This window comes from Streptomyces sp. NPDC002088 (assembly GCF_040296605.1).
Classification (GTDB): Bacteria; Actinomycetota; Actinomycetes; order Streptomycetales; family Streptomycetaceae; genus Streptomyces.
Window position 1 is genome coordinate 55,576 of record NZ_JBEOXO010000007.1, and the last position, 224,956, is coordinate 280,531.

Annotated in this window: 220 protein-coding genes, 4 tRNA genes, 3 pseudogenes and 1 riboswitch (1 of these 228 cut by a window edge); of the genes and pseudogenes, 162 read left to right on the forward strand and 65 right to left on the reverse strand. The window is 69.9% G+C overall.

Going from position 1 to position 224,956, the window contains the following annotated elements; genetic code table 11:
• The 3 genes from resB to ABT114_RS16745 form a co-directional block, all read left to right on the forward strand.
• Positions 1-717 carry the end of a cytochrome c biogenesis protein ResB gene (gene resB, locus ABT114_RS16735; RefSeq protein ID WP_351143123.1) on the forward strand. 1,014 nt of this gene lie to the left of the window's left edge, so 717 of the gene's 1,731 nt are visible here — the last part of the coding sequence; the start codon falls outside the window, past its left edge; it ends in the stop codon at positions 715-717.
• 186 nt (positions 718-903) lie between these two features.
• Entirely contained in the window at positions 904-2,001 is a 1,098-nt protein-coding gene (gene ccsB / locus ABT114_RS16740) for a c-type cytochrome biogenesis protein CcsB (protein WP_351143125.1), read from the forward strand.
• Positions 2,002-2,145: 144 nt separating this feature from the next.
• A complete protein-coding gene (locus tag ABT114_RS16745; RefSeq protein WP_351143127.1) occupies positions 2,146-2,559 on the forward strand; it encodes an SRPBCC domain-containing protein in 414 nt (137 codons plus the stop codon).
• Positions 2,560-2,570: 11 nt separating this feature from the next.
• Here the strand turns inward: ABT114_RS16745 and ABT114_RS16750 are convergent, their stop codons facing one another.
• From ABT114_RS16750 to ABT114_RS16765, 4 genes are all read right to left on the reverse strand, one after another.
• Positions 2,571-4,121: a hypothetical protein gene (locus tag ABT114_RS16750; RefSeq protein ID WP_351143129.1), complete on the reverse strand. Its 1,551-nt coding sequence runs from the start codon at positions 4,119-4,121 to the stop codon at positions 2,571-2,573.
• Positions 4,121-6,265, reverse strand: coding sequence for a hypothetical protein (locus ABT114_RS16755; protein WP_351143131.1), 2,145 nt, complete (start codon positions 6,263-6,265; stop codon positions 4,121-4,123). Before ABT114_RS16755 ends, ABT114_RS16750 begins: the two co-directional genes overlap by 1 nt.
• 153 nt (positions 6,266-6,418) lie before the next feature.
• Positions 6,419-7,393: an isopenicillin N synthase family dioxygenase gene (locus tag ABT114_RS16760; RefSeq protein WP_351143133.1), complete on the reverse strand. Its 975-nt coding sequence runs from the start codon at positions 7,391-7,393 to the stop codon at positions 6,419-6,421.
• Positions 7,386-7,835 carry a nucleoside deaminase gene (locus tag ABT114_RS16765; protein WP_351143135.1) on the reverse strand — a complete coding sequence of 150 codons (450 nt, stop codon included), beginning with the start codon at positions 7,833-7,835 and terminating at the stop codon, positions 7,386-7,388. Before ABT114_RS16765 ends, ABT114_RS16760 begins: the two co-directional genes overlap by 8 nt.
• A 99-nt stretch (positions 7,836-7,934) precedes the next feature.
• Between ABT114_RS16765 and ABT114_RS16770 the strand changes: the two genes are divergently transcribed.
• The 4 genes from ABT114_RS16770 (at position 7,935) to ABT114_RS16785 (ending at position 12,766) form a co-directional block, all read left to right on the forward strand.
• Entirely contained in the window at positions 7,935-9,200 is a 1,266-nt protein-coding gene (locus ABT114_RS16770) for a PucR family transcriptional regulator (RefSeq protein ID WP_351143730.1), read from the forward strand.
• A gap of 109 nt (positions 9,201-9,309) precedes the next feature.
• Positions 9,310-10,077 (forward strand): CDP-alcohol phosphatidyltransferase family protein, encoded by a 768-nt coding sequence (locus tag ABT114_RS16775; protein WP_351143136.1) that lies wholly within the window; start codon positions 9,310-9,312, stop codon positions 10,075-10,077.
• Positions 10,078-10,413: 336 nt separating this feature from the next.
• A complete protein-coding gene (locus tag ABT114_RS16780) occupies positions 10,414-10,881 on the forward strand; it encodes a hypothetical protein (protein ID WP_351143139.1) in 468 nt (155 codons plus the stop codon).
• A gap of 298 nt (positions 10,882-11,179) precedes the next feature.
• Positions 11,180-12,766, forward strand: coding sequence for a S8 family serine peptidase (locus tag ABT114_RS16785; protein WP_351143141.1), 1,587 nt, complete (start codon positions 11,180-11,182; stop codon positions 12,764-12,766).
• A 71-nt stretch (positions 12,767-12,837) separates the two neighbouring features.
• On the opposite strand, the gene ABT114_RS16790 is transcribed toward ABT114_RS16785, so the two are convergent.
• Positions 12,838-14,232 (reverse strand): purine-cytosine permease family protein, encoded by a 1,395-nt coding sequence (locus tag ABT114_RS16790; RefSeq protein ID WP_351143143.1) that lies wholly within the window; start codon positions 14,230-14,232, stop codon positions 12,838-12,840.
• Between the two features lie 178 nt (positions 14,233-14,410).
• On the opposite strand from ABT114_RS16790, the gene ABT114_RS16795 reads away from it, so the two are divergent.
• Positions 14,411-15,397, forward strand: coding sequence for a DMT family transporter (locus tag ABT114_RS16795; protein ID WP_351143145.1), 987 nt, complete (start codon positions 14,411-14,413; stop codon positions 15,395-15,397).
• On the opposite strand, the gene ABT114_RS16800 is transcribed toward ABT114_RS16795, so the two are convergent.
• Both ABT114_RS16800 and ABT114_RS16805 read right to left on the reverse strand, forming a co-directional pair.
• Complete coding sequence (locus tag ABT114_RS16800) at positions 15,285-16,193, reverse strand: LysR family transcriptional regulator (RefSeq protein ID WP_351143147.1); 909 nt, start codon at positions 16,191-16,193, stop codon at positions 15,285-15,287. The genes ABT114_RS16795 and ABT114_RS16800 overlap by 113 nt on opposite strands.
• The gene (locus ABT114_RS16805) at positions 16,193-16,507 is read right to left on the reverse strand and encodes a PLD nuclease N-terminal domain-containing protein (protein ID WP_351143149.1); all 315 of its coding nucleotides are present in this window, start codon (positions 16,505-16,507) and stop codon (positions 16,193-16,195) included. Before ABT114_RS16805 ends, ABT114_RS16800 begins: the two co-directional genes overlap by 1 nt.
• Positions 16,508-16,595: 88 nt before the next feature.
• On the opposite strand from ABT114_RS16805, the gene ABT114_RS16810 reads away from it, so the two are divergent.
• The 9 genes from ABT114_RS16810 (at position 16,596) to ABT114_RS16850 (ending at position 23,895) form a co-directional block, all read left to right on the forward strand.
• Entirely contained in the window at positions 16,596-18,053 is a 1,458-nt protein-coding gene (locus tag ABT114_RS16810) for a menaquinone biosynthesis decarboxylase (RefSeq protein ID WP_351143151.1), read from the forward strand.
• A 79-nt stretch (positions 18,054-18,132) separates the two neighbouring features.
• Positions 18,133-19,035, forward strand: coding sequence for a menaquinone biosynthesis prenyltransferase MqnP (gene mqnP, locus ABT114_RS16815; RefSeq protein WP_351143153.1), 903 nt, complete (start codon positions 18,133-18,135; stop codon positions 19,033-19,035).
• Positions 19,036-19,081: 46 nt separating this feature from the next.
• Positions 19,082-19,654: a Uma2 family endonuclease gene (locus tag ABT114_RS16820; RefSeq protein ID WP_351143155.1), complete on the forward strand. Its 573-nt coding sequence runs from the start codon at positions 19,082-19,084 to the stop codon at positions 19,652-19,654.
• 31 nt (positions 19,655-19,685) lie between these two features.
• Complete coding sequence (locus tag ABT114_RS16825) at positions 19,686-20,360, forward strand: UbiX family flavin prenyltransferase (protein ID WP_351143157.1); 675 nt, start codon at positions 19,686-19,688, stop codon at positions 20,358-20,360.
• A gap of 126 nt (positions 20,361-20,486) precedes the next feature.
• Complete coding sequence (locus ABT114_RS16830) at positions 20,487-20,942, forward strand: Lrp/AsnC family transcriptional regulator (RefSeq protein ID WP_351143159.1); 456 nt, start codon at positions 20,487-20,489, stop codon at positions 20,940-20,942.
• Positions 20,943-20,992: 50 nt separating this feature from the next.
• Positions 20,993-22,156, forward strand: a complete 1,164-nt coding sequence (gene mqnE / locus ABT114_RS16835; protein ID WP_351143161.1) for an aminofutalosine synthase MqnE — start codon at positions 20,993-20,995, stop codon at positions 22,154-22,156.
• 72 nt (positions 22,157-22,228) lie between these two features.
• Positions 22,229-22,753: a GNAT family N-acetyltransferase gene (locus tag ABT114_RS16840; RefSeq protein ID WP_351143163.1), complete on the forward strand. Its 525-nt coding sequence runs from the start codon at positions 22,229-22,231 to the stop codon at positions 22,751-22,753.
• Between the two features lie 100 nt (positions 22,754-22,853).
• Positions 22,854-23,165 (forward strand): DUF4229 domain-containing protein, encoded by a 312-nt coding sequence (locus tag ABT114_RS16845; protein ID WP_351143165.1) that lies wholly within the window; start codon positions 22,854-22,856, stop codon positions 23,163-23,165.
• A 46-nt stretch (positions 23,166-23,211) separates the two neighbouring features.
• Positions 23,212-23,895, forward strand: coding sequence for a TetR/AcrR family transcriptional regulator (locus tag ABT114_RS16850; protein WP_351143167.1), 684 nt, complete (start codon positions 23,212-23,214; stop codon positions 23,893-23,895).
• Between the two features lie 105 nt (positions 23,896-24,000).
• Here ABT114_RS16850 and ABT114_RS16855 read toward each other — a convergent pair whose 3' ends face one another.
• Positions 24,001-24,870, reverse strand: a complete 870-nt coding sequence (locus tag ABT114_RS16855) for a MaoC family dehydratase (protein ID WP_351143169.1) — start codon at positions 24,868-24,870, stop codon at positions 24,001-24,003.
• A 307-nt stretch (positions 24,871-25,177) separates the two neighbouring features.
• Here ABT114_RS16855 and ABT114_RS16860 point away from each other — a divergent pair, with 307 nt between their 5' ends.
• Complete coding sequence (locus ABT114_RS16860; RefSeq protein ID WP_351143171.1) at positions 25,178-27,100, forward strand: AMP-dependent synthetase/ligase; 1,923 nt, start codon at positions 25,178-25,180, stop codon at positions 27,098-27,100.
• A 233-nt stretch (positions 27,101-27,333) separates the two neighbouring features.
• Here ABT114_RS16860 and ABT114_RS16865 read toward each other — a convergent pair whose 3' ends face one another.
• Positions 27,334-28,245 carry a LysR family transcriptional regulator gene (locus tag ABT114_RS16865; RefSeq protein ID WP_351143173.1) on the reverse strand — a complete coding sequence of 304 codons (912 nt, stop codon included), beginning with the start codon at positions 28,243-28,245 and terminating at the stop codon, positions 27,334-27,336.
• 175 nt (positions 28,246-28,420) lie between these two features.
• Here ABT114_RS16865 and ABT114_RS16870 point away from each other — a divergent pair, with 175 nt between their 5' ends.
• On the forward strand, positions 28,421-28,984 hold the full coding sequence (locus tag ABT114_RS16870; protein ID WP_351143175.1) for a DUF6817 domain-containing protein: 564 nt from the start codon (positions 28,421-28,423) through the stop codon (positions 28,982-28,984).
• A gap of 156 nt (positions 28,985-29,140) precedes the next feature.
• Positions 29,141-30,919 (forward strand): 3-oxosteroid 1-dehydrogenase, encoded by a 1,779-nt coding sequence (gene kstD / locus ABT114_RS16875; RefSeq protein ID WP_351143732.1) that lies wholly within the window; start codon positions 29,141-29,143, stop codon positions 30,917-30,919.
• On the opposite strand, the gene ABT114_RS16880 is transcribed toward kstD, so the two are convergent.
• The 3 genes from ABT114_RS16880 to ABT114_RS16890 form a co-directional block, all read right to left on the reverse strand.
• Entirely contained in the window at positions 30,916-31,158 is a 243-nt protein-coding gene (locus tag ABT114_RS16880; protein ID WP_351143177.1) for a class I SAM-dependent methyltransferase, read from the reverse strand. The genes kstD and ABT114_RS16880 overlap by 4 nt on opposite strands.
• 63 nt (positions 31,159-31,221) lie before the next feature.
• The gene (locus ABT114_RS16885; RefSeq protein WP_351143179.1) at positions 31,222-31,542 is read right to left on the reverse strand and encodes an AzlD domain-containing protein; all 321 of its coding nucleotides are present in this window, start codon (positions 31,540-31,542) and stop codon (positions 31,222-31,224) included.
• Complete coding sequence (locus tag ABT114_RS16890; RefSeq protein WP_351143181.1) at positions 31,539-32,231, reverse strand: AzlC family ABC transporter permease; 693 nt, start codon at positions 32,229-32,231, stop codon at positions 31,539-31,541. Before ABT114_RS16890 ends, ABT114_RS16885 begins: the two co-directional genes overlap by 4 nt.
• Before the next feature lie 68 nt (positions 32,232-32,299).
• Here ABT114_RS16890 and ABT114_RS16895 point away from each other — a divergent pair, with 68 nt between their 5' ends.
• On the forward strand, positions 32,300-32,905 hold the full coding sequence (locus ABT114_RS16895) for a helix-turn-helix domain-containing protein (protein ID WP_351143183.1): 606 nt from the start codon (positions 32,300-32,302) through the stop codon (positions 32,903-32,905).
• A gap of 101 nt (positions 32,906-33,006) precedes the next feature.
• On the opposite strand, the gene ABT114_RS16900 is transcribed toward ABT114_RS16895, so the two are convergent.
• Positions 33,007-33,210: a cold-shock protein gene (locus ABT114_RS16900; RefSeq protein WP_351143185.1), complete on the reverse strand. Its 204-nt coding sequence runs from the start codon at positions 33,208-33,210 to the stop codon at positions 33,007-33,009.
• Positions 33,211-33,614: 404 nt separating this feature from the next.
• Between ABT114_RS16900 and ABT114_RS16905 the strand changes: the two genes are divergently transcribed.
• The 7 genes and pseudogenes from ABT114_RS16905 to ABT114_RS16935 all read left to right on the forward strand — a co-directional run bounded on the left by ABT114_RS16905 (position 33,615) and on the right by ABT114_RS16935 (position 40,924).
• Positions 33,615-34,463, forward strand: a complete 849-nt coding sequence (locus ABT114_RS16905; protein ID WP_351143187.1) for a menaquinone biosynthetic enzyme MqnA/MqnD family protein — start codon at positions 33,615-33,617, stop codon at positions 34,461-34,463.
• A 71-nt stretch (positions 34,464-34,534) separates the two neighbouring features.
• A pseudogene (locus ABT114_RS16910) lies at positions 34,535-34,920 on the forward strand (protein kinase family protein); the annotation flags it as partial.
• 219 nt (positions 34,921-35,139) lie between these two features.
• Positions 35,140-37,602 carry a protein kinase domain-containing protein gene (locus ABT114_RS16915; protein ID WP_351143734.1) on the forward strand — a complete coding sequence of 821 codons (2,463 nt, stop codon included), beginning with the start codon at positions 35,140-35,142 and terminating at the stop codon, positions 37,600-37,602.
• Positions 37,603-37,707: 105 nt separating this feature from the next.
• Entirely contained in the window at positions 37,708-38,169 is a 462-nt protein-coding gene (locus tag ABT114_RS16920) for a hypothetical protein (protein ID WP_351143757.1), read from the forward strand.
• Positions 38,170-38,175: 6 nt separating this feature from the next.
• A complete protein-coding gene (locus ABT114_RS16925) occupies positions 38,176-38,910 on the forward strand; it encodes a prepilin peptidase (protein ID WP_351143189.1) in 735 nt (244 codons plus the stop codon).
• A gap of 89 nt (positions 38,911-38,999) precedes the next feature.
• Positions 39,000-40,214, forward strand: a complete 1,215-nt coding sequence (gene mqnC / locus ABT114_RS16930) for a cyclic dehypoxanthinyl futalosine synthase (RefSeq protein ID WP_351143191.1) — start codon at positions 39,000-39,002, stop codon at positions 40,212-40,214.
• 14 nt (positions 40,215-40,228) lie between these two features.
• Positions 40,229-40,924: an imidazolonepropionase-like domain-containing protein gene (locus ABT114_RS16935; protein WP_351143193.1), complete on the forward strand. Its 696-nt coding sequence runs from the start codon at positions 40,229-40,231 to the stop codon at positions 40,922-40,924.
• Between the two features lie 6 nt (positions 40,925-40,930).
• Here ABT114_RS16935 and ABT114_RS16940 read toward each other — a convergent pair whose 3' ends face one another.
• A complete protein-coding gene (locus ABT114_RS16940) occupies positions 40,931-41,971 on the reverse strand; it encodes a chitinase (protein WP_351143195.1) in 1,041 nt (346 codons plus the stop codon).
• Between the two features lie 308 nt (positions 41,972-42,279).
• On the opposite strand from ABT114_RS16940, the gene ABT114_RS16945 reads away from it, so the two are divergent.
• The 4 genes from ABT114_RS16945 (at position 42,280) to ABT114_RS16960 (ending at position 47,205) form a co-directional block, all read left to right on the forward strand.
• Positions 42,280-42,669, forward strand: a complete 390-nt coding sequence (locus ABT114_RS16945; protein ID WP_351143197.1) for a hypothetical protein — start codon at positions 42,280-42,282, stop codon at positions 42,667-42,669.
• A 19-nt stretch (positions 42,670-42,688) separates the two neighbouring features.
• Positions 42,689-45,055, forward strand: coding sequence for a bifunctional polysaccharide deacetylase/glycosyltransferase family 2 protein (locus tag ABT114_RS16950; RefSeq protein ID WP_351143199.1), 2,367 nt, complete (start codon positions 42,689-42,691; stop codon positions 45,053-45,055).
• The gene (locus ABT114_RS16955) at positions 45,055-46,404 is read left to right on the forward strand and encodes an acyltransferase family protein (RefSeq protein ID WP_351143201.1); all 1,350 of its coding nucleotides are present in this window, start codon (positions 45,055-45,057) and stop codon (positions 46,402-46,404) included. Before ABT114_RS16950 ends, ABT114_RS16955 begins: the two co-directional genes overlap by 1 nt.
• 105 nt (positions 46,405-46,509) lie before the next feature.
• Positions 46,510-47,205 (forward strand): demethylmenaquinone methyltransferase, encoded by a 696-nt coding sequence (locus tag ABT114_RS16960; protein WP_351143203.1) that lies wholly within the window; start codon positions 46,510-46,512, stop codon positions 47,203-47,205.
• A gap of 21 nt (positions 47,206-47,226) precedes the next feature.
• Here ABT114_RS16960 and ABT114_RS16965 read toward each other — a convergent pair whose 3' ends face one another.
• Both ABT114_RS16965 and ABT114_RS16970 read right to left on the reverse strand, forming a co-directional pair.
• On the reverse strand, positions 47,227-47,565 hold the full coding sequence (locus tag ABT114_RS16965; RefSeq protein WP_351143205.1) for a PASTA domain-containing protein: 339 nt from the start codon (positions 47,563-47,565) through the stop codon (positions 47,227-47,229).
• Positions 47,566-47,693: 128 nt separating this feature from the next.
• Positions 47,694-48,200: a GNAT family N-acetyltransferase gene (locus ABT114_RS16970; RefSeq protein WP_351143207.1), complete on the reverse strand. Its 507-nt coding sequence runs from the start codon at positions 48,198-48,200 to the stop codon at positions 47,694-47,696.
• A gap of 98 nt (positions 48,201-48,298) precedes the next feature.
• On the opposite strand from ABT114_RS16970, the gene ABT114_RS16975 reads away from it, so the two are divergent.
• A complete protein-coding gene (locus tag ABT114_RS16975; protein WP_351143209.1) occupies positions 48,299-49,585 on the forward strand; it encodes a geranylgeranyl reductase family protein in 1,287 nt (428 codons plus the stop codon).
• A 47-nt stretch (positions 49,586-49,632) separates the two neighbouring features.
• Here the strand turns inward: ABT114_RS16975 and def are convergent, their stop codons facing one another.
• Positions 49,633-50,289 (reverse strand): peptide deformylase, encoded by a 657-nt coding sequence (gene def, locus ABT114_RS16980; protein WP_351143211.1) that lies wholly within the window; start codon positions 50,287-50,289, stop codon positions 49,633-49,635.
• 90 nt (positions 50,290-50,379) lie between these two features.
• On the opposite strand from def, the gene ABT114_RS16985 reads away from it, so the two are divergent.
• Entirely contained in the window at positions 50,380-52,194 is a 1,815-nt protein-coding gene (locus ABT114_RS16985; RefSeq protein ID WP_351143213.1) for a hydroxysqualene dehydroxylase, read from the forward strand.
• 91 nt (positions 52,195-52,285) lie between these two features.
• Here ABT114_RS16985 and ABT114_RS16990 read toward each other — a convergent pair whose 3' ends face one another.
• On the reverse strand, positions 52,286-53,098 hold the full coding sequence (locus ABT114_RS16990) for a C40 family peptidase (RefSeq protein WP_351143215.1): 813 nt from the start codon (positions 53,096-53,098) through the stop codon (positions 52,286-52,288).
• A 746-nt stretch (positions 53,099-53,844) separates the two neighbouring features.
• Here ABT114_RS16990 and ABT114_RS16995 point away from each other — a divergent pair.
• The 15 genes from ABT114_RS16995 (at position 53,845) to recQ (ending at position 72,099) form a co-directional block, all read left to right on the forward strand.
• On the forward strand, positions 53,845-54,204 hold the full coding sequence (locus ABT114_RS16995) for an NADH-quinone oxidoreductase subunit A (RefSeq protein WP_007383963.1): 360 nt from the start codon (positions 53,845-53,847) through the stop codon (positions 54,202-54,204).
• Between the two features lie 13 nt (positions 54,205-54,217).
• Positions 54,218-54,772 (forward strand): NuoB/complex I 20 kDa subunit family protein, encoded by a 555-nt coding sequence (locus tag ABT114_RS17000; RefSeq protein WP_056552623.1) that lies wholly within the window; start codon positions 54,218-54,220, stop codon positions 54,770-54,772.
• Positions 54,769-55,521 carry an NADH-quinone oxidoreductase subunit C gene (locus ABT114_RS17005; protein WP_351143218.1) on the forward strand — a complete coding sequence of 251 codons (753 nt, stop codon included), beginning with the start codon at positions 54,769-54,771 and terminating at the stop codon, positions 55,519-55,521. The genes ABT114_RS17000 and ABT114_RS17005 overlap by 4 nt, the downstream gene beginning before the upstream one ends.
• Positions 55,518-56,858 carry an NADH-quinone oxidoreductase subunit D gene (locus tag ABT114_RS17010; RefSeq protein WP_351143220.1) on the forward strand — a complete coding sequence of 447 codons (1,341 nt, stop codon included), beginning with the start codon at positions 55,518-55,520 and terminating at the stop codon, positions 56,856-56,858. The genes ABT114_RS17005 and ABT114_RS17010 overlap by 4 nt, the downstream gene beginning before the upstream one ends.
• Complete coding sequence (nuoE, locus tag ABT114_RS17015) at positions 56,855-57,727, forward strand: NADH-quinone oxidoreductase subunit NuoE (protein ID WP_351143222.1); 873 nt, start codon at positions 56,855-56,857, stop codon at positions 57,725-57,727. Before ABT114_RS17010 ends, nuoE begins: the two co-directional genes overlap by 4 nt.
• On the forward strand, positions 57,727-59,073 hold the full coding sequence (nuoF, locus tag ABT114_RS17020; RefSeq protein WP_502988334.1) for an NADH-quinone oxidoreductase subunit NuoF: 1,347 nt from the start codon (positions 57,727-57,729) through the stop codon (positions 59,071-59,073). The genes nuoE and nuoF overlap by 1 nt, the downstream gene beginning before the upstream one ends.
• Positions 59,070-61,574: an NADH-quinone oxidoreductase subunit G gene (locus ABT114_RS17025; RefSeq protein WP_351143226.1), complete on the forward strand. Its 2,505-nt coding sequence runs from the start codon at positions 59,070-59,072 to the stop codon at positions 61,572-61,574. The genes nuoF and ABT114_RS17025 overlap by 4 nt, the downstream gene beginning before the upstream one ends.
• The gene (gene nuoH, locus ABT114_RS17030) at positions 61,571-62,947 is read left to right on the forward strand and encodes an NADH-quinone oxidoreductase subunit NuoH (RefSeq protein ID WP_351143228.1); all 1,377 of its coding nucleotides are present in this window, start codon (positions 61,571-61,573) and stop codon (positions 62,945-62,947) included. Before ABT114_RS17025 ends, nuoH begins: the two co-directional genes overlap by 4 nt.
• Entirely contained in the window at positions 62,940-63,542 is a 603-nt protein-coding gene (nuoI, locus tag ABT114_RS17035) for an NADH-quinone oxidoreductase subunit NuoI (RefSeq protein ID WP_351143230.1), read from the forward strand. The genes nuoH and nuoI overlap by 8 nt, the downstream gene beginning before the upstream one ends.
• Entirely contained in the window at positions 63,539-64,384 is an 846-nt protein-coding gene (locus ABT114_RS17040; RefSeq protein ID WP_351143231.1) for an NADH-quinone oxidoreductase subunit J, read from the forward strand. Before nuoI ends, ABT114_RS17040 begins: the two co-directional genes overlap by 4 nt.
• Positions 64,381-64,680 (forward strand): NADH-quinone oxidoreductase subunit NuoK, encoded by a 300-nt coding sequence (nuoK, locus tag ABT114_RS17045; RefSeq protein ID WP_003974374.1) that lies wholly within the window; start codon positions 64,381-64,383, stop codon positions 64,678-64,680. The genes ABT114_RS17040 and nuoK (ABT114_RS17045) overlap by 4 nt, the downstream gene beginning before the upstream one ends.
• Before the next feature lie 15 nt (positions 64,681-64,695).
• The gene (nuoL, locus tag ABT114_RS17050; protein ID WP_351143234.1) at positions 64,696-66,609 is read left to right on the forward strand and encodes an NADH-quinone oxidoreductase subunit L; all 1,914 of its coding nucleotides are present in this window, start codon (positions 64,696-64,698) and stop codon (positions 66,607-66,609) included.
• Positions 66,610-66,614: 5 nt separating this feature from the next.
• Positions 66,615-68,186 carry an NADH-quinone oxidoreductase subunit M gene (locus ABT114_RS17055; protein WP_351143236.1) on the forward strand — a complete coding sequence of 524 codons (1,572 nt, stop codon included), beginning with the start codon at positions 66,615-66,617 and terminating at the stop codon, positions 68,184-68,186.
• Positions 68,183-69,841: an NADH-quinone oxidoreductase subunit NuoN gene (gene nuoN, locus ABT114_RS17060; protein WP_351143238.1), complete on the forward strand. Its 1,659-nt coding sequence runs from the start codon at positions 68,183-68,185 to the stop codon at positions 69,839-69,841. The genes ABT114_RS17055 and nuoN overlap by 4 nt, the downstream gene beginning before the upstream one ends.
• A gap of 275 nt (positions 69,842-70,116) precedes the next feature.
• Positions 70,117-72,099, forward strand: coding sequence for a DNA helicase RecQ (recQ, locus tag ABT114_RS17065; protein ID WP_351143736.1), 1,983 nt, complete (start codon positions 70,117-70,119; stop codon positions 72,097-72,099).
• Positions 72,100-72,346: 247 nt separating this feature from the next.
• Here recQ and ABT114_RS17070 read toward each other — a convergent pair whose 3' ends face one another.
• Together ABT114_RS17070 and fahA are read right to left on the reverse strand one after the other, a co-directional pair.
• Entirely contained in the window at positions 72,347-73,285 is a 939-nt protein-coding gene (locus ABT114_RS17070) for a M56 family metallopeptidase (protein ID WP_351143240.1), read from the reverse strand.
• A 299-nt stretch (positions 73,286-73,584) separates the two neighbouring features.
• Complete coding sequence (gene fahA / locus ABT114_RS17075; RefSeq protein WP_351143242.1) at positions 73,585-74,805, reverse strand: fumarylacetoacetase; 1,221 nt, start codon at positions 74,803-74,805, stop codon at positions 73,585-73,587.
• A gap of 253 nt (positions 74,806-75,058) precedes the next feature.
• On the opposite strand from fahA, the gene ABT114_RS17080 reads away from it, so the two are divergent.
• From ABT114_RS17080 to ABT114_RS17095, 4 genes are all read left to right on the forward strand, one after another.
• A complete protein-coding gene (locus ABT114_RS17080; protein WP_351143244.1) occupies positions 75,059-76,366 on the forward strand; it encodes a carboxylate--amine ligase in 1,308 nt (435 codons plus the stop codon).
• Positions 76,367-76,393: 27 nt separating this feature from the next.
• On the forward strand, positions 76,394-77,608 hold the full coding sequence (locus tag ABT114_RS17085) for an FAD-dependent oxidoreductase (protein WP_351143246.1): 1,215 nt from the start codon (positions 76,394-76,396) through the stop codon (positions 77,606-77,608).
• Between the two features lie 126 nt (positions 77,609-77,734).
• Positions 77,735-78,196 (forward strand): carboxymuconolactone decarboxylase family protein, encoded by a 462-nt coding sequence (locus ABT114_RS17090; protein WP_351143248.1) that lies wholly within the window; start codon positions 77,735-77,737, stop codon positions 78,194-78,196.
• Between the two features lie 45 nt (positions 78,197-78,241).
• Positions 78,242-79,048: an HAD family hydrolase gene (locus ABT114_RS17095; RefSeq protein ID WP_351143250.1), complete on the forward strand. Its 807-nt coding sequence runs from the start codon at positions 78,242-78,244 to the stop codon at positions 79,046-79,048.
• Between the two features lie 9 nt (positions 79,049-79,057).
• Here ABT114_RS17095 and ABT114_RS17100 read toward each other — a convergent pair whose 3' ends face one another.
• Positions 79,058-79,540: a transglycosylase SLT domain-containing protein gene (locus tag ABT114_RS17100; RefSeq protein ID WP_351143252.1), complete on the reverse strand. Its 483-nt coding sequence runs from the start codon at positions 79,538-79,540 to the stop codon at positions 79,058-79,060.
• Between the two features lie 3 nt (positions 79,541-79,543).
• Positions 79,544-79,715: riboswitch (cyclic di-AMP (ydaO/yuaA leader) on the reverse strand.
• A gap of 394 nt (positions 79,716-80,109) precedes the next feature.
• Positions 80,110-82,113 carry a CocE/NonD family hydrolase gene (locus ABT114_RS17105; protein WP_351143254.1) on the reverse strand — a complete coding sequence of 668 codons (2,004 nt, stop codon included), beginning with the start codon at positions 82,111-82,113 and terminating at the stop codon, positions 80,110-80,112.
• Between the two features lie 417 nt (positions 82,114-82,530).
• Here ABT114_RS17105 and ABT114_RS17110 point away from each other — a divergent pair, with 417 nt between their 5' ends.
• The 4 genes from ABT114_RS17110 to ABT114_RS17125 all read left to right on the forward strand — a co-directional run bounded on the left by ABT114_RS17110 (position 82,531) and on the right by ABT114_RS17125 (position 87,206).
• The gene (locus tag ABT114_RS17110) at positions 82,531-83,541 is read left to right on the forward strand and encodes a polyprenyl synthetase family protein (RefSeq protein WP_351143256.1); all 1,011 of its coding nucleotides are present in this window, start codon (positions 82,531-82,533) and stop codon (positions 83,539-83,541) included.
• Positions 83,542-84,024: 483 nt separating this feature from the next.
• The gene (locus ABT114_RS17115; protein WP_351143258.1) at positions 84,025-85,275 is read left to right on the forward strand and encodes a LolA family protein; all 1,251 of its coding nucleotides are present in this window, start codon (positions 84,025-84,027) and stop codon (positions 85,273-85,275) included.
• A gap of 28 nt (positions 85,276-85,303) precedes the next feature.
• Positions 85,304-86,284, forward strand: a complete 981-nt coding sequence (locus ABT114_RS17120) for an ABC transporter ATP-binding protein (protein WP_351143260.1) — start codon at positions 85,304-85,306, stop codon at positions 86,282-86,284.
• Positions 86,271-87,206 (forward strand): ABC transporter permease, encoded by a 936-nt coding sequence (locus ABT114_RS17125; RefSeq protein ID WP_351143262.1) that lies wholly within the window; start codon positions 86,271-86,273, stop codon positions 87,204-87,206. Before ABT114_RS17120 ends, ABT114_RS17125 begins: the two co-directional genes overlap by 14 nt.
• Before the next feature lie 102 nt (positions 87,207-87,308).
• Here ABT114_RS17125 and ABT114_RS17130 read toward each other — a convergent pair whose 3' ends face one another.
• Together ABT114_RS17130 and ABT114_RS17135 are read right to left on the reverse strand one after the other, a co-directional pair.
• Positions 87,309-87,896: a flavodoxin family protein gene (locus ABT114_RS17130; RefSeq protein WP_351143264.1), complete on the reverse strand. Its 588-nt coding sequence runs from the start codon at positions 87,894-87,896 to the stop codon at positions 87,309-87,311.
• Between the two features lie 59 nt (positions 87,897-87,955).
• Complete coding sequence (locus ABT114_RS17135; protein ID WP_351143266.1) at positions 87,956-88,474, reverse strand: DUF6668 family protein; 519 nt, start codon at positions 88,472-88,474, stop codon at positions 87,956-87,958.
• 270 nt (positions 88,475-88,744) lie between these two features.
• Here ABT114_RS17135 and ABT114_RS17140 point away from each other — a divergent pair, with 270 nt between their 5' ends.
• Positions 88,745-90,082 (forward strand): tetratricopeptide repeat protein, encoded by a 1,338-nt coding sequence (locus ABT114_RS17140; RefSeq protein WP_351143268.1) that lies wholly within the window; start codon positions 88,745-88,747, stop codon positions 90,080-90,082.
• A gap of 24 nt (positions 90,083-90,106) precedes the next feature.
• On the opposite strand, the gene ABT114_RS17145 is transcribed toward ABT114_RS17140, so the two are convergent.
• A complete protein-coding gene (locus ABT114_RS17145; protein ID WP_351143270.1) occupies positions 90,107-90,577 on the reverse strand; it encodes a VOC family protein in 471 nt (156 codons plus the stop codon).
• A 37-nt stretch (positions 90,578-90,614) separates the two neighbouring features.
• Here ABT114_RS17145 and ABT114_RS17150 point away from each other — a divergent pair, with 37 nt between their 5' ends.
• Positions 90,615-91,235: a CGNR zinc finger domain-containing protein gene (locus ABT114_RS17150; RefSeq protein WP_351143738.1), complete on the forward strand. Its 621-nt coding sequence runs from the start codon at positions 90,615-90,617 to the stop codon at positions 91,233-91,235.
• Positions 91,236-91,307: 72 nt separating this feature from the next.
• Here ABT114_RS17150 and rarD read toward each other — a convergent pair whose 3' ends face one another.
• Together rarD and ABT114_RS17160 are read right to left on the reverse strand one after the other, a co-directional pair.
• Positions 91,308-92,279, reverse strand: coding sequence for an EamA family transporter RarD (gene rarD / locus ABT114_RS17155; protein WP_351143272.1), 972 nt, complete (start codon positions 92,277-92,279; stop codon positions 91,308-91,310).
• A 186-nt stretch (positions 92,280-92,465) separates the two neighbouring features.
• Positions 92,466-93,320, reverse strand: a complete 855-nt coding sequence (locus tag ABT114_RS17160; RefSeq protein WP_351143274.1) for an SDR family oxidoreductase — start codon at positions 93,318-93,320, stop codon at positions 92,466-92,468.
• A gap of 90 nt (positions 93,321-93,410) precedes the next feature.
• Here ABT114_RS17160 and ABT114_RS17165 point away from each other — a divergent pair, with 90 nt between their 5' ends.
• The gene (locus ABT114_RS17165; protein ID WP_351143276.1) at positions 93,411-93,794 is read left to right on the forward strand and encodes a winged helix-turn-helix transcriptional regulator; all 384 of its coding nucleotides are present in this window, start codon (positions 93,411-93,413) and stop codon (positions 93,792-93,794) included.
• A gap of 81 nt (positions 93,795-93,875) precedes the next feature.
• Here the strand turns inward: ABT114_RS17165 and ABT114_RS17170 are convergent, their stop codons facing one another.
• The 3 genes from ABT114_RS17170 to ABT114_RS17180 form a co-directional block, all read right to left on the reverse strand.
• Entirely contained in the window at positions 93,876-94,955 is a 1,080-nt protein-coding gene (locus tag ABT114_RS17170) for a 2-oxoacid:ferredoxin oxidoreductase subunit beta (protein ID WP_351143278.1), read from the reverse strand.
• Positions 94,948-96,876 (reverse strand): 2-oxoacid:acceptor oxidoreductase subunit alpha, encoded by a 1,929-nt coding sequence (locus tag ABT114_RS17175; protein ID WP_351143280.1) that lies wholly within the window; start codon positions 96,874-96,876, stop codon positions 94,948-94,950. Before ABT114_RS17175 ends, ABT114_RS17170 begins: the two co-directional genes overlap by 8 nt.
• A 315-nt stretch (positions 96,877-97,191) precedes the next feature.
• Positions 97,192-97,863 (reverse strand): LuxR C-terminal-related transcriptional regulator, encoded by a 672-nt coding sequence (locus tag ABT114_RS17180; RefSeq protein WP_351143282.1) that lies wholly within the window; start codon positions 97,861-97,863, stop codon positions 97,192-97,194.
• 207 nt (positions 97,864-98,070) lie between these two features.
• Here ABT114_RS17180 and ABT114_RS17185 point away from each other — a divergent pair, with 207 nt between their 5' ends.
• Positions 98,071-99,051, forward strand: coding sequence for a quinone oxidoreductase family protein (locus ABT114_RS17185; RefSeq protein WP_351143283.1), 981 nt, complete (start codon positions 98,071-98,073; stop codon positions 99,049-99,051).
• A 111-nt stretch (positions 99,052-99,162) separates the two neighbouring features.
• Here ABT114_RS17185 and ABT114_RS17190 read toward each other — a convergent pair whose 3' ends face one another.
• Together ABT114_RS17190 and ABT114_RS17195 are read right to left on the reverse strand one after the other, a co-directional pair.
• Complete coding sequence (locus ABT114_RS17190; RefSeq protein WP_351143285.1) at positions 99,163-100,506, reverse strand: sensor histidine kinase; 1,344 nt, start codon at positions 100,504-100,506, stop codon at positions 99,163-99,165.
• 109 nt (positions 100,507-100,615) lie between these two features.
• Positions 100,616-101,854 (reverse strand): sensor histidine kinase, encoded by a 1,239-nt coding sequence (locus tag ABT114_RS17195; RefSeq protein WP_351143287.1) that lies wholly within the window; start codon positions 101,852-101,854, stop codon positions 100,616-100,618.
• A 190-nt stretch (positions 101,855-102,044) separates the two neighbouring features.
• Between ABT114_RS17195 and ABT114_RS17200 the strand changes: the two genes are divergently transcribed.
• From ABT114_RS17200 to htpX, 11 genes are all read left to right on the forward strand, one after another.
• Entirely contained in the window at positions 102,045-102,440 is a 396-nt protein-coding gene (locus ABT114_RS17200; RefSeq protein ID WP_351143741.1) for an NADH-quinone oxidoreductase subunit A, read from the forward strand.
• Positions 102,431-103,039: an NADH-quinone oxidoreductase subunit B gene (locus ABT114_RS17205; protein WP_351143289.1), complete on the forward strand. Its 609-nt coding sequence runs from the start codon at positions 102,431-102,433 to the stop codon at positions 103,037-103,039. Before ABT114_RS17200 ends, ABT114_RS17205 begins: the two co-directional genes overlap by 10 nt.
• Positions 103,036-104,400 (forward strand): NADH-quinone oxidoreductase subunit C, encoded by a 1,365-nt coding sequence (locus ABT114_RS17210; protein WP_351143291.1) that lies wholly within the window; start codon positions 103,036-103,038, stop codon positions 104,398-104,400. The genes ABT114_RS17205 and ABT114_RS17210 overlap by 4 nt, the downstream gene beginning before the upstream one ends.
• Positions 104,397-105,365: a complex I subunit 1/NuoH family protein gene (locus tag ABT114_RS17215; protein ID WP_351143293.1), complete on the forward strand. Its 969-nt coding sequence runs from the start codon at positions 104,397-104,399 to the stop codon at positions 105,363-105,365. Before ABT114_RS17210 ends, ABT114_RS17215 begins: the two co-directional genes overlap by 4 nt.
• Before the next feature lie 2 nt (positions 105,366-105,367).
• Positions 105,368-105,952 (forward strand): NuoI/complex I 23 kDa subunit family protein, encoded by a 585-nt coding sequence (locus tag ABT114_RS17220; RefSeq protein WP_351143295.1) that lies wholly within the window; start codon positions 105,368-105,370, stop codon positions 105,950-105,952.
• Positions 105,949-106,614, forward strand: coding sequence for an NADH-quinone oxidoreductase subunit J family protein (locus ABT114_RS17225; protein ID WP_351143297.1), 666 nt, complete (start codon positions 105,949-105,951; stop codon positions 106,612-106,614). The genes ABT114_RS17220 and ABT114_RS17225 overlap by 4 nt, the downstream gene beginning before the upstream one ends.
• On the forward strand, positions 106,614-107,003 hold the full coding sequence (nuoK, locus tag ABT114_RS17230) for an NADH-quinone oxidoreductase subunit NuoK (protein WP_351143299.1): 390 nt from the start codon (positions 106,614-106,616) through the stop codon (positions 107,001-107,003). Before ABT114_RS17225 ends, nuoK (ABT114_RS17230) begins: the two co-directional genes overlap by 1 nt.
• The gene (locus tag ABT114_RS17235) at positions 107,000-108,994 is read left to right on the forward strand and encodes an NADH-quinone oxidoreductase subunit 5 family protein (protein ID WP_351143301.1); all 1,995 of its coding nucleotides are present in this window, start codon (positions 107,000-107,002) and stop codon (positions 108,992-108,994) included. The genes nuoK (ABT114_RS17230) and ABT114_RS17235 overlap by 4 nt, the downstream gene beginning before the upstream one ends.
• Before the next feature lie 6 nt (positions 108,995-109,000).
• Positions 109,001-110,584 carry an NADH-quinone oxidoreductase subunit M gene (locus ABT114_RS17240; RefSeq protein ID WP_351143303.1) on the forward strand — a complete coding sequence of 528 codons (1,584 nt, stop codon included), beginning with the start codon at positions 109,001-109,003 and terminating at the stop codon, positions 110,582-110,584.
• On the forward strand, positions 110,581-112,080 hold the full coding sequence (locus ABT114_RS17245) for an NADH-quinone oxidoreductase subunit N (protein ID WP_351143305.1): 1,500 nt from the start codon (positions 110,581-110,583) through the stop codon (positions 112,078-112,080). The genes ABT114_RS17240 and ABT114_RS17245 overlap by 4 nt, the downstream gene beginning before the upstream one ends.
• A 215-nt stretch (positions 112,081-112,295) precedes the next feature.
• Entirely contained in the window at positions 112,296-113,159 is an 864-nt protein-coding gene (gene htpX / locus ABT114_RS17250) for a zinc metalloprotease HtpX (RefSeq protein WP_351143307.1), read from the forward strand.
• Positions 113,160-113,223: 64 nt separating this feature from the next.
• On the opposite strand, the gene ABT114_RS17255 is transcribed toward htpX, so the two are convergent.
• Together ABT114_RS17255 and ABT114_RS17260 are read right to left on the reverse strand one after the other, a co-directional pair.
• A complete protein-coding gene (locus ABT114_RS17255; RefSeq protein ID WP_351143309.1) occupies positions 113,224-113,625 on the reverse strand; it encodes a YccF domain-containing protein in 402 nt (133 codons plus the stop codon).
• A 161-nt stretch (positions 113,626-113,786) separates the two neighbouring features.
• Positions 113,787-115,022, reverse strand: a complete 1,236-nt coding sequence (locus ABT114_RS17260; RefSeq protein WP_351143311.1) for an APC family permease — start codon at positions 115,020-115,022, stop codon at positions 113,787-113,789.
• 199 nt (positions 115,023-115,221) lie between these two features.
• On the opposite strand from ABT114_RS17260, the gene ABT114_RS17265 reads away from it, so the two are divergent.
• Positions 115,222-115,488, forward strand: a complete 267-nt coding sequence (locus ABT114_RS17265) for a GlsB/YeaQ/YmgE family stress response membrane protein (protein WP_351143313.1) — start codon at positions 115,222-115,224, stop codon at positions 115,486-115,488.
• Between the two features lie 94 nt (positions 115,489-115,582).
• Here ABT114_RS17265 and ABT114_RS17270 read toward each other — a convergent pair whose 3' ends face one another.
• Positions 115,583-116,071 carry a YajQ family cyclic di-GMP-binding protein gene (locus tag ABT114_RS17270; RefSeq protein ID WP_351143315.1) on the reverse strand — a complete coding sequence of 163 codons (489 nt, stop codon included), beginning with the start codon at positions 116,069-116,071 and terminating at the stop codon, positions 115,583-115,585.
• Positions 116,072-116,304: 233 nt separating this feature from the next.
• Between ABT114_RS17270 and ABT114_RS17275 the strand changes: the two genes are divergently transcribed.
• Positions 116,305-116,386: transfer RNA gene (locus ABT114_RS17275), tRNA-Tyr, on the forward strand.
• A gap of 98 nt (positions 116,387-116,484) precedes the next feature.
• Here ABT114_RS17275 and ABT114_RS17280 read toward each other — a convergent pair.
• Positions 116,485-116,766, reverse strand: a complete 282-nt coding sequence (locus ABT114_RS17280; protein WP_351143317.1) for a hypothetical protein — start codon at positions 116,764-116,766, stop codon at positions 116,485-116,487.
• Between the two features lie 128 nt (positions 116,767-116,894).
• On the opposite strand from ABT114_RS17280, the gene ABT114_RS17285 reads away from it, so the two are divergent.
• Positions 116,895-117,107 carry a hypothetical protein gene (locus ABT114_RS17285; protein WP_351143319.1) on the forward strand — a complete coding sequence of 71 codons (213 nt, stop codon included), beginning with the start codon at positions 116,895-116,897 and terminating at the stop codon, positions 117,105-117,107.
• Positions 117,108-117,159: 52 nt separating this feature from the next.
• On the opposite strand, the gene ABT114_RS17290 is transcribed toward ABT114_RS17285, so the two are convergent.
• Together ABT114_RS17290 and ABT114_RS17295 are read right to left on the reverse strand one after the other, a co-directional pair.
• Positions 117,160-117,816, reverse strand: a complete 657-nt coding sequence (locus tag ABT114_RS17290) for an SDR family oxidoreductase (RefSeq protein WP_351143321.1) — start codon at positions 117,814-117,816, stop codon at positions 117,160-117,162.
• Between the two features lie 236 nt (positions 117,817-118,052).
• Positions 118,053-119,312, reverse strand: a complete 1,260-nt coding sequence (locus tag ABT114_RS17295) for an amidohydrolase family protein (protein ID WP_351143323.1) — start codon at positions 119,310-119,312, stop codon at positions 118,053-118,055.
• A gap of 373 nt (positions 119,313-119,685) precedes the next feature.
• Here ABT114_RS17295 and ABT114_RS17300 point away from each other — a divergent pair.
• From ABT114_RS17300 to ABT114_RS17320, 5 genes are all read left to right on the forward strand, one after another.
• Positions 119,686-119,758 (forward strand) — tRNA-Thr (locus tag ABT114_RS17300).
• Positions 119,759-119,804: 46 nt separating this feature from the next.
• Positions 119,805-119,877: transfer RNA gene (locus ABT114_RS17305), tRNA-Met, on the forward strand.
• An 88-nt stretch (positions 119,878-119,965) separates the two neighbouring features.
• Positions 119,966-120,130 (forward strand): 50S ribosomal protein L33, encoded by a 165-nt coding sequence (gene rpmG / locus ABT114_RS17310; protein ID WP_003948671.1) that lies wholly within the window; start codon positions 119,966-119,968, stop codon positions 120,128-120,130.
• Positions 120,131-120,255: 125 nt separating this feature from the next.
• Positions 120,256-120,708, forward strand: a complete 453-nt coding sequence (locus ABT114_RS17315; protein ID WP_351143325.1) for an FAS1-like dehydratase domain-containing protein — start codon at positions 120,256-120,258, stop codon at positions 120,706-120,708.
• A gap of 7 nt (positions 120,709-120,715) precedes the next feature.
• Complete coding sequence (locus ABT114_RS17320; RefSeq protein WP_351143327.1) at positions 120,716-121,144, forward strand: MaoC family dehydratase; 429 nt, start codon at positions 120,716-120,718, stop codon at positions 121,142-121,144.
• A gap of 82 nt (positions 121,145-121,226) precedes the next feature.
• On the opposite strand, the gene ABT114_RS17325 is transcribed toward ABT114_RS17320, so the two are convergent.
• Positions 121,227-121,694, reverse strand: a complete 468-nt coding sequence (locus tag ABT114_RS17325) for a GNAT family N-acetyltransferase (protein ID WP_351143329.1) — start codon at positions 121,692-121,694, stop codon at positions 121,227-121,229.
• A 118-nt stretch (positions 121,695-121,812) separates the two neighbouring features.
• Between ABT114_RS17325 and ABT114_RS17330 the strand changes: the two are divergent.
• The 4 genes and pseudogenes from ABT114_RS17330 to ABT114_RS17345 form a co-directional block, all read left to right on the forward strand.
• Positions 121,813-122,601, forward strand: a pseudogene (locus ABT114_RS17330) (IS200/IS605 family accessory protein TnpB-related protein); the annotation flags it as partial.
• Positions 122,602-122,750: 149 nt separating this feature from the next.
• The gene (locus ABT114_RS17335) at positions 122,751-123,320 is read left to right on the forward strand and encodes a TetR/AcrR family transcriptional regulator (protein WP_351143331.1); all 570 of its coding nucleotides are present in this window, start codon (positions 122,751-122,753) and stop codon (positions 123,318-123,320) included.
• Between the two features lie 104 nt (positions 123,321-123,424).
• Entirely contained in the window at positions 123,425-124,912 is a 1,488-nt protein-coding gene (locus ABT114_RS17340) for a DHA2 family efflux MFS transporter permease subunit (RefSeq protein ID WP_351143333.1), read from the forward strand.
• A 215-nt stretch (positions 124,913-125,127) separates the two neighbouring features.
• Entirely contained in the window at positions 125,128-126,183 is a 1,056-nt protein-coding gene (locus ABT114_RS17345; protein ID WP_351143335.1) for a UDP-N-acetylmuramate dehydrogenase, read from the forward strand.
• 200 nt (positions 126,184-126,383) lie between these two features.
• On the opposite strand, the gene ABT114_RS17355 is transcribed toward ABT114_RS17345, so the two are convergent.
• Both ABT114_RS17355 and ABT114_RS17360 read right to left on the reverse strand, forming a co-directional pair.
• Entirely contained in the window at positions 126,384-127,415 is a 1,032-nt protein-coding gene (locus ABT114_RS17355) for an adenosine deaminase (protein WP_351143337.1), read from the reverse strand.
• A 121-nt stretch (positions 127,416-127,536) separates the two neighbouring features.
• A complete protein-coding gene (locus ABT114_RS17360; RefSeq protein WP_351143339.1) occupies positions 127,537-128,763 on the reverse strand; it encodes a pyridoxal phosphate-dependent aminotransferase in 1,227 nt (408 codons plus the stop codon).
• 281 nt (positions 128,764-129,044) lie between these two features.
• Between ABT114_RS17360 and ABT114_RS17365 the strand changes: the two genes are divergently transcribed.
• From ABT114_RS17365 to ABT114_RS17410, 10 genes are all read left to right on the forward strand, one after another.
• Positions 129,045-129,117, forward strand: a tRNA-Trp gene (locus tag ABT114_RS17365).
• 108 nt (positions 129,118-129,225) lie between these two features.
• Positions 129,226-129,513: a preprotein translocase subunit SecE gene (gene secE / locus ABT114_RS17370; RefSeq protein ID WP_351143341.1), complete on the forward strand. Its 288-nt coding sequence runs from the start codon at positions 129,226-129,228 to the stop codon at positions 129,511-129,513.
• Between the two features lie 81 nt (positions 129,514-129,594).
• A complete protein-coding gene (nusG, locus tag ABT114_RS17375) occupies positions 129,595-130,494 on the forward strand; it encodes a transcription termination/antitermination protein NusG (RefSeq protein WP_351143343.1) in 900 nt (299 codons plus the stop codon).
• Between the two features lie 184 nt (positions 130,495-130,678).
• Positions 130,679-131,113, forward strand: a complete 435-nt coding sequence (gene rplK / locus ABT114_RS17380) for a 50S ribosomal protein L11 (protein ID WP_018543896.1) — start codon at positions 130,679-130,681, stop codon at positions 131,111-131,113.
• 87 nt (positions 131,114-131,200) lie between these two features.
• Positions 131,201-131,926 (forward strand): 50S ribosomal protein L1, encoded by a 726-nt coding sequence (gene rplA, locus ABT114_RS17385; RefSeq protein WP_351143345.1) that lies wholly within the window; start codon positions 131,201-131,203, stop codon positions 131,924-131,926.
• Between the two features lie 138 nt (positions 131,927-132,064).
• Positions 132,065-132,937: an SCO4651 family lipoprotein gene (locus tag ABT114_RS17390; RefSeq protein WP_351143347.1), complete on the forward strand. Its 873-nt coding sequence runs from the start codon at positions 132,065-132,067 to the stop codon at positions 132,935-132,937.
• Between the two features lie 404 nt (positions 132,938-133,341).
• The gene (gene rplJ, locus ABT114_RS17395; protein WP_351143349.1) at positions 133,342-133,872 is read left to right on the forward strand and encodes a 50S ribosomal protein L10; all 531 of its coding nucleotides are present in this window, start codon (positions 133,342-133,344) and stop codon (positions 133,870-133,872) included.
• Between the two features lie 112 nt (positions 133,873-133,984).
• Positions 133,985-134,368 (forward strand): 50S ribosomal protein L7/L12, encoded by a 384-nt coding sequence (rplL, locus tag ABT114_RS17400; protein WP_351143351.1) that lies wholly within the window; start codon positions 133,985-133,987, stop codon positions 134,366-134,368.
• 610 nt (positions 134,369-134,978) lie between these two features.
• A complete protein-coding gene (gene rpoB / locus ABT114_RS17405; RefSeq protein WP_351143352.1) occupies positions 134,979-138,464 on the forward strand; it encodes a DNA-directed RNA polymerase subunit beta in 3,486 nt (1,161 codons plus the stop codon).
• A gap of 94 nt (positions 138,465-138,558) precedes the next feature.
• Positions 138,559-142,458 (forward strand): DNA-directed RNA polymerase subunit beta', encoded by a 3,900-nt coding sequence (locus ABT114_RS17410; RefSeq protein ID WP_351143354.1) that lies wholly within the window; start codon positions 138,559-138,561, stop codon positions 142,456-142,458.
• Positions 142,459-142,564: 106 nt separating this feature from the next.
• Here the strand turns inward: ABT114_RS17410 and ABT114_RS17415 are convergent, their stop codons facing one another.
• The 6 genes from ABT114_RS17415 to ABT114_RS17440 all read right to left on the reverse strand — a co-directional run bounded on the left by ABT114_RS17415 (position 142,565) and on the right by ABT114_RS17440 (position 150,529).
• Entirely contained in the window at positions 142,565-143,803 is a 1,239-nt protein-coding gene (locus ABT114_RS17415; RefSeq protein WP_351143356.1) for a M48 family metalloprotease, read from the reverse strand.
• Positions 143,804-143,845: 42 nt separating this feature from the next.
• On the reverse strand, positions 143,846-144,403 hold the full coding sequence (locus ABT114_RS17420) for a Pycsar system effector family protein (RefSeq protein ID WP_351143359.1): 558 nt from the start codon (positions 144,401-144,403) through the stop codon (positions 143,846-143,848).
• Positions 144,400-146,157 carry a hypothetical protein gene (locus ABT114_RS17425; RefSeq protein ID WP_351143361.1) on the reverse strand — a complete coding sequence of 586 codons (1,758 nt, stop codon included), beginning with the start codon at positions 146,155-146,157 and terminating at the stop codon, positions 144,400-144,402. The genes ABT114_RS17420 and ABT114_RS17425 overlap by 4 nt, the downstream gene beginning before the upstream one ends.
• Before the next feature lie 55 nt (positions 146,158-146,212).
• Positions 146,213-148,417, reverse strand: coding sequence for a hypothetical protein (locus tag ABT114_RS17430; RefSeq protein ID WP_351143363.1), 2,205 nt, complete (start codon positions 148,415-148,417; stop codon positions 146,213-146,215).
• Positions 148,414-149,379, reverse strand: coding sequence for a hypothetical protein (locus ABT114_RS17435; protein ID WP_351143366.1), 966 nt, complete (start codon positions 149,377-149,379; stop codon positions 148,414-148,416). Before ABT114_RS17435 ends, ABT114_RS17430 begins: the two co-directional genes overlap by 4 nt.
• A 358-nt stretch (positions 149,380-149,737) precedes the next feature.
• A complete protein-coding gene (locus tag ABT114_RS17440; protein WP_351143368.1) occupies positions 149,738-150,529 on the reverse strand; it encodes a Crp/Fnr family transcriptional regulator in 792 nt (263 codons plus the stop codon).
• A gap of 459 nt (positions 150,530-150,988) precedes the next feature.
• Between ABT114_RS17440 and rpsL the strand changes: the two genes are divergently transcribed.
• The 36 genes from rpsL (at position 150,989) to truA (ending at position 174,307) form a co-directional block, all read left to right on the forward strand.
• Positions 150,989-151,360 (forward strand): 30S ribosomal protein S12, encoded by a 372-nt coding sequence (rpsL, locus tag ABT114_RS17445; protein WP_003948652.1) that lies wholly within the window; start codon positions 150,989-150,991, stop codon positions 151,358-151,360.
• A 2-nt stretch (positions 151,361-151,362) separates the two neighbouring features.
• Positions 151,363-151,833: a 30S ribosomal protein S7 gene (rpsG, locus tag ABT114_RS17450; RefSeq protein WP_003992340.1), complete on the forward strand. Its 471-nt coding sequence runs from the start codon at positions 151,363-151,365 to the stop codon at positions 151,831-151,833.
• 39 nt (positions 151,834-151,872) lie between these two features.
• Positions 151,873-153,999 carry an elongation factor G gene (fusA, locus tag ABT114_RS17455; protein WP_351143370.1) on the forward strand — a complete coding sequence of 709 codons (2,127 nt, stop codon included), beginning with the start codon at positions 151,873-151,875 and terminating at the stop codon, positions 153,997-153,999.
• 154 nt (positions 154,000-154,153) lie between these two features.
• Positions 154,154-155,347, forward strand: a complete 1,194-nt coding sequence (tuf, locus tag ABT114_RS17460; RefSeq protein ID WP_351143372.1) for an elongation factor Tu — start codon at positions 154,154-154,156, stop codon at positions 155,345-155,347.
• Positions 155,348-155,524: 177 nt separating this feature from the next.
• On the forward strand, positions 155,525-156,319 hold the full coding sequence (locus ABT114_RS17465) for a hypothetical protein (protein WP_351143374.1): 795 nt from the start codon (positions 155,525-155,527) through the stop codon (positions 156,317-156,319).
• A gap of 438 nt (positions 156,320-156,757) precedes the next feature.
• Positions 156,758-157,066 carry a 30S ribosomal protein S10 gene (rpsJ, locus tag ABT114_RS17470; protein WP_003948644.1) on the forward strand — a complete coding sequence of 103 codons (309 nt, stop codon included), beginning with the start codon at positions 156,758-156,760 and terminating at the stop codon, positions 157,064-157,066.
• 17 nt (positions 157,067-157,083) lie between these two features.
• On the forward strand, positions 157,084-157,728 hold the full coding sequence (rplC, locus tag ABT114_RS17475) for a 50S ribosomal protein L3 (RefSeq protein ID WP_007384065.1): 645 nt from the start codon (positions 157,084-157,086) through the stop codon (positions 157,726-157,728).
• Positions 157,729-157,736: 8 nt separating this feature from the next.
• Complete coding sequence (gene rplD / locus ABT114_RS17480) at positions 157,737-158,390, forward strand: 50S ribosomal protein L4 (protein ID WP_351143377.1); 654 nt, start codon at positions 157,737-157,739, stop codon at positions 158,388-158,390.
• Positions 158,390-158,809, forward strand: coding sequence for a 50S ribosomal protein L23 (gene rplW, locus ABT114_RS17485; protein ID WP_351143379.1), 420 nt, complete (start codon positions 158,390-158,392; stop codon positions 158,807-158,809). Before rplD ends, rplW begins: the two co-directional genes overlap by 1 nt.
• A gap of 40 nt (positions 158,810-158,849) precedes the next feature.
• Positions 158,850-159,686: a 50S ribosomal protein L2 gene (gene rplB, locus ABT114_RS17490; RefSeq protein WP_007494772.1), complete on the forward strand. Its 837-nt coding sequence runs from the start codon at positions 158,850-158,852 to the stop codon at positions 159,684-159,686.
• Between the two features lie 12 nt (positions 159,687-159,698).
• Complete coding sequence (gene rpsS / locus ABT114_RS17495) at positions 159,699-159,980, forward strand: 30S ribosomal protein S19 (protein ID WP_015035577.1); 282 nt, start codon at positions 159,699-159,701, stop codon at positions 159,978-159,980.
• Between the two features lie 41 nt (positions 159,981-160,021).
• Complete coding sequence (gene rplV / locus ABT114_RS17500; protein WP_351143382.1) at positions 160,022-160,369, forward strand: 50S ribosomal protein L22; 348 nt, start codon at positions 160,022-160,024, stop codon at positions 160,367-160,369.
• Positions 160,369-161,196 carry a 30S ribosomal protein S3 gene (rpsC, locus tag ABT114_RS17505; protein ID WP_004927271.1) on the forward strand — a complete coding sequence of 276 codons (828 nt, stop codon included), beginning with the start codon at positions 160,369-160,371 and terminating at the stop codon, positions 161,194-161,196. The genes rplV and rpsC overlap by 1 nt, the downstream gene beginning before the upstream one ends.
• 5 nt (positions 161,197-161,201) lie before the next feature.
• Positions 161,202-161,621, forward strand: a complete 420-nt coding sequence (gene rplP, locus ABT114_RS17510; protein WP_004927269.1) for a 50S ribosomal protein L16 — start codon at positions 161,202-161,204, stop codon at positions 161,619-161,621.
• A complete protein-coding gene (rpmC, locus tag ABT114_RS17515; protein WP_003974259.1) occupies positions 161,621-161,845 on the forward strand; it encodes a 50S ribosomal protein L29 in 225 nt (74 codons plus the stop codon). Before rplP ends, rpmC begins: the two co-directional genes overlap by 1 nt.
• Positions 161,845-162,135: a 30S ribosomal protein S17 gene (rpsQ, locus tag ABT114_RS17520; protein WP_351143385.1), complete on the forward strand. Its 291-nt coding sequence runs from the start codon at positions 161,845-161,847 to the stop codon at positions 162,133-162,135. Before rpmC ends, rpsQ begins: the two co-directional genes overlap by 1 nt.
• A gap of 103 nt (positions 162,136-162,238) precedes the next feature.
• Complete coding sequence (gene rplN, locus ABT114_RS17525) at positions 162,239-162,607, forward strand: 50S ribosomal protein L14 (RefSeq protein WP_003998823.1); 369 nt, start codon at positions 162,239-162,241, stop codon at positions 162,605-162,607.
• Positions 162,608-162,609: 2 nt separating this feature from the next.
• On the forward strand, positions 162,610-162,933 hold the full coding sequence (gene rplX / locus ABT114_RS17530; RefSeq protein ID WP_003992365.1) for a 50S ribosomal protein L24: 324 nt from the start codon (positions 162,610-162,612) through the stop codon (positions 162,931-162,933).
• Entirely contained in the window at positions 162,933-163,490 is a 558-nt protein-coding gene (rplE, locus tag ABT114_RS17535) for a 50S ribosomal protein L5 (protein WP_023547375.1), read from the forward strand. The genes rplX and rplE overlap by 1 nt, the downstream gene beginning before the upstream one ends.
• Before the next feature lie 5 nt (positions 163,491-163,495).
• Positions 163,496-163,681 (forward strand): type Z 30S ribosomal protein S14, encoded by a 186-nt coding sequence (locus tag ABT114_RS17540; protein ID WP_003948630.1) that lies wholly within the window; start codon positions 163,496-163,498, stop codon positions 163,679-163,681.
• 214 nt (positions 163,682-163,895) lie between these two features.
• Positions 163,896-164,294, forward strand: a complete 399-nt coding sequence (rpsH, locus tag ABT114_RS17545; protein WP_007384075.1) for a 30S ribosomal protein S8 — start codon at positions 163,896-163,898, stop codon at positions 164,292-164,294.
• A 24-nt stretch (positions 164,295-164,318) separates the two neighbouring features.
• Positions 164,319-164,858 carry a 50S ribosomal protein L6 gene (rplF, locus tag ABT114_RS17550; RefSeq protein WP_351143388.1) on the forward strand — a complete coding sequence of 180 codons (540 nt, stop codon included), beginning with the start codon at positions 164,319-164,321 and terminating at the stop codon, positions 164,856-164,858.
• A gap of 3 nt (positions 164,859-164,861) precedes the next feature.
• Positions 164,862-165,245: a 50S ribosomal protein L18 gene (gene rplR / locus ABT114_RS17555; RefSeq protein WP_351143390.1), complete on the forward strand. Its 384-nt coding sequence runs from the start codon at positions 164,862-164,864 to the stop codon at positions 165,243-165,245.
• A 41-nt stretch (positions 165,246-165,286) separates the two neighbouring features.
• A complete protein-coding gene (gene rpsE / locus ABT114_RS17560; RefSeq protein WP_019753099.1) occupies positions 165,287-165,892 on the forward strand; it encodes a 30S ribosomal protein S5 in 606 nt (201 codons plus the stop codon).
• A complete protein-coding gene (rpmD, locus tag ABT114_RS17565) occupies positions 165,892-166,074 on the forward strand; it encodes a 50S ribosomal protein L30 (RefSeq protein ID WP_003974250.1) in 183 nt (60 codons plus the stop codon). The genes rpsE and rpmD overlap by 1 nt, the downstream gene beginning before the upstream one ends.
• Before the next feature lie 2 nt (positions 166,075-166,076).
• Positions 166,077-166,532, forward strand: a complete 456-nt coding sequence (gene rplO / locus ABT114_RS17570; protein WP_003974249.1) for a 50S ribosomal protein L15 — start codon at positions 166,077-166,079, stop codon at positions 166,530-166,532.
• A 244-nt stretch (positions 166,533-166,776) separates the two neighbouring features.
• Entirely contained in the window at positions 166,777-168,090 is a 1,314-nt protein-coding gene (gene secY / locus ABT114_RS17575; protein WP_351143393.1) for a preprotein translocase subunit SecY, read from the forward strand.
• The gene (locus tag ABT114_RS17580; RefSeq protein ID WP_351143395.1) at positions 168,090-168,752 is read left to right on the forward strand and encodes an adenylate kinase; all 663 of its coding nucleotides are present in this window, start codon (positions 168,090-168,092) and stop codon (positions 168,750-168,752) included. Before secY ends, ABT114_RS17580 begins: the two co-directional genes overlap by 1 nt.
• Before the next feature lie 160 nt (positions 168,753-168,912).
• Positions 168,913-169,749, forward strand: coding sequence for a type I methionyl aminopeptidase (map, locus tag ABT114_RS17585; protein ID WP_351143397.1), 837 nt, complete (start codon positions 168,913-168,915; stop codon positions 169,747-169,749).
• Between the two features lie 306 nt (positions 169,750-170,055).
• Complete coding sequence (infA, locus tag ABT114_RS17590) at positions 170,056-170,277, forward strand: translation initiation factor IF-1 (RefSeq protein ID WP_003948620.1); 222 nt, start codon at positions 170,056-170,058, stop codon at positions 170,275-170,277.
• 59 nt (positions 170,278-170,336) lie between these two features.
• Positions 170,337-170,450 carry a 50S ribosomal protein L36 gene (gene rpmJ / locus ABT114_RS17595; protein WP_003998809.1) on the forward strand — a complete coding sequence of 38 codons (114 nt, stop codon included), beginning with the start codon at positions 170,337-170,339 and terminating at the stop codon, positions 170,448-170,450.
• Between the two features lie 209 nt (positions 170,451-170,659).
• The gene (rpsM, locus tag ABT114_RS17600) at positions 170,660-171,040 is read left to right on the forward strand and encodes a 30S ribosomal protein S13 (RefSeq protein WP_009300593.1); all 381 of its coding nucleotides are present in this window, start codon (positions 170,660-170,662) and stop codon (positions 171,038-171,040) included.
• Positions 171,041-171,109: 69 nt separating this feature from the next.
• Positions 171,110-171,514, forward strand: a complete 405-nt coding sequence (gene rpsK / locus ABT114_RS17605; RefSeq protein WP_003956432.1) for a 30S ribosomal protein S11 — start codon at positions 171,110-171,112, stop codon at positions 171,512-171,514.
• Positions 171,515-171,637: 123 nt separating this feature from the next.
• Positions 171,638-172,660: a DNA-directed RNA polymerase subunit alpha gene (locus ABT114_RS17610; protein ID WP_003966937.1), complete on the forward strand. Its 1,023-nt coding sequence runs from the start codon at positions 171,638-171,640 to the stop codon at positions 172,658-172,660.
• 207 nt (positions 172,661-172,867) lie between these two features.
• On the forward strand, positions 172,868-173,365 hold the full coding sequence (rplQ, locus tag ABT114_RS17615; protein ID WP_351143399.1) for a 50S ribosomal protein L17: 498 nt from the start codon (positions 172,868-172,870) through the stop codon (positions 173,363-173,365).
• Between the two features lie 87 nt (positions 173,366-173,452).
• Positions 173,453-174,307 (forward strand): tRNA pseudouridine(38-40) synthase TruA, encoded by an 855-nt coding sequence (truA, locus tag ABT114_RS17620; protein WP_351143401.1) that lies wholly within the window; start codon positions 173,453-173,455, stop codon positions 174,305-174,307.
• A 19-nt stretch (positions 174,308-174,326) separates the two neighbouring features.
• Here the strand turns inward: truA and ABT114_RS17625 are convergent, their stop codons facing one another.
• Positions 174,327-176,351, reverse strand: a complete 2,025-nt coding sequence (locus ABT114_RS17625; protein WP_351143403.1) for a glycosyl hydrolase family 28-related protein — start codon at positions 176,349-176,351, stop codon at positions 174,327-174,329.
• Between the two features lie 89 nt (positions 176,352-176,440).
• Positions 176,441-177,325: a hypothetical protein gene (locus ABT114_RS17630; RefSeq protein WP_351143406.1), complete on the reverse strand. Its 885-nt coding sequence runs from the start codon at positions 177,323-177,325 to the stop codon at positions 176,441-176,443.
• Positions 177,326-177,948: 623 nt separating this feature from the next.
• On the opposite strand from ABT114_RS17630, the gene rplM reads away from it, so the two are divergent.
• The 3 genes from rplM to glmM all read left to right on the forward strand — a co-directional run bounded on the left by rplM (position 177,949) and on the right by glmM (position 180,533).
• Complete coding sequence (gene rplM, locus ABT114_RS17635) at positions 177,949-178,392, forward strand: 50S ribosomal protein L13 (RefSeq protein WP_351143408.1); 444 nt, start codon at positions 177,949-177,951, stop codon at positions 178,390-178,392.
• A 42-nt stretch (positions 178,393-178,434) separates the two neighbouring features.
• Entirely contained in the window at positions 178,435-178,956 is a 522-nt protein-coding gene (gene rpsI, locus ABT114_RS17640; protein WP_030950653.1) for a 30S ribosomal protein S9, read from the forward strand.
• A 218-nt stretch (positions 178,957-179,174) separates the two neighbouring features.
• Positions 179,175-180,533, forward strand: a complete 1,359-nt coding sequence (glmM, locus tag ABT114_RS17645; RefSeq protein WP_351143410.1) for a phosphoglucosamine mutase — start codon at positions 179,175-179,177, stop codon at positions 180,531-180,533.
• An 88-nt stretch (positions 180,534-180,621) separates the two neighbouring features.
• Here the strand turns inward: glmM and coaA are convergent, their stop codons facing one another.
• Both coaA and ABT114_RS17655 read right to left on the reverse strand, forming a co-directional pair.
• Positions 180,622-181,611, reverse strand: coding sequence for a type I pantothenate kinase (coaA, locus tag ABT114_RS17650; protein WP_351143412.1), 990 nt, complete (start codon positions 181,609-181,611; stop codon positions 180,622-180,624).
• A 183-nt stretch (positions 181,612-181,794) separates the two neighbouring features.
• Positions 181,795-182,685, reverse strand: coding sequence for a helix-turn-helix transcriptional regulator (locus tag ABT114_RS17655; protein ID WP_351143414.1), 891 nt, complete (start codon positions 182,683-182,685; stop codon positions 181,795-181,797).
• Between the two features lie 246 nt (positions 182,686-182,931).
• Between ABT114_RS17655 and ABT114_RS17660 the strand changes: the two genes are divergently transcribed.
• The 3 genes from ABT114_RS17660 to glmS all read left to right on the forward strand — a co-directional run bounded on the left by ABT114_RS17660 (position 182,932) and on the right by glmS (position 186,664).
• On the forward strand, positions 182,932-183,696 hold the full coding sequence (locus ABT114_RS17660) for an SDR family NAD(P)-dependent oxidoreductase (RefSeq protein ID WP_351143416.1): 765 nt from the start codon (positions 182,932-182,934) through the stop codon (positions 183,694-183,696).
• A 104-nt stretch (positions 183,697-183,800) separates the two neighbouring features.
• The gene (locus ABT114_RS17665) at positions 183,801-184,646 is read left to right on the forward strand and encodes an SDR family oxidoreductase (RefSeq protein WP_351143418.1); all 846 of its coding nucleotides are present in this window, start codon (positions 183,801-183,803) and stop codon (positions 184,644-184,646) included.
• Positions 184,647-184,816: 170 nt separating this feature from the next.
• The gene (glmS, locus tag ABT114_RS17670; RefSeq protein ID WP_351143420.1) at positions 184,817-186,664 is read left to right on the forward strand and encodes a glutamine--fructose-6-phosphate transaminase (isomerizing); all 1,848 of its coding nucleotides are present in this window, start codon (positions 184,817-184,819) and stop codon (positions 186,662-186,664) included.
• Here glmS and ABT114_RS17675 read toward each other — a convergent pair.
• Positions 186,625-186,837, reverse strand: a complete 213-nt coding sequence (locus ABT114_RS17675) for a DUF397 domain-containing protein (RefSeq protein WP_351143422.1) — start codon at positions 186,835-186,837, stop codon at positions 186,625-186,627. The two genes, glmS and ABT114_RS17675, sit on opposite strands and share 40 nt — an antisense overlap.
• Before the next feature lie 8 nt (positions 186,838-186,845).
• Positions 186,846-187,697, reverse strand: coding sequence for a helix-turn-helix domain-containing protein (locus ABT114_RS17680; protein WP_351143424.1), 852 nt, complete (start codon positions 187,695-187,697; stop codon positions 186,846-186,848).
• A gap of 225 nt (positions 187,698-187,922) precedes the next feature.
• Between ABT114_RS17680 and ABT114_RS17685 the strand changes: the two genes are divergently transcribed.
• A complete protein-coding gene (locus tag ABT114_RS17685) occupies positions 187,923-188,348 on the forward strand; it encodes an ATP-binding protein (protein ID WP_351143426.1) in 426 nt (141 codons plus the stop codon).
• Between the two features lie 613 nt (positions 188,349-188,961).
• Entirely contained in the window at positions 188,962-189,237 is a 276-nt protein-coding gene (locus ABT114_RS17690) for a DUF5959 family protein (RefSeq protein WP_351143428.1), read from the forward strand.
• 436 nt (positions 189,238-189,673) lie between these two features.
• Here the strand turns inward: ABT114_RS17690 and ABT114_RS17695 are convergent, their stop codons facing one another.
• Genes ABT114_RS17695 through ABT114_RS17705 form a run of 3 tightly spaced genes read right to left on the reverse strand, consistent with a single transcriptional unit; the run spans position 189,674 to position 192,145 of the window.
• Entirely contained in the window at positions 189,674-190,489 is an 816-nt protein-coding gene (locus ABT114_RS17695; RefSeq protein WP_351143430.1) for an ABC transporter permease, read from the reverse strand.
• Positions 190,486-191,442, reverse strand: a complete 957-nt coding sequence (locus ABT114_RS17700; RefSeq protein ID WP_351143432.1) for an ATP-binding cassette domain-containing protein — start codon at positions 191,440-191,442, stop codon at positions 190,486-190,488. The genes ABT114_RS17695 and ABT114_RS17700 overlap by 4 nt, the downstream gene beginning before the upstream one ends.
• 34 nt (positions 191,443-191,476) lie before the next feature.
• Positions 191,477-192,145, reverse strand: coding sequence for a DUF4097 family beta strand repeat-containing protein (locus tag ABT114_RS17705; protein ID WP_351143434.1), 669 nt, complete (start codon positions 192,143-192,145; stop codon positions 191,477-191,479).
• A 246-nt stretch (positions 192,146-192,391) separates the two neighbouring features.
• On the opposite strand from ABT114_RS17705, the pseudogene ABT114_RS17710 reads away from it, so the two are divergent.
• Positions 192,392-192,490: pseudogene (locus ABT114_RS17710) on the forward strand (helix-turn-helix domain-containing protein); the annotation flags it as partial.
• A 264-nt stretch (positions 192,491-192,754) separates the two neighbouring features.
• Here the strand turns inward: ABT114_RS17710 and ABT114_RS17715 are convergent.
• A complete protein-coding gene (locus tag ABT114_RS17715; RefSeq protein WP_351143436.1) occupies positions 192,755-194,497 on the reverse strand; it encodes a M16 family metallopeptidase in 1,743 nt (580 codons plus the stop codon).
• 14 nt (positions 194,498-194,511) lie between these two features.
• Positions 194,512-195,483, reverse strand: coding sequence for a hypothetical protein (locus tag ABT114_RS17720; protein ID WP_351143438.1), 972 nt, complete (start codon positions 195,481-195,483; stop codon positions 194,512-194,514).
• 176 nt (positions 195,484-195,659) lie between these two features.
• Between ABT114_RS17720 and ABT114_RS17725 the strand changes: the two genes are divergently transcribed.
• The 7 genes from ABT114_RS17725 (at position 195,660) to ABT114_RS17755 (ending at position 201,760) form a co-directional block, all read left to right on the forward strand.
• A complete protein-coding gene (locus ABT114_RS17725) occupies positions 195,660-196,031 on the forward strand; it encodes a holo-ACP synthase (RefSeq protein ID WP_351143440.1) in 372 nt (123 codons plus the stop codon).
• Between the two features lie 106 nt (positions 196,032-196,137).
• Positions 196,138-197,574, forward strand: coding sequence for an NAD(P)H-hydrate dehydratase (locus tag ABT114_RS17730; protein WP_351143442.1), 1,437 nt, complete (start codon positions 196,138-196,140; stop codon positions 197,572-197,574).
• Positions 197,575-197,678: 104 nt separating this feature from the next.
• Complete coding sequence (locus ABT114_RS17735) at positions 197,679-198,389, forward strand: L,D-transpeptidase family protein (RefSeq protein WP_351143444.1); 711 nt, start codon at positions 197,679-197,681, stop codon at positions 198,387-198,389.
• Between the two features lie 73 nt (positions 198,390-198,462).
• Positions 198,463-199,719 (forward strand): alanine racemase, encoded by a 1,257-nt coding sequence (gene alr, locus ABT114_RS17740; protein ID WP_351143446.1) that lies wholly within the window; start codon positions 198,463-198,465, stop codon positions 199,717-199,719.
• Complete coding sequence (locus ABT114_RS17745) at positions 199,716-200,963, forward strand: alpha/beta fold hydrolase (protein ID WP_351143448.1); 1,248 nt, start codon at positions 199,716-199,718, stop codon at positions 200,961-200,963. The genes alr and ABT114_RS17745 overlap by 4 nt, the downstream gene beginning before the upstream one ends.
• Positions 200,929-201,441, forward strand: coding sequence for a tRNA (adenosine(37)-N6)-threonylcarbamoyltransferase complex ATPase subunit type 1 TsaE (tsaE, locus tag ABT114_RS17750; protein ID WP_351143450.1), 513 nt, complete (start codon positions 200,929-200,931; stop codon positions 201,439-201,441). The genes ABT114_RS17745 and tsaE overlap by 35 nt, the downstream gene beginning before the upstream one ends.
• Positions 201,442-201,613: 172 nt before the next feature.
• Positions 201,614-201,760 (forward strand): hypothetical protein, encoded by a 147-nt coding sequence (locus ABT114_RS17755; RefSeq protein WP_351143452.1) that lies wholly within the window; start codon positions 201,614-201,616, stop codon positions 201,758-201,760.
• A 99-nt stretch (positions 201,761-201,859) separates the two neighbouring features.
• On the opposite strand, the gene ABT114_RS17760 is transcribed toward ABT114_RS17755, so the two are convergent.
• Positions 201,860-202,414, reverse strand: a complete 555-nt coding sequence (locus tag ABT114_RS17760) for a hypothetical protein (protein ID WP_351143454.1) — start codon at positions 202,412-202,414, stop codon at positions 201,860-201,862.
• 197 nt (positions 202,415-202,611) lie between these two features.
• Here ABT114_RS17760 and tsaB point away from each other — a divergent pair, with 197 nt between their 5' ends.
• From tsaB to ABT114_RS17780, 4 genes are read left to right on the forward strand one after another with little or no spacing between them, the layout of a single operon-like run.
• Entirely contained in the window at positions 202,612-203,268 is a 657-nt protein-coding gene (tsaB, locus tag ABT114_RS17765) for a tRNA (adenosine(37)-N6)-threonylcarbamoyltransferase complex dimerization subunit type 1 TsaB (protein ID WP_351143456.1), read from the forward strand.
• Positions 203,265-203,780: a ribosomal protein S18-alanine N-acetyltransferase gene (rimI, locus tag ABT114_RS17770; protein ID WP_351143458.1), complete on the forward strand. Its 516-nt coding sequence runs from the start codon at positions 203,265-203,267 to the stop codon at positions 203,778-203,780. Before tsaB ends, rimI begins: the two co-directional genes overlap by 4 nt.
• The gene (tsaD, locus tag ABT114_RS17775; RefSeq protein ID WP_351143460.1) at positions 203,773-204,858 is read left to right on the forward strand and encodes a tRNA (adenosine(37)-N6)-threonylcarbamoyltransferase complex transferase subunit TsaD; all 1,086 of its coding nucleotides are present in this window, start codon (positions 203,773-203,775) and stop codon (positions 204,856-204,858) included. Before rimI ends, tsaD begins: the two co-directional genes overlap by 8 nt.
• A complete protein-coding gene (locus ABT114_RS17780; RefSeq protein WP_351143462.1) occupies positions 204,855-205,118 on the forward strand; it encodes a hypothetical protein in 264 nt (87 codons plus the stop codon). Before tsaD ends, ABT114_RS17780 begins: the two co-directional genes overlap by 4 nt.
• Positions 205,119-205,214: 96 nt before the next feature.
• On the opposite strand, the gene ABT114_RS17785 is transcribed toward ABT114_RS17780, so the two are convergent.
• On the reverse strand, positions 205,215-207,506 hold the full coding sequence (locus ABT114_RS17785; protein ID WP_351143464.1) for a beta-xylosidase/alpha-l-arabinosidase: 2,292 nt from the start codon (positions 207,504-207,506) through the stop codon (positions 205,215-205,217).
• A gap of 118 nt (positions 207,507-207,624) precedes the next feature.
• On the opposite strand from ABT114_RS17785, the gene ABT114_RS17790 reads away from it, so the two are divergent.
• From ABT114_RS17790 to ABT114_RS17810, 5 genes are all read left to right on the forward strand, one after another.
• Positions 207,625-208,680 carry a LacI family DNA-binding transcriptional regulator gene (locus ABT114_RS17790; protein WP_351143466.1) on the forward strand — a complete coding sequence of 352 codons (1,056 nt, stop codon included), beginning with the start codon at positions 207,625-207,627 and terminating at the stop codon, positions 208,678-208,680.
• A gap of 82 nt (positions 208,681-208,762) precedes the next feature.
• On the forward strand, positions 208,763-210,154 hold the full coding sequence (locus ABT114_RS17795) for a glycoside hydrolase family 10 protein (RefSeq protein WP_502988335.1): 1,392 nt from the start codon (positions 208,763-208,765) through the stop codon (positions 210,152-210,154).
• A 76-nt stretch (positions 210,155-210,230) separates the two neighbouring features.
• Positions 210,231-211,301, forward strand: coding sequence for an LCP family protein (locus tag ABT114_RS17800; protein WP_351143745.1), 1,071 nt, complete (start codon positions 210,231-210,233; stop codon positions 211,299-211,301).
• 170 nt (positions 211,302-211,471) lie between these two features.
• Positions 211,472-211,828 carry a YciI family protein gene (locus ABT114_RS17805; RefSeq protein ID WP_351143468.1) on the forward strand — a complete coding sequence of 119 codons (357 nt, stop codon included), beginning with the start codon at positions 211,472-211,474 and terminating at the stop codon, positions 211,826-211,828.
• 46 nt (positions 211,829-211,874) lie between these two features.
• Positions 211,875-213,173 carry an RNA polymerase sigma factor gene (locus ABT114_RS17810; RefSeq protein ID WP_351143470.1) on the forward strand — a complete coding sequence of 433 codons (1,299 nt, stop codon included), beginning with the start codon at positions 211,875-211,877 and terminating at the stop codon, positions 213,171-213,173.
• On the opposite strand, the gene ABT114_RS17815 is transcribed toward ABT114_RS17810, so the two are convergent.
• Positions 213,170-214,357, reverse strand: a complete 1,188-nt coding sequence (locus ABT114_RS17815) for a THUMP-like domain-containing protein (protein ID WP_351143472.1) — start codon at positions 214,355-214,357, stop codon at positions 213,170-213,172. The two genes, ABT114_RS17810 and ABT114_RS17815, sit on opposite strands and share 4 nt — an antisense overlap.
• Before the next feature lie 90 nt (positions 214,358-214,447).
• Between ABT114_RS17815 and ABT114_RS17820 the strand changes: the two genes are divergently transcribed.
• From ABT114_RS17820 to groL, 4 genes are all read left to right on the forward strand, one after another.
• Positions 214,448-215,395, forward strand: coding sequence for a polysaccharide deacetylase family protein (locus tag ABT114_RS17820; protein WP_351143474.1), 948 nt, complete (start codon positions 214,448-214,450; stop codon positions 215,393-215,395).
• Positions 215,392-216,246 (forward strand): polysaccharide deacetylase family protein, encoded by an 855-nt coding sequence (locus ABT114_RS17825; protein ID WP_351143476.1) that lies wholly within the window; start codon positions 215,392-215,394, stop codon positions 216,244-216,246. Before ABT114_RS17820 ends, ABT114_RS17825 begins: the two co-directional genes overlap by 4 nt.
• A 797-nt stretch (positions 216,247-217,043) precedes the next feature.
• Entirely contained in the window at positions 217,044-217,352 is a 309-nt protein-coding gene (groES, locus tag ABT114_RS17830; protein ID WP_003998759.1) for a co-chaperone GroES, read from the forward strand.
• Positions 217,353-217,464: 112 nt separating this feature from the next.
• A complete protein-coding gene (groL, locus tag ABT114_RS17835; protein ID WP_351143479.1) occupies positions 217,465-219,090 on the forward strand; it encodes a chaperonin GroEL in 1,626 nt (541 codons plus the stop codon).
• Between the two features lie 99 nt (positions 219,091-219,189).
• On the opposite strand, the gene ABT114_RS17840 is transcribed toward groL, so the two are convergent.
• The 3 genes from ABT114_RS17840 to ABT114_RS17850 form a co-directional block, all read right to left on the reverse strand.
• Entirely contained in the window at positions 219,190-219,897 is a 708-nt protein-coding gene (locus ABT114_RS17840; RefSeq protein WP_351143481.1) for an ester cyclase, read from the reverse strand.
• Positions 219,898-220,013: 116 nt separating this feature from the next.
• Complete coding sequence (locus ABT114_RS17845) at positions 220,014-220,787, reverse strand: SDR family NAD(P)-dependent oxidoreductase (protein WP_351143483.1); 774 nt, start codon at positions 220,785-220,787, stop codon at positions 220,014-220,016.
• A gap of 98 nt (positions 220,788-220,885) precedes the next feature.
• The gene (locus tag ABT114_RS17850) at positions 220,886-221,554 is read right to left on the reverse strand and encodes an MOSC domain-containing protein (RefSeq protein ID WP_351143485.1); all 669 of its coding nucleotides are present in this window, start codon (positions 221,552-221,554) and stop codon (positions 220,886-220,888) included.
• 80 nt (positions 221,555-221,634) lie between these two features.
• Between ABT114_RS17850 and ABT114_RS17855 the strand changes: the two genes are divergently transcribed.
• Entirely contained in the window at positions 221,635-222,540 is a 906-nt protein-coding gene (locus ABT114_RS17855; protein ID WP_351143487.1) for a LysR family transcriptional regulator, read from the forward strand.
• Between the two features lie 78 nt (positions 222,541-222,618).
• Here ABT114_RS17855 and ABT114_RS17860 read toward each other — a convergent pair whose 3' ends face one another.
• Positions 222,619-222,948, reverse strand: coding sequence for a WhiB family transcriptional regulator (locus tag ABT114_RS17860; protein WP_351143489.1), 330 nt, complete (start codon positions 222,946-222,948; stop codon positions 222,619-222,621).
• A 381-nt stretch (positions 222,949-223,329) separates the two neighbouring features.
• On the opposite strand from ABT114_RS17860, the gene ABT114_RS17865 reads away from it, so the two are divergent.
• Entirely contained in the window at positions 223,330-223,941 is a 612-nt protein-coding gene (locus ABT114_RS17865; RefSeq protein WP_003948568.1) for a response regulator transcription factor, read from the forward strand.
• A gap of 319 nt (positions 223,942-224,260) precedes the next feature.
• Positions 224,261-224,848: a sigma-70 family RNA polymerase sigma factor gene (locus ABT114_RS17870; RefSeq protein ID WP_351143491.1), complete on the forward strand. Its 588-nt coding sequence runs from the start codon at positions 224,261-224,263 to the stop codon at positions 224,846-224,848.
• Positions 224,849-224,956: the final 108 nt, after the last annotated feature.

A 224,956-nucleotide genomic window follows, 5' to 3' on the forward strand; every position in this document is an offset into this window, starting at 1 on the left:
AATGTCGTCTTCCACAATGCCGTACCGCTGCTGCCGCTGGACTCCAACGTCACCTCCTCCGGCGTGGTCAAGGTCATGGACGGTTACAAGAACGCCAAGGGCGTCTCCGAACAGCTCGGCTTCCAGGCGTTCTTCCTGCCGACGTACGGCGGGGGCACCACGGTGTCCTCGCAGTTCCCGGCGATGCTGAACCCGGTGCTCAACCTGGAGGCGTTCCACGGCGACCTCGGCGTCGACTCGGGCATCCCGCAGAGCGTGTACCAGCTCAACAAGACGAACATGAAGGGGTTCAAGGACTCCAAGGGCGCTCAGCTGAGGAAGAACCTGAAGCCCGGTCAGACCATGACCCTCCCGAACGGCGCCGGCTCGATCACCTACGAGGGCACCAAGCAGTGGGCGAACTTCCAGGTCACGCAGCAGCCCGGCAGCGGCTGGGCGCTCGGCGGCGCGGTTGTCGCGATCTTCGGTCTCGCCGGCTCCCTGTTCATCCAGCGCCGCCGGGTGTGGGTGCGGGCAGTGAAGGGCGCGGACGGCGTGACCGTCGTCGAGATGGCCGGGCTCGGCCGCAGTGAGTCCGCCAAGGTGCCCGAGGAGCTCGGCGCCCTCGCCGGGATCCTGTACGACCAGGCGCCGGGCGCGCCCGACAGCTCGGAGGCGGAGCCGGACGGCGTGTCCGACTCCGGCGCCGCAACTGCCGAAGGGGCTGAGCCGAATTGAATCCTCTCCCGCGCGGATCCAGGGAGATTCCTGGCTCACGCTGCCCGACGGACCAGCGGCCCGCCAGGTCTTCCACGATCAACGCCAGCCGGGTTGAAACCAGCCCGGTAACACGACCGCAAGCTTCCTGCAGACCTCACCGCCCGACCGCAAGTCGCCGGGATATTCACCCGAAGGAGTGCTGAGGTGACTCTCGCCGCCACAACCGAGTTGGCCACCGCGACCAACGAACACCTCGCGAACATCAGCAACACGCTGATCTACTCCGCGATGGCCGTCTACACCCTGGCCTTCTTCGCGTACATCGCCGAATGGCTCTTCGGCAGCCGCAGCAAGGTCGGCCGCACCGCCGCCGCGCTGACCTCCACGCCGGGGGCGAAGAAGGCACCGGCCGTCACCGTGAAGAACGCCGGCGGCACCGCCGTACTGGAGCGGCCGAAGGTCGTCGTGCGGGCCGCGACCGGCTCCCGCGACGTGCCCGACGGGCCGGGCGCGCACGGCGGTGACGAGCAGGGCGACCTCTACGGGCGTATCGCCATCTCGCTCAGCGTGGTCGCCTTCCTCGTCGAGCTGGCCGGCGTGATCGCCCGCGCCGCCTCGGTGCAGCGGGCGCCGTGGGGCAACATGTACGAGTTCAACATCACCTTCTCCACCGTCGCCGTCGGTGTGTACCTCACGCTGCTCGCGCTGAAGAAGAACGTCCGCTGGCTCGGCCTGTTCCTGATCACCACGGTCCTCCTCGACCTCGGTGTCGCCGTCACTGTCTTGTACACCGCCAGTGACCAGTTGGTTCCCGCTCTCCACTCGTACTGGCTGTACATCCACGTCTCCACGGCGATCCTGTGCGGCGCGGTCTTCTACGTCGGCGCGGTCGGCACGATCCTCTACCTCTTCAAGGACTCCTACGAGAACAAGCTGGCGAGCGGCGGCAAGCCCGGCCGCTTCGCGACCTCGTTCCTGGAGCGGCTGCCCGCCTCGTCCTCGCTCGACAAGTTCTCCTACCGCGTCAATGCGGCCGTCTTCCCGCTGTGGACGTTCACGATCATCGCGGGCGCGATCTGGGCGGGCGACGCGTGGGGCCGCTACTGGGGCTGGGACCCCAAGGAGACCTGGGCCTTCATCACCTGGGTCGCCTACGCCTGCTACCTGCACGCCCGTGCCACGGCCGGCTGGAAGGGCCGCAAGGCCGCGTACATCGCGCTGATCGCCTTCGGCTGCTGGCTGTTCAACTACTACGGCGTGAACATCTTCGTCTCCGGCAAGCACTCCTACGCGGGCGTGTAACAAGCTCACCGTCGAGGCCGGTTTCTGTGACCCACGTCATGGGAACCGGCCTGCGTCGTACGGACAGGCAAGGGGAGGACAAGGGGGGCGGGCCGGCGCCCGTAACCGCGTGCGGAACGCCTCCCGACGGGTCAGGCTGGTGTCATGACCGGTTCCATCGAACAGGGCACCAGCCTGACCCACGGGCACACGCACATCCTGCACTTCCTGGTGCGGCTTCCCCGGCCCATGGAGAAGGTCTGGCCGGCGCTGGCCACCCAGGAGGGGCTCGCGAGCTGGTTCACCGAGGCCGAGGTCCTCGAGCCCCGGCTCGGCGGCGCGGTCACCCTGCGTGAGCTGGGCAGCGGGCAGGTCACCGCGTGGGACGTGGACCGGGTCGTCGAGTACACGGTGGAGGGCGGCGGCCGGATCCGCTTCCATCTGGAGCGGGACGGGGACGAGGGTGCCGCACTGCGGTTCACGCATGAGTTCCGGGGGGAGGGCGAGTCCGAGCCGCGCTGGCGGGCTCGATTCGAACGATTGATCGAGCGGCTCGAGCGGTCGGGTGGTGCCGCTTAGCGGTTGCCGTGTCAGGACGGCGGCAGGCATTCCTTCCCCGGCGGCTTCCCCTCCGGCCAGGCGATCTTCACGAAGCGGGAGCGGCCGTCCGGGGTGAGTTCCACGATCGGTACGGCCTTGTCGTACGGGTTGCCGTGGACGTCCAGGCAGATCCAGCCGCTCGCCCCGCTCACCCGCAGTGAGCCCTTGACCTGCGGCCACTGCAGGCCGACGTCGGCGAGGGGCGGGACCACCTTGCCGTCGGGGGTGGCCTCGCGGATGCCGTGGACGGCCAGCTGCATGGCGTCGTAGGCGATGATCAGCTGGCCGTCGTCCAGGCTGATCGTGCCGAGGGGGCCGATCGGCTCGCGCTTGCTGCTCGCCAGCAGCTGGTCCAGGACCTGCGCGTCCTTCGCCGAGCCGCCGGTGCCCACGGGGTCCGTCGTCCAGGCGTCGGGGTGGGCGAGGGCGGTGTAGCGCACGGAGAGGTTGTGCTTGAGGGCGTCCCGGTCGAGGTCCTTGTCCCCGGTGAGGTACGACCCCTCGTCGCCCGTCAGCACCGTGAACGCGCGGTTCTGGCAGCCGCGTCCGCCCAGCGCGTTGATGAACTGCCGCAGCTGGGTGTGCCGGCCCGCGAACAGGATCGTGTCCGTGCCCGGTGACGTGTCGCAGACGAGGTGCGTGATCTGGCGGAAGGTGTTGGCCGTCGTGCCCTCCTCGCTGCGGTCGGCCGGCGGGGTGAAGGGCTGCGGCTCGTACGGCGAGCCCTCGATCAGCTTCGCGAACGACTTCTGCAGCGTCCGCGTGTACGGGTCGCCCGGCTTGTCGTAGACCAGCAGCGCCTTGCCCGCCGTCACCTTGGCGAAGGAGGCCAGCGCGCGGGCCTCGTCCGTGTTGGTCGGGGAGACCCGGGCCAAGCCCGGGAAGGGGTCCTTGCCGTTCTGGCCGTTGGCCAGGTCGTCGGCGGTGATGGAGCTGCCGATCACCGGGATCCCGCGCCGGGTCAGCTCCGCCACGGCCTTCTTGTTGTTCTCCGTGCTCAGTCCGACCCCGGTGACCGCCCGCAGCCGGTCCGTGCCCTTCGTCATCCGCTCCAGCTCGTCGACCGTGTACTGCCAGTGCTCGCCGGTGGCCCCGGGATTGGCGAGCACCAGCCGGATCGCCGGGTTCTGTCCGTTGGAGGCGTGGTTGGCCTGGTACTGCGCCAGATACGCGCCCTGAAGCTCGTGCTGCACGTCTGCCAGGTTGTCGGCGTCGGTCGCCGTGAACGGCTCCAGCAGCGCGACGGTGACGTAACTGCCGGACTTGAGGGAGTCGTTCTCGCGGTTGATCGCCTTGATGGTGTCGGCGAACTGGGCGTGCCCGAAGTCGTACGTCGTCGCCGACACCCCGACGCACTCCGCACTGCCCTCGGGGCGTACGACGCCCTTCGCGCACGAGCGATCGGTGTGGGTGAGGGCGGTGATCCCGAAGTACAGGCCGGCCACCACTCCTGCCGTCAGCAGCAGGGCGAGGTAGCGGTAGAGCGGGATCGCCAGGATCTCGCGCACCCACGCCACCAGGCCTCTTCCCCTGCGCGCCATCACGTCTCCCCGTCCCGGTCGTCGGACTCGTCACCGTCCGGAGTGCGCAGCGGCCGACCGGCGAGCGCGTCCCGCGGCCAGTCCTGCGAGGCCTGCCACAACAGCGCGCCGCCCGTCTCCGGCACGTCCGACAGCTGCAGCAGCTCGAACTGGAGCCGGTCGCACACCCGGGCGTCGGGCAGCACCAGCGGATCGGCGAGCTGCCAGACCGCGTGCAGCAGCCGCCGTACGCGCTGGTGCAGCAGCGGGTCCACGCCCTCCGGAGGCTGCTGCCGGGTGCCCGAGCGGTCGAGAGCGATCGCCGCCCGCCGGTCGTCCGGGCCCGCGAAGTCGCGGCCCGCATCGTCGTGCGCGTGGAAGTACGGCGCCGAGGTGAGGAAGCGGAGCGTGTCCAGCCAGGTCCGGGTGTCGAGGGAGTGGAAGGTGTCGCGCAGGTACGCCACCGCTCCCTGGGTGTCCCCCAGGGCGAGTTCGTGGTGGAGGCGGTAGCGGGCGCGGGCCGGGTCGTCGTCCTCGTCGGTGTAGTGCCGGATCAGCGTCTCGTGCACGTCACGCCATTTGCCGTGGTCCGCGTGCTGGTGGTGCAGCCGGAGCAGCAGCAGGGTGCGGACGAACGGATCGCCCACGAAGTGGCCCGGCGCGGCGGGCAGTCCCTCCTCGGCGAGGCGGGCCTCCAGGGTGCGTACGCCGGCCGAGCCGAAGTCGTCCGGCAGCTGGGCGTCGGCCAGGGCGCACGCCGACTCGTGGTCGTGGGCGGCGGCCAGCACGGTCAGCTCCTCCAGCCGGTCGGACGGGACGAGCTGTTCCAGGAGTTCGTCGCGGGTGGGGCGGCCGTCGTCGGTCTGGTCCTCACGCAGGGTGACCGGCGCGGTGAGCAGTCGGCCCAGTGAGGCGGCCTCCTGCGGGTGTTGGGCGGCGGACGCGGCGAGCAGCGTGATGCCCAGCGGGTTGCCGCCGGTCAGCCGGTGGGTGGCGTGCGGAAGCCGGGGCGGGACCTCGACGTCCTCGCAGACGGCGCCGACGATGTGCAGCGTGTCGTCCGGGGACAGCGGGGGCAGCGACACCAGCAGCGCGCGGGACGCGGGTGAGGTGTCAGCGCGCCAGTCGAAGCGCCGGGCCACTTCGGCGAGTTCGTGCCGGAGGGTGCCGCGCACGGCCGGGAGGTCGGGGCCGCGCACGGTGGCGACGAAGACCACCTCGTCGGCGAACCCCTCGGCGCGATCGCGCAGGACCGGCCCGATCAGGCCCGGGCCCGGTCCGGCGTGCGCGTTGTCGAGCAGGACGAGCGGGCGGCCCAGGCGTCTGAGGCGCGAGCCGATGCCCGCGTAGGCCTCGGTGAGATCGGTGAGCAGCGCCCGCACCAAATACCGCTCGGCGTGCTCGCGGGAGGGGCCGTCGGCCCGGAAGTGCTGGGAGAGCAGGATGAGTCCACGGGTGGCGTTGCCGCCCGCGTTCGGATAGGTGCGGTACCAGAGGGACGGTTTCTGCTGCTTGCGGCTGCCGAACCCCTCGGAGATCGACTCCAGGGTCGCCTCGATGGTCGCGGACAGGAACGGGTCCCCCTGGCCCGCGGCCGCGGCGATCACCCTGGCCACCACCCGGCCCGCCATCCGGCCGGCGAAGTGGCCGAACCCCGGGCCGCCGTCGTTCAGCAGCAGGATCCGCCTGAGCTCCCGCCGGATGCGGTCCGCCTCGGCGTCGCGCCAGTCGGGTGCGTGGACGGCGACCAGGCCCGCGAGCAGCCGCGGGAAGGCGATCTTCCCGGCGTGCTTGACCCGTTCGCCGAGCTGCTCGGCGAGCACGAGCAGCGCCTGCGACACCGGCGACCAGGTCTCGGCGGTCTGCTCCGGCCGGGGCCGGGCGAACTCCTCGCTCTCGCAGTCGATCAGCGCCAGCGGCGTGTGCCGGAGCCGCTCGTCCTTGCGGGTCTCCTCCTGGTAGGCCTCCCGCAGTTCGGCCAGCACCGCGCTCTTGCCCAGCCCGCGCCCGCCGGAGAGCACCACGAACGGCAGCTCCCCGGCGTCCGCGACGTCCTTGGCGTCCACGGCACGCAGCTCGTACGGGCGCAGCCCGACGAGCCGCGGAACGAGACCCGCGGGCTCGCTGTCGAACAAGGCACCACGCCCGTGCAGCCCTCTGTGCACCGCATCTCCCCCGAGCGGTCCGGATCCCGTTGTGCTGCTGTGAGGTGTATCAACACGTGTAACAACACCAGTGTAGAAAGGGGGAGTTGGATCGGACTAGATCGCGTGGTGTCCGTTGTGTTACGAAACTGTCGGGTCGTCGGTCGACAGTGGTCAGTCCACGGTGATCGAGTCCAGCTTCTCCCGCAGGTAGACATGCGAGTCCACGGCCTCGTACGCCACCCGCCCCACCGGCGCCGGAACCGACTCGACGAGCGTCCCCGGAGTGCACTCGCCGAAGTAGACCAGCGACATCAGCTCCTCGGCGGGCTCGTCGGCCGGGGGCGGCAGGACGCGGTGGCGGCCGGAACGCCAGCGGTCGCCGGTCCAACGGGCCATCAGGTCACCGATATTGATGGTGAAGGCGTCCGGGTCGTGGGGCGCGTCCTCCCAGCCGCCCTCGTCCGTCCAGACCTGGAGTCCGCCCTTGCCGGCCTGCCGGTCGAGGATGGTGACCGTCCCGAAGTCGGTGTGCGGGCCGATGCGGAACTGCCCCGGCTGGGGCGCGCCGGTCACCTCGGTCCCCGGGTACCAGTTGATGTTGAAGCCGTACGTCGGGTGGTCCATGTGCCGGGTGAAGAAGTCCGGTTCGAGGCCCAGGGCCTCGCCGAGGAGGGCGAGGAGATGGTTCTCCAGCTCGCCCATCCGCTCCAGGTACTCCTCGCACAGCGTCCGCAGCTCGGGCACCTCGTCCGGCCACACGTTGGGCGCGTACCACTCCGCGTTGACGACCGGGTCCTCGAAGGGTTCGTGGGTCGCGAACGTCAGCGACTCCTTCAGGTCCGGCGGGGTCTCGGTGCCCTCCGAGTAGCCGTTGGCCTCGGCCCCGGGGCCGAGCCAGCCCCGGCCGCCGACCTTCGCCTCGTAGTGCTGCTTGGTCGCGTCGGGCAGAGCGAAGAAGGCGCGGGCCGCCGCTCGGATGCGGGAGCGCAGGCCGGGGTCCACGCCGTGCCCGGTGACGAGGAGGAATCCGGCGGTCTGGAGGGCCTGGTCGACGGTGCGGGCGATCTCCCCGCGGGCCGCCGGGTCACCGGTCAGCCACGGCCGTAGATCAATGGTCGGGATGCGGGGGGTAGCGGGCTCACTCACCGATGTCCTCGTTCCACAGTGCCGGGTTGCTCTTGATGAAGTCACGCATCAGCTCGACGCACTCCGGATCGTCCAGGAGCACGATCTCCACGCCGTGCTCCGCCAGCCAGTCGTGGCCGCCGTGGAAGGTGGCCGCCTCGCCGACGATCACGCGGGAGATGCCGAACTGGCGGACCAGACCGCTGCAGTACCAGCACGGCGAGAGGGTCGTCACCATGGTCGTTCCGCGGTACGACCGCTGCCGCCCCGCCGCCCGGAAGGCCGCCGTCTCCGCGTGCATCGAGGGATCGCCGTCCTGGACGCGCCGGTTGTGGCCGCGGCCCAGCAGCCGGCCGTCGGCGCCGTAGAGCGCGGCACCGATCGGGATACCGCCCTCGGCGAGCCCGGCGCGTGCCTCGGCGACGGCGGTGGCGAGCCATGTGCGTGCCTGTGCCTGATCCATGCCTTCACTCTGCTGTGGCCGAAACACGAGGGCAACGTGCGGAAAGTACTCTCCGGGCAACCCGCCACCGGACGAACTGTCCGCACCCTGGAGGCCACCGTGCCCGCGCTCACCCTCCGTGAAGTCCTGGCCCTCGACCCCGTCCGGGCCGCCGAGCCCGAACTGCTGGCCGGGGCGGGCGCCCTGGACCGCCCGGTGCGCTGGGTGCACTCCAGCGAGGTCTACGAGGGCGCCAACTTCCTCGACGGCGGCGAACTGCTCCTCACCAACGGCTTCGGGCTCACCGACGCGGACGAGGACACCCGGCGGCGCTATGTGCGGGAACTGGCGGCGCGCGGCGCGGCCGGGCTCGCGGTGGAGGTGGGCCGGGCCCTGCCGAGCATGCCGGACGAGGTGACCGACGAGGCAGGCCGGCTCGGCCTGCCGCTGCTGGCCCTGCGCCGGGTCGTGCCCTTCGTACGGATCACGGAGGCCGCCAACCGGGCGATCGTGGCCCGCGGCCTGTCCGGGCGCTCGACGGTACGGCCCTGGGGCGACGACCACACCGCGGCGCTCCTCGCCGACCTCGCCGACCGGCAGGCCCTCAACCAGCCCGAGGTGGAGGCCCGGGCGGCCCTCGCCGGGTTCCACCCGGGCCCCGGCGCACGCCTGGTCGGGGTGTCCCTGCACGGCACACGCGAGGTCGGCGCCGTGGACCGGGCGGCACGGCTGCTCGGCGGGGCCGGCGCGCTGCGGGCCGCGTTCCCCGGGGACGTACTGGCGCTGCTCGCGCTGCCGGCGGCCGAGTCCCGCCCCGGCGACCCCGTCCGGGCGGTCCAGGAGGCCTTCCGGACGGCCGCCGAACCCGGCCTCACCGTCGCGATCGGCCACGCTGTCGCCGCCGGCAGCGGCTGGCTGCGCTGGAGCGACACGCTGCGCGCGGCCCGTACGACGCTGGAGCTCGCCCTGACCGTCCCGGCCGCCGAACCCGGCGTACCCGACGGCCCGTTGGTGACGTCCGCCCGCGCCTTCGCGCTGGAGCGGGAGCTGACCCGCGGCGGCGTCGACGCCAACCGGGAACGGCTCGCCCGGCTGGTGCAGCAAGCGCTGGGACCGCTGCTCTCGTGGGAGGCGGCCCACGCCAGCGACCTCGTACGCACCCTGGAGGTGCACCTGCGGCACGGCTGCTCGCCGACCCGGACGGCGGCCCTGCTGCACATCGGCCGGCAGTCGCTCTACCAGCGCCTGGAGCGCATCGAGTCACTCCTCGGGCTGGAGATCGACGATCCCGACCTGCTGGGGGAGCTGCTCGCGGCGGCCTGCGCGCACCGGGTGGTGCGGGGAACGGGGGCGGCCGCGGCGGGCGGGATACGGGCGGTGGCGTGACCGTGGCCGCCGAGCGTGCCCTCGGTAAAGGCAGCGGAAACCCGGTCTGTACCCTGGCCCGATCATCGCCGCGTGAGCGGCAGTTGGGCCCCGGTCGGGAGGAAAGTTCATGGTTGCTGCTCCGGTTCTGGAGGAGCTGCGCGAGGTCGTCCAGCCGCAGGCCAAGCTGGCGAGCCGCAACGGCGAGCACTGGGCGGGCCGGCTGTACATGCGCAGGATCTCGCTACGGCTGACCCGGCAGCTGGTGCGCACCCCGGTCACCCCGGACCAGCTGACCTGGACGATGGTCGTGTGCGGGGTCGCCTCCGGCGCCGCGCTGATGATCCCGGGCCTGACCGGCGCCGTCCTCGCGGTCGTCCTGATGCAGCTCTTCCTGCTCTTCGACTGCGTGGACGGCGAGGTCGCCCGCTGGAAGGGCCAGAACAGTGCGACCGGCATCTACGTCGACCGCCTCGGCGCCTATCTCGCGGACGCGGCGCTGCTGGCGGGGGCCGGGTACCGGGCGGCCGAGTCGGGATTCGGCGGCTGGCTGTCGGTCGGTATCGCCACCGCCCTCGGCGTCGTCCTGCTGAAGGCATCCACCGACCTGGTGGACGTCGCACGCGCCCGGCGCGGACTGACCGTCGCCGACGACGAGGCGACCCGGCCGCGCTCGCAGGGCGTGGCGACCGTGCGCCGGCTCGCCGCCGCCTTCAAGATCCACCGGGTCACGAACGGCATCGAGGCGTCCCTGGTGCTCCTGGTCGCGGCGATCGCGGACGCGGCCACCGGCGGGATCGAGCCGACGCGCTGGGCGCTCGGCGCGCTCGCCGTCATCACCTGGGTGATGGTTCCGGCGCACCTGCTGTCGATCCTGTCGTCGTCGCGGCTGCGGTGAGGCAGTCGAGTTCGTCGAGGTAGTCGTAGAGGCGGCCCGCACCTTCCAGCATGGCTCTGGTGCGGGCCGTCAGCGTTTCGCCGGGCGGCCGCGGGCCACGACCGCCGCGCGTATCGGGTCTTCGGCCGGCTGCCGCACCACGCGTCCGGCCGTGTCCCCACTGACGCGTCGCAACGCGACGAGGGCCCCCGGCGCGCCCCCGCCCCGTCCCCGAGGGCGGCTCTCCGATTGCGGCCGAGGCGGCGCCAACTTAGCTTCATGACGTCGGAATTCTCCCGACAGGTCACATAAATCCCTTATGTCGACCTTCTCGGCGTGCCATCGAACGGAGCATTCATGTCGGTGATGACCGGTACCCAACCCCTGCAGCAGTTCGGTCAGCAGATCGGCGCCCCGCAGCAGCAGATCGGGCAGGTGGTTCAGCAGGCGATCCAGCAGGCGTGCCAGCAGGCCGGCCAGCAGATCGCGCAGCGGATGCAGCAGACGCTTCAGCAGATCCACCAGGTCCAGCAGCAGCTCCAGCAGCAGGGCCTGGGCCACCAGGCCCACCCGTACCTCGCGCTCGCGCTGCACCACACCCTGCACACGGGCGTCCGTTCCGCTGTCGAGCAGTCCGTGCAGCAGGCGCTGCCGACCGCGATCGTGACGCTGCTCCAGCAGAGTCAGCAGGGCATCCAGGGCCAGCAGGGCCAGCAGCCGTGGGGCGGCGGGTTCGGCCAGCAGCCGTACGGCCAGCAGTTCCCGCAGTACCAGCAGTCCGGCTACGGCTACGGCCAGACGGGTCAGTCCTTCGGTATCGGCTGACCTGGCGGCGCGTGATGCGGTGTGCCCGGAGTTGGTTCCCGGGCACACCGCATCACCGTGGAAGCGCGGGGTCACTGTGGAAGCGCCGGCCGCCCGTCGCCGGATCAGGAGCACAAATTACGAGGTAGGCGTGGTGAAGGTGGACGTAATGGTCAAGGAAAGGCCCGCAAACAACCGCGAGAGCGCGACTCATGGCGCGGGGGCAGGCGGGCGGGGAGCCGAGGGCGGGCAAACGGGACCGCGCAAGGAGGGCGCGCCGTCGTCGCTCACGGTGCAGCCACGCCGGGAGCGCTACTTGGTGACATCGCTGCCGCAGCATCTGCTCCCACCGGGAGTACCCGAACTCGGCATGGACGCGGTGTGCGACCGGCTGGACCGGATGGCCGAGGTCAAAGTGATCCGCAGACTCCGGCCGTCGGAGAAGCTCCAGTCGGGCGGGCTGTCCCCCTCCTGCCCGGAGGTCGCGGTCGTCGAGGCGCCCGAGGCCCAGGTACCGGCGATGCGGTCGCTGCACCTGCACATCGAGCCGGACCTGCCGCTGGCCGGCACCGGGCCCGCCGCCGCGCCGACCGCGGGAATTCTGCCCCTGCGCGATCCGGGGCTGGTCCTGCCGCTGGAAGAACCCGTGGACATCTCGTTGCGCGTCTGCGGCCCGGACGGCGAGCCGCTGGCCGGGGCGGGGGTGTTCCTGATCGGGGCGACCTGGCCGGCCCAGGGCGTCACCGGAGCCGACGGCACGGTCACCGTCACGCTGGCAACGGAGACCGCACAGTCCGTTCAGGCCATGTACGTCCGGCCCAGGGACGGTTACACGGACCGCTGGATCCGCCGCCCCGACCTGTCGACGACCCGGGAGAACCTCGTCACCCTCACCCCGCTGGTCAAGGTGTACCCGGAGCTGGAGAAGCGGCAGCAGTACGGCTGGGGCCAGCAGGCGATGCGGCTGGACCGGCTGCCGCCCACGTTCCGTGCCTTCGGCGTCAGGATCGCGCTCATCGGTTCGGGGGTCAGTGCCGAGCACCAGGATCTGAAGGACCGGGTGCGCTCCGGGGCCGATCTCGTGCGCGGCACGGACGACGGATGGAGCCACGACACGGTGGGCAGCGGTACCCACGCGGCGGGCATCATCGCCGGGGCGGACACCGGCAAGGGCATCATCGGAATCGCGGTCGACGCCGAGATCGAGGTCTGCCAGGTGCTGCCCGACGGGCATTTCAGCGACCTCATCACCGCTCTGGACCACTGCATCGACCGCGAGGTCGACATCGCCCACATCGCGGTGGCCACCCCGTACTCGTCGGCGCTGGTCTCACGCAAACTCGCCGACGCGGGCGCGGCGGGCATCGCCTGCGTCGCCCCGACCGGCGACACCGGCGGGCCGGTCGCCTTCCCGGGCTCGCTGCCCACCGTGTTCGCCGTGGGCGCGCTGGGAGTCTTCGGCACGTACCCGCAGGACACCTCCCAAGCCACCCATTCGGGGCCCCAGTTGACACCGGACGGGTTGTTCGTGGCGCCGTTCAGCTGCTACGGCCCCGGTATCGACGCGGTCGCCCCCGGCGTGGCGGTCATGTCGTGCACGCCGGACGGCGGATACGCGGCCCTCGACGGCACCGGCACGGCCTCGGCCCACCTCGCCGGCCTCGCCGCCCTCGTTCTCGCCCACCACGAGGACTTCCATGGCCAGCTGCTGCCCCGCGGACCCGGCCGGGTGCGGCATCTGTTCGAGATCATCGCGGCCAGCTGCCGCCAGTTGGCCGTCCCGGGCACGGCGGAAGGGGCCCGCGTCGGATACGGCCTGCCCGACGCTCTCGTCGCCCTCGGCCTGGCCCCCGGAGTGCAGCTCGCGCCGGGTCTGTCGCCCTACGCCGCGTCCATGGCCGACTAGGCCTGTCCCGGCACGCGCAACGGCACCCGCCTGCCAGGCCGGGTGCCGTTGCGCGTGCCGGGACAACACGGCTAGGACAGGTCCTGGCGCTTCCGCAGCGCCGCGTACAGCCCCGCGCTCACCGCGAAGCCGACCAGGCAGGTGATGTCGCCGAAGGCGGGCCAGTGCTCCGGCACCCAGCCGACGTACTTCTCCTGGTTGGAGAAGAGCGGGACGGACACCGCCACGCCGATCAACAGGGCGGCGATTCCCGGCCAGTTGGTGTACGAACGGTCGCCCAGTCGGCGCGCCGGCTCCTCGTCCGCCGCCGTGCGCCCCCGGAGCCACCGCTCCACCAGCACCACGCCCAGCCACGGCCCCACCCAGTACGCGATCACCAGCAGGAACGCCTCGTACGCCGACCCCGCGTCCGACAGGGACGCCCACGCCGCCGCCGTACCCACGATCCCGGACAGCACGACCAGCACGCTGCGGCCCAGCCGGTCCGGCAGCTTCAGGCCGAGCGAGGTGACCGAGATGGCCGAGGAGTAGACGTTCAGGGCGTTCGCGGAGACCGCGCCGAGGATGATGGCGAGCAGTACCAGGTCGCCCAGCCAGCCCGGCAGGTGACCGGTGAAGGCGGCCGTCGGGGTGGCGTCCTGCGGGGCCGCGATCGTCGCCGAGGCCGCCCCGATGACCGCGACCACCGCGACCGAGACGAACAGGCCGACCGCCGGGTAGAGGACCGTCCTGAAGCGGTTCGCCGTGCGCGGCAGGTAGCGCGAGTAGTCCGAGGCGTACGGGTTCCAGCCCGCCGCGTACCCCCAGGCCGTGCTGAACGCCAGCAGGAAGCCGCCGATGCCGCCGCCCGTGCCGCCCCCGCCGAGGTCCGCGTCCTTGAAGGTCCACACGCCGGCCAGCAGGAAGACCACCGCGAGTGCGGGGAACGCGTACTTCTCGAAGACGTGCACGAAGTTGTGGCCGATGAAGCCGATCAGGATCTCCGCCACCACCACGAGCAGCAGGGAGGGGAGCGGCCGCAGACCCGTCAGGGTGTTCAGCGCGAAGGCCGCGCTCACGCTGTTGACCGCGAACCAGCCCACGCCCGCCACCAGCGCGTTGACGCCGGACGGCAGCAGATTGCCCTTGTGGCCGAAGGAGAACCGGCCGATCACCATCTGCGGGACGCCGAACCGCGGCCCGTCCAGGGACAGCACCCCCTGGGTGAGCCCGCCGATCGCGGTCCCGAGGACGATCGCGGCCGTCGCCTGCCAGAAGTTCAGGCCGAAGAAGAGCACCGAGATCACGCCGATGTAGACGGTCGCGAACTCGATGTTCGGGGAGGCCCACGTCCACAGCAACTGGAGCGGGCTGCCGTGCCGTTCGGCGTCGGGGATCGGTTCCGAGCCCGCCGTCTCGACGGCGATGACCTTGTCGCCGTACCCGGGGGCGGACGTGGTGGCTGAGCTGGCGGGAGCTGTCGTCATGCGAGGTAAGTGTCCGGTTTCCGCCTGCCCGGGCCCAGAGGCGCATTGTCCGCTTCGAGAGCCTCACCGGCGTACAACCTGTAGGCACCCGGGGAATCGGCGCGGCCGATACCCCCATCGGCAGGACGCCCCACTGGCCCGTGGACCGGCCACCCCGCCCGCTCGTAGCTTCCTGGACATGACCTCACAGAACAAGGGCTCGCAGACCAAGAGCTCGGAGAAGAAGGGCACCGCCCAGCTGACGGCGGCGATGGTGCTCTCCGGCACCCTCGGTGTCTTCGTCGTCGAGTCGGGCGCCTCGCCCTTCAACGTCGTCTTCTTCCGCGTCCTGTTCGGCGCCCTCGCCCTCGGCACCTACGTCGTCGCCCGCGGCTGGCTGCGCGGCCACGGCTTCACCCCGCGCACCCTCGGCCTCGCCGTACTCGGCGGCGTGTTCATCGTCTTCAACTGGGTCTTCCTGTTCGAGTCGTACGAGAACACGTCCATATCCGTCGCCACGGTCGTCTACCACACCCAGCCGTTCTACGTCGTACTCCTCGGCGCCCTGTTCTTCCGCGAGCGCCTGAGTGCCGCCAAGGTCGGCTGGGTGGCCGTCGCCTTCGCCGGGCTGGTCCTCGTCTCGGGCGTCACACCCGGCGACTTCACCAGCGGCGGCACGTACCTTCTCGGCGTCGGCCAGGCCCTGCTCGCCGCGCTGCTCTACGGCCTGTCCACCCTGGTCACCAAGCGGATCACCGGCGTTCGGCCGCACCTCATCGCCCTCGTCCAGGTCGTCGTCGGCATCCCGCTGCTGCTGCCCTTCGCGGACTTCGGCGCCATGAGCGGGACGGGCGCGGACTGGGGCTGGCTGGTCGGGCTCGGTCTCATCCACACCGGCGTGATGTACGTCCTGATGTACGCCGCCTACGCCCAGCTGCCCACCTCGAAGATCGCCGTCCTCGCCTTCGTCTACCCGGCGGTCGCGATGGGCATGGACTGGGCGGTCTACGGCCACCACATCGGCCTGGTCCAGGCGCTCGGCGTGCCGCTGATCGTGTTCGCGAGCCTGCGGGTCACCCTTGCGCGGACTGCTCGGACAGCAACTGCCGCGCCCGCTCCACAAACAGCCGGGCATGCGCCGGAAGCCGCTTCCCGGCCCGCCACGCCAGTTGCGTCCGAAGCGTGAACGGCGCCTCCCACGGCAGTCGTACGAGAGACCCCTCCGCGAGTTCGGCGGCGACCGTCACCTCGGGCAGCAGCGAGATCCCGAGGCCGGCCGCCGCCGCGCGTTTGGTGGCCTCGATCGTGCCGAACTCCATGAACGCCACCGGGGCGAGGGGCGCGAGCTCACGCTCGAACAGGTCGCGGTAGGCGCAGCCCGGTTCGGAGGCGAGCAGGGACTGCCGTACGAGGTCGGCGGTGGTCACCTTCGCCCCGGCGGTGGCGGCGGCTTCGGCGAGGGGATGGCCGGCCGCCGCGACCAGCACCAGCGGCTCGACCGTCAGCACCTGGGTCTCCAGACCCGGGTGCTCGGTCGTCTCCTCCATCAGGAAGCCGAGGTCGTACGTCCCCTGCCGCAGCGCCTGCCGGGTCTCGTCGCCGATGGTCGTGCGCAGGGAGAGGCGGACCTTCGGGTAGCGGTGGTGGAAGAACTCCAGGAGCGGCGGCAGCCGGTAGTTCGTCAGCGACTCCATCGTGCCGACGGCGAGCGCGCCGGCCGGCTCCTCCTCGCCGGCGACCGCCGCCCGGGCCTCCTCGGTCAGCTCGATGATCTGCCGCGCGTACGGCAGCAGCCGCTCGCCCGCCTCCGTCAACCGGATCCTGCTCCCGAGCCGGTCGAAGAGCTCCGTGCCGAGCGAGGACTCCAGGGCGCGGATCTGGCTGGTCACGCTGGACTGGGCGTACTGGAGCTCGGCCGCCGCCTGGGTGAAGCTGAGGACGGTCGCGACCTTCTCGAAGGTGACCAGCAGCCGCAGCTCCATCAGCCGGCGTCGTCCTTCTTCTCCTTGTTCCCCTTGTCCTCGTTCCCCTTGCCCTCCGGGTTCAGGGACTTCAGGAACTCGGGGTTGTCGTCGGGCGCGACGAACCGCGTGGGGCCGGTTCCGGGGGCGGGGCGCACCTTGCCGGCGATCAGCCAGGCGACCGGGCCGACCAGTACCTCGCCGAAGAGCAGGATGACGATCACCCAGATCACCTTCGGCAGCCCGCGTACCTGCTCCTCGGGCGTGTTCAGGCAGTCGATGAAGGCGTAGATCCACAGCGCCAGGACCAGCAGGAGGGGCAGATACCTGAGCATGGTGGTGCGATCCCCCAGGAGACGGCGACGGGGCGCGGGGCGGCCCCGGTGACGGGCTCAGAGTAGCCCGTACCGGATACTGGACCGCATGGCTTACGACGATCTTCGCTCTCTGCTCAGGGCCCTGGAGCGCGAGGGAGACCTCAAGCGCATCAAGGCCGAGGTCGACCCATATCTGGAGGTCGGGGAGATCGTCGACCGGGTGCAGAAGGCGGGCGGCCCGGCGCTGCTCTTCGAGAACGTGAAGGGCTCCGCCATGCCCCTCGCGATGAACGTCTTCGGCACCGACCGCCGGCTGCTCAAGGCGCTCGGCCTGAAGTCGTACGGCGAGATCTCCGACAAGATCGGCGGCCTGCTGCGGCCCGAGCTGCCGCACGGGTTCGTCGGGGTGCGCGAGGCGTTCGGGAAGCTCGGCGCGATGACGCACGTACCGCCGAAGAAGGTGAAGTCCGACAGCGCGCCGGTGCAGGAGGTCGTCCTGCACGGCGACGACGTCGACCTCGACCGGCTCCCCGCGCTCTTCACCTGGCCGCAGGACGGCGGCTCCTTCTTCAACCTGGGGCTCACCCACACCAAGGATCCGGAGAACGGGGTCCGCAACCTGGGGCTGTACCGCCTCCAGCGCCACGACAAGCGCACCATCGGCATGCACTGGCAGATCCACAAGGACAGCCGCAACCACTACCAGGTGGCGGCGAGGCGGGGGGAGCGGCTGCCGGTCGCGATCGCCTTCGGCTGCCCGCCGGCCGTCACGTACGCCTCCACGGCCCCTCTCCCCGGTGACATCGACGAGTACCTCTTCGCCGGGTTCATCGCGGGCAAGCGGATCGAGATGGTCGACTGCAAGACGGTCCCGCTCCAGGTCCCGGCGCAGGCGGAAGTCGTCCTGGAAGGGTGGCTGGAGCCCGGCGAGATGCTTCCCGAGGGCCCCTTCGGCGACCACACCGGTTTCTACACCCCGCAGGAGCCCTTCCCGGCCCTGAAGATCGACTGCGTGACGATGCGGAAGCGGCCGCTGCTCCAGTCGATCGTCGTAGGGCGTCCCCCGACGGAGGACGGACCGCTGGGCCGTGCGACGGAACGCTTCTTCCTGCCGCTGCTGAAGATCATCGTCCCGGACATCGTGGACTATCACCTTCCCGAAGCCGGCGGTTTCCACAACTGTGCGATCGTCTCGATCGACAAGAAGTACCCCAAGCACGCCCAGAAGGTGATGCACGCGGTCTGGGGCGCGCACATGATGTCCCTGACCAAGCTGATCGTGGTCGTCGACTCCGACTGCGACGTGCACGATCTGCACGAGGTCGCCTGGCGGGCCCTCGGCAACACGGACTACGCCCGTGACCTCACGGTCGTCGAAGGTCCCGTCGACCATCTCGACCACGCCTCCTACCAGCAGTTCTGGGGCGGCAAGGCGGGCATCGACGCGACGAGGAAATGGCCCGAGGAGGGCTACACACGGGACGGCGGATGGCCAGAGATGGTGCTGTCCGACCCGGAGACCCACGAACGGGTGACGAAGCGGTGGAAGGAATACGGGCTGTGAAGGCTAGTGACAGGGTGATGGTCGGCAGGGCGGAGACGGGGTTTCCCCGCCTCCGCGGGGATGATCCGGAGTACGGACTGTGAGTTCAGCTTCCGCCGCGATCCCGCAGCCGGGGCGCACCAAGGCGTTCCTGCGCCTGGTGATGATCGAGCACTCCGTCTTCGCCCTGCCGTTCGCGTACACCGCCGCGTTGACCGCGATGTTCGAGTGGGACGAGAACATCCACTGGGGCCGGCTGTTCCTCGTCACCCTGGCGATGGTCGGCCTGCGCACCTTCGCGATGGCCGTCAACCGGATCATCGACCGCGAGATCGACGCCCGTAACCCGCGGACGGCACAGCGCGAGCTGGTCACCGGCGCGATGTCGGTGAAGCACGCCTGGACGGGCGCCCTGATCGCCCTGGTCGTCTTCCTCGGCGCGGCGGCCCTGCTCAACCCCCTCTGCCTCGCCCTCGCCCCCATCGCGGTGATCCCGATGGTGGTCTACCCCTACGGCAAGCGGTTCACGAACTTCCCGCAGGCCATCCTCGGCCTCGCCCAGGCGATGGGACCGATCGGCGGCTGGCTGGCGATCTCCGGTTCCTGGTCCTGGGACGCGGTGATCCTCGGCCTCGCCGTCGGCATCTGGATCGGCGGCTTCGACCTGATCTACGCCTGCCAGGACGTCGAGACCGACCGGAAGATCGGCGTCATGTCGGTCCCGGCGCGGTTCGGCATCCCGGCGGCGATCTGGGGAGCGCGGGTCTGCCACACGATCACGACGGCGCTGTTCGTCTGGTACGCGATCTCCACGGACGCGGGCGCGTTCTTCTGGCTCGGCCTGGTGATCGTCGCGGGCGCGTTCCTCTACGAGCACACCATCGTGCGGCCGCACGACCTGTCCCGCCTGAACAGGGCGTTCTTCTCGGTCAACGGCTTCATCGGCATTGCCCTGTTCGTGTGCGCACTACTGGATCTCCTGGTCCGGGGTCTGACCCTCTGAGTACGGTGCGGCCTACCATCGAGGGCAGGACCCCAGGGAGGCCAGCGTGACCGTCTCGGGCATCGACCGCCTGCACTCGCAGCTCAGCAAGCTGGAGGACATGTTCCCCGGCTATGTGACGGAGATTGTCGAGGGCAGCATCGTGATGAACCCGGTCAGGCCGTTCCACGGGAGGACGATCCAGCGGGTGTGGGCGATCGTCGAGGAGCAGCTGCCGTCGGGATGGGCCTTGGTGAGCGATGTGGCGTTCCCCTTCGACGACGCCAACGAGTTCTGCCCGGACATCGCGGTCATCCCAGCCGAAGCCGAGGCGGAGAATCACAGTGCTTACCCGTGCGACCTGATCGAGTTCGTTGCCGAAGTCGTGTCCCCGGAAAGTGTCCGTCGCGACTACGAGGTGAAGCCGCGCCGGTACGCCGCCCGGGGCATCGCCAATTACGTGATCCTCGATCCGCTCCAGGGACACTGCGTCACGATGTGGAACCCCGGTCCCGACGGCTATCGAGGCCGGGACACGATTCCCTACGGCCCGGAGCTGACCATCGAAACCCCGGTCGGCAAGTTGGTGATCCCCACAGGCTCCCTCCCCGTCGACCCCAAGGCGGGCGGCCGGTCCTGAGTGCCGTCCGGCCCGCCGGTAGGCTCAAGGTGTGAACGCAGGAGAAACGCAGCGCACACCTTGGATCGTGGGGGTGTCGGGAGCATCCGGTACGCCCTACGCCGCCGCCGTGCTGCGTGCGCTCCTGGAGGCGGGCGAGAGTGTCGACCTGGTCGTCAGCCGGGCCTCCCGGCTCACCCTGCTCGACGAGACGGGGATCTCCTTCCGGGACGCGCACTGGCGGGACGATCTGCGGGAGTGGCTGTCGCGGGGGGCCGACGGGAAGCCGGGGTCGTTCGACGTGGACGTCGACGGGGTGCGGTACTGGGGTGCGGGGGACCTGGCCGCGGGACCGTCCTCGGGGTCGTATCCGGCGAAGGGCATGCTGATCGTGCCCGCGTCCACGGCCTGTGTCGCCGGGGTCGCCCTCGGGCTGTCGAAGGACCTGTTGCAGCGGGCGGCGAGCGTGACGCTCAAGGAGCGGCGGCCTCTCGTCGTCGCCGTGCGCGAGACCCCGTTGAACGGCCAGACACTCAGGCATCTCGTGACGCTGGACGACGCCGGAGCCGGCGTGGTGCCCGCCTCGCCCGCCTTCTACGCGGGGGCGACCCACATCCAGGATCTCGTGGACTTCGTCGCCGGACGGGTCCTTGACGCGGCGGGGGTCGGACACGGGCTCTACCGTCGCTGGAAGGGCGAACTCGGCGGCGGCTCCCGGCCCGTCTGAGCGGCCCGCATCAGGCGGTACCAGCAGCACTCTTCACTTCGGGTACTTCAGGAACTGTTCAGACCTCTTCAGATTCAGACCTCTTCAGACCCTCTTCAGACCTCTTCAGCGGAAGGCTTCGATCGCATGGACGCGGTGGACAGGCAGCTCATCCAGGCCCTGAGGGAGAACGGCCGGGCCTCCTACGCGGAGCTGGGGCGCCTCGTCGGTCTGTCGGGACCCAGCGTCACCGACCGCATCAACCGGCTGGAGGCGGCCGGTGTCATCACCGGTTACCGCGCCACCGTGGACGCCGCCAGCCTCGGCCTCGGCGTCATCGCCCTGATCGGCATCTCGCTCTCCGACGCGGCCGACCACGAGGATGTGGCACGCCGGCTGAAGGACCTCACCGAGATCGAGGACTGCTGGTTCATCGCGGGCGACGACTCGTTCATGCTCAAGGTGCGGGCGAGTGACGTGGACGGCCTGGAGAAGATCATCCGGCGGCTCAGCGGCACGAAGGGCGTCTCCAGGACCCGTACCACCATCGTGCTTTCCACGAAGTGGGAGAACCGGGTGGGCGAGCTGCCGGAAGAGGTCTAGAGGTCCAGGCGTACGGTTGGCAGGGTTCGTCCACAGGGAGAGGTAGAAGCATGGATGTCGGGCTCAAGCGCGAGCTGGAGGACAAGGTCCGGGCCGGTGAGCGGCTCACCCGCGAGGACGGCATCGCGCTGTACGAGTCGGACGACCTGGCGTGGCTCGGCGGCCTCGCGCACGAGGTGCGGACCCGCAAGAACGGCGACGTCGTGCACTTCAACGTCAACCGTCACCTCAACATGACGAACGTGTGCACCGCGTCCTGCGCCTACTGCTCCTTCCAGCGCAAGCCGGGCGAGAAGGACGCGTACACGATGCGCATCGAGGAGGCCGTCCGCCTCGCCAAGGCGATGGAGGGCGAGAACCTCACCGAGCTGCACATCGTCAACGGCCTGCACCCGAACCTGCCGTGGCGCTACTACCCGCGCTCCCTGCGCGAGTTGAAGGCCGCCCTGCCGGACGTGTCGCTCAAGGCCTTCACGGCGACCGAGATCCACCACTTCGAGACCATCTCCGGGCTGACCGCCTCCGAGATCCTCGACGAGCTCATCGACGCCGGTCTGGAGTCGCTGACCGGCGGTGGCGCCGAGATCTTCGACTGGGAGGTCCGGCAGCACATCGTCGACCACCGCACCCACTGGGAGGACTGGTCGCGCATCCACCGGCTCGCGCACGAGAAGGGTCTGAAGACCCCGTGCACGATGCTGTACGGCCACATCGAGGAGCCCCGCCACCGCGTCGACCACGTGCTGCGCCTGCGTGAACTCCAGGACGAGACCGGCGGTTTCCAGGTCTTCATCCCGCTGCGCTACCAGCACGACTTCGTGGACATGAAGGACGGCAAGGTCCGCAACCGCCTCCAGGCGCGCACGCAGATGGCGACCGGCGCCGAGGCGCTGAAGACCTTCGCCGTCTCCCGGCTGCTCTTCGACAACGTCCCGCACGTCAAGGTCTTCTGGGTGATGCACGGCGTGCAGACCGCCCAGCTCGCCCTTCAGCACGGTGCCGACGACATGGACGGCTCGGTCGTCGAGTACAAGATCACGCACGACGCCGACAACTACGGCACGCCGAACAAGCTCACCCGCGACGACCTGCTCGACCTGATCCGCGACGCGGGCTTCCGTCCGGTGGAGCGCAACACGCGCTACGAGATCATCCGCGAGTACGACGGCCCGGACCCGGCGCGCCGGGAGTCCCCGCAGCCGATGCGGGTGTGAGGGACAGCGGGTGCGTTCGGGGCATGCGGACCGGCCGGATTTTATCCTGTACGTAATAGGTACACTCGGCCCATGCCCCTTACCTTCACCCTCGATCCCGCCGTCGACCCCGCCCTGCGCGACGGCATCCTCGACCTGTGGACCGACGTCTCCAACGCGGGCGGCTCCGTGGGCTTCGTGCCGCCGGTGGCGCGGGAGGAGATACGCCCGGAGCTCGTCAAGCACTTCGTGGGGATGGCCGAGGGCCGCACCCGGCTGCTCGTCGGGCGCGACGAGCGGGGGAAGGTGGCCGCGACCGCGTTCTTCGCCTTCAACGCACACCGGCTGATGACCCACTGGGTGTGGCTGTACACGGTGATGGTGCATCCGCGGCGCCAGGGCAAGGGGTACGGTCGCGATCTGCTGGCGGCCGCCGCGGACGAGGCCCGCGCCTTCGACGGCATCGACGCGATCCGGCTCACCTGCCGGGGCGGGAACGGCCTGGAGCGGTTCTACGGTTCCTGCGGCTACAAGGAGGTCGGGCGGGTGCCCGGCGCGATCCGGGTGGCGCCGGGGGACCACCGGGACGACATCATCATGCTGCTCCCCTTGACATGAGTCCCCGCACCCGCGTGCAAGATCGGGTGCCGGGCGTGCTTCACTGGACGGTGCCCTTTGGGAACGTTCGGAACCGTTCGAAACGGAAGAGTGGATTGAGATGCTCCGCTACACGCTGATGCGCCTCGGGATCTTCGTGGGCTGCCTCGTGGTCGTCTGGGGTCTCGTCTACTCCGGTGTCGTCCCGCGCGGCCTCGGCGACTCCAACGGCATGTGGATCGCCCTCCTCGCCCTGGTGCTCTCGGCGCCGATCAGCTTCGTGGTGCTGCGCAAGGAGCGGGACCGCGCCTCCGTGAAGGTCGTGCAGAGGGTGGACCGGATGAAGGCCAACATCGAGGCCAGCCGGTCGCAGGAGGACGGCGAGGACGACGTGGCCCGGACGCAGGGCCAGGCACAGGGCCAGACTTCCTAGCCGTACGGCTCACCTGGGTGCGGTCGCGCCCAACTAGTCTTGCCCCATGGGTGCCGTGAAGACCAAGCGGATGCCGCGCGCGGTCCGTGAACAGCAGATGCTGGACGCCGCTGTGCGGATCTTCGGCCAACGGGGCTACATGGCCGCGTCGATGGACGAGATCGCCGAAGTCGCCGGTGTCTCCAAGCCGTTGGTCTATCTGTACCTGAACTCCAAGGAAGACCTCTTCACCGCCTGCATCCGCCGCGAGGCCGCCGCGCTCACCGAGGCCGTGCGGTCCGGCGTACGGCCCGGGCTCGGCGCCGACCGCCAACTCTGGGACGGGCTGCGGGCGTTCTTCACCCACACCGCACAGCACCCCGACGCCTGGTCCGTGCTGCACCTCCAGGCCCGTACGCACGGAGAACGGTTCGCCGCCGAGGTCACCGCGATGCGCGAGGAGATCGTCGCGTTCGTGACCCAGCTGATCGTGGTCGCGGCGCGCGAGGCGCTCCCCCACCCTCGGCTTCGCTCGTGCGCGGGGACCCCCATCGACCCCGACCTGCCCGAGCGCGAGGTCGCCGGGCTCGCCGAGGCCCTGGTCGGCGCCGCCGAGTCCCTCGCGGCCTGGGCCAACACCACCGAGGGCGTCTCGGCCCGGCAGGCGGCGGCCACCCTGATGAACTTCGCCTGGGCGGGCCTGGGCAACCTCATGGAGGGCCACCCCTGGTCGCCCCCGGAGTCCGACTGAGCGCTCCGCTGGAAGCGCGGTGACGAACCCGCGGGCCGGTGGGGGCGATCAAAGCGCAGGAAGCTGTGAAGGGAAGCGTTCAGGTCACCCGGGCAGTCCGACTGACTAATCGGACGTCAGTGGGTCCACGCCCCCACTCACATGGATCCGCCCCTGCGCCCCCCTCAGTTCGAACCGTCCGCCCTCCGCCGCGTACTCCACCGTCCCCGGCAGCAGTACCGGCGCCCGGAACTCCGCCCGCACCCGGGCCGCTTGCGGGGTGCCGTGCGCGGCGAGGCAGCGGGCCACCGTCCACATGCCGTGCGCGATGGCGCGCGGGAAGCCGAACAGGCGGGCGGTGAGCGGGTGCAGATGGATGGGGTTGCGGTCGCCGGAGGCGGCACCGTAGCGCCGCCCGACATCGGCGGCGAGACGCCACTCGGCGACGGCGGGCAGGGGCCGCCGCGCCCGGACCGGCGGCTCGGCGGCCGTACGCCCGTCCGTGCGATGCCGCGCCAGATACGTGCTCCGCGACTCCCATACGACGTCCCCGCCGACCCGCGCCTCGGTCACCACGGCGGCCTCCGTGCCGCGCCGGTGCGGGGCCAGCCCGTCGACGTACACGGTGAGTTCGTACGCGCCCGTGGCCGGCAGGGCGGTGTACCGCGTGATCTCGATCGACGTATGGACCAGACCGAGCAGCGGAAGGGGGAAGTCCCGGCCGCTCATCAGGCGCATCGCCGGCGGGAAGCCGAGGACGTGCGGATACGTGATCGGCAGCGCGTCGTCACCGGTGGCGAAGCCGCACGCCCGCTCGTACGCGGCCAGCCGCACGAGGTCGACGCGCAGGCCGGGCAGGACCAGGCGGGTGCGGGGGAAGGCGGCGTCGGGGCGGGGGCGCTTGAAGGGGGAGAGGAGGGCTCCGCGAGCGAGGAGGGGCATGAGGGCGGGGGAGCCGGTGAGGGCGGTGGGCGCGCAGGCCTCGGAGGTCGTCATGCTCCTGCCTCCGTCGTCAGGCTCGGTCATATCGCTTACTCCGGAGTAAGGTTACCGGAGGTAAGCCCAAAGTCGGAGGTGAGGCCTACGGACGTGAACCTTCCTCACGTAATCCCCGATGTTGCACACCCCTGGCTCCGGACCATCCCCGAACCCGCACATGCCCGCCACAGCAGCCCCGTACGATCCCCTACCTAACTCCCGGTAACCCCCTTTTCTGCGGGTGCCCGCCGGTGAACGCCTCGGTGCGCGAGGCACGTACGTATGCAGCAAGCAGTGTCGCCGCTGCACGCCCGAGGAGCCGCCCGTGTCCACTCCTTTCCCGACCTCCGTCGCGTACTCCGACGACGGAGGGCCCGTGCTCGTGGAGCCCGAGACGCGGCGGCTGGACGGTGCCGTACGCGAGGCGTACGTACCGCCGTTCGCCCGCCCGGTGACCCACGGCTCCCTCGCCGACCTGCCCTTCGACAGCGCGGCCGCCGCGCCGGACGCCGTGGCCCTCAGCCGCAAGCTGCCGGACGACGGGCGGTGGGTGGACGTGACGGCGGCTCAGTTCGCCGCCGAGGTGCAGGCGGTGGCGAAGGGGCTGATCGCCGAGGGCCTGATGCCGGGCGACCGGATCGCCGTCATGGCCCGGACGCGCTACGAGTGGACCCTGCTCGACTTCGCCGCGTGGTCGGCGGGCCTGGTCACCGTCCCCGTCTACCCCACCTCCTCCGTCTTCCAGACCCGCTGGATCCTCCACGACTCCGGCGCGGTCGCCCTGGTCGCCGAGACGGTCGCCCAGGCGGCGGCCCTCGGCCCCGAGATGGAGCACCTGCCCGACCTCCAGCACGTGTGGGTGATCGAGAAAGGCCACGTGGACCGCCTGGCGGAGGCGGGCGCACACCTGCCGGACCAGGAAGTCGCGGTGCGGCGGGGGATGCTGGGCCCGGGCACCCTGGCCACCCTCATCTACACCTCGGGCACGACGGGCCGCCCGAAGGGCTGCGTACTCTCGCACGGGAACTTCTTCGCCGAGGTCGACAACGCGATCGAGCTCCTCTACCCGATCTTCAAGGCGGGCATGAACGAGGAGGTCTCCGTCCTCCTCTTCCTCCCCATGTCCCACGTCTTCGGCCGCATGGTGGCGATCGCCTGCATCCGCGCCCGGGTCCGCCTCGGGCACGCGCCGAGCCTGAAGTCGGAGGACCTGCTGTCGGACCTGGCCGCCTTCCGGCCGACGTGCCTGCTGGCCATCCCGTACATGCTGGAGAAGGTCTTCAACACCGCGCGAGCGAAGGCGGAGGCGGGCGGCCGGCTGGCGTCGTTCGACCGCGCGGCGTCCGTGGCCCGCCGCTACGGCGAGGCACTGGAGGCCAAGCAGACGGGCACCGGCTCGGGCCCCTCCACCGCCCTGAAAGCGGGCCGTGCCCTCTACGACCCCCTGGTCTACCGCCGCATCCGCAACGCCATGGGTGGCCGCGTCCGCTACGCCATCTGCGGCGGCTCCCCGCTCGGCCGCCGTATGGCCGCGTTCTACGCCGGCGCCGGCATCGAGATCTTCGAGGGCTACGGCCTCACCGAAACGACAGGCGCGTCGACGGTCACCCCGCCCCTGCGGCCCCGCCTGGGCACGGTGGGCTGGCCCCTGCCCGGCACCCGCGTGCGCATCGCGGCGGACGGCGAGATCCTGCTCGCCGGCGACCACGTACTGCGCGGCTACTGGGACCCGGCGGCCGGCGGCGTCGTCCCCGCGGCCCCGGACGGCTGGCTCGCCACCGGCGACATCGGCGAACTGGACGACGACGGCTACCTCACCATCACCGGCCGCAAGAAGGAGATGCTGATCACCGCGGGCGGCAAGAGCGTGGCCCCCGCCCCCATGGAGAACTGGCTTCGTTCCCACCCCCTGATCTCCCAGTGCATGCTCCTCGGCGACGGCCGCCCCTACATCACCGCACTGTTCACCCTCGACCAGGACGGCATCACCCACTGGCGCCAGATGCACGGCAAGCACCCCGTCCCACCGGAACTCCTCGTCGGAGACGAGGAGTTGGCCGCCGTCCTCCAACGCGCGGTGGACGAGGCGAACAAACTCGTCTCCCGCCCCGAGTCCATCCGCCGCTTCGCGATCCTCCCGGTCGATTTCACGGAGGAGGCGGGCCACTTGACTCCGTCGATGAAGCTGCGGCGGGAGGCGATCCTGCGGGACTTCTCGCGGGAGGTGGAGGGGCTGTATCCGCAGTAGGGGGGTACGGGTACGGGGCGTGTCTGCTGGCGGGTGAGATCGAGGAAGGGCACGCCTCTTCCGTCGTACGCCTTTGCTGCGACCGTGGCGATCAGCGCGTCGGCACCCCAGTCGGGCAGGTGGCGTACGGCATGGATGGCGGCGCCGACATCGCTTCCCGAACCTCAGGAACAGCCGCCCGTAAAAGCCCACCCGCATCCAGCAACTCATCCTGGTGTGGGCAGAACTCTCTCTCAAGGAGCCGCAGTCACGCCCACGCCCCGCCGGCAACTTTCCGCCACCGTGTCCGCGAACGCCCGCGCAGGCGGACTGAGTGCCTCCCATCGCCGTACGGCCCAGCCGACCGGCAGGGGGCGCAGGCCGGGAAGGGGGATCAGGCGGAGGTCGCCGTCCCCGGGTACCGGCAGCCCGGGGACCGCCGGGACGACCGCCCGGCCCACGCCCAACTCCGCCAGCAGCAGTGCCGTATCCCAGTCGGCGACGCTCGTGTCGTAGGCGAAGCGGACGCCCAACTCGGCACACGTCGTGTCCAGATGGGCGGCGGAGGCGGAGTTCGGGGGCAGCCGGATCAGGCGAACGCCGCTCAGTTCCCCGACATTCACAGCGGCCCGCCCGGCGAGCGGATCGTCCGCCCGTACCGCCAGCACCCACGGCAGCTCGACCACGGCCCGCTGCTCGATCCCCCGCACCGGCGGACCGAGGGTGATCCATGCCAGATCCAGCGTGCCGTCGGCGAGCGTGTCGAAGCTGCCGCGACCGGAACTGACCGTACGGAACTCCAGGTTGACCTTCGGATGCCGCTGCCGGAACGCGACGACCGCCTCCGACATGAAGTGCCGTACGGTCGTCGCCCCGGTCGCCACGCGTACGTAGCCGCTCTCGCCGTCGACGAGATCCCGCAGCTGCCGTATCGCCAGGTCCAGGCCGGAGATGCCCTCGGCCGCCGCCGCTTCCAGAACGCGGCCCGCCTGGGTCGGCACGACGCCGCGCGGCTGCCGTTCCAGCAGGGCGACGCCGGTCTCCCGCTCCAGCCGCTTGACGTGCTGGCTCACCGCCGACTGCGTACATCCGAGATCCCGGGCCACCGAGCTGAGGCTCCCGGCCCTGCACACAGCGACGAACACACGCAGGTCGTCGAGGGTCACAACACCAAGCTAACACTTGGGGGTAGCAACAAAAGCCAAGGATTGACTGTGCTCAGGCGCGTGCACGACGATTTCCGCAGGGCCCAGGGCGGCAACCCGCTCCGCCCCTCCACCGGTGGAGGGACGGAGCGGGTGCCGACCCGCCGCGCCCCGAAACGTCGGAAGGACGCCGACCTTGCAGACCTCCACAGCACAAGCCACCGCACTCCTGAGGGAGTTGGGCGCCGAAGCCATTCCGCACCCCGGCGGCACCCTCCTCGCCCACCTCGACCGCGTACGCGCCCGACTGGCCGCCTGGGGCGCCCGCCCCGCCCTCCAGCTCGCCGGCCTCTGCCACGCCTTTTACGGCACCGACGGGTTCCCGGCGGCCCTGCTGCCCCTCGCCCGCCGCGCCGAGCTCGTCGAGATCATCGGCACGGAAGCCGAAGCGATCGTCTACGCCTACGCGAGCTGCGACCGCAAGGCCACGTACCCGCACTTCGCGGCCCCCGCCTCCGCCCTCCACGACCGCTTCACCGGCGACGCCCGCACCCCGCCCCCGCAGTTGCGCCGGGACTTCGCGGAACTCTCCGCCGCCAACGAACTCGACCTCGCCCGCCGCGATCCCGCGTTCCGCGACCGGCACGGCCCCGGTCTCCTCGCCCTCTTCGCCCGCTTCCGCCCGTGGCTGAGCGACCCTGCCTGGGACGACTGCCTCGCGGTCCTGAGGAACCGGCCGGGCGCCGCACGTCAGGAGTGACCCTCCCCGGCGGCCGCAGGCAGTCCAGGACAAGGGCCGTCAGACGCCGAGTCCCGGCCGGTGTACGGCCCTTGACTTCACAAGACCCCCGCGCGACATTCCGGTCCCCTTGTCCTCGTCGGACCGGAAGGGTCACCCATGTCCGCTACGTATGCCATGTCCGCCACCTCCAAGAGCCCGCCCGGGCGCACGCCCTCCCGTAGACAGGTGCTCGGCGCCGTCGCGGGCACCGGGGTCGCCCTCGCCGCCGGGGCGCACGGCGCCACCGCCGCCGACCTCCCCCTCCTCGGCACCTACGACGTCGTCGTCATCGGCTCCGGGGCCGCGGGCATGACCGCCGCGCTCACGGCCGCCAAGCGGGGGCTGAGCTGCGTGGTCGTGGAGAAGGCGCCGACCTTCGGGGGGTCGGCGGCCCGTTCGGGTGCCGGGATCTGGATACCGAACAATCCCGTCATCCTGGCCGCCGGCGTCCCCGACACCCCCGCCAAGGCCGCCGCCTACCTCGCCGCCGTCGTCGGCGCGGACGTGCCCGCCGCCCGGCAGCAGGCCTTCCTCGCCCACGGGCCCGCCATGATCTCCTTCGTCATGGCCAACAGCCCCCTGCGCTTCCGCTGGATGGAGGGGTACAGCGACTACTACCCCGAGCTGCCCGGCGGCCTCCCCAACGGCCGCTCCATCGAGCCCGACCAGCTCGACGGCACCGTCCTCGGCGCCGAACTCGCCCACCTCAACCCGCCGTACATGCAGGTCCCGGCCGGCATGGTGGTCTTCAGCGCCGACTACAAGTGGCTCGCCCTGTCCGCGGTGAGCGCCAAGGGTCTCGCCGTCGCCACCGAGTGCCTGGCCCGGGGGACCAAGGCGGCCCTGCTGGGACAGAAGCCGCTCACCATGGGGCAGTCGCTGGCCGCGGGGCTGCGGGCGGGGCTGGCGGCGGCCCAGGTTCCGGTGTGGCTCAACACCCCGCTGACCGATCTCCTCCTCGAAAACGGGTCCGTCACCGGAGCCGTCGTCACCCCGGACGGCGCCGCCACCGGGCTCGTCCGCGCCCGGCGCGGGGTTGTCGTCGGCTCCGGCGGGTTCGAGCACAACGCCGCCATGCGCGCGCAGTACCAGCGGCAGCCCATCGGGACGGACTGGACCGTGGGCGCGAAGGAGAACACGGGGGACGGGATCCGGGCGGGGGAGCGGGCGGGCGGCGCCCTCGACCTGATGGACGACGCCTGGTGGGGGCCCGCCATCCCGCTGCCCGGCCAGCCCTACTTCTGCCTCGCCGAACGCACCCTTCCCGGCGGCATCCTCGTCAACGCCGCCGGCGCCCGCTTCGTCAACGAGGCCGGCCCCTACAGCGACGTCGTCCACACCATGTACGACCGCAACCCCACCGACCCGGACATCCCGGCCTGGCTCATCACCGACCAGAACTACCGCAACCGCTACCTCTTCAAGGACGTCGCCCCGACCCTGACCTTCCCCGACGACTGGTACAGCTCGGGGGCCGCCCACAAGGCCTGGACCCTGGACGCGCTCGCCTCGTCGATCGGCCTCCCGGCCGCCGCCCTGCGTGCCACCGTCGACCGCTTCAACTCCCTTGCCCGCAGCGGCAAGGACACCGACTTCCGGCGCGGCGACAGCGCGTACGACCACTACTACACAGACCCGTCCGTCCTCCCCAACTCCTGCCTCGCCCCGCTCTGGCTGCCCCCTTACTACGCCTTCCGGATCGTCCCCGGCGACCTCGGCACGAAGGGCGGCCTGCGCACGGACGCCCGGGCACGGGTGCTGCGCGCCGACGGCTCGGTCGTCCCCGGTCTGTACGCCGCCGGGAACGCCAGCGCCGCCGTGATGGGGCACAGTTACGCCGGCGCCGGCTCGACGATCGGCCCGGCGATGACGTTCGGATACATCGCGGCGCTGGACCTCGCGGGGGTGCTCTAGGAAAGGGGGAGCCCGAGCTCGGCCAGGTACGCCGTCACCCGCCCGGGCCCGCACCCCAGGTCAGCCACCGGCCGACGGCCCTCGCCCCCGCTCCCGCCGACGAGTTCGGCGTACGCGCCGAGGATCGCCCGCTCCAGCGGCTTGGCAGCGAGCTCGCCGCTGAAGCGGTCGGCGTAGTCGTCGGCGATGGTGTCGTAGAAGGTCCGGATGCCGGTGAGGAAGTCGGTGTCGGTCGTCATGGCCGGTGACCGTAGCGGGACCCACTGACAGAGCCACTGAACCCCACAGCGAGGACAAGACCATCAAGCCGATCCCGGGACCATCGCCCGCAGCAGGGCGGTGGCCGCGGCCGCGCCCAGCACCACCACCACGAAGGGCGCCCGCCGCCACGCCAGTACGCCGCCGACCAGTACCCCGGCCGGCCGCGCCCACCCCGCGAACCCTCCGCCCTCGGTCAGTGCCCCCGTCGCCAGCAGCGCGACGAGCAGCACGACGGCGCCCGCCGACAGCAGCTCCTGCACCCGCGCCGAAAGCACGACCCGCCCGTGCAGCACCGGCCCGACCAGCCGGAAGGCGTACGTCCCCACGGCCAGCGCGAGGATCACGGCGACGCCGGCGCTCATACGGAGGCCTCCTTACGGCCGTAGAGGAAGAGCCCCGTCAGTGCCAGCAGCACAGGCACACCCGCCGGGACGGCCGGGGTCACTGCCAGTGCCACGGCCGCGCCGAGTGCCGCCGAGCGTCGTACGCCCGCCTTCTCGCGCAGGGTGGGCAGGACCAGGGCGGCCAGTACGGCGGGGAAGGCCGCGTCCAGGCCGTACCGGTCGGTGTCGCCCAGTGCGCTCCCGGCGAGCGCCCCTACCAGCACGCCCGCGTTCCATACGGCGAACAGGCCGAGCCCGGAGATCCAGAACGCCGCCCGTCGCCGTGCCGGGTCCGCCTGGGCGAGCGCGAAGGCAACGGTCTCGTCGGTCACGAGGTGCGCCCCGACGAGGCGGGCGAGCCGGCCCCGGCCGATGACGTCCGCGACGGTGAGGCTGAAAGCCACCGTGCGGGTGTTGAGCAGCAGGCCGGTGGCAGCCGCGGCGAGGGGACCGCCCCCGGCCAGCAGCACACCGACCGCGCTGAACTGCGCCGAGCCCGCGTACACGACCAGCGACATCACCACCGGCACCCACACCGGCAGCCCGCCGGCCACGGCGATCGCGCCGAAGGAGACCCCGACGACACCCCCGGCAAGACAGACGAGCGCGACGTCCCGGAGCAGTTCGGGGTCATGGACATAAGCTGTTGTTCGCTGCACCGAACGCATGTTTTTTATATTGGACAACAAGGTCCATGTTCGTCAAGGCGAACGATCGTACTTCTGGAGCGAACGCCATGTCCGATGCCCCCACCCCGGCCCCGGCTCCCACTCCGACCCCGGCCTCGCCCCCGCCGCGGCTCCCGCTGGACTGGATCGCCGCCTCCCTGCGGCGCGAACGCACCCGCACCGGGCTGAGCCTGTCCGAGCTGGCCAAGCGGGCCGGGATCGCGAAGTCCACCCTGTCGCAGCTGGAGGCGGCCGGCGGGAATCCGAGCATGGAGACGATCTGGGCGCTGGCGGTGGCGCTGGGGGTGCCGTTCAGTGCGCTGGTGGAGCCGCCCGCCCCGGCGGTGCAGGTGATCCGCGCGGGCGAGGGGCCCACCGTCCATTCCGAGCAGTCCAGCTACACGGCGACGCTGCTCTCGGCGAGCCCGCCGGGGGCTCGGCGTGACATCTACTGCGTCTGGCTGGAACCCGGCACCGTACGGGACTCGGATCCGCACATCCCGGGCACGGTGGAGCACATCGTCGTCAGTGCCGGGAGGGTGAAGGCGGGGCCACGGGGGGAGGAGGTCGAGCTGGGGCCCGGTGACTACATGGCCTACCGCGGGGACGTGCCGCACGCGTACGAGGCACTGGAACCGGGGACGACCTTCACGCTCGTCATGCAGCACGTATAGGCGCGGGGCAAAGGCAGGAGCCCCGTCGCCGGATGGCGCGGGGCTCCTTGGGTACTGCTATCCAGTCCGAATCAAAGCTTTGGGCTCGATGAGCCTAAGGCTTAGAGCGGGGTGACGTTCTCCGCCTGCGGACCCTTCGGGCCCTGGGTCACGTCGAAGGAGACGTTCTGGTTCTCCTCGAGCGAACGGAAACCGTTGGCGTTGATCGCGGAGTAGTGGACGAAGACGTCGGGGCCTCCGCCTTCCTGGGCGATGAAGCCAAAGCCCTTTTCGGCGTTGAACCACTTCACGGTTCCGGTAGCCATAAGCCCTCCTTGGGCCCAAAGGGTCGCCCTGCTCCAGAACCCTGCAAGTGTGAAAACTGTGCTGCACAACTGCATACGTCTGAAAACGACTAGAGCCCGCGGTCACATGCTCCGCAGGCTCTGTACTGCAAGGGAAACCAAACTGCAACTTGCGGCGAGCCTAGCATGCGGGCAGCCGAAAGCAATAGAGGTCAAGATCATGTCACTCGGACGTTTGAATCCGATCGTGTGAGGTGGACGGTGGGGGTGGCTGGGACTGACTGGGGGCGGCCGGGAGTGGCCGGAAGTGACCGGGAGCGGCCGGAAGTGATGGGCGGCGGCGGCAGGTGGCGGCCAGGGAGGCGGCCGGGCCGACGGCCGGGGGTGACCGCTGTGCGGCGGACCCCAGGGTCTAGTCTCGCGATGTGGACAATTCTCGCACCCGGCCGCGTGTCGGCCACATCCAGTTCCTGAACTGCCTGCCCCTGTACTGGGGACTCGCGAGAACGGGAACACTCCTCGACTTCGAGCTGACGAAGGACACCCCGGAGAAGCTCAGCGAGAGGCTGGTGCAGGGGGACCTCGACATCGGACCCATCACCCTGGTCGAGTTCCTCAAGAACGCGGACGACCTGGTGGCCTTCCCCGACATCGCCGTCGGCTGCGACGGCCCGGTGATGTCCTGCGTGATCGTCTCGCAGGTGCCGCTGGACCAGCTGGACGGCCGCCGGGTCGCCCTCGGCTCGACCTCGCGTACGTCGGTCCGGCTGGCCCAGCTGCTCCTGGCCGATCGTTTCGGCGTCCAGCCGGACTACTACACCTGCCCGCCCGACCTCAGCCTGATGATGCAGGAGGCGGAGGCCGCGGTGCTCATCGGCGACGCGGCGCTCCGGGCCAACCTGCTGGACGGCCCCCGCTACGGCCTCGCCGTGCACGACCTGGGCGCGCTGTGGAAGGAGTGGACGGGTCTGCCGTTCGTCTTCGCAATCTGGGCGGCCCGGCGCGACTACCTGGAGCGTGAGCCGGTCATCACACGCCAGGTGCACGAGGCGTTCCTCGCCTCCCGCAACCTCTCCCTGGAGGAGGTCGGCAAGGTCGCCGAGCAGGCGTCCCGCTGGGAGGCCTTCGACGAGGAAACCCTGGAGAAGTACTTCACCACGCTCGACTTCCGCTTCGGCGGGCCACAGCTGGCGGCTGTGACGGAGTTCGCCCGCCGGGTCGGCCCGACGACGGGATTCCCGGCGGACGTGAAGGTGGATCTGCTCCAGCCGTAAGGGCGGAGACTGTTCCGCACTGATCTGCTGACGTATGTGCTGACGTGTCCTACAGGGGAGAGGGGGACGTCATGCAGCCGCTCGCAGCCGACGAGCCCACCCCCGTCGGGCCCTACCGCCTGCTCGGCCGGCTCGGCTCCGGGGGGATGGGCCGCGTCTACCTGGGGCGCAGCGTCGGCGGGCGTACGGTCGCGGTCAAGATCGTGCACCCGCACCCGCACCTCGCGCTCGACGAGGAGTTCCGCGCTCTCCCCCACTGTCGGCTGCGCTCGAGCGGGGGGACCCCCATCGGCGCGAGGTCGAGGCCGCGCGGCGGGTGGGCGGCGCCTGGACGGCACCGGTCCTGGACGCGGACCCCGGGGCGCCGGTCCCGTGGGTGGCGACGGCGTACGCGGCGGGCCCGTCCCTGAGTGCGGCGGTGGCGGACGGCGGCCCGCTGCCCGCGCACTCCGTACGCGCCTGTGTGCCCGCCCGCGTATCCGGTCGTAACGGAGCGAAGTGCCCGTCGTCTTCGGCCGCTTGGGCCTGGCCGATCGTGCGGTCATGGCCTCGTCACTCCCCACCGCCCCGGCTGTCACTACTGTGTCGGCGAGAGCGAATGCCACCATCACGCCGGGCACGCACCTTAGAGCGCGGCACATCGCATCACCACGGGGAAGGACGGGGAGCGCCCGCCATGGAGACACTGCAGCCTGACGATCCGCGGGAGTTGGGCAGCTACCGGCTGTTGCGCAGGCTCGGCGCCGGTGGCATGGGGCGTGTCTACCTCGCCCGTTCGCCCGGCGGCCGGACCGTCGCCGTGAAGGTCGTACGGCCCGATCTCGCCGCGGACGCCGACTTCCGCGGCCGGTTCCGGCACGAGGTCGAGATCGCCCGCGCGGTCTCCGGCCGCTACACCGCGCCCGTCGTGGACGCCGCCCCGGACGCACCACTGCCGTGGCTGGCGACGTCGTACGTGCTCGGCCCGGACCTCACGGACGTGGTCGCCGCGCACGGCGCACTGCCCGAGAGGACCGTGCACGCGCTGGCCGCCGGCCTCGCCGCCGCGCTCCAGGAGATCCACGCGGCCGGCCTGATCCACCGTGACCTGAAGCCGTCGAACGTCCTGCTGGCCGCCGACGGCCCGCGCGTCATCGACTTCGGCATAGCTCGGGCGGTGGACGGAAACCGTATGACACAGACGGGAGTTGTGGTCGGCTCGCCCGGCTACATGCCGCCGGAGCAGGCGCTGGGCAAGGATGTCGGCCCGGCCGGCGACGTGTTCTCCCTCGGCGCCGTCCTCGCCTTCGCGGCGACGGGCCGGGGCGCCTTCGGGGACGGCACCGCCTCGCACGCGGCGATGCTCTACCAGGTCGTGCACGGCGAGGCGGACCTGACGGGCGTACCGCAGTCCCTGATCGGGCTCGTCCGCGCCTGCCTGCTGAAGGACCCGGCCGCCCGGCCCGCCCCCGCGGAGATCGTCGCGGCGCTGGCGCCACAGGGCGTCGAGACGGTACTCAGCGACTGGCTCCCGTCGGCGGTGGCGTCGACCATCGCCACGCACGCGGCGGGGATCCTGGACCTGGAGGCACCGGACGCCCCGGCCGCGGGTGCCTTCGGGCCGGCGCCGGCGGTGGCGGTGGTGGACGGGGCGGGGCCGGCACCGGGCACCCCCGCGCCCGGCTACGGCTATCCGCCCGCCCCCGGATCCCCCGGTTACGGCGGCACCCCGCCCGGCGGGACGCCCGGCCCCGGCTACGGGACCCCGCCCTCCGCGTACGGCGGCACCCCGCCCGGCGGGACGCCCGGCCCCGGCTACGGCACCCCGCCCTCCGCGTACGGCGGCTCCCCGGCTCCGGCGTACGGCGGCTCCCCGGCCCCGGCGTACGGCACTTCCGTCCCCGGCGCCGTCCAGCTCGGCGCCGATGGCGCGACGCCCCCCGCCCCCTCCCGCCGCCGCGCCCTCGGCCTCGCGGCCGGCGGTGCGGTGGCCGTCGCGGCGGTCGGCGGAGGCGTGGCGTGGTGGCTCGGGAAGGACAGCGGCACATCCGCGTCGGCGACGGGCGGCGGCGCCAAGGGCGGTACGGCGGAGCCCGTCGAGGAGAACTTCACCACCCCGCCGGCCGGGGTGGCCCCGCAGCCGCTCTGGCACACGTCGGTCGCGGAGGACAGCACCAGCTCGAACGTACCCCTCCTCACCTACGACGGCCTGCTCCTCGTCAGCGGCGACCCGCTCGTGGCGTACGACGTGAAGACCGGCAAGGCCCGCTGGTCCAAGAAGGACGTCTGCCGCGCCGGAGCCCAACTCCTCTTCCACGACGGCAAGGTGTTCCTCTCCGACGGCGACTTCGACGGCGTGCTCACCGCCCGTGACGTGAAGACCGGCGACGAGGTCTGGCGCAGCCGCCTGGGCAAGGAGCTCGAGGTCCAGGACACGATCGCCGTCGACGCCAAGAACGTGTACGTCACGCTGTCCGACTACAGCGAGTCCAAGAGCGCCACGGAGTACCGCACGGCCGTCGCCGCGATCAGCCACAGCACCGGCAAGAAGGTGTGGCTGCAGAAGCGTGACTGGGGCACCGACGACTACGACGTCGAGGGCACCGTCTCCGGCAAGTACCTCGTCTACGCCGACTCCAAGTACAACCTCACCGTGCGCGACACCGCCACCGGCGCCCAGCTGTGGACCAAGAAGGTTGGGGACGACTGGAGCTGGCAGCCCACGGTCGCGAACGGCCTGGTCTTCCTGCCGGGCGAGAAGCTGACGGCCCTCGACGCGGACACCGGCAAGACACGGTGGACGCTCTCCCCCAACGGCCGCCGCGGCTTCCACAACCCCACCGTCATCGACGGTGTGCTCTACACCAGCGACTACGACCGCGGCGTCTGGGCCGTGAACGTCAGGACCGGCAAGCGGATCTGGCTCTGCGAGGAGCAGGACCGCGGGGCGCCGGAGTCGTATCTGAAGGCCGGGACGACGCTGTACTGCGCCACCGGGGCCCTGGCCGGCGGCGTGGTCGCCCTGGAGGCCAAGACCGGCAAGCTGCGCTGGACGTGGACCGACAACGGGGACGCCGGCGACTCCTGGCAGATCGCCCTCTCCGGCAACCGGCTGATGGTGACGAACGGGCCGGAGATATACGGGTTGCCGGCCGTCTGACACCCGGGCAGCAGGGCAACAGGGCAGCAAAGCACGACCGCGGAGACTGCGACTGGTCTCCGCCGGCTGAAGTAACGAACGTGGCCACAGGGGCCGACGGGGAGGATGACCACCATGCGGATGCTGGTCACGCTCGTGCACGAAGGCGGTGCGCCGCAGGACGTCGTCGTCACCGCGGACGCCACGGCCACGGCCGGCGATGTCGCGGAAGTGCTGGGGACGGCCGTAGGACGTGCCGCCCCTCCGCCGGGCGGCACGCCGGGGAACGTCGTACCCATGCGCGGCACGCCGGCCCCGCCGCCCGGCTACGGGACGGCCGTGACCGGGGCGCTGTCCCTGGGCCACATGACGATCACGCTCGGCGGCCCGGACGGGCCGACGACCACCCCGCCGTTCCTCGTCGACATCAGCGAACAGGGGCGGCCCGCGGTGTACGCGCGCCTCGTGGGCCCGTACGAGATCATCGGCCTGGAGGCCCCCGACGGCGAGCGCAGCGCACTGCTCCACGAGGCGCTGCTCGACGAGCTGCTGCCGACCTGGCGCGACGACGTCGCCGCGGTGGGGTGAGCCGGGATGAGCACCACCCTGCTGGTCCTCACCGCCGCCCTGTGGGGTGCGGCGACGGGGACGCTCCTGCCCCGGGCCGCGCATCGTTTCTCCGTACCGTCGGGGGAGGCGTGGCGTCAGGAGTGCCCCGGCGGGCATTCCATCCGGGGGTGGGTGGGGTGGGCGCGGTGCGGTGAGTGTGCGCGCGAGGGGTCCTCGTACGGCCCCAGCACTTTCCTCCTCTCCCTCTCCACCGCCCTCGTCTGCGCCGCCCTCGCCGCCGCCACCGGTACCCGGCCCGAACTCGTCGTCTGGCTGCTGCTCGCGCCCGTGGGCGTGCTGCTGGCGGTCGTCGACTTCCGGGTGCAGCGGCTGCCCGACGTCCTGACCCTCCCGCTCGCGGCCGCCGCTCTCGCCCTGCTCGGCCTCGCCGCCCTCGCGCCCGAACACGCCGGCGACTGGCTCACCGCGCTGTACGGCGCCCTGGCCCTCGGCGGCGGCTACTTCGTGCTGTTCCTCATCAACCCGAGCGGCATGGGCTTCGGCGACGTGAAGCTGGCCCTCGGCACGGGCGCCGTCCTTGGCTGGTACGGCTGGCCGACGGTGCTGCTCGGCACCTTCGCCGGGTTCCTGTTCGGTGCCGTGTACGGCGGTGTCCTCGTCGTCGCGCGGGGCGCCGGGCGCAAGACATCCATCGCGTTCGGGCCGTTCCTGATCGCGGGGGCGTTCGTGGGGCTGCTGATCGGCGCGTACACGGCCTGAACACGTACACGGCCTGAAGGAGGCGTGGCAAAACGGCTGGCGTAGGCTGGTTCGGTCCGTCCACACCCCTTGACGAAAGGGACGCTCCGGTGACCGAGAAGGCCGAGCTCACGTCTTTTGATGTCACAGCCGTGCTTGACCGCGCGGCGGCGGGCGGACGCATCACGCCAGAGGAGGCGCTCGTCCTCTACCGCGACGCCCCGCTGCACGCGCTGGGCGCCGCCGCCGACGCCGTGCGCCGCCGCAGGTACGCCGGCACCGAGCACATCGCGACGTACATCATCGAGCGCAACATCAACTACACGAACGTGTGCGTCACGGCGTGCAAGTTCTGCGCCTTCTACGCGGCCCCCAAGGACACCGCCAAGGGCTGGACCCGCGACCTCGACGACATCCTGCGCCGCTGTGCCGAGACCGTCGAACTGGGCGGCACCCAGATCATGTTCCAGGGCGGCCACCACCCGGACTACGGCGTGGAGTACTACGAGAAGCACTTCGCCGCCATCAAGCAGGAGTTCCCGCAGCTCGTCATCCACAGCCTGGGGGCGAGCGAGGTCGAGCACATGGCCCGGATCTCGAAGGTGTCGGTCGAGGAGGCCATCACCCGGATCCATGCGGCGGGCCTCGACTCCTTCGCCGGCGCCGGCGCCGAGCTGCTTCCCGAGCGGCCGCGCAAGGCCATCGCCCCGCTGAAGGAGAGCGGCGAGCGCTGGCTGGAGATCATGGAGACCGCGCACCGGCTGGGCGTCGAGTCCACGTCGACCATGCTGATGGGCACCGGCGAGACCAACGCCGAGCGCATCGAGCACCTGCGGATGATCCGTGACGTCCAGGACCGTACGGGCGGCTTCCGCGCCTTCATCCCGTACACCTACCAGCCCGAGAACAACCACCTGAAGGGCCGCACGCAGGCCACGCTCTTCGAGTACCTGCGGATGATCGCCATCGCGCGGCTGTTCATGGACAACGTCGCCCACATCCAGGGCTCGTGGCTGACCACCGGCAAGGAGGTCGGCCAACTGTCGCTGCACTACGGCGCCGACGACCTCGGCTCGATCATGCTGGAGGAGAACGTCGTCTCCTCCGCCGGCGCCAAGCACCGCTCCAACCGCCTCGAGATCATCGACCTGATCCGGAAGGCGGGGCGGGTCCCGGCCCAGCGGACCACGACGTACGAGCACATCGTCGTGCACGACGACCCGGCGAACGACCCCGTCGACGAGCGCGTCATGTCGCACATCTCGTCCACGGCGATCGAGGGCGGGACGGCGCATCCGGAGCTGAAGCTGCTCGCCTCCAACTGACGTAGACGTCAGACGTGTTGACGATTCACGCCGCCGATCTCCTGGTCACGGGGGACCGGCGGCCTTCCCTGCCGGGCGGCGCGGTACTCGTCGACGGGCGGGCGATCGCGGCCGTCGGCCCGTACGAGGAGCTGGCGGCCGCGCATCCGACGGCCCGGGTCCGGCGCTGGCCGGGGCTGCTCACGCCGGGACTGCTGAACCCGTACGGGCCCGAACTGCTGGAACACGCCTACCATCCCGACCCACGCGAGGCCGACGAGCTGGGCACCGAGCCGCTCACCGGCGAGGCTCTTGCCGCGCTCGCCATGACCGACGCCCGCTGGGGCGCGAGCGCGCGGCGCGGGGTGCAGCGGATGCTGGCGCACGGGACCGTCGCTGTGGCGGGGGAGTTGGGGCGGCCCGCGGTGCTGGACGCGGTGCGCCGGGCGGGGATGGCCACCGAGCCGCGCCTCGCACCTCCCGCCGGCCCGCCGTCCCTGGACCCGTTGGCCTCCGCCAGAAGTCTGGCGGAGGCGGTCATACGGCCGCTTCCGTCCGCCGGTGTCGCGACGTCAGCCGGTGTCGCGACGTCAGCCGGTGTCGCGACGTTCGCCGGTGTCGCGACGTTCGCCGTCTTCGATGTCCCGGACGAGGCGACGCTCCTCGAGCGCGGAGCCGCGACCTGTGTGGCCACGGTCGTCGCGGGACGTCTGGTGCACCGGCGCCGGTGACGCCGGTCAGCCCGAGAACGCCTCCGCGAACGCCCCCGAACTCTGCTCCACCCCACTGCAGTTGGTCGCCGCGTCGTCCTGTGACGCCTCGCCGTCCTCGCACTGCTGGTCGCGGAAGGTGGACCACATGGACACCCAGGCGATCTCGTTCTCCTCGGCGAACGTCCGCACCTCGGCCGCGTCCGAGAGTGAGAAGGTCTCGTTGTCGATGTCGTTCTCGCCGATCATCGAGGTGAGGGCCATGCCCCGCCAGGCGGCCGCGTCAGACAGCCCGAAGACGTCCTTCAGCTGGGTGTGGGTGGCCTTGGCCGAGGTGAGCGCGTAGTCGCCCATGTCGGCTGTGTACGACTCCCCGTAGTTCATCGTCATGACGTTCACGACGGACACCTGGACGTCGTACTTGTTGGCGGACTCCAGCAGCGCCACGCCGTCGGAGTCGAGGCCGCTGGGCATGACCGGGAGGGTGAAGGAGACCTTGAGGTCGGGACGGTCCTTCTGCAGCTGGGCGATCGCCTCGGAGCGCAGGGCGACCGAGTCGGAGTCGGTCAGCTGGGTGCCCTCGATGTCGAAGTCGGCCTGGGTCGCCCCCGCCGCGTCCAGCGCCTTGCCGTAGGCGTCCGCCAGCTCCGAGGCGCTGTCACAGACCGACGCCAGCTCCTTGCCGGAGGCCCCGCCGAAGGAGACGCGCACACTGGCGCCGGACTCCGTCAGCTGCGAGATCCGGGACTTCACGGCGGAGTCACCGATGGCCTCGGTGCCGTTCCACTTCGGCGTACAGCTGCTGCCGTCCGAGATCACGAAGGCCAGGTTGTACGTCGTCGGCGAGCCGGCGGAGTCGTTGTCGTTCGCCTCCGTGGCGCTGACGTACGGCTCGTACGACGTACTCGGCGAGGCGCTCTCCGAGGCGCTCTCCGAGGGGGAGGCGCTGGTCTGTTCAGGGGTCGCGGGTGCCGCGTCCGACGTGCCGTCGGACCCCGCGGAGCACCCTGCCGTGGCCAGGGCAAACAGGCAGGTCAGCCCGGCCGCCGGCCTCAGGAAACTCCTCATTGCGTATGTACCCGCTCTCGTGATTTCTGTCTCAGGATGGAAACAAAACGCGATTACCGAGTGGAAATGTCTCACACCAGGCTGTGGCTGTTCATGGATAGGAGGTGCATAGCGACTTCATGGCGAAATCGGGACGAGCCGGGCGAATCGCCTGATCAAAAGGGGCATTCTATCTGCCCCGCCCGGTGTTGGATCGCGCAGACATTTCGCGGTTCTCTTAGGGAAAAGACAGGTTGGCGTGTTCCTCATAGCTGTCTCACAAGCAAGACAGAGAGGTCGGCACATAAAGCCTCCCTAATATCGGTGGAATGCATTCAGAGACTGCCATCGAAAGTCGTGGCGCCGACCGTGGTCGCCGTCGCAAACGCGGCAACGCCTCCGCCGAGGGGCCCGTGTTCGTTGACAGCTCAGGACGCAGATCAAAGCTGCTGCGTCGGATCGGCCTCCTCCTCGGCGTCGTCTGTCTCGCGTATGCGGGTGTGCTCGGCGCCGCCTTCATGGGCTGGGGCACCTCACTGAACCCGTCCTCGCTGCTGCCGTTCGGCGGCGACGGGCAGAGCGGCCAGGGCCCCGGCGGCCTGCAGCCCAACGGCGGTGTCGCCGACCAGATCGGCCGGCCCAGCGGCATACCGACGGTGCCGACCTCGGGCGCCGCCACCCCGGCCTCCTCCGCGTCCGCCGTCGCGGCCGCCAACTGACCGGAACGCAGCCACCCTCATGACGACGACTCCCTCTCGCGGCCGACGGCGCGCCCCCTCCCGCATCGAGCGGGCGGCGGGCAGGGCCGCGGCGTTGCAGAAACCGCGTGTCATCCTCGCTCTGTTGCTCCTGCTGGCCCTGACCTGCGTGATGCTGCTCGACGGCTACCTGCGCGCCGAGGTCGGCGGTGACGAGCGGGTGCGCGACGGCGCCAGCTCGAGCAAGGTCCCCGACAAGGTCCTCAACGGCGGCCCGATCCTCACCTTCCAGGGCGGGCAGGCCACGAATGTTTCCGTGCCGGACAAGACGATCGCCCTCACCTTCGACGACGGCCCGAACCCCACCTGGACCCCCCAGGTCCTGAAGATCCTCCAGGAGAACGACGTGCCCGGCACGTTCTTCCTGGTCGGCTCGATGGTCTCGCGCTATCCGAGCATCGTGAAGACGTTGGTCGAGCAGGGCAACGAGGTCGGCATCCATACCTTCACGCATGTCGACCTTTCGTACCAGAGCAGCGCCCGCGTCAACCGCGAAATGGAGCAGACGCAGCTCGCGCTGGCAGGCGCGGCCGGCATCACGACCACGCTGTTCCGTGCGCCGTACTCGTCCGAGACGGACGCCATCGACAACTACAGCTGGCCTGTCTACAAGAAGCTCGGCGAGGACGGCTACACCAGTGTCTTCGTCGACACCGACAGCGACGACTGGAAGAAGCCGGGCGTCTCGAAGATCATCAAGTGGGCCACGCCGAGCGGCACCGACGGTGCGTCGGTCCTCTTCCATGACGCGGGTGGCGAGCGCTCACAGACGATCAAGGCGCTGCCGCAGTACATCAAGAAGATGAAGGCGAAGGGCTACACCTTCACCACCATCAGCGGCGTCATGCAGAAGGACAACGCCGCGGGCCGTGCCGCGCGGACCGGCACGGGGACGGACACGGGGGCAGGCGCGGGGACAGGCGCGGGCACCAGCCGGCAGGAGGCGGCCGGCGGAGTCGCGGAGGCCGGCGTGACCGGTGAGCAGCCCGGCGGGACCCTGCCGAACGGCAACGGCGGCACCACCAGCACCATCTCGCGTCTCCAGGCCGCCCACCGGGAGGCCACCGGCGCCACCCTCTACGAGGGCAAGGCCCTGATCGCGGCGGTCGCCGTCGCCGAGTGGACGGTGCCCGTGCTCGCGGTCGGACTCATGGTCGTGGGCATCGCCGTCATGAGCCGCTTCGGGATGATGCTGATCCTCGCCCGCCGCCACTACAGACAGCGCAACAAACGCCGCTTCAGCTGGGGGCCGACCGTCACCCGGCCGGTGAGCGTGATCGTGCCGGCGTACAACGAGAAGGAGTGCATCGCCAACACGCTCAAGTCGCTGGCGCAGAGCACCCACCCGATCGAGGTCATCGTCGTCGACGACGGCTCGACGGACGGCACGTCCGAGATCGCGCGCAGTGCGGCCGAGTCGCTCGGCATGACGAACGTCCGGGTCATCCGCCAGGAGAACGCGGGCAAGCCGGCCGCCCTCAACAACGGTGTGCGCAGCGCCAGTTACGACATCGTCGTGATGATGGACGGCGATACCGTCTTCGAGCCGGACGCCGTGCACCAGCTCGTGCAGCCCTTCGCCGACCCCGAGGTCGGCGCGGTCGCCGGCAACGCCAAGGTCGGCAACCGCGACACGATCATCGGCGCCTGGCAGCACATCGAGTACGTGATGGGCTTCAACCTCGACCGCCGCATGTACGACCTGCTGCGCTGCATGCCCACCATCCCCGGTGCGATCGGCGCGTTCCGCCGGGACGCCGTGCTCGAGGTCGGTGGCATGAGCGAGGACACCCTCGCCGAGGACACCGACATCACCATCGCCATGCACCGCGGGGGCTGGCGGGTCGTGTACCAGGAGCACGCCAAGGCCTGGACGGAGGCGCCCGGTTCGCTCAAGCAGCTGTGGTCCCAGCGCTACCGTTGGTCGTACGGCACCATGCAGGCGCTGTGGAAGCACCGCAAGTCCCTGACGGACAAGGGCCCGTCGGGCCGCTTCGGCCGGGTGGGCATGCCCCTGGTGGTCATCTTCCAGATCATCACGCCGGTCTTCGCTCCGCTCATCGACGTGTTCACCGTCTACTCGATGATCTTCGTCGACTTCCAGGCGGCCTTGCTGGCGTGGCTGGCGGTGCTGGCGATCCAGCTGGCGTGCGCGGCGTACGCGTTCCGCCTCGACCGAGAGAAGTACCGGTACCTGCTGATGATGCCGCTGCAGCAGCTGGCCTACCGCCAGATGATGTACCTCGTCCTCATCCACTCCTGCATCACCGCCCTCACCGGCGGCCGCCTGCGCTGGCAGAAGCTCAAGCGCACCGGCGAGGTCGGCACCCCGGCGGGGGTGAACTGATGAGCTGGGAGGCGGAGCAGCAGCCGCACCAACAGGGCTATCCGCAGCAGGGGTACGGCTACGGGCAACAGCCGCAGCCGCAGCCCGTGTATGGGCAGGGGCAGGGGCAGGGGCAGGGCTACGGATACGGGTACGGCGGTCAGGATCAGCAGCAGTACGTGCAGCAGCCGTATCCCGCGCAGTACGCGGACCACGGGCAGCGGCCGGCGGCCGAAGCGACGGCGACGCTGCCTGCGGTGGAGCCGGAGCCGGAGCCGGAGCCGGAGCCAGAGCCGGAAGCTGAGGCTCCTGTCGTCGTGGAGGAGGTGCCCCCGCCGCCGCCCAAGCCGGCCGGGCGCGACCGCTACTTCGACACCCTCCGTGCCGTGGCCCTGATCCGCGTCGTCACGTACCACACCTTCGGCTGGGCCTGGGCCGGCATGGTCTTCCCCTCGATGGGGATCATGTTCGGCCTGGCCGGCACCCTGATGGCGAAGTCCCTGGAGCGCCCCGCGCTCAAGGTGGTGAAGAGCCGGCTGCGCCGACTCCTGCCGCCGTTCTGGTTCTGGGGCTTCTTCGTGGTCCTCGCGATGCTGATCCACGACTGGATGCCGGGCTGGGAGATCGTCTACTGGATCGTGCCGCTGGGCGACCCGCCGGGCAACGCCTGGGGCATGCAGGCCTGGGAGATCCTCTGGTACCTGCGGACGTACCTCTGGTTCGTCCTGCTCTCCCCGTTGATGCTGAAGGTGTTCCGGCTCGCCCCGGTGCCGGTCCTGCTGGCCTCGCTCGCCCCGATCGTCGTCTTCCAGCTCGTCTGGACGCCGCCGGACGGCCGCTTCGGCAGCGCCCTGTGGGACCTGGCGACGTACCTGTTCTGCTGGATCCTCGGCTTCGCGCACCGTGACGGCGTGCTCCAGCGGGTGCGGCCTGCCGCGGTCGTCGTGCTCTCGCTCGCCGCGATCGGCTTCGGCGGCTGGTACGCCTTCTCGCACCAGGCCGAGTTCGGCACCTACGACCTGGACGAGATCCCGCTCGCGCAGGCCTTCTGGTCGGCGGGGTTCGTGGCGCTGCTGATGTACTTCAAGGTCGACTTCGCCGGCCTCGCCCGCTTCCGGCGGCTGGACCGGATCGTGACGGTCTTCAACGCCCGCGCGGTGACGATCTACCTGTGGCACGAGATCGCACTGATCCTCGCCGTCCCGCTGATCGACCAGTTCTGGAACGTACCCGCGTTCGAGAAGTGGCTGCCGCTGGAGAGCCAGTGGTTCATGTTCGGCATCGGCTGGGTCCTGATCGCGGTGTTCGTGCTCCTGTGCGGGTGGGTCGAGGACGTCGCGGCGAAGAAAAAGCCTCGACTGCTGCCGTGACACGGCCGAGGTTGCTGCCATGACACGGCGGTTGGTGGGCCGGGCGACACGGCGGTCGGTGGGCCGGGCGCGGGTGCGTCCGGCCCGTACTGCCACAATGGGCGCGTGACCCGCGCATCCCTGGACAAGCAGCCGCACGAAGTCGCCTCGATGTTCGACAACGTGGCGGAACGGTACGACCTCACCAACGACGTGCTGTCCCTCGGCCAGGACCGGCGATGGCGCAAGGAGGTCGCGAAGGCGGTGGACGCCCGGCCCGCGCAAAAGGTCCTGGACCTGGCCGCCGGTACGGCGACCTCGTCCCTGCCCTTCGCCCGCACCGGCGCGTACGTCGTCCCCTGCGACTTCTCCCTCGGCATGCTCCAGGTCGGCAAGAAGCGCAGCGCCTGGCTGCCCTTCACGGCGGGCGACGCGACGAAGCTGCCCTTCAAGGACGACACCTTCGACGCCGTCACGATCTCCTTCGGGCTGCGCAACGTGCAGGAAACCGACGCCGCCCTGCGTGAGATGTACCGGGTGACCAAGCCCGGCGGCCGGGTCGTGATCTGCGAGTTCTCCCACCCGACCTGGGCGCCCTTCCGGACCGTCTACACCGAGTACCTGATGCGCGCCCTGCCGCCGGTCGCCCGCGCGGTCTCCTCCAACCCCGACGCGTACGTCTACCTCGCCGAGTCCATCCGCGCCTGGCCCGACCAGCCCGCACTGGCCGAGCGTCTGCGCAAGGCCGGCTGGTCGAAGGTGGCGTGGCGGAACCTGAGCGGCGGGATCGTCGCCCTGCACCGGGGCTTCAAGCAGGCCTGACAGCCGCCCTCGCCCTACCTGCTACATGGTCGCCTCGAAGGCGTCCCCCGGTTCGCCCAGCTCGCGCTGCAGCCCGCCCCCGGTGGGGTTCGGGATGCGCGGCTCGCGCACGCCCGCGCCTCCACCGCCCTCTCCCTCACCCAGGTCGAACCACACGGTGACGACCGCTCCGCGCGGCACCTCGACGCCGGGCGGAGGGTACTGGCGTACGACGTAGTCGACGACGGTGCGGTGGAATTCGGGCCGGTCGGGTGCGGCCAGCAGCACGCCGTGGGCCTCGGCGGCCTCGCGCGCGTCCACGGCCATCAGGCCGACGAACCTGGGCACACGCACTTCGGGCGTCTTGGGTGTTATGCGCACAGATGTCACCCCCAGCGGTACTGGAAGGGTAACCGCCCGGGGTGCCGTCCGGAAGCGTCAGGTGTCTTTCTGTAGCCGAGAGTTACTCTCTGCTACTGATCGCTTTTCGTTCACCGAGGTCGTCGCCGTCACAGGGCGAGCCGGTAGCAGTGCCCTTCCAGATTCGACGCCGGGACCGTGAACACCTCGGCGAGGTTCATGCCCAGCCGCTGCGTGACCGCGATCGACCGGGCGTTCTGAGCGAGGACCATCGCCACCACGCTCGGCACCCCCGCCGCACGCACCCGCTCCAGCGTCATCTGCGCGGCCGCGGTCGCATACCCCTTGCCCCAGTGCTCCCGTCCGAGCCGCCAGCCGATCTCGATCTCGCCCTTCGGCCCCCAGTCCTGTGGCCACGGCTGCGCACCCGTGAAACCGATGACCCGGTCGGACTCGTCCAGCATCGTCCACAGGCAGAAGCCGCGCTCGGCGTCGTGCCGACGCTGACGTGCCGTGAGCTCCTCGTAGACGTACAACTCCTTGGACCTGCCGCCGTGGAACTCCATGACGTCCGGGTCGTCGAAGACCCGGTGCCAGGCGACGGCGTCCTCATCGGTGGGGACGCGCAGCCGTACTACAGGCAGAGCTCGGTTCACGGGGGCAGCCCTTCAGCCGGGTGATCAATTCTGCTGAATAGACTGCCGATGTCCAGTGCCGGTCGGCACGTATATTTCGAACTTGGGGAGAACCCGCCGTGACCGAGCCCCTCTCCGACAACAGCGCCGATGTGATCGTCGTGGGCGCGGGGCCAGCCGGCTCCACCACCGCTTACCACCTGGCCCGCTCCGGCCTTGACGTACTCCTGCTGGAGAAGACCGAGTTCCCCCGCGAGAAGGTCTGCGGCGACGGGCTCACCCCTCGCGCCGTCAAGCAGCTCGTCGCGATGGGCATCGACATCTCCGAAGAGGCCGGCTGGCTCCGCAACAAGGGGCTCCGGATCATCGGCGGAGGCGTCCGCCTTCAGCTGGACTGGCCGGATCTCGCCTCCTTCCCCGACTACGGTCTCGTCCGCAAGCGCGACGACTTCGACGAGCAGCTGGCCCGTCAGGCCCAGAAGGCGGGCGCGCGCCTGTATGAGCGCTGCAACGTCTCCGGCCCGGTCGTCGACGACCGCACCGGCCGCATCACCGGTGTGACGGCCAAGCTCGGCGAGGAGAAGCGGGAAGTCACCTTCCGTGCCCCGCTGGTGGTGGCCGCCGACGGCAACTCCACCCGGCTGTCCTTGGCGATGGGCCTGCATCGCCGCGAGGACCGCCCCATGGGCGTCGCGGTGCGCACGTACTTCACCTCGCCGCGCCACGAGGACGACTACCTGGAGTCCTGGCTGGAGCTGTGGGACCGCCGCGGCCCGGGCGAGGACCGTCTGCTGCCCGGCTACGGCTGGATCTTCGGCATGGGCGATGGCACGTCCAACGTCGGCCTGGGCGTGCTCAACACCTCGGACTCCTTCAAGGAGCTCGACTGGCGTGAGGTCCTGAAGGCCTGGTGCGCGTCCATGCCCGAGGACTGGGGCTACACCCCGGACAACATGACCGGCCCGATCCGCGGCGCGGCCCTCCCCATGGCCTTCAACCGTCAGCCCCACTACACGAAGGGCCTGCTCCTCGTCGGCGACGCGGGCGGCCTGGTGAACCCCTTCAACGGCGAGGGCATCGCCTACGCCATGGAGTCCGGCCAGATCGCCGCCGACGTCATTGTCCAGGCCCATGCCCGCTCGACGCCCGCCGGCCGCGAACTGGCCCTCCAGCGCTACCCGCGCGTCCTCAAGGACACCTACGGCGGCTACTACACGCTGGGCCGCGCCTTCGTGAAGCTCATCGGCAACCCGAAGGTCATGAAGATCGCGGCCCAGCGGGGTCTGACCCACCCGGTCCTGATGAAGTTCACCCTCAAACTTCTCGCCAACCTCACCGACCCGACGGGCGGCGACGCGATGGACCGCATCATCAACGGCCTGAGCAAGGTGGCACCGAAGGCCTGACCCAGCTGTTCAGGGCCTCGGTGGCACCGAAGGCCTGTCCCAGCTGTTCAGAGCCTCGGTGGAACCGAAGGGCTGACCTGGCTTTTCAGGGCCTCGGTCTTGGCGGCCCGGCGCGCGAACACCTCGTCCCGCCGGTCCGCCACCTGCCGCAGCGCCTCCTTCCGCTCGCGTCCGGAGAGCCGGTCCAGGTAGACGTGACCACTCACGTGGTCGGTCTCGTGGGCGAGGCAGCGGGCGAAGTACCCCGTGCCCTCGACGGTGAGTGGGTTGCCGTCCTTGTCGAGCCCACGCACCACGGCACGGTCGGGCCGCGGTACGTCCATGACGGCGCCCGGCACCGACAGGCACCCCTCGCCCTCGTCGAGCAGCCGTCGCCCGGTCGGGTCGAGCGGCTCCAGCACCGGGTTGACGATGTGTCCGACATGTCGGATACCTTCGTCGTCCAGGCAGTCGTACACGAACAGCCGCAGATCGACGTCGACCTGGTTCGCCGCCAGTCCGGCTCCGTCGGCGACGTACATCGTCAGGAACATGTCGTCGATGAGCGCGGCGAGATCGGGCCCGAACTCGGTCACGTCCCGGCACGACTTGTGCAGGACCTCTTCGCCCACCTCGGTGATCCGCCGCACCGACCCCCGCCGAGCCTCGGGCGCGAGCCGTGGATACGAGTCGACGGGCCTGCCCTGTACGAACACACGTGGCATCGCTGTGTCTCCCTGTGTTTGTGGGGATGCTGTGGGTAACGGGAAAACAGGGTTCCGACCTGCGAAGCCCCTCCCTACCCTCCGGGACCCATGACAACAGAACGCACGGAACACGCACAGGGGCACGTCGGACACTCCCGCAGACGCTTCCTGGCCGCCGCCGGGGGAGCGGTCGGCGCCACTGCCTTATGGCCCTCAGGGAGCGCGGCAGCCGCCTCGGCCGGCCCCCGCGTCGCCGTCCTCGGCGGTGGCGTCTCCGGCCTGAGCGCCGCCCACGAACTCGCCGAACGCGGTTATGCGGTGACCGTCTACGAGTACTACGACGTTCTGGGCGGCAAGGCCCGCTCCATGGACGTCCCCGGAACGGCGGCGGGCGGCCGCAAACCACTCCCAGGCGAACACGGCTTCCGCTTCTTCCCCGGCTTCTACCGGAACCTGCCGGACACGATGCGCCGCATCCCCTTCCCCGGCAATGCGAACGGCGTCCACGACAACCTCCGAGGCAGCACCGAGGAGCTCTTCGCCCGCGCGGGCGGCCGCCCCGACCTGCACTTCCCGCTGCGTCGCCTCACCACCCCGCCCGCGCCCGGCGACCTCACCCCGTCCTGGATCCGTGACCAGTTGCTCTCGGTCCTGGACCTGGGCACCCACCTGCCCGCCCACGAGGCCGCCTACTTCGCCGACCGGCTCCTCGTCCACCTCACCAGCTGCGACGCCCGCCGGGAGGACACCTGGGAGAAAACCTCCTGGTGGGAGTTCATCCGGGCCGAGGAGATGAGCGAGGAGTACCAGACGCTTCTCGGCATCGGACAGACCCGCAATCTCGTCGCCACGCGAGCCGAGGTCGCCTCCACCCGGACCGTCGGCCGGGTCATCATCGAGGCCCTGATCCTGTGGGGCCTGCTCGGCCGCGGCCTGGACGGCGACGCTGACATCGACCGCGTGCTGAACGCCCCCACCAGCGAGGCATGGATCGCTCCCTGGGAGACGTATTTGCGCTCCCTGGGCGTCGAGTTCGTCACCGGGACCCAGGTCCACGAGGTCCTGTACGCGGGCGGTCGGGTCACCGGCGTACGGGTCTCGGCCCGCGACGGCGACCAGGAACGCACCGTCACTGCCGACCACTACGTCTCCGCCCTGCCCGTCGAACACGCCCGCCGCACCTGGGGCTCCACCTTGCGCGCGGCCGACCCGCAGCTCGCCAGATGCGACGCGCTGCAGACGGACTGGATGACCGGCGTGATGTTCTACCTGCGCACGCCCACACCCGTCGTGCACGGCCACATCAACTGCCTCGACTCGCCCTGGTCGGTGACGGGGATCGGGCAGGCCCAGTTCTGGGACGTACGGGACTTTTCGGCGGACTACGGGGACGGGCGGGCCCACGACTGCCTGTCCGCGATCATCTCCGAATGGGACAAGCCCGGCATCCTGTACGGCAAGACGGCCCGTGAGTGCACCAAGGACGAGATCGTCGCCGAGCTCTGGGCCCAACTGAAGGACGGGCTCAACGACTCCGGCAAGACGACGCTCACGGACGACGACCGGCTCGACTGGTTCATGGACCCGGCGGTGACGGGCCTCGGCGGCCCCGACCCGCAGAACCGCGAGCAGCTCCTCATCCACCCGACGGGCACGCTCTACAACCGCCCGTCCGCCCGCACGAAGGTGCCGAACTTCTTCCTTGCCGGCGACTACGTCCGTACGGACGTGGACCTGGCGACCATGGAGGGCGCCAACGAGTCCGCGCGACGGGCCGTCAACGCACTGCTGGATGCGGACAATTCGGACGCCGTGCGGTGTGAGGTGGTGGAGCTGTACCGCCCGCCCGAGATGGAGCCGCTCAAACGCGTCGACGAGGTGCGCTACCGGCTGGGCCTGCCCAACACCTTCGACCTCGGCTGAGCCGAGCCCACTGGGCGTGCGGGTACGGCGGAAGGGCCGCTGCCCCCGAGCGGCGGCGGCCCTTCACTGCGTACGGCTCAGAGCGTGCGGCTCAGAGCACCCGCACCGCGCCGGTCGGCGGGTCGTACGACAGGGGCTTCTCCACGACGCCCGAGGACGGGTTCTGTGCGCCGACGAACATACCGTCACCGACGTACACCGCCACGTGGTACGCGCTGCCCGCGCTGCCCCAGTAGAGAATGTCGCCCGGCTGCAGGTTGCTCAGCGAGACCTGGGTGCCGGCGACCGACTGGTCCTGGGAGACGCGCGGCAGGCTGATGCCGACCTGCTTGAAAGCGGCCTGCACCAGGCCGGAGCAGTCCCAGGAGTTGGGGCCGGTACCGCCGGAGACGTAGGCGTCGCCGATCTGGGCCTTCACGAAGGCGATGACAGCCGCGGCCGAACCCGTCGCCGTGGACGTGCTCGTCGACGTGCTCGTGGAGACGCTCGCGGAGGCGGTGAGCGTGGTCCGCTCGGCGTCGCGTGAGGCGCGCTCCGCGGCGGCCTTGCGGGCGGCCTCGGCGGCCTTCTTCTTCGCCTCCGCCTTCTTCTTCGCCTCAGCGAGGTCCGCCTTGGCCTGCTTCGCGGCCTTTGCGGCGGCCGCGTCACGCTCGGCCTGCAGCTCGTAGTTCGCGGCGGTCTGCTGCGTGGCATCGGCGGAATGTGCGACCTGGGCGGCCAGGTCGGCTGTCAGGGTGGGCAGTTCGATGGTCTGCGTCACCGGCTCGGCGGCGTTCGCCGCGCCGGCCGACCCGGCGACTGCCAGGGTGCTGAGGACGCCACCCGCGACTCCGGCCCGCATCGCGATTGTCGACGCGCTGCGGCGGGGCTTCCGGTGGCTGCGTATGAGAGCGGTGTGGGACATGGGTACAAGCGGTATCAGGGGCTCCTCCATACCTTCAAGAAACGTGTGCTGCGCCACATTTGTTCAATCGAGCCCCTCAATGCCGGTCGCATCGCTCTTTATTGACGCCGTAACGGACATTGCGGACGCAGGTGATCAAGCCTGTGATCATGGGCTTTCGCTGTTACGTCCGAATTGCCCCCGACCTACCACCGGTTGGGACCGTTGGCCAACCCCGGTTCTCAGACGTCTCTCATGGATGTGGCGGAGGTCACGGAACGGTTACCGGGAGGGGCGCGTCCCGCGCGGGGATCACCTCCGGGTGAGTTCGTGAACGCGTGCACGCGTTCACGCCCGACCACGCACCTCCCTCTCATGTGTGAATGCGGCATCTATCAAGAGATCAAGTCCAGCGCCAATTTGCATGCAAGGGAAGTCTCTTGATATTGAGATGCCCCTCCCGACCTGCGCTGACTGATGGAAATGTCACCTCTGGTGACCGCTCGGACGCTTCTCGTATGAAGATCACCGCTAATCCGACTTCATGATCCTTCGTCAGGTGGTGGAGATCACAAAGCTTGTGTAATACCCCGTGTCGCAGATCACAGACCGGCGGGCATAAGATGCGAGGCGGTTGGGCTTGTGACCTGCTTCACATGTTCGCGATCTTCGCCGGGACGAGCGGGGCTCGTGGGACTGGTGGGGCAGGTGTTGCGGGCCTGACGCAACCGCCACCAGTCAGTGCCGACTGAGAGGAGCGAGGAGCGGTGAACGCGTATGCGCCCATCCTCGTACTGGGAGCCCTCGGGGCAGGCTTTGCGATCTTCTCCGTGGTCATGGCCACGCTGATCGGTCCGAAGCGGTACAACCGCGCCAAGCTCGAGGCCTACGAGTGCGGCATCGAGCCGACCCCCACGCCGGCCGGCGGCGGGCGTTTCCCTATCAAGTACTACCTGACGGCGATGCTCTTCATCGTCTTCGACATCGAGATCGTCTTCCTCTACCCGTGGGCCGTCACCTTCGACGCCCTGGGTGTGTTCGGGCTCGTGGAGATGCTGCTCTTCGTGCTCACCGTCTTCGTCGCCTATGCGTATGTGTGGCGGCGCGGCGGCCTGGAATGGGACTGAGGGGCCAAAGGACATGGGACTCGAAGAAAAGCTGCCGAGCGGTTTCCTGCTGACCACCGTCGAGCAGGCCGCGGGCTGGGTGCGCAAGGCGTCCGTCTTCCCCGCCACGTTCGGCCTGGCCTGCTGCGCCATCGAGATGATGACCACCGGTGCCGGCCGCTACGACCTGGCGCGCTTCGGCATGGAGGTCTTCCGGGGCTCTCCGCGCCAGGCGGACCTGATGATCGTCGCCGGCCGGGTGAGCCAGAAGATGGCGCCGGTGCTGCGGCAGGTCTACGACCAGATGCCGAACCCCAAGTGGGTCATCTCCATGGGCGTCTGCGCCTCCTCCGGCGGCATGTTCAACAACTACGCGATCGTCCAGGGCGTCGACCACATCGTCCCCGTGGACATCTATCTGCCCGGCTGCCCGCCGCGGCCCGAGATGCTGCTGGACGCGATCCTCAAGCTCCACCAGAAGATCCAGACCTCCAAGCTCGGCGTGAACGCGGAGGAGGCGGCTCGCGAGGCGGAGGAAGCGGCGCTCAAGGCTCTGCCCACGATCGAGATGAAGGGGCTGCTGCGATGAGCGACGCGAACGGCAACGGCGGCGCGAACGGGGTCAACCCCGAGAAGGACCTCGCCGCCGACAACCTCCCCGGCCAGCGCGGCGAGGGCGGTGAGGAGATCCGCGTCCAGCGCGGCATGTTCGGCGCCAACAACGGCGGCGACACCTCCGGCTACGGCGGTCTGGTCCGCTCGGTCCGGCTCCCGGGACCGGCGAGTCGTCCCTACGGCGGCTGGTTCGACGAGGTCGCCGACGAACTCGAGGGCGCGCTGGAGGAGCAGGGTCTCCTCGCCGGGAACGCGATCGAGAAGACGGTCGTCGACCGCGACGAACTCACCTTCCACATCGAGCGCGAGCACCTGGTCCGCGTCGCCCGCACCCTGCGCGACGACCCGGCCCTGCGCTTCGAACTCTGTACCGGTGTCAGCGGAGTCCACTACCTGAGCGACAAGGGTCGCGAGCTGCACGCCGTCTACCACCTGCGCTCGATCACCCACAACCGGCTGATCCGCCTTGAAGTCAGCGCCCCGGACAGCGACCCGCACATCCCGTCCCTGGTCTCCGTCTACCCGACCAACGACTGGCACGAGCGGGAGACCTACGACTTCTTCGGGATCGTCTTCGACGGTCACCCGGCCCTGACGCGGATCATGATGCCGGACGACTGGCAGGGCCATCCGCAGCGCAAGGACTACCCCCTCGGCGGCATCCCCGTCGAGTACAAGGGCGCCCAGATCCCGGCTCCGGACCAGCGGAGGTCGTACTCGTGAGCACGCAGTCAGCATCCGCCGCGTCCGCCGCCTCGGCGCGGGAAACCACGGAAGGCACCGTATACACGGTCACCGGCGGCGACTGGGACGAGGTCGTCCAGTCCGCGGCCCGGGCCGACGACGAACGCATCGTCGTCAACATGGGTCCCCAGCACCCGTCCACCCATGGAGTGCTCCGCCTGATCCTGGAGATCGAGGGCGAGACGGTCACCGAGGCCCGCTGCGGCATCGGCTATCTGCACACCGGCATCGAGAAGAACCTCGAGTTCCGCACGTGGACGCAGGGCACCACCTTCGTCACGCGCATGGACTACCTGACGTCCTTCTTCAACGAGACCGCCTACTGCCTCGCCGTCGAGAAGCTCCTCGGCATCGAGGACCAGATCACTGAGCGAGCCAAGATCATCCGGGTACTCCTGATGGAGCTGAACCGGATGTCCTCCCACCTGGTGTGCATTGCCACCGGCGGCATGGAGCTCGGCGCCACCACGATCATGATCTACGGATTCCGTGATCGTGAAATGATTCTCGACATCTACGAGCTCATCACGGGCCTGCGGATGAACCACGCGTACATCCGCCCCGGCGGACTCGCCCAGGACCTGCCGCCCGGCGCGGTGGACCAGATCCGCGAGTTCGTGAAGAAGATGAAGAGGAACCTCCCGGAGTACGACAAGCTCGCCACCGGGAACCCCATCTTCAAGGCCCGCATGCAGGACATCGGCTACCTCGACCTGGCCGGCTGCATGGCCCTCGGCGCCACCGGCCCGATCCTGCGCTCCACCGGCCTGCCGCACGACCTGCGCAAGACGCAGCCGTACTGCGACTACGAGACGTACGACTTCGAGATCCCGACCGCCGACTCCTGCGACGCCTACGGCCGCTTCCTCGTCCGCCTGGAGGAGATGCGCCAGTCGCTCGCGATCGTCGAGCAGTGTCTGGACCGGCTGCAGCCCGGCCCGGTCATGGTCGCCGACAAGAAGATCGCCTGGCCCGCCCAGCTCGCCCTGGGACCGGACGGCCTCGGCAACTCCCTCGACCACATCAAGAAGATCATGGGCACCTCCATGGAGGCCCTGATCCACCACTTCAAGCTCGTCACCGAGGGCTTCCGCGTGCCGCCGGGACAGGTGTACGCGGCCGTCGAGTCGCCCAAGGGCGAGCTCGGGGTGCACGCCGTGTCCGACGGCGGCACCCGCCCCTACCGGGTCCACTTCCGTGACCCGTCCTTCACCAACCTGCAGGCCATGGCGGCGATGTGCGAGGGCGGCCAGGTCGCCGACGTCATCGTCGCCGTCGCGTCCATCGACCCCGTGATGGGAGGCGTCGACCGGTGACCACCAGTTCTTCGGAGCGGGGCGTCAGCCTGGGCATGCCCGAACTGCCCGCGCCCGGCTACCCGGACGACATCCGAGCCCGGCTCGAGGCCGACGCGCACGAGATCATCGCGCGCTACCCGGACTCCCGGTCGGCCCTCCTGCCGTTGCTGCATCTCGTGCAGTCGCAGGAGGGACACGTCACGCGCACCGGGATGCAGTTCTGCGCGGACATGCTGGACCTGACCACCGCCGAGGTCACCGCGGTCGCGACCTTCTACACGATGTACCGACGCAGGCCGAGCGGTGACTACCAGGTGGGCGTCTGCACCAACACCCTGTGCGCGGTGATGGGCGGCGACGCGATCTTCGAGACCCTCCAGGAGCACCTGGGCGTCGGTAACGGTGAGACCACCGACGACGGCAAGGTCACCCTGGAGCACATCGAGTGCAACGCGGCCTGCGACTTCGCGCCGGTCGTGATGGTCAACTGGGAGTTCTTCGACAACCAGACCCCGGGCAGCGCCAAGCGTCTCGTCGACGACCTGCGCGCGGGACGCCCGGTCGAGCCCACGCGCGGGGCGCCGCTGTGCACCTTCAAGGAGACCGCCCGGATCCTGGCCGGCTTCCCCGACGAGCGGGACGGGGCCGTCGAGGCCGGCGGCAGTGCGGGACCTGCGTCGCTGGTGGGCCTCCGCCTGGCCAGGGGAGAGGCCGCACCCGCGCGCGTGGTCCATCCGCGCGACGGCGGTCCGCACGACGAGCCGCAGGACAGGGTCATGCACGAGCCCTCGCCCGCCGAGCACCTGAGCTCGCACGACGCGCCGCAGGACACATCGGCCTCCGACCCGGCCCACCCGGCAGGGCCTACCGCTGAGGAGGGGGAGTGATGACCTTGGCACCCGAGCTGAAAGACACCAGCCCCGAGAAGCTGCTCGCACCCGTGCTGTCGGCCTTCTGGGACGAGGACAGGTCCTGGACGCTGGACGTCTACCGAAGGCACGAAGGATACGAGGGACTCCGCAAGGCGCTCGCCATGTCGCCGGACGACCTGATCGCGTACGTCAAGGACTCCGGTCTGCGCGGGCGCGGCGGCGCGGGATTCCCGACGGGAATGAAATGGCAGTTCATTCCTCAGGGTGATGGAAAACCGCACTATCTAGTTGTCAACGCCGACGAGTCGGAGCCCGGAACCTGCAAGGACATCCCGCTCCTCTTCGCGAACCCGCATAGCCTCATCGAGGGCATTGTGATCGCGTGTTATGCCATCAGGTCGTCGCATGCCTTCATCTATCTGCGTGGTGAAGTCGTCCCAGTGCTGCGGCGGTTGCACGAGGCCGTGCGCGAGGCCTACGCGGCGGGCTACCTCGGCGAGAACATCCTGGGCAGCGGACTCGACCTCGAACTCACCGTGCACGCGGGCGCGGGCGCGTACATCTGCGGTGAGGAGACCGCACTGCTCGACTCGCTCGAAGGCCGCCGTGGTCAACCGCGGCTCCGTCCCCCCTTCCCTGCGATCGCGGGTCTCTATGCGTGTCCAACTGTTGTAAATAACGTCGAGTCGATCGCGTCAGTTCCCGCGATTCTGCAAAAGGGCAAGGAATGGTTCAGGTCGATGGGCAGCGAGAAGTCCCCGGGCTTCACGCTCTACTCGCTCAGCGGCCACGTCGCCAGCCCCGGCCAGTACGAGGCCCCGCTCGGCATCACGCTGCGGCAGCTCCTCGAGATGAGCGGCGGGATGCGCCCGGGCCACCGCCTCAAGTTCTGGACGCCGGGCGGCTCCTCGACGCCGATGTTCACCGACGAACACCTCGACGTCCCTCTTGACTACGAAGGAGTGGGCGCCGCGGGTTCCATGCTCGGCACGAAAGCGCTGCAGTGCTTCGACGAGACGACCTGCGTCGTCCGCGCCGTCACCCGCTGGACCGAGTTCTACGCCCACGAGTCCTGCGGCAAGTGCACGCCCTGCCGCGAAGGAACGTACTGGCTCGTGCAGTTGCTCCGCGACATCGAGGCCGGCAAGGGCGTCATGTCCGACCTCGACAAGCTGAACGACATCGCCGACAACATCAACGGCAAGTCCTTCTGCGCCCTCGGCGACGGCGCCGCCTCGCCGATCTTCTCCTCACTCAAGTACTTCCGCGAGGAGTACGAGCAGCACATCACGGGCCGCGGCTGCCCCTTCGACCCGGCCAAGTCGACGGCCTGGGCCGACCGCACGGAGGTGAACGCATGACTGTGACCACCAGCGCTCCCTCCGGAGGGGGAGAGGCGACGGTCCCGCCGGAAGACCTCGTCTCGCTGACCATCGACGGCGTCGAGATCAGCGTGCCCAAGGGCACCCTGGTCATCCGGGCCGCCGAACAGCTCGGCATCGAGATCCCCCGCTTCTGCGACCACCCCCTCCTCGATCCGGCCGGCGCCTGCCGCCAGTGCATCGTCGAGGTCGAGGGCCAGCGCAAGCCGATGGCGTCCTGCACGATCACATGCACGGACGGGATGGTGGTGAAGACCCACCTCACCTCGCCGGCCGCCGAGAAGGCCCAGCACGGTGTGATGGAGCTGCTGCTCATCAACCACCCGCTGGACTGCCCGGTCTGTGACAAGGGCGGCGAGTGCCCGCTGCAGAACCAGGCCATGTCGCACGGCAACGCCGAGTCCCGCTTCGAGGGCAGGAAGCGGACGTACGAGAAGCCCGTCCCGATCTCCACGCAGGTACTGCTTGACCGCGAGCGGTGCGTGCTGTGCGCCCGCTGCACCCGCTTCTCCAACCAGATCGCGGGCGACCCGATGATCGAACTGCTCGAGCGGGGCGCGCTCCAGCAGGTCGGCACCGGTGAGGGCGACCCCTTCGAGTCGTACTTCTCCGGGAACACCATCCAGATCTGCCCGGTCGGCGCGCTGACCTCGGCGGCGTATCGCTTCCGCTCCCGCCCCTTCGACCTCGTCTCCTCGCACTCCGTGTGCGAGCACTGCTCCGGCGGCTGCGCCACGCGCACCGACCACCGGCGCGGCAAGGTCATGCGGCGCCTCGCGGCCCCCGACCCGGAGGTCAACGAGGAGTGGATCTGCGACAAGGGGCGGTTCGCGTTCCGCTACGCCCAGCAGCGCGACCGGCTCGAGACGCCGCTGGTGCGCAACGCCGCGGGTGCTCTGGAGCCCGCGTCCTGGCCGGAGGCTCTGGAAGCGGCGGCCCAGGGGCTCGCCGCGGCCCGTTCCAGGGCGGGTGTCCTGGCCGGAGGTCGCCTCACCATCGAGGACGCCTACGCCTACAGCAAGTTCGCGCGCGTGGCGCTCGACACCAACGACATCGACTTCCGCGCGCGCGTGCACAGCGGCGAGGAGGCCGACTTCCTGGCCGCGCGGGTCGCCGGACGCGGCCGTGACCTCGACGGTACGGGCGTCACGTACACGTCCTTGGAGAACGCGCCCGCCGTCCTGCTGGTCGGGTTCGAGTCCGAGGAGGAGGCGCCCGGCGTCTTCCTGAGGCTGCGCAAGGCCTGGCGCAAGCACGGGCAGAAGGTGTTCTCGCTGGCGACGTACGCCACGCGCGGCCTGGAGAAGGCGGGCGGCACGCTGCTGCCGGCGGCTCCCGGTACCGAGACCGAGTGGCTGGACGCGCTCGCGAGCGGGGTCGGCCTGGAGGAGGGCGGCGCCAAGGCCGCCGAGGCACTGCGCGCCGAAGGCGCGGTGATCGCCGTCGGAGAGCGGCTGGCCGGTGTGGCGGGCGGACTGACCGCGGCCGTACGGGCCGCCTCCGCGACCGGCGCGCGGCTGGTGTGGATTCCGCGCCGGGCGGGAGAGCGCGGCGCGGTCGAGGCGGGTGCGCTGCCGACACTGCTGCCGGGCGGGCGTCCGGCCACCGACCCGCGCGCGCGTGACGAGGTCGCGGCCGCCTGGGGCGTCGCCGAACTCCCGCACCGCTTCGGCCGTGACACCGGACAGATCGTCGAGGCCGCCGCCGCCGGTGAACTCCAGGCGCTGGTGGTGGCGGGAGTCGAGGTCGCCGATCTGCCCGACCCGGCACGCGCGCGTGAGGCACTCTCGGCGGTCGGGTTCCTGGTGTCGCTGGAGCTGCGGCCCAGCGAGGTCACCGAGCACGCGGACGTCGTGCTCCCGGTCGCGGCGGTCGCCGAGAAGGCGGGCAGCTTCCTCAACTGGGAGGGCCGAGTCCGCTTCTTCGAGGCGGCGCTCAAGCCGGACCAGATCACCCGCCGTCTGGCACCCACCGACGCGCGCGTGCTCCAGATGCTCGCCGACGCCATGGACGTACACCTGGGGCTGCCGGACCTGCGCACCGTGCGCGTGGAGCTGGACCGGCTCGGTGCGTGGGACGGACTGCGGGCCACGGATCCCCTGGAGACCGCGGGTGTGCTGCCGCGTCCGGCCGCCGGTGAGGCGGTTCTCGCCGGGCACCGCCTGCTGCTCGACCAGGGTGTCCTGCAGGAGGGCGACGAGGCGCTCGCCGGGACGCGGCACGCGGCACACGCGCGTCTGTCGGCCGCCACGGCCGCCGAAGCCGGCGTCAAGAACGGCGACGTACTGGCCGTGACCGGCACCGCCGGAACGGTTGAACTCCCTCTGGAGGTCACCGAGATGCCCGACCGGGTGGTCTGGCTCCCACTGAACTCCACCGGCGGCGGCGTCGCCTCCGACACCGGGGCGCTGCCCGGCTCCCTCGTCCGCATCGGCCCGGCGACGGTCGCCGCCGAAGCCCCCAAGGAGGTGGAGGCATGAGCCCGTACCTCGCCGCTGAAGACCTCTCGATGTTCGGCCGCGACCCCTGGTGGCTGGTCGTCGTCAAGGCGGTGTTCTGTTTCGCCTTCCTGATGGTGACCGTGCTGTTCTCCATCGTCTGGGAGCGCAAGGTCGTCGCCTGGATGCAGCTGCGCATCGGCCCCAACCGGCATGGCCCCTGGGGCATGCTCCAGTCGCTCGCCGACGGCATCAAGCTGATGCTCAAGGAAGACCTCATCGTCAAGCGCGCGGACAAGGTGGTCTACGTCCTCGCGCCGATCGTCGCCGCCATCCCGGCCTTCATGGCGATCGCGGTGATCCCCTTCGGTCCAGCCGGCAACGAGATCTCGATCTTCGGCCACCGCACCACGATGCAGCTCACCGACCTGCCGATCGCGATGCTCTACATCCTCGCGGTCGCGTCGGTCGGCATCTATGGCATCGTGCTGGCGGGTTGGAGTTCCGGATCCACCTACCCGCTGCTCGGTGGCCTGCGGTCCTGCGCGCAGATGATCTCGTACGAGATCGCGATGGGCGCCGCGTTCGCCTCGGTGTTCCTCTACTCGGGGTCGATGTCGACGTCGACGATCGTCGAGCAGCAGCACGACCGCTGGTACATCATCCTGCTGCCGGTCTCCTTCGTGATCTACATCGTGACGATGGTCGGCGAGACCAACCGCGCCCCCTTCGACATGCCGGAGTCCGAGGGCGACCTGGTCGGCGGCTTCAACACCGAGTACTCGTCGATCAAGTTCGCGATGTTCATGCTCGCCGAGTACGTGAACATGGTGACGGTCTCGGCCGTGTCGACCACGCTCTTCCTGGGTGGCTGGCGGGCCCCGTGGCCGGTCAGCACCTTCTGGGAGGGCGCGAACCACGGCTGGTGGCCGATGCTCTGGTTCGTGGTGAAGGTGCAGCTGCTGCTGTTCTTCTTCATCTGGCTGCGCGGCACGCTTCCCCGCGTCCGCTACGACCAGTTGATGAAGCTCGGCTGGAAGGTCCTCATCCCGGTCTCCGTGGTCTGGCTCATGCTCGTCGCGACCGTGCGGACCCTGCGGAACGAGAACTACGACTTCGCCGACATCGCCCTCTACGTCGGCGGCGGTGTCCTCGTCCTGCTGCTGCTGTCCTTCGTCGCCGACATCTTCCGCGACAAGGCCGGCAAGGCCGAGCAGCCCGCCGAACAACCGCCCGGCTTCGACCCGATGGCCGGCGGATTCCCCGTGCCGCCGCTGCCGGGGCAGGAGCTGCCGCCGGTGCCTCGGCGCAGCCCGCGCCGCGAGCGGGAGTTGATTGTCAGTGGTGGGTCCGATACTGCGAGTGACGGATCGATCGGCGGATCTCGTGATGGAAAGGAGGCGTCCGATGGCTGAGGAGCCCAAGGAGACCAAGCCCGGTTTCCAGAACCCTGTGGCCGGCTTCGGCGTGACCTTCAAGGCCATGTTCAAGAAGCGGCTGACCGAGCAGTACCCGGAGCAGCAGAAGACCACCGCTCCCCGCTTCCACGGACGGCATCAGCTCAACCGCCATCCGGACGGCCTGGAGAAGTGCGTCGGCTGCGAGCTGTGCGCCTGGGCCTGCCCCGCCGACGCCATCTATGTCGAGGGCGCGGACAACACGGACGAGGAACGCTACTCACCGGGCGAGCGGTACGGCCGCGTCTACCAGATCAACTACGCCCGCTGCATCCTGTGCGGCCTGTGCATCGAGGCGTGCCCCACGCGCGCGTTGACGATGACCAACGAGTTCGAGCTGGCCGACTCCAGCCGCGCCAACCTCATCTACACCAAGGAACAGCTGCTGGCCGGCCTGGAAGAGGGCATGGTCGACAGCCCGCACGCCATCTACCCGGGGATGGACGAGCAGGACTACTACCGGGGGCTGGTCACCGAGGCCGCGCCCGGCACGGAGCGCCAGGTCGCCGCATCCAAGGGCGAGCAGCCTGGGGAACAGGAGGTGCGGGCATGAGCGCGCAGCTCGCCGCCTACTCCACATCCACCGGAGAGGCCTTCCAGTTCTGGGTCCTCGGCACGGTCGCCGTGATCGGCGCCCTGTGCACCGTCTTCATGAAGAAGGCCGTGCACAGCGCGCTCTGTCTCGCCGGGACCATGATCGTCTTGGCGGTGTTCTATCTCGCCAATGGCGCCTACTTCCTGGGCATCGTGCAGATCGTCGTCTACACCGGCGCGATCATGATGCTGTTCCTGTTCGTGGTGATGCTCGTCGGCGTCACCGCGGCGGACTCCCTGAAGGAGACCATCAAGGGCCAGCGCTGGCTGGCCCTCGTCAGCGGTCTCGGCTTCGGCATCCTGCTGCTGGCGGGCATCGGCAACGCCTCCCTCACCGAGTTCAACGGGCTGAGCCAGGCCAACGCGAACGGCAACGTGGAGGGTCTGGCCGCCCTCATCTTCACCAAGTACGTCTTCGCCTTCGAAATCACCGGCGCCCTGCTGATCACGGCCGCCGTCGGCGCCATGGTGCTCACCCACCGCGAGCGCACCGAGCGCGCGAAGACACAGCGCGAACTGGCCGAGCAGCGCGTGCGCGAGGGCAAGCACGTGCCGCCGCTGCCGGCGCCCGGCGTCTACGCCCGGCACAACGCCGTGGACATCGCCGGCCTGCTGCCCGACGGCACCCCGTCCGAGCTCACCGTCAGCAAGACGCTGCGCGAGCGCGGCCAGATCCGTGACGTGTCCGCCGAGGCGCTCAACGATCTGCGGGCGCTGGAGCAGCGCGCGGAGGAGCGCCTGGAGCGGACCGGGATCGAGCCGCCGGCGACCTTCAAGCGGGCCGAGGAGGCGTCGAAGTGAATCCCGTCAACTACCTCTATCTCGCCGCGCTGTTGTTCACGATCGGCGCCACCGGCGTGCTGATCCGGCGTAACGCCATCGTGGTCTTCATGTGCATCGAGCTCATGCTGAACGCCTGCAACCTCGCGTTCGTCGCCTTCTCCCGGATGCACGGCAATCTCGACGGCCAGATCATCGCCTTCTTCACGATGGTCGTCGCCGCCGCGGAGGTCGTGGTGGGCCTCGCGATCATCGTGTCGCTGTTCCGTTCCCGCCACTCGGCCTCGGTCGACGACGCCAGCCTGATGAAGCTGTAAGGGGTCGGAAGAATCGTGGAGAACCTGATTGCGCTGCTGATCGCGGCGCCCCTGCTCGGAGCGGCCGTCCTGCTGGTCGGCGGCCGGCGTCTCGACGCCGTCGGCCACTGGATCGGCACCGCCCTCGCGGCCGTCTCCTTCGTGCTCGGTGTCGTCCTCTTCGCCGACCTGCTCGGCAAGGGTGCCGAGGACCGGACGCTGACCCAGCACCTGTTCAGCTGGGTCCCGGTCGAGGGCTTCCAGGCGGATGTCGCCTTCCAACTCGACCAGCTGTCGATGACGTTCGTGCTGCTGATCACGGGCGTCGGCTCGCTGATCCACCTGTACTCGGTCGGTTACATGGAGCACGACGAGCGGCGCCGCCGCTTCTTCGGTTACCTGAACCTGTTCCTCGCGGCGATGCTGCTGCTCGTCCTCGCCGACAACTACCTGCTGCTGTACGTCGGCTGGGAGGGCGTCGGCCTCGCCTCGTACCTCCTCATCGGGTTCTGGCAGCACAAGCCCAGCGCGGCCACCGCGGCGAAGAAGGCCTTCCTGGTCAACCGCGTCGGCGACATGGGTCTGTCGATCGCGATCATGCTGATGTTCACGACGTTCGGCACCTTCGCCTTCGGCCCGCTCCTCGGCACCCACGCTGAGGCGGGTCTCGCCGGGGACGCGACCGAGGGCAAACTCACCGCCATCGCCCTGATGCTCCTGCTCGCCGCCTGTGGCAAGTCCGCCCAGGTGCCGCTGCAGTCCTGGCTCGGGGACGCGATGGAGGGCCCGACCCCGGTCTCGGCCCTCATCCACGCCGCCACGATGGTGACCGCCGGCGTCTACCTGATCGTCCGCTCCGGAGCGATCTTCAACGCCGCGCCCGACGCGCAACTCGTCGTCACTGTCGTCGGTGCCGTCACGCTCCTGTTCGGTGCGATCGTCGGTTGTGCGAAGGACGACATCAAGAAGGCGCTGGCCGGCTCCACCATGTCGCAGATCGGCTACATGGTCCTCGCCGCGGGCCTCGGCCCCATCGGCTACGTATTCGCGATCATGCACCTGGTGACCCACGGCTTCTTCAAGGCCGGGCTGTTCCTCGGCGCGGGTTCGGTCATGCACGGCATGAACGACGAGGTCGACATGAGGAAGTACGGCGGCCTCAGGAAGTACATGCCGGTCACCTTCGTGACCTTCGGGCTCGGCTACCTCGCCATCATCGGTTTCCCCGGCCTGTCCGGCTTCTTCTCCAAGGACAAGATCATCGAGGCGGCGTTCGCCAAGGGCGGCACCGAGGGCTGGATCCTCGGCGGCGCGGCTCTGCTCGGCGCGGCCATCACCGCGTACTACATGACGCGCGTGATGCTGATGACGTTCTTCGGGGAGAAGCGCTGGCAGCCCGACGAGCACGGGCATGAGCCGCACCCGCACGAGTCGCCCAAGTCCATGACGATCCCGATGATCGTGCTGGCCTTCGGATCGGTCTTCGCGGGTGGCCTGTTCAGCATCGGCGACCGCTTCCTGCACTGGCTGGAGCCCATCACCGGGCACGCCGAGGGCGACTCGCCGGTCAGCGCGACGACAGTCACCCTGGCCACCATGGCCGTGCTCGTCGTCGGTGTCGCGATCGCGTACGCCCAGTACGGGCGCCGCCCGGTTCCTGTCGTCGCCCCGCGCGGGTCGCTGCTCACCCGGGCCGCCCGGCGCGACCTGCTCCAGGACGACTTCAACCACGTCGTGCTCGTACGCGGCGGGGAGCACCTGACGCGCTCCCTGGTGTACGTCGATCACACCCTGGTCGACGGCGTCGTCAACGGCACGGCGGCCTCGGTCGGCGGGCTCTCCGGACGGCTGCGCCGACTGCAGAACGGCTTCGCACGGTCGTACGCGGTCTCGATGTTCGGCGGTGCGGCACTCCTCGTCGCCGCGACCCTGCTGATGAGGGCGGTCTGATACCGATGTCCTTTCCTCTGCTGACAGCGACGGCCGCGCTCCCGGCCATCGGGGCGGTCGCCACGGCCGCCGTACCGGCCACCCGGCGCAACGCCGCCAAGGCGCTGGCGCTGCTCGTCTCGCTCGCCACGCTCGTCCTGGCGATCGTCGTCCTGGTTCGCTTCGACCCGGGCGGCGACCGCTACCAGCTCACCGAGTCCCACGCCTGGATCAAGGACTTCGGAGTCAGGTACGAGCTGGGCGTGGACGGCATCGGTGTGGCGCTCGTCGCGCTGACCGCCCTGCTGATCCCGTTCATCATCCTCGCGGGCTGGCACGACGCCGACCCGCTGGAGACCGGAAGCCGCCGCTGGCGGCCGACGCAGGGCTTCTTCGCCCTGATCCTGGCCGTCGAGGCGATGGTGATCATCTCCTTCGAGGCCACCGACGTCTTCGTCTTCTACATCTTCTTCGAAGCCATGCTCATCCCGATGTACTTCCTCATCGGCGGCTTCGGGGACCGTGCCCACGAGCACGGCGAGGAGGCGGCGTCGACGCAACGGTCGTACGCGGCGGTGAAGTTCCTCCTCTACAACCTGGTCGGCGGTCTGATCATGCTGGCCGCGGTGATCGGCCTCTACGTGGTCGCCGGGAGCTTCAGCCTCCAGGACATCGCGCAGGCCCGGGCCAACGGCTCGCTGCACATGGCGACCAGCACCGAACGCTGGCTGTTCCTGGGCTTCTTCTTCGCCTTCGCGGTGAAGGCGCCGCTATGGCCGCTGCACACCTGGCTGCCCAACGCCATGGGGGAGGCCACCGCCCCGGTCGCCGTCCTCATCACGGCGGTCGTCGACAAGGTGGGCACCTTCGCGATGCTCCGCTTCTGTCTCCAGTTGTTCCCGGAGGCCTCGAAGTGGGCGACACCCGCCATCCTCGTACTGGCGCTGATCAGCATCGTCTACGGGGCGCTGCTCGCGGTCGGGCAGCGCGACATCAAGCGGCTGGTGGCGTACGCGTCGATCTCCCACTTCGGCTTCATCATCATGGGCATCTTCGCGATGACGAGCCAGGGCCAGTCCGGCGCGACGCTCTACATGGTCAACCACGGGATCTCGACGGCCGCGCTGATGCTGGTCGCCGGCTTCCTGATCTCCCGGCGCGGCTCGCGGCTCATCGCCGACTACGGCGGTGTGCAGAAGGTCGCTCCGGTACTCGCCGGAACCTTCCTGATCGGCGGTCTGGCGACCCTCTCCCTGCCGGGCCTGGCGCCGTTCGTCAGTGAGTTCCTGGTGCTGGTCGGCACGTTCGAGCGCTACCCGGCGATCGGTATCATCGCCACCTTTGGCATCGTCCTCGCCGCGCTCTACACCCTCGTCCTCTACCAGAGGACGATGACGGGTCCGGTGAAGGCGGAGGTCGAGGCGATGCCGGACCTCAGGGTCCGTGAACTCGTGGTCGTCGCCCCGCTGATCGTTCTGCTGATCTTCCTGGGCGTCTACCCGAAGCCCGTCACGGACATCGTCAACCCGGCGGTCAAGCAGACCATGTCCGACGTACAGAAGAAGGACCCCCAGCCCGAGGTGGAGGCGGCCAAGTGAGCGCAACAGCCGTCCACAGCCTGTGGACAACCGCGGCAACCGCGGCCGATCCGATCTCGAAGATCGACGCGCCGAAGATCGAATACGGGCAATTGTCGCCCACCCTGATCGTCGTGGGCGCCGCGATCATCGGGGTGCTGGTCGAGGCGTTCGTGCCACGCAAGTCCCGTTACTACGCACAAGTGTTTGTGTCCGTTGTCGCGCTCGTCGCCGCCTTCGCCGCGGTCGTCGCGCTCGCGGCCAACGGCTACGGCACCACCAAGGCGCACATCGCGGCGATGGGCGCGATCGCGGTCGACGGGCCGTCCCTGTTCCTGCAGGGCACGATCCTGCTGACCGGTCTGGTCGGCCTGTTCACCTTCGCCGAGCGGCGCCTGGACCCGGAGGCGCACGGCAACCGGGTCGACTCGTTCGCGGCGCAGGCCGCGTCCGTGCCGGGCAGTGACAGCGAGATGGCCGCCGTGAAGGCCGGGTTCACCACCACCGAGGTCTTCCCGCTGCTGCTCTTCGCGGTCGCCGGCATGCTGGTCTTCCCCTCGGCCAACGACCTGCTGACGCTGTTCGTGGCCCTGGAGGTCTTCTCGCTGCCGCTGTACCTGCTGTGCGCGCTGGCTCGCCGCAAGCGGCTCATGTCCCAGGAAGCCGCGGTCAAGTACTTCCTGCTCGGGGCGTTCGCCTCCGCGTTCACGCTCTTCGGTATCGCGCTGCTGTACGGGTACGCGGGCTCGGTGTCGTACGCGACCATCGCGCAGGTCGTCGACGGCACCATCACGAACGTCGACCCGGCGCTCGCCGGCACCATGGGCAACGATGCGCTGCTGCTCCTCGGCACCGCGCTCCTCGTCATGGGCCTGCTGTTCAAGGTGGGCGCCGTGCCGTTCCACATGTGGACGCCGGATGTGTACCAGGGCGCGCCGACACCCGTGACCGGATTCATGGCGGCGGCGACCAAGGTGGCGGCCTTCGGTGCGCTGCTGCGGGTCCTGTACGTCGTGCTGCCGGGTCTGCGCTGGGACTGGCGGCCGGTCATGTGGGGCGTCGCGGTCATCACGATGCTGGGCGGTGCGATCGTCGCGATCACGCAGACCGACATCAAGCGGCTGCTCGCGTACTCGTCGATCGCGCACGCCGGGTTCATCCTCGCGGGTGTCATCGCGACCACGCCTGACGGTGTGTCCTCGGTGCTCTTCTACCTGGCCGCGTACTCGTTCGTGACGATCGGCGCGTTCGCGGTGGTGACGTTGGTGCGCGATGCGGGCGGTGAGGCGACGCACCTGTCCAAGTGGGCCGGTCTCGGCCGCAGGTCGCCGCTGGTGGCGGCCGTGTTCGCGGTGTTCCTGCTGGCCTTCGCGGGCATTCCGCTGACCTCCGGTTTCGCCGGAAAGTTCGCCGTGTTCAAAGCGGCGGCGGAGGGCGGAGCGGTCCCGCTGGTCGTGGTCGGTGTGATCTCGTCGGCGATCGCGGCGTTCTTCTACATCCGCGTGATCGTGCTGATGTTCTTCAGCGAGCCACGGACCGAAGGCCCGACCGTCGCGGTGCCCTCGCCGCTGACGATGACCGCGATCGGGGTCGGTGTGGCGGTGACGCTGGTCCTCGGTGTAGCGCCGCAGTACTTCCTGGACCTGGCGAGCCAGGCGGGGGTGTTCGTCCGCTGACCTGCGGCGTTTGTGCGTGGGGCCCTGGTCTCCTCGTGGGGACCGGGGCCCTCGCGCGTGCTCGGAAGGCGGGGTTCGCCGGGCACGTCATCGTCAGGTTCGCCTGAGCGGCATGTCCCGGCCCGGCGCGGGTGCACATGCGCCGGCGGGTGTTCGAATTGCGGTCGAACGTCAGCGGGGAAGCCCGGGCGAGCCTGTGGATAACTCCGGCGCTGTCGGTGGTGACCCCTATCGTGGAGGCAGTGGTCGAGGGACGACGTACGGGGGACAGGTCGATGGGTGGGACGGGCGGGATCAGGGAGATGCCAGACGTGACGGACAGCGAGGCGCTGGCCACGCTGCACCGGGTATTCGGATACGGGGCCTTCCGCGGCGAGCAGGAAGCGGTCATCGAGCACGTGGTCGCCGGCGGGGACGCCGTCGTCCTCATGCCGACCGGCGGCGGCAAGTCGCTGTGCTACCAGATCCCGGCCCTGGTCAGACCCGGTACGGGAATCGTCGTCTCCCCGCTCATCGCGCTGATGCAGGACCAGGTGGACGCCCTGCGGGCGCTCGGGGTGCGCGCGGGGTTCATGAACTCCACTCAGGACTTCGACGAGCGGCGGGTGGTCGAGGCCGAGTTCCTCGCCGGTGAACTCGACCTGCTGTATCTGGCGCCGGAGCGGCTCCGCCTCGACTCCACGCTGGACCTGCTCTCCCGCGGCAAGATCGCGGTCTTCGCGATCGACGAGGCGCACTGCGTGTCCCAGTGGGGCCACGACTTCCGCCCCGACTATCTGGCGCTCTCCCTGCTCGGCGAGCGCTGGCCGGACGTGCCGCGGATCGCGCTCACGGCGACGGCCACACGCGCGACGCATCAGGAGATCACCCAGCGGCTGAACATGCCGACGGCCCGGAACTTCGAGGCGAGCTTCGACCGGCCGAACATCCAGTACCGGATCGTGCCCAAGGCCGACCCCAAGAAGCAGCTGCTGAGCTTCCTGCGCGAGGAGCACGCGGGCGACGCGGGCATCGTGTACTGCCTCTCGCGCAACTCGGTCGAGAAGACGGCGGAGTTCCTGTCCCGCAACGGCGTCGAGGCGGTGCCGTACCACGCCGGCCTGGACTCGGGCACGCGCGCGGCGCACCAGTCGCGGTTCCTGCGGGAGGACGGGCTGGTCGTGGTCGCGACCATCGCCTTCGGCATGGGCATCGACAAGCCGGACGTGCGGTTCGTCGCCCACCTCGACCTGCCCAAGTCGGTCGAGGGCTACTACCAGGAGACGGGCCGCGCCGGCCGCGACGGCCTCCCCTCGACCGCCTGGATGGCGTACGGACTCAACGACGTCATACAGCAGCGCAAGCTGATCCAGTCCGGTGAGGGCGACGAGACGTTCCGCCGCAGGGCTGCCGCGCACCTGGACTCGATGCTGGCGCTGTGCGAGACCGCCCAGTGCCGTCGCGGGCAACTCCTCGCCTACTTCGGCCAGGACCCGGACCCGGCGGGCTGCGGCAACTGCGACACCTGTCTCGCCCCGCCCGAGACCTGGGACGGCACCGTCGCGGCCCAGAAAGTGCTGTCGACAGTGGTGCGGCTGCAGCGGGAGCGCGGGCAGAAGTTCGGCGCGGTGCAGATCGTCGACATCCTGATGGGGCGGCGCACGGCCAAGGTGATCCAGTTCGACCACGACCAGCTGTCCGTGTTCGGCATCGGCGAGGAGCTGACCGAGGGGGAGTGGCGCGGCGTTGTACGGCAGCTGCTGGCGCAGGGTCTGCTCGCGGTCGAGGGGGACTACGGCACGCTGGTGCTGACCGAGGCCAGCGGGTCGGTGCTGCGGCGCGAGCGGGAGGTGCCGCTGCGCAAGGAACCGAAGAAGCCGGCGCCCACGCGGACCGCCTCCTCGTCCTCCGGCCGGGGTGAGCGCAAGCCCAAGGCCGCCGCGGTCGAGCTGCCCGAGGAGCTGCTGCCAGCCTTCGAGGCCCTGCGTGCCTGGCGTGCGGAGCAGGCCCGCGAGCAGGGTGTCCCGGCGTACGTCATTTTCCACGACGCCACGCTCCGGGAGATCGCCACCGCCTGGCCCACGACCGTGGCACAGCTCGGCGGAATCAGCGGGGTCGGCGAGAAGAAGCTGGCGACATACGGGGAGGGCGTGATCGCGGTGCTGGCCACCCTGGACGGGGCGCCCACGGCGGAGTCGGCCCCGGCGGGCGACGCCGATCCGGGTGCGGACGACTGGCCCGAGATGGACGGCGAGCCGGAGCCCGACGACTGGATATAGCCCGCCGAGCCACCGAGCCCGACTCCTACGACCGGGCACCGGGGTGGGTTGCGCGGCCCGGCGCTCACGGGGTGCCGCCGTTCTGTGGGACGGGCGCTGCCTCACACGGCATGCATGCCCGCGGCTGGAGGAGCGCGAAGGCAGCGTGGTGTTGGGGGGTGCCGTGCGTGTTCATCCATGCTGCCGCTCGCGCCCGCCCGCGTTGCCCGCCCCGGCGGCGCGATCTCCCGCGGCCGGAGCAGGTGAGTCAGCCCAGCGCCGTCAGCCCCGGGGCGAGCGTGATCAGTAGGGGGAGAAGAGGGACCAGGGCTGCCACCGTCGTGGTGAGTGCCCTGTCTCTGCGGCCCAGGCGTGGGGGTGGTTCGAGGAGGCGATCGACTCGTTCGCCCAAGAGGCGGTGGCTGGAGGCGCAGGAGAGGACTCCGCGGTGCTGGTTCAGTTCGATGAGGGCCAGGGCGGTGGTCAGGTGGCCGCAGCGGCGGGACGCCGTGTCGTCGGCGGCGAGTTCCACCAGGCGGTGGGTCTGGTCGCAGAAGTGCGCGAAGAGGGGGATGCGGGGGAAGCCGGTGGCCAGGGCCGTGGACAGGTGCAGCAGCCAGTCGTGGTGGGCGCGGGCGTGGTCCCGCTCGTGGGTGAGGACGGCGTCCAGCTGGTGCGAGGTGAGGCGGTGCAGGGCGCCGGTGGTGACGACGAGCTGGGGCGGGTGGCCGGGCAGCCACCACGCGTCGGGATACTCGTCCTCCAGCACCAGCAGCGGCCCCCGGGCCGCGGGCAGGCCGGCCGGCAGGTCGGGGGCACGTTCACGCAGGTGGGCGCGGGCCTGGCCGCGGCGGCGCCGGGCCTCGGCCAGTTCACGGGCGAGCATCGCCGTGGTCCAGGCGGCACCGCAGGCCAGCAGCAGGGTGAGGGCGGTCGCCCAGGGCGGCGCGCCGGAGAGGTCGTACGCCTCGGTCACAGTCTGTGGCGCGGGCGCGAAGACCTGGACGCGGACGGTGTGGAAGACGGCGGCGGCGCTCAGCGCGAGGGCCGTCAGACAGCACAGCAGCACAGTGGCGACCAGGCACTGCCACACCCACAGCGCGACCACGGGTTCCCGTTCCGGCCACACCGCCCGGGTCAGCGCACGCGGAACCGGCACGGCGGCCGCCAGGGCGACGACGCTCAACAGGAGCAGGCAGACGGTCATGCCACGGGCTCCGGATCCTGATCGGAGGGGGCGGATGTCACGGGCGTGTGGGTGAAGCGAGGTACGGGGGCGAAGGGCGGAGTGCGGTTGGGCGGGTGTGCGGATGGAGCGGGTGGAGCGGGTGTGCGGATGTACTGGGTGGGGCGGGTGTGCTGATGGGCGGCGCGGCGGTGGGTGCGGCAAGCGTGTCGTCCGCCCACCGCCAGTATGAGGGCGGCGGACGCTGGAGTCAGGGCCTCCGGCGGCGGACGGTCGATGCCTGCGCACCCGTATCGGTCAGTTCCGCGGCACCACCGAGGTCAGGTCCGCGGCACCACCCGCCCCGTCACCTCCCCGAGTCCGACCCGGAGCCCGTTCGGTCCCGGTGCCCATGCCGTCATGGTCACCACGTCGCCGTCCTCCAGGAACGTTCGCTTGCCGTCGGGGAGTTCGAGGGGGTCGCGGCCGTTCCAGGTCAGCTCCAGCAGGGAGCCGCGCTCGCGCTCGGACGGGCCGCTGACCGTGCCCGACCCGTACAGGTCCCCCGTCCGCAGCGAGGCGCCGTTCACGGTCATGTGGGCGAGTTGCTGGGCGGCGGTCCAGTACATGGTGGAGAAGGGCGGCTCGGACACGACGTGACCGTTGATCGCGACGGAGATGCGCAGGTCGTAGCCGCCGGGCTCCTCCCCGGCGTCGTCCAGGTACGGCAGCAGGGTGTGCGTGCGTGCCGGGGGCGCCACCTGTGCGTCGGCCAGCGCGTCCAGCGGCGTGATCCACGCCGACACCGACGTGGCGAAGGACTTGCCGAGGAACGGGCCGAGAGGGACGTACTCCCACGCCTGGATGTCGCGCGCCGACCAGTCGTTCAGCAGGCACAGGCCGAAGACGTGATCCCGGAACTCCCCGAGCGCCACCGGCCGGTCGGGCTCCGACGGCGCACCCACCACGAAGCCGACCTCGGCCTCGATGTCCAGGCGGACGGACGGGCCGAAGACGGGCACCTCGTCGGTGGGTGCCTTGCGCTGGCCCGACGGCCGTATGACATCCGTGCCCGACACCACGACCGTCCCGGACCGCCCGTGGTAACCGATCGGCAGGTGCTTCCAGTTCGGGGTCAGCGAGTCCGCCGCGTCCGGGCGGAAGATCTGCCCGACGTTGCGGGCGTGGTTCTCGGAGGCGTAGAAGTCGACATAGTCGGCGACCTCGAAGGGCAGGTGCAGGGTCACCGACGACAGGGGGCGGAGGAAGGGTTCGACGGCCTGCTGGTGGGCCGGCACTGTCACCCACGCCGTCAGCGCGCGTCGTACGTCGGACCAGACCGTGCGGCCCGCCGCCAGCAGCGGGTTGAGGGTCGGCCGCGCGAGCAGGGAGGCGTACGGCGAGCCGAGCGCCAGGGCCGCGGCCCCCGCGTCGAGGACGTGGTCGCCGAGCCGGACACCGACCCTGCGCTCGGCGGAGTCCGAGCCCGCGGGGGAGAAGACGCCGTACGGAAGGTTGTGCGGCCCGAAGGGATCGCCCTCGGGGACGTCGAAGGGGGGCATGGGTGCTGCCTCACTCTCGGATGCGTGCGGTGCGTTCCGTCTGGTCGTGCCACACGGTGCGTTCTGTGTGGTCGCGCCACACGTTACGGCTGAGTTGCCTGTCTTGGGCAGTGTCTAAAGAGTTTGCAATGTCCGATTTAGGGTTGTGGGAGGCCCCAATTCCGGCTTAGCGTCCTTTGGGGGACACGGACGGGGTGGGTCCGGTCCGTAGGGGGGACACGTGGGGGGACCCGTGGCCAGGAGCACCAGCAGCGTGCCTTTCGAGGCCGACCGTGAGGTGCCGGGCCTGATAGTGAAGTTCGGCGACTATCCGCTGCACCACGGTGGTGTCGGAGCGATCCGCAGCCTGGGCCGCCTCGGCGTCCCGATGTATGCGATAACCGAGGACCGTTACACGCCGGCCGCCGCATCCCGCTATCTCGAGCGCGCGTTCGTCTGGCCGACGACGGGCACGGAGGAGCCGGAATACCTGGTGGAGGGCCTGCTCCGGATCGGCCGCCGTATCGGCCGACCCACCGTCCTCATCCCCACCGACGAGGAGGCCGCGGTTCTGATCGCCGAGCACCAGGACGCGCTCGGTGACCGCTTCCTCTTCCCGCGGGTCGAGCCGGGCCTGCCGCGCCATCTGGCCAGCAAGCAGGGCCTGCACGAACTGTGCGTGGAACACGGCATCCCCAGCCCTTCGGCGTCCTTCCCGCAGTCCTACGACGACATCGTCGCCTTCGCCGAGAAGGCCCGCTTCCCGGTGGTGGCCAAGAACCGCGAGGCGTTCGTACGGCGCAAACGGCCGGCCGTGAACGGGACGACGAGGATCGCCACGCGCGAAGGCCTGCTCGCCCTGGCCCGCGACTGGGGTGAGCACCCCGGAGACCGCGGCGCCCTCGGAGACCCCGGCGCGCTCGGCGACGCCGGAGATCCGGGCGTGATCCTCCAGGAGTACCTGCCGAGGGAGCAGGCTGAGGACTGGATCGTGCACGCCTACTTCGACCAGGACTCGACCCCGCTCGCGATGTTCACCGGCGTGAAGGTCCGCTCCTGGCCGCCGCACGCGGGCATGACGGCGAACGCGTACGTCGTCGACAACCCGGAACTCGCGGACCTCGCCGCACGTTTCATCAAACAGATCGGCTTCACCGGAATCGTCGACCTCGACCTGCGCTTCGACCGGCGCGACGGACAGTACAAACTCCTCGACTTCAACCCGCGCGTGGGCGCCCAGTTCCGACTCTTCGAGAACGAGTCGGGCGTGGACGTCGTCCGCGCCATGCATCTGGACCTGACCGGCCGCACCGTTCCGGAGGGGGAACAGCGGGCCGGCCACCGGTACATCGTGGAGAACATCGACCTGCCCGCCCTGCTCGCCTACCGCCGCAGCGGCTATACGACGCCGCACGCACCGACGCGGGCGAGTGGGACGGAGCTGGCCTGGCTGGCAGGTGACGACCTGCGGCCGTTCTTCACGATGCTCGCGCGCTTCGTGCGGCCGGGCGCGAAGCACCTCTATCAGCTGTGGCGCACCAGCCGCCGCGGCAGCAGCACCAGCAGCACCACCACGAAGTGACGAAGTAACGTCCTGGGGAGGGACTTCGTGATCCAACCGGTAGCAGTCATCGGCGCCGGGCCCTTCGGCCTGTCGACCGCCGCCCATCTGCGGGCACGCGGCATTCCCGTCCGCGTCTTCGGCGAGCCCATGGTGAGCTGGCGCGACCACATGCCCGCGGGCATGCTTCTGAAGTCGACGCCCGTGGCCTCCAACATCGACGCCCCGCAGCACGGCCACACCCTCGTCGACTACTGCGACGCGGCCGGCATACGCCGACTGGTGACGGACGAGGACATCATCCCCGCCGACACCTTCATCGCCTACGGCGAGTGGTTCCAGCAGAAGCTGGTGCCCGAGCTGGAGCGGGTGCGGGTGGTCTCCGTCGATCGCAAGACCGGCGGAGCCGGCGGATCAGGGTTCGAACTGAAGCTGGACTCGGGCGAGTTGTTCACCGCCCGGGCGGTCGTCGTGGCCACGGGCCTGTCCGGCCTGTCCCACCTGCCCCCGGAGCTGGCCGCTGCCGCAGCGGACGGTCCCGCGCCCACCGGCCGGGTCTCCCACAGCTCCCAGCACCACGACCTCAACCGTTTCTCCGGCAAGGAACTCATCGTCGTCGGAGCGGGCCAGTCCGCACTGGAGACGGCGGCGCTCGCGGCGGAGGCGGGCGCGCAGGTACACGTGGTCTCGCGCGGCCGCGGCCGGGTGGCTTTCGGCGCACCCCCGTGGAAGCAGCCGAAGCTGCGCCCCGAGTCCCCCTTCGGCCGCGCCTGGTCGCTGTGGGCGCTCAGCTACTACCCGCACCCCTACCGGTACCTCCCGGCCCAGACCCGCCACTACCTGGTCCGCCGGGTCCTCGGTCCGCTCGGAGCGTGGTGGCTGCGCGACCGCTTCGAGGGAAAGGTGCAGGTCAGCGAGGTGGCGCAGATCGTCGGGGCGGGGGCGGCGGACGACCGTACGACGCTGACAGTCGCCCCTCACACAGGCGGCACCCGGCAGTTGTCCGCCGACCACGTCATCGCGGCGACCGGCTATCGGGTGGACATAGCGGCGATGGACTTCCTCGGCCACGAACTGCGCACCGAGCTCGCGGTGAGCCGGGGCACCCCGAAGCTCGGCGCCGGATACGTGTCGTCCGTGCCCGGGCTGTACTTCACCGGCCTCCCGGCGGCGGCCTCGTACGGCCCGGTGATGCGCTTCGTGTGCGGTACGGAGTTCGCGTCCCCGCGGCTGGCGAAGCATCTGGCGGCGGCGCACGGCTGAAAGGAAGGACGAAAAGAGTTCCGTCGGTCTGTCACAACACGCGCCTCCGCTCCGTCAGTGCAGTGACGGCAACTCGTCACTGCACACGGACACGACGGACACGAAAGACACGCAGGAGGCAGCAGCATGCAGGCACGGATGACGAACCCGGCGTACGTCCTTCCGACCGCGATGAAGGGGATCGGCACCCTCTTCCAGGCGATCGGCGAGGCCGGCCTGGCGCAGGACCTGGCGGAGATCGTCGGGCTGCGCGCCAGCCAGATCAACGGCTGCAGCGCCTGTGTGCACGGGCACACGGTCAACCTGCGCAAGGCCGGCGCGAGTGAGGAGCGCATCGCCGCCGTCTCCGCTTGGCGGGAGGCGCCCTACTTCACCGACGCCGAGCGCGCCGCGCTGCGGCTGACGGAGAAGGTCACGCGGCTCGCCGACCGGTCCGAGGAGTCCGTGCCGGACGCACTGTGGGACGAGGTGGCCGACCACTTCGACGAGAAGGAGCTGTCCGCGCTGATCCTCACCATCTCGGTCACCAACATGTTCAACCGCATCAACACCACCATCAAGGAGCCCGCGGGCACCACTTGGGGCTGAAAACGGAGGTGAGTCGAGGGGGCGCGGTGTCCGTATTCTCTGATCATGGCCGCTCCCCTCGCATTCTCACTCATCGCCACCGACCTGGACGGAACGCTGCTCCGCGGCGACGACACCCTCTCCGACCGGTCTCTCGCCGCGCTCGCGCGGGTGGCGGAGGCCGGCGCCCAGCACCTCGTGGTGACGGGACGCCCGGCTCCGAGAGTGCGGCCGCTGCTCGACGACCTCGGCTGCAAGGGGCTCGCGGTGTGCGGGCAGGGCGCGCAGTTGTACGACGCCGGCGCGGACCGTCTGCTGTGGTCGGTCACCCTGGACCGGGAGCTGGCCGAGACCGCGCTCGGCAAGATAGAGGCCGAGGTGGGGCAGGTGTACGCGGCCGTGGACCAGGACGGGGCCGACGGCCTCACGCTCATCGAACCCGGCTACCTGATGCCCCACCCGACCCTGCCCGCGGTACGGGTCGGGCGGCGCGAAGACCTGTGGGGCGAGCCCATCAGCAAGGTCCTGCTGCGCCATCCCGCCCTGACCGACGACGAGTTGGCAGTGACGGCCCGCTCCGTGGTGGGCTCGCTGGCGACGGTCACCATGTCGGGGCCGGGGACCGTCGAGCTCCAGCCGTGCGGCGTCACCAAGGCGACCGGCCTGGCGCTGGCCGCCGAGCGCCTCGGCCTAGGCGCCGAACGGGCCCTCGCCTTCGGCGACATGCCCAACGACATCCCGATGTTCGACTGGGCCGCTCATGGCGTGGCGATGGCCAACGCCCATCCGGAACTCAAGGCCGTGGCCGACGAGGTCACCCTGTCGAACGAGGACGACGGCATCGCCGTCGTCCTCGAGAGACTCTTCTACTGACGGGACCGGTCAGTACGCGCCGAACACGTTGTCGATCGAGCCGTACCGGGCGGCGGCGTAGTTGCAGGCGGCCGTGATGTTCGCGACCGGGTCGTAGATGTTGAACGACGTGCCGGACACGTGGTACGCGTTGAACGTCGGGTCGATGACCTGCAGCAGGCCCTTGGACGGGATGCCCTTCTTCGCGTTGGAGTCCCAGAGGTTGATGGCGGCCGGGTTGCCGGACGACTCGCGGATCACGTTGCGGTAGATGCCGTTGTAGGTCCCGGGGATGCCGTGCTGCGCCATGACGGCGAGGGACTCCCGGATCCAGCCGTCGAGGTTGTTGGTGTACGTCGTCGCGGCCGCCGGGGCGGCGGTCACGGACGTGGTGGTGGCCGCGGAGGCGCTGGCCGCCCCGAGGAGCGGAAGGGCGAGCACGGCCGCGCCGGTACCGGCGACGGCGAGGGTGCGGACGAGACGGGCGCGACGGTTCTGACCGGCAGCGATCATGTCTGAATTCCTCTCCGGCGCCTACGAGGTGAGCTGTCGGGTTCGGGCGGGGAGGTGCCCGGCCGCGCCGCCCTGCGGCGACACGACTTAACCCCTAGCCGTTCCGGTGCGATGCCCGGTCCGGCGGCTTACCTGGGTCCCCCGTTCCTGCCCTACGAGTGAGTTCGTTGATGGTGGTGTTGGGCGGCGGCAGGATTAGGCGTCCACCCGACAGGCCGGAACGTATGCGAGAGCACATGTCCGAAACAAGTGTCGGAATCACACCTCACCCCAGTTGACCTTGGTCTGAGGCATTTGGGCTACTTGATCCTTTGCAGCCGCCAAGGGGCAACTCGCTTGCGGCGAAAGGGAAACGGGGGGTGGGTGGGGAGTGTGACCACCTGTCGGCTCGCGTGACCCAACTCACTGTTTGTCAGCCCGTAGAGCATTTACCGCTAAGAGGAATTCATCTAGCAATCACGGCAAATCGGGCACTGGTGTATGGGGGTTTCGGGGCGTTCCGGGGGTGCGAGGGTCACCGGCATTTCGGATATTTTGGGTGTTCAGGGTATTCAGGGCGTTTCGGGCGTTCAGGGGTTCCGGGGAACCCGCTTCTCCCACGTCCGGTGGAACACCACCTCGCCACCCTCCGTGCAGATCACCTCGTCGGAGGTGACGAAGTCCGCCCCGTCGCAGCCGATCTCCGAGCGGGTCCGGACCGTCGTGTCCCACATGAGGTCGGGGCGGTGCAGGCGGATTGACCAGTCGGAGCGGGTGCGGGCGGAGAGGGGGTCCCTCTCCTGGATCGTGTACGTCTCCAGCGCGTCCTCGGTGAACTCCAGCCCGTCGGGGTACACGCGCGTGCCGCCGTAGCGCGGGTCGACCTCCAGTCGCCACTCGCCCTTCGCCACGTCCCGTACGGCCAGGCGTGCGGGACGTGGCTCTTCGAGGGTGGCGGGGAAGTTCACTCCCAGGGGATCGGCCTGCTCGGGTTCCTCGAACAGGATGTCCGCCGACTGCCTTGTGCGCACGGGCAGTTCGAGGGCGCTGCCGGCCGGGTCCAGGGTGAGGCCCGCCGCCGAACCGGGCTCGGGCCAGATCCACGGCCAGTACGCCGAGGAGACGGCGAGGCGGATGCGGTGGCCGGGCGGGAAGGCGTGGCCGATCCCGGTCAGCTCGAAGGTCACGTCCTCCGTGGCGCCCGGGGGCCACGGCACGGACCGGTCCCGGCCCAACCGCGCCGACAGGTTCAGTACGCCGCGCGTGACCAGGGTCGACGAGCCGTCTGGCGCCACGTCGCACACCCGGGCGATCACCTGGCCGCGCGGTGCGTCGGAGGCCAGCCGCAGCCGCACCCGCGGCCGTCCCAGCACCCAGGTCTCCTCCGCCACCGCGAACTCGAAGCACACCGAGCGCCCGTCCTCCTCGCGCTGGTCGGGCGGGAGGTCGGCGTCGTCGCCGAAGGGGAGGAAACGGCCCGCGTCGACTCCGGTGTGCATCGGGGACCGTACGAGCACAGGGGCGCCCCCGAGTTGGTACGTGACCGTCGTCACGTAGGGGGAGGGCCAGGCCGGCTCGCCGACCCAGCGGCCCGGCAGCGTCTCGTACACCGTGGCCGGAGGGTGGGAGTCGCTCACGTAGGCGCGCAGGAGCGGTACGTCGAGGGCGCCCGTTTCCCGGCCCTTCAGCCAGTGGTCCCACCAGCGCAGCGTCTCCTGGAGGAAGCCGATCGCCGGGCCCGGCGGCAGGCCGCGGTCCGGGTACTGGTGCGACCAGGGGCCGATCAGGCCGCGTACCCGGTCGGCGGGGAGGTGTTCGACCAGGCGCAGGACGGTGTCGCGGTACGGGTCGTGCCAGCCGCCGACGGCCAGGACGGCGGCGCTGATCGCGCCGTAGTCCTCGCAGACGCTGCTCGGCCTCCAGTAGTCGTCCCGCGTCCGGTGGGCGAGCCAGGTGTGGATGAAGGGCTGTACCTCCTCCAGCCGCCCGAGCCACATGTCCCGCCAGGCCTCGCCGACGTACTGCGGGTCGGGCGGCCGGGCGACGAAGGCGAGCATCGTGGCCGCCCAGGCGTGCATGTCGACGGCGAGGGCGGAACCTCCCAGGTAGTGCACGTCGTTGTCATAGTGGTCGTCCGTGGAGCAGACCGTGACGACCGCCTTGAGTGGCTCGGGCGCGAGGGCCGCGATGCGGAGGGAGCCGAAGCCGCCCCAGGAGATGTCGAACACGCCCACCTTGCCGTCGCACCAGGGCTGCGCGGCCAGCCAGTTCACCACCTCGGCCCCGTCGGCCGGATATACCGCCGAGTACGGGTCCGCGGGGATGCCCTCGCTGTTGCCATGGCCGCGGACGTCGACGCGGACGGAGGCGTAGCCGTGGCCGGCGTACCAGGGGTGGCGCTGGTGGTCGCGGGGCGCGGTCCAGTCGGTCAGGCGGTACGGGAGGTACTCGAGGAGCGCCGGTACGGGCTCGTTGGTCAGGGGGCGCCACACCCGTGCGTACAACCGGGTTCCGTCGGGCAACGGGATGCGGAGGTCCTCGTGGGTCGTCTCGTAGGGGAAGGACGTACGGATGCGCGGGTTCGTCGGGCTCATCGGGGTGACCTCAGCGGACGGGGTGCACCGTGCGGCGAGTCGAGCGGCTCATCCTGCGGTGCCTCGTGCGGTGCCTCGTGCGGCGCGTCGTGCGGCGCATCGCGTAGGGCGCGAGGGCGGACTCGGTCGGGTGCTTTCGGCCGGCCGGGTGACGGCGCCCGGCGACGTACGGCTCGGGGCACGGATCCCTGCTTCCTCGTATGCCGACAATCTTTGTGATGTCAGCAGAATTCGATGAAAATCTGTCCTTATCAACTGATCAGAAACATACCGGGCGTGATCCGGTACCGCCTGGCCTGTAACCGTGGGGGCTATCGGTGATCGAAACGTGACCGGATACGCTGACTTGAGTGGTGGCAGCGACCTATCGACAAACCGTGTAAGCGCCAGTGGACACCAGCAGACAGGAGACCCCTCGTGACCGTCGTCGGGCCGTTCGGGCTGAGCGTGCGGGACCAGGCTCTGGAAGCCGATGTTCAGGCCGGGATGGCGGCTGTCGAGGAAGGCTTGCTCGAGGCCACCAAGAGTGAGGTCCCCTTCATCACGGAGGCCGCGCAGCATCTGGTGCGGGCGGGCGGGAAGCGCTTCCGGCCGCTGCTCGTGATGCTCGCGGCGCAGTTCGGGGACCCGTACGCGCCGGGAATCGTGCCGTCGGCGGTGGTCGTGGAGCTGACCCACCTCGCCACGCTGTACCACGACGACGTCATGGACGAGGCCGAGGTGCGGCGCGGGGTGGACAGCGCGAACACCCGCTGGGGCAACTCGGTCGCGGTCCTCACCGGTGACTTCCTGTTCGCGCGGGCCTCGCACATCCTGGCCGACCTCGGGCCGGAGGCGGTGCGGGTGCAGGCGGAGGCGTTCGAGCGGCTCGTGACCGGGCAGATCCTGGAGACGGCGGGGCCGCAGGACGGGCGGGACCCGGTCGAGCACTACCTGGATGTGCTGGGCGGCAAGACCGGGTCGCTGGTGGCCGTGTCGTGCCGGTTCGGGGCGATGATGTCCGGGGCCGACGAGACGGTCGTGGACGTGCTGACGCAGTACGGGGAGCGGCTGGGAGTCGCCTTCCAGCTGGCCGATGACGTGCTGGACATCGCGTCGGACTCCCGTGAGTCCGGGAAGACGCCCGGGACGGATCTGCGGGAGGGCATCTCCACGCTTCCGGTGCTACGGCTGCGGGAGCGGGCGGAGCGGCTGGGGCTGGCGGAGGATGTCGCGCTGTGCGAGCTGCTGGACTCCGACCTGAGTGATGACGCGCGGCTGGCGGAGGCGTTGGGGGCGCTGCGGGCGCATCCTGCGTTGGAGCAGGCGCGGCGGGACACCGTGCGGTATGCGGAGGAGGCGCGGGCTGCGTTGGCGCCGTTGCGGGAGTGCGACGCGAAGAGGGCGTTGGTTGAGGTGTGTGATGCGGTGGTGCATCGGGCGGGGTAGGGGGTTTGCCCACCCACCCGCCCGACTCGGTTGGGTGGAAGGTGACCCTCGCTCCGGGGCTCCGCCCCAGACCCCGGCGGGGACTCCGTCCCCTGCACCCCTGACGGGACTCCGTCCCCTGCACCCCTGACGGGACTCCGTCCCCTGTCCCCCTGGCGGGGCTTCGGCCCCTGTGCCTGTGGCTGGGCTCCGCCCCAGACCCTCGCAGTGTTGACGGATCGGACGGGTCCACCTGATGTGGCCGGGTGCGGTGTCCCCGACCCCTACGGGTCGGGTGAGGTGCCGCACCCTCGTGTCATACCCCAGCAGTACGCGGAGTTGAGCCCGCGGTCTGACGCTTCCTTAGGGCCGATTTGGTCAGATGGACACCACGGAAAACACCACTCCTCACCGATTCGGGTGAGAATGGCGGCTCAGGGTGGACCACCAGTGCGAGGACACGCCGAGACGACAGCCGCCGCCGACGACGGAGGTAAGGCACACATGGCACCGTACGAATCCGACGACAGCACGACCACGACCACGACCGCCGGAGAAGCCGACGACCTGCGTACCGGGCGGCGCACGGCAGCGCGGTACGTCGTCCCGGTCGCGGTCGTGGGGGTGGCCGCGGCGACCATCGGGCTCGTCCCGGCGCTCGCCTCCTCCGGCGACCCCGACCTGCCGAAGATCACCGCGCAGCAACTCATCGACAAGATCGCCCAGTCGGACGTGGAGCAGCTGTCCGGCACGGTGAAGATCAGTACGGACCTGGGGCTGCCCAACCTCGGCGGGCTGGAGAGCGGCCTGCTCTCCGGCGCCACGCAGTCCGGCGGCGACGGATCGTCCGCGGACCCGTCCGTCAAGCTGACGGAACTCGCCTCCGGCACACACACCCTGCGTGTCGCGGCCGACGGCCCGGACCGGCAGAAGCTCTCGCTGCTGGAGAACGCCGCCGAGTACAGCCTCATCCACGACGGCAAGGACGTCTGGGGCTACGACAGCAAGTCCAACGAGGTCTACCACGCCACCGCGGACGACAGCGCCACCAAGGGGCAGGAGAGCGAGAACCACGCCCCGGCCACGCCCAAGGACCTCACCGAGGAGGCCCTGAAGTCGGTCGACGACACCACGTCCGTGACCGTCGACGGCACCATGCAGGTCGCCGGACGGGATGCCTACAAGCTGCTCATCAAGCCGAAGCAGTCCGGCACCACGGTCGGCGCGATCAGCGTGGCAGTGGACGCGAAGACGGGGCTGCCACTGAAGTTCACGCTGACCCCGGCGAGCGGCGGCGCCGCCGTCGTGGACGCGGGCTTCACCCAGGTCAGCTTCGCCAAGCCGGCCGCGTCGACCTTCGACTTCACCCCGCCCAAGGGCGCCAAGGTCACCGAGGACGGCGCCACCGAGCACGGCCAGGAGAGCGGGAAGTCGGACGAGGACCTCGTCAAGGAAGCCGATGGTCTCGACGGTCTCGACGGCCTGAAGGTCATCGGCGAGGGCTGGAACTCCGTCGCCTCCTTCGACATCGGCAGCAAGAGCGGCCTGCCCTCCGGTACCTCCGGCAGCTTCGGTTCCGTCGGCGACCTCGGCGGCTTCCTCGGCTCGCTCGGCGACAAGGTCACCGGCAAGTTCGGCTCGGGCACGGTCTTCTCCACCCGCCTGGTCAACGCCCTGATCACGGACGACGGCAAGGTGTACGTCGGCGCCGTCACCAAGGACGCGCTGGTGAAGGCCGCCAACACCGGACAGTGAGCACGAGCACGACGAATCGAGGGAGCCGATGGACGAGCTGTCCGCCACGGAACCGCACCCGAAGGACGCGGATGTCGGCGTCATCGACACCCGCGGCCTCACCAAGCGTTACCGCGGCGGACAGCTCGCCGTCGACGGTCTCGACCTGACCGTCCCGGCGGGCAGCGTCTTCGGCTTCCTCGGTCCGAACGGCTCCGGCAAGACCACCACCATCCGCATGCTGATGGGCCTGATCGAGCCCACCTCGGGCACGGCGCGGGTGCTGGGGCGGCCCATGCCCCGCGCCTCGCGCGCCGTGCTGCCGCAGGTCGGCACCCTCATCGAGGGCCCGGCCCTCTACGGTTTCCTCTCCGGCCGCGACAACCTGATGAGATACGACGCGGCCGACCCGACAGCCGACCCGCGCACCCGGCGTACGCGCGTCGCACAGGCGCTGGACCGGGTGGGCCTGACGGCCGCCGCGGGCAAGAAGGCGAAGGCGTACTCCCTCGGCATGAAGCAGCGGCTCGGCCTCGCGGCCGCCCTCCTCCAGCCGCGCCGCCTGCTCGTCCTGGACGAGCCGACCAACGGCCTCGACCCGCAGGGCATGCGGGAAATCCGTGCCCTGGTACGGGAGCTGGCCTCCGACGGCACGACCGTCTTCCTCTCCTCGCACCTGCTCGACGAGATCGAGCAGGTGTGCACGCATGCCGCCGTGATGGCACAGGGGCGGCTCGTCACCCAGGGCGCGGTCGCCGACCTGGCCGCCGGGGCGCGCGGCAGACTGGTGGTGACCACGCCCGACCCGGGCGACGCGGCCCGTGTGCTGAAGGAGCAGGGCGTCGGCGACGTCGTCGTCACCGACGACCGTGTGACCGGCGATCCACCGGATCGCGACCGCGACCTCGCCGAGGTGAACGCCGCGCTGGTGACGGCCGGTGTCCGGGTCCGCGGCTTCGGGGTCGAACGGGCCTCCCTGGAGGACGCGTTCGTGGCCCTGACGGGGGAGGGGTTCGATGTCGCAGGTTGAGCCGGCCACCACTACCACTACCACTGCTGCTGCTGCCGCTTCCGCCACCACTGTCGGCGAGGTCGAAGTCCCGCGCAGGCCCAGTCCGTTGTGGACCTTCGGTCTCCTCCGTAGCGAGCTGGTGATCACCTTCCGGCGCTGGCGCACGCTCGCTCTGCTGGGCGTGCTGGCGGCCGTACCGATCCTGGTCGGGATCGCCGTGAAGATCGAGACCGGCGACGGCGGCTCGGTCGGCGGTGGGGGCGGCGAGGGACCGGCGTTCATTTCGCAGGTCACCAACAACGGCCTGTTCCTGGTGTTCACGGCGCTGGCCGCGACGCTCCCGTTCTTCCTGCCGATGGCGATCGGCGTCGTCGCGGGCGACGCGATCGCGGGGGAGGCCAACGCCGGAACCCTTCGCTACCTCCTGGTGGCCCCCGCCGGCCGCACCCGGCTCCTGCTCGCCAAGTACGCGACCACGATGGCCTTCTGTCTGGTGGCCACCCTCGTCGTCGCGGCCTCGGCGATGGCGGTCGGGGCCCTGCTCTTCCCGCTCGGCGACCTGACGACGATCTCCGGCACCCGGATCACCTTCGCCGAGGGCCTGGGCCGGGCGGTGCTGATCGCCCTGGTCGTCGCCGCGTCACTGGTCGGCGTCGCGGCGCTCGGTCTGTTCGTCTCGACGCTGACCAGCAGCGGCATCGCGGCCATGGCGACGACCGTGGGTCTGCTGATCACCGTCCAGATCCTCGACCAGATCCCGCAGCTCCACGCGATCCAGCCGTACTTCTTCTCCCACTACTGGCTGTCCTTCGCCGACCTGATGCGCGAACCGGTCTACTGGGACGACCTGGTGAAGAACCTCGGCCTCCAGGCCCTGTACGCGGCGGTGTTCGGCTCCGCCGCCTGGGCCCGCTTCACGACGAAGGACATCAGCACCTAAGACACACCTAAGACCTGTCCTGGCGGGACGACGGGGACGGGGACGGCGACGGGGACGGGGACGAAGACGGGGACGGGTCACGACACGGCGGGACGGGAGGGGTCACGCGCCCTCGTGCGGGAAGCGCGCGAGCGGCGCCTCCTGCGCGAAGAACGTCTTCGCGCGCGCCAGCGCCGCCGTGTCCTTCAGTACGTCGCCGCGCGCGCTGCCGTTGCCGAGCAGGACCCCGCCGAACCGCATCTTCATGTACGCGGCGGAGTTGTTGAGCGTGCCGATCAGTGGGTCCGCGACCGCCGGCTCGTCGTCCGCGAGCGCGGTGACGCCCCAGAGGGTGCGGCCGGCCAGGGTCGCCTTGAAGTCGACGCCGGGGATGCGCAGCCAGCCCGACCAGTAGTCCAGGTAGCGCTTGGTGAGGCTGGACACCGAGTACCAGTAGAGCGGCGAGGCGATCACGATGTCCGTCGCCGCGAGCGTGGCGTCGAGCAGCTGCGCCACGTTGTCCCCGGCGGGCGGGCGCACGTGGTCGCTGTCGCGGCGCAGGTCCACGAAGTCGGGCAGGGGGTGCTCGGCGAGGCTGATCCACTCCTGCTCGACGTCCGCAGGCAGCTGTTCGGCGGCCCTGCGCGCCAGCAACTCGGTGTTGCCCTCGCTGCGGCTGCTGCCCAGCACGAACAGGAAACGGCGGCCCATGACTCCCCCAAATGATCGGCATACGGCGATTGCGCGCGCCTGCGTTACATGCATCTACATTACATGCGCGTGCAATCATATCCGATGAGTCGAGTCAGTGTCCGGGCTTCCCGGGGTGGCTCCCCGCTCAGGTCGCCGAGGCGCCAGGCGGGCACCCACGGCACGCGGTGGACGTCGATGACTGACTCGATCCGCGCGACATGCTGGGCGAGGGGGCGCGGCAGCCTGCCCGGCGCGTCCGCGACGAGCACCACGGAGTCGAGGTCCAGCCCCGCCGGGGCCTCCCCGCGCCGGAACATCTCCAGCGTGCGCAGGACGGCGTCCAGCCCCGCCGCGTGTGTCCGGGCGACGAGCAGCATCGACGGCGGATCACCGGGGCCGGGCCAGTCGCGGCCGCAGTCCTGACCGCCGTAGACGGCCGCGAGCGTGGAGGTGCCCGCGCCGCCGTGCGTGGCGACCCAGGAGAAGCGCCGCGGGGTGCCGTGGAGGTGATCGGGCTCCCGTGCCCCCTGCTCCGGCGGGCTCACCGGCCCCCGGATCCAGATCTCCGGCCCCTGCCGCACACCGCCGTCCCGCATTCCGTGCTCCTCCCTCGTCTGCCTCGATCCTCACTCCACCAGCGACGGTTCCGGCACCTCGGGCGGGGCCCTGGGACGAGTCTGTGACCTTGTGGTGACACGTGCACCGGAAGTGGGCGGAGAGACTCGACCGTGTACCTGTACGACCGGATCCTGCCGCTGGGGGAGCGGTGGCCCGGCGCCGGGAAGGGGCACCATGGAGACTGCGGAACCCGCGGAACCCGCCCGTGCCGACCGCCGACTCCCCGACGCACCCGAGTGAGGGAAGCGATGTCTCGACTCAGCCGCGAGAAGAAGCGCGAAGAGAAGCGCGCCGCGCGTTCCGCGGTCCCCGCGACGCCCGTGGTGGCACCGCTGGACGTCCGTGTCCCCGCGGCCGGACCGGGGGCGGGCGGCGCGTCGATAGGCGGCGTACCGGTCGTCCCGGCCCCCGGCGAGGAGGTCCAGCACGCCGTGCTGAGCCACCTGCACCGCATCGCCCTCGCCACCGGTCACCCGGTCCTCGCCATGGTTCAGGACGACCGTATCGGCTACGTTGTCCCCCTTCGAGTGGACCTGGACGGCTCCAGCCACTTCACGGGAGAGCCGGTCCGCTCCGAGCCGCCGGAGGACGTCGCACCGGCCTGGAAGCCGCAGAGCACCGCACCGGCCCGTCATGAGCAGCTCACGCATGTCCTGCGCGCGGTGCCGGAACGACAGGCGGAAGCCCAAACGAAGGCACAAGCGGAAGTCCAAGCACAAGCACAAGCACAAGCCCACCCTGAGGTGGAAGCGGAGCCGCAGTTGCCGGGCGACCCCGCCCCTGCGTTCCGCCTCCGCGCGGTGCCGGAGTCGCCGACGGACACGCCCTACGGCACGGCCGCCGCCCCGACGGGCGAGTTCGGCCCGCCACCGATGATGGACGGATCCCCGCCACCGACGATCGACGGACCTCCGGCACCCGGCCCCTCGATGGGGCACGCACCCGCAGCACCCCTCACCACCGCCCCCGAACCCCACCCCGAACCCCAGCCCGAACCCCATCTCGACCCCTACGCCGTCCCCGAACCCGACCCCAAGCCGACCCCCGCCCGCGGCTTCGACGCGGTCGCCGAAGCCGTACTCGGGGACGATCCGCTGACCGCGTCCGGAGACACCGGCGCTGCCGCCCTCCTCGCCGAGCCGATGGCGCGGATCGCCGATGCCGTGAAGGCGGGGGAGATCGAGGCGGCGGCGGGACTCGCGGAGCGGACCGTGGCCGAGGCGTCGGGGAGGCTCGGGCCGCAACACCCCGAGGTGCTCCGGCTGCTCGAACTCACGGCGTACATCGCCTACCTGGCGGGGGACCCGCTCCGCGCTTTCCACCTCTCCCTCGACCTGGCCCGCGTCCACCGCGGCGCCCGGGACTCGGAGGCCGCGTACGGCAACATCCAGAGCGCGGCCTCGGCCTGGCGTGCGGTGCGTGACCCCGTACAGGGCCTGCACCTGGGGCAGGATCTCCTCGCCCTGTGGACCGACCTCACGTTCGAGGACGGGCCCGCCGCCGACGACCTCGGTCAACTGGACTCCGCCCGCGCCCGGATGAACCGCCTCGCCGAACGGGCGGCCCGCAACTCGGGCTCCCAGTAGGCCGGTGGACCAGTACGCCGACCCCTACTGCACGCAGAACTCGTTCCCCTCCGGATCCGCCATCACCACCCACTCGCCGCCGGGCTCCTTCACCTCCCGCAGCACGCTCGCCCCTAGCTTCAGGAGCCGCTGGACCTCCTCCGCCCGTCGGTCCTTGCCGGGGTGCAGATCCAGGTGCAGCCGGTTCTTGGTGGTCTTCGGCTCCGGCACGCGCTGGAACAACAGCCGCCGCCCGAGCCCGGTCCCGCTGTCCTTGTCGTACGGGTCGTCCGGATGCCGTACGGCGATCAGGTCCCTGAAGGCGGGGCGGCCGTGGAACTCCACGGTGGCCGCGCCCGGCAGGGCGCCGAGTTCCAGCAGCCGCTCGACGAGCGCGCTGTTGTCCTCGACCGTGTAGTGGAGCGCGGCGGACCAGAAGTCGGCCTGGGCGTGCGGGTCGGCTGCGTCGATGACGAGTTTCCAGTGCAGCGGGGCGGGAGCAGGCGTCTGCGTCATGCTAACCACTTATAGTGGTTACGTGAGCGGGCGTGCAATGGAACCGCCGGGCGAGTCCCCCGGTCTGACGCTGGTGTCGTACGAGGGGAAGCCCTACCGCTTCGACCCCGGAGCGCTCTGTCTGGAGCTGCTGACGACGGGCGGACCGGGCGCCTTCGCCCGCCACGAGGTGCTGCACGAGCCCGCCGACCTCGCGGCCTGGGCCGACCGCAGCCGCCTCCCGGACGGTCTGGAGCTCGCCGTGTCCGAGGGGGAGCTGGGGCGTGTCCGGGCCTTCCGTGACGCCCTGTTCCTGCTCACCGCCGACCGCGCCCACGGCCGCCCGCTGCGGCCGGACCACGTCGAGACCGTCAACGCGGCGGCGGCCGGGCCCCCGCTCGGCTCACGCCTCACCCCGGACGGCACTCGCGCTTGGGCCTCCGGCGCCACCGCCACCCACCTGGTGTCGACGCTCGCCCGGGACGCGATCGACCTGTTCACCGGGCCGTACGCCCACCGCATCCGCGAATGCGGCGCCCACGACTGCTACCTGCTTTTCGTCGACGCCTCCCGCCCGGGCCGCCGTCGCTGGTGCGCGATGGAGCACTGCGGGAACCGGGAGAAGGCGCGGGCACACCGGGCACGCGCGAGCCGGTCGGCCCGGTCGGGCGCCGAATAGTCCCTGGTCACGAATGCCCCAGGTCAGGTCCACCACGGCAGAATTGTCAGGCGTCCACCGTGGCAGAGCCGGTCAGGCGTCCACTGTGGCAGAGCCGGCAGGCGCCGGCGTGGGAACCCGGGGCGCGCCGGTCCCGGCCGCCCTCAGCAGCGCGGCGCGTCGCGCGGTGCGCAGCGCGTTCCAGGTGAGCAGCGCCAGGGCCAGCCAGACCAGCGCGAAGCCGGCCCAGCGCTCGGGCGGCATGGCCTCGTCGAAGTAGAGGACGCCGAGCAGGAACTGGAAGACGGGGGCCAGGTACTGGAGCAGGCCCAGCGTGGACAGGGGTACCCGTATCGCGGCCGCGCCGAAGCAGACGAGGGGGAGCGCGGTGACGATGCCGGTCGAGGCCAGCAGGGCGGAGTGCCCGGCGCCCTCGGTCGCGAAGGTGGCATCCCCGTGCGCCGACAGCCACAGCAGATAGCCGAGCGCGGGCAGGAACTGGATCGCGGTCTCGGCGGCCAGCGACTCGACGCCGCCGAGGTCGACCTTCTTCTTCACCAGCCCGTAGGTGGCGAAGGAGAAGGCGAGGCAGAGGGAGATCCACGGCGGCTGGCCGTAGCCGATGGCGAGGACCAGTACGGCGGCGAAGCCGACGCCGACGGCCGCCCACTGCACGGGCCGCAGCCGCTCCTTCAGGATCAGCACGCCCATCGCGATGGTGACCAGCGGGTTGATGAAGTATCCGAGGGAGGCCTCGACCACGTGCCCGCTGTTCACGGCCCAGATGTAGACGCCCCAGTTCACGGTGATCACGGCGGCGGCCACGGTGACCAGCGCCAGCCTGCGCGGCTGCCGCAGCAGCTCGCCCGCCCAGGCCCAGCGCCGTACGACGACGAGCGCGACGGCGACGAAGGCGAGGGACCACACCATCCGGTGGGCGAGGATCTCCGCCGCGCCGGCGGGCTTCAGCAGGGGCCAGAAGAGGGGGACGAGCCCCCACATCCCGTATGCCGCGAAGCCGTTCAGCAGACCTGTCCGCCGCTCGCCCCTCGACTCTCCGGCCACGGGCCCCTCCTTCTCGCTCGCACACGCAGGCGCGTGTATGCAGAAGGTAACGTCGAGCGCCCCCGCCTGTCATGCCCGTATCGTCATACGGTCATGACAGGCGGGGTGGTGCGTCCAAGGCGCCGGACGTGGCCGAAAGATGCTGAACAGGCCGACCGGGGCCGAACCAGGCCGAACGGGGAAGTGTCAGCCCTTGAGTGCGGCGGCGATGGCCTCGGAGAGCGGGGTGGTCGGGCGGCCGGCCAGGCGGGACAGGTCGCCGGAGGTCACGACCAGCTCGCCCTTCTCGATGGACGCGTCCACGCCGGCCAGGATCGTGGCGAACATTCCGGGCAGCCCGGCGCCGGTGAGGATGCCGGTGAGGGCCTCGGTGGAGACGGAGTTGTAGACGATCTCCTTGCCGGTCTGCTTGCTCAGTTCGGCCGCGTACTCGGCGAAGCTCCACGCCTCGTCGCCGCCCAGCTCGTACGTCTTGTTCTCGTGCCCCTCGCCGGTCAGCACGGCGACGGCGGCGGCCGCGTAGTCGGCGCGCGAGGCGGAGGAGAGCCGGCCCTCGCCGGCGGCGTGGACGACGGCGCCGTGCTCCAGCTCGGGGGCCAGGTTCTCGGTGTAGTTCTCGTGGTACCAGCCGTTGCGGAGCAGCGCGTAGGGCAGGCCGGAGGCGAGCAGAGCCTTCTCGGTGCCGCGGTGGTCGTCGGCGAGCGCGGCCTTCAGGCTGCCGGGGGCGCTGGTGTAGGCGAGCAGGGCGACACCGGCCGCCTTGGCGGCGTCGATGACGACCTGGTGCTGCTGGACGCGGCCCTTGTCGAACTCGTTGCCGGAGATCAGCAGGACCTTGTCGCCGGCCGCGAAGAGGCCGTCGAAGGTCTCGGGGGTGTTGTAGTCGGCGACCGCGAGCTTCACGCCCCGGGCCGCGAAGGCGGCGCCCTTGGCCTCGTCGCGCACGACGGCGGTGATCTGCTCGGCCGGGACCTTCTCCAGCAGCTGCTCCACGACGTGGCGGCCGAGGTGTCCGGTGGCTCCGGTGACAACGATGCTCATGATCTGAATCTCCTTGTGGGGTGCGGTGTCACCAAACCTACGAGAAGCGCTAACTAAGTGAAAGTACCCACTTTGAAGTAAGGTACCGACATGGCAGTAAGTAGCGTGGAAGCCGGCAAGTACGAGCTCGCCGAGGGAATGTGCCCCTACCGACTGGTCCTGGAACACCTCACCAGCCGCTGGGGCGTGCTCGTCCTGATCGAGCTCCTGGACCGCCCGTACCGCTTCAGCGAACTGCGCCGGGCGATCGGCCGGGTCAGCGAGAAGATGCTGACGCAAACGTTGCAGACCCTGGAGCGTGACGGTCTGGTGCACCGGGACGCCAAGCCGGTCATACCGCCGCGCGTCGACTACTCCCTGACCGAGCTGGGACGCGAGGCCGCCGAGCAGGTCCGCGCGCTGGCGATGTGGACCCACGAGCGGATGGACGAGGTGGACAAGGCACGCCGCGCCTACGACGAGGCCCGGGCCTGAGAGCCCGGGCCGCATCAAGAATCTCTGGTCCGGATGAACCTTTGTCCGAACCTTTGTCCGGATGAACCGCCGTTGAGGGGGTCAGCCGACGACGGTCCAGCTGTCGCCGCCCGCCAGCAGCGCCGCCAGGTCTCCCTTGCCCTTCTGTTCGATCGCCGTGTCCAGCTGGTCGGCCATCTGCGTGTCGTAGACCGGCCGCTCCACCGAGCGCAACACGCCGATCGGGGTGTGGTGGAGCGTGTCCGGGTCGGCCAGCCGGGAGAGGGCGAAGGCGGTGGTCGGGGACGCGGAGTGGGCGTCGTGGACCAGGATCTGCGCCTCGTTCTCCGGGGTCACGGTGACCACCTTCAGGTCACCCGTTTGCTGGTCCCGTACGACACCGCGCGCGCCGTCCGGCCCGAAGCGGATCGGCTGCCCGTGTTCGAGGCGGATCAGCGCCTCCTGTGCCGACTGCCGGTCCTTCAGCACCTCGAAGGCGCCGTCGTTGAAGATGTTGCAGTTCTGGTAGATCTCGATCAGCGCCGTGCCGGGGTGCGCGGCGGCCTGCCGCAGTACCTCCGTCAGATGCTTGCGGTCGGAGTCGATCGTGCGCGCCACGAACGACGCCTCGGCGCCGATGGCCAGGGACACCGGGTTGAAGGGGGCGTCCAGAGACCCCATCGGCGTCGATTTGGTGATCTTGCCGACCTCCGACGTCGGGCTGTACTGCCCCTTCGTCAGGCCGTAGATCCGGTTGTTGAAGAGCAGGATCTTCAGGTTCACGTTGCGGCGCAGGGCGTGGATCAGGTGGTTGCCGCCGATCGACAGCGCGTCGCCGTCACCCGTCACCACCCACACGCTCAGGTCGGGCCTGCTGGAGGCGAGCCCCGTCGCGATCGCGGGCGCGCGGCCGTGGATGGAGTGCATGCCGTACGTGTTCATGTAGTACGGGAAGCGCGACGAGCAGCCGATGCCCGAGACGAAGACGATGTTCTCCTTGGCCAGCCCCAGCTCCGGCATGAAGCCCTGCACGGCGGCCAGGATCGCGTAGTCACCGCAGCCGGGGCACCAGCGCACTTCCTGATCGGACTTGAAGTCCTTCATGGACTGCCTGGCCTCGGCCTTGGGGACGAGCGAGAGCGCCTCGATCGTGCCCGTGCCTTCCGTGGACGTCTCAGCCATCGATGGCCTCCTTGAGCGCCGTGGCGAGCTGCTCCGCCTTGAACGGCATGCCGTTCACCTGGTTGTACGAGTGGGCGTCGACCAGGTACTTCGCCCGGACGAGGGTGGCGAGCTGCCCGAGGTTCATCTCGGGGATCACCACCTTCTCGTAGCGCCGCAGCACCGTGCCGAGGTTGCGGGGGAAGGGGTTGAGATGCCGCAGGTGCGCCTGCGCGATCGACTCCCCGGCCGTGCGCAGCCGACGGACGGCCGCCGTGATCGGGCCGTACGTCGATCCCCAGCCCAGGACCAGGGTCTGTGCCCCGTCCGGGTCGTCGACCTCGATGTCCGCAACCTCGATGCCGTCGATCTTGGCCTGCCGGGTGCGGACCATGAAGTCGTGGTTGGCGGGGTCGTAGGAGATGTTGCCCGTGCCGTCCTGCTTCTCGATGCCGCCGATGCGGTGCTCCAGGCCCGGTGTGCCCGGGACCGCCCACGGGCGGGCGAGGGTCTGCGGGTCGCGCTTGTACGGCCAGAAGACCTCGCTGCCGTCGTCCAGCGTGTGGTTGGGGCCCTGCGCGAACTGCACGGTCAGGTCCGGCAGCTCGTCCAGTTCGGGGATGCGCCAGGGCTCGGAGCCGTTGGCGAGATAGCCGTCGGAGAGCAGGAAGACGGGGGTGCGGTACGTCAGCGCGACCCGGGCCGCCTCCAGTGCCGCGTCGAAGCAGTCGGCCGGGGTGCGCGGGGCGACCACCGGGACCGGGGCCTCGCCGTTGCGGCCGAACATCGCCTGGAGCAGGTCGGCCTGCTCCGTCTTGGTCGGCAGACCGGTCGACGGGCCGCCGCGCTGGATGTCGATCACCAGCAGCGGCAGTTCCAGGGAGACGGCGAGACCGATGGTCTCGCTCTTCAGCGCCACGCCCGGACCGGAGGTCGTCGTCACCGCGAGGGAGCCACCGAAGGCCGCCCCGAGGGCCGCGCCGATGCCCGCGATCTCGTCCTCGGCCTGGAAGGTCCGTACGCCGAAGTTCTTGTGTTTGCTCAGCTCGTGCAGGATGTCCGAGGCCGGGGTGATCGGGTACGAACCCAGGAACAGCGGCAGGTCGGCCTGCCTGCTCGCGGTGATCAGGCCGTACGACAGGGCCAGGTTCCCGGAGATGTTGCGGTAGGTGCCCACCGGGAAGGTCTTCGCCGCCGGGGCGACCTCGTAGGAGACCGCGAAGTCCTCGGTCGTCTCACCGAAGTTCCAGCCCGCGCGGAACGCGGCGATGTTGGCGGCCGCGATGTCGGGCTTCTTCGCGAACTTCGACGTCAGGAACTTCTCGGTGCCCTCGGTCGGCCGGTGGTACATCCACGACAAGAGGCCGAGCGCGAACATGTTCTTGCTCCGCTCGGCCTCCTTACGGCTGAGGTCGAAATCCTTCAGTGCCTCGACGGTCAACGACGTCAGCGGCACCGGATGCAGCTGATAGCCGTCGAGTGATCCGTCCTCCAGCGGCGACGCGTCGTACCCCACCTTCTGCATCGCCCGTTTGGTGAACTCGTCCGTGTTGACGATGATCTCCGCGCCGCGCGGCACATCCCCGATGTTCGCCTTCAGGGCCGCCGGGTTCATCGCGACCAGGACGTTCGGCGCGTCCCCCGGCGTGAGGATGTCGTGGTCGGCGAAGTGCAGCTGGAAGGAGGAGACGCCGGGGAGGGTGCCGGCGGGGGCCCGGATCTCGGCGGGGAAGTTCGGCAGGGTCGACAGGTCGTTCCCGAACGACGCCGTCTCCGAGGTGAAGCGGTCACCGGTGAGCTGCATACCGTCACCCGAGTCACCCGCGAACCTGATGATCACCCGGTCGAGGCGTTGTACGTCCTTCGCCCCGCCCGGTTTGCGCTGCTCTCCTACGACGGCTCCGTCGGCCTGTTCCGCTGCGCTGCTGACCTGGCTGGTCACTGAACTGGACCTCCCTCGAGGCGGCTGTCTGGGAGCGGCCTCCTTGAAGGCCTTCCCAACATCAACCCTACGTCCGCAAGGGGCGCCTTCCCCGGGTCATTCGCGCGACCGTCACCGCTTCGGGGCGGTTCGACGCCCAGAGGCGACAGGCCCCGGACGGCCCGGCCCGGCTCGGCACGGTTCACCCGCCCCCTGGTACTTGCCTTGAAGACGCTCGGCGATCGCTGTCCGGTTCTGCGGTTCAATCGCTCTGCGGTTCTGCGGTTCTGCGGTTCTGCGGTTCAACTAATCGGTGTCGGCAACAGTGCCAGCCCGTCACGAATTCAGGTAGGTGAGCACCGCGAGAACGCGTCGGTGATCCCCGTCACTCGGGGACAGGCCGAGCTTCAGGAAGATGTTGCTGACGTGCTTCTCCACCGCCCCGTCGCTCACCACCAGTTGCCGGGCGATCGCGGAGTTCGTCCGCCCCTCCGCCATCAGCCCCAGGACCTCCCGCTCCCTCGGGGTGAGCCCCGCGAGCACGTCCTGCTTTCGGCTGCGGCCGAGCAACTGTGCGACCACCTCCGGGTCGAGCGCCGTACCCCCCTGGGCCACCCGCACCACCGCGTCCACGAATTCGCGCACCTCGGCCACCCGGTCCTTGAGCAGATAGCCGACGCCGCGGCTGGAACCGGCCAGCAGTTCGGTGGCGTAGCGCTCCTCCACGTACTGCGACAGCACCAGCACACCCAGTCCGGGATGCGTCCTGCGCAGTTGAACGGCGGCCCGCACCCCCTCGTCCGTGTGCGTCGGCGGCATCCGCACGTCGGCCACCACGACGTCCGGGAGCGCGCCCTCCGCGTCCAGCTCCGTGATCGTCTTGACCAGGGCGTCCGCGTCCCCGACCCCGGCGACGACCTCGTGCCCGCGGTCGGTCAGCAACCGGGTCAGCCCCTCCCGCAGCAGCACCGAATCCTCGGCGATGACCACCCGCACCCTGTCCTCCACGATCCTCGGCCCCCACACCCCGGCGTTCCCCGATGGCGCCCGCCCGCACCAATATGTCCGTCCAGCTATGTCCGTCCAGCATTCCAGCATTTGGATCCGCCCGCGCCCGGGCAACGGGAATACGTGCACGACACGCCGGGTTTCGGCCTGCCACAGGCAAGTTGTCGATCATCGGGCACCGGATGCCCGAGGCTGGGGGGCAGGCTCGTGCGGGCGATCGCGTTCAAGGAGACCGGCGGATCGGAGGTACTGCGCCTCGTCGACCTCCCCGACCCCGAACCCGGCCCGGGCGAGGTCCTGATCCGCGTCGCCTACGCCGGCGTCAACTACGGCGAGATCCAGCACCGCCTCGGCGACTTCGGCGCCCCCGACGGCGAGACCGTCACGGGCCTGGAGGCGTCGGGCCGGGTGGCCGCACTGGGGGAGGGAGTCGAGGGGCTCTCGGTCGGCGACCGGGTCGCCGCCTACCTGCCCGACGGCGGCGGTTACGCCGAGTACGCCGTGGCCCCCGCCTCCTTCGTCCTCCCCCTCCCCGACCAGGTGGACCTGCGTACCGGCGGTGGCGCGGCCCTCGTCCTGACCACGGCCTACGGTGTCCTGGCCGGCGCGGCGCGCGTCGCCCCCGGCGACAGGGTCCTCGTCCACGCGGCGGCGGGCGGCGTCGGCAGCGCGGCCGCCCAGATCGCCCGCGCGCTGGGCGCGTCGGCGGTGTACGGCACAGTGAGCACGCCCGAGAAGGCGGAGTACGCCCGCAGCACCTTCGGCTACGACGACGTCTTCGTCCGCGACGGCTTCCCCGAGGCGGTGCGGGCGGCCACGGACGGCCGGGGCGTCGACATCGTCCTCGACCCGGTCGGCGGCCCCACCCGCCTGGCCAGCATGGACGTACTGGCCCCCTTCGGCCGCGTAACCGTGTACGGCGAGGCGGCCCGCCACCCCGACCTCACCCTCCCGGTTCTCCCCATCTGGAAGAACAACCGCACCCTGACCGGCTACAACATCGGCGACCTGTCCCGCCGCGACCCGGAGGCCCTGCGCCGGCATGCACTGAGCGCGCTGGGTCTGGTGGCGTCCGGGGACGTACGGATCGACATCACGGAGGAGTACGGGCTGGAGGAGGCGGGGGAGGCTCATCGGTTGCTGGGGGAGGGGCGGAATCGGGGCAAGGTGGTGCTGAGGGTCGCTTAGGTGTGGGCAGTCGTGTAGTTGCGGGCAGTCGTGCCTCGTGCCACAGAGAGCGGCACCGGACAGGCGCGGGCGAGTGACACCCACCCGCCCGCAGCAGCCCAGGGCACGTGTTCAGCCCCGCCAGGGCAGCTCCGCAGTCACCCGCGTCGGCCCACCGGCCGGCGAGTCGACCACCAGGATCCCGTCCACCGCATCGAGCCGCCCCGCAAGCCCGGCCAGCCCCGACCCCGCGGACGCGTCCGCCCCGCCCACCCCGTTGTCCACGACCTGAAGCAGCAGCCGGTTCTCCACCTGCCACACATCCACCGTCGCCCATGTGGCCCGCGCATGCTTGCTGATGTTCTGCAGCAGCTCGGAGACCGTGAAGTACGCGATCCCCTCGATCGCCGGCGCCGGCCGTTCCGCGAGGTCCACGTCCATCTGCACGGGCACCGTGCACCGCGAGGCGACGGCGGACAGCGCGGCGTCCAGGCCGCGGTCGGTGAGCACGGCGGGGTGGATGCCCCGGGCGAGGTCGCGCAGCTCCTGGAGCGCCGTCTTCACCTCACCGTGCGCGTCGTCCACCATCCGCGCCGCCGCCTGCGGGTCCTCCGCCAGCTTCTCCTTCGCCAGCCCGAGATCCATGGCCAGCGCCACCAGCCGCGCCTGAGCCCCGTCGTGCAGATCCCGTTCGATGCGCCGCAGGTCGGCCGCCGCCGTGTCGACCACGACACCCCGGTCCGACTCCAGCTCCACCACCCGCGACGCCAGCCGCGACGGCCCGAGCAGCCCGTGCACCAGCAGCCGGTCGACCAACGTCAGCGCCCGTACGATCCACGGCGTGGCCAGCGTGAACAGCAGGCCGACCAGCGCGGTGACGGTGATCTCGAAGGGGTTGTCGAGGTAGACCCGGTGCTGCTCGTCGCCGTACAGCTGGAGGCCGCCCTGACCGCCGTACATCGGGAAGACCCAGAACCACAGCGGATACGTCAGCAACGCCCACCCGGACGCCCAGAACGCCACCGCGACGCAGAACGAGAACACCGCCCACGGGAAGTGCAGCACCGCGTACAGCAGCTGCCGCCACGACGAGCCGCTCTTCAGCAAGGCGCCCATCCACGCCATCGCGCCGTGCCTGCGCACCCGCAGCGGCTCCGGGGCCGCCACCTCCAGGCCGAGCAGCCCGCGCGCCCGCGCCCGCTCCAGCGCCCCGAACCCGCGGCACCCGGCCAGCCCGGCCGCCAGCACCGGGATGCCGAGGAAGGTCACCAGCAGCCCCGCGCCGACCGAGACCATCGTGACCGCGTACGTGAACAACAGGACGCTGATCGGCAGGCTCAGCAGGACGTACGCGAACTCGCGCCAGGTGCGCGCCTCGAACGGCGCCCGCAGCGCGGCCGGCACCCGGTGGTGGCGCTGGTGGTGCTCCCCGTGCTCGTACACCTGGCGGTACTCCTGTCCGTACTCGCTGGCCATCGCGTCGTCCGTTCTGCTCGTCGGCGGGTCGGCTGTCGTACCTCCACCCTGCTCGGCCGCAGGTCAGCGGACCATGGAGTCCGTCGGCGTCTTGGACGGGGGGTTTTCCCTACCTCCGGTGGCCATCCCGGTGGCCGTCGCCCCGCCGGGAGTCCGCCGACCGCTCCCGCCACGGCAGTTCCGCCGTCACCGTCGTCGGGCCGCCCGGCGGCGAGTCGACGACGAACAGGCCGTCGACGGCGTCGAGGCGCTCGGCCAGGCCCCGCATACCGCTGCCGCCGTCGAGACGCGCGCCCCCGCGGCCGTCGTCCCGGACCTGGATGAGCAGCCGGTCCTCCAACCGCCACACGTCGACGGAGGCCGACTTCGCCCCGCTGTGCTTGCTGATGTTCTGGAGCAGCTCCGAGACGGTGAAGTAGGCGATGCCCTCGATGGCCGCGGCCGGTCTGGACCCCAGCTCGGCCGTCACCTTCACCGGCACCGTGCAGCGCGAGGCGACCGAGGACAGCGCGGCGTCCAGGCCGCGGTCGGTGAGAACGGCGGGGTGGATGCCCCGGGCGAGGTCGCGCAGCTCCTGGAGCGCGAGCTTCACCTCGCCGTGCGCCTCCTCGACCATCGCCGCCACGTGTTCGTCGGACTGGCCCTCCAGCAGTTTCTCCTTGGCCAGGCCGAGCCCCATCGCCAGATTGACCAGGCGGGCCTGGGCCCCGTCGTGCAGGTCGCGCTCGATGCGCCGCAGGTCGGCCGCCGCCGTGTCGACCACGACACCCCGGTCGGACTCCAGCTCGGCGATGCGCCGCTCCAGCTCGTCGGAGGGCGACAGCAGCGCGCGCACCATCGCCCGGTCCGCGTTGCTGAGCCCGCGCGCCAGGTACGGCAGCACCGGCCACAGCACGAAGAGCGAGGTCAGCGTGACGGTGAAGGTGAGGATGCCCCAAGGCAGCCGTATGACGTCGTACAGGGCCGCGCGCCAGCCCACCGGGTCCTTCACCGCCATCCAGAGCCGCGGGACGAACCCCTCGGTCCGGCCCAGCGGCAGCGGGCTCGGCTCGTCGATCCGCACCCCGAGCAGCGCCCGCGCCCGGCCCCGTTCGAACCGGCCCAGCAGCCGCGACCCCATCAGCCCGAGCGCCAGCAGCGGCAACCCGACCACGGTGAGGGTGAGCATGCCCGAGACGAACAGCGCCGTCGCCACATAAATGAAGCCGAACAGCGCCATCGGCAGGTTCGCCAGGAGGTGCGCGATCTCCTTCCAGGTCTGCGGGTCGTAGGCGAGGCGGGCCGGGGGCAGGAGATCGTCACGGTCTTCGGTGGCGGCCCTGTCGGCGGAAGGCTTGGCTGGGGTCATACGGGCTAGCGTGCCGTGCGGCGAGCCGCCGCGCCATGAGGTCGGCCGCCGCGATCAACGGGGGAAAACCCCACCTCCGGATGCCGAGGTGTGACGGGCTGCTTACCGTCTCTTTATCAGGGCCTAGACTCCCGTGCGAGACAGATCGTCGAACACAGAGTGGAGCGAGGGGCGGACGTTGTCGGAGACGTTGCGGGACCCGACCGTCGTCGTCGCGGCGGACTACTTCCAGTCCTATTCGGTCGTCGGACTGCTCGCCGTCATGGGCGTGCTGTTCGTCGCCGTCGCCTTCGGGGCGGGCCGCCTGCTGCGTCCGGTGGTCCCCACCCCCGAGAAGCTCCTGACGTACGAGTGCGGCGTCGACCCCGTCGGCGAGGGCTGGGCCCACACCCAGGTCCGCTACTACGTCTACGCGTTCCTGTACGTCATCTTCGCCGTCGACTCGATCTTCCTCTTTCCCTGGGCGACGGTCTTCGCCGACCATGGTTATGGCGCGACGACGCTGGTGGAGATGTTCATCTTCCTCGGCTTCCTGGCCGTCGGCCTGCTGTACGCATACAAGAAGGGCGTCCTGACATGGACGTGACCCCCTCAGCTCCTGAACCCGTGCTGCTCCCCGAGCCGAAGCGGCTGGGCGCCCTCGCCCGGCTGGCTCCGGAGCCGATGAAGGTGGTCCTGAACTGGGGCCGCCGCTACTCGCTGTGGGTCTTCAACTTCGGCCTCGCCTGCTGCGCGATCGAGTTCATCGCCGCGTCGATGGCCCGCCACGACTTCATCCGCCTCGGCGTCATCCCCTTCGCGCCGGGCCCGCGCCAGGCCGACCTGATGGTGGTCTCGGGCACGGTCACGGACAAGATGGCCCCCGCCGTGAAGCGCCTGTACGAGCAGATGCCCGAGCCGAAGTACGTCATCTCCTTCGGCGCCTGCTCCAACTGCGGCGGTCCGTACTGGGACTCGTACTCGGTGACGAAGGGCGTCGACCAGATCATCCCCGTGGACGTCTACGTCCCCGGCTGCCCGCCCCGCCCGGAGGCCCTGCTCCAGGGAATCCTGAAGCTCCAGGAGAAGATCGCGCGGGAGTCGCTGGCCGAGCGGTACGGGACGGCGCGGCCTTCCGTGGCCGCGCTCCAGAGCGGGCTGGTGCAGCCGCCGCCGGCCCCGTCCCCGGCGGGGGAGGAGCGATGACCACGGTCGGCTGGCTGCCCGCCCCCGCCGAAGAGCTCTTCGGTACGGAGGCCACGGCCGAGGAGTCGTACGAGGTCCTGACGGTCGACGTACCGCCGGCCTCCTGGATCGCGGCGCTGCTCGTCGCCCGCGACGAGCTGGGCTGCACCTATTTCGACTGGCTGAGCGCGGTCGACGAACCGGGCGTCGGCTTCCGCGTCTCGGCCCACGTGGCCGCCCTGCCGCCGTCGCCGGTACGCCGGCTGCTGCTGCGCACGACCGTCCCGCACGAGGCCCCGGTCCTGCCGTCCGCCGTGGACGTCTATGCGGGCGCGGCCTGGCACGAGCGCGAGACCCACGAAATGTTCGGCGTCGCCTTCGAGGGCCACCCGGCACTGGACCATCTCCTCCTCCCGGAGGGCTTCGAGGGCCACCCGCTGCGGAAGGACTTCGTCCTGGCGGCACGGGTCGCCAAGGCCTGGCCCGGCGCCAAGGAACCGGGGGAGTCGGAGCACGGCGGCCCCAAGCGCCGCCAGATGCTCCCCCCGGGCGTCCCCGACCCGAACGAATGGGGCCCCCTGAAGGGCCAACTCCCCCCTGCCCCTGCCCGCCCCACCCGAGCCGCGGGCCGAGCCGCCGGCGACCGCCCGGTACGCCGCGCCCGCACGGCTTCGGAGGGCTCGGCCAGCCAGGTGGCGGCTGCGGGTACGCCGACGGATACGGGGACGGGCACGGACACCGGCACGGGCGCGGGTGCGCCGACGGAGGCGCCGGTGAGGGCGCCGGGCGCCCCCCGCCGCGCACGGAGCGCGAGCGCGGGGTCGGCTTCGCAGCGGGCGGGGGCGACCGGACCGACGGGGGCGACAGGTCCGACGGGGGCGACAGGTCCGACGGGGGCGACCGGACCGACGGGGACGACCGGACCGACGGAAGCGACCGGACCGACGGAAGCGACAGAGTCGACGGAAGCGACAGAGTCGACGAAGGCGGCAGAACCGACGGAGGCGACGGAGGCGACGGAAACGCCGGCCTCCGGAGGCCGGTCCGGTCCGGCGCGTCCCGCGGGTCCGCGTCCCACGGGTCCGCGTCGCGCGCGCACCGCCTCTGAGGGGTCCGCCTCCCAGCGCCCTGAAGCCCCGACGGCCCCGACCGCTCCCACAGCCGCGACGGCGCCGGCCACGCCCTCCCGACCCTCCACCGGTCCTCGCAGCCCGGACGCCCCGTGGCACCACGCCCGCCCGGCCTTCGAGGAACCCGAGCCGAAGGAAGCGCCTCCGTCGGACGCGCCCGCCCCTGAGGATCCGGCCCCCGAAGAGCCCACCTCGAACGACGACCCCACCACCCCCGACGCCCCCACGACCCCCCAAGGAGGCCCGCAGTGAACGACGCGCTGGACGTCGCCCTGCGACTCCTCGTCGTCTTCGGCGTCTTCCTCACCTTCCCCTTGATCGTCGGCCAGACCGAGCACAAGGTGATGGCCCACATGCAGGGCCGCCTCGGCCCGATGTACGCCGGTGGCTTCCACGGCTGGGCCCAGCTCGTCGCGGACGGCGTGAAGTTCGCGCAGAAGGAGGACGTGGTCCCGACGGGCGCGGACCGCCGTATCTTCCAGCTCGCCCCCGCCGTGGCCCTCCTGCCGTACCTTGTGGTCCTCCTCGCCATCCCCATCGGCCCGGGCGAGGGCGCCGTCGGCCAGGTCGTCGACGCGGGCATCTTCTTCGTGCTCGCCGTGATGGGCGTGGGCGTCCTCGGCTCCCTCATGGCCGGTTGGGCCTCCGCCAACAAGTTCTCCCTCCTCGGTGGCCTGCGCACCGCCGCCCAACTCCTCGCCTACGAGCTCCCGATGCTCCTCGCCGCCGCCTCGGTGGCGATGGCAGCCGGCACGGTCTCCCTCCCCGGCATCGTCGACGCCTTCCACTGGTGGTGGCTGCCCTGGCAGATCACCGGCGCGTTCGTCTTCTTCGTCGCCGGTCTCGCCGAACTCCAACGCCCGCCCTTCGACATGCCCGTCGCCGACTCGGAGATCATCTTCGGCGCGTACACCGAGTACACCGGCCTGCGCTTCGCCCTGTTCCTCCTCGCCGAGTACGCCGGAATCGTCGTCCTGTGCGGCCTGACCACCGTCCTCTTCCTGGGCGGCTGGCACGGCCCTTGGGGCGCCGACGGCCTCGGCTGGGTCTGGACCCTGCTGAAGTCCGCGATCCTCGCCTTCGTCGTGATCTGGCTCCGCGTCACCTACCCCCGCCTGCGCGAGGACCAGCTCCAGAAGTTCTCCTGGACCCTCCTCGTCCCCCTCTCCCTCGCCCAGATCGCCCTCACCGGCATCGTCAAGGTGGTGATCCAGTAGTCATGGCTGAGCCTCTCCCGCCCACCCGGCCCCGCATTCCCGGCTCCGGCCTCGCCAAGGGCCTGGCCGTCACCCTCCGCACGATGACGAGGAAGACCGTCACCGAGCAGTACCCGGAGGTCCAGCCAGACCTCCCGCCCCGCACCCGCGGCGTGATCGGCCTGTTCGAGGAGAACTGCACGGTCTGCATGCTGTGCGCCCGCGAGTGCCCCGACTGGTGCATCTACATCGACTCCCACAAGGAGACGGTCCCCCCGGCCGCCCCCGGCGGCCGTGAGCGCAGCCGCAACGTCCTCGACCGCTTCGCCATCGACTTCTCCCTGTGCATGTACTGCGGTATCTGCATCGAGGTGTGTCCTTTCGACGCCCTGTTCTGGTCCCCGGAGTTCGAGTACGCCGAGACCGACATCCGCGACCTCACCCACGAACGCGACAAGCTCCGCGAGTGGATGTGGACGGTCCCGCCCCCGCCGGCCCTCGACCCGGCCGCGGAGGAACCGAAGGAGATCGCCGCCGCCCGCAAGACCGCCGAGAAACTGGCCGCCGCCCAGGCCGAGCCGAACGAGCAGCAGGAAGGACAGTCGTGACCCTCGCCTCAGCCGATCCGCACGGCTTCCTCTCCCCGACGGGCGTGGAGATCGCCTTCCTCCTCGTCGGCCTGGTCACCTTCGGCGCCGCGCTCGTCACCGTCACCACCCGGCAGCTGGTGCACGCCGCCCTGTGGCTCGTGGCGACCCTCGGCGGCCTGGCCGTCGAGTACCTCCTGCTCACCGCCGAGTTCATCGCCTGGGTGCAGGTCCTCATCTACGTCGGTTCCGTCGTCGTCCTCCTCCTGTTCGGTCTGATGCTCACCAGGGCCCCCATCGGCCGCTCCCCGGACGCCGACTCCGGCAACCGCTGGGCCGCCCTCACCGTGGCCGTCGCCGCCGCGGCCGCCCTGGTCTGGGTCGTCGTCGACGCCTTCCGCGCCACCTGGATCGACCTGGACGGCGAGCCCGCCGGCACCACCCGCGTCACCGGCGAGAGCCTCTTCCAGAACTGGGTCCTCCCCTTCGAGGCCCTCTCCGTCCTCCTCCTCGCCGCCCTGGTCGGCGCGATCGTCCTGTCCCGCAAGGCGAAGGCGGACGCGACGGCGACCACCGCCGCAACCACCCCCGCCACCACCCCGACGGCAGACCAGGACAGCAAGGCCATCGTGGCCGACGAGGCCGACAAGGCCGACAAGGCCGACAAGGAAGGCGTCCGCTGATGCACCTCGCCTATCCCGCGGTGCTCTCCGCCCTCCTCTTCTGCACCGGCCTCTATGGCGTCCTCGCCCGCCGTAACGCGATCCTGGTGCTCATGTCGGTCGAGCTGATGCTCAACGCCGTCAACCTCAACCTGGTCGCCTTCGACGTCTGGCTCAGCAGGACCGCCGAGGAGACCCTGCACTCCGGCCAGGCCCTGACCCTGTTCACCATCGCCATCGCCGCCGCCGAGATCGGCATCGGCCTGGCGATCGTCCTCGCCGTCCACCGCAACCGCGGCACCTCGGACATCGACAAGCTCCGCGACACCGCCGAGGGACCCGACACCGACGGATCCGACAGCGACGCCCTCGCGGCCGAGCAGGCCGAGAAGGCTGAGGCCACCGCGTGACCACGACCACCCTCGCCGCCCTCGTCCCCCTCCTCCCGTTCCTGGGCGCCGCGGCCGGCCTGCTCCTGGGCCGCACGGCCCCCGGCTTCGTGCGGCCGCTCGCCGTCCTGCCGACGCTCGCCGCGCTCGTCCTCGCCGCGCTGGTCGCCGTCCGCCAGGGCGGTGGCCAGGCCGTCGACGCCGCCACCGAGCTCACGCCCACCGGCTCCGTCCCCGTCGAACTCGCCCTGCACATCGACGGCTTCGCCGCCCTGGTCGCCGTCCTCGTCGGCTTCGTGGCCTCCTGTGTGCAGATCTACTCGACGGGCTACCTGCGCGACGACCCGCGCTACCCCTCCTACGCCGCCCTCGTCTCCCTGTTCACCTCCGCGATGCTCCTGGTCGTCTACTCGGGCGACCTGATCGTGCTGCTGGTCGGCTGGGAAGTCATGGGCATCTGTTCCTACTTCCTGGTCGGCCACTACTGGGAGACCCCGGAGGCCCGTGCCGCCTCCCTGAAGGCCTTCCTGGTCACCAAGCTCGGCGACGTCCCCTTCCTCATCGGCCTGTTCGCCCTCGCCACCGACGCCGGCAGCTTCCAGATCACCAAGGTCCTCGGCATGGTCGCGAGCGGCGGGCTCGACCACCCGACGCTGGTCGCCCTGCTGCTCCTGGCGGGCGTGGCGGGCAAGTCGGCGCAGTTCCCGCTGCACACCTGGCTCCCCGACGCGATGGCGGGCCCCACACCCGTCTCCGCCCTGATCCACGCCGCGACCATGGTGGCCGCCGGTGTCTACTTCGTCGCCCGTCTCCTCCCCGTCTTCCAGGCCTCCTCGGCCGCGATGGTCGTCCTCGCCGTCATGGCCGCCGTCACGATGGCCGGCTCGGCCCTCGCGGCACTCGCCCAGGACGACATCAAGCGCGTCCTCGCCTACTCGACGATCGGCCAGCTCGGCTACATGACCGGCGCTCTCGCCGTCGGCGACCGCGGTGCCGCCGTCTTCCACCTCCTCTCGCACGGCGCCTTCAAGGCGCTGCTGTTCCTCGCGGCCGGCGTGATCATCCACGCGGCCGGCACCAACTCGCTGGCCGCCATGTCCCGTATGACGGGCCTGCGCGACCGCGTCCCGGACGCCTACTGGACGATGACCGTGGCGCTCCTGGCACTCGCTGCGATCCCGCCGTTCAGCGGCTTCTTCTCCAAGGAGTCCGTCCTCGGCGCCGCCGAACACGTCATCGTCGGCCACACCGAGCACGCCCCCGCCGCCGCGGGCTGGACCGTCCTCGTCGCGGGGCTGCTCACGGCCCTGCTCACCGCCGCGTACGCGACCCGCCTGTGGCTGCTCGCCTTCCGCGGCCACGGCACCGAGGCCCCGGACCACGGGCGCCAGCCCCTCACCATGACCGTCGTGCTGTGGGTACTCGCCGTCCCCTCCCTCGCCTTCGGCGGGCTCGCCTACGCAGCGCTGCCCAGCTGGTTCGACGGCCGTGACCTGACGCCGACGCTCACCACGTCCATCCTCGGCACGGGCCTCGCCCTGGTCGGCGGACTGGTCACCTACGGCGCTTGGCAGCGCACCACCGCGCTCGCCGCCTGGGCCCCGATGGGCGCGGTCGCCGCTCACCCCGAGGGCGACGCCGGACTCGTCGAGGCCGAGGCCATCGCCAGCCACAAGCCCGCCTACGGCGACGTGGCCTACGCGCCCGACCCGGCCGACCCGGGCCGCCTCCTGCTCGGCCCGCTGCACCGCCACGCTGCCGTCGGCTTCCACCTCGACGCCGTGTACGACGTGCTGTTCGTCCGCCCGGTCCAGGCCGGAGCGAGCCTCGTCCGGTTCCTCGACCGCGAGGTCGTCGACACCTACGTACGCGGCGCGGGCGCCCTACCCCGCTGGCTCGGTGCCGCCGTACGGCGTGCCCAGACCGGCAATGTGCAGACCTATGTGAGCGCGCTGCTCGCCGGCGCCGTCGTCCTGGCGGTCGCCGCCGTCCTCGTCGCCACGGGAGCGTGAGCAGGCGTGATCGATATCAACGAGTCCGTGATGCAGTTTCTTCTGGCGTTCGTCGTCGTCGGCCCGCTCCTCGGTGCCGCCGCCGCTCTCCTGCCGGCCCCGCCCGGGCTGAAGGGGAAGTCGCCCGAGCAGGCCGTGCTGCGGCACGGCGTGACCGTCACCGGCGCCGTCCTCATCGCCGCGATCGTCCTCGCGCTCGGCTTCGACCACGACCACCCGTCGAAGATGCAGGCCACGACCGACATCAGCTGGATCCCCGCACTCGACGTGCGGATCCACCTCGGCATCGACGGCATCTCCCTCCCCCTTCTGGTCCTGACCGCGCTGCTGACCTTCCTCTGCGCGCTCTACTCCTACTTCAAGATGCCCGCGGGCCCCACCCCGAAGGCCTTCGTCGCCCTGCTGCTCGTCCTCGAGTCCGGCACCCTCGCGACCTTCGCCGTCCTCGACCTGCTGCTCTTCTTCCTCGCCTTCGAGATGGTCCTCATCCCGATGTACTTCCTCATCGCCCGCTGGGGCGGTGAGCAACGGATGCAGGCCGCCTGGAAGTTCATCCTCTTCACCCTGCTCGGCTCCGTCGTCATGCTGCTCGGCCTGCTCCTGATCGGAATCAAGGCGGGCACATTCGACATGGTGGCACTCGCCACTGACAACGGCCGTTCGCTGACCACATCCGTGCAGGTCATCGCCGTTCTGGCGATCGGGATCGGGCTCGCGGTGAAGACGCCGATGTGGCCGCTGCACAGCTGGCTGCCCGACGCCCACACCGCCGCCCCGACCGTCGGCTCGGTCCTCCTGGCCGGCGTACTGCTGAAGATGGGCACGTACGGGTTCGTCCGGATTCTTCTGCCGATCGCGCCCGACGGCCTCCACACCTTCGCGCCCTACCTCGCCGCCTTCGCCGTCGTCGGAATCATCTACGGATCCCTGGCCTGCCTCGCCCTCGCCAAGCAGGGCGCGAAGGGCGACCTCAAGCGCCTCATCGCCTACTCCTCAGTCGGTCACATGGGCTTCGTCCTGCTCGGCATCGCGACGATGACCCCGACCGGCGTGAACGGCGCCCTGTTCGCCAACATCGCCCACGGCCTCATCACCGGCCTCCTCTTCTTCCTGGTCGGCGCGCTGAAGGACCGTACGGGCACGACCGACCTCGACACCCTCTCCGAGGAGACGGGCGCCGCCCTCTACGGCAAGGCCCCGCGCCTCGGCGGCCTGCTCGCCTTCGGCGCGGTGGCCTCGCTCGGCCTGCCCGGCCTGGCCGGGTTCTGGGGCGAGATGCTGGCGCTGTTCGGCGCGTTCAAGCCCGCCGCCGACCTCAGCCGCCCCGCCTTCCTCACCTTCATGGCGATCGCCGCGTTCGGCACACTGCTCACGGCCGCGTACATGCTCATCGTGGTCCGGCGCGTCTGCATGGGCGCCGTCCCACAGGGCTCGCAGGAGGCCCCGAAGCTCGCCGACGTCCAGACCTACGAGTTCGCGGCCTGGACCCCGCTCGTCGCTCTCACCGTCGTCGCCGGGCTGTGGCCGAAGGCCCTCCTCGGCCTGACCGACCCGGCCGTGCAGCAGCTCCTCGCAGGAGGCACCCGATGAGCTCCCTCGTCCAGTCCGTCGACTGGCTCGCGATCGCGCCGCCCACCATCGCGGCGGTCGTCGGACTCGTCGTACTAGTCGCCGACCTCTTCGTGGGCGACGCGAAGAAGGCGCTGCTCGGCTGGCTGTCGGTCGCGGGCCTCGCGGCCTCCGCCGTCCTGCTGCTGCCCCTCCTGGACGGCGACCGCTCCACCTTTTGCCTCACCGGCGATCCGAGCGTGTGCAGCTATACGGTGGACCGCTTCACCCTCGTCGTGCAGTTCCTGGTCCTCGGCGGCGCCCTCCTCACGGCTCTCCTGTCGGTCACCGCCCTGAAGGACGCCGACAAGGGACTCCCCGAAGGGGAGTACTGGTTCCTGCTGCTCTCCTCCGCCGCGGGCGCCGCCCTCCTGCCCGCCTCTCGCGACCTCGCCACCCTCGTCGTCGCCCTCGAGGTCGCCTCCCTGCCCGCGTTCGCGCTCGTCGGCATCCGGCACGGCGACAGGAAGTCCTCCGAAGCGGCCCTGAAGTTCTTCCTGTCCTCGGTGACCGCGACCGCGGTCAGCCTGATGGGCATCAGCTTCGTCTACGCCTCCACCGGCACCCTCTACCTCACCCAGGTCGCCGAGCGCATCCAGCACGTCGACGGCCAGCTCCACACCGTCGCCCAGACCGGCGTCGTCCTCACCCTCGTCGGCTTCGCCTTCAAGACGGCCGCCGTCCCCTTCCACTTCTGGGTGCCCGACACCTACGTAGGCGCCCCCCTCCCCATCGCCGCCTACCTGTCGGTGGTCGGCAAGGCGGTCGGCTTCTCCGGCCTGATCCTCGTCACGGTTGTCGCCTTCCCGTCGTACGCCGACGCCTGGGGTCCGGCGCTGGCCGCGCTGGCCGCCCTCACCATGACCGTCGGCAACGTCGGCGCCCTGCGACAGCAGGCCACGCGCGCGTACAGCGCGGTACGCCTCCTCGCGTGGTCGTCGGTCGGCCAGGCCGGCTACCTCCTCGTGCCGATCGCCGCCGCTGCGTACTCCGACGACGCCCAGAAGTCGATCGGCTCCACGCTCGCGTACGCCCTCATGTACGCGGCCGTGAACCTGGGCGCCTTCGCGGTGGCCGCACTGGTCGGCCGTACGAGGTCCCTGAACCGCATCACGGACTACCGCGGCCTGTACGCCTCGAACCCCCTGGCCGCTCTGCTCCTGGCCTTCTTCCTGCTCTGCCTCGCCGGGCTGCCGCCGGGCATCATCGGCCTCTTCGCGAAGGTCACCGTCTTCTCGGCGGCAGTCGACGCGGGCATGGGCTGGCTCGCCGTCGTCATGGCCGTCAACGTCGTGATCGCGCTCTTCTACTACCTCCAATGGACGACGCTGCTGTTCCGCGCCCCCGAGGGCGAGCCCGAAAAGCATCGCGTCCCCGCCCCCCTCTCGGCCGCGATCGCCCTGACCGGCGTCCTCGGCATCGCCCTGTCGGGAGCGCCCCAACTGGTCCTGCGGTTCGCCGACACCGGGCTGTTCTGAGCACGGCGGAGGACCACGCGAAGGACGACGCGGAGTACAACGGGCCCCCGTCACCCGGACGGCCCACTCGCGCCGTCGTACGCACAAGGGAACTAGTCGCTCTCGCCTGGCGTTGACCAGAACGGGAGGGTCCACTGGACGTGACACCACAGCACCAGTGGCATCGAAGACAGCAAGCAAAGGGTTCCCCTGCTGCACCACTTGGAGGGCGTACCGTGCACCGCCGGCACAACGGGCTCAGGACCGCAGTCCTCCTCGGAGGACTGTCCGCACTCATCATCCTGATCGGCAGCTTCTTCGGCCGTACGGGCCTGATCGTCGCGCTCTTCGTCGCCCTCGGCACCAACGCGTACGCGTACTGGAACAGCGACAAACTGGCGCTACGCGCGATGCGTGCCCGCCCGGTGAGCGAGTTCGAGGCCCCGGCGCTCTACCGCATGGTCCGCGAGCTCTCCACCCAGGCCCGCCAGCCCATGCCACGCCTGTACATCTCCCCGACGGAGGCCCCGAACGCCTTCGCGACCGGCCGCAACCCGCGCAACGCCGCCGTGTGCTGCACCGAAGGCATCCTGCGCATCCTGGACGAGCGTGAGCTGCGCGGCGTCATCGGCCACGAGCTCAGCCACGTCTACAACCGCGACATCCTGATCTCGTCGGTCGCCGGCGCCCTCGCCTCGGTGATCATGTTCCTGGTCAACTTCGCCTGGCTCATCCCGATCGGCCGTTCGAACGACGACGACGGTCCCGGCCTCCTGGGCATGCTGCTGATCATGATCCTGGGCCCGCTCGCGGCCACCCTCATCCAGCTCGCCATCAGCCGCTCCAGAGAGTACGAGGCCGACGCGTCCGGCGCCCAGCTCACCGGCGACCCGATAGCGCTCGCCAGTGCCCTGCGCAAGCTCGACGCCGGCGTCAAGCAGCTTCCGCTGCCCCCGGAGCCGCGGATCGAGACCGCGAGCCACATGATGATCGCGAACCCCTTCCGGCCGGGCCAGGGGTTCTCGAAGATGTTCTCCACCCACCCGCCGATGGCGGAGCGCATCGCCCGTCTCGAGAAGATGGCGGGCCGGCGCCTGTAGGGCCTGTCCGGCCGATCATGCCGCAGACGCGGTCCTGGGAGGCAGGCCGCAGGCCGAGGCCCGGTCAGCGCCCGCCGAACCGCTGGTCCGTCGGCACCACTTCACGCCCCAGCGGCATGAGGGAGATCGGGATCAGCTTCAGGTTGGCCCACCCGAACGGGATGCCGATGACGGACAGGAACAGCGGGATGCTGGTGAGGAGATGCCCCAGGGCCAGCCACCAGCCGGCGAAGATCACCCAGATCACATTGCCGATGAACGACGGCGCACCGGCGTCCCGCCGCTCCACCGTGGTCCGTCCGAACGGCCACAGCACGAACCCTGCGATGCGCAGCGACGCGATGCCGAACGGAATCGTGACGATCAGGATGAAGCAGATCAGAGCGGCGATCACGTACGCGATGGCCATCCAGATGCCGCAGAAGACCAGCCACACGATGTTCAGCAGCAGATTGAACAGCTTCATGATCGGTACCCCTCAGGTGGCTCCGCCGACACTGCCTGTCGTTGCCAAGTATCAGTGGGCCAGAGGCTCAACTGCGAGCCGCAGCGGCCTTGTGGCCTGATCGGGAACGTTCCGAGACGAACGTCCCCGGACGCCGCTCACGGTCGCGGTCACAGCCATGGTCACCGCCACCGCCGTACGCCGTACGAGATGACCCCCACCGCCAGCACACTCGCCCCCACCGCCACGGAGACCCACGGCAGCGCGAACGCCAGCACCACGCACCCGACCAGCCCCACTACCGGCACCACCCGCGCCGCCGGAGCCGTACGGAGCGTCCAGGCCGAGGCGTTGGCCACCGCGTAGTACGTCAGCACGCCGAAGGAAGAGAAGCCGATCGCGCCCCGCACGTCCACCGTGGCGGCGAGAACCGCGACCACCGCACCCACGGCCAGTTCCGCCCTGTGCGGCACCTGGAAGCGCGGATGCACGGCGGCCAACGCGCCTGGCAGATGCCGGTCCCGGGCCATGGCCAGCGTGGTCCGCGAGACGCCCAGGATCAGGGCGAGCAGCGACCCCAGAGCGGCGGCTGCCGCCCCGATCCGCACCACCGGCACCAGCCCCGGCACCCCGGCCGCCCGCACCGCGTCGGCCAGCGGCGCGCCCGCGCGCGCGAGCCCCTCCGCCCCCAGCACGGAAAGAACAGCCACCGCCACGCACGCGTACACCGCCAGCGTGATGCCCAGAGCCAGCGGGATCGCGCGCGGAATGGTGCGCGCCGGATCCCGTACCTCCTCGCCGAGGGTCGCGATGCGCGCGTACCCGGCGAACGCGAAGAACAGCAGTCCGGCGGCCTGGAGTACCCCGCCCACGCCCCCGGAGGAACCGGCGTGCAGCCGCCCGGCACCGGACGCCCCGGACCCCAGACACACGATCACCACGGCGGCGAGAACAGCCAGCACCACCGCCACGATCGCCCGCGTCAGCCACGCCGACTTCTGGATGCCGCCGTAGTTCACCGCGGTCAGCGCCACCACGGCCGCGACCGCCACCGCATGCGCCTGCCCCGGCCAGACGTACGTCCCCACCGTCAGCGCCATCGCCGCGCAGGAGGCCGTCTTCCCGACCACGAACGACCAGCCCGCTAGGTACCCCCAGAACTCCCCGAGCCGCTCGCGCCCGTACACGTACGTGCCGCCCGAGGCGGGATGGAGGGCGGCGAGCCGCGCCGACGAGGTGGCGTTGCAGTAGGCGACCACCGCGGCCACGGCGAGCCCGACCAGCAGCCCGGACCCGGCGGCGTGCGCCGCGGGCCCCAGGGCGGCGAAGACGCCCGCCCCGATCATCGAGCCGAGCCCGACGACCACGGCGTCACCCACGCCCAGGGTTCGCCGCAGTTCGGAGCCGGACTGTGTCATGCGCCGCACCCTACGGGCCCCTGCAACCGCCGGATGGCGCGATGACGTCCTCTTCATCAACACGGCACGAACAGGCGCGCGCCGACAGCCGCGACAGCACCGGTCGCGGCCCGACAGGAACGACGACGCACAGCCCGTCCGGACGAAAGTCACAGTGCCGGGACAGTGCAGGCACAGCCGGGAAGGGCAGGTTCACGGCATGAGCATCATCAGCTGGATCATCCTGGGGCTGTTGGCCGGAGCCATCGCCAAGTTCCTGCTGCCGGGCCGTGACCCGGGCGGCTTCATCGGTACGACCCTCATCGGCATCGTGGGCGCGTTCCTCGGTGGCTGGATCTCGGCCCGCTGGCTGGACCACCCGATCGCCAAGGACTTCTACGACGGCGCCACCTGGGCGGCGGCGATCGGCGGCTCGCTCGTGCTCCTGATCGTCTACCGCCTCCTGTTCGGCGACTCACGCGACTGAACGCACGCTCCCGGACCGCCGGGGGCAGTCAGCAGCCGAGAAGGGTGGGCACCGACGGGTGCCCACCCTTCGTCGTACGCGCGATGCGTCAGGACTACCGGTAGTTCACGAACTGCAGTGCGAAGTCGAAGTCCTTGCCCTTGAGCAGCGCCTGCACGGCCTGCAGGTCGTCACGGCTCTTGGAGCTGACGCGCAGTTCGTCGCCCTGCACCTGGGCCTTCACGCCCTTCGGGCCCTCATCGCGGATGATCTTCGCGACCTTCTTGGCGTTCTCCTGGGAGATGCCCTCCTGGATATCCGCGAAGATCTTGTACTCCTTGCCCGAGAGCTGCGGCTCACCGGCGTCCAGTGCCTTCAGCGAGATCCCGCGCTTGATCAGCTTGGACTGGAAGACGTCGAGGACGGCGTTCACCCGGTCCTCGGAGTTCGCCTCCATCAGGATCTTCTCGCCGGACCACGAGATCGAGGCACCCACGCCCTTGAAGTCGTAACGCTGCGAGATCTCCTTGGCGGCCTGGTTGAGGGCGTTGTCGACCTCCTGCCGCTCGACCTTCGAGACGATGTCGAAACTGGAGTCGGCCATGTCCTGTGGCTCCTTGTATCGGTGGGCGTATCAAGTCCGTACCGGCTGCGTACCGGCGTACACGGGGCTGCCGCCGAGCCCGCCGAGGGCCGGGCCGCATCCGCACAAGCCTAGCCACCCCACTCCCCATGGGAGGCGATCAATCAGGTGGCGAAGCACCCCTCCCCATCGGGTATTGTTTACGTCGTTGCCAGGGAGCGCCGCGGGAAAGCGGTTCGACCAGCAGCAAACCCGGCGGTGTGCCCGAGCGGCCAAAGGGAGCAGACTGTAAATCTGCCGGCTCAGCCTTCCCAGGTTCGAATCCTGGCGCCGCCACGCTGAGTGAGACCCCTTCCGAACTGCGGAGACGTAGTTCGGAAGGGGTCTCTTCGTGTTGCGTGCACGACGACGGGGTCGCCCTTCCCGTACTTCTCCTACTCCTTCTCCTCGGGCTCCGGGCCCGCCGCCTGCTTCACTTCCGCCTCGACGTCGTTGCGCGGCCTGCCCTCGTCCTTGGCGTACTCGGTCACGGAGGCCTGTACGTCCCGCGCCAGGTCCCGCCAAGCCCGCCAAGCGGTCTCGTACGTGTCGGTCTGCTGCTGCGTCCAGGGCGAGGCCGTAGGGGCGCCATAGGTGTCCCGCAGTTGCAGGACCCGCACGTGCGCCTCGTTCGCCGCGCGCTGTTTCTCCACGAGTTCCTCGAAGGTGTCTGCCACGTGCACGGAGCCTAAGGAGGTGACCGGACTTCCGCTCGTCGGCGACCGCGACCCGCCCGAGCTCCGCCGGTACGGCCTATCGGCAGATCATCGGTGCCGCCAGGTGAGGTGCGGGGCACACTGATCCCATGTCCTCCCGCCGCAGAAGCTGCCCCGAGTGCCGTCGCGAGATCGCCGTGGTCGCGGGCCGGTTCGCCCGGCACGATCCGCCCGGCGCGCGGGAGAACGGCGCGCTCACCTCGTGCCCCGGCTCCCGCCGGGCCGCCCAACTCGGAGCGGCCCAGCCCACGTTGGACGGGTACGCCCTACCGGAGTTCCCAGGCCAGATGCACCTGTTCTAGACGGCGGCCGGCCCGTACGGCCGTTCGGGTCAGCCGGCCGCCCCCGGCGTGCTCAGTTTCCCGCCACCGACTTCACCGCGACCGTCACCGGCGTCGACCCGCTGATCAGCTCCAGGACCAGACCGGTCGTCGCCGGAGTGTCCACCAATTCCGCCAGTACGGCGGCCACGTCGTCGCGCGGGACGGAACCGCGGCCCGTCTGCGCCTCCAGGCGGACAAGGCCGGTGCCGGGGTCGTCCGTCAGCGCACCGGGGCGCAGGATCGTCCAGTCCAGGGCGTCCAGGTTCTGGACGTACGCGTCGGCCGCGCCCTTGGCGCGCTGATACACGTCGAAGACGTCGTCGCCCTGGTGCGCCGGATCCGCGCCCATCGAGGACACGACCACGAAGCGTCGTACGCCCGCCCGGACCGCCGCGTCCGCGAACAGCACCGCCGCACCCTTGTCCACCGTGTCCTTGCGGGCCGCGCCGCTGCCCGGGCCGGCACCCGCCGCGAACACCGCCGCGCCCGCGCCCTGCAGATGGGCCGCGACCTCCTCGACCGAGGCCGACTCCAGGTCCAGCAGGACCGGTTCGGCGCCGGCCTCCCGCAGATCGTCGCCCTGTTCGGCCTTACGGATGATCCCCGCGACCTCTTCCCCACGCGCGGAGAGCAGCCGCTCCAGCCGCAGCGCGATCTGACCATGACCACCAGCGATGACAATGCGCATGTTTCCGACCGTACGCCCGGACGGCGGCGTCCGCCGCACGACTCCAGCCAGCCACATGCGATGACCGGCACGCGCCCAGGCACAGGCTGGTGGTGTGCAGGCGTAGGCGGGGCTACCCAGGCGCCAGGCCGGGGGTGTACAGGCGACTGCACGGCCTCCAGCGTGTGCGCGAGGGCGCACACCCCGGGTCACGCGCCCGAGCGGACACCTCCGCGCGCGCTCTTCGTTCATGGCGGCTACCCGCGCCCCTGCCGCGGCAGCCCCAGGTCCACCGTCGCCGCCGAGTTGCAGTACTCGCGCACCGCGCTCGTCCGTGCCACCACGCGCCCCCGGTGCACCACGATCCGGCTGTACGCCAGGGACAGCGCCCCCGCCAGCCGGTCGCCGCGCACGGCCAGGAGGTCGGCCGGGAAACCTGCCTCCACGCGGACCTCGGGCAGGCCCAGGGCCGCTCGTGCCGACGCGCTCACGGTGTCGTACGCGTCCTCGGGGCGCAGCCCGTGAACGGAGGCCAGGAGGTACGCCGCTTCCAGGGGGTCGCCGCGCCCCACGGGGTTCGAGACGTCCCGCAGTGCGCCGCTCCCGGCGGCGACGCGCACGCCGGCCGCGCGCAGCAGCCGTACCGGAGCCGTGCCGCGCCGGTCGACGCCGCCGCAGCCGCCCTGCGGCACGCACGCCACCGTCACCCCGGCGGCCGCCAGTTGGTCGGCGACGCGCGAGACCGCCTCGACGGGAAGCCGGCCGAGGCCGCCGCAGGGGCCGAGCGTCACGCCGGGGCGCAGCCCGCCGGCCATCGCCGCGAGCCGGGCGAGGCGGGCCGGGTCGGCGGCGTCCGTGTGCAGGTCGACCGGGCAGCCGTGTTCGGAGGCCACCTCCAGCACGGCCTCGACGTAGCCGGTCGGATCCGGGTCCAGGTCCGGACAACCGCCCACCGCGGAGGCGCCCATTTTCATCGCGTCCCGCAGTACGGTCAGCCCGTCGGCCCCGGCAACACCGGTCAGCAGCCGCGGCATCGCCACCGTCGTCAGTTCGGCGAGCCCGCGCAGCGAACGTCGTGCCTGGAGGACGGCGGCCAGTGCGCCCAGCCCCGGGACGTCGCCCACGCGCACGTGCGCCCGCAGTGCGGTGGCCCCGTGGCCGAGTTGCAGCAGTGCGGCCTCCGTCGCCCGGCGTTGGACGTCCTGGGGGTCGTACGAGACCGGTCCGTCGTCGTCGGCCGACAGCGCGGTGTCGGCGTGGGCGTGCGGTTCGGCCGGGGCCGGCAGGAGCAGGTAGCCGCTGAGGTCCACGCGGGCGACGCACCCGCGGGCCGCCTCCGCCGCCAGGCTCCCGGCGGTGCCGACCGCCTCGATACGCCCGCCGCCCAGCCGTACGTCCACGGTCCGGCCGTCCGCGAGCCGCGCCCCGCACAGCAGCAAGGGGGCCACATCGGTCTGTCCCGAGGATGACGACGACGAGGACGACGAGTGGGGCTGCTGCGGCTGGCTGTCGGGCATCGCGCTCCAAGGACTCGGGGCTCGGGGCTGGCTCGGGGCTGCGCACGGCGAGGCGCAAGATCACGCAGAGTGAGTCGAGCGTAGGGCGGCCGCCCGCTCACGTCGGGGAGGGGCGGAATAGTCGTACCGGTGTGGTCCTGGTGTGGTCCTGGTGTGATCCTTCCGACAAGAACACGGCGAAAGCCGGGCGGGAGCGGACGGGAGCAGGCCGGAGCGGGGTGGGAGTGGCCGGCGAGGCCCTTGGGAGAGCCGCCGAACGCACCCCGAGCGCACCCCGACCCCGCCGCGGAACAGGGCGCCGACCAGGCCCGGTCGGGCGGCGCGAAACGGATTTGGGTGAACGGCGGCGGACCGTGTAATGTCTTCATCGCTCGCCCCAATAGCTCAGTCGGCAGAGCGTCTCCATGGTAAGGAGAAGGTCTACGGTTCGATTCCGTATTGGGGCTCTGGTGTGAGAGGTTCCCGCCGCAAGGCGGGGCCCGATCGCATCAAAGCGGTGTAGCTCAGTCGGTAGAGCAAGCGGCTCATAATCGCTGTGTCACCGGTTCAAGTCCGGTCACCGCTACTGACAGTAGCCGATTGTGGGGTCGGTCCTTCGATCGGCTACTCTTCTATGCGTTAATCGTCCCATCCGTTCGTCAAGGAGCACTCCTGTGGCTGCCACCGACGTCCGCCCGAAGATCACGCTGGCCTGCGTGGAGTGCAAGGAGCGGAACTACATCACCAAGAAGAACCGGCGTAACAACCCGGACCGACTGGAGATGAAGAAGCACTGCCCGCGTTGCAACGCGCACACCGCGCACCGCGAAACGCGATAAATCAGGCTCGTACACGAGGCCGCCCCCACAATCAGGGGGGCGGCCTCGTGTCGTTTCGGCAGACCGCTGCCCGCTCACTGCCGACCACTGCAGACACCAGCGACACCACCAGGAGGTGCCGGGCCATGGCGCTCGACCAGTCCTTCGTGGGGCGGACCTATCCGCCCACCGAGCCCTACGAGGTAGGGCGGGAGAAGATCCGTGAGTTCGCGGAGGCGGTGGGGGACACCAACCCGGCGTACACGGACCCGGAGGCCGCCAAGGAGCTCGGCCACCCCGACGTGATCGCCCCGCCGACCTTCGTCTTCGCGATCAGCTTCAAGGCCGCGGGGCAGGTCGTGGAGGACCCGCAGCTCGGGCTGGACTACAGCCGCGTGGTGCACGGCGACCAGAAGTTCGTCTACACCCGCCCGGTGCGCGCCGGTGACCGGCTCACCGTCACCTCGACCATCGAGGCGATCAAGTCCATGGCCGGCAACGACATCCTGGACATCCGTGGCGAGGTCCACGACGAGGCGGGCGAGCACGTGGTGACCGCCTGGACCAAGCTGGTGGCCCGCGCGGCCGAGGAGGCGTGAGGAATCGATGACGGCGAAGATCGCTTACGACGACGTCGAGCTCGGCACCGAGCTGCCCGCGCAGACCTTCCCGGTGACCCGCGCCACCCTTGTCCGGTACGCGGGAGCCTCCGGGGACTTCAACCCGATCCACTGGAACGAGAAGTTCGCCAAGGAGGTCGGTCTCCCGGACGTCATCGCGCACGGCATGTTCACCATGGCCGAGGCGATCCGGGTGGTCACCGACTGGACCGGCGACCCGGGCGCGGTCGTCGAGTACGGCGTCCGCTTCACCAAGCCCGTCGTCGTCCCGAACGACGACGAGGGCGCCACCGTCGAGGTCAGCGCCAAGGTCGCGGCCAAGCTCGACGACAACACCGTGCGCGTGGATCTGACGGCCATGTGCGCCGGGCAGAAGGTGCTGGGCATGTCTCGGGCGGTCGTGCGACTGGCCTGAGAGCGGCACACCTCCGGTAAGGGGCGCACTCAAGAGCGAGGCGCCCCTTACACGTAAGTCCCGGTCGCCTTGGGACCGTGCCTTACTCGGCGATCTTCAGGTGGAAGCACACCCGGTCCTGTCCGGGCCCGTCGTAGTCGCTGCGCACGGGGACTCCGCCCACCTCCCGGTCTCCCTCCTCGACCGCGAACCCCATGGCCCGGTGAAACGCGATGGAACCGGCGTTCCTGGGTGAGGTGATCGCCCGGATCTCCGTACGGCCCGCCATGGCTGCCCGCCGGAAGAACTCCGCGTAGAGCCTGCGCGCCATGCCCTGTCCGCGCAGCCGAGGGTCCACCCCCACGAAGTGGATGTAGGCCTCGTCGTCGTTGTCGGCGGCGTGGAAGCCGACGAGGAACGCCCTGATGCCCGCGTCGTCCTTCAGGATCAGGCTGGTCCCGGAGAAGAACTGCAGGAACAGCCTGGGCAGCAGGAGTGACAGCTCCCGGGCCTGTTCGGGGGTTCGGAACTGCTGCCCCTTGACCGTGTACGAGTGCGCTTTCGCGAGCATGAGCGAGCGTCGGCTTTTGCAGCCGGGCGTGCGGAGGGGTTTTCGGCCGGTGGGAACGGGAGTGTGTCCGTCGAATGCGTGACCTTTACGGGCGGGGCTCGTTGGGCGGGGTGACGGGATGGTGCGGCGCTGGGTGGGGGTGACGGGATGGGCGGGTGTGGCGGTCCGGGCCCGGTTGCGGGTGTCCGAGGCGGATGCGGTGGTGCTGGCCGAGGTGGGAATGTTCCTCGGCTCGCTGGCCGCGGGTGATCTCGCGGTGCGTTCCCGGCAGGGACTGGAGCACGATGCCGCCGCGTGGGCGGTACGGAAGCGGGAGTTAACCGGAGTCTCCTCGGCCAGGTGGGCGGGCAGTATCACCAAGGCCACGCACGATCAGTGGGCGTTGGCCCGGCGGGGGCAGGCGGCGGAGTTGGCGTGGCTGCGGGGGCAGATCACGCGCATCGAGGCGCGGCTGGCGCGTCCGCTGGGGGCGAAGGCGGACAAGTGGGCGGGGCTGGCGCGGGGGTACGGGTCGCGGTGGGAGTGGCATGCCAAGTCCCGCCGCCTGCACGCGCTCCAGTCCCGGCTGGCGGGCGTGGAGGCGGACCGGGCGGCCGACCGGGTGCGCGTGGTGCGCGGCGGGAAGAAGCTCGCCCGTCTGCGCCACCACCTGGATGCGGCCGGACTGGACGAGCAGGGCTGGCGGGAGCGGTGGCGGGCGGCGCGGGCGTTCCTGGCCGCGGACGGGGAGTCCGGCAAACGCTTCGGTAACGAGACGATCCGTATCACCGACACCGGACAGCTCTCGATCAGACTCCCCGCCGCCCTGGCCCATCTGGCCAACGCCCCGCACGGCCGGTATGTGCTGGGCGCGACCGTGCAGGTCGCGCACCGGGGTGGGGAGTGGCTGGACCGGATCACCGCGAACCACCAGCGCTGGACGCACGCGACGATGGTGCCGTGGTCGGAGACATGGGCCTGGCGCAGTTCGGGCACGGGCACTCCTCTCGGGTCGGTCCTTCGTACTTCTCCAGCGCCCCCTTGACGTAGTTAGTGATTGAGTACTAACTTACTTGCATGGTCAGGATGAGCGCAGAAGAGAGGCGTGAGAGCGTCATTCGTGCGGCGACGGCCGAGTTCGCGACGGGCGGCTACTACGGCACGTCCACCGAGGCCATCGCCAAGCGTGTCGGTGTCTCGCAGCCGTATCTCTTCCGGCTCTTCCCGGGCAAGAAGGCGATCTTCCTTGCGACGGTCGAGCACTGTATGGCGGATGTGATCCGCACGTTCGAGGAGGCCGCGAAGGGGCTGGAGGGCGAGGAGGCCCGGCACTCCATGGCGAACGCCTACGCCAAGCTCATCGCGGAGCGGCCCGAGCAGCTGCTCATGCAGATGCAGATGTACGTCACGGTGGCCGCCGCGGAGCAGGCAGGTGATCGTGAGCTCGGTGAGTCCGTACGGGCCGGCTGGATGCGCCTGTGGGACACGGTGCACCTGCCGCTCGGCGCGGAGGTCGACGACACGACGACCTTCATGGCGTACGGCATGCTCATCAACTGCCTGGTGGCCATGGGGTTTCCACCCGAGCATCGGGTGTGGGAAGGGCTTTATCCGTCGGCTCGGCTCAAGGGTCGCCTGGAGAAGTAAGGGTGGAGGGGGAGGTCGGGTCCGTGGGCTTTCTCATGTGCACGAAAGTTAGTCAGCAATAACTAACCTCGGTATCAGGCACGCAAGCACGCTCTGGGGGAGCGATGTCACAGCAGACAGCACACAGCGCACGTCGCGGGGGAACCGTGTGGGCCCTCGTCATCACCAGCGTCGCCGGATTCATGGCGGCCCTCGACAACCTCGTCGTCACCACCGCCCTGCCGTCCATCCGCAAGGACCTCGGGGGCGCGCTGGACGACCTCGAATGGACCGTGAGCGCCTACACGCTCACCTTCGCCGTCCTGCTCATGTTCGGCGCGGCGCTCGGCGACCGCTTCGGACGGCGCCGGATGTTCCTGGCCGGGCTCACCGTCTTCACCGGCGCGTCCGCCGCCGCGGCCATGGCGCCCGGCATCGACTCCCTCATCGCCGCCCGCGCGGTCCAGGGCGTCGGCGCGGCGATCATGATGCCGCTGACGCTGACCCTGCTGACGGCGGCCGTGCCCGCCGCCAAGCGTGGGATGGCGTACGGGATCTGGGGCGCCGTCAACGGACTCGCCGTCGCCTCCGGGCCCCTCATCGGCGGCAGCCTCACCGAGCACATCTCCTGGCACTGGATCTTCTGGCTGAACGTCCCGCTGGGCCTGGCCCTGCTGCCGCTCGCCCGTCTGCGCCTCGCCGAGTCCTACGGCACCGGTGCCCCGCTCGACCTCCCCGGCACCCTGCTCGCCAGCGGCGGCCTCTTCGGGATCGTCTACGGCCTGGTCCGCGGGCCCGCCGACGGCTGGACCAGCTCCCTCGTCCTGACCGGTCTGATCGCGGGCGGTGTGCTGCTGGCCGCGTTCGTCGTGCACGGCGTCCGCGCCGCGAACCCCATGCTTCCGATGCGGCTGTTCCGCTCCCGCGCCTTCGCCGGGATCAACGCCGCGAGCATGCTGATGTTCCTCGGGATGTTCGGCTCGATCTTCCTGCTCAGCCAGTACATGCAGGGCGTGCTCGGCTACTCGCCCACCGAGGCGGGCCTGAGGATGCTCCCGTGGACCGGTATGCCGATGCTCGTCGCGCCGATCGCCGGCATCCTCTCCGACCGCATCGGCGGCCGCCCGGTCGTCGCCACCGGCCTCTTCTTCCAGGCCGCCGGCCTCGGCTACATGGCCTCCGTGGTCACGGCCGACGCCTCCTACGCCATCCAGCTGCCCGGCCTGATCATCAGCGGCATCGGCATGGCCCTGTACTTCGCCCCGGCCGCCAACCTGGTGATGTCCAGCGTCCGTGCGCAGGAGCAGGGCATCGCCTCCGGCGCCAACAACGCCCTGCGCGAGGTGGGCGGCGCGCTCGGTGTCGCCATCATGGCCTCGATCTTCTCGGCCCAGGGTGGCTACGAGTCCGCCCAGGCCTTCGTCGACGGCCTGCGCCCCGCCCTGGTCACCGGCTCCGCGGTGGTGGCCCTCGCCGGCATCGCCGCGCTGCTGATCCCGGCCGGGCGGCGCGCCGTTCGGGCGGCGGTGACGGATGCGGCCTCGGGTGGGGACACGGGTGCGGGTGCGGTGGGGGAGCGTCCCGCCGAGGCTCTGGAGCCCGCCGCTCAGTGAGACAGACGCGACAGAGACGGCCCCGTCCATGGTGACGGGGCCGTACGCGCGCGTGCGGGGTGGAGCTGCACGCGCGCGTACGGGGTGGAGTGGGCGGGCGGAGGCGGCCGCCGTCGCTGGGGGCGGCGGAGGCCGGCCGCGGGTGCCGGGAGGGATACGTACGCACCGTTGGTGGGTGGGTCGGGCTGTCGGTGCCGTCTCGTACTCTTGGGCGCGTGCAGGAACTCCACGACGCCCCCCTGGCCCCGCTGACCACCTTCCGGCTGGGCGGTCCCGCGACCCGGCTGGTCACCGCGACGACTGACGCCGAGGTGATCGCGGCCGTCCGCGAGGCCGACGCCACCGGGACGCCGCTGCTGGTGATCGGCGGCGGATCCAACCTGGTCATCGGCGACAAGGGCTTTGCCGGAACCGCCCTGCGCATCGCGACCACCGGCTTCGAGCTCGTCGGCACACGGCTGGAGCTGGCCGCGGGCGAGGTGTGGACCGACGCCGTCGCCCGCACCGTGGAGGCCGGGCTCGCCGGTGTCGAGTGCCTCGCCGGCATCCCCGGGTCGGCGGGCGCGACACCGATCCAGAACGTGGGGGCGTACGGGCAGGAGGTCTCCTCGACGATCACCGAGGTGATCGCCTACGACCGCCGGGCCGGCGAGACGGTCACCCTCACGAACACCGAGTGCGCCTTCTCGTACCGGCACAGCCGCTTCAAGGCCGACCCCGAGCGGTACGTCGTCCTGCGCGTCCGCTTCGAGCTGGAGGACGCGGACGGGCTGTCGGCGCCTCTCAAGTACGCCGAGACCGCCCGGGCGCTGGGGGTGGAACCGGGTGACCGCGTCCCGCTCGCCCGGGCCCGCGAGACCGTGCTGAAGCTGCGCGCGGGCAAGGGCATGGTCCTGGACCCCGAGGACCACGACACCTGGTCGGCCGGATCCTTCTTCACCAACCCGATCCTCACCGACGCCGACTTCGCCGCCTTCCACGCGCGCGTGACGGAGCGCCTGGGCGACGGCGTGCAGCCGCCCGCCTACCCGGCGGGGGAGGGACACACCAAGACCTCCGCGGCCTGGCTGATCGACAAGGCCGGCTTCACCAAGGGCTATGGCGCCGGTCCCGCCCGCATCTCAACCAAGCACACCCTCGCCCTCACCAACCGCGGCACGGCCACCGCGGAGGACCTGCTCGCGCTGGCCCGTGAGGTCATCGCAGGTGTCCGTGAGGCGTTCGGGGTCACGCTGGTCAACGAGCCGGTGATGGTGGGGGTCGGCCTGTAGCCGGCCGCACGCCTCACCCGCCCGCCAACTCGCGGCGGCGGACGCCGTGTGAACGGGGACGGTCCGACGCAAGCTCCAGTGGGCCACGCCCACCCCTTGCCTCACCGCCGTCCCCGCGTCCCCGGTCATCGCCGGCATCGCGTCGGCCACGTCTGAGCGCGAGATGGAACGGCCCCCGGGCGGGAAGCCGCCGACCACCGTTAGGCGGTCAGCCAGTCGTCCACCCCCGCCAGCAGCTTCGCCTTCACGTCTGCCGGTGCCGCAGAGCCCCGTACGGACTGCCGGGCCAGCTCCGCCAGTTCGGCGTCCGTGAAGCCGTGGTGGTGGCGGGCGATGTCGTACTGGGCCGCCAGCCGGGAGCCGAACAGCAGCGGGTCGTCGGCGCCCAGGGCCAAGGGGACGCCCGCCTCGAACAGGGTCCGCAGCGGCACGTCCTCCGGCTTGTCGTAGACGCCGAGTGCCACGTTCGAGGCCGGGCACACCTCGCAGGTCACGCCCCGGTCGGCGAGCCGCTTCAGCAGCCGCGGGTCCTCCGCCGCCCGCACCCCGTGCCCGATCCGCGAGGCGTCCAGGTCGTCCAGGCAGTCGCGCACCGAGGCCGGTCCCGTCAGCTCGCCACCGTGCGGCGCCGCGAGCAGCCCACCGTCACGGGCGATGGCGAACGCACGGTCGAAGTCCCGCGCCATGCCCCGGCGTTCGTCGTTCGACAGCCCGAAACCGACGATCCCCCGGTCGGCGTACCGCACGGCGAGGCGGGCCAGCGTACGGGCGTCCAGGGGATGCTTCATCCGGTTCGCGGCCACCAGGACCCGCATGCCGAGCCCGGTCTCCCGCGACGCCGTCTCCACCGCGTCCAGGATGATCTCCAGCGCCGGAATCAGCCCGCCCAGGCGAGGGGCGTACGACGTCGGGTCCACCTGGATCTCCAGCCAGCCCGAACCGTCCCGCACATCCTCCTCCGCCGCCTCCCGCACCAGCCGCTGTATGTCCTCCGGCTTCCTGAGGCACGAGCGCGCCGCGTCGTACAGGCGCTGGAAGCGGAACCAGCCCCGCTCGTCCGTCGCCCGCAGCTTCGGCGGCTCCCCGCTGGTCAGCGCCTCGGTCAGCGCGTCGGGCAGCCGCACCCCGTACTTGTCGGCCAGTTCCAGCACGGTGCTGGGCCGCATCGACCCGGTGAAGTGCAGGTGCAGATGGGCCTTCGGCAGCTCAGAGACATCACGTACACGCTCCATCCAAGGATCCTGCCGTACGTCCCCGTCGTCCCGGTAGCTCTTTCCCCGATCGTGGTCTTGCTCGCACAAACAAACGGGGCACCCGGGAACGACGTCTCGGGTGCCCCATGTACGGAGGACCTCAGTCCTGCGCCTCCGCCAGCAGCTTCTGGATCCGGCTCACGCCCTCGACGAGGTCCTCGTCACCCAGCGCGTAGGACAGCCGCAGGTAGCCCGGCGTACCGAAGGCTTCGCCCGGAACCACCGCGACCTCGGCCTCCTCCAGGATCAGCGCGGCCAGCTCGACCGTGTCCTGCGGGCGCTTGCCGCGGATCTCCTTGCCCAGCAGATCCTTCACCGACGGGTACGCGTAGAACGCGCCCTCGGGCTCCGGGCAGAGCACGCCGTCGATCTCGTTCAGCATCCGCACGATCGTCTTGCGGCGCCGGTCGAAGGCCTCGCGCATCTTCGCGACGGCCGACAGGTCGCCGGAGACGGCGGCCAGGGCGGCCACCTGGGCCACGTTGGAGACGTTCGACGTGGCGTGCGACTGGAGGTTCGTCGCGGCCTTGACGACGTCCTTCGGGCCGATGACCCAGCCCACGCGCCAGCCCGTCATGGCGTACGTCTTGGCGACACCGTTGACCACGATGCACTTGTCGGCCAGCTCGGGCACGACCACCGGCAGGGAGTGGAACTCCGCGTCGCCGTAGACGAGGTGCTCGTAGATCTCGTCGGTCAGGACCCACAGGCCCTTCTCCGCGGCCCAGCGGCCGATCTCCTCGATCTGCTCGCGGGTGTAGACCGCGCCGGTCGGGTTGGAGGGGGAGACGAAGAGCAGCACCTTGGTGTTCTCGGTGCGGGCCGCCTCCAGCTGCTCCACCGAGACCCGGTAACCGGTCGTCTCGTCCGCGACGACCTCGACCGGCACACCGCCGGCCAGCCGGATCGACTCCGGGTACGTCGTCCAGTACGGCGCCGGGACGATGACCTCGTCGCCCGGGTCGAGGATCGCGGCGAACGCCTCGTAGATGGCCTGCTTGCCGCCGTTGGTCACCAGGATCTGGGACGCGTCGACCTCGTAGCCGGAGTCGCGCAGCGTCTTCGCGGCGATGGCGGCCTTCAGCTCGGGCAGGCCGCCGGCCGGCGTGTAGCGGTGGTACTTCGGGTTCTTGCAGGCCTCGACGGCCGCATCGACGATGTAGTCCGGGGTCGGGAAGTCGGGCTCGCCGGCGCCGAATCCGATCACCGGACGCCCGGCGGCCTTCAGGGCCTTGGCCTTGGCGTCCACGGCGAGGGTGGCGGACTCGGAGATCGCGCCGATGCGGGCCGAGACCCGGCGCTCGGTGGGAGGGGTTGCAGCGCTCATGGACCCATCGTTTCAGACCGGAAACGCCCCCGGCACACGGGTTTCACAGACTGAACAGCACCGGGTCCCCCAGTGAACAACAGTCCGGATTCCGGCGGTGGCCTGGGTGATCTTCCGTCAGTCCTCGGGTGATCTTCCGCCCCGAGTGCCCTCACGGGCACTTTCTGTTCGACGACCGGCCCCGAAGCACGTACACTCTCACCTCGTTGGCCCTCAGCGGCCCGCCCTCACCAGGTGTACACCGAGCACCCGGTTGGATGCGGTACGTTGGGGACACACAAAGGGTCGTAGCTCAATTGGTAGAGCACTGGTCTCCAAAACCAGCGGTTGGGGGTTCAAGTCCCTCCGGCCCTGCTACACACACCTTCGCCAGTGATGTGTGCGCATGTACGTACAGTAATGCACCGCCGTGCGGCTCAACCGGGCGCGGCACGGCCACGACCCGGAATCAGGTGAGGACGAATGGCGGACGCCGTGGGCTCCATCGACATGCCTGATGCCCAGGACGAGGCGCCGGAGTCCAAGAAGAAGGCCCGCAAGGGCGGCAAGCGCGCCAAGAAGGGCCCGCTGAAGCGACTCGCGCTCTTCTACCGGCAGGTCGTAGCGGAACTTCGTAAGGTCGTCTGGCCTACGCGCAACCAGCTGACGACGTACACGACCGTAGTGATCGTCTTCGTCGTCATCATGATCGGCCTGGTGACCGTGATTGACTATGGGCTCAGCCACGCAGCCAAGTACGTCTTCGGCTGAGCCGGCAAGCGAAGGGCGCCGCGGTTACCGGCGTCCCTTTCGCGCGTTCCACCCCTATGTATCCAGGAAGAAGCAGCCACCGTGTCTGACGCCAACCTGAACGACGACGCCATCGAGCCGGACGAGTCCGTGGATGACGAGCTCGACATCGTCGAGGGCGCCGACGAGCAGGACGAGTTCGAGGTTGCTGAAGCCGAGGCGGGTGAGCCGGCCGAGGAGGCCGCGCTGAACGTCGTGGACGAGGACGAGATCGCCGAGGACGAGTCCGTCGAGGACGAGGTCGCCGAAGAGGAGTCCGTCGAGGACGAGGTCGCCGAAGAGGAGACCGTCGAGGACGAGGTCGCCGAAGAGGAGACCGAGCCCGTCGACCCCGTCGAGGCCCTCCGCGAGGAGCTGCGCTCCCTGCCCGGCGAGTGGTACGTGATCCACACCTACGCCGGTTACGAGAACCGCGTGAAGACCAACCTCGAGCAGCGTGCCGTCTCGCTGAACGTCGAGGACTACATCTTCCAGGCCGAGGTGCCGCAGGAAGAGGTCGTCCAGATCAAGAACGGCGACCGCAAGACCATCCGCCAGAACAAGCTCCCCGGCTACGTGCTGGTGCGCATGGACCTGACGAACGAGTCCTGGGGCGTCGTCCGCAACACCCCCGGCGTCACCGGCTTCGTGGGCAACGCCTACGACCCGTACCCGCTGACCCTGGACGAGATCGTCAAGATGCTCGCCCCGGAGGCCGAGGAGAAGGCCGCCCGTGAGGCCGCCGAGGCCGAGGGCAAGCCGGTTCCGCAGCGCAAGGTCGAGGTCCAGGTGCTGGACTTCGAGGTCGGCGACTCGGTCACCGTCACCGACGGCCCGTTCGCCACGCTCCAGGCGACCATCAACGAGATCAACCCCGACTCGAAGAAGGTCAAGGGCCTGGTGGAGATCTTCGGCCGCGAGACGCCGGTCGAGCTCTCCTTCGACCAGATCCAGAAGAACTGATCCGGAAACTGATCCAGTCCTTCCGGACCACACGCCTCCGAACAGGTCAGACGGGCTCTCGCAGCCGGTCTGACCTGCTCGGTTTTTGGCCGCGCATGGATACCCGTTATCGTTGTGCGGTATGCCTCCATCCGGATGATCCGGACGGAAGCTGAAAACTCTCACTAGGACCCGGAGAGAGCACATGCCTCCCAAGAAGAAGAAGGTCACGGGGCTTATCAAGCTCCAGATCAACGCCGGTGCGGCGAACCCGGCCCCGCCGGTCGGCCCCGCGCTCGGTCAGCACGGCGTCAACATCATGGAGTTCTGCAAGGCCTACAACGCCGCGACCGAGTCGCAGCGTGGCTGGGTGATCCCGGTGGAGATCACGGTCTACGAAGACCGTTCCTTCACCTTCGTCACCAAGACTCCGCCGGCCGCGAAGATGATCCTCAAGGCCGCGGGTGTCGAGAAGGGCTCCGGCGAGCCGCACAAGACCAAGGTCGCCAAGATCACCGAGGCGCAGGTCCGCGAGATCGCCACCACCAAGATGCCCGACCTCAACGCCAACGACCTGGACGCCGCGTCGAAGATCATCGCCGGCACCGCCCGTTCCATGGGCATCACGGTCGAGGGCTGAACCCCAGCCCCGTAGCACCTTCGTAGAACCGTGGCAGGGCCTGCTCGGCCCGTACCACGACTCCTCAAGACACACACAGGAGCAGTAGTGAGCAAGCGCAGCAAGTCTCTCCGCGCTGCGGACGCCAAGATCGACCGGGAGAAGCTCTACGCCCCGCTCGAGGCCGTCCGTCTCGCCAAGGAGACCTCCACGACCAAGTTCGACGGCACCGTCGAGGTCGCCTTCCGCCTGGGTGTCGACCCGCGCAAGGCCGACCAGATGGTCCGTGGCACCGTGAACCTGCCGCACGGCACCGGCAAGACCGCCCGGGTCCTGGTCTTCGCGACCGGTGACCGTGCTGCGGCCGCGGAGGCCGCTGGCGCCGACATCGTCGGCTCCGACGAACTGATCGACGAGGTCGCGAAGGGCCGTCTGGACTTCGACGCCGTCGTCGCCACCCCGGACCTCATGGGCAAGGTCGGCCGCCTCGGCCGCGTGCTCGGTCCCCGTGGTCTCATGCCGAACCCCAAGACCGGCACCGTCACCCCGGACGTCGTCAAGGCTGTCAACGACATCAAGGGCGGCAAGATCGAGTTCCGCGTCGACAAGCACTCGAACCTGCACTTCATCATCGGCAAGGCGTCCTTCGACGACGAGAAGCTGGTGGAGAACTACGGCGCCGCGCTGGAGGAGATCCTCCGTCTGAAGCCGTCGGCCGCCAAGGGTCGCTACATCAAGAAGGCCGCGATCAGCACCACGATCGGCCCCGGCATTCCGATCGACCCGAACCGCACCCGCAACCTCCTCGTCGAGGAGGACCCGGCCGCGGTCTGAGCCTGACGCTCACCCCAGTCGGTCACGGGCCCCGCACCTTTCGAGGTGCGGGGCCCGTTCCCGTTTACGCGTACACCCGTGCCGTTTCCGCGGCGCCGGGTTAGCGTGAAGATCACGGGGGACACAAGGGGGGTACAGATGAGGGACAGGCTCGTCGGGCGCGGTATCCTCCCCTTCCTGTTGGCAGCCGCGCTGACCTCGGTCGCGGGGTGCACCTCCGCGGGCCGCGACGCCGCCCCGGGCCCCGGCGAGTCCGACAGCGCCCCGCCCAGCCTCGACTCCCGCACCGCGGCCGCCCTGCGCGCCGTGGAGGAGGCCACCGGCAAGGCCGGCTCCGCGCGGATCACCTCCACGACGGTCATGGGCGCCATGCTCTCCACGAAGACCGAGGGCGCCCTCGACTGGGCCGGCGACTCCACCGGCACCCTGCGCATCACGTACACCGGCGGCGAACTGGCCGAGACCATGCGCAAGCTGGGCACCACCACGATGGAGGCCCGGCTGCTGCCCGACGCCTATTACGCCAAGGTCGGCGCCCGGTTCGCGGAGCAGCTGGGCGGCAGGCACTGGATCAGATACGACTACGACGACCTGGACGCCCTGCCCGGCGACTCGGGGACGTACCTCAAGGACCAGCTCCGCAACACCGCCCCCATCCCTCCGCTCAGGCTCCTGCTGGCCTCCGGGGACGTCCGCGCTGCGGGGGAGGAGGAGGTGAGCGGTGTGCGCACCCGGCACTACTCGGGCACGGTGGACGTGGCCGGCCTCTCCGACGCCGCGCTGAAGAAGCAGCTCACCGAGGCCGGTGTCACGGGCGAGACCCTGGACATCTGGGTCGACGACCGGAACCTGCTGGTCAAGAAGGTGGAGAAGGCGCGGATGTCGACGGGCCTGATGACCCAGACCGCGTACTACGGCGACTACGGCGTGAAGTTCTCGGTCCACAAGCCGCCTGCGGCGGACACCCAGGACTTCGAGGACCTGGTGAAGCGGCAGGAAGGCACGTCCTGAACTCCGGGGACGCGATCGGCTGCTCGAAGGGCGTGGCGGAGTCCCCGGCCATCGAGTCGGCGGCGGCCGTCGCCAAGGCCGCGAAGAAGTGGGTCACCGTGAAGGATCTCGACGAGAGCTGAGCCCCGTACGGGCGGATTTGCCTGACGGCGATCCGCTCACGTACTCTCGTGCAGAAGCCAAAGACCGCTGGTCGTTGCCGTGTGCTCGTACGAGGGCGCGGTGGCCGAAGGATCCGCTGACTGCGGACGACCCGCGCAGGTGACTGTGGATGTGCTCCCGGAGTTCGTGGTTCCCACCGTGAACACCCGGTCGAGCTACGCCCCGTGCGCCTGCGCCGGGGCGTTTCGTTTGCCCAGCCCCTTCTGAGCGGTCCTCATCACCCGGAAGGAGGCCGACGCTCTATGGCAAGGCCCGACAAGGCTGCCGCGGTAGCCGAGCTCGCGGACCAGTTCCGCAGCTCGAACGCCGCTGTGCTGACCGAGTACCGGGGTCTCACCGTGGCGCAGCTCAAGACGCTGCGTCGTTCGCTCGGTGACGACGCCCAGTACGCCGTGGTGAAGAACACGCTGACCAAGATTGCGGCCAACGAGGCCGGGATCTCGACGCTCGACGACCTGTTCAACGGTCCGACGGCGGTTGCCTTCATCTCCGGTGACCCGGTGGTGTCGGCGAAGGGTCTTCGTGACTTCGCCAAGGACAACCCGAACCTCATCATCAAGGGCGGTGTCCTTGAAGGTAAGGCGCTGTCCGCCGATGAGATCAAGAAGCTCGCGGACCTCGAGTCCCGCGAGGTTCTGCTCGCCAAGCTGGCGGGTGCCTTCAAGGGCAAGCAGACTCAGGCTGCTCAGGTCTTCCAGGCGCTCCCGTCGAAGTTCGTCCGCACCGCGGAGGCGCTTCGTGCCAAGCAGGCCGAGCAGGGCGGTGCCGAGTAATTCGGCTCGCGCATTGACCGCCGCCTGAGGCGACGGTCGTAGCGGGCCGAACGTACGCCCGCCTCACCAGTACATCCCGGCACCAGCCGATTTAGTGGAAGGATCGCCCATCATGGCGAAGCTCAGCCAGGAAGACCTGCTCGCGCAGTTCGAGGAGATGACCCTCATCGAGCTCTCCGAGTTCGTGAAGGCCTTCGAGGAGAAGTTCGACGTCACCGCCGCCGCCGCGGTCGCCGTTGCCGGCCCGGCCGGTCCGGCCGCCGCCGCCGAGGCCGCTGAGGAGCAGGACGAGTTCGACGTCATCCTCACGGGTGCCGGCGACAAGAAGATCCAGGTCATCAAGGTCGTGCGTGAGCTGACCTCCCTGGGTCTGAAGGAGGCCAAGGACCTCGTGGACGGCGCCCCGAAGCCCGTCCTCGAGAAGGTCGCCAAGGACGCCGCCGAGAAGGCCGCCGAGTCCCTCAAGGGCGCCGGCGCCTCCGTCGAGGTCAAGTAACACCCTCGAGGTCCCTCGGGCCTCTCTGCGCGCCGTGAGCGGCCCCCTGGGGTTGTAACGCGAACGCACCGAAGAGCGATCATCCATCCGGGTGGTCGCTCTTCGGCGTTCCGAGGGGCTCCGTGGCGGCTGCCTTGCACCGGGCGTCCCCGGCGGTATGGTGATCTTCGTCGTGCCTGCCAGACCCCTGGTGACAGGCGGCAAGTGACGAGCGCAGCATCCGGTTTGGGCAAGGGGGCCTTGACGAACCGCACGCAGCGCGCAATTCTCAGGACGCGTCGTCACAAGGATCCGAATCCGAGGCATGGATCGACGGCGAAGAGGGCAGTATCAACGTGCATTGAGGGCGTGGGCTTGCGTAGGTGTCGAGAACGACGAGGGTCTCGAAAAACCCGCACTGGACATCAGTGTGCCAAGTGGCTACACTGACCCTTTGCGCTGCCTGTTAGCTGTCCCCTGCCCGTCACCAGGGGCATGCCCTCACTCGAGCACCGACGATCGGACCATTCCTGAGCTGGCCCTTTAGCCAGATCCGGAACAGCCTGTCTTCGTGCACGGGAGAGGGACCGGTACGCGCGTAGTGAGTCCGAGCCCTCGGAAGGACCCCCTCTTGGCCGCCTCGCGCACTGCCTCGACCGCGAATATGAACAACGGCGCCAGCACCGCCCCGCTGCGCATCTCCTTTGCAAAGATCAAGGAGCCCCTCGAGGTTCCGAACCTTCTTGCGCTGCAAACCGAGAGCTTCGACTGGCTGCTCGGCAACGAAGCGTGGAAGGCTCGTGTCGAGGCGGCTCTGGAGTCCGGTCAGGACGTCCCCACCAAGTCCGGTCTGGAGGAGATCTTCGAGGAGATCTCTCCGATCGAGGACTTCTCCGGGTCGATGTCGCTGACGTTCCGCGACCACCGTTTCGAGCCCCCGAAGAACAGCATCGACGAGTGCAAGGACCGCGACTTCACGTACGCGGCTCCGCTCTTCGTCACGGCTGAGTTCACCAACAACGAGACCGGCGAGATCAAGTCCCAGACGGTCTTCATGGGCGACTTCCCGCTCATGACCAACAAGGGCACCTTCGTCATCAACGGCACCGAGCGTGTCGTGGTGTCGCAGCTGGTCCGTTCGCCGGGTGTCTACTTCGACTCCTCCATCGACAAGACGTCCGACAAGGACATCTTCTCCGCCAAGATCATCCCGTCCCGGGGTGCCTGGCTGGAGATGGAGATCGACAAGCGCGACATGGTCGGTGTGCGCATCGACCGCAAGCGCAAGCAGTCCGTCACCGTCCTCCTGAAGGCTCTCGGTTGGACCACCGAGCAGATCCTCGAGGAGTTCGGCGAGTACGAGTCCATGCGCGCCACCCTGGAGAAGGACCACACCCAGGGCCAGGACGACGCGCTGCTGGACATCTACCGCAAGCTGCGTCCGGGCGAGCCCCCGACCCGTGAGGCCGCGCAGACGCTGCTCGAGAACCTCTACTTCAACCCGAAGCGCTACGACCTCGCCAAGGTCGGCCGCTACAAGGTCAACAAGAAGCTGGGTGCGGAGGCTCCGCTCGACGCGGGCGTCCTGACCGTCGAGGACGTCATCTCGACGATCAAGTACCTGGTGAAGCTGCACGCGGGCGAGACCGAGACGGTCGCCGACAGCGGCCAGTCGATCGTCGTCGAGACCGACGACATCGACCACTTCGGCAACCGCCGTCTGCGCAGCGTCGGCGAGCTCATCCAGAACCAGGTCCGCACGGGTCTGGCTCGTATGGAGCGTGTCGTCCGCGAGCGGATGACGACCCAGGACGTCGAGGCGATCACGCCGCAGACCCTGATCAACATCCGGCCGGTCGTTGCCTCCATCAAGGAGTTCTTCGGCACCAGCCAGCTGTCGCAGTTCATGGACCAGAACAACCCGCTGTCGGGTCTCACCCACAAGCGCCGTCTGTCGGCTCTTGGCCCGGGTGGTCTGTCCCGTGAGCGGGCCGGCTTCGAGGTCCGTGACGTGCACCCCTCGCACTACGGCCGCATGTGCCCGATCGAGACGCCCGAAGGCCCGAACATCGGTCTGATCGGCTCGCTCGCCTCCTACGGCCGCGTCAACGCGTTCGGTTTCGTGGAGACGCCGTACCGCCGGGTCACCGACGGCATCGTCACCGACGAGGTCGACTACCTGACGGCCGACGAAGAGGACCGTTACGTCATCGCGCAGGCCAACGCCACGCTCGACGACGACCTGCGCTTCACCGAGAACCGCGTCCTGGTCCGCCGCCGTGGCGGCGAGGTCGACTACGTCGCCGGTGACGACGTGGACTACATGGACGTCTCGCCGCGCCAGATGGTGTCGGTCGCGACCGCCATGATCCCGTTCCTCGAGCACGACGACGCCAACCGTGCCCTCATGGGCGCGAACATGATGCGGCAGGCCGTGCCGCTGATCAAGTCCGAGTCCCCGCTCGTCGGCACCGGCATGGAGTACCGCTCCGCCGTCGACGCCGGCGACGTGGTCAAGGCCGAGAAGGCGGGTGTGGTCCAGGAGGTCTCCGCGGACTACATCACCACCGCCAACGACGACGGCACGTACATCACGTACCGCCTGGCCAAGTTCGCCCGTTCCAACCAGGGCACCTCGGTCAACCAGAAGGTCATCGTCAACGAGGGCGACCGCATCGTCGAGGGCCAGGTCCTCGCCGATGGTCCGGCCACCGAGAACGGCGAGATGGCGCTGGGCAAGAACCTGCTCGTGGCGTTCATGCCGTGGGAGGGTCACAACTACGAGGACGCGATCATCCTGTCGCAGCGCCTCGTGCAGGACGACGTCCTCTCCTCGATCCACATCGAGGAGCACGAGGTCGACGCCCGTGACACCAAGCTCGGCCCCGAGGAGATCACCCGGGACATCCCGAACGTCTCCGAGGAGGTCCTCGCCGACCTCGACGAGCGCGGCATCATCCGTATCGGTGCCGAGGTCGTCGCCGGCGACATCCTCGTCGGCAAGGTCACGCCCAAGGGTGAGACCGAGCTGACGCCGGAGGAGCGCCTGCTGCGCGCGATCTTCGGTGAGAAGGCCCGTGAGGTCCGTGACACCTCGCTGAAGGTCCCGCACGGCGAGATCGGCAAGGTCATCGGCGTCCGCGTCTTCGACCGCGAGGAGGGCGACGAGCTTCCCCCCGGTGTGAACCAGCTGGTGCGCGTGTACGTGGCGCAGAAGCGAAAGATCACCGACGGTGACAAGCTCGCCGGCCGGCACGGCAACAAGGGTGTCATCTCGAAGATCCTGCCGATCGAGGACATGCCGTTCCTGGAGGACGGCACCCCGGTCGACATCATCCTCAACCCGCTCGGTGTCCCGTCCCGAATGAACCCGGGACAGGTCCTGGAGATCCACCTCGGCTGGCTCGCCAGCCGCGGCTGGGACGTCTCCGGCCTCGCCGAGGAGTGGGCGCAGCGCCTGCAGGTCATCGGTGCCGACCAGGTCGCCCCGGGCACCAACGTCGCCACCCCGGTCTTCGACGGTGCGCGTGAGGACGAGCTCGCGGGTCTGCTGCAGCACACCATCCCGAACCGTGACGGCGAGCGCATGGTGCTCCCGACCGGTAAGGCGCGGCTGTTCGACGGCCGCTCCGGTGAGCCGTTCCCGGACCCGATCTCGGTCGGCTACATGTACATCCTGAAGCTGCACCACCTGGTCGACGACAAGCTGCACGCTCGGTCGACCGGTCCGTACTCGATGATCACTCAGCAGCCGCTGGGTGGTAAGGCTCAGTTCGGTGGCCAGCGCTTCGGTGAGATGGAGGTGTGGGCGCTGGAGGCTTACGGCGCCGCGTACGCCCTCCAGGAGCTGCTGACCATCAAGTCCGACGACGTCACCGGCCGCGTGAAGGTCTACGAGGCCATCGTCAAGGGCGAGAACATCCCCGAGCCCGGCATCCCCGAGTCCTTCAAGGTGCTCATCAAGGAGATGCAGTCCCTGTGCCTCAACGTGGAGGTGCTGTCCTCGGACGGCATGTCCATCGAGATGCGCGACACCGACGAGGACGTCTTCCGCGCGGCGGAGGAGCTTGGCATCGACCTGTCCCGGCGCGAGCCGAGCAGCGTCGAAGAGGTCTGACGGGAGTTCGGCCGGGCTCGACATGAGCCCGGCCGGCCCCAGGACCCCCGTATCAGACCCCATGACTTACAACCCTGAGAGGGATTGACGCATAGTGCTCGACGTCAACTTCTTCGACGAGCTCCGGATCGGTCTGGCTACCGCTGACGACATCCGTCAGTGGAGCCACGGCGAGGTCAAGAAGCCCGAGACCATCAACTACCGCACGCTCAAGCCCGAAAAGGACGGACTCTTCTGCGAGAAGATCTTCGGTCCGACCCGGGACTGGGAGTGCTACTGCGGCAAGTACAAGCGTGTCCGCTTCAAGGGCATCATCTGTGAGCGCTGCGGCGTCGAGGTCACTCGCGCCAAGGTGCGTCGTGAGCGGATGGGCCACATCGAGCTGGCCGCTCCCGTCACGCACATCTGGTACTTCAAGGGTGTCCCGTCGCGTCTGGGCTACCTGCTCGACCTGGCGCCGAAGGACCTCGAGAAGGTCATCTACTTCGCCGCGTACATGATCACGTTCGTGGACGAGGAGCGTCGTACCCGCGACCTGCCCTCGCTGGAGGCGCACGTCTCCGTCGAGCGTCAGCAGATCGAGAACCGTCGCGACGCCGACCTCGAGTCCCGCGCCAAGAAGCTCGAGACCGACCTGGCCGAGCTCGAGGCCGAGGGTGCCAAGGCCGACGTGCGCCGCAAGGTGCGCGAGGGTGCCGAGCGTGAGATGAAGCAGCTGCGCGACCGTTCGCAGCGCGAGATCGACCGTCTCGACGAGGTGTGGGCCCGGTTCAAGAACCTCAAGGTCCAGGACCTCGAGGGTGACGAGCTGCTCTACCGCGAGCTGCGTGACCGCTTCGGCACGTACTTCGACGGCTCGATGGGTGCCGCGGCGCTGCAGAAGCGCCTGGAGTCCTTCGACCTCGACGAGGAGGCCGAGAAGCTCCGCGAGATCATCCGCACCGGCAAGGGCCAGAAGAAGACCCGTGCGCTGAAGCGGCTGAAGGTCGTGTCTGCCTTCCTGCAGACCTCCAACAGCCCCAAGGGCATGGTCCTCGACTGCGTCCCGGTCATCCCGCCGGACCTTCGCCCGATGGTGCAGCTGGACGGTGGCCGCTTCGCGACCTCCGACCTGAACGACCTGTACCGCCGTGTGATCAACCGCAACAACCGTCTGAAGCGACTCCTTGACCTCGGCGCGCCCGAGATCATCGTGAACAACGAGAAGCGCATGCTTCAGGAGGCCGTCGACGCGCTCTTCGACAACGGCCGTCGTGGTCGCCCGGTCACGGGCCCCGGCAACCGTCCGCTGAAGTCGCTGTCCGACATGCTCAAGGGCAAGCAGGGTCGTTTCCGTCAGAACCTGCTCGGTAAGCGTGTGGACTACTCCGCGCGTTCCGTGATCGTCGTCGGTCCGCAGCTGAAGCTGCACCAGTGTGGTCTGCCCAAGGCCATGGCGCTGGAGCTCTTCAAGCCGTTCGTGATGAAGCGTCTGGTCGACCTGAACCACGCGCAGAACATCAAGAGCGCCAAGCGGATGGTCGAGCGCGGCCGCACGGTCGTGTACGACGTCCTCGAAGAGGTCATCGCGGAGCACCCGGTTCTGCTGAACCGTGCGCCCACCCTGCACCGCCTCGGCATCCAGGCCTTCGAGCCGCAGCTGGTCGAGGGCAAGGCCATCCAGATCCACCCGCTCGTCTGCACCGCGTTCAACGCGGACTTCGACGGTGACCAGATGGCCGTGCACCTGCCGCTGTCCGCGGAGGCGCAGGCCGAGGCCCGCATCCTGATGCTGTCCTCGAACAACATCCTCAAGCCCGCCGACGGCCGTCCGGTGACGATGCCGACCCAGGACATGGTCCTCGGTCTGTTCTTCCTGACGACCGACGGTGAGCTGCGCGACACCAAGGGCGAGGGCCGGGCGTTCGGCTCCACGGCCGAGGCGACCATGGCGTTCGACGCCGGTGAGCTCGCGCTCCAGTCCGCGGTCGACATCCGCTTCCCGGTGGGCACCATCCCGCCGCGCGGCTGGACCCCGCCGGCGCGGGAGGAGGGCGAGCCGGAGTGGCAGCAGGGTGACACCTTCCGCCTGCGTACGACCCTGGGCCGCGCGCTCTTCAACGAGCTGCTGCCCGAGGACTACCCGTTCGTCGACTACTCGGTGGGCAAGAAGCAGCTCGGCGAGATCGTCAACGACCTCGCGGAGCGCTACCCCAAGGTCATCGTGGCGGCGACGCTCGACAACCTGAAGGCGGCCGGCTTCTACTGGGGCACCCGCTCCGGTGTCACCGTGGCCATCTCCGACGTCGTCGTCCCCGAGGCGAAGAAGGCGATCGTCGCGGGCTACGAGGCGCAGGACGAGAAGGTCCAGAAGCAGTACGAGCGCGGTCTGATCACCAAGGAAGAGCGCACTCAGGAGCTCATCGCGATCTGGACCAAGGCGACCAACGAGGTCGCCGAGGCGATGAACGAGAACTTCCCCAAGACGAACCCCATCTTCATGATGGTTGACTCGGGTGCCCGAGGAAACATGATGCAGATGCGGCAGATCGCCGGTATGCGTGGTCTGGTGTCGAACGCGAAGAACGAGACCATCCCGCGTCCGATCAAGGCGTCCTTCCGTGAGGGCCTCTCCGTGCTGGAGTACTTCATCTCCACGCACGGTGCCCGTAAGGGTCTGGCGGACACCGCCCTGCGTACCGCCGACTCGGGTTACCTCACCCGTCGTCTGGTGGACGTCTCGCAGGACGTCATCATCCGCGAGGAGGACTGCGGCACCGAGCGCGGCCTCAAGCTGGCCATCGCCGAGCGCGGCGCCGACGGTGTCCTGCGCAAGGCGGACAACGCCGAGACCAGCGTGTACGCGCGCTGCCTCGCCGAGGACATCGTCGTCGACGGCAAGGTGCTCGCCCCGGCGGGCGTCGACCTCGGTGACGTCCTCATCGACCAGCTGGTCGCCGCGGGCGTCGAGGAGGTCAAGACCCGCTCGGTCCTGACCTGTGAGTCGACCGTCGGTACCTGCGCGATGTGCTACGGCCGCTCGCTGGCCACCGGCAAGCTGGTCGACATCGGTGAGGCGGTCGGCATCATCGCCGCCCAGTCCATCGGTGAGCCCGGTACCCAGCTGACGATGCGTACCTTCCACACCGGTGGTGTGGCCGGTGACGACATCACCCAGGGTCTGCCGCGTGTCGTCGAGCTCTTCGAGGCCCGTACCCCGAAGGGTGTCGCCCCGATCTCCGAGGCCTCCGGCCGCGTGCGGATCGAGGAGACCGAGAAGACCAAGAAGATCGTCATCACGCCGGACGACGGCAGCGACGAGACGGCGTTCCCGATCTCGAAGCGCGCCCGACTCCTGGTCAGCGAGGGCGAGCACGTCGAGGTGGGCCAGAAGCTCACCGTGGGTGCCACCAACCCGCACGACGTGCTGCGCATCCTGGGCCAGCGTGCCGTCCAGGTCCACCTGGTCGGCGAGGTCCAGAAGGTCTACAACTCGCAGGGTGTGTCGATCCACGACAAGCACATCGAGATCATCATCCGGCAGATGCTGCGCCGTGTGACGATCATCGAGTCCGGCGACGCCGAGCTGCTGCCCGGCGAGCTGGTCGAGCGCTCGAAGTTCGAGACCGAGAACCGTCGTGTGGTCCAGGAGGGCGGTCACCCGGCCTCCGGTCGTCCGCAGCTCATGGGTATCACCAAGGCCTCGCTGGCCACGGAGTCCTGGCTGTCGGCGGCGTCCTTCCAGGAGACGACCAGGGTTCTGACGGACGCGGCGATCAACGCCAAGTCCGACTCCCTGATCGGCCTCAAGGAGAACGTCATCATCGGTAAGCTCATCCCGGCCGGTACGGGTCTGTCCCGCTACCGCAACATCCGGGTCGAGCCGACCGAGGAGGCCAAGGCCGCGATGTACTCGGCCGTCGGCTACGACGACATCGACTACTCGCCGTTCGGCACGGGCTCCGGCCAGGCCGTTCCGCTGGAGGACTACGACTACGGTCCGTACAACCAGTAAGGCGCAGTACGTCTGAAGCACTGAAGGGCGGTCACCCCGTGGGGTGGCCGCCCTTCGGCGTTTCCGCAGCTCTCGACAGAGCCGCCGGCTCCTGGTACGCCGGCTCTCAGTACGGCCGCTGCGGCTGGAGGTACGGCTGCAGATGGTGCAGCCGGGTGTGGTAGTCCGGGTGGGAGGAGAGCAACTTGCTCAGCGCGCTCTCCGCGACGGGCACACCGCCGTTCTGAGCGGTGAGCGCGGCCTGTGCCTGCTGCTCCTGCTGGTGCAGTTTGCCGAGTACGGCGGCCAGCATCGGGGCGAAGCCGAGGCCGGCCGCGTGTTCGTCGGCGCGCAGCTCGGCGCGGCGGCCGACGGCGGCGAGCGCGTACGGCACGCCCAGGATCAGCAACGGGAGGCCGTACAGGGTGCTGATGGTCGCCACGGCGATACCGCCGATGAACAGCACGACGAAGGCGACGCCGAAGCAGCCGAAGGCGCGCGACACATGGAAGACGAAGGTGGAGAACACCTTCAGGACGCGCCAGGCGACGCGGCCCGGCAGCGCGTACCAGTAGCCGAGGAGCCCGGACCAGGCGTGGCCGCCGACGTGGTGGCCCAGCTCGTGGGCCATGACCGCGGCGAGCTCGCCGTTGGGGAGCTCGTTCATGGCGAAACGGGTGACGCCGACGATGTGGCCGGCCGCGGCGACCGCGTTGAGGCTGTCGCTGTCCTCGACCCAGAGCTCGTAGTTGCGGCCCTCGACGCCGGCGCGGGCCGTGACCTCCCGCCAGACCGGTTCGATTTTGGCTCGTTCTTGCGGCGTGGGGTAGCGCAGATGGAGCAAACGGCGCGCGAGGGCGCTCTCTGTGGGGCGGTGGAACACGAGTGCGCCGCTGGCGAGCCAGAGCAGGATCACGACGAACGCGAGGTCGCCGAAGAAGGCGGAGACCAGGCCGACGACGCAGAGGCTGCAGAGGAAGTTCGGCAGGTAGAGGAGCAGGTTGCCGACCGCTGTGGCGTCCGTGCGGCGCTGGTGGTTGGAGATGTGGACGCGGCGGGCGTCGGTGTTGATGTGGTGGGGGTGGGCGGGGTCGCCGGGGGACGGGGGAGCGGCGGCGGCCGGGGACGCGGGGGGAGCCTGGGGAGGGGTCTGGGGGTACTGCGGGGGGATCGGCGCGGAGGCCTGCGGGTACGTGGGTGTGGCCTGCGGGTACGGGGGTGACTGCTGTGGGTACGTGGGCGTGGCCTGCGGGTACGGGGGTGACTGCTGCGGGTACGTGGGTGGCTGTTGCGGGTACTGCGGGGGTGCCTGCGGCTGGGTCGCCTGGGCGGGGTACTCCGGGTACTCCGGTGGTGGCTGGGTCATCGTGCTTCCTTCAGAAACGGGGACGGCTGCTGGTGCAGGCGGTCAGCCGATCAGCAGTGAGGCGGGCAGCAGGACCGTGCCGGTGCAGAAGGCGATCAGACCGGTGCGGATCCACTGGTGCTTGCGTGCGGCGATCCGGCTCAGGTCGGCGAGGGCGGTGGTCAGCCCGGTCGTGGGGTCGCGCCGGGTGTCACCGAGCGCGGTCTCCAACTGGCCGAGCCGGACGGCCTGTTGGATGTCGCCGAAGTAGGACAGGGGCCGGCCGGGCGTCCACTTCTCGGAGCGGTAGCGGGGCAGTACGGCCAGCAGCAGGGCGAAGAGGGAGAGCCCCAGCGCTGCCGTCCCGGCCCACCACAGCGCCGTGCCCGCGGCGGAGAGCGCGGCCGGAGTCCAGTCCCGCCCGGCGAGCAGACCGCTGGACACGCCCGCGGTCGTGCCGAGGGCGGCGACCAGGACGGACGCCTTGCTGTCGGCACGGGCGACCTCGCCGCGCAGCTCGGTGAGGAGGCGCTCGCAGAGGGGGACGAGGTCGGCGGCCGGGCCGGCGTCGTCCGGGCGGGGAGCCGGGGCCGGGACGGGAGCGGGATCGAGCGTGGTCATGTGCCGCTGCCCTCCGTCCTGTTGGCCCCTCCGCTGTCGTTCGCGCCGCGGTTGTTCCCGTCGCCGTCGTTCCCGTCCGAGGCTGCCGCGGAGGCGTCCGGCACGGCCTGGGCCGGCAGGGTCGGGGTCCTGCCGTAGCCGGGCGGGGGCTGCCAGGCGGCGGGCTCGGGTGCGGAGACGGCCGGCCCGGCCGGAGACGCCGCCGTGGCTGCCTGCGGCGCCGGGGCACCGGCGTACGGGCCGGGGGCGCCCGGCGCGGGCGGCGGGGCGTACGCCGGGGGCGGCGGGGCGTAAGGCGCGGGTGACTGCGCGCCCGGGGTACCGGGGGCCGGTGTGCCCGCGGGCGGGAAGTGGGGGAACGGCGCGGCGCCGGGCGGGGCGGTCGGCGCGGCGGGGATCGTGGGCGTGGCAGCCGGACCGGGCGCGCCGGGGCCGCCGTACGGGCCGGGAACACTCGTCGGCGAGCCCGGGTACGGCCCGGTCGGGAACGGCTGCCCGGGCGCGTACGGCGCGGCCTGCCCGCCCGGGGGCTGCGCGGTCGGCTGCGCCGTGCCGCCCGTGCCGTCCCCCGTCAGGCCGGGCTGTCCTGCCGTGCCCGGCTCCGGCGCGCCGCCGCCCGGCGGGATCGCCGCCCCCGGATACGCCGGGCCACCGCCCTGCGGCAGCGGCGGCGGGTTCTGCGGTACACCCGGGAGGCGTTGGGTGAGGATGTCGTTGACCGTGCGCAGGGCCAGTTGCTTGGGGCCCTCCAGCTCCCAGTTCTCGGCGGCGTCGCCGCTCAGAAGCTGCTTCACCAGTTCCATCTGGGACTGGATCATGCGGAGTTGGTCCTCGCGCATGCTCGTCATGACCAGGGCCGAGTCCTCCGGGTGCTGGGCGAGGTGCAGCGCCCAGGCGTGCACGCCGCCCTGCTGGAGGTGGTACTGGTAGAAGTCGATCTTCTGCGCCTCCAACTGCTGGAGTTCCAGCTGCTGCTGACCCGCCAGCAGTGCCTGCGCGTGCTGCCAGCGCTGCTGCTGGAGGAGCAGTTCCTGCTGCTGGTTGCCGTACTGCATGGCTCGTTCGATCTGCAGCGAGTCGCTCTGCCGGCCCCGGCGGTCGACTTCGACGTCGATCTCCATGCCCCGCTGCGCCGCGCGGATCTGCTCGGCGGCGGAGTGGTCGATGGCCTGCTTGCGCAGTTCGTGCTCGATGTTGGTCTGGTCGCGCCGCAGCCGCAGGGTCCAGGTGACCTGGAGTCCGGCCGGCGCCCCGAGCGGCCCCAGCAGGTTCATCCGCTCCAGCAGCTCCACCTCGGCGGCCGCGCTGTCGGGGATGGCGAACCGGCGCGTCACCGGGCGGGCCGCCTGCTGGAGTTCGCCCAGCAGCAGCCCGGGCACGTCCCGGTGCCCGCTGGCCACGAAGCGGGCCGGGTCGAGGACCTGCCAGGACAGGTCGACCACGGCCGTGAACTCGAACGCGTCGTTGTCGCTGGGCAGGGTGAGGTCGCAGGTGTGCGGGTGCACGCCCATGTCCACCTCGTACACGGCCGTGTAGTGGTTCGCCGCGATGTCGCCGCGCGTCGGCCGCCGCGGCGGCAGATACGCCTCGTACCCGCCCTTGGCGGTGGAGAAGACCAGGGCGTGGTCGATACGGACGTACGACTTCAGGCTGAACTCGAAGCGCGACAGCTGCCGCACGGTGAGGACCGGGTCGACGATCTGGGTGTGCCGGTCGGCCTGCTGCTGCCACTCGGGCTGGCGGAAGGTGGGCATGGGGCGTGTCTCCTCGGACGTACCACCCGGCGTACGCGGGTCGGTCTGACGTGGGTCAGCGGGTGGGAAGCGTGGTCAGCAGGCGGGCCGCCACCAGGGGCGGGGGGTTTCCGTCCTCGCCGGGCATGGTGCGCAGCAGGTGGCTCAGCCGCTGGTGTTCGGCGGGCGTGGTGACGAGGTCCGGGAGCAGGGCGGCCAGCGCCCACTCGGTGGCCGTGGAACGGTCGGCGATCAGGACCCACTCGCGCAGCACGTCGAGCGCGTGCCGGGTGGCGCGCGGGTCGGCCAGCGCGGCGCGCCAGAGGTACGGGATGCCGTGGGCCGCCGCGCCGCCCGCGGGCACCGCGCGGGCGTACCAGGCGAGGACCAGCGGGGTGCCGTAGCGCTCGTCGTCCTCCTTACGCAGGCAGGCGTTGACGAAGCCGGCGAGCGTGAGGTCGTGCACGGCGCGGTCGTCGTCGAGGTGCTCCCGCAGCTCCGCGAGCACCTTTTCGCTGGCGGAGGAGAGCAGCAGCAGCTCCACGGCCTCGGCGAGTTCGCCGGCCATCGCCTCGTCCAGGTCGTCGGGGCCGTCGTCGTAGAGCCGCCGCACGGCTTTGCGCAGCGCGGCGAGGGCCTGCTCGGGGCGTTCCGGGCCGATCAGCCCGTACGACCGCACCGCCACCCAGCGCAGACGCGCGTCGCCGCCCTCGCACCAGGCGTCGAGGATGCGCGGGATGTTGGGCGTGTCGATGAGGTGGGCGAGGGTGAGGGCGTTGACGGCGACCAGCCGCTGCCGGAACCGCTTGGAGGTGGCCCACGGTTCGATGACCAGGGCCATCGCCGACGGCAGGTCGGTACGGGCCAGGATCGCGACGGTGGACGCGGCGCGGGTACGGACCAGGGGGCGGCCGTCGTCGGCGAGGCGGCGCAACCAGTGGATGAGGGCCGGCCGGGCGGACGGATGGCCCGTCCACAGCTCGCGCAGCAGTACGAGCGAGGCCCGCTCGTCCAGGAACCTGGCCTTCTGCTGGGTTACCGGTCCCCACTCGGTGTGCTCGTCGTCCTCGAACCTCTCCGCGCGGGCGAGCTGGAGGCGCTTGCCGATGTGCGTGCCGAAGACGGGAACCTCGGGGACGCGGGCCGGGTTCTCGGTCTCCTGGAGGAAGCGGTAGAGGAGGTCGCTCAGTTCGGCGGTGAGGGCGTACGGGCCGCCGTCGAAGGCGGCCAGGGCGACCAGGAACGCCTTGTCGCGCAGGTGGACCGCGCTCTCGTCCTCCTCGAACCACTCCTGCACCTGGTTCTCCAGGGAGGCCAGCGAGAACTGGGCGACCGCGTCCTCGGTGACCTTGCCGGTCGCGTAGTCGCCCAGCAGCTGGGCGAAGGCGGCGACCTCGCGCAGCTGGTGGCCCCGGTCCAGGAACTCCACCACGTCCGGCAGGCCGAGCAGCTTGGCGGCGGTCTCGGCGTCGGTGCGGGTGCGCAGATGGGCGGCGAGGACGTCGGCGGTGGCGGGCGGCCGCCATTCCACGGCGGGTACGTCCTCCAGTACGGCGGTGGGGCCGACGGTGACGACCAGATAGGCGTCCTGCTCGGCGAGCCGGTCCTTCGCCGCGAGCAGGTGCGGTTCCCGCAGGGGGCGGTCGCGGCGGGTGGCGAGGTCGCACAGGACGTAGCCGCGGGCCTGGTCCTCGGCGGTGAACCGCTCGGCGAGGGAGCTTGGGCTGGTGTCGCGCACCAGGGTGCGGACGGGAGCGGCGGCCAAGCGGTGCAGCAGCATCAGGGCGGCCGTGCGGCGGCCCGTGAAGCGGGCGCCGGACAGGACGAGGACACGGTCGCGGCGCAGCCGGTCGAGCAGGCCGGCCATGACCTCCTCGTCGGCGACGAAGGTGGTGGCCAGACGGTCGAGGGTGGTCCGCGGGACCTCGCCGGAGGCCGAGGAGGGCGCGGAGATCCCGGGTATCGCGTAGTGGATCTCCGTCTTGCTGCCCATGATGACGTCGCCGGCGACCCGCCCGCCGCTGACGCCGTGCTGGTCGCGGCCGACCAGGCTGCCGCCGAAGCGGGAACGGTCGCCGACGTTCATGGAGCGGGGGCTGTGGTCGACCAGGTCGCGCCGGGCAGACCAGGCGTTCTGCGGCTGGTCGTGTTCCTCGGCGGCATCGCCGCTCTGCTGGGTCTCGTCGGCGGCCGACTCGACCTGTTTCGGGTCCGGTGCGTTGCCGTTGCCGTTGCCGGGTCCGCCCGGTCTGGGGCTCTCCGGCTCTGCTGGGCTGCTCATGCGTCGTCTCCCCGCTCGCCGCCGCCGCCGAGGTTCACGTCGCCGGTGACCTGGCCGCCGCTGACACCGTGCTGGTCGTGGCCGACCAGGCTGCCGCCGAAGGACGGCGAGCCGCCGTTGAAGTTGAAGACGGTGCCCGGCGCCGGGGCTCCCCCTGTCCCGTCCGGCGCCGGGCGGTCCTTGTGGGTGCCCTGAGCGGGGACCCTCTCCTCGGGGGTGCCCGGTGCGGGGACCCGGTCGGCGGGGGTGCCCTGTGCGGGGACCCTCTCCTCCGAGCCGTCCTGTGAGGGGACCCGCGGCGCCGGACGGTCCCCCGAACCGCCCGGCGCCTCCCCCGCCCCCGTGTCACCGTGGTCCTTGTCGGTCGCCCCGGCCGCCCTGGTCGCCCCGTCGGGCACCGGTCCGTGCAGCCACGCCTTCAGCGGGCCGTTCTTGCTCGCCACCGTCACCGGGTGGAAGTCGGCGGCCGGGATACCCGGGTGGTCGTGTCGTACGACACCGGCGTGCAGGGCGTCGGAGACGCACAGGGCGAAGTCGGCGGTGCGCTCGCGCAGGGCGGCGCGCAGTACGTCCGCGTCCAGCAGCCGGCAGGCGTGGTTGAGGTCGGAGCCGACCCAGCCGTCGTGCTTGTCGACGGCGACGAAACCGATGGCGAGGACACCGCGCAGCCGGATCTGCGCGGAGCTCGACGCCATGCGGTTGACCGTCCTCAGCTGTGCCGGGACCTCCGTGAGCAGGGCCCGCAGCAGCGCCGTGACCGGGGCGCCCGCGTCGATCAGCTCCATCACCGAGTCCCCGCGGTCGGCCCGCAGCCGGCGGGTCTCGTCGATGCCCGCGCTCTCCAGCGTGCGGTCGGCGATGTCGTAGAGCATGCGCCGCATATAGGCCTGCTCCACGTCGTCCCGGTCACTGAACCTCTCGATGTCCAGCAGCAGGATCGTGCGGCTCACGGGGTCGGTCATGGTCGCCTCTCGAGGGGGTGTGCGCTGTGCAGAGCAGCAGCGTGGTGGTGCTGGGGCCTCGGCGGTGAGGGCGGATGACGCACTCGGAGTGTGACCGTGTGCACAGAAGTCCTCTGGGGGTACGGGAGTCTCGTGGGCCGGCGCGCCCTGTGTGGGGTGGGTGAGCCGACCGTCACGGGGGCTGCCGCCCCCGGCCCCCGCTTCGGCCTGGACGGCCTCGTCCTCAAGCGCCGGACGGGCTGGATATCGTCGGCCGGGTTGCAACGTCCCGTCGCTTGCGTTTACTGGTCCGTCCGTCCGCCCGCCCGGTGGGCTGCGCCTGTTCGTCCGTCCGCCCGTCCGCCCCGGTGGCCTGCGCTTACTCGTCCGTCCGCCCCGGCGGCGATGCGACCCCGTCCACCGGTCCCGGTGGCGACGGGATCCCCGCCGCCGGCCCCGTCGCCGCGATCCGCCGCAGGATGTCCGGCCGCATGATCAGCATGGTGCGGCGGCCCGTGGCGACGGCCCCCTTGTCCCGCAGTTCCCGCAGCAGGCGCTGCACCATCTCCCGGGACGCGCCCACCGAGCCCGCCAGCTCCTGCTTGCTGAGCGGTACCGCCAGCTCGACGCCCTCCGGGGTGCGGCGGCCGTGGGTGCGGGCCAGGTCCAGGAGCAGGACGGCGAAGCGTTCCCGCACGCTCATCGACGCGAACTCCAGCCGGCGCCGGTCCGCCGCGCGGGTGCGGTCCGCGGTGAGGCCGAGGAGGGCGAAGGAGACGGCGGGGGAGCGGTTGAGGAAGTCCTTGAAGCGGTCACGCTCCACCGCCACCGCCCGTACCGGCTCCAGCGCGGTCACCGTCGCCGACCGCGGGCGTCCGGTCAGCGCGGCCGACTCGCCGACGATGTCGCCGGGGCCGCGCAGCGCCAGCAGGGCCTCGTAACCGTTGGCGGCCGAGGCGGTGACCTTGGTCCAGCCGTACGCGAGGAAGAGGACGTGCGAGGAGGGCTCGTGCTGGTGGACCAGGACCATGCGGGGCGTGAAGTCCAGCGAGCGGCCCAGCGCCAGCAGCGCCGAGCGGTCCTCGCTCTCCAGCCGGGCCAGGAACGGCACCCGGTCGTCCAGCCCGCCGTCGTCCGGCGAGTACGCAGACGTCCACATTGGCATGCTCATCCCCCGATTCCCGACAGCGGACGGATCAACGTACTGAAAGCGCAAGATCGCGGAGTGTGAAAGAGCGCAAACCGGCCATTGATGGAAGACGGCGCCTGGACGTACTCGGTGCGCCTCACCTGTCAGGTGAGGGGGCGGGACGCGCGGGCGGCTCGGGAACCGTCGATTCGAAGATCGCGGACGGGGCACGGCTTCGGCTTGTTTCGTGCGGGCCTGCCGGTCCCGCCCATTTGTTTTGACCGCAGCGAATGAGGTAGGTACGCTCAGACCTTGTGCCTGGGGTGTGCCCTGGCCCTCGTGCGTGCCTTGAACCGCACGCGGGGCCTGAGACCGGCCACCGCAATCTGCGCCCTTTTCGCTTCGCGGCGAAGGTCTGCGGGATTCGACACACCCGACCGCGTGGGTCGGCGAATGTTCCAGGTTAGCTTCACCATTCGGCACACAGAAACCGGAGAAGTAGTGCCTACGATCCAGCAGCTGGTCCGGAAGGGCCGGCAGGACAAGGTCGAGAAGAACAAGACGCCCGCACTCGAGGGTTCGCCCCAGCGTCGTGGCGTCTGCACGCGTGTGTTCACGACCACCCCGAAGAAGCCGAACTCGGCCCTGCGTAAGGTCGCGCGTGTGCGTCTGACCAGCGGTATCGAGGTCACTGCTTACATTCCGGGTGAGGGACACAACCTGCAGGAGCACTCCATCGTGCTCGTGCGCGGCGGCCGTGTGAAGGACCTGCCGGGTGTTCGCTACAAGATCATCCGTGGTTCCCTCGACACCCAGGGTGTCAAGAACCGCAAGCAGGCTCGCAGCCGCTACGGCGCCAAGAAGGAGAAGTAAGAATGCCTCGTAAGGGCCCCGCCCCGAAGCGCCCGGTCATCATCGACCCGGTCTACGGTTCTCCTCTTGTCACGTCGCTGATCAACAAGGTGCTGCTGAACGGCAAGCGCTCCACCGCCGAGCGCATCGTCTACGGCGCCATGGAGGGTCTGCGTGAGAAGACGGGCAACGACCCGATCATCACGCTGAAGCGCGCGCTGGAGAACATCAAGCCGACCCTTGAGGTCAAGTCCCGCCGTGTCGGTGGTGCGACCTACCAGGTTCCGATCGAGGTCAAGCCCGGTCGTGCCAACACCCTCGCGCTGCGCTGGCTCGTCGGTTACTCGCGCGCCCGTCGCGAGAAGACCATGACCGAGCGTCTCCTCAACGAGCTTCTCGACGCCTCGAACGGCCTCGGTGCGGCCGTGAAGAAGCGCGAGGACACCCACAAGATGGCCGAGTCCAACAAGGCCTTCGCGCACTACCGCTGGTAGTCGCAGACCCCATCGAGACCGAGAGAAGACTGAAGCCTTATGGCTACCACTTCACTTGACCTGGCCAAGGTCCGCAACATCGGGATCATGGCCCACATCGACGCGGGCAAGACGACCACCACCGAGCGGATCCTCTTCTACACCGGCGTCAGCTACAAGATCGGTGAAGTCCACGACGGCGCCGCCACCATGGACTGGATGGAGCAGGAGCAGGAGCGTGGCATCACGATCACCTCTGCTGCCACCACCTGTCACTGGCCGCTCGAGGACAACGACTACACGATCAACATCATCGACACCCCGGGGCACGTCGACTTCACGGTCGAGGTGGAGCGCTCGCTGCGCGTCCTCGACGGTGCCGTCACGGTGTTCGACGGTGTCGCCGGTGTCGAGCCGCAGTCCGAGACGGTGTGGCGTCAGGCCGACCGTTACGGCGTGCCGCGCATCTGCTTCGTGAACAAGCTGGACCGTACCGGCGCCGAGTTCCACCGCTGCGTGGACATGATCTCGGACCGCCTGGGCGCCCAGCCGCTCGTCATGCAGCTGCCGATCGGCGCCGAGATGGACTTCAAGGGCGTTGTGGACCTGGTCCGCATGAAGGCGCTCGTGTGGTCCGCCGAGGCCGCCAAGGGCGAGATGTACGACGTCGTCGACATCCCGGCCACGCACATCGAGGCTGCCGAGGAGTACCGCGGCAAGCTGGTCGAGGCCGTCGCGGAGAACGACGACGAGATCATGGAGCTGTTCCTGGAGGGCCAGGAGCCCACCGAGGAGCAGCTGTACGCCGCGATCCGTCGTATCACCATCGCGTCCGGCAAGTCCGACGGCATCACGGTCACCCCGGTGTTCTGCGGTACCGCGTTCAAGAACAAGGGCGTCCAGCCCCTGCTCGACGCGGTCGTGCGCTACCTGCCGACCCCGCTCGACGTCGAGGCCATCGAGGGCCACGACGTCAAGGACCCCGAGGTCGTCGTCAAGCGCAAGCCGTCGGACGAGGAGCCGCTGTCCGCGCTCGCGTTCAAGATCATGAGCGACCCGCACCTCGGCAAGCTCACCTTCGTCCGGATCTACTCCGGTCGCCTGGAGTCCGGCACCGCGGTGCTGAACTCGGTCAAGGGCAAGAAGGAGCGCATCGGCAAGATCTACCGCATGCACGCGAACAAGCGTGAGGAGATCGAGTCGGTGGGCGCCGGCGACATCGTCGCCGTCATGGGCCTGAAGCAGACCACCACCGGTGAGACGCTGTCCGACGACAAGAACCCGGTGATCCTGGAGTCCATGGACTTCCCGGCGCCGGTCATTCAGGTCGCCATCGAGCCCAAGTCCAAGGGTGACCAGGAGAAGCTGGGTGTCGCCATCCAGCGTCTCGCGGAGGAGGACCCCTCCTTCCAGGTTCACTCGGACGAGGAGACCGGCCAGACCATCATCGGTGGTATGGGCGAGCTGCACCTCGAGGTGCTGGTCGACCGTATGCGTCGTGAGTTCAAGGTCGAGGCCAACGTCGGCAAGCCGCAGGTCGCGTACCGCGAGACGATCCGCAAGGCCGTCGAGCGCGTGGACTACACCCACAAGAAGCAGACCGGTGGTACCGGTCAGTTCGCCAAGGTGCAGATCGCGATCGAGCCCATCGAGGGCGGCGACGCCTCGTACGAGTTCGTGAACAAGGTGACCGGTGGTCGCATCCCGAAGGAGTACATCCCTTCGGTCGACGCCGGTGCGCAGGAGGCCATGCAGTTCGGCATCCTCGCCGGTTACGAGATGACCGGCGTGCGCGTCACCCTGCTCGACGGTGCCTACCACGAGGTGGACTCCTCCGAGCTCGCGTTCAAGATCGCCGGTTCGCAGGCCTTCAAGGAGGCCGCGCGCAAGGCCAGCCCCGTGCTGCTCGAGCCGATGATGGCCGTCGAGGTCACCACGCCCGAGGACTACATGGGTGAGGTCATCGGCGACATCAACTCCCGCCGTGGCCAGATCCAGGCCATGGAGGAGCGGGCGGGTGCCCGTGTCGTGAAGGGTCTCGTGCCCCTCTCGGAGATGTTCGGCTACGTCGGAGACCTCCGCAGCAAGACGTCGGGTCGCGCGAGCTACTCGATGCAGTTCGACTCCTACGCCGAGGTTCCGCGGAACGTCGCCGAGGAGATCATCGCGAAGGCCAAGGGCGAGTAACGCACCGCGTTCCCACGCTTTAGGCTTGACTCCGGAGCCCGGAGGGGCATTCCCCCGCATTTGTGGGGGAATGCCCCCGGGCCCGGGCTTTCCAGCAAAGATCACCTGGCGCCGATGAAGCAAGGCGTTCAGAACCACTCCACAGGAGGACCCCGTGGCGAAGGCGAAGTTCGAGCGGACTAAGCCCCACGTCAACATCGGCACCATCGGTCACATCGACCACGGTAAGACGACCCTCACGGCCGCCATTACCAAGGTGCTGCACGACAAGTACCCGGACCTGAACGAGGCCTCGGCCTTCGACCAGATCGACAAGGCTCCTGAGGAGCGCCAGCGCGGTATCACCATCTCCATCGCGCACGTCGAGTACCAGACCGAGGCGCGTCACTACGCCCACGTCGACTGCCCGGGTCACGCGGACTACATCAAGAACATGATCACCGGTGCCGCGCAGATGGACGGCGCGATCCTCGTGGTCGCCGCCACCGACGGCCCGATGCCGCAGACCAAGGAGCACGTGCTCCTGGCCCGCCAGGTCGGCGTGCCGTACATCGTTGTCGCCCTGAACAAGGCCGACATGGTGGACGACGAGGAGATCCTGGAGCTCGTCGAGCTCGAGGTCCGTGAGCTCCTCTCCGAGTACGAGTTCCCGGGCGACGACGTCCCGGTCGTCAAGGTCTCGGCGCTCAAGGCGCTCGAGGGCGACGCGACGTGGGGCCAGTCCGTTCTGGACCTCATGGACGCCGTCGACTCCGCCATCCCGGAGCCGGAGCGTGACGTCGACAAGCCGTTCCTCATGCCCATCGAGGACGTCTTCACGATCACCGGTCGCGGTACGGTCGTCACCGGCCGTATCGAGCGTGGTGTCCTGAAGGTCAACGAGACCGTCGACATCATCGGCATCAAGACCGAGAAGACCACCACCACGGTCACCGGTATCGAGATGTTCCGCAAGCTGCTCGACGAGGGCCAGGCCGGTGAGAACGTCGGTCTGCTCCTCCGTGGCATCAAGCGCGAGGACGTCGAGCGCGGCCAGGTCATCATCAAGCCCGGTTCGGTCACGCCGCACACCGAGTTCGAGGCCCAGGCCTACATCCTGTCCAAGGACGAGGGTGGCCGCCACACGCCGTTCTTCAACAACTACCGTCCGCAGTTCTACTTCCGTACGACGGACGTGACGGGCGTTGTGACCCTCCCCGAGGGCACCGAGATGGTGATGCCGGGTGACAACACCGAGATGAAGGTGGAGCTCATCCAGCCCATCGCCATGGAAGAGGGCCTGAAGTTCGCCATCCGTGAGGGTGGCCGGACGGTCGGCGCCGGCCAGGTCATCAAGATCACGAAGTGATCTCGAGCCTGACCCGGTAGCTTCAGCCTCAGCTGAGCTCCAGAAGGGGCCCGTACGACTTCGGTCGTACGGGCCCCTTCGCCGTATGCCGCCACGGGCGCCCTCTGTCGGGGGCTCGCTCCGCTTCGTACCATGGGCCGAGGCGGTGACACCGCTCGGCGGCGCGCAGGGGGGAACGTGCTGGGCGAGATCCTCGTGGCTCTGATCACCACGGTGGGCACGGTATGGGTGGCGTTCATCTCGCTCCAGGCCGGCACCAGGAGGGGGCGCCGACGCTACAGCGAACCGCTGTTGAGCCTGTGCGCCCTGTGGGGCCGCGCCAGAGGCGTGGCCGAGGCCGCGTTCGAGGACTGCTCGCGCGCGATGGAGGAGCGGCGCGAGGAGGGCCCGCGAAGCGTCCTGACGGCCGCCGAGCGGGTCGACCTGTTCTGGGCGGAGACGCAACCAGGTCAGGAGATGATCGAAGCGCTGCGCGGCGAGTTCTCCGCGACCAACGACGGGCTGCTCATGGAGTTCTCCATGTACGAGGACGCCGTGAAGGCCTTCAAGAAAGAACTCCGTCAACTGGGTGACCGAATCGATGCCATGAGCCCCGCGTCACGGCCTTCCGAGATCGGGGTCGACCGCTATCTCCTGCTCCTCCAGGCGGAGTTGCCGAAGTTCGACGCGGCTTTCGAGCGGTGCCTGAGCAGTTACCTGCAGCGGAAGGACGGCGCGCTGCTCTATCAGGTCCGGCGCCGGCTCCGCAGACAGGCGGAGGAGCGCTACGAGAACTTCCAGCCCGGCGGCAAGGGTGTCTTCGCCCCTCAGCCCGGGCCCGAGTCCGCCGATCACCCGGCTCGGGGCGACGGAGCGCGGTCCGACGGAGCCGAGCCGCCGCCCTGCGGTTACTGCATCTGGCGCTGCCCCCACGCCCCGGCCGGCGCGGACGCTCCCGCCGACCGGACAGCGGTCAGACTGACGGGAGCGTGAGGGACGGTCCCGCTGGAGGGCCCCGGGGTTTGACCTACGTCACTCCGGGGGTATTCTCTCCGGCTCGATTGGCGGACCCCCTGCCCCATATGGCAGACTGTCGGAGTTGCTCGGTCGAGTGTTGATGCTGTGCGCCTCCCGCCGGGAGGACCGGAAGCGAGTCCCACAGTACTCGTCGTCCCAACTGCCTTTACGGCAGCGCTGGGACGGACGTACGGGAATCTTCCGGGAAGTGTCAGTGCGGCACCGGCCAGGCACCCGGTGGGCCTTTCGGCCCCCGACTTGCGGTTCCGGAAGGGCCGTGTTTCCCCAGCAAGGGATGTCTCAGGTGGGATATCCGTGTGAGCGGGAGCGCGACACGCCCGACCGCGTGGGTCGGAGGAAGTGCACGGAATGCCGGGTTCCAGAGCGTACGAGAGACAGGACTACTGAGTAGCCATGGCGGGACAGAAGATCCGCATCCGGCTCAAGGCCTACGACCACGAGGTCATCGACTCCTCGGCGAAGAAGATCGTCGAGACGGTGACCCGCACTGGTGCGTCGGTCGCGGGCCCGGTGCCGCTCCCCACCGAGAAGAACGTGTACTGCGTCATCAAGTCGCCGCACAAGTACAAGGACTCGCGCGAGCACTTCGAGATGCGCACGCACAAGCGCCTGATCGACATCCTCGACCCGACGCCCAAGACCGTTGACTCCCTGATGCGACTCGACCTTCCGGCCGGTGTCGACATCGAGATCAAGCTCTAGGGGTCGGTGATCTGAGAATGGCTAAGCAGATCAAGGGCATCCTGGGCGAGAAGCTCGGCATGACGCAGGTGTGGGACGAGAACAACCGTGTTGTTCCGGTCACCGTCGTCAAGGCCGGCCCCAACGTCGTCACCCAGGTCCGTACGAACGACGCCGACGGCTACGAGTCGGTCCAGATCGCCTTCGGCGAGATCGACCCGCGCAAGGTGAACAAGCCCCTCAAGGGTCACTTCGCCAAGGCCGACGTCACTCCCCGCCGCCACCTCGTCGAGATCCGTACCGCTGACGCCAGCGAGTACACCCTCGGCCAGGAGATCACCGCTGAGGTGTTCGAGGCCGGCATCAAGGTCGACGTGACCGGCAAGAGCAAGGGCAAGGGCTTCGCCGGTGTCATGAAGCGTCACAACTTCAAGGGCCTCGGCGCCGGTCACGGCACCCAGCGCAAGCACCGCTCCCCCGGCTCCATCGGTGGCTGCGCCACCCCGGGCCGCGTGTTCAAGGGCCTCCGCATGGCGGGTCGCATGGGCAACGAGCGGGTCACCACCCAGAACCTGACCGTCCACGCCGTTGACGCGGAGAAGGGTCTGCTGCTCATCAAGGGCGCGGTTCCCGGTCCGAACGGCGGCCTCGTCCTGGTCCGCACCGCGGCCAAGGGGGCCTGAGGTAACCGATGAGCACTGTTGACATCCTTTCGCCGGCAGGCGACAAGGCCGGTACCGTCGAGCTCCCCGCGGAGATCTTCGGCGTTGAAAAGGTCAGCATTCCGCTGATCCACCAGGTCGTCGTCGCACAGCTGGCCGCTGCCCGTCAGGGCACGCACAAGACCAAGACTCGTGGCGAGGTTCGCGGTGGCGGCAAGAAGCCGTACCGTCAGAAGGGCACCGGCCGCGCCCGTCAGGGCTCGACCCGCGCCCCGCAGTTCGCCGGCGGTGGCGTCGTCCACGGCCCGCAGCCGCGTGACTACTCGCAGCGGACCCCGAAGAAGATGAAGGCCGCGGCCCTGCGCCACGCCCTCACCGACCGGGCCCGCCACAACCGCATCCACGTCGTCTCCGGCGTGGTCGAGGGTGACATCTCCACGAAGGCCGCGAAGACGCTGTTCGGCAAGATCTCGGAGCGCAAGAACCTGCTCCTGGTCGTCGAGCGCAGCGACGAGGCCGCGTGGCTGTCCGCCCGCAACCTGCCCCAGGTCCACATCCTGGAGCCGGGCCAGCTGAACACGTACGACGTTCTCGTCTCGGACGACGTGGTCTTCACCCAGTCCGCGTTCGAGTCCTTCGTGTCTGGCCCCAAGGCCGCTGACACCGAAGGGAGCGAGGCCTGATGGCTACGCGTCACCCGAGCATCGCCTCGAAGGCGGCCAAGGCCGCCAAGGCCGCGCGCGTCGCCAAGGCACGCCGCCACGCCACCGAGGGCAAGAACACCGTCGAGACGCCGCTGAGCAAGTCCTTCACGGATCCCCGTGACGTGCTCCTCAAGCCGGTCGTCTCGGAGAAGAGCTACGCGCTGCTCGACGAGGGCAAGTACACCTTCGTCGTCGCGCCCGGCTCCAACAAGACCCAGATCAAGGAGGCCGTCCAGGCGGTCTTCTCGGTCAAGGTCACCGGGGTCAACACGATCAACCGCCAGGGCAAGCGCAAGCGCACCAAGAGCGGTTTCGGTAAGCGTGCTGACACCAAGCGCGCGATCGTGACCCTCGCTGAGGGCGACCGTATCGACATCTTCGGCGGTCCGACCTCCTGACGGAGGTCCGGATCGTCCGATATCGGACGAGGACTGAGAAATGGGTATCCGCAAGTACAAGCCGACGACTCCGGGCCGTCGTGGCTCCAGCGTCGCCGACTTCGTCGAGGTCACGCGGTCCACGCCGGAGAAGTCGCTGGTCCGCCCTCTGCACAGCAAGGGCGGCCGTAACAACGCCGGTCGTGTGACCGTTCGCCACCAGGGTGGCGGACACAAGCGCGCCTACCGCGTGATCGACTTCCGTCGGCACGACAAGGACGGCGTGCCGGCGAAGGTCGCGCACATCGAGTACGACCCCAACCGCACCGCGCGCATCGCGCTGCTGCACTACGCGGACGGCGAGAAGCGCTACATCCTCGCCCCGCGCAACCTGCAGCAGGGTGACCGCGTGGAGAACGGTCCCGGGGCCGACATCAAGCCGGGCAACAACCTGGCCCTCCGCAACATCCCGGTCGGTACCACGATCCACGCGATCGAGCTCCGTCCCGGTGGCGGTGCCAAGTTCGCCCGCTCCGCCGGCGCCTCCGTGCAGCTGCTCGCGAAGGAGGGCTCGATGGCCCACCTCCGCATGCCCTCCGGTGAGATCCGCCTGGTCGACCAGCGCTGCCGCGCCACGGTCGGCGAGGTCGGCAACGCCGAGCAGAGCAACATCAACTGGGGCAAGGCCGGCCGTAAGCGCTGGCTGGGCGTTCGCCCGACCGTTCGCGGTGTGGCGATGAACCCGGTTGACCACCCGCACGGTGGTGGTGAGGGCAAGACCTCCGGTGGTCGCCACCCGGTCTCGCCGTGGGGTCAGAAGGAGGGTCGTACTCGTTCGCCGAAGAAGGCTTCGAACAAGTACATCGTCCGCCGCCGCAAGACGAACAAGAAGCGCTAGGAGCGGGTTTAGATGCCGCGCAGTCTCAAGAAGGGACCCTTCGTTGACGGCCACCTCGTGAAGAAGGTGGACGCTCAGAACGAAGCCGGTACCAAGAACGTCATCAAGACCTGGTCCCGCCGCTCGATGATCATCCCGGCCATGCTCGGCCACACGATCGCGGTGCACAACGGCAAGACCCACATTCCGGTGTTTGTCACCGAGTCGATGGTCGGCCACAAGCTCGGCGAGTTCTCGCCGACGCGCACCTTCCGGGGTCACGTCAAGGACGACCGGAAGTCGAAGCGCCGCTAACGCGGGGTGGAATGACCATGACAGACACTGGAAGGACAACCATGGAAGCCAGGGCCCAGGCGCGGTACATCCGCGTTACGCCCATGAAGGCCCGCCGCGTGGTGGACCTTATCCGTGGCATGGATGCCACGGAGGCTCAGGCGGTCCTGCGTTTCGCCCCGCAGGCCGCGAGCGTGCCGGTCGGCAAGGTGCTGGACAGCGCCATTGCCAACGCCGCGCACAACTACGACCACACCGATGTCGACAGCCTCTTCGTCTCCGAGGCCTTCGTCGATGAGGGCCCGACCCTGAAGCGGTTCCGTCCGCGTGCCCAGGGCCGTGCCTACCGGATCCGCAAGCGGACCAGCCACATCACCGTGGTCGTCAGCAGCAAGGAAGGAACCCGGTAATGGGCCAGAAGGTAAACCCGCATGGGTTCCGGCTCGGTGTCACGACCGACTTCAAGTCGCGTTGGTACGCCGACAAGCTGTACAAGGACTACGTCAAGGAAGACGTCGCCATCCGTCGGATGATGACGTCCGGCATGGAGCGCGCCGGCATCTCGAAGGTTGAGATCGAGCGCACCCGTGACCGCGTCCGTGTGGACATCCACACGGCCCGTCCGGGCATCGTCATCGGCCGCCGTGGCGCCGAGGCCGACCGCATCCGCGGTGACCTCGAGAAGCTCACGGGCAAGCAGGTCCAGCTGAACATCCTCGAGGTCAAGAACCCCGAGACCGACGCTCAGCTGGTTGCCCAGGCCGTCGCCGAGCAGCTCTCCTCCCGCGTCTCCTTCCGTCGGGCCATGCGTAAGAGCATGCAGTCCGCCATGAAGGCCGGCGCCAAGGGCATCAAGATCCAGTGCGGTGGCCGCCTCGGTGGCGCCGAGATGTCCCGCTCGGAGTTCTACCGCGAGGGCCGTGTGCCCCTGCACACGCTCCGCGCGAACGTGGACTACGGCTTCTTCGAGGCCAAGACGACCTTCGGCCGCATCGGTGTGAAGGTCTGGATCTACAAGGGCGACGTCAAGAACATCGCCGAGGTCCGCGCCGAGAACGCTGCTGCCCGCGCCGGCAACCGCCCGGCCCGTGGCGGCGCTGACCGCCCGGCCCGTGGTGGCCGCGGTGGCGAGCGTGGCGGTCGCGGTCGCAAGCCGCAGCAGGCTCCCGCTGCCGAGGCCCCCAAGGCCGAGGCTCCGGCTGCCGCTCCGGCTGAGAGCACCGGAACGGAGGCCTGACCGACATGCTGATCCCCCGTAGGGTCAAGCACCGCAAGCAGCACCACCCGAAGCGCCGTGGTCAGGCCAAGGGCGGTACGACGGTCGCGTTCGGCGAGTACGGCATTCAGGCCCTCACGCCGGCGTACGTGACCAACCGCCAGATCGAGGCGGCCCGTATCGCGATGACCCGCCACATCAAGCGTGGCGGCAAGGTCTGGATCAACATCTACCCGGACCGCCCGCTGACGAAGAAGCCTGCCGAGACCCGCATGGGTTCCGGTAAGGGTTCTCCGGAGTGGTGGATCGCGAACGTGCACCCGGGCCGGGTCATGTTCGAGCTGTCCTACCCCAACGAGAAGATCGCCCGTGAGGCCCTCACTCGCGCAGCCCACAAGCTGCCGATGAAGTGCCGGATCGTCAAGCGCGAGGCAGGTGAAGCGTGATGTCGGCCGGTACCAAGGCGTCCGAGCTGCGCGAGCTGGGCAACGAGGAGCTTCTTGCGAAGCTCCGCGAGGCCAAGGAAGAGCTGTTCAACCTCCGCTTCCAGGCGGCGACGGGTCAGCTCGAGAACCACGGTCGGCTGAAGGCCGTCCGTAAGGACATCGCGCGGATCTACACCCTGATGCGTGAGCGCGAGCTGGGCATCGAGACGGTGGAGAGCGCCTGATGAGCGAGAGCAACGTGACCGAGAACACCACTGAGGCGCGCGGCAGCTTCCGCAAGACCCGTGAGGGTCTCGTCGTCAGCGACAAGATGGACAAGACCGTCGTCGTCGCTGTCGAGGACCGTGTGAAGCACGCGCTGTACGGCAAGGTCATCCGCCGTACGAACAAGCTCAAGGCCCACGACGAGCAGAACGCTGCGGGCGTCGGCGACCGTGTCCTCCTCGCGGAGACCCGGCCGCTGTCCGCGACGAAGCGCTGGCGCATCGTCGAGATCCTCGAGAAGGCCAAGTAATCCCTCCTAGGGGGACCCCCTAGGCATCGTTCCGCCAGGCTCGGGGCGGGGCCGCCGTCGTGCGACCCCGCCCCGGGAACCGGCAGACAACCAGGAGATAGACGTGATCCAGCAGGAGTCGCGACTGCGTGTCGCCGACAACACTGGTGCGAAGGAGATCCTTTGCATCCGTGTGCTCGGTGGCTCCGGTCGCCGCTACGCGGGCATCGGTGACGTCATCGTCGCCACCGTCAAGGACGCGATCCCCGGTGGCAACGTGAAGAAGGGTGACGTCGTCAAGGCGGTCATCGTTCGCACCGTCAAGGAGCGCCGCCGTCCGGACGGCTCGTACATCCGCTTCGACGAGAACGCCGCTGTCATTCTGAAGAACGACGGCGACCCTCGCGGCACCCGTATCTTCGGCCCCGTGGGCCGTGAGCTGCGCGAGAAGAAGTTCATGAAGATCATCTCGCTCGCGCCGGAGGTGCTGTAAGCATGAAGATCAAGAAGGGCGACCTGGTCCAGGTCATCACCGGTAAGGACAAGGGCAAGCAGGGCAAGGTCATCGCGGCCTTCCCCCGCGAGGACCGTGTCCTGGTCGAGGGTGTCAACCGGGTCAAGAAGCACACGAAGGCCGGCCCGACCGCTCGCGGTTCCCAGGCCGGCGGCATCGTGACCACCGAGGCCCCGATCCACGTTTCCAACGTTCAGCTGGTCGTGGAGAAGGACGGCAACAAGGTCGTCACGCGTGTCGGTTACCGCTTCGACGACGAGGGCAACAAGATCCGCGTTGCCAAGCGGACGGGTGAGGACATCTGATGGCTACCACCACCACCCCGCGTCTGAAGCAGAAGTACCGCGAGGAGATCGCGGGCAAGCTGCGTGACGAGTTCAAGTACGAGAACGTCATGCAGATCCCCGGCCTCGTCAAGATCGTGGTCAACATGGGTGTGGGCGACGCCGCCCGCGACTCCAAGCTGATCGAGGGCGCCATCCGCGACCTCACCACGATCACCGGGCAGAAGCCGGCCGTCACCAAGGCCCGCAAGTCCATCGCGCAGTTCAAGCTGCGTGAGGGCCAGCCGATCGGTGCCCACGTCACGCTCCGTGGCGACCGCATGTGGGAGTTCCTGGACCGCACCCTGTCGCTCGCGCTGCCGCGCATCCGCGACTTCCGCGGCCTGTCCCCCAAGCAGTTCGACGGCCGTGGCAACTACACCTTCGGTCTCACGGAGCAGGTCATGTTCCACGAGATCGACCAGGACAAGATCGACCGCACCCGGGGTATGGACATCACCGTGGTGACCACGGCGACCAACGACGCTGAGGGCCGTGCGCTCCTTCGTCACCTCGGCTTCCCCTTCAAGGAGGCGTGAGCGAGATGGCGAAGAAGGCTCTGATCGCGAAGGCTGCTCGCAAGCCCAAGTTCGGCGTGCGTGGCTACACGCGCTGCCAGCGCTGCGGCCGTCCCCACTCCGTGTACCGCAAGTTCGGCCTGTGCCGCGTGTGCCTTCGTGAGATGGCTCACCGTGGCGAGCTGCCGGGCGTGACCAAGAGCTCCTGGTAATCCCCCTAATAAGGGATTCCAAGGGCTCTCGGTAAGCACTGGGCGTGTCAGGCGCCCTCCTCTCCATGGCTTAGGCTTGGGGGGTTGGGCGCCTGATTGCCGCCCGTACGACTTACTACGCCGTAGGTCCACCGCGCCGCACCCGTCCCGTCCCGGATCGGGGAGAGGGATGGCGCACCAGGAAACCCCGGCGAGAGAGGCCGAAGGCCAATTCATGACCATGACTGATCCGATCGCAGACATGCTTACGCGTCTGCGGAACGCGAACTCGGCATACCACGACTCCGTGACGATGCCGGCATCGAAGATCAAGTCTCACATCGCGGAGATCCTCCAGCAGGAGGGCTTCATCACGGGCTGGAAGGTCGAGGACGCCGAGGTCGGCAAGAACCTCGTCCTCGAGCTGAAGTTCGGCCCGAACCGTGAGCGCTCCATCGCGGGCATCAAGCGGATCTCCAAGCCCGGTCTCCGGGTTTACGCGAAATCCACCAACCTGCCGAAGGTGCTCGGCGGCCTGGGCGTGGCGATCATCTCCACGTCCCACGGGCTCCTCACCGACAAGCAGGCCGGCAAGAAGGGCGTGGGTGGGGAAGTCCTCGCCTACGTCTGGTAGCGGAAGGGAACGGAGGAAACAGCTATGTCGCGTATTGGCAAGCTCCCCATCACGGTTCCCGCCGGCGTGGACGTCACCATCGACGGCCGTACGGTCTCGGTGAAGGGCCCCAAGGGCACCCTTTCCCACACCGTTGCCGCGCCGATCGAGGTCGCCAAGGGTGAGGACGGCGTGCTCAGCGTCACCCGCCCGAACGACGAGCGTCAGAACAAGGCCCTGCACGGCCTGTCCCGCACGCTGGTGGCGAACATGATCACCGGCGTGACCCAGGGTTACGTGAAGAAGCTCGAGATCAGCGGTGTCGGTTACCGCGTGACGGCCAAGGGTTCGAACCTCGAGTTCGCGCTCGGCTACAGCCACCCGATCACCGTCGAGGCGCCCGAGGGCATCACCTTCAAGGTCGAGGCCCCGACCCGGTTCTCGGTCGAGGGCATCGACAAGCAGAAGGTCGGCGAGGTTGCGGCGAACATCCGCAAGCTGCGCAAGCCCGACCCGTACAAGGCCAAGGGCGTCAAGTACGAGGGCGAAGTCATCCGCCGCAAGGTCGGAAAGGCGGGTAAGTAAGCCATGGCATACGGGCAGAAGATCCTCAAGGGTGACGCCTACAAGCGTGCCGCTATCAAGCGTCGCCACATCCGGATCCGTAAGCACATCTCGGGTACGGCCGAGCGTCCGCGCCTGGTCGTGACGCGCTCGAACCGCCACATCGTGGCCCAGGTCATCGACGACATCAAGGGTCACACCCTGGCGTCGGCGTCGACCCTGGACACGTCGATCCGTGGTGGCGAGGCCGACAAGTCCGCGCAGGCCAAGCAGGTCGGCGCCCTGGTCGCCGAGCGCGCCAAGGCCGCGGGCGTCGAGGCTGTCGTATTCGACCGTGGTGGCAACCAGTACGCCGGGCGCATCGCTGCCCTGGCGGACGCCGCCCGCGAAGCCGGACTCAAGTTCTGAGTCGGTTCCGTAGCTAGCGGAAACAGAGAGAGGTAATTCCAATGGCTGGACCCCAGCGCCGCGGAAGCGGTGCCGGTGGCGGCGAGCGGCGGGACCGGAAGGGCCGTGACGGCGGCGCAGCTGCCGCCGAGAAGACCGCTTACGTTGAGCGCGTCGTCGCGATCAACCGCGTCGCCAAGGTTGTGAAGGGTGGTCGTCGCTTCAGCTTTACCGCGCTGGTCGTGGTGGGCGATGGTGACGGCACCGTGGGTGTCGGTTACGGCAAGGCCAAGGAGGTGCCGGCCGCCATCGCCAAGGGTGTTGAGGAGGCCAAGAAGCACTTCTTCAAGGTCCCCCGTATCCAGGGCACCATCCCGCACCCCATCCAGGGTGAGAAGGCTGCCGGCGTCGTGCTGCTCAAGCCCGCGTCCCCCGGTACCGGCGTTATCGCCGGTGGCCCGGTGCGTGCCGTGCTCGAGTGCGCCGGTATCCACGACGTGCTGTCGAAGTCGCTCGGCTCCGACAACGCGATCAACATCGTGCACGCGACCGTGGAGGCCCTGAAGGGCCTGCAGCGTCCCGAGGAGATCGCGGCCCGCCGTGGTCTGCCCCTCGAGGACGTCGCTCCCGCGGCTCTTCTCCGTGCGCGTGCCGGGGCTGGTGCGTAATGGCGCAGCTCAAGATCACGCAGGTGAAGTCGTACATCGGCAGCAAGCAGAACCACCGTGACACCCTGCGCTCCCTTGGTCTCAAGGGCATCAACACGCAGGTCGTCAAGGAGGACCGCCCCGAGTTCCGCGGCATGGTGCACACCGTCCGCCACCTCGTGACGGTCGAGGAGGTCGACTGATCATGGCGGAGAACAACCCGCTCAAGATCCACAACCTCCGTCCGGCCCCCGGCGCCAAGACCGCCAAGACCCGTGTCGGTCGTGGTGAGGCGTCGAAGGGTAAGACGGCCGGTCGTGGTACCAAGGGTACGAAGGCCCGTTACCAGGTTCCGGAGCGCTTCGAGGGTGGCCAGATGCCCCTCCACATGCGTCTTCCGAAGCTGAAGGGCTTCAAGAACCCGTTCAAGACCGAGTTCCAGGTCGTGAACCTCGACAAGCTGGCCGCGCTCTACCCCGAGGGTGGCGAGGTCACCGTCGAGGGTCTGGTGGCCAAGGGTGCCGTTCGCAAGAACAGCCTCGTCAAGGTCCTCGGCCAGGGCGAGATCTCCGTGGCGCTGCAGGTGACGGTCGACGCCGTCTCCGGCTCCGCCAAGGAGAAGATCACCGCCGCCGGCGGCACCGTCACCGAGCTCGTCTGATCCACTCAGGCGTCTCGATGACTTGAACGATCCCGACCGGGGATACCCACATAAGGGGTATCCCCGGTTGGTCGTTCCAAGGGGGCAGTCTCGCCGGTAAGGTGGCCTGCACTGTCCACTTTCTTTTCCGGGTGCTTCGCATGGGGCACCCTGAGCGGCAGTTGACCGTTCTCAAGTCGTCATTCCATTGGAATCTCAAGACCGTCACCCTTGACGCAGTCGCGCGGGGGTCGCAGGAGGCACCGTGCTCACCGCGTTCGCCCGGGCGTTCAGGACGCCCGACCTGCGCAAGAAGCTGCTCTTCACGCTCGGCATCATCGTGGTCTACCGGGTCGGTACCCACATCCCGATCCCGGGCGTCGACTACAAGTCCGTCCAGCAGTGCGTGGACGAGGCATCCGGCAACCAGGGCCTCTTCGGTCTGGTCAACATGTTCAGCGGCGGTGCGCTGCTGCAGATCACGATCTTCGCGCTCGGCATCATGCCGTACATCACGGCGAGCATCATTCTGCAGCTGCTGACCGTGGTGATCCCGCGCCTGGAAGCCCTCAAGAAGGAGGGCCAGGCCGGTACGGCGAAGATCACGCAGTACACCCGCTACCTGACCGTGGCGCTCGCCATCCTGCAGGGCACCGGCCTGGTGGCCACCGCCCGCAGCGGCGCCCTGTTCTCCGGTTGCACGGTCGCCTCGAGCATCGTCCCGGACCGCGCGATCTTCACCACCATCACGATGGTCATCTGCATGACCGCCGGTACGGCCGTCGTCATGTGGCTGGGCGAGCTCATCACCGACCGCGGCATCGGCAACGGCATGTCGATCCTGATGTTCATCTCGATCGCCGCGACCTTCCCGTCCGCGCTGTGGGCGATCAAGAAGAGCGGCACCCTGGCCGACGGCTGGATCGAGTTCGGCACCGTCATCGCGGTCGGTCTGGTCATGGTCGCTCTGGTGGTCTTCGTCGAGCAGGCCCAGCGCCGTATCCCCGTGCAGTACGCGAAGCGCATGATCGGCCGTCGTTCCTACGGCGGTACGTCGACGTACATCCCGCTGAAGGTCAACCAGGCGGGTGTGATCCCCGTCATCTTCGCCTCGTCGCTGCTCTACATCCCGGCGTTGGTCGCGCAGTTCTCCGGCAGCAATTCCGGCTGGAAGACGTGGGTTCAGACGAACTTGACCAAGGGTGACCACCCGATTTACATCACTTCGTACTTCTTGCTCATTGTTTTCTTCGCGTTCTTCTACGTGGCGATCTCCTTCAACCCCGAGGAAGTCGCCGACAACATGAAGAAGTATGGTGGCTTCATCCCGGGCATCCGGGCTGGCCGACCGACCGCTGAGTACCTCAGCTACGTGCTCAACCGGATCACCTGGCCGGGTTCGCTGTACTTGGGTCTGATCGCTCTCGTCCCGACGATGGCGTTGGTTGGCTTCGGGGCAAGCCAGAACTTCCCGTTCGGCGGGACCAGCATCCTGATCATCGTGGGTGTCGGTCTCGAGACCGTGAAGCAGATTGAGAGCCAGCTCCAGCAGCGCAATTACGAAGGGTTCCTCCGCTGATGCGAATCGTCCTCGTCGGGCCGCCGGGTGCCGGTAAGGGAACGCAGGCCACGCGCCTTGCCGAGAAGCTCCGCGTTCCCCACATCTCCACGGGCGACCTGTTCCGCGCCAACATCAGCCAGCAGACGGAGCTCGGGAAGCTCGCGAAGTCCTTCATGGACGCCGGCAACCTCGTCCCCGACGAGGTCACCATCGCGATGGCCAAGGACCGCATGGAGCAGCCCGACGCCGTGAACGGCTTCCTGCTCGATGGTTTCCCGCGCAATGTCTCGCAGGCCGAGGCGCTGGACGAGCTCCTCAAGAGCGAGGGCATCAAGCTGGACGCGGTGCTGGACCTGGAGGCCCCCGAGGAGGAGGTCGTCAAGCGGATCGCCGGCCGGCGCATCTGCCGCAACGACTCCGCGCACGTCTTCCACGTGACGTACAAGCCGGCGGCCAAGGAAGGCGTCTGCGACGTCTGCGGCGGCGAGCTGTACCAGCGGGACGACGACGCCGAGGGCACCGTCCGCAAGCGACTCGAGGTCTACCACACGCAGACCGAGCCGATCATCGACTACTACAAGGCGCAGGGCCTGGTCGTCACGATCTCGGCGCTGGGTCCGGTGGACGAGGTCACGAAGCGGGCGCTGGAAGCGCTGAAGCGCGAGGACGACGCCAAGTAGACGTTCGTACGTCGCTGTAGCCGCGGTTTCCCTTCGAGGGGGCCGCGGCTGCTGTGTGGGGGGCGGTTGTACCCCCACGTATCGTTGAGACATCCGCAGTCCGCCAGTCAGCAGTCCGCAGTCCCTCCGGTCCGGAGTGTCCAGAAAGGCCGTAGCTCCCATGGTGCAGATCAAGACCCCCGAGCAGATCGCCAAGATGCGTGCGGCGGGGCTGGTCGTCGCCGCCATTCACGCGGCCACGCGGGAGGCGGCCGTACCCGGGGCGACGACCAAGGACCTGGACGAGGTCGCGCGCAAGGTGCTCGCGGAGCACGGCGCCAAGTCGAACTTCCTCGGCTACGGCGGTTTCCCCGCGACGATCTGCACCTCCGTGAACGACGTCGTCGTCCACGGCATCCCGTCCGAGGACGTCGTCCTCAAGGACGGCGACATCATCTCCATCGACTGCGGTGCGATCGTCGACGGCTGGCACGGCGACGCCGCCTACACCGCGTTCGTGGGTTCGGGTCACGCCCCGGAGCTGATCGAGCTCTCCCGGGTGACCGAGGAGTCGATGTGGGCCGGCATCGCGGCCATGAAGCAGGGCAACCGGCTCGTCGACGTCTCCCGCGCCATCGAGACGTACATCCGCCGCCAGCCGAAGCCCGGCGGCGGCCGGTACGGGATCATCGAGGACTACGGCGGCCACGGCATCGGCACCGAGATGCACATGGACCCGCACCTGCTGAACTACGTCGACCGCCGCCGCGGCAAGGGTTCCAAGCTGATCCCCGGCTTCTGCCTCGCCATCGAGCCGATGGTCTCCCTGGGCACCCCGAAGACCGAGGTCCTCGAGGACGACTGGACGGTCATTACCACGGACGGCACCTGGTCCTCCCACTGGGAGCACTCCGTCGCCCTGACCGAGCAGGGCCCGCTGGTCCTCACGGCCCCGGACGGCGGCAAGGCCAAGCTGGCGGAGTACGGGATCACGGCTGCGCCGGACCCGCTTGCCTGACGGCGGCCCGAGCCCGCGACCGTCGGCCGGAGGCCGGCGCAGCCGGTCGAATCCTGTGAGGCGCCCCCGGCGCTGAGCCCGCGAGAGCGGCGTCGAAGTTGGGTCGGTGGCAAGGCCAAGCCGGCGGAGTACGGGGTCACGGCTGTGCCGGACCCCGTTGCATGATGATCTTCAGCGTGGGGCAGACTTCCCCGATTCGTGTTTCCGGGTGCGCTGACGTAGACTGACTCGTCGGCTCTCGTGCACCCGCATGCCTGCATGCGCTCGTACAGAGTCGATCAAGGTAGTCGATTCGAAGGGCAAAGCGTGGCCAAGAAGCAAGGTGCCATCGAGATCGAGGGCACTGTCGTCGAGTCTCTGCCGAACGCCATGTTCAAGGTCGAGCTCCAGAACGGCCACCAGGTCCTGGCACACATCAGCGGCAAGATGCGTATGCACTACATCCGCATCCTCCCTGACGACCGGGTCGTGGTGGAGCTGTCTCCGTACGACCTGACGCGTGGCCGGATCGTCTACCGGTACAAGTAGATCTTGCCCGCGCCCCGGGCCTCCCGAGGCGATGGCACTGACCCGGAGAACCTCACCCCATGAAGGTCAAGCCGAGCGTCAAGAAGATCTGCGACAAGTGCAGGGTGATCCGCCGTCACGGCCGGGTCATGGTCATCTGCGAGAACCCGCGCCACAAGCAGCGCCAGGGCTGACGCACGACCGCACCCTCTGCACTCCGCAGAAATTCGCGCGACGCAAGCTGAATATGTTCATACGCAGCACCCAGACTTGAGTGAATCAAGCTGACACCCCCGGCTCGGAGGCCGGGGACCCAGTTCGTACCAAATCTTCTAACAGAAGAGGCCGGCGACTGGGGATCGGTTCTGCGGAAGACCTCCGAAGATTCAACTGGAGCCATTGAATGGCACGCGTTTCCGGTGTTGACATCCCGCGCGAAAAGCGCGTGGAGGTCGCCCTCACCTACGTGTTCGGCATCGGCCGGACCCTCTCGAAGGAGACGCTGGCAGCGACCGGCGTCGACCCGAACACCCGCGTTCGCGACCTCTCCGAGGAGCAGCTCGTCGCGATCCGCGAGTACGTCGACAACAACATCAAGACCGAGGGTGACCTCCGTCGCGAGATCCAGGCCGACATCCGCCGCAAGGTCGAGATCGGCTGCTACCAGGGTCTGCGGCACCGCCGCGGTCTGCCCGTCCGCGGTCAGCGCACCAGCACGAACGCTCGTACCCGCAAGGGCCCGCGTCGCGCCATCGCCGGCAAGAAGAAGCCGGGCAAGAAGTAGTCCTCAGCGGACAACGCTTCATCAGCGGTCTTCGCTGTAGGACCGACCACCTCCCCGTAGGAGTTATAGATGCCCCCCAAGGGTCGTCAGGGCGCTGCCAAGAAGGTGCGCCGCAAGGAAAAGAAGAACGTCGCTCACGGGCACGCCCACATCAAGAGCACGTTCAACAACACGATCGTCTCGATCACGGACCCGTCGGGCAACGTGATCTCCTGGGCCTCCGCCGGCCACGTCGGCTTCAAGGGCTCGCGCAAGTCGACCCCGTTCGCCGCGCAGATGGCCGCCGAGTCGGCCGCGCGCCGCGCGCAGGAGCACGGCATGCGCAAGGTTGACGTCTTCGTGAAGGGCCCGGGCTCCGGTCGCGAGACCGCGATCCGCTCCCTCCAGGCCACTGGCCTCGAGGTCGGCTCCATCCAGGACGTCACCCCCACCCCGCACAACGGCTGCCGTCCGCCGAAGCGCCGCCGCGTGTAAACCGCGACCGGTAGTTCTTCTTAGGCTTTCGGGCGGTACGGCTCTTCGGAGGCGTATCGCCCGTACCCTTGCAGTAACAGCAGGGCGTCAAATAGCGGGCGCCCATGACTGAAGGATCAAAACATGCTGATCGCTCAGCGTCCCTCGTTGACCGAAGAGGTCGTCGACGAGTTCCGCTCCCGGTTCGTGATCGAGCCGCTGGAGCCGGGCTTCGGTTACACCCTCGGCAACTCCCTGCGTCGTACGCTCCTCTCCTCGATCCCGGGTGCGGCGGTCACGTCCATCCGTATCGACGGTGTCCTGCACGAGTTCACCACCGTGCCGGGCGTCAAGGAGGACGTCACCGACCTCATCCTCAACATCAAGCAGCTGGTCGTCTCCTCGGAGCACGACGAGCCGGTCGTGATGTACCTGCGCAAGCAGGGCCCGGGTCTGGTCACCGCCGCCGACATCGCGCCCCCGGCCGGTGTCGAGGTGCACAACCCCGACCTCGTCCTCGCCACGCTCAACGGCAAGGGCAAGCTGGAGATGGAGCTCACGGTCGAGCGTGGCCGTGGTTACGTCTCCGCCGTGCAGAACAAGCAGGTGGGGCAGGAGATCGGCCGTATCCCGGTCGACTCCATCTACTCGCCGGTGCTGAAGGTCACGTACAAGGTCGAGGCGACCCGTGTCGAGCAGCGCACCGACTTCGACAAGCTGATCGTCGACGTCGAGACCAAGCAGGCCATGCGTCCCCGTGACGCCATGGCGTCCGCCGGTAAGACCCTGGTGGAGCTGTTCGGTCTGGCCCGCGAGCTCAACATCGACGCCGAGGGCATCGACATGGGCCCGTCCCCCACGGACGCCGCCCTTGCCGCCGACCTGGCGCTGCCGATCGAGGAGCTGGAGCTCACGGTCCGCTCCTACAACTGCCTCAAGCGTGAGGGCATCCACTCCGTGGGTGAGCTCGTCGCCCGCTCCGAGGCCGACCTCCTCGACATCCGCAACTTCGGTGCGAAGTCGATCGACGAGGTCAAGGCGAAGCTGGCTGGCATGGGCCTGGCCCTCAAGGACAGCCCGCCCGGATTCGACCCGACCGCTGCCGCCGACGCCTTCGGCGCCGACGACGACGCGGACGCCGGGTTCGTCGAGACCGAGCAGTACTAAGAGCTCGGGCCGGACGGTCCGTACTCGGGTGCGGGTGCGTTGTGGCTTGTCGCGCTCGCGCGGCGGAGCCGCATATCGACAACGTCCCGCGCCCCTTCCGGAGGCGCCCCCTGCGGGGCTGCCTCCGGATCTCCGACGGGCGATCGCCCGCTCGGACACTGACCTCGGTACCTGATACGGCCGGGGCAGACACCTAGGAGAAACACCATGCCGAAGCCCACCAAGGGTGCCCGTCTGGGCGGCAGCGCCGCGCACGAGAAGCTGCTCCTCGCGAACCTCGCGAAGTCGCTGTTCGAGCACGGCCGTATCACCACCACCGAGGCGAAGGCCCGTCGGCTGCGGCCGTACGCCGAGCGTCTGGTCACCAAGGCGAAGAAGGGCGACCTTCACAACCGCCGTCAGGTGCTCCAGGTGATCACGGACAAGAGCATCGTCCACACGCTCTTCACCGAGATCGGCCCGCGCTACGAGAACCGCCCGGGTGGCTACACCCGTATCACCAAGATCGGTAACCGCCGTGGCGACAACGCGCCCATGGCTGTCATCGAGCTGGTGGAGGCCCTGACCGTGGCCCAGCAGGCCACCGGTGAGGCCGAGGCGGCCACCAAGCGTGCCGTCAAGGAAGACGCCCTCAAGAAGGACGAGGTCGTCGAGGACGCGGCTCCGGCCGACGAGGCTCCCGCCGAGGAGTCCAAGGACGCCTGAGGCTCTGCCTTGCAGTGAACGGGTCCGCCCTTCGGGGCGGGCCCGTTCCGCGTTTCCCGAAGGACGCAGTGCTGAGAGGATCTAGGGGTGAGTGACGAAGTACAGCCCGGGTTCGTACGGGTGCGGTTGGATCTGTCGTACGACGGGACCGAGTTCTCCGGGTGGGCCAAGCAGGCCGGGGGACGGCGGACCGTGCAGGGCGAGATCGAGGACGCCCTGCGGACCGTCACGCGGTCGAGGGAGACGTACGAACTGACCGTCGCCGGGCGGACCGACGCCGGTGTGCACGCGCGCGGGCAGGTCGCCCATGTCGATCTTCCCCGGGAGGTCTGGGGCGAGCACCACGACAAGCTGCTCAAGCGACTCGCCGGGCGCCTGCCCAAGGACGTACGGGTGTGGGCCCTGCGGGAGGCGCCCAGTGGCTTCAACGCCCGGTTCTCGGCCGTCTGGCGGCGGTACGCCTACCGGGTCACCGACAACCCCGGCGGCGTCGACCCCCTCCTGCGCAACCACGTCCTCTGGCACGACTGGCCGCTCGACGTCGACGCCATGAACGAGGCCGCCCAGCGGCTCCTCGGGGAACACGACTTCGCCGCCTACTGCAAGCGACGGGAGGGCGCGACCACCATTCGTACGCTCCAGGAGCTGAGTCTGCGCAAGGGCGAGGACGGAATCATCACCGCCACCGTCCGGGCCGACGCCTTCTGCCACAACATGGTGCGCTCGCTGATCGGGGCGCTGCTGTTCGTGGGGGACGGGCACCGCGGGCCCGACTGGCCGGGCAAGGTGCTCGCCGTCGGCGTACGGGATTCGGCTGTGCATGTCGTACGGCCGCACGGGCTGACCCTCGAAGAGGTCGGCTACCCGGCCGACGAGCTGCTTGCCGCGCGCAACAAGGAGGCGCGGAACAAGCGGACGCTGCCCGGGGCCGGATGCTGCTGACCCGGCCCCGCGCCCGCGCCTAGGCCGGTTCCACGATCAGCCACGCCACCGTCGAGGTGTCCCCGGCGACGCCCTTGACGCTGAAGGACGTGCCGGCGGTGCGGGCGGAGACGTAGGCGATGCCGGCCGGGGTGCCGCCGGGGGCCTGGACGGTCAGGAAGATGCGGCTGGTGGCGGTGACCGCGGTGGTCGCGACCGTGACCGCGGTGGCGCCGTTCAGGGTGAGCGTGCCCATCTTCGCGTTGGTGCCCTCCTTGACCTTGATGCCCTTGCCGGCCAGGCCCGCCACGATGTCCGAGTCGGCGCTGCCGACCTGGGCCGCGCCCAGCCGCCCCCAGCTGGTGTCCCGGCCGGTGGAGCCGCCGGCGCCGAAGCTCTGGGTGCCGGCGATGTCCACGGCGAAGCGGTTGACCGAGTCGCCGGTGACCTGGGACTGGAAGGCCCGCGAGGCGGTGTCGGCGCCGGTGACGGCGTAGCCCTGGCCGGCGGCCTGGGTCTGGACGAGGCTGACGCCTGGGCTCGCGGTGGCGTTGACGACCACGCCCGGGGTCGTACCGGACTGGCCGAGGGTGATGCGGCCGGTGTTGCGGCGGACGGTGACCGGGGTGTCGATCGCGGTGCCGTCGTCGGCGTACCGGACGAGGGCGAAGTCGGAGCCGTCGCCCGAGCCGGACTCGGCGGCGTCGGTGGTGCGCAGCGCCCAGCGGCGGTTCTTGCCGCGCGACCAGAACTGCACGTCACGGGTGGTTCCGGCGGCCCCGGACACCATGTGGACGTCGGACTTGTCCCAGGTGATGCCCGCGTCGGTGTGGGTGCCCGCGGTGACGCCGCTGTGCCGTACGACGACCGCGCCGGCGTCGTTGAAGGGGGCCGTGACGCCGACGTACTCGCCGCCGACGACCGAGACGCAGCTGGCGGAGTTCAGGGCGGAGGTGGTGATGCCGTACGACGGGGAGTAGTCGCCCGTGTTGTCGTCGTTGCGGCCCGTCGAGGTGGAGCAGCCGGTGAGGACGACGCCCTCGGCGGCGCTGCCCGTGATGCTGAAGCCGGAGTAGCCGGTGCCCGCCTTGCCGTCCCGCTTGGCCAGGCAGCCCAGGAACTGGATGAAGCGGCCGCCGGCGGAGGTGGCGACGTGGAAGCCGTCCTGGCCGCTGCGGTCGGTGTTGCAGCCGACGACGACCATGGAGTAGTTGATGCCGGTGATGTTGTAGCCGTGCTGGCCGTTCCACTCGGAGCGGCAGTCGACCATGGTCACGGCGTTGGGGTTGAGGATGTCGTAGCCGTGCAGGCTGTTGCCCTGGGAGTAGCACTGGAACAGGTCGGCGTCGACCAGGCCGCCGCCGGTGCCCTGGGAGTCGCCCCAGGTGAAGCCGTGGAGGTTGTTGTCCACGCAGTGGACCTGGTTGAACTGGAAGGCGGCCGCGTTCTGGGCGTTGACGCCGTTGCCGGTGAACCGCCAGACCGTCACCTTGTCCATGCCGACGTCCTTGACGCCGGGGTTGATGCGGATGCCGTCGATGGGATCGCCCACCGTCGCGCCGTCCGGCACCTTGGTCAGCGTGTCGCGCCCGTCGAGTGCGAGGCCGTACAGGCGCGGCCCGCCCCGGTAGGCGGAGTCGGTGTACGTGCCCTGCACCGGGGCCGGGTCGATGACGATCAGGGCTTCGCCGGTGAAGTTGCCGATGCCGGGGCGCAGGAAGGAGTCGGGCATGTTGGTACGCACCGGGAAGTGCGGGTTCCAGTCGCCGCGCAGCGTCACGCCGAGGGAGAGCTTCAGCGGTGAGGCGATGCGGTACTTGCCCGGCGGGAAGTAGACCGTGCCGCCCTGGCCTGCGGCGTCGATGGCTTTCTGGATCGCGGGCTGGTCGTCGGTCGAGTCGTCGCCGAGGGCGCCGAAAGCGGAGTCTTTGACATTCAGCCACCCTGCGAGGGCGTCAGCGGCGGCCGCCTCGCCCGCCGCGGCGACGGTCGTGGCGAGAGCGGCGCCACCGAGGCCCGCGGCGCTCGCGAGCAGACGGCGTCTGGACGTACGGGAAGTGCTCACGTGCTGGTCCCCCCAAGGGATCGGCCGAAGGCGAAGGCGATCAGCATGATCACCTGTTGGGGGAGGCTCTCACACGTTCTTGTCGGGCGTCACTCGTCGGCCGCGGCCGACGCCTGGGCCTCGCCGCGCCGGCGGATCTGCCGGAAGGCGAAGTCGGCGAGGTCGTCACCCGTGCTGAACACCTTGGTGTCCTTGGCCGTGACGTCCTTGCCGCTGGGGAAGCCGGTGATCGTGAAGTAGGCGTAGCGGCCGTAGGCGTTCGTAGTGGAGCGGCAGACGGCGCCGCTGCAGAAGTCCTTGACGCCCTTGCCGGACAGCGCCTTGACGATGCTCTTGCTGTCGGCCTGGCCCTTGGCCTTGGTGGCCTGCGCCTCGGTGTCGAAGACGGCCACGCCGACGGTCACCGCGATGTCGTCCTTGGTGTAGGTGACGCGCATCAGCCGGGTGCAGCCGTTGGCGGTGAGGATCTTCGGAAGCGTGCCCTGGGCGGCCGTGGCGCAGCTCTTCGTGTCGGCCGTGGCGCTCTTCTTGTACACGGTCTCGCTCACGGTCAGCTGCGTGCCCGGGAAGAGGATGTCCGGGCCGAGCGGCGCCGTGTCCTTCTTGGCGCTGGCCACGAAGTCCTTCGGGTCCAGCGGGGGCGGGGCGGTCGTAGGGGCGAACGACGGCGTCGAGGTGGCGCCGCCGCTCGGTATGTCCGCGGTCGAGGGCAGCTGGGAGGCCGGCTGGTTCGACGCCTCCGAGTCGCCGTTCGCCGACACCACGCCCATGGCGACGGCGGTGCCGATCCCGACCGTGGCCAGCACGCCGCCGCCGATGAAGAGGATCTTCCGCCGCTTGTTGCGCGTCTCCGAGGCCTCGGCGAGTGCCGCCCAGTCCGGGGACTGCCCGTCGCTGCCGCTGGTCCACGGCTGCTGGGAATTCGGTTTCCAGGGATCCCACTGGGACTGGGGTCCCCCCTGCCCATAGCTCATGGGGCGCATCTTAGACGGGACGCGGGGGATGCGGTTCTGTCTCAACGCGCCCTGGAGTCACGGGCGTTCGCGGCGCAAGGAGGGTTATAGGCGACATGTCCGGGTGATCCGCGCCGGGGTGGAGGGGCCGGACCTGCGTATACGCGTGCGAGGCTACGGACGGTCACGTGGCATGTACGGTCATGTGGCGAGGCCGCGCGTGCGAAGCTGTATATACAGAGCGGGCCCGGACTGTACCTGGCGCGACGGCGGCACTCGGATCTCGTACGACCTGCCGGGGGTGCCTGATCTCACATCGGCGTGCGGTATGGGTCAGGTCGAAGTCCTTTCGAGGTCCTTCTGGGGCCCGGTGAAGGCCGGCTGAAGATCGATCGAAGGGGTGCGCGAGGGTTCGCGAGGGACGCGCGGACGCTCGTTTTGACCCGTCCATGGGGGTCCGGGTACTCTGATTCTTCGTTGTGTATTGGCTTGCCTTCTCACGGGACGGGCCCTTACACCGGTCCACCGGGCCGATGACCAGCGACCAGCACGCGGTTTGCGTCACCGCAGTGCGGTCAGGGCTGTCGTGATCGTCTTTGGTGACCTGTCAGGACCATTCACTGAAGAAGCGAAGGCTACGAACCGTGCGTACGTACAGCCCCAAGCCCGGCGATGTGACGCGCCAGTGGCACGTCATCGATGCTCAGGACGTTGTCCTGGGTCGTCTCGCCACCACTGCCGCCAGCCTCCTCCGTGGCAAGCACAAGCCGATCTACGCCCCGCACGTCGACACCGGTGACTTCGTCGTCATCATCAACGCCGACAAGGTGCACCTCTCCGGCAACAAGCGGACCCAGAAGATGGCGTACCGCCACTCGGGTTACCCGGGTGGTCTGCGCTCCGTCCGCTACGACGAGCTGCTTGCCAAGAACCCCGAGAAGGCCATCGAGAAGGCCGTCAAGGGCATGCTCCCCAAGAACACCCTGGGCCGTCAGATGCTCTCGAAGCTGAAGGTCTACTCGGGCGACCAGCACCCGCACGCTGCCCAGCAGCCGGTGCCGTTCGAGATCACCCAGGTCGCGCAGTAGTTCCGGCCACCCCCTAAGACGAAAAGAAATCTGAGGAGAATCGTGGCCGAGACCACCGTTGAGCAGCCGGTCGAAGAGACTGAGCTCGTCGACATTGACAGCTACACCACCGAGTCCGAGGTTCCCGTCGAGGGCGAGTACACCTCGGAGTCGCTGGCTTCCCGCTTCGGCGAGCCGCAGCCGGCCGCCGGCCTGGGCCGTCGCAAGAACGCCATCGCCCGCGTCCGGATCGTCCCGGGCACCGGCAAGTGGAAGATCAACGGTCGCACCCTCGAGGACTACTTCCCGAACAAGGTGCACCAGCAGGAAGTCAACGAGCCCTTCAAGGTGCTCGAGCTCGAGGGCCGCTACGACGTCATCGCCCGCATCGCGGGTGGCGGTGTCTCCGGTCAGGCCGGTGCCCTGCGCCTCGGCGTGGCCCGCGCCCTGAACGAGGCGGACGTGGACAACAACCGCGGCCCGCTCAAGAAGGCCGGCTTCCTCAAGCGCGACGACCGTGCGGTCGAGCGCAAGAAGGCCGGTCTGAAGAAGGCCCGCAAGGCCCCGCAGTACAGCAAGCGTTAATCACCAGCTGCCCTGCAGGTACTCCGAACGCCCCGGCGGCACGCCACAGTGCCGCCGGGGCGTTCGTTTATCACAGCCTTCGGGCGTATAACGGCACAAGACGCTCAATGGCTTGTGCTATCGGATGTTCAGGCATCGTATGCCTGGGATGCGGGAGTCCCGTGTGTGGGCCGCACCGGCGCACGACTTCCGTAACTGACGCTTCCTCAGGAGGACACGTGGGACGACTCTTCGGCACGGACGGCGTGCGCGGTGTCGCCAACGCGGATCTGACGGCCGAGATGGCGCTCGGTCTGTCCGTCGCGGCGGCGCACGTGCTGGCCGAGGCGGGTACGTTCGCGGGCCACCGGCCGACGGCGGTGGTCGGGCGGGATCCGCGCGCGTCCGGGGAGTTCCTCGAGGCCGCCGTGGTCGCGGGCCTCGCGAGCGCGGGCGTCGACGTCCTGCGCGTCGGTGTGCTGCCGACGCCGGCGGTGGCGTACCTCACCGGCGTGCTCGGTGCCGACCTCGGCGTGATGCTGTCCGCCAGCCACAACGCCATGCCCGACAACGGCGTCAAGTTCTTCGCCCGCGGCGGCCACAAGCTCGCCGACGAGCTCGAGGACAAGATCGAGACCGTCTACGAGGAGCACCGCACCGGCGCGCCCTGGGAGCGGCCGACGGGCGCGGGTGTCGGGCGCGTGCGGTCGTACGACGAAGGGTTCGACAAGTACGTCGCCCACCTCATCGCCGTGCTCCCGAACCGGCTGGACGGTCTGAAGATCGTCCTCGACGAGGCGCACGGCGCTGCCGCGCGGGTCTCGCCCGAGGCGTTCACGCGGGCCGGCGCCGAAGTGATCACCATCGGTGCCGAGCCGGACGGGCTCAACATCAACGACGGCTGCGGATCGACGCACCTCGGCCCGCTGAAGGAGGCCGTCGTCGCGCACGGTGCCGCACTCGGCATCGCGCACGACGGTGATGCCGACCGCTGCCTCGCCGTGGACCACACCGGTGCGGAGATCGACGGCGACCAGATCCTCGCCGTGCTCGCGCTGGCGATGCGGGAGCGTTCCGCACTGCGCTCCGACACCGTCGTCGCGACCGTGATGTCCAACCTGGGCTTCAAGCTGGCGTTGGAGCGCGAGGGCCTCAAGCTCATCCAGACCGCGGTCGGCGACCGCTACGTCCTGGAGGAGATGAAGCAGCACGGCTACGCCCTCGGCGGCGAGCAGTCCGGGCACGTGATCATCCTCGACCACGCGACGACCGGCGACGGCACGCTGACCGGGCTGATGCTGGCCGCGCGGGTCGCGCAGAGCGGGCGTTCGCTGCGGGAGCTCGCGTCCGTGATGGAGCGGCTGCCGCAGGTCCTCGTCAATGTGCCGGACGTGGACAAGGCACGGGTCGGGACGTCCGCGGATCTCGCCGCCGCGGTGGCCGAGGCGGAGCGGGAACTCGGCTCCACGGGACGGGTGTTGCTGCGGCCGTCCGGTACGGAGCCGCTGGTCCGCGTCATGGTCGAGGCGGCGGACATCGATCAGGCGCGGTCGGTGGCCGGGCGGTTGGCGGATGCGGTGAAGTCGGCGCTCGGCTAGACCAGTTCCTGGCTGAACCCCTGACGGGCCTTTCCGGCACCGCCCACTTGGTGGGCGGTGCCGGCCGTTTTCCGGGGCTGAGTGGCCGTCAGAGTTTGCGCAGGCTGAGCCGTTGCACCTTGTGGTCCGGGCCCTTGCGCACGATCAGGGTCGCGCGGCCGCGGGTGGGGGCCACGTTCTCCACGAGGTTGGGCTTGTTGATGGTGCGCCAGGTGGTGCGGGCGTAGTCGAGGGCCTCCTCCTCGGAGACCTGGGTGTACTTGCGGAAGTACGAGGACGGGTTCTGGAAGGCGGTCGCGCGCAGCTTCTTGAACCGGTTGAGGTACCAGCTCTCGATGTCCTCGGTGCGGGCGTCGACGTACACGCTGAAGTCGAAGTAGTCGGCGAGACCGACCCGGGTGCGGCCGTCCTTGCCGGGGAGGGCGGGCTGCAGGACGTTCAGGCCCTCGACGATCAGGATGTCGGGGCGGCGGACCGTGAGCCGCTGGTCGGGGACGATGTCGTAGATGAGGTGCGAGTAGACGGGCGCCGTCACCTCGTCCTTGCCGGCCTTGATGTCGGCGACGAAACGGGTCAGGGCGCGGCGGTCGTACGACTCGGGGAAACCCTTCCGCGACATCAGGCCGCGGGCCTCCAGCTCCTTGGTGGGAAGCAGGAAACCGTCCGTGGTCACCAGCTCGACGCGCGGGTGCTCGGGCCAGCGGGAGAGCAGCGCTTGGAGGAGCCGGGCGACGGTCGACTTGCCGACCGCGACCGAGCCCGCGACGCCTATGACGAACGGGGTGCCGGACTGGGAGCCCTGTTCGCCGAGGAAGGTGTTGAGCGCCCCTCTGAGCCCGTCCGTGGCGCCGACGTAGAGGTTGAGCAGTCTGGACAGCGGGAGGTAGACGTCCCGCACCTCGTCGAGGTCGATGACATCGCCGAGACCGCGCAGCTTCTCGACCTCCTCGGCGGTGAGCGGCAGCGGCGTCTTCTCACGCAGCGCGCTCCACTCGGCTCGGGTGAGGTCGACGTAGGGAGTCGCCTCCGGCTTGTGCCGGTGGGCGCTCCGGGAGATCGGGGAGACCGGAGAGATCACAGTCCATTGTTAACGGAGTTTGAACGGGGTGGGAGGTGGGGTGCGTCACGCGGGACCGACGAAGCCGTCATCGCCCGTGCGGTGCTGTGGCGACTTCGCCGCCGTCGGGGCGGCCCGGCCGTCTCTACAGCCTCAGGGCCCGCCGGCACTCTTCGAGAGCGAAGGAACCGACCTTGAGTTCCGTCAGCCGGCTGGATCGTGTGATTCCTCGTGGGCGGCGTGCGGCCCGGAAGCGGTGGTGTTGGTCCAGCTGGCGAGGATGCCGATGGCTTCCGCGGAGGGGGAGGCAGGTTCGGGGGTGTAGATGATGAGTGTCTGGTCGGGGTCGCCTTCGACGGCGAGAACCACGTAGTCGAGGGTGAGGTCGCCGACGAGCGGGTGGTGGAGGCGTTTGGTGCCCGTGGTGTGGGCCTGGACGTCGTGGTCGGCCCACAGGCGGCGGAAGGTGTCGCTGTGCAGGGACAGCTCGCCTATCAGCTCGGTGAGTTGTGGGTCGTCGGAGTGGCGTCCGGCGTACAGGCGCAGCGTGGCCACGCAGTCGGCGGCGACCCGTTCCCAGTCGGTGTACAGCGCGTGTGCGGCTTCGTCGAGGAAGACGAAGCGTGCGGCGTTGCGCTCGTGATGGGGGCGGGCCTGGAAGTCCGCGATGAGGGCGTAACCGAGTCGGTTGGCCGCCAGGACGTCCATGCGCCGCCCCTGCACCACAGCTGGGACGGCAAGCGAGTCAAGGGCCCGGTACACGGCCGGGCGCACGCGCTGCGGCGGCTGTGGCCGCCGGTTGCGGGCGCGGGCCGCGGTGGGCTGGGCGAGATCGAAGAGGTGGGCACGTTCGGTGTCGTCCAGATGCAAGGCGCGTGCGACGGCATCGAGGACGGTCTCGGAGACCCCTTGGGTGCGGCCGCGTTCCAGGCGGACGTAGTAGTCGACGCTGACCCCGGCCAGCTGGGCGACTTCCTCCCGGCGCAGCCCCGGCACCCGGCGGGCGCCCGGGTGCGGGGCGAGGCCGGCCTGTTCGGGGGTGATCCGAGCCCGGCGGGTGCGCAGGAACTCACGGATCTCGGTGCTGCGGTCCATGGACCCACCGTACGGCGGACCCCTTCCCCTCTCAGCTGGTGAAAGGGGTACTGCCAGACCCCCGGAAGAGCAGGCCCCCGTACGGGCCCCCAAGGGGGGCCGGGCGGTGGTTGCCTGGATAGCGGGCCCACTGCACCGCACCGATCACGGCGCTGGCAGGCCGCCCCCGATTCACCCGATCCGCCTCATGCAAAGCCCTGGCTGCCTGTGCCCTGCGCCGTGCGGCCGGAGAAGAGGAAGTCCCTCATGGCAACGAACCTGACCGGCACCGTCGCTCTCGTCACCGGCGCGAGCAGCGGCATCGGTGCCGCCACCGCCCGCGAGCTCGCCGAGCACGGCGCCTCCGTCGCCCTCGTGGCCCGCCGCAAAGACCGCCTGGACGAGCTGGCCGTCGAGATCCAGAAGGCGGGCGGCTCCGCCCTGGTCGTGGAGGCGGACATCACCGACCGCACCCAGGCCGAGGCGGCCGTCCAACAGACCGTCGAGCACTTCGGACGGCTGGACACCCTGGTCAACAACGCCGGCCTCATGCTGCTCGGCCCCGTCGTCGGAGCGGACGTCGAGGAGTGGGAGCGCATGCTCGCCGTCAACGTCCAGGGTCTGCTCTACACCACCCGCGCTGCTCTCCCGCACCTGCTCAGGGCCGCCGAGGAGGGTCCGCGCAGGGTCGCCGACATCGTCAACATCAGCTCGATCGCCGGTCGTGTGGCCTGGAACGGCTATGGCGTCTACAACCTCACCAAGTTCGGCGTGAACGGCTTCACCGAGTCCCTGCGCCAGGAGGTCACCCAGCGGCACGTACGCGTCGGTGTCCTGGAGCCGGGCGGCGTGGACACCGAGCTCGGCTCGCACAACAAGGCCGAGGTCCGCGACGCGATGATCAACCCGTTCTACGAGACGACCGAGGTCCTCCGCCCCGAGGACATCGCCGACGGCGTCGCCTACATGGTCACCCGTCCTCGCCACGCCTCCGTCGGCGAGCTGTGGATCATGCCGACCGACCAGGCCTGACCGGTCGGGTTCCGACCTCGTCCCGTTGCCCGTCTACCGGCTGGGACACCACCCATCACCACCACCACAGGTGCCGGGACACGGCACCTGAAAAGGAATCCCTCATGAGCAAGGTCATTTTCGTCACCGGTGCCGGACGCGGTCTGGGCACGGACATCGTCCGCGAGGCCCTCGCAGCCGGCCACCGGGTCGTCGCCACCGGCCGCCGTCCCGAAGAGGTCGAGAAGACTCTGGGCGGGCCGCAGGACAACCTGCTGGTCACCAAGGTGGACGTCACCGACCTGGAGGACGCCGAGGCCGCCGCGCAGGCCGCCGTCGACCGCTTTGGCCGCATCGACGTCCTGGTCAACAACGCCGGGAACTTCTTCGCCGGCTACTTCGAGGAGATCACGCCCGCGCAGATGCGCCAGCAGATCGAGACCAATCTCTTCGGCCCGATGAACGTCACCCGCGCCGTCCTGCCCATCATGCGGGGGCAGCGCGCCGGTCATGTCATCACCCTTTCCTCCTCCGCCGGCCTGATCGGCCAGGAGTTCTGCGTCGCGTATGCCGCCTCCAAGTTCGGCGTCGAGGGCTGGATGGAGTCGCTGCGCTATGACGTGGAGCCGTACGGCATCCACACCACGGTCGTGGAGCCCGGCTTCTTCCGCACCGAGCTGCTCGTAGACGGCTCCACCATCTGGCCCGAGCCGACCATCGACGACTACGCCGAGCGCACCACCGCGACCATCGCGGCCTGGAAGAGCATGAACGGTCAGCAGAGCGGCGACCCCGCCAAGCTCGCCCGCGCCCTGCTGACCATCGCCGACCAGGACAAGCCGCTGCTGCGCTTCGTCGCCGGCGCGGACGCCATCGAGGGCGTCGAGGCCAAGGCCAAGGAACTGCTGGCCCAGGCCGAGGCCTCCCGCGAACTCGGTGCCAACCTGGCCTACGACGACACCGACGCCTGAGCACCACTCCACGCCCCGGCCCGCACCCGGGCCGAGGCGGAGGCCGCCGCCGGGTGTGCCTAGTGAGGTCGGCCAGGTGCTCGCCGGGACGTTCGTACCCCGGTGGGAATTTCCGATTTCGGGCACGCGGCGGCTCTTTTTGGCGGCCGTCGGACCTTAGGCTGCCGCTCATGTGCGGAATCGTGGGATACGTGGGGGCGCAGCCGGCGCTCGATGTTGTCATGGCCGGACTCAAGCGGCTGGAGTACCGGGGGTACGACTCGGCGGGCGTCGCCGTGTTGGCGGACGGCGGGCTGGCCGCGGCGAAGAGGGCCGGGAAGCTGGTCAACCTGGAGAAGGAGCTGGTCGAGCGGCCGCTGCCGACCGGGATGACGGGTATCGGGCACACGCGGTGGGCCACGCATGGCGGCCCCACGGATGCGAACGCGCATCCGCATCTCGACAACGCGGGGCGCGTCGCTGTCGTGCACAACGGGATCATCGAGAACTTCGCGGCGCTGCGGGCCGAGCTGGCGGAGCGCGGTCACGAGCTGACGTCCGAGACGGACACCGAGGTGGTCGCGCACCTGCTCGCCGAGGAGTTCTCCTCCTGCGCGGACCTGGCGGAGGCGATGCGGCTGGTGTGCCGACGCCTGGAGGGCGCGTTCACGCTGGTCGCGGTGCACGCGGACGAGCCGGACGTGGTCGTGGGGGCGCGGCGGAACTCGCCGCTCGTGGTGGGCGTCGCAGAGGGCGAGGCCTTTCTCGCCTCGGATGTCGCCGCGTTCATCGCCCATACGCGGTCGGCGATCGAGCTGGGTCAGGACCAGGTGGTGGAGCTGCGCCGGGAAGGCGTGACCGTGACGGGCTTCGACGGCCGTCCGGCGGAGGTGCGCTCCTATCACGTCGACTGGGACGCGTCGGCCGCGGAAAAGGGGGGTTATGACTACTTCATGCTCAAGGAGATCGCCGAGCAGCCCAAGGCGGTCGCCGATACGCTCCTGGGCCGCATCGACGCGTCCGGTTCGCTGACGCTCGACGAGGTCCGTATCTCCACCGCCGAGCTGCGCGAGGTGGACAAGGTCGTCATCGTCGCGTGCGGTACGGCCTTCCATGCCGGGCTGATCGCCAAGTACGCCATCGAGCACTGGACCCGCATCCCGTGCGAGGTGGAGCTGGCGAGCGAGTTCCGCTACCGGGATCCGATCCTGGACTCCAGGTCCCTGGTGATCGCCATCTCCCAGTCCGGCGAGACCATGGACACGCTCATGGCCCTCCGGCACGCCCGCGAGCAGGGCTCCAAGGTGCTGGCGATCTGCAACACCAACGGCTCTACGATCCCGCGCGAGTCCGACGCGGTGCTGTACACGCACGCCGGGCCGGAGGTTGCGGTCGCCTCGACGAAGGCGTTCCTGACGCAACTCGTGGCCTGCTATCTGGTGGCGCTGTATCTGGGCCAGGTGCGGGGCACCAAGTGGGGCGACGAGATCCGGGCCGTCATCCGGGACCTGTCGCAGATCTCCGGCGAGGTCGACCGGGTCCTGGAGACGATGGAGCCGGTGCGGGCGCTGGCACGCACGCTGGCGGAGAAGAAGACAGTGCTGTTCCTGGGGCGGCACGTGGGGTATCCGGTGGCGTTGGAGGGTGCGCTGAAGCTGAAAGAGCTGGCGTACATGCACGCCGAGGGCTTCGCTGCGGGCGAGTTGAAGCACGGCCCGATCGCGCTGATCGAGGAGGACCTGCCGGTGGTGGTCGTCGTGCCGTCGCCGCGTGGCCGGTCCGTCCTCCACGACAAGATCGTGTCCAACATCCAGGAGATCCGGGCGCGGGGTGCGCGGACGATCGTGATCGCGGAGGAGGGGGATGAGGCGGTCGTCCCGTACGCCGACCATCTGATCCGGATCCCGGCGACTCCGACCTTGCTTCAGCCGCTGGTGGCTACGGTGCCCTTGCAGGTCTTCGCGTGTGAGCTGGCCACGGCTCGGGGCAACGAGGTGGATCAGCCTCGGAACCTGGCGAAGTCGGTGACGGTGGAGTGAGTTTCCTTTAGGGCTTCGATGAAGGGGGTGAAGGACCCGGCTGGGAAGACGAGGGTGCGGTCGGCCGGGGCCTTGGAGTCGCGTATGGCCACGTGGGTGTGTGAGTTCGCGATCTCGACGCAGTCGTTGCCGTCATCGGGGCCCGAGTAGGACGACTTCCGCCAGTTGTCCATGGAGTGCCTCACAGCTCTTTCGTCAGTCGGTGGATGAAGTCACGCGACTGCTCGGGTTCGAGTGCCACTGCTTCTACCTTACGGAAGCGCGTTCGAAAAGCGCCGAGTTGGGCTTCGGAATCGATGAAGGCTGAGCCATGGGGCACATCGCGCACCACCGTGTCCAGCTTGGGCACGGGACCGCCCATGTACGTCATGGTGCTGGCCGCCCTGGCGAAGTCGTCCAAATCGAAGGGGATGACACGCACGCTGACGTGGTCCGATTCGGAGAGCTCCAGGAGCCGGGCGAGTTGAGCCCGGGATGCGGCGCGATCGCTGACCCTGATCCGCAGCGCTGCCTCGTGGATCACTGCTTCGTACGGGATGGGGGAGGGGCCGTCGATGATCACCTGGCGGGCGATCCGGTGGCGGATGCGCAACTCAAGTTCGTCGTGGGTGAGTTCGGGCACCCGGGAGGAGAAGACCGCGCGGGCGTAGCCCTCCGTCTGTAGTGGGCCCGGTACGTAAAGGATGGCCACATCACGGCGGAACGAGGCGTGGTGATCCAGTTCGGACAGGTCCAGGAACGACGTGGGCAGCAGGCCTCGGTACTCCTCCCACCAGCCGCGTGTCCGATCGGTGGCCACTGCGACCAAGGCTTCGATGAACTCACCGTCTGTGCACGCATAGTGGGACGCAAGCCGGCGCAACCGCTCCTCGCTCACCCCTGAGAGGCCGGACTCGATGTGACTCATCTGGACGGGGCTCACTCCGAGCAGCGCTGCCGCCTGCCGGGCGCTGAGGCCGGCCGCCTCGCGAAGTCTGCGCAGTTCAACCGCCAGGCGCATCTGACGTGCCGTTGGTTCGCGCCTGGTCGTCATCGACTGCTCCTCGGTGCAATGCGCCTGTGACTGCGACTCGTTCGGGCGTCAGATTACGCGATCGGCTTGCCGAACCGAAACATTAACCCCTACCGTCAGTGATGCGACGCACACGCTGCGGAATGCCGGGATCCCGGAAGCGCACCGCCCCGTCCTGCCATGACGGCTGCGGCACTGCCACCGCCCGCCGACCGCAACCCCCCACCAGTGAATGGGAGTTGCCGCATGCCTGAAAACGAGCCCAATGAGCCGAACGAGCCCTGGGAGTACTCCCTCTACATCCCCAACGACCCCCGAGCCGTCACCGTCTGCCGCCGCACCCTCCGCCTGATCCTCACCCTGCACGGATTGATCGGGCTCGTCGACACCGCCGAACTCCTCGCCACCGAGCTGATCTCCAACGCCGTACGCCACACCAAGGGGCCCGCCGCGCTGCGGGTGCGCTGGTCGGCGGGCGTGTTGCGGATCGGGGCATGGGATGCCGACCCGGAGCCGCCCCCGCCGCCGGGGGAGTTGGAGCAGCTCGGGGAGGTGGAGGAGGGGCGTGGGCTGGGGTTGGTGCGGGCGTGTGCCGATGGGTGGGGCTGGCAGCCGCTGTCCAGGTTCGGCAACCGGGGCAAGCTCGTGTGGTGCGAGTTGGGGGTGGCTTAGCTGTTGGCGCGTGGGATTGGTGGATTCGTCCCGGGCTCCGTGGCCGTTGCAGTACCGTGCGGAGGCCGCGAGTGGTACAGATCTGCCAATCCTGTGACAGTTCCACCGTTCACCCCGAAGATTCATGATCGGTGCAGTTCCGGCTGGACGGAAAGCAATCGTCGGCAACGCCACCGGCGCGGACCCGATCGCGTACACCACCATGTATCGCTACGACGTGCTGGGTCGCCTCGTACGGGAGGCCGCCCCGGTCGTCGAGGCCGAGGTGACTGGTTACCACACCTTCGGCGAGGCCGCCGAGGCCAACGACGCTTGGGGCAAGGTCGCCCGAACCCGAACGGTCAGAATTGGTCCAGCGTCGGCACGGTCAGGCGCCAGGGGAAGTCGATGTCGACGGGGGAACCCCGTAGGTGTGCGGGTAGCGGCCCGGTCATCGACCCGCGGGACGGGGCTTGCCCATGGCCTCCGACGAGCGTCTGGAGACGTGGTACGGCCGCCACGCGGAATGTAAGGGCTGTCCCGCATGTCTCGGCAAGATGAAGCTGTCGTCCGGCGCGGTGCTCTGGGGGAGGATCAAGGGCAACCTGATCCATCGAGTGCTCAAGAGGCAACTGTGGTCGACGAAGCGCAGACGTTCGAACTCTTCCGGTTCGCAGATCCGGTCCAGAGCGTCGCCGTTGAGGTGAGGTGCGTTGCGCCTCTGACGATGGGTGACGAGCGATACTACGCCGCCGAGATCGTGCTTGAGAGCGGCTTCGTCAATGGTCGGGTCGGCTTGCAGGTGTCGCTCGGGGATCTGGACGACTGGGAGCGTTGTCTCGTCGGGCAAGCTCCCTGGCTGCGACCCAGGCTGGGTCAGTGGCTAGTGCTTCATCCGTCCAGCGCGTGACGTTCTCGGCTCTGCTCAAGTCCTCGAACACGGCAGTAACTCGTTGGAGCAGGCTCGCGATCTCCTCCGTCACGAGGCCGGCTTCGACCAGGTAATCGAGTGGCCCCACGGCACACTCGAAATCCAAAACGACGTCGTCGATGTCGAACCTGTGTGTGTCCAGCCAGGCGTTGATCAGCTCGTCTGGGTCTGCGGCCACCACTGCCAACGACCCGACCAGAAACCGGAACCAGGACTCCGCCTCGGGACTCTCCACACTTGGCATCATCGCAGGCAACCGGGGGAAGTTCGTGTGGTGCGAGTTGGGGGCGGCTTGAAGCCCTCACCGGGCCCGTGGTCCTTGCACACGGACGGGGCGGCGTACGCGACGGGATGTCGGTGTACGCCGCCCTGGGGTGGGGCGAGTTGCGGGAGGTGGCCCGCGTTGTCATGGCGGTTATTTCGGGTCGTGGTTGAACTTCGAGGTCGACCAGCGGTAGCCGAGGACCGCGAGGCCCAGGCACCAAACAACGGCGATCCATCCGTTGTTGCCGATCTCGGTGCCGAGGAGCAGGCCGCGCAGGGTTTCGATGGCGGGTGTGAACGGCTGGTATTCGGCGATCGGCTGGAACCAGCCCGGCATCGCGTCGACCGGGACGAAGGCGCTGGAGATGAGCGGCAGGAAGATCAGCGGCATGGCGTTGTTGCTGGCGGCCTCGGCGTTCGGGCTGACCAGGCCCATTCCGACCGCGATCCAGGTGAGCGCCAGGGCGAACAGCGTGAGCAGTCCGAAGGCCGCGAGCCATTCCAGGACGGTGGCGTCGGTGGAGCGGAAGCCGATGGCCACGCCGACGGCGCCGACGAGGACCACGCTGATGATGGCCTGCAGGACGCTGCCGATGACGTGTCCGATGAGCACCGACCCGCGGTGGATGGCCATGGTGCGGAAGCGGGCGATGATGCCCTCGGTCATGTCGTTGGAGACGGAGACCGCGGTGCCGATCGTGGTACTGCCGATGGTCATCAGCAGCAGGCCCGGGACGAGATAGGCGATGTAGGCGGAGCGGTCCGCCCCGCCGCCGATGCCCGCGCTCATGGTGTCGCCGAAGATGTAGACGAAGAGCAGCAGCAGCATGATCGGGGTGAGCAGCAGGTTCAGGGTGAGGGATGGGTAGCGCCGGGCGTGCAGGAGGTTGCGGCGCAGCATCGTGGACGAGTCGCGTACGGCGAGGGAGAGCCGGGACGGGCGGGCGGGAAGCTGCACAGTGCTCATCGGGCGGTCTCCTTGGGCTGGTGGGGGACGGCGGCGCCGCCGGTCAGGGCGAAGAAGACGTCGTCGAGGTCGGGGGTGTGCACGGTCAGCTCGTCGGCCTCGATGCCGGCCGAGTCCAGCCGGTCGAGGAGGGTGCGCAGCTCGCGCTGGCTGCCGCCGCTGGGGATCTGTAGGGCGAGGGATTCGTCGTCGCAGGTGACCTCGCGCAGCGCGGAGGCGGCCGACTGGTAGGCGGCCGGGTCGGTGAAGCGGATGCGGACGTGCCCGCCGGGGATGAGCCGCTTCAGCTCGTCGGCGCTCCCTTCCGCGGCGATCTTGCCGTCGTTGAGCACGGCGATGCGGTCGGCGAGTTCGTCGGCCTCCTCCAGGTATTGGGTGGTGAGGAAGACGGTGACGCCGTCGGAGACGAGTTCGCGGATGATCTGCCACATGTTGTGGCGGCTGCGCGGGTCGAGGCCGGTGGTCGGTTCGTCGAGGAAGATGATCCGCGGGTTGCCGACCAGGGTCATGGCGAGGTCGAGGCGGCGCTTCATACCTCCGGAGTAGGTGGAGGCAGGCTTCTTCGCGGCCTCGGTGAGGTCGAAGCGCTCCAGCAGTTCGGCGGCGGTGTGGCGGCCCTCGCTGCGGGAGAGGTGGTGCAGGTCCGCCATGAGGAGCATGTTCTCCTCGCCGGTGATCAGGCCGTCGACGGCGGAGAACTGGCCGGTGACGCCGATCGCGGCGCGCACCGCCTGGGGGTCGGCGGCCAGGTCGTGCCCGCCGACGTGGATCTCGCCGGCGTCCGCGGTGATGAGGGTGGAGAGGATCTTCACGGCGGTGGTCTTGCCGGCGCCGTTCGGGCCGAGCAGCGCGAAGATCGTTCCTTCGGCGACGGCCAGGTCGACGCCGTCGAGCACGACCTTGTCGCCGTAGGACTTGCGCAGCTCGTTCGCCGCGATGGCCCAGTTGGTCATGAAAGGTGCTCCCTTTTTAAGGCTGCGGGCAGTTTCAGAGGCTGCGGGCGGTGATGTCGCCGTAGGCGGTGGTGGCCTGGATGGTCAGGCCGGCGGCGGCGCCGTCGGTGTTCTTGAGCGTGTTGCGGATCCGGCCGTAGCTGGTGTCGGCGTCCAGGGAGGCGGAGACTCCGGCGGCGGCGCCGACCGACACATCGCCCATCTGGGTGCGCAGCACGACCGTGCCGCGCACGGCCTCGGCGATCTGGATGTCGCCCTTTTGGGTGCTGATCTGTGCGGGGCCGCTGAGGCGGCCGACCGAGACGTCACCGGCAACAACGGTGAGGCGGACGCTCGCGGCCTCGTCGAGCTTGGTCGCGCCGTACGCGCCCTCGAAGGTGATGTCGCCGAACCGTCCGACGGCCCGGAACTCGGCGGCGGCCGCCTTCCCCTCGACGCGGGAGCCGGTGGGCAGTTGGACGGTCACCTCAATGGATCCGGAAGCGCCGAGGAGCTGGTTCTTCGCCGGAACGTCGATCCGCAGGACGCCGTCGCCGTATTCGACCGTGGTCTGCTCCGCCGCCTGCACGTCGCGGCTCTTCGAGGGGTCCGCGGGCAGGACCTCGACCGTGGTGTCGGCCCGGTCGGCGGCGATGAGCCGGATGCGTCCCGCGGGGATGTCGAGGATGGCGGTGACCGGGGCGGGGGTGTCGAACTTCTGCATGGTGCTTCTCCTTCTTCTGCGGCGAGCACTCCGTCGGCCCGCCGTTTCTGATGATGGAAAAGCTACGTTGCATTCACAGTTCCAGCAACGCACTTGTTGCGAGCAATCACCATTCATGCAGGTGAAGTTGGCAATTTCGTTGCAACGGTTCTGAATCTAACGCAACGTTCACTCATGCTCTTCGTTGCAATGAAATGGAGGTGAACGCTATTAGGGGAGACATCAAGGGCCACGAAGGGGGCCGCGATGCCGGGAGGCGGGCTCACCCGGCAGGAACGCCGGGAGATCGCGTTGGGACTGGCCGACGGTCTCGCGTACGCGGAGATCGCCCGACGCCTCGGCCGAGGGCGAGGGCGCGGGCGCGGCGAGTGGAGTTCGGGGGAGTGGCAGCCGGGGACCCGGTCGAGACGACGGTTCCCGGATCCGCGCCCGGTCAGGGCTGACGTGCGCTCTGCGGGACCGTGTCCCGCACCTGCCATGACGGCGGCCGGACTTCAGGGCTCCGCCCCATTGGCAGACCTGTTGCACCGTCAATCCCGGTGACGCCTGGTCAGCAACCCCGAAAGTGGCACAAATCTGCCCATCAACGCCCGTCGCGCCCTGCCGCCGTCAGCCGCGTCTGCGCTGCCGTGCCCGGTAGAGCTTCCAGGTCACCAGGAGGAGGGGGAGTTCCAGGACCCATACGCCGATGACCGCGTCCCACTCCGGGTTGGCCGCGCCGGACTCGTCTGCTGTGATCACCGCGCACAGGAGGCCCCAGACCGCTGCGAGCAGGCCGATGGTCCACAGGGCCAGGGTCCAGGCCCAGGTGGAGCGGGTGCTGCCCCCGGCGTCGGTGGAGGTCTGCCGTTTGCGGGGCTGGGGGATCTGTTCCGGGTCCCGGGCGGGCATGTGGACCACCGCTGCCGGCGGTACCGCCGCGTCCACTGTCGCGATGCGTTCCGGTGTCACGCCTCGGTACAGGGTCGGCTCGATGGAGACGCAGAAGCCGTCCCGGCCGGTGAGGCTGCGGGCGCCGTCGGGGCGGGTGGTCATGGCCGCGCAGGAGTCGTAGCGGACGGTGACCGGGCCGCGGGGAGTCGTCAGGCTTACGCCCTCCGTGCCGATGGTCAGGGTGACTCGATCGTCCTCCAGGGACTGGTGGCGGGTGCCGGTGAAGGCCGACTGCGAGTACTGCGGGGCGAGGGTGAAGCCCGCCCAGTCCGCGCCTCGGCCGGGGACTTGGAGGAGGCCGTCGGACCACGCCTCCCGGGCTACGTCGCGCAGGTCGGCGATCGTGACGGCGTTCAGCTCGGCCCGGTGCTGCTCGGGGGAGAGGATGCGGTGGCCGAGGAGGAGGCTGAGGGCGTACGACGGGAGGGAGGCGGCGCCGAGGTCGGGGGTGTCGTACATCTTGAGGATCTTGGTGCGTGCCGAGTCCAGTTCGGACTGTTCTATGCGGCCCGCGCGCAGGCGCGCCAGGGTGTCGATGAATCCGCCGACCACCGCGTCCTGTTTCTTCGGCAGCGCGTCGGCGTAGGCGGTGAGGGTGGCGTGGTCGGCGTCGCGCGGGGTGTAGTCGGCCTCCGCCGAGTACGAGTAGCCGCCCTCCTGGCGCAGGTCCTGGAAGAGGGCGCGGCCCAGGACGTCCGCGAAGACCGCCGCCGCGGTGGAGCGGGGCAGGACCGCGTTGAACACGACGTGGCCGTCGTCGCCGTGGATGTACGCGGGGGTGGCGGGCAGCGCGCTGGTCGCGGTGGGGGTCGGGTAGCGGGTGCCGGCAGGGAGGGTCAGGTCCAGGCCGGGCGGGACCTGGTCGCTGGTCAGCCACAGGACCGCGTTGTCGCGGGTGAAGCGGGTTTCGGCCCAGTGGCGTACCTGGTCGGCCGTCAGGCTCCAGGTGCCCAGCTCGTTGTAGCTGGTCAGGCCGTAGCTCTGGGCACCGTAACGCCACAGCGGCAGTTGGGAGCCGGGGCCGCCGTTGCGGCCCGCCGCCTCCGTGCGCAGGATCTCCCTCTCCGTCTCCAGCCGGGCGAGCGGCAGGTCGCGCAGGGCCGCGCAGACGCTGTTGAGGTAGGCGACCACCTCGTCCTCGTTGCCGGTGACGTGGAAGAGGGTGTACGTGTTCGCCGTCGCGCCGTTGTAGTGCAGGTCGGACAGGCCCAGGCGGTGCAGGGCGAGGTGCTCGACGAGGTGGGTGATCCCGGCGGTGGCCAGGGTCTCGTCGGCGCGGCCCACCCGGAAGAAGAGGCCGGCGGTGATCTCGCCGGGCCGCGGGGCGTAGAGGGTGGGGATGCCCTGGGTGGTGGTGTGGGAGATCAGGCCGTCGAGCGCTGCGAGCGCGGACTGGTCGTTGTTCAGGTCCGTGGTCATGTGTCGTCTTCCCCTCAGACCGTCGCCAGCGCGTTCTTGCGGAACTTCGTGAACTGGCCCCGCCAGTCGGGCAGGTACTGCCACGGGAACTCCGAGGCCCGGTTGCCCAGCGCGGCGAAGTGCAGGGCCGCGTCCTCGAAGTGGCCGCCGATCGAGAAGGCCATCGCGAACGCGCTGTGCGCGCCGATCGCGTTCCAGTCGGGCCGGTGGTCGCGGTGCAGGACCGACACCTGGGCGGCGAACCGCAGGTCGTCGCGGACCGGCAGGCCCCGCATGTACGCCGCGTCCTCGCCGCTGTCCAGGTCCAGCCAGTGCTCGATGTGGGCGAGCGCGACCAGGGCGCCCGCGGCCGAGCCGTCGGGTGCGGCGCTCGCGCACTCCCGGGCGAAGCCGTGCGCGTCGTCCCAGGAGCCGCTCCACTTGGGGCACAGCTGCTGGAGCAGCTGCATCTGCGCGCGGTAGTGGTGGGGGTGGTGGGCGGACAGCCGGTCGTAGCGGCGGCGGGCCTCGGCCTGCCCCAGCTCCAGGCCGCGCGCGGTGAGCAGCCGGGCCGTCCAGGCGGGGGCGTACGCGGGCTGCTCGGCGCACACCTCGATCAGCAGCTGCTCGGCCTTGCGCAGCCAGGCGTGGAACTGGTCGAACTGATCCCGCGAGACGTTCTTCGCGCGGGCTCCGCTGCGGATGTCCCAGCCGATGTGGACGTACCGCTCGGCCAGCAGTGTGCGCGGCAGCGGGTCGCCGGGCAGCTCGGCGGCCGCCCGCTCCAGGAAGCCCTCGGCACCGGCGATGTCGGCGAGGAGGCCCGAGGCGTAGGAGACCTTCTCGACGGAGTCGAGGCCCGTGAAGAAGGCCCTTACGGCGGTCCAGTCGCCGGCCTGTGCCGCGGTGCGCAGCGGGGCGAGTTCGGGCAGGTAGTCGAACGGATCGGAGACCAGGCCCGAAGTGCCCCCGTATGTCCCGTCCCTGCCGTTGCTGGTACTGCTCATGCCTCCGCCCCCCTGGCGTCGCCTTCCACGGCGCGCCGACTGGCCCCCAGGGCACGCTGCTGTGGGTGGTGTGAGTAATGCGATTGGTATGACTGAAATGATGAAGTCGCCGCAGGCTAGCAGCCCGCTGTGACAGCCGCGCTGACGAAAGAGTCCCCGGCCGTAGGGTGCTCGGCATGAGCATCATCGGGGTCGGTATCGACGTGGCCGAGATCGACCGGTTCGCGGCATCGCTGCAGCGCACGCCCGGACTGGTCCAACGGCTTTTCCTGGAGAGCGAGTTGCTGCTGCCCAGCGGGGAGCGCAGGGGCGTCGCCTCGCTCGCGGTGCGGTTCGCGGCGAAGGAGGCGGTGGCCAAGGCGCTGGGCGCACCGGCCGGCCTGCACTGGACGGACGCCGAGGTCTACGTCGAGGACAGCGGACAGCCACGGCTACGGGTCACGGGGACGGTGGCGGCCCGGGCGGCGGAGCTCGGGGTGAAGTCCTGGCATGTGTCGCTCAGCCATGACGCCGGGGTGGCGTCGGCTGTGGTGGTGGCGGAGGGGTAGGACCTGCGTGGCGCGTGTGGGGAGGGTTGGACCGTGGACCTGCGTGATGCGCCTGGGGAGGGTCAGAACCTGCGTGGTGCGTGTGGCGTAGGGAAGACTCGGTTCCATGCGTACTGCGTACAGCGTGGAGACGGTAAGGGCTGCCGAGCGTGAGCTGATGGCGCGGCTTCCGGAGGGTGCGCTCATGCAGCGTGCCGCCGCCGGACTCGCCGCCGCCTGCGCGGACTTGCTCGGGCGGGTCTACGGCAGCCGGGTCGTGCTGCTGGTCGGCAGCGGCGACAACGGCGGTGACGCCCTGTACGCCGGGGCCCGGCTGGCCCGGCGCGGCGCGGGCGTCACGGCGGTGCTGCTCGCGCCCGACCGCACGCATCCGGGTGGGCTCGTGGCGCTGCGCCGGGCGGGGGGTGTGACGGTTGCCCCCGGAGCGGCCGAGGAGCCGATCCTGCGGGCTGACCTCGTCCTCGACGGCATCGTCGGGATCGGGGGCCGGGGCGGTCTGCGTCCGGACGCGGCTGCGCTGGTGTCGCTCGTCGAGGAGTCCCGGGCCGCCGTCGTCGCCGTCGACCTGCCGAGCGGCGTGGAGGCAGGGACCGGGGAGGTGCGGGGCCCGGCCGTACGGGCCGACCTGACCGTCACCTTCGGGACGCACAAGCCGGGGCTGCTGATCGACCCGGCGCGGGAGTACGCCGGGTCGGTGCGGCTCGTGGACATCGGGCTCGGGCCTGAACTGCCGGATGAGGCGGAGCTGGAGGCGTTGCAGCACGCGGACGTGCGCGCGTTGCTGCCCGTGCCCGGCGCCGAAAGCGACAAGTACCGGCGCGGTGTCGTCGGCATCGCCGCCGGGTCGGCGCGCTATCCGGGGGCCGCCGTGCTGGCCGTGGCGGGGGCGCTGCGGGGCGGCGCCGGGGCCGTGCGGTACGTCGGGCCCGCCGGGGACTCCGTCATCGCCCGCTTTCCCGAGACCCTCGTGTCGGACCGGGGGCCCAAGCACGCGGGGCGCGTGCAGGCGTGGGTCGTCGGGCCGGGGGCGGGGGACGACGCGGCCACCGTGGCGGAGGTGCTGGCGGCGGACGTGCCGGTGCTGATCGACGCGGACGGGTTGCGACTGGCGGACGCCGGGGCGGTGCGGGCGCGTACCGCGCCGACGTTGATGACGCCGCATGCCGGAGAGGCCGCGGCGTTGCTCGGGGTGGCGCGCGAGGAGGTCGAGGGGGCGCGGCTGGAGTCGGTGCGGGAGTTGGCGGGGCGGTATGGGGCGGCTGTGCTGTTGAAGGGGTCGACGACGTTGGTCGCCGGGCCCGGGGGCGGGGCCGTGCGGGTGAATCCGACGGGGACGTCCTGGCTGGCTACGGCCGGGAGCGGTGATGTGCTGTCGGGGCTGGGTGGGTCGTTGTTGGCTGCCGGGCTGAGTGCGGTGGACGCGGGCAGTGTGGCGGCGTATCTGCACGGGCTGGCGGGGAGGTTCGCGTCGGACGGGGCGCCGGTGGGGGCGCATGACGTGGCCGCGGCGATTCCGGGGGCCTGGCGGGATGTGCGGGAGTGAGTCCCCCAGCGGCATGACTGCCCGCAGCTGAGTGGGTTCCTCATAAGGGTGACGCCTCCGCGCGCCACCCCTGCCCTGTCTTCTCATCGCGCTTCGCTGATTGCATGATCAGCGTACGAATCCGAAGAATCCGAAGTGGCCGAGGAATCCGAAGTATCGCCGTCTTCCTCGCCGCCGTGACCGTCCTCCTTCTCGGTGCCGCCGCCCCTGCCGCGCCCGCCGCGCGCGTGAAGTGCAGCAAGCGGGCCGGGCCGTATCAGCGGCAGGTCGAACGGTGGCTGAAGCTGAAGGCGGACGGGAAGCAGTCGGCGGCCGACTGCCGGGCCGTCCGGGCGTTCCAGCAGAAGGAGAAGATCAAGCCTGCCGTCGGGTTCGCCGGGCCCGTCACCTGGGCGCGGATGATGCTGAAGTCCGCGAAGAAGAACCCCAACGCGGCCAAGAAGTGTCCGGTGCGGACGTACCGCGTGGCCTGTGTGGACCTCGATCGGCAGCTGACCTGGGTACAGAAGGGCGAGAAGGTGGTCTTCGGGCCCGTGCCGATGCGCAGCGGGCGGGCCGGGCACCGGACGCGGACCGGGTGGCACACCATCTACTGGCGGCACAAGAACCACTGGTCGACGATCTACCACACCTCCATGCCGTACGCCCAGTTCTTCAGCGGCGGGCAGGCCTTCCACGCCGTGTACGGCAGCATCCACACGACCGTCGGTTCCTGGGGCTGCGTGAATCTGACGCTGGGCGACGCGCGCAAGCTGTGGGGCGTGTTGAAGAAGAACGACCACGTGTACGTGTGGGGGCGCAGGCCGGGGTCGTAGCCCGGGGTGGTAGCCCGGGACCCGGCCCGGTGCCGCGGGGGCTGTCACACCCCTCTGAGACACTGGGGGCGCCATGAATGAGACAGCATCTTCGCCGACCGCGCCTTCGCCGACCGCACCCCTGCGTGCCCGCGCCGAGATCGACCTCGCGGCCCTGCGGGCCAATGTGCGGAGCCTGCGCGCCCTCGCGCCGGGCGCGGCCCTCATGGCCGTCGTGAAGTCCGACGCGTACGGCCACGGAGCGGTCCCGTGTGCCCGCGCGGCCGTCGAGGCGGGCGCGACCTGGCTCGGTACGGCCACGCCCGAGGAGGCCCTGGCGCTGCGTGCCGCCGGCCTGCCGGGGCGGATCATGTGCTGGCTGTGGACGCCTGGCGGGCCCTGGCGGGCGGCGATCGAGGCCGACCTCGACGTGTCCGTCAGCGGGATGTGGGCGCTGCGGGAGGTCACGGAGGCGGCCCGGGCGGCCGGCTCACCCGCACGCGTGCAGCTCAAGGCCGACACCGGGCTCGGGCGCAACGGCTGCCAGCCCGGTGACGACTGGGCCGAGCTGGTCGGCGCGGCCCTGGCCGCCGAGACCGAGGGGACGGTGCGGATCACCGGGCTCTGGTCGCACTTCGCCTGCGCCGATGAACCCGGGCACCCCTCCATCGCCGCCCAGTTGACTCTCTTCCGGGAGATGGTGGCGTACGCGGAGGCACAGGGCGTCCGCCCCGAGGTGCGGCACATCGCCAACTCGCCCGCCACGCTCACCCTCCCCGAGACCCACTTCGACCTCGTCCGGACCGGGATCGCCCTCTACGGCATCTCGCCCAGCCCCGAGATCGGCACTCCCGCCGACTTCGGGCTGCGCCCCGTGATGACGTTGTCGGCGTCCGTCGCGCTGGTGAAGCGGGTCCCGGCCGGCCACGGCGTGAGCTACGGCCATCACTACGTCACCCCCGGCGAGACCACCCTCGGCCTGATCCCCGTCGGCTACGCGGACGGCATCCCGCGGCACGCCTCCGGCAGCGGCCCGGTCCTGGTCGACGGCAAGTGGCGTACGGTCGCGGGGCGGATCGCGATGGACCAGTTCGTCGTCGACCTCGGCGGGGACGATCCCGGGACCGGCTCCCGTGCCGTGCTCTTCGGCCCCGGCGACCACGGCGAGCCCACCGCCGAGGACTGGGCGCAGGCCGCGGGCACGATCGCGTACGAAATCGTCACGCGCATCGGAACGCGTGTTCCTCGCGTCTACCTGAATGAGGAACCGGCGACCAGTACCACGGCTACTACGGCCACCGCGGCCACTGCGGCTGGTACGGCTGATACGGCAAAGAGGAGCGGTACGTGAGCGAGAGCAGTGCGGAGGTCGTCGGGAGCGCCACGGCGGCCGTCGCCTCCGCCGCGGCGGCGGCCGGCGGCTGGCGCAGGACGACGGGCCTCGCCGGCGCCGCGATAGGCGTGCTCGCGGCGGGCGCGGCCGCCGGTGTCGCCATCGAGCGGATGACGGTCGGCCGTGGGATGCGCAGGCGGGCCCGGCTCGCGCTGGACTCGACGGGGCCGTACGGCACGCTGCGCGGCACGCCCGGCAAGGCGTACGCCGACGACGGCACCGAGCTGTACTACGAGGTCGACGACGTCGAGCCCGAAGGCGGCCCGGCACCCCGCCGGCGCCGGCTCTTCGGCCGCAAGGCACCCCTCCCCGTCACCGTCGTCTTCAGCCACGGCTACTGCCTCAACCAGGACTCCTGGCACTTTCAGCGGGCGGCGCTGCGGGGCGTCGTACGGACCGTGCACTGGGACCAGCGCAGCCACGGCCGGTCCGGGCACGGGGCGGCGCAGGTCCAGGACGGTGTGCCGGTCACCATCGACCAGCTCGGGCAGGATCTGAAGGCCGTCATCGACGCCGCCGCGCCCGACGGGCCGATCGTGCTGGTCGGCCACTCCATGGGCGGGATGACGATGATGGCGCTGGCGGCCCAGTTCCCGGAGCTGATCCGTGACCGGGTCGTCGCCACCGCCCTCGTCGGTACGTCGTCCGGGCGGCTCGGCGAGGTCAACTTCGGGCTGCCCGTCGCCGGCGTCAACGCGGTGCGGCGAGTACTTCCCGGTGTGCTGAAGGCGCTGGGACAGCAGGCCGAACTGGTGGAGAAGGGGCGCAGGGCGACGGCGGAGCTCTTCGCCGGGATCATCAAGCGGTACTCGTTCGCGTCCCGGGACGTCGATCCGGCGGTCGAGCGATTCGCCGAGCGGATGATCGAGGGCACGCCGATCGACGTGGTCGCCGAGTTCTACCCGGCGTTCACCGACCACGACAAGACCGAGGCGCTCGGCCTGTTCAAGGAGATGCCGGTGCTCGTGCTGGCCGGGGTGCAGGACCTCGTCACCCCCAGCGAGCACAGCGAGGCCATCGCCGACCTGCTGCCCGAGGCCGAACTCGTCCTCGTACCGGATGCCGGGCACCTGGTGATGCTGGAGCACCCGGAGGTGGTCACCGACCGCCTCGCCGACCTGCTCACCCGCGCGGGTGCCGTGCCCGCAGGGGCTACCGTGGGTGGCTATGGAAGCACCAGCAGCACCGCACAGCCCGGCTGACCTCGAACTGACCATCACCTCGCCCGACCAGATGCGGGAACTGGGCCGCCGTCTGGCCAAGCTGCTGCGCGCGGGCGACCTGGTGATGCTCAGCGGGGAACTCGGCGCGGGCAAGACCACGCTCACCCGCGGGCTCGGCGAGGGCCTCGGTGTGCGTGGCGCCGTCACGTCCCCGACCTTCGTGATCGCTCGCGTGCATCCCGCGCTCGGCGACGGGCCGCCGCTCGTGCACGTCGACGCCTACCGGCTGGGTGGCGGTCTGGACGAGATGGAGGACCTCGATCTCGACGTCTCGCTGCCCGAGTCGGTGATCGTCGTGGAGTGGGGCGAGGGCAAGGTCGAGGAGCTCACGGACGAGCGGCTTCAGGTTCAGATCCACCGGGCCGTGGGCGACACGACCGACGAGGTGCGGCATGTGACGGTGACCGGGCTGGGGGCGCGGTGGGCGACGGCCGATCTGAGCGTGCTCGCGGCCTGAGACCGGCCTGAGACGGCCGTAGCGGCCCGAGGGTTCTGCGGACGTTCGTATGAACGTTCCGACAAGCTGTCGGCAAGATATTGCGCCAGGTGCTCCGGGCGTGGTCACATGGTACCCGGTTCGTAGTTAGGTGTACCTAACTACGTCTGCCCCCGGCCCTCAGGAGGCGTCCATGCCGGCTTCGGAACCCCAGGTGCAGCCCATGCAGCGCGGGCTGTCCATGCGCGAGCTGCTGGCGTCGTGTGCGGCGGCGGACGCGATCTCCACGCCGCCGCGCGAGCCGGACGAGCTGGTCGAGGACCACCGCGAGGCCGCATAGATCTCCAGCGGATCCGGCGGCGGATCCAAGCAGCCTTGACGACTGCGCGACCAGCCCCCACCGGCCCGCGGGTTCGTCACCGCGCTTCCAGCGGTGGGCTCAGCGGATGACGACGATCTTCTGGCCGATCGTCGCGAACACCCACATCGCGTCGCCGTCCCTGCGGGACTCCCGGATGCCGCCCGTCTTCACGGTCGAGTCGGGGGTCGTCGTCGTGCCGTTCACCGCCGCGCTGAAGCCGATGACCACGCCGCCCACGCTGGTGAAGCGGACGACGTGCTCGATGGGGGTGCCGTCGGTGCCGGTGACGGCTTTCGAGCGGGAGGTGACGGCGTAGGTGCCCGGTAGCGGGTCGACGCTGCCCGGCGTGACCTTGAAGGTGCGCTCGACCCTGCCGGTCGCGCTGACCAGCCACACCCGGTCGTCGTCCACCGAGTACACGACACGTTCACCCGTACCGGAGCTCCCGGGCAGGGCGGTGGGGTTCTTCTTGTCCCGGGGCGCCTTCGCGGCCGCCGTGGCGGACGTGTTCGCGCGGGACTTGCCGACAAGGGCCGCCGGGATGTTCGCCGAGGCCTGGTAGGTGAGGAAGCCGACCGTCACCACGGCCGCCGCGGTGAGCCCGGCCACGAATCCCGCGCTGCTGCTTGCCACCGCTGCCACCTCTGCATCTGTACTACGCGCCGTACCTCGTGCCTGCCGGCGACGTTAGCAGCCGCGACCTGCCCGACCGGGGCGACCGCGCGCCCGCCGCCAGGCCATTCCCCCGCCGGGCCCTGTCGGCCCGCCCCGAGGTTCCGAGCTGACGGCCGCGGGTCCGGCACCGCCCTCCGGAGCCGTAGGCTGTTTGCGTGCTCTTGCTCGCTCTGGATACCGCCACCCCCGCCGTCACCGTCGCGCTGCACGACGGTACGGACGTCATCGCCTCGTCGAGCCAGGTGGACGCCCGCCGGCACGGTGAGCTGCTGCTGCCGGCCGTCGACCGTGTGCTCGCCGAGGCCGGGCTGAAGCTCGACTCCGTCACGGCGGTCGTCGTCGGCACCGGGCCCGGCCCGTACACCGGGCTGCGCGTGGGCCTGATGACCGCCGACACCTTCGGGCTCGCGCTCGGCGTGCCGGTGTACGGCCTGTGCACGCTGGACGGCCTCGCCTACGCCGCCGACATCGAGAAGGGCCCCTTCGTCGTGGCGACCGACGCCCGCCGCAAGGAGGTCTACTGGGCGACGTACGCCGACTCCCGCACCCGGCTGACCGGACCCGCCGTCGACCGGCCCGCCGACATCGCCGACCAGGTGGCCGGACTCCCGGCCGTCGGTGCGGGCGCGCTGCTCTACCCGGACACGTTCCCGGTCGCCCACGAGCCCGAGTACGTCTCCGCCGCCGCTCTCGCCGCCCTGGCCGCCGAAAAGCTGGCGGCCGGCGAGGAACTGCAGGCGCCCCGGCCGCTGTACCTGCGCCGTCCCGACGCGCAGGTGCCCAAGAACTACAAGGTGGTCACCCCGAAGTGACCGGACCCGTGACTCCTGGCCTGCGCGAGATGCGCTGGTGGGACATCGACCCCGTGCTGGAGCTCGAGAAGGACCTCTTTCCCGAGGACGCCTGGTCGCGGGGCATGTTCTGGTCCGAGCTGGCCCATGCGCGGGGCCCCGAGGCGACCCGGCGGTACGTCGTGGCCGAGGCCGGCGACCGCATCGTCGGCTACGCGGGCCTGGCCGCCTCCGGCGACCTCGCCGACGTCCAGACCATAGCCGTCGCCCGCGACCACCAGGGCACCGGACTGGGCGGACGCCTGCTGACCGACCTGCTGCGGGCCGCGACCGCCTTCGAGTGCGCCGAGGTCATGCTCGAGTGCCGGGTCGACAACGTCAGCGCCCAGAAGCTCTACGAGCGCTTCGGCTTCGAGCCCATCGGTTTCCGACGCGGCTACTACCAGCCGGGCAACGTCGACGCCCTGGTGATGCGTCTGACCGACCCCTCCACCTCCGTACAAGGAACCCGAGGAACCGAGATCAATGGCTGACGAACCCCTGGTCCTGGGGATCGAGACCTCCTGCGACGAGACCGGTGTCGGCATCGTGCGCGGCACCACCCTGCTGGCGGACGCCATCGCGTCCAGCGTCGACGAGCACGCCCGGTTCGGCGGGGTCGTGCCGGAGGTGGCGTCCCGGGCGCATCTGGAGGCGATGGTGCCCACCATCGACCGCGCGCTGAAGGAGGCGGGGGTGAGCGCGAGGGACCTGGACGGTATCGCGGTCACCGCCGGTCCCGGCCTGGCGGGCGCCCTGCTGGTCGGCGTCTCGGCGGCGAAGGCGTACGCCTACGCGCTCGGCAAGCCGCTCTACGGCGTCAACCACCTCGCCTCCCACATCTGCGTCGACCAGCTGGAGCACGGCGCGCTGCCGGAGCCGACGATGGCCCTGCTGGTCTCCGGCGGCCACTCGTCCCTGCTGCTCTCCACCGACATCACCTCCGACGTCCGCCCCATGGGCGCGACCATCGACGACGCGGCGGGCGAGGCCTTCGACAAGATCGCCCGCGTCCTGAACCTCGGTTTCCCCGGCGGCCCGGTCATCGACCGGTACGCGAAGGAGGGCGACCCGGCCGCGATCGCCTTCCCGCGCGGTCTGACCGGGCCGCGCGACCCGGCGTACGACTTCTCCTTCTCCGGGCTGAAGACGTCCGTGGCCCGCTGGATCGAGGCCAAGCGGGCGGCGGGGGAGGAGGTGCCGGTGCGTGACGTGGCGGCCTCCTTCCAGGAGGCGGTCGTGGACGTGCTGACCCGCAAGGCCGTACGGGCCTGCAAGGACGAGGGCGTCGACCACCTGATGATCGGCGGCGGCGTCGCCGCCAACTCCCGGCTGCGGGTGCTGGCCCAGGAGCGCTGCGAGGCGGCCGGCATCCGGCTGCGCGTGCCGCGGCCCAAGCTGTGCACCGACAACGGGGCGATGGTGGCCGCGCTCGGCGCGGAGATGGTCGCACGAGGCCGGTCCGCGTCCAGCTGGGACCTCTCGGCGGACTCCTCGCTGCCGGTGACGGACCCTCATGTCCCGGGGCACGACCATGTGCACGAGATCGGCGAGGAGAACCTCTACTCATGACGGTCGCCGTGATGTGGGAGGCCCGCGCCGCCGACGGGCGAGGGGTGGAGCTGCTGGCCTGGGCCCGGGCGCAGGAGCTTCCCCTGCGTCCGGTGCGCCGAGAGACCTTCCGTGCGCCCGGCGACCGGGTCCTCGTGATCACCTGGTGGGACGCGCCCTACGACGCCGAGCTGCCCGAACTGCCGGAGCCGGCCGAGGAGCTGGTGACGCGGGCGGTGCACCGGTGGCGGTTCGAGTCGGTGGACGCCGAGCCTGCGTGACGGTTCACCCATCCCGGCTCACCGAGTGTGGGCCGGGGCGTCCCCGCACACCCCGGCCCACACTCGCCCCCGCCGCCCGGCCACCTGCCTCACACGTCAGCTGACCTCACACCGCAGTAGCCGGTCGGGACCCAGCACCCGTACCGGACCCGTGACCGTCAGCCGAGCCGTATGCCGTGCCTCCGCGCTGGACACGCCCAACCGCAGTTCCAGCGCGCCGGGTTCGACCACCCGACGCCCCTTCCGGTCGGTGAAGGCGGACAGGTCCGCGTGGAAGTGGAACGTCACGCGTCGCGCCTCACCCGGCGCCAGCTCCAGCCGCTGGTAACCGACCAGGCGGACATCGGGGCGCGTCACGGACGCCACCGGGTCGTGCAGGTACAGCTGCACGACCTCCGCGCCCTCGCGGTCACCCGTGTTGCGGACGGTCACCGAGACGTCGTACGAGCCGTCCGTGCCGATCTCCGCGGCGGGACCCTCGAAGTCCTCCCACGCGAACTCCGTGTACGACCTCCCGTGTCCGAAGGGGTACAGCGGGGTCGGATCCAGGCTGCTGACCTCGTCCGCCAGCCCCAGTGGCGGCTGGAGGTAGGTCCACGGCTGCCCCCCCGGCACGCGCGGCACGCTCACCGGCAGGCGGCCCGACGGGTTCACCCGGCCCGAGAGGACTCCCGCGACCGCCGGGCCGCCCTCCTCGCCCGGGAAGAACGCCTGGACCGTCGCGCCCAGCCTGCCGTGCCAGCGGCCGAGCGCGTACGGGCGGCCGGTGAGCAGGACCAGGACCACCGGCACCCCTGTCGCCACCAGCCGGTCCAGCAAGTTGCCCTGTATGCCCGGGAGTTGCAGGTCCGCCACGTCGCAGCCCTCGCCCGACGTGCCACGGCCGAACAGGCCGGCCCGGTCGCCCAGGACCGCCACGCACACGTCCGCCTCCGACGCCCGTGTGACCGCCTCCTCGAAGCCGGAGTCGTCCGGATCCGAGACGCCGCAGCCCTCCGCGAACGTCACCTTCGCGTCCGGGAGTTCGGCGCGGAGGGCCTCCAGGACCGTGGGGATCTCGATCCCCATCGGCACCTCCGGATGGTGCGTGAGGACGTGCGACGGGAACGAGTAGCAGCCCAGCATCGCCAGCGCGTCCGCCGCCCTCGGGCCGACGACCGCGATGCGCGCGTCGGGGGCCAGCGGGAGGATGCCGTCGGGGTTGTCCAGCAGGACCACCGACTCCTCGGCGAGGCGGCGGGCCAGGGCGCGGTTCTCCGCCGAGTCCAGGTCGATCGACTCCGCCGGCTCCGGGTTCCAGTCCTCGTCCAGGAGGCCCAGTTCGCACTTCTGGAGCAGGACGCGGCGGGCCGCCCGGTCCACCAGATCCGCCGGGACCGTACCCGCCCGTACCGCCGCGACTAGGTCCTGCCCGTAGCACTTCAGCGTCGGCAGTTCGACGTCGATGCCGGCCGCGAGGGCCAGGTGGGCCGCCTCGGTGGGCGTACCGGCGACCTTGTGCAGGGTCTCCAGGAAGCCGATGCCGAAGTAGTCGGCGACCACCGTTCCCGTGAAGTCCCATTCCTCCCGCAGGAGTTCGGTCAGCAGCCAGGGGTCGGCCGACGCCGGTACGCCGTCCGTCTCGTTGTACGCCGCCATCACCGAGCGTGCTCCGCCCTCGCGCAGCGCCATCTCGAAGGGGGGCAGGGTGATGTCGGCGAACTCGCGGACGCCGGCCCGTACGGGTGCCAGATTGCGGGCGCCCGCCGAGGACGCGTACCCGGCGAAATGCTTGAGCGTGGCGACGATCCCGGCCGACTCCAGGCCGCGCACATAGGCGCTGCCGACCGTGCCGACCAGATACGGGTCCTCGCCGATCGTCTCCTCGACCCGGCCCCAGCGGGGGTCGCGGACCACGTCCAGGACCGGGGCCAGCCCTTGGTGCACACCCGCCGAGCGCAGGTCGCGGCCGATGTGCCGGGCCATCTCCTCGACCAGCGGCGGGTCGAAGCTCGCGCCCCAGGCCAGCGGCACGGGGTACGCGGTGGCGCGCCAGGCCGTGAAGCCGGCGAGGCACTCCTCGTGGGCGACGGCCGGGATGCCGAAGCGGCCCGCCGCGGCGATACGGCGCTGGGCACGGGCCAGGGCCCGGGCGCCGAGGTCCGGGTCGACGGGGGCCGTGCCGAAGGAACGGGTGAGCTGGCCCAGGCCGAGGCCGATCAGCTCGTCCCAGTCGTAGTCGGCGGTCATGTCGTGCTGGTGGGGTGCGACCCCGTCGCCGTCCGTGGCGGCACCCACCCACACGCCGTAGAGCTGGGCTGTCTTCTCCTCCAGGGTCATCCGGGCGAGGAGGTCGTCGACGCGGGCGGCCGCGGGGAGAGCGGGGTCACGCCAGGGGGCGGTGGTCATGAAGCTCCACTCGGTTAGGAGGCCGATCGAATGTTTCGAGAAGTAATCCGAATGTTCCGGGAACCTATGGTGCGGCAGGGGGTTCGTCAAGAGGTCGCGCAGGGATACGATCGCCGCCATGACAGCCCCGGAGCCCGCTGAAACCCACACGACAGGGCGGTCCACCCAGACCGCGACCCTCGCCGAGATCGCCCGCGAGGCCGGCGTGTCGGCGCCGACTGTTTCGAAGGTCCTCAACGGCCGCGCCGATGTCGCCCCGGCCACCCGGACCCGCGTGGAAGAGCTGCTGCGCGCCTACGGCTACCGGCGCCGCCGGGCCGAGGCCAGCCGCTCGCCCCTGATCGACCTGGTCTTCCACGAGTTGGAGAGCGCCTGGGCGATGGAGGTCATCCGGGGCGTGGAGAACGTGGCCCGGGACGCCGGGCTGAGCGTCGTGCTGAGCGAGAGCGCGGGGCGGCTCACCCCGGGGCGGACCTGGGCCGACCAGGTCGCCGCCCGCCGTCCGCACGGCGTGATCCTCGTCCTGTCCGGTCTCGACGAATCCCAGCGCGCGCTGCTGACCAGCCGGTCCATCCCGTTCGTGGTGATGGACCCGGCCGGCGACCCGGGCGCCGACGTGCCGTCCATCGGCGCCACCAACTGGCAGGGCGGCCTCGCCGCCACCCGGCACCTGGTCGACCTCGGCCACACCCGCATCGGCGCCATCAGCGGACCGGCGACCATGATGTGCAGCCGCGCCCGGGTGGACGGGTACCGGGCCGCCCTGGAGACGGCCGGGCTGCCCGTCGACCCGGGACTGATCAAGACCGGGGACTTCCACCACGAGGCCGGCTACCGCCTCGGCCGCGAACTGCTGAGCCTGCCGGACCGGCCCACCGCCGTCTTCGCCGGCAACGACCTCCAGGCGCTCGGACTCTACGAGGCCGCCCGCGAGCTGGGGCTGCGCATCCCCGACGACCTGAGCGTGGTCGGCTTCGACGACCTGCCGGTGGCGCGCTGGGTGGGGCCGCCGCTGACGACCGTACGGCAGCCGCTGATGGAGATGGCGGAGGCGGCGGCCCGGCTGGTGCTGGAGCTGGCGCGCGGGGAGGGGGCGCCGGTGGCGACCCGGGTGGAGCTGGCCACCAGTCTGGTGGTGCGGTCGAGTACCGGGGCGCCTGTGGCCGGAAGTTGACGTATTGACGGGTGGGGCCGGCGCCTCCACACTCCTCCGAAGTCAATCGGTTGAACGACCGAAACTTTCGGAGGCACCCGCAATGAGCCCCTCCAGATCATCATCCGTCAGATCGACATCCTTACGAGCTCGCCTTGCCGCCGTGCTCACCGGCGTCACCGCCGTCGGCGCCCTGCTCGCCGCCGGTATGACGTCCGCGCACGCCGCCGACACGCCCCTGCGCGACCTCGCGGCCGCCAAGGGCAAGATCATCGGTACGGCGGTCACCGGCTCCAAGCTCACCGGCACCTACGGCGACATCGCCGGGGCGCAGTTCAGCTCGCTGACCCCGGGCAACGCCATGAAGTGGGGGTCGGTCGAGCCGACTCAGGGCACCTTCAACTGGACGGAGGCCGACCAGATCGTCGCCTTCGCACAGGCCCACAACCAGCAGGTGCGCGGCCACACCCTGGTCTGGCACAGCCAGAACCCGAGCTGGCTGACCAACGGCAGCTGGACGTCCGCCCAGCTCAGCAGCCTGCTCCAGAACCACATCAGTACCGAGGTCGGCCGCTACCAGGGCAAGATCGCCGCATGGGACGTGGTCAACGAGCCCTTCAACGAGGACGGCACCTACCGCTCGACCCTCTGGTACAACGGCCTCGGCGCCGACTACATCGCCAACGCCCTGACCTGGGCGCGTGCCGCCGACCCGGCCGCCAAGCTCTACATCAACGACTACAACGTCGAGGGCGTCAACGCCAAGAGCACCGCCCTGTACAACCTGGTCAAGTCCCTGAAGGAGCGCGGCGTCCCGATCGACGGCGTCGGCCTCCAGGCCCACCTGATCCTCGGTCAGGTGCCGTCCACGCTCCAGCAGAACATCCAGCGCTTCGCCGACCTCGGCGTCGACGTGGCGATCACCGAGCTGGACATACGGATGGCGCTGCCGGCCGACAGCACGAAACTGGCCCAGCAGGCCGCCGACTACAAGTCGGTCACCGCGGCCTGCGTGGCCGTGACGCGCTGCGTCAACCTCACCGTCTGGGGCTTCACCGACTCCGACTCATGGGTCCCGGGCACTTTCTCGGGTTACGGGGCGGCGACCCCGTACGACGAGAACTACGCGCCGAAACCGGCGTACTACGGCATCGCGGAGGCGCTCGGCGGGACGACGTCGACCACGCCGCCGCCCACCACCGGCGGCTGCACGGCGACGTACAGCGTGGTGAGCCAGTGGGACGCGGGTTTCACGGGCCAGGTGAAGATCGCCTGCTCCGGCGCCTCGCTCTCCTCGTGGAAGGTGGGCTGGACGTTCGGCGCGGGCCAGCAGATCAGCCAGGCCTGGAACGCGACCTGCACGCAGTCGGGCGCGGCCGTGTCCTGCGTGAACGCCTCCTACAACGGGGCGGTCGCGGACGGCGGTTCGGTGACGCTCGGGTTCAACGCGTCGTGGAGCGGGAGCAATCCGGTGCCTACCGTGACGCTGGGCTGAGAAACGTGAGTTTTTCCGAAGAATGGCAACCTGAACACCGCCGTTGTAATAATTCGGACTTACGTTCCTCTCCGTGATCGGAGACGACAAGAACCAGAACGGGGACGCAGGCAGAAGCAGAGGCCGGCGGTCGACCATTCTCAAGGCCGCCGGCCTCACCCTCGCGGGCGCCCTGGTGCTGGGCGCCGCGACGGCGGGCTGGGCCTACTGGCATCTGAGCAGCAACATCAAGAGCGTTGACATCAACAGCGCGCTCGGCGACGACCGCCCGGCCAAGTCGGTGACCACACCGACACCCACCGGATCGGCGTCCCCGTCGGCCGCCGCCTCCCCACTGCCGACCGAGGCCCTGAACATCCTGGTCCTGGGCTCCGACTCGCGCAGTGGCGAGGAGAACCAGAAGCTCGGCGGCGGCAGCAGTTCCGGCGCCCGCTCCGACACGGCGATGGTCGTGCACATCGACGCGGGCCGCACGACGGCCACCGTGGTCAGCATCCCGCGCGACACGCTCGTCACGCGTCCGTCCTGCCCGCTGTCGTCCGGGGGGTCGACGGCGGTGGCGTACGGCGCGATGTTCAACAGCGCCTACTCGGTGGGTGGTCCGGTCTGCGCGGTGAAGACCGTCGAGTCGATCACGGACGTCCGGATGGACCACTACATCGAGATCGACTTCTCGGGCTTCGCGAAGCTCGTGAAGGCCCTCGGCGGAGTCACCGTCACCACGGACGAGGACATCGACGACGACCACAGCCACCTGCACCTGAAGGCGGGCACCCACCACCTGAACGGCAAGCAGGCCCTCGCCCTGGCCCGCACCCGGCACGGCATAGGCGACGGCAGCGACCTCGGCCGCATAGGCCTCCAGCAGAAGCTGGTGAAGGCCCTGCTCGAACAGATCGCCTCGACCGACCTGCTGACCGACCCCACCAAGCTCTACGAGGTGGCCGACGCGATCACCGGCAGCCTCACCACCGACACCGGCCTCGACTCGCTGGGCGAACTCAGGAACCTGGGCGCGAGCCTGAAGGGCCTGACGTCCGACAACGTCAAGACGGTGATGATGCCGGTGGTGACCGCCCCGTCGGACCCCAACCGGGTGGTGGCACAGGAACCGGCGGCGAGCAAGCTGTGGGCGTCGCTGCGCTGACCGTCCAGGCTCGGGCCCAGGGGAACCCGGCTGAAGAAAATTCTTCGAAGAATTCCGGCGACCGTGTCGATCCGCCCGTCTCCCGTTCGACGCACAGGTGAGAGGCGGGGAGAGGCCCCGCCCGGGAGACTCGTCACCGTACGGGTCGCTCACCGTCGTAAGGAGTCACCATGCCCCGCTATCTGTCGCTCGTGCAGATCGACGAGTCCGCCGCGCCCGCCGAGGGCCCCAGCCCCGAGCTGATGCAGCGGATGGGGGAGCTGATCGAGGAGGTCACCAAGGCCGGCGTCATGCTCGACACGGCCGGACTGACCCCGTCCGCGCAGGGCACCCGGGTGCGCTGGGAGGGCGGAAAGATCTCCGTCACCGACGGGCCGTTCACCGAGGCCAAGGAGGTCGTCGGCGGCTACGCCATCATGCAGTGCAAGGACCTGGCCGAGGCCATCGAATGGACCAAGCGGTTCCTGAAGGTCCACGAGGACCACTGGACGGTGACCTGCGAGGTGCGGGAGATCGCCGAGGGCTGAGCGGGCTCCTTGGCCTGATGCCGCGAGGGGTGTTCGATGGGGGGTTGTGAGCGCGCAGCCCCCCGCCGACCCGCGCGGCGCCATCGAAACCGTCTTCCGCCTGGAGTCCCCCCGCGTCATCGCCGCCGTCGCCCGTGTCGTCCGTGACGTCGGCATCGCGGAGGAGCTGGCGCAGGACGCGCTGGTCGCGGCCCTGGAGCAGTGGCCGCGGGACGGGGTGCCCGACAACCCGGGCGCCTGGCTCGTCACCACCGCCCGCCGCCGCGCCGTCGACCTGGTCCGCCGCCGGGAGAACTACGCCCGCAAGCTCGCGGAGATCGGCCGCGACCTGGAGACCACGGTCCCACCGGAGGAACCCGCCGACCCGGACGACATCGACGACGACCTGCTCCGCCTCGTCTTCACCGCCTGTCACCTGGTGCTGTCCGCCGAGGCCCGTATCGCCCTCACCCTGCGTCTGCTCGGCGGCCTGACCACGGCCGAGATCGCCCGCGCCTTCCTCACGCCGGAGCCGACGATCGCCCAGCGCATCGTCCGCGCGAAACGCACGCTGGCCACGAAGAACGTGGCCTTCGAGGTGCCGTACGGCCAAGACCGCGAGGCCCGCCTCGCCTCGGTCCTCGACGTCATCTACCTGATCTTCAACGAGGGGTACGCGGCCACGGCCGGCGACGACTGGCTGCGCCCGGCACTGTGCGAGGACGCCCTGCGGCTCGCCCGGCAGCTCGCGGCGCTGATGCCCAAGGAGCCGGAGGTGCACGGCCTGGTGTCGCTGCTGGAGTTCCAGGCCTCCCGCACGGCCGCCCGCACCGGCCCCGACGGCGAGCCGATCCTCCTCAGAGACCAGAACCGCCGCCGCTGGAACCGCATGCTCATCGCCCGCGGCATCAACGCCCTCGCCTGCGCGGACACCACCTCCCCCAAGCTCTCGGCTTCGCTCGAGCAGGGGGGACCCCCATCCGGCGCCCCCGGCCCGTACGTCCTCCAGGCCGCGATCGCCGCCTGCCACGCACACGCGTACACCTACGAGGAGACCGACTGGCAGAGCATCGCCACGCTGTACGGCCTCCTCGCGGCCCGCGCCCCCTCTCCGGTCGTCGAACTCAACCGGGCGGTGGCCGTGTCGATGGCGGAGGGGCCGGACGCGGCCCTGCGGATCGTCGACGCGATCACCGCCGAACCCGCCCTGCGGGACTACCACTTGCTGCCGAGCGTGCGGGGCGACCTGCTGGCGCGGTTGGGGCGTACGGCGGAGGCGCGGGCGGAGTTCGAACGGGCGGCGGCGCTGGCACGCAACGAACGGGAGCGGGAGTTGCTGCTGCGGCGGGCGGCAGAGGTGTCCTAGGCGTTCTGGGCGCTCTTGGCGTCCTGCGCCGGGTGGCCGATCAGCATCGTCGGTGCGCCCGCGACGCGGGTGAGGAACACCGTCGCCGAGTTGGGCCCGTGCGGCTTGACCTTCCGTCGCAGCTCCTCCGGTTCCACCGCCGACCCGCGCTTCTTGACGGTCAGCACCCCGACCTCCCGCTCCCGCAGCAGTGCCTTCAGCTTCTTGACGCTGAAGTGGAGTTGGTCGGTGATCTCGTACGCCGAGGCGTACGCCGTCGGGCGCGGTTCGTCCGCCGTGACGTACGCGATGGTCTCGTCGACGAGTCCGCCGCCGACCTCCTCGGCGACCTCGGCGACCAGGTGGGCGCGGATGACGGCGCCGTCGGGCTCGTACAAGTAGCGGCCGACGGGACGGACTTCGGGGTTCGGCAGACCGCGGGAGAGCAGGGTGCGCGGGCCGGGCAGCAGGGTGGCGCGCACCGCGCCCGGGGCCGTACCGAACCACAGCACCGCCTCCTTCACGTCCCCGCCGTCCGAGATCCACTCGGCCTCGGCCTCGGCGGGGACCGCCTCGTGCGGAATGCCGGGCGCGACCTTCAGGGCGGCGTGCGGGGACTTCAGGGCCGTGTCCACCGCCCACGACAGCGGCGGCGAGTACGCCTCCGGATCGAAGATGCGGCCGCGACCGCCCCTGCGCGCAGGGTCCACGAAGACGGCGTCGTACGACGACGCGTCCACCTCCGTGACATCCGCCTCCCGCACCTCGATCAGACCGGCGAGCCCCAGCGCGTCGGCGTTCGCCCGCGCCACGGCCGCCGTCAGCGGGTCGCGGTCCACGGCGAGGACCCGGATGCCTGCGCGGGCGAGCGCGATCGCGTCGCCGCCGATGCCGCAGCACAGGTCGGCGACCGAGGTCACGCCGAGCTCCTTGAACCTTCGTGCCCGGTACGTGGCCACCGTCGCCCGGGTGGACTGCTCCACCCCGTTGGGCGTGAAGAACATCCGCTGCGCGTCCTCGGTCGCGAACTTCGCCGCCGCCCGCTGCCGTAGCCGCGCCTGGCCGATCGCTGCCGACACCAGTTCGGCGGGGTGCTCGCGGCGCAGCCGGGTGGCGACGGCGAGCTCGTCGGCAGGGGCGGTGTCGCGTACCTCGTCGAGGAGGTCGCGGCCTTCGGGCGTGAGGAGGGCGTCCAGGTCGTTCACCGGCTCATTGTGGGCCAGTCGGTGGACGGTGCGCCTCCGGTGGCGGTGTCGGGCCGGGGGCGGGGGCGTGGGCTGGGAGGATCCGGCAGCATGCGAGTAGTCGTACAAGATGACAAAAATGGCGCGTTTCGGGTCTCCCGGGTCCGTTGCGGCATTGCCGCGCTCGCCGTCGCTGTCGCCGTCGCCGCCATCGCTTCGGGCTGTGCGCAGGGTGGAGACGGGACGGGGGTCCGTCCGGCCCCGGGACAGCCGAATCCCCTTCACGCACCCCCGGCCCGCGCCCTCGACTCCTACGCCGGCAAGCTGCGCGCCGAGTACGCGGCCCGGGCCGCCGCGGCCAAGCGCTGGGGCCTGGCGAAGGTCCCGCTGACGCCCCCGCGGCCCCCGGCCAAGAAGCCGGAGATCACCGCGCGCGACGGCTTCGAGGTCAGTGGCCAGGAGGAGCTGAACCTGCCCCCGGTCTTCACCACGATCCCCACCAAGCAGAAGGTCGTCTTCCTCACCATCGACGACGGCTCCGAGAAGGACCCGGCGTTCCTGCGCATGATGAGCGACCTGAAGATCCCGTACACCGCTTTCCTCAGCGGCTACCTGATCAAGGACGACTACGGCTACTTCAAGAAGATGCAGGGCAGGGGAGTGGTCCTGAACAACCACACCCTCAACCACCCCTACCTGCCCGGCCTGTCGTACGAGGAGCAGAAGTACGAGATCTGCGGCATGCAGGACGTGATCGAGAGGCACTACGGCAAACGCCCGACCGTCTTCCGCCCGCCCTACGGCAACTACAACCAGGACACCCTGCGCGCCGCGAAGTCCTGCGGCATCAAGTACGCCCCGATCTGGGACGAGGAGGTCTTCGTCGACCACTGGGAGTATCGCGAGTGGGACCAGGGCCTGCACCCCGGAGACATCGTCCTCACCCACTTCCGGGGCCCGAACGACTGGGCGGGCACGATGCCCGACATGATCCGCCGGTTCCTGAAGAAGGTCACCGACGAGGGGTACGCGGTGGCCCGCCTGGAGGACTACCTGTGAGGCTGCGGGCGCTGACCGTGGGAGTGCTGGCGTCGGCCGTACTGCTGACCGGCTGCGCCCAGTCCGTCGACCCGATCGAGCGGCTGGGCAAGAAGGCGGCCCAGCGGGTACGGCCGCACGGCCCTGCCGGGCAGCAGGCGTACCGCCACTGGGGCCTCACGGCTCCACTGGCCCCGGCCCCGAAGCCGGCGGCCCGGCCGCTGGCGGATCCTGCGGATCCTGCCGTGCCCGCCGATCCTGCCGGGCCCGCCCGCCCCGCCCGTCCCGGGCCCCCACTCGTGATCGACCACGTCCCGACCCGCGACAAGGTCGTCTTCCTCACCTACGACGACGGCGCCGAACGCGACCCGCGGTTCGTCGACATGGTCCGTGAGCTGCGGCTTCCGGTCAGCATGTTCCTCACGGACAGCGTCGTCGGACCGGCGTACGGCCACTTCGCGCGGCTGCGGTCGGTCGGCGCGAGCCTCCAGAACCACACCCTCGACCATCCCTCCCTGCGCGGTCTGCCCTACGCCGCTCAGCGCGCGGAGATCTGCGGCCAGCAGGACAAGCTCCGGGCCCGTTTCGGCCTGCGCCCGCGTCTCTTCCGGCCGCCCTACGGCACGTACGACGCCACCACGCTGCGTGCAGCCGCCGACTGCGGTATCTCCGCGGTGGTGCTGTGGCGGGTGTCGATGGGCGCGGACGACCTGACGTACGCCAAGGGCTCCCACCGGCTCCTCCCCGGCGACATCGTGGCCGTCGGCCCGGACGAGACGACGACCCCGACGCTCAGGCAGCGCACGACCCGCCTGCTGCGCCGCATCCAGCAACAGGGCCTGACGGTGGGCCGCCTGGAGGACTACCTGTAGTCCAAGCGGCCACCCGCCCACCTGATTCGGCTGGCGGAGGTGCGCCTCGGGCTCCGCCCCAGACCGAGGGCTTGCCCACCCGCCCACCCGTCTCGGTTGGTCGAAAGTGGCCCCGCCCCAGACCCCGGCGGGGACTCCGTCCCCTGCACCCCTGGTGGGGCCTCTGTCTCCCCGGATCCCTGGCGGGGCCTCCGTCCCCTGCACCCCTGGTGGGGCCTCTGTCTCCCCGGATCCCTGGCGGGGACTCCGTCCCCTGCACCCCTGGTGGGGCCTCTGTTTCCCCGGATCCCTGGCGGGGACTCCATCCCCCCGCACCCGCGGCGCGGACTCCGTCCCCCGCACCCGCGGCGCGGACTCCGTCCCCCACACCCTGTGGCGCTCCGCCCCCGCCCCCTGCGGGGGCTCCGCCCCCGCCCCCTGCGGGACCCCCTCCCCCATACCCGGAAGTGGGCACTGGACTGGCCCCCAAGACCCCGCCGAAGCTCTCCCCCACCACGCAATCCAGCCCGTCCGGCGTTTGAGGACGAGGCCGTTCAGGCCGATGCGGGGTCTGGGGGCGTAGCCCCAGGGGTGGCGGTCACCCCAACCCAGGTGCACCCGAATTTCCGCGCCGCGCCGCAGGCAATTGGCACTCCGCTTGACCGAGTGCTAATCGCGGTCATAGTCTCGGCTCTGGCACTCACCCCTGGAGAGTGCCAACACGCGACGGGCAGGTCCGGCACCCGCGACGACGGATCGACCTGGTCGCCACCTCAGACAGTTAACCCCGTGAGATCTCCGAAGGGGGAGGTCGGATCGTGACGACCACCAGCTCCAAGGTTGCCATCAAGCCGCTCGAGGACCGCATCGTGGTCCAGCCGCTCGACGCCGAGCAGACCACGGCTTCTGGCCTGGTCATCCCGGACACCGCGAAGGAGAAGCCCCAGGAGGGCGTCGTCCTCGCCGTGGGCCCGGGCCGCTTCGAGAACGGCGAGCGTCTGCCGCTCGACGTCAAGACCGGCGACATCGTGCTGTACAGCAAGTACGGCGGCACCGAGGTGAAGTACAACGGCGAGGAGTACCTCGTCCTCTCGGCTCGCGACGTGCTCGCGATCATCGAGAAGTAGTTCACCCGCTTCACCTTTTTGAGCTGCGCCCCTGGCCCCCGCGACCATTAATCAACCGGGCGCCCGGGGCGCAGTTCGTTCATCTCCAGCTTTCCGAGAGGGCTACGCTCCCATGGCGAAGATCCTGAAGTTCGACGAGGACGCCCGTCGCGCCCTCGAGCGCGGCGTCAACAAGCTTGCCGACACGGTCAAGGTGACGATCGGCCCCAAGGGCCGCAACGTCGTCATCGACAAGAAGTTCGGCGCCCCGACCATCACCAACGACGGTGTCACCATCGCCCGCGAGGTCGAGATCGACGACCCGTTCGAGAACCTCGGCGCCCAGCTGGTGAAGGAGGTGGCGACCAAGACCAACGACGTGGCGGGTGACGGCACCACCACCGCCACCGTGCTCGCCCAGGCGCTGGTGCGCGAGGGCCTGAAGAACGTCGCCGCCGGCGCCTCCCCGGCCGCCCTGAAGAAGGGCATCGACGCCGCGGTCAAGGCCATCTCCGACGACCTCCTCGCCTCGGCCCGCCCGATCGACGAGAAGTCCGACATCGCCGCTGTCGCCGCGCTGTCCGCCCAGGACCAGCAGGTCGGCGAGCTCATCGCCGAGGCGATGGACAAGGTCGGCAAGGACGGTGTCATCACCGTCGAGGAGTCCAACACCTTCGGTCTGGAGCTGGACTTCACCGAGGGCATGGCCTTCGACAAGGGCTACCTGTCGCCGTACTTCGTGACGGACCAGGAGCGCATGGAGGCCGTCCTCGACGACCCGTACATCCTGATCAACCAGGGCAAGGTCTCCTCCATCCAGGACCTGCTGCCGCTGCTGGAGAAGGTCATCCAGACCAACTCCTCGAAGCCGCTGCTGATCATCGCCGAGGACGTCGAGGGCGAGGCCCTGTCGACCCTGGTCGTCAACAAGATCCGCGGCACCTTCAACGCCGTCGCCGTCAAGGCCCCCGGCTTCGGCGACCGCCGCAAGGCGATGCTGCAGGACCTGGCGATCCTCACCGGTGCCACGGTCATCTCCGAGGAGGTCGGCCTCAAGCTCGACCAGGTCGGTCTTGACGTGCTCGGCTCCGCCCGCCGCGTCACGGTCACCAAGGACGACACCACGGTCGTCGACGGCGCCGGCGACTCCGCGGACGTGGTGGGCCGCGTCGCCCAGATCAAGGCCGAGATCGAGAACACGGACTCCGACTGGGACCGCGAGAAGCTCCAGGAGCGCCTCGCGAAGCTGGCCGGCGGCGTGTGCGTGATCAAGGTCGGCGCCGCCACCGAGGTGGAGCTGAAGGAGAAGAAGCACCGTCTGGAGGACGCCATCTCCGCGACCCGCGCCGCGGTCGAGGAGGGCATCGTCTCCGGTGGTGGCTCCGCGCTGGTCCACGCCGCCAAGGTCCTCGAGGGCAACCTCGACAAGACCGGCGACGAGGCCACCGGTGTCGCCGTGGTCCGCCGCGCGGTCGTCGAGCCGCTGCGCTGGATCGCCGAGAACGCCGGCCTGGAGGGCTACGTCATCACCTCCAAGGTCGCCGAGCTCGACAAGGGCCAGGGCTTCAACGCCGCCACCGGCGAGTACGGCGACCTGGTCAAGGCCGGCGTCATCGACCCGGTGAAGGTCACCCGCTCCGCCCTGGAGAACGCGGCCTCCATCGCCTCCCTCCTCCTCACGACCGAGACCTTGGTCGTCGAGAAGAAGGAAGAGGAAGAGCCGGCCGCCGCGGGCCACGGCCACGGCCACTCCCACTGAGGCACGCGCCACCGCAACACCGGAAGAAGCCCCCGTTCCGAATACGGAACGGGGGCTTCTCCCCCTCGCGGGCGGCTTATCGCTATCGCTGTCGCTCTGTCAGAGCTCCAGCGAGTCCAGCACCCCGAGCTGCGCCATCAGCCCCAGCCTGTCGTACTGCCACCACCCCTCGACGATCTTCGCGTCCTCACCGCACCGGAAGATGGTCGCGCCGGTCATCGACACCTGCCTCCCGGTGGCCGGAATCCCCAGGAAGTCGCCGCGGTGCGTGCCTCGCCAGCTCCAGCGCGTGCAGACCCGGTCGCCCTGGGACATCTGGTCCTCCACGGTGAACGCGAAGTCGAACGCGCCCCGCCACATCTCGATCTCGCGCCGCATGTTGTCCAGCCCGAGAGTGTCCTGATCGTTGGCGGGATCGTGGTCGTGGTAGTTCTCCGCCAGCACGTCGTTCAGCGGCGGCAGTTCACCGCTGGTGGCCACCTGTTGGAAGAACCGGCGCGCGTTGTCCGCGTACAACTGCTCGTCCCGTACCACTTCGAGATCCGTGAACGTCGGCATCTCGTCGCAGAGGGCGACCATCTCCTGGAAGATCTTGTCGGTTTCGGGGAGATTCGAGTTCCGCATCGCATCCTCGTATGACGGGAACTCCACGATCTCGATGATGTGCGACGCGTCGGACCTGTCCCTGCCGAGCAGGTCGTGCGTCGCGGTCCGCTTCCCCTTGGTCTGTTCGACCCATGTGTCCATGAGCCGGTTCATCTCGTCGAATCGACTCGTCCTGCACTCGATGAGCTGTACGAACGTCATGACGCCGCCTCCGGCCCCCCTGGGTCCGGTTCCTCACGCCCATTCTCCCACCGGAGCGGCGGCGCCATCCCTTCGTACCGGCCTCGGTCGAGCCTCGGTCGAGGCTCGACCGAGGCTCACTGCGGCCCGTACTTGCGCCCCGTCTTCGAGGTGACCCCGCCCAGCAGTCCCCGCGGTGTCACCTTCACCAACCCCATCAGCGCCTTGTAGCGCGGGTCCGGGACGGACAACGACTTCCCGCGCGCCAGATCGTTCAGCGCCGCCGCGACCAGCTTGTCGGCATCCAGCCACATCCAGCCCGGGATGTTGTCCGTGCCCATCCCGGCCCGCTCGTGGAACTCGGTCCGCACGAAACCGGGGCACAGCGCCATCAGCCGTACGCCGCTGCCCGCCAGATCCCGCGCGGCTCCCTGCGTGAACTGCACGACCCACGCCTTGGACGCACCGTACGTACCCCGGGGGACGAAGGCGGCGACCGAGGCAACGTTGACGACTCCGCCGCGACCGCGCTCCCGCATCCCCTCGGTCGCCGCCGCCGTCAGCCGCAGCACCGTCTCGCAGTGCACCTTGAGCATCTTCAGCTCGTCGGCCATCGACACGTCGAGGAAGCGGCCCTTGTTGCCGAAGCCCGCGTTGTTGATCAGCAGGTCGACGGGGTCCCTCCGGTCGCCGAGCCGGCCGGCCACCACGTCGATGCCGTCGTCCGTCGAGAGGTCCGCCGTCAGCACCTCCGCCTCGATGCCGTGCCGGTCGTGCAGTTCGGTCGCCTGCTCCCGAAGCCGCTTGGTGTCGCGTGCCACCAGCACGAGGTTGTGCCCGTCCGCCGCCAGCCGCCGCGCGAACGCGGCACCGATGCCCGCGGTCGATCCCGTAATCAGAGCCGTTGTCATGGCGCAAGGGTAGTTACCCGGACGGTGCGCGTCCGCTCTCTGCACAGGGCCTCCCGATGGTGAAAAAGAGGCTGGCGCCAGGCTTGCCTGACGAAGGTTCAGACCTTGTGCTGCTCCGCGTACTTCCGTGCCGCCGCCAGCGACTCCGGATGCAGCGCCTCGCCCGCCGCGAGCAGCCGCGGCAGCAGCTCCCGCTCCGTCGTGACCGCCCTGAACTGGAGGGCCACCGTCACCTCGTGAGCCGGCCGGTGCACGATCTCGACCGGGTCGCCCGCCCGTACCTCACCCGGCTCGATCACCCGGAGGTAGGCGCCGGGCGCGCCCTTGCGCGTGAACCGCTTCACCCACCCCCGTTCACCCAGATGGTCCTGGAAGGTGCGGCACGGAATCCGCCCGCAGGTGACCTCCAGCACCAGCTCACGCCCGATGCGCCAACGCTCGCCGATCCGCGCGCCGGACACGTCGAGGCCGGAGGTCGTGAGGTTCTCGCCGAACGCGCCGTTGCCGAGCGTCCGGCCCAGCTCGCGCTCCCAGTCGTCGAGGTCCTCGCGCGCGACCGCGTACACGGCCTGGTCGTCGCCGCCGTGATGGCGGGTGTCGCACCCGGCGTCCCCGGCCAGCCCGCTTGCGCCGGTCCCCTTCGGCCCGGGCGCGGACACCCGCACCGGCTCGTCCGCCGGCCGCTTGTCGATGCCGGTCAGACCCTCCGGCTGGTCCGTGTAGGGCACGGCCCGCGGGCGGCCCAGGTTCACAGAGAGAATCTTCATGGCCGCAGGCTAAAAGGCAGCCCCTCAAAGCGTCGATGCAATATCGGGCATCGCATCCAAGGCCGACTTATGCTTGAAGGGTGATCGAGGCCCGTCATCTCCGCGTCCTGCGCGCCGTCGCCGCCACCGGCTCGTTCTCGGCGGCGGGGCGTGAGCTGGGCTGCACCCAGCCCGCCGTGAGCCAGCAGATGAAGGCCTTGGAGGCATCCGCCGGCACCCCGCTGCTCATCCGCAGCGGCCGCGAGATGCGTCTGACCCAGGCGGGCGAGGCCCTCGTCCGGCACGCGGCCGGCATTCTCGCCGGACTCACCGCGGCCGAGGAGGAGGTCGCCGCCATCGCGGGTCTGCGGGCGGGCCGGGTCCGGCTGGTCTCCTTCCCCAGCGGCAGCTCCACGCTCGTGCCCACCGCCCTCGCCGCCCTGCGCGCCGCGCACCCCGGCACCCGCGTCTCCCTGGAGGAGGCCGAGCCGCCCGAGTCGGTCGAGAAGCTCCGGGGCGGCGACTGCGACATCGCGCTCGCCTTCCGCTACGAGGACGCGGCGGGCGCCGAGGAGTGGGACGACCTCGTCGTACGGCCCCTGCTGACCGACCGGCTGGTGGGCCTGGTGCCGGAAGGCCACCGGCTCGCGCGCACTGGCTCTTCAGGGTCTGTCGCCATCGGCGAACTCGCCCGGGAACCGTGGATCGCGGGCTGCCCGCGCTGCCGTGGCCAGCTGGTGGAGGTGTGCGAGAGCGCCGGCTTCACCCCGCGCATCGACTTCGCCACCGACGACTACCCGGCGGTGGTCGGCCTGGTGGGCGCCGGTCTCGGCGTCGCCGTCCTGCCCCAGCTCGCCGTCGAGTCCGTACGCCCCAGGGGTGTACGCACAGTGACGGTGGAGCCGCCGGTGCGGCGGGAGATCGTCGCGCTCACGCTGCCCGACCTGGCTCAGGTGCCGGCGGTGGCGGCGACGCTGGAGCAGCTGGAGCGGGCTGCAGTCCGCTAGCGGACGCTCCCCGAATGGTCAGGGGCATGTGTGCCCGTGCTCTGCGTTGTGCTTGCAGGTGCTTGAAGAAACGTTCCTTCAGGTGTTCGAGCCGCTGTTCCCGCCAGTGGCGGACGCCGACACCAGCCGGTTGCGTGCCCGGCCCATGAGTTCCTCGCGCTCGTCCTCGGTCAACCCGCCCCACACCCCGTACGGCTCACGCACCGCCAGTGCGTGCGCCGCGCACTGTGCGCGGACCGGGCACCTCATGCAGACCTCCTTGGCCGAGTTCTCACGAGCACTCCGGGCCGCCCCGCGCTCACCCTCCGGATGGAAGAACAGAGAGCTGTCCACCCCACGACAGGCAGCCAGGAGCTGCCAGTCCCACAGGTCCGCGTTCGGTCCGGGAAGGCGGGAGAAATCTGCCATTACGTGACCCCTTGCAGCCGTTCTGAGCGGATACGGTGCTCACGACCGTACATCTACGATCTAAGGAGATGAAAATATGACTCATTGCGAATCTAGCCTCAGACACCAGCAGAAGGGAAGAAATGGGGCTAAATGGGGCACGGGTTGTGATGAAAGGTTGAGGGTCTGCCGCGCGCGTCTGCGCCGTGTCCGGACCCTCACGTAGAGTGCCGAAGATGGCACACGGCCCCGTAACTCTTTCGAGTGACCGTCGTTGAGAGTGCGGAGGCGGTTGAGAACACAAACGCTCGGGCAGGCGTCCGAGACGGTCGACCGCACAGGTGACGATTTCGTACCAGCCTGGAGGCACAAGGTGACGCGCATCAGCTGCGGAGGGCGGCCATGACATCCGTCCTCGTCTGCGACGACTCCCCGCTTGCCCGAGAGGCGCTCCGCCGCGCGGTCGCGACCGTGCCCGGCGTCGAGCGCGTGACGACGGCGGCCAACGGCGAGGAAGTCCTCCGCCGCTGGGGTGCCGACCGCTCGGACCTGATTCTGATGGACGTACGCATGCCCGGCCTGGGCGGCGTCGAGACCGTACGACGGCTGCTGTCCGCCGACCCCGGTGCGCGCATCATCATGCTCACCGTCGCCGAGGACCTGGACGGAGTCGCCCTCGCGGTGGCCGCCGGCGCCCGCGGCTATCTGCACAAGGACGCCTCGCGTGCCGAACTGCGCGCCACCGTCACGCAGGCCCTCGCCGACCCGACCTGGCGCCTCGCCCCGCGCCGTCTCCGCTCGGCCGAGATGGGCGCCGCGCCCACCCTCACCGCGCGTGAGATCCAGGTTCTGGAGGGCATGAGCCACGGCCGTTCCAACGCCGAGATCGGTCGCGAGCTGTTCCTCTCCGAGGACACCGTCAAGACCCACGCCCGACGTCTCTTCAAGAAGCTCGGCGCCTCGGACCGGGCGCACGCGGTGGCGCTCGGGTTCCGCTGGGGCCTGGTGCGCTAGGCGTGCCGGGTGTGCTGGGCGTGCCGTCGCGGGGGTAGGAAAACCCGTAGGAAAACCCGTAGGAAGACCCGTAGGAAGTCCCAGGTAATCCCCGTCTGCCTCATGGTGGGCGGGGGTGGCAACCGGGCTCGCCCGGTGCCCGCTGCTCGTTTCGCCGCGGATGCCGCATCCTTGAGGTGTGGAGTTCCTCGGGGACGAGTCGGTCAAGCGGAAGGGGAGGGCGCAGGGGATGAGTTCCAGCGCACCTGCTCATAACGCTTCGGTGCACAACGATGGACGCGGTGCCACGGATCAACCGGCCGCAGGGCACCATGGTCCGATGCGCGAGGACGACGTGGCCACTGCGCCAGGGGCGATCGGTGCACTGGTCCACCGCGCCGTCGACGGGGACGAGCAGGCCACGCACGACCTGCTCGCCCATGTCCACCCCCTGGCGATCCGGTACTGCCGCACCCGGCTGTCCCGGCTGCCCGGCGACGCCCGCCACTTCGTCGAGGACCTGGCGCAGGAAGTCTGCGTGGCCGTCCTCCTCGCCCTGCCCCGCTACCGGGACACCGGCCGCCCCTTCGAGGCGTTCGTCTTCGCCATCGCCGCGCACAAGGTGGCCGACCTTCAGCGTGCCGCGATGCGCCACCCGGGCTCGACGGTCGTCCCGTCCGACGAGATGCCGGAGCGCCCCGACGACTCGCTGGGCCCCGAGGAGCGGGCACTGCTCAGCAGCGACGCCGAGTGGGCCAAGCAACTGCTGGCCAACCTCCCCGAGAACCAGCGCGAGCTGCTGCTGCTGCGCATCGCGGTGGGGCTGACGGCGGAGGAAACTGGACAGATGTTGGGAATGTCACCCGGTGCGGTCCGGGTGGCGCAGCACCGGGCACTGAACCGGTTGCGGGCGCTCGCCGAGCAGTAGCGGCCCGTGCTGGGCCGTGGCAGCGGCCTCTTTCGAACAGCTGCGCCACCGATTCCGTACGAACATCCGAAGCGCGGAGTCACACCGCATCGTGGAATGAGGGAGCCT

Excerpts from the sequence above, each read along its gene's own strand:
- ABT114_RS17170 (WP_351143278.1), bottom strand. The coding sequence starts at position 94,955 with ATGGCTGAGACGTCCACGGAAGGCACGGGCACGATCGAGGCGCTCTCG.
- alr (WP_351143446.1), top strand. The coding sequence starts at position 198,463 with ATGAATGAGACAGCATCTTCGCCGACCGCGCCTTCGCCGACCGCACCC.
- ABT114_RS17785 (WP_351143464.1), bottom strand. The coding sequence starts at position 207,506 with ATGACCACCGCCCCCTGGCGTGACCCCGCTCTCCCCGCGGCCGCCCGC.
- ABT114_RS16840 (WP_351143163.1), top strand. The coding sequence starts at position 22,229 with ATGCCCCTTACCTTCACCCTCGATCCCGCCGTCGACCCCGCCCTGCGC.
- ABT114_RS17070 (WP_351143240.1), bottom strand. The coding sequence starts at position 73,285 with ATGACCGTCTGCCTGCTCCTGTTGAGCGTCGTCGCCCTGGCGGCCGCC.
- ABT114_RS17285 (WP_351143319.1), top strand. The coding sequence starts at position 116,895 with ATGTCCTCCCGCCGCAGAAGCTGCCCCGAGTGCCGTCGCGAGATCGCC.
- rpsS (WP_015035577.1), top strand. The coding sequence starts at position 159,699 with ATGCCGCGCAGTCTCAAGAAGGGACCCTTCGTTGACGGCCACCTCGTG.
- ABT114_RS17695 (WP_351143430.1), bottom strand. The coding sequence starts at position 190,489 with ATGAGCACTGTGCAGCTTCCCGCCCGCCCGTCCCGGCTCTCCCTCGCC.
- ABT114_RS17145 (WP_351143270.1), bottom strand. The coding sequence starts at position 90,577 with ATGACGCAGACGCCTGCTCCCGCCCCGCTGCACTGGAAACTCGTCATC.
- nuoK (WP_351143299.1), top strand. The coding sequence starts at position 106,614 with ATGCACCTCGCCTATCCCGCGGTGCTCTCCGCCCTCCTCTTCTGCACC.
- ABT114_RS17205 (WP_351143289.1), top strand. The coding sequence starts at position 102,431 with ATGGACGTGACCCCCTCAGCTCCTGAACCCGTGCTGCTCCCCGAGCCG.
- ABT114_RS16830 (WP_351143159.1), top strand. The coding sequence starts at position 20,487 with ATGGACGCGGTGGACAGGCAGCTCATCCAGGCCCTGAGGGAGAACGGC.
- ABT114_RS17805 (WP_351143468.1), top strand. The coding sequence starts at position 211,472 with ATGCCCCGCTATCTGTCGCTCGTGCAGATCGACGAGTCCGCCGCGCCC.
- ABT114_RS16885 (WP_351143179.1), bottom strand. The coding sequence starts at position 31,542 with ATGAGCGCCGGCGTCGCCGTGATCCTCGCGCTGGCCGTGGGGACGTAC.
- ABT114_RS17360 (WP_351143339.1), bottom strand. The coding sequence starts at position 128,763 with ATGAGCGCTGCAACCCCTCCCACCGAGCGCCGGGTCTCGGCCCGCATC.
- ABT114_RS17580 (WP_351143395.1), top strand. The coding sequence starts at position 168,090 with ATGCGAATCGTCCTCGTCGGGCCGCCGGGTGCCGGTAAGGGAACGCAG.
- rpsK (WP_003956432.1), top strand. The coding sequence starts at position 171,110 with ATGCCCCCCAAGGGTCGTCAGGGCGCTGCCAAGAAGGTGCGCCGCAAG.
- ABT114_RS16900 (WP_351143185.1), bottom strand. The coding sequence starts at position 33,210 with ATGGCTACCGGAACCGTGAAGTGGTTCAACGCCGAAAAGGGCTTTGGC.
- ABT114_RS17040 (WP_351143231.1), top strand. The coding sequence starts at position 63,539 with ATGAGCGCGCAGCTCGCCGCCTACTCCACATCCACCGGAGAGGCCTTC.
- rpsG (WP_003992340.1), top strand. The coding sequence starts at position 151,363 with ATGCCTCGTAAGGGCCCCGCCCCGAAGCGCCCGGTCATCATCGACCCG.
- ABT114_RS16945 (WP_351143197.1), top strand. The coding sequence starts at position 42,280 with ATGCATTCAGAGACTGCCATCGAAAGTCGTGGCGCCGACCGTGGTCGC.
- ABT114_RS16855 (WP_351143169.1), bottom strand. The coding sequence starts at position 24,870 with ATGACGACCTCCGAGGCCTGCGCGCCCACCGCCCTCACCGGCTCCCCC.
- ABT114_RS17220 (WP_351143295.1), top strand. The coding sequence starts at position 105,368 with ATGGCTGAGCCTCTCCCGCCCACCCGGCCCCGCATTCCCGGCTCCGGC.
- rplW (WP_351143379.1), top strand. The coding sequence starts at position 158,390 with ATGGCTACGCGTCACCCGAGCATCGCCTCGAAGGCGGCCAAGGCCGCC.
- ABT114_RS17860 (WP_351143489.1), bottom strand. The coding sequence starts at position 222,948 with ATGGCAGATTTCTCCCGCCTTCCCGGACCGAACGCGGACCTGTGGGAC.
- ABT114_RS17435 (WP_351143366.1), bottom strand. The coding sequence starts at position 149,379 with ATGACCGACCCCGTGAGCCGCACGATCCTGCTGCTGGACATCGAGAGG.
- ABT114_RS17660 (WP_351143416.1), top strand. The coding sequence starts at position 182,932 with ATGGCAACGAACCTGACCGGCACCGTCGCTCTCGTCACCGGCGCGAGC.
- ABT114_RS16780 (WP_351143139.1), top strand. The coding sequence starts at position 10,414 with ATGTCGGTGATGACCGGTACCCAACCCCTGCAGCAGTTCGGTCAGCAG.
- mqnE (WP_351143161.1), top strand. The coding sequence starts at position 20,993 with ATGGATGTCGGGCTCAAGCGCGAGCTGGAGGACAAGGTCCGGGCCGGT.
- ABT114_RS16765 (WP_351143135.1), bottom strand. The coding sequence starts at position 7,835 with ATGGATCAGGCACAGGCACGCACATGGCTCGCCACCGCCGTCGCCGAG.
- map (WP_351143397.1), top strand. The coding sequence starts at position 168,913 with ATGGTGCAGATCAAGACCCCCGAGCAGATCGCCAAGATGCGTGCGGCG.
- ABT114_RS16810 (WP_351143151.1), top strand. The coding sequence starts at position 16,596 with ATGGCTTACGACGATCTTCGCTCTCTGCTCAGGGCCCTGGAGCGCGAG.
- ABT114_RS17255 (WP_351143309.1), bottom strand. The coding sequence starts at position 113,625 with ATGAAGCTGTTCAATCTGCTGCTGAACATCGTGTGGCTGGTCTTCTGC.
- ABT114_RS17270 (WP_351143315.1), bottom strand. The coding sequence starts at position 116,071 with ATGGCCGACTCCAGTTTCGACATCGTCTCGAAGGTCGAGCGGCAGGAG.
- ABT114_RS17320 (WP_351143327.1), top strand. The coding sequence starts at position 120,716 with ATGACGGCGAAGATCGCTTACGACGACGTCGAGCTCGGCACCGAGCTG.
- ABT114_RS17335 (WP_351143331.1), top strand. The coding sequence starts at position 122,751 with ATGGTCAGGATGAGCGCAGAAGAGAGGCGTGAGAGCGTCATTCGTGCG.
- ABT114_RS16925 (WP_351143189.1), top strand. The coding sequence starts at position 38,176 with ATGAGCACCACCCTGCTGGTCCTCACCGCCGCCCTGTGGGGTGCGGCG.
- rpmJ (WP_003998809.1), top strand. The coding sequence starts at position 170,337 with ATGAAGGTCAAGCCGAGCGTCAAGAAGATCTGCGACAAGTGCAGGGTG.
- rplX (WP_003992365.1), top strand. The coding sequence starts at position 162,610 with ATGAAGATCAAGAAGGGCGACCTGGTCCAGGTCATCACCGGTAAGGAC.
- ABT114_RS17130 (WP_351143264.1), bottom strand. The coding sequence starts at position 87,896 with ATGGGCCGCCGTTTCCTGTTCGTGCTGGGCAGCAGCCGCAGCGAGGGC.
- secE (WP_351143341.1), top strand. The coding sequence starts at position 129,226 with ATGGCGGACGCCGTGGGCTCCATCGACATGCCTGATGCCCAGGACGAG.
- ABT114_RS17440 (WP_351143368.1), bottom strand. The coding sequence starts at position 150,529 with ATGAGCATGCCAATGTGGACGTCTGCGTACTCGCCGGACGACGGCGGG.
- ABT114_RS17165 (WP_351143276.1), top strand. The coding sequence starts at position 93,411 with ATGGCAGTAAGTAGCGTGGAAGCCGGCAAGTACGAGCTCGCCGAGGGA.
- ABT114_RS17210 (WP_351143291.1), top strand. The coding sequence starts at position 103,036 with ATGACCACGGTCGGCTGGCTGCCCGCCCCCGCCGAAGAGCTCTTCGGT.
- ABT114_RS17715 (WP_351143436.1), bottom strand. The coding sequence starts at position 194,497 with ATGACCACGGACCTGAACAACGACCAGTCCGCGCTCGCAGCGCTCGAC.
- ABT114_RS16890 (WP_351143181.1), bottom strand. The coding sequence starts at position 32,231 with ATGCGTTCGGTGCAGCGAACAACAGCTTATGTCCATGACCCCGAACTG.
- ABT114_RS16880 (WP_351143177.1), bottom strand. The coding sequence starts at position 31,158 with ATGACGACCGACACCGACTTCCTCACCGGCATCCGGACCTTCTACGAC.
- ABT114_RS17120 (WP_351143260.1), top strand. The coding sequence starts at position 85,304 with ATGGACGAGCTGTCCGCCACGGAACCGCACCCGAAGGACGCGGATGTC.
- ABT114_RS17840 (WP_351143481.1), bottom strand. The coding sequence starts at position 219,897 with ATGACGTTCGTACAGCTCATCGAGTGCAGGACGAGTCGATTCGACGAG.
- nuoI (WP_351143230.1), top strand. The coding sequence starts at position 62,940 with ATGGCTGAGGAGCCCAAGGAGACCAAGCCCGGTTTCCAGAACCCTGTG.
- ABT114_RS16750 (WP_351143129.1), bottom strand. The coding sequence starts at position 4,121 with ATGGCGCGCAGGGGAAGAGGCCTGGTGGCGTGGGTGCGCGAGATCCTG.
- rplK (WP_018543896.1), top strand. The coding sequence starts at position 130,679 with ATGCCTCCCAAGAAGAAGAAGGTCACGGGGCTTATCAAGCTCCAGATC.
- rplR (WP_351143390.1), top strand. The coding sequence starts at position 164,862 with ATGGCATACGGGCAGAAGATCCTCAAGGGTGACGCCTACAAGCGTGCC.
- groL (WP_351143479.1), top strand. The coding sequence starts at position 217,465 with ATGGCGAAGATCCTGAAGTTCGACGAGGACGCCCGTCGCGCCCTCGAG.
- ABT114_RS17295 (WP_351143323.1), bottom strand. The coding sequence starts at position 119,312 with ATGCCCGACAGCCAGCCGCAGCAGCCCCACTCGTCGTCCTCGTCGTCG.
- def (WP_351143211.1), bottom strand. The coding sequence starts at position 50,289 with ATGCCACGTGTGTTCGTACAGGGCAGGCCCGTCGACTCGTATCCACGG.
- rpsH (WP_007384075.1), top strand. The coding sequence starts at position 163,896 with ATGACCATGACTGATCCGATCGCAGACATGCTTACGCGTCTGCGGAAC.
- ABT114_RS17845 (WP_351143483.1), bottom strand. The coding sequence starts at position 220,787 with ATGACAACGGCTCTGATTACGGGATCGACCGCGGGCATCGGTGCCGCG.
- rplV (WP_351143382.1), top strand. The coding sequence starts at position 160,022 with ATGGAAGCCAGGGCCCAGGCGCGGTACATCCGCGTTACGCCCATGAAG.
- rplP (WP_004927269.1), top strand. The coding sequence starts at position 161,202 with ATGCTGATCCCCCGTAGGGTCAAGCACCGCAAGCAGCACCACCCGAAG.
- ABT114_RS17675 (WP_351143422.1), bottom strand. The coding sequence starts at position 186,837 with ATGGACAACTGGCGGAAGTCGTCCTACTCGGGCCCCGATGACGGCAAC.
- rpmD (WP_003974250.1), top strand. The coding sequence starts at position 165,892 with ATGGCGCAGCTCAAGATCACGCAGGTGAAGTCGTACATCGGCAGCAAG.
- rplE (WP_023547375.1), top strand. The coding sequence starts at position 162,933 with ATGGCTACCACCACCACCCCGCGTCTGAAGCAGAAGTACCGCGAGGAG.
- ABT114_RS17290 (WP_351143321.1), bottom strand. The coding sequence starts at position 117,816 with ATGCGCATTGTCATCGCTGGTGGTCATGGTCAGATCGCGCTGCGGCTG.
- ABT114_RS17420 (WP_351143359.1), bottom strand. The coding sequence starts at position 144,403 with ATGACCACGCTCGATCCCGCTCCCGTCCCGGCCCCGGCTCCCCGCCCG.
- ABT114_RS17025 (WP_351143226.1), top strand. The coding sequence starts at position 59,070 with ATGACTGTGACCACCAGCGCTCCCTCCGGAGGGGGAGAGGCGACGGTC.
- ABT114_RS17865 (WP_003948568.1), top strand. The coding sequence starts at position 223,330 with ATGACATCCGTCCTCGTCTGCGACGACTCCCCGCTTGCCCGAGAGGCG.
- ABT114_RS16955 (WP_351143201.1), top strand. The coding sequence starts at position 45,055 with ATGAGCTGGGAGGCGGAGCAGCAGCCGCACCAACAGGGCTATCCGCAG.
- tsaE (WP_351143450.1), top strand. The coding sequence starts at position 200,929 with ATGGAAGCACCAGCAGCACCGCACAGCCCGGCTGACCTCGAACTGACC.
- ABT114_RS17630 (WP_351143406.1), bottom strand. The coding sequence starts at position 177,325 with ATGAGCTATGGGCAGGGGGGACCCCAGTCCCAGTGGGATCCCTGGAAA.
- ABT114_RS17090 (WP_351143248.1), top strand. The coding sequence starts at position 77,735 with ATGCAGGCACGGATGACGAACCCGGCGTACGTCCTTCCGACCGCGATG.
- rplQ (WP_351143399.1), top strand. The coding sequence starts at position 172,868 with ATGCCGAAGCCCACCAAGGGTGCCCGTCTGGGCGGCAGCGCCGCGCAC.
- ABT114_RS17195 (WP_351143287.1), bottom strand. The coding sequence starts at position 101,854 with ATGACCCCAGCCAAGCCTTCCGCCGACAGGGCCGCCACCGAAGACCGT.
- rplC (WP_007384065.1), top strand. The coding sequence starts at position 157,084 with ATGGCTAAGCAGATCAAGGGCATCCTGGGCGAGAAGCTCGGCATGACG.
- ABT114_RS16985 (WP_351143213.1), top strand. The coding sequence starts at position 50,380 with ATGACAACAGAACGCACGGAACACGCACAGGGGCACGTCGGACACTCC.
- ABT114_RS17655 (WP_351143414.1), bottom strand. The coding sequence starts at position 182,685 with ATGGACCGCAGCACCGAGATCCGTGAGTTCCTGCGCACCCGCCGGGCT.
- ABT114_RS17850 (WP_351143485.1), bottom strand. The coding sequence starts at position 221,554 with ATGAAGATTCTCTCTGTGAACCTGGGCCGCCCGCGGGCCGTGCCCTAC.
- rpsM (WP_009300593.1), top strand. The coding sequence starts at position 170,660 with ATGGCACGCGTTTCCGGTGTTGACATCCCGCGCGAAAAGCGCGTGGAG.
- ABT114_RS17095 (WP_351143250.1), top strand. The coding sequence starts at position 78,242 with ATGGCCGCTCCCCTCGCATTCTCACTCATCGCCACCGACCTGGACGGA.
- ABT114_RS16845 (WP_351143165.1), top strand. The coding sequence starts at position 22,854 with ATGCTCCGCTACACGCTGATGCGCCTCGGGATCTTCGTGGGCTGCCTC.
- ABT114_RS17135 (WP_351143266.1), bottom strand. The coding sequence starts at position 88,474 with ATGCGGGACGGCGGTGTGCGGCAGGGGCCGGAGATCTGGATCCGGGGG.
- ABT114_RS17140 (WP_351143268.1), top strand. The coding sequence starts at position 88,745 with ATGTCTCGACTCAGCCGCGAGAAGAAGCGCGAAGAGAAGCGCGCCGCG.
- rplJ (WP_351143349.1), top strand. The coding sequence starts at position 133,342 with ATGGCAAGGCCCGACAAGGCTGCCGCGGTAGCCGAGCTCGCGGACCAG.
- ABT114_RS17100 (WP_351143252.1), bottom strand. The coding sequence starts at position 79,540 with ATGATCGCTGCCGGTCAGAACCGTCGCGCCCGTCTCGTCCGCACCCTC.
- rpsE (WP_019753099.1), top strand. The coding sequence starts at position 165,287 with ATGGCTGGACCCCAGCGCCGCGGAAGCGGTGCCGGTGGCGGCGAGCGG.
- ABT114_RS17340 (WP_351143333.1), top strand. The coding sequence starts at position 123,425 with ATGTCACAGCAGACAGCACACAGCGCACGTCGCGGGGGAACCGTGTGG.
- recQ (WP_351143736.1), top strand. The coding sequence starts at position 70,117 with ATGGGTGGGACGGGCGGGATCAGGGAGATGCCAGACGTGACGGACAGC.
- ABT114_RS17610 (WP_003966937.1), top strand. The coding sequence starts at position 171,638 with ATGCTGATCGCTCAGCGTCCCTCGTTGACCGAAGAGGTCGTCGACGAG.
- rplB (WP_007494772.1), top strand. The coding sequence starts at position 158,850 with ATGGGTATCCGCAAGTACAAGCCGACGACTCCGGGCCGTCGTGGCTCC.
- ABT114_RS16790 (WP_351143143.1), bottom strand. The coding sequence starts at position 14,232 with ATGACGACAGCTCCCGCCAGCTCAGCCACCACGTCCGCCCCCGGGTAC.
- rpsC (WP_004927271.1), top strand. The coding sequence starts at position 160,369 with ATGGGCCAGAAGGTAAACCCGCATGGGTTCCGGCTCGGTGTCACGACC.
- nuoF (WP_502988334.1), top strand. The coding sequence starts at position 57,727 with ATGACCTTGGCACCCGAGCTGAAAGACACCAGCCCCGAGAAGCTGCTC.
- ABT114_RS17325 (WP_351143329.1), bottom strand. The coding sequence starts at position 121,694 with ATGCTCGCGAAAGCGCACTCGTACACGGTCAAGGGGCAGCAGTTCCGA.
- rpsJ (WP_003948644.1), top strand. The coding sequence starts at position 156,758 with ATGGCGGGACAGAAGATCCGCATCCGGCTCAAGGCCTACGACCACGAG.
- ABT114_RS17685 (WP_351143426.1), top strand. The coding sequence starts at position 187,923 with ATGCCTGAAAACGAGCCCAATGAGCCGAACGAGCCCTGGGAGTACTCC.
- ABT114_RS16940 (WP_351143195.1), bottom strand. The coding sequence starts at position 41,971 with ATGAGGAGTTTCCTGAGGCCGGCGGCCGGGCTGACCTGCCTGTTTGCC.
- ABT114_RS17315 (WP_351143325.1), top strand. The coding sequence starts at position 120,256 with ATGGCGCTCGACCAGTCCTTCGTGGGGCGGACCTATCCGCCCACCGAG.
- ABT114_RS17160 (WP_351143274.1), bottom strand. The coding sequence starts at position 93,320 with ATGAGCATCGTTGTCACCGGAGCCACCGGACACCTCGGCCGCCACGTC.
- ABT114_RS17755 (WP_351143452.1), top strand. The coding sequence starts at position 201,614 with ATGCCGGCTTCGGAACCCCAGGTGCAGCCCATGCAGCGCGGGCTGTCC.
- kstD (WP_351143732.1), top strand. The coding sequence starts at position 29,141 with ATGTCCGCCACCTCCAAGAGCCCGCCCGGGCGCACGCCCTCCCGTAGA.
- fahA (WP_351143242.1), bottom strand. The coding sequence starts at position 74,805 with ATGCCCCCCTTCGACGTCCCCGAGGGCGATCCCTTCGGGCCGCACAAC.
- ABT114_RS16775 (WP_351143136.1), top strand. The coding sequence starts at position 9,310 with ATGGTTGCTGCTCCGGTTCTGGAGGAGCTGCGCGAGGTCGTCCAGCCG.
- ABT114_RS16745 (WP_351143127.1), top strand. The coding sequence starts at position 2,146 with ATGACCGGTTCCATCGAACAGGGCACCAGCCTGACCCACGGGCACACG.
- ABT114_RS17005 (WP_351143218.1), top strand. The coding sequence starts at position 54,769 with ATGAGCGACGCGAACGGCAACGGCGGCGCGAACGGGGTCAACCCCGAG.
- ABT114_RS17720 (WP_351143438.1), bottom strand. The coding sequence starts at position 195,483 with ATGAGCAGTACCAGCAACGGCAGGGACGGGACATACGGGGGCACTTCG.
- ABT114_RS17105 (WP_351143254.1), bottom strand. The coding sequence starts at position 82,113 with ATGAGCCCGACGAACCCGCGCATCCGTACGTCCTTCCCCTACGAGACG.
- ABT114_RS17870 (WP_351143491.1), top strand. The coding sequence starts at position 224,261 with ATGCGCGAGGACGACGTGGCCACTGCGCCAGGGGCGATCGGTGCACTG.
- ABT114_RS17150 (WP_351143738.1), top strand. The coding sequence starts at position 90,615 with ATGGAACCGCCGGGCGAGTCCCCCGGTCTGACGCTGGTGTCGTACGAG.
- ABT114_RS17265 (WP_351143313.1), top strand. The coding sequence starts at position 115,222 with ATGAGCATCATCAGCTGGATCATCCTGGGGCTGTTGGCCGGAGCCATC.
- ABT114_RS16805 (WP_351143149.1), bottom strand. The coding sequence starts at position 16,507 with ATGCTCAGGTATCTGCCCCTCCTGCTGGTCCTGGCGCTGTGGATCTAC.
- ABT114_RS17260 (WP_351143311.1), bottom strand. The coding sequence starts at position 115,022 with ATGACACAGTCCGGCTCCGAACTGCGGCGAACCCTGGGCGTGGGTGAC.
- glmS (WP_351143420.1), top strand. The coding sequence starts at position 184,817 with ATGTGCGGAATCGTGGGATACGTGGGGGCGCAGCCGGCGCTCGATGTT.
- ABT114_RS16795 (WP_351143145.1), top strand. The coding sequence starts at position 14,411 with ATGACCTCACAGAACAAGGGCTCGCAGACCAAGAGCTCGGAGAAGAAG.
- ABT114_RS16950 (WP_351143199.1), top strand. The coding sequence starts at position 42,689 with ATGACGACGACTCCCTCTCGCGGCCGACGGCGCGCCCCCTCCCGCATC.
- ABT114_RS16990 (WP_351143215.1), bottom strand. The coding sequence starts at position 53,098 with ATGTCCCACACCGCTCTCATACGCAGCCACCGGAAGCCCCGCCGCAGC.
- ABT114_RS17125 (WP_351143262.1), top strand. The coding sequence starts at position 86,271 with ATGTCGCAGGTTGAGCCGGCCACCACTACCACTACCACTGCTGCTGCT.
- ABT114_RS17415 (WP_351143356.1), bottom strand. The coding sequence starts at position 143,803 with ATGACCCAGCCACCACCGGAGTACCCGGAGTACCCCGCCCAGGCGACC.
- rplO (WP_003974249.1), top strand. The coding sequence starts at position 166,077 with ATGGCGGAGAACAACCCGCTCAAGATCCACAACCTCCGTCCGGCCCCC.
- ABT114_RS17245 (WP_351143305.1), top strand. The coding sequence starts at position 110,581 with ATGAGCTCCCTCGTCCAGTCCGTCGACTGGCTCGCGATCGCGCCGCCC.
- ABT114_RS17730 (WP_351143442.1), top strand. The coding sequence starts at position 196,138 with ATGCGTACTGCGTACAGCGTGGAGACGGTAAGGGCTGCCGAGCGTGAG.
- rpsQ (WP_351143385.1), top strand. The coding sequence starts at position 161,845 with ATGAGCGAGAGCAACGTGACCGAGAACACCACTGAGGCGCGCGGCAGC.
- ABT114_RS16915 (WP_351143734.1), top strand. The coding sequence starts at position 35,140 with ATGGAGACACTGCAGCCTGACGATCCGCGGGAGTTGGGCAGCTACCGG.
- ABT114_RS17705 (WP_351143434.1), bottom strand. The coding sequence starts at position 192,145 with ATGCAGAAGTTCGACACCCCCGCCCCGGTCACCGCCATCCTCGACATC.
- ABT114_RS17000 (WP_056552623.1), top strand. The coding sequence starts at position 54,218 with ATGGGACTCGAAGAAAAGCTGCCGAGCGGTTTCCTGCTGACCACCGTC.
- ABT114_RS16800 (WP_351143147.1), bottom strand. The coding sequence starts at position 16,193 with ATGGAGCTGCGGCTGCTGGTCACCTTCGAGAAGGTCGCGACCGTCCTC.
- fusA (WP_351143370.1), top strand. The coding sequence starts at position 151,873 with ATGGCTACCACTTCACTTGACCTGGCCAAGGTCCGCAACATCGGGATC.
- ABT114_RS17820 (WP_351143474.1), top strand. The coding sequence starts at position 214,448 with ATGCGAGTAGTCGTACAAGATGACAAAAATGGCGCGTTTCGGGTCTCC.
- ABT114_RS17735 (WP_351143444.1), top strand. The coding sequence starts at position 197,679 with ATGATCAGCGTACGAATCCGAAGAATCCGAAGTGGCCGAGGAATCCGA.
- ABT114_RS17430 (WP_351143363.1), bottom strand. The coding sequence starts at position 148,417 with ATGAGCAGCCCAGCAGAGCCGGAGAGCCCCAGACCGGGCGGACCCGGC.
- ABT114_RS17665 (WP_351143418.1), top strand. The coding sequence starts at position 183,801 with ATGAGCAAGGTCATTTTCGTCACCGGTGCCGGACGCGGTCTGGGCACG.
- ABT114_RS17390 (WP_351143347.1), top strand. The coding sequence starts at position 132,065 with ATGAGGGACAGGCTCGTCGGGCGCGGTATCCTCCCCTTCCTGTTGGCA.
- ABT114_RS17795 (WP_502988335.1), top strand. The coding sequence starts at position 208,763 with ATGAGCCCCTCCAGATCATCATCCGTCAGATCGACATCCTTACGAGCT.
- ABT114_RS17780 (WP_351143462.1), top strand. The coding sequence starts at position 204,855 with ATGACGGTCGCCGTGATGTGGGAGGCCCGCGCCGCCGACGGGCGAGGG.
- ABT114_RS17540 (WP_003948630.1), top strand. The coding sequence starts at position 163,496 with ATGGCGAAGAAGGCTCTGATCGCGAAGGCTGCTCGCAAGCCCAAGTTC.
- rplF (WP_351143388.1), top strand. The coding sequence starts at position 164,319 with ATGTCGCGTATTGGCAAGCTCCCCATCACGGTTCCCGCCGGCGTGGAC.
- ABT114_RS17190 (WP_351143285.1), bottom strand. The coding sequence starts at position 100,506 with ATGGCCAGCGAGTACGGACAGGAGTACCGCCAGGTGTACGAGCACGGG.
- ABT114_RS16895 (WP_351143183.1), top strand. The coding sequence starts at position 32,300 with ATGTCCGATGCCCCCACCCCGGCCCCGGCTCCCACTCCGACCCCGGCC.
- tsaD (WP_351143460.1), top strand. The coding sequence starts at position 203,773 with ATGGCTGACGAACCCCTGGTCCTGGGGATCGAGACCTCCTGCGACGAG.
- ABT114_RS17115 (WP_351143258.1), top strand. The coding sequence starts at position 84,025 with ATGGCACCGTACGAATCCGACGACAGCACGACCACGACCACGACCGCC.
- ABT114_RS16850 (WP_351143167.1), top strand. The coding sequence starts at position 23,212 with ATGGGTGCCGTGAAGACCAAGCGGATGCCGCGCGCGGTCCGTGAACAG.
- nuoH (WP_351143228.1), top strand. The coding sequence starts at position 61,571 with ATGAGCCCGTACCTCGCCGCTGAAGACCTCTCGATGTTCGGCCGCGAC.
- rplD (WP_351143377.1), top strand. The coding sequence starts at position 157,737 with ATGAGCACTGTTGACATCCTTTCGCCGGCAGGCGACAAGGCCGGTACC.
- ABT114_RS17700 (WP_351143432.1), bottom strand. The coding sequence starts at position 191,442 with ATGACCAACTGGGCCATCGCGGCGAACGAGCTGCGCAAGTCCTACGGC.
- ABT114_RS17725 (WP_351143440.1), top strand. The coding sequence starts at position 195,660 with ATGAGCATCATCGGGGTCGGTATCGACGTGGCCGAGATCGACCGGTTC.
- ABT114_RS17425 (WP_351143361.1), bottom strand. The coding sequence starts at position 146,157 with ATGCCCACCTTCCGCCAGCCCGAGTGGCAGCAGCAGGCCGACCGGCAC.
- rpmC (WP_003974259.1), top strand. The coding sequence starts at position 161,621 with ATGTCGGCCGGTACCAAGGCGTCCGAGCTGCGCGAGCTGGGCAACGAG.
- ABT114_RS16920 (WP_351143757.1), top strand. The coding sequence starts at position 37,708 with ATGACCACCATGCGGATGCTGGTCACGCTCGTGCACGAAGGCGGTGCG.
- rplL (WP_351143351.1), top strand. The coding sequence starts at position 133,985 with ATGGCGAAGCTCAGCCAGGAAGACCTGCTCGCGCAGTTCGAGGAGATG.
- ABT114_RS17790 (WP_351143466.1), top strand. The coding sequence starts at position 207,625 with ATGACAGCCCCGGAGCCCGCTGAAACCCACACGACAGGGCGGTCCACC.
- ABT114_RS17055 (WP_351143236.1), top strand. The coding sequence starts at position 66,615 with ATGTCCTTTCCTCTGCTGACAGCGACGGCCGCGCTCCCGGCCATCGGG.
- ABT114_RS17355 (WP_351143337.1), bottom strand. The coding sequence starts at position 127,415 with ATGGAGCGTGTACGTGATGTCTCTGAGCTGCCGAAGGCCCATCTGCAC.
- ABT114_RS17680 (WP_351143424.1), bottom strand. The coding sequence starts at position 187,697 with ATGACGACCAGGCGCGAACCAACGGCACGTCAGATGCGCCTGGCGGTT.